The following is a 207,308-nucleotide window of genomic DNA, read 5'->3' as shown; positions in this document are numbered from 1 at the left end:
CGTCCGGCCGTCTCTCCGACCCGTCAGCACCACCTCAGCAGCGCCGGTGAAGGGGGTTCTAAGTATTACCAGCAAAAGCCGCAAGCAGAAAATTACATCCTGCGCGATTTTTTTGCCATTTGTGATTTACTTATTATTTTTCAACACGTTAATCGCCCGCTCCCTTGGCCCAGAAAACCGTTTCCAGATTGAAGCGGAGCCATAAGGATACGGGCAACACTGAAGACACTACACACTCACCCTATATTTAGTGAGTCCGCAGACCGTTCCTACAAGAGCAATCCGACTCGCCCTGTTCAACCGACTCAGATTTGCGCCAACTTGCGCGACTCATTCCGAGCCTCGGACGTCGAAATTGTCATGTGTCGATTGCCTGGCCTTGCGCACTGACCCCGAATACGGTCAGGTCATCAGAAAGATGCGTTCGCACGGTAACATGACCTTTTCACACCCCGACTCTTTCCCGCGCATAAGAACCGTTGGCTTGGATGGCCTGTTGATCTCATTCGCCGATACGATGGCGGAACCCCCAAACCGGGCGGCGCTGGCATTTCTCAGCGCAATCGATTCACTGGACTGGGAAGGCGTGATTGAAACCTCCGCCTCATTGGCATCAGCCTATATCCGGTTCGATCCCCTCCGGCTGACACATACTGAAATCAATGAACGTGTTGAACAGGTGCTGAGGCAACAAGATTGGTATCATGCGCCCTTGCCGGCTGGTCGCCGCCTGTGGCACGTGCCCACTGTATATGGAGGCGAACTTGCGCCACAGCTGGATGAAGCAGCAGCGGCAGCAGGGCTGTCTGCCCCTGAGGCAATACGGCGCCTGAGCGAAACGCGCGTTCGCGTTCTGACCATCGGCTTCGCACCAGGGCAACCCTATCTCGGGCCGCTGGGACCAGAGTTCAACATTCCGCGCCTCAAGGAGCTCACCCCAATGGTGCCAGAAGGGGCGCTTGTTCTGGCAATTTCTCAGTTCGTGCTGTTTTCCGGCCCGACTCCAACCGGGTGGCGGCATGTGGGCCAGACGGCCTTTCGCTGCTTCCGACCCGAAGCAGAACAAAGTTTTGCGCTGCGCCCCGGCGATGAGATGCAGTTCCTGCCGGTCTCGGCGGCGGAACTAGAGGATATCCGGGCAAAGGATGGTGACGGTTCGGGCGGAGCGACCTGTGAGGAGTTGCCGGGATGAGTCTGCGCGTGCTCAAAATCGGCCCCGCTTGTACCGTACAGGATCAGGGGCGCACTGGATATCTGGTTCAGGGCCTATCCCGTTCCGGAGCCGCGGACCAGCTTGCGCTGCACGAAGGCGCAGCCCTGTTAGGACATAGTCCAAGTTGCGCCGCGTTGGAAATGGCGGGGATGGGCGGCACGTTCGAGGCCGCACAGCCGATGAACATTGCGCTGACCGGTGCGCCGATGCAGGCCAGCATTGATGGCAGCCCGGCCGTTTGGAACGCCTCCCATACACTTGAGGCTGGTCAGCAATTGGTGATCGGGGCCGTGATGCAGGGCAATTACGGCTACCTGCATATCGGTGGTGGAATCGATGCTCCGGAATTTCTGGGGTCCCGCTCCGTGCACCTGACAGCGAAAGTCGGGCGCGTGGTGCAGGCAGGTGATGTGTTATCGGCCGGATCGCGCATAGCGGATGTCGGGATGAAATTGCGCTCAGACGACCGGTTTACCGGAGGCGTTCTGCGCGTGGTGGCCAGTTTTCAGACCTCTCTGTTCGATCAGGACACCCTTGACCGATTTTCCCAAACAACTTTTCGCCGAGGTGCGCGGGCCAACCGGATGGGAATGCAGTTGGACAGCGACGGCGAAGGCTTTGCCGCCAAGGGGCAACTGAATATTTTGTCTGAGGTCATCACCCCCGGAGACATTCAGATGACCGGCACCGGCAATCCCTTTATTCTTCTGCCTGAATGCCAGACCACGGGGGGCTACCCCCGCATTGCAACCGTTCTGCCCTGCGACCTGCCCCGCGTAGCGCAAACCCCGGCGGGTGGACAGATCCGGTTCGAATTCGTCTCTATGGACCAGGCCGTTGCCCTGCACGCGACTTACCTTGCCGATCTTGAGCGCCTGCCGGGGCGGGTGGAGCCTTTGGTCCGCGATCCGCATGACATTCTTGATCTGTTGTCCTACCAATTGATCGGTGGAATGATCTCTGCCACTGACTAAGGAGAATTGCCGATGCCCAGCGTCGATCTGAATGCCGATATAGGAGAGAGCTTTGGCCCCTGGAAAATGGGGGACGATGAAAGCCTGCTTAAGATCATCACCTCGGCGAATATAGCTTGCGGATTTCACGCAGGCGATCCGGATGTGATGGCAAGGACGATTGCGCTGGCAAATGAAAACGGCGTGGGCGTTGGCGCGCATCCTGGTTTTCCAGATCTACAGGGATTTGGGCGGCGCAACATGAAAGTACCCTATGACAGTCTGCGCAATCTGGTACGGTTTCAGCTGGGCGCAGCGAAGGGAATGGCCAGGGCAGTTGGCACCGAAGTGCGACACCTGAAACTGCACGGAGCGCTGGCAAACATGTGCTCGGTCGATATCGACATGGCGCGGGCTTGCTATCAGGGCGCTTTGGATGTGGACCCGGACATTGTCATCATGGTGCTGGCCGTAACCAAACAGGAAGAGGCTGCGCGGGAACTGGGCTGCAAATGGGTCGGCGAGATATTCGCGGACCGTGCTTACAATGACGACGGCACTCTGGTTGATCGCAGCCTTCCGGGCGCGGTTATCCATGATCCCGACCTTGCCGGGCCCCGCATCCTGAACATGGTTCGTGAAGGCGCAATCATAACCGAAAGCGGTCAAAGGCTGGAAACATCGATCGATACGATCTGCCTGCACGGCGACGGGCCGACGGCCGTGCAAATCGCCCAGTCCGTGCGTAAAAACCTGATCGACGGTGGTGTTGAGGTGACGAAATTCATTCGTTAACCACCTCGACGTAAGACAGACGCTCCATCTTCTTATTGTTGCCTGCGCAGATATCAGACCCTAGCATGCCTGCAAGTGCATGTTCTGAATACCGGAAATCCAGGCAACGTTTTAATCGGCCGTGGTCGGCGAGACGCAAGGAGGTAATTTAATGTCTTTTGATTTGATGTCTTATGAGCCCCGAGGAGACAAGAAGAACTCGGACTTCTTCAACGAATACCTGCCGAAGATTTACGAGCGGCGCAACAAATCGGGTGTCGCTGATCTGGTCGGTCCCATGCAGGCGATCGTCATTCAGGTCGAGACCGCAGCGCAATTCGATACCCTGATAGAACTATATGTGATGACGCCCTACCGTCATACGGCCACGTTTTTGGGGCAAACCCATAAATTCTCGGTTCTGCATACCCATTCCGACTATCCTGCGCTGCTCGTAATGGCACCGCTCAGCCCGAGCTTTGACGACTTTATCCCCCGCATTAACCGGATGTACCCACTGGCACGCAACACTCCGCAGACCCGCTATGTCGGAGAGATTTATGGTGCGGTCGACCTGAAAACCCTCAGCAAGACGCTTGAAGATCAGAATGTCCGGTTCGAATACAGCGGTGATACCGAGAACCCGTTCTACACATTAGATGGGTTCTGTTTTACCACACCGTCCGATTTCACCTGCAACCGGGTCGGCTATTCCACACTGGATTTCAACGACCCCGACAGTCTGGGCCTCGGTGACCGGGTGTTGCTGAGCGATGCTGAGCAGGCACAGCTGGATCAGGCCGCTGCATTTGGTACGGGCAGCAAGATTTCACCTTTGATGCTTGGGATCGACCATCTTGCAACGCGCATTCTGGCCGGTGAACGTGAGGATGCAATCCTCGAGTTTCTGACCATGGTGCCCTATTATTTCTGGGGGGCGTACAACATCTTCGACATGAACTCGTCCACCAATGTGAACCGCAACCCGAATGTGGACGATGACAAGAAGTCGCCCGCCAAGGTGTTTACCGCCAACAATACGCCCTCATTCGTCAATTCCTTCGCAAAGCTGCCGATGCCGACCGAGGATTTCGTTCGCAATTTCGGCCGTCGCCTGCATCATATGGCCGTCGAGATTCAGGATGGCGATCATAACGCCGGAGAGAAGAACGTCGACTTTGTGGTGAACACGCTCAAAGACAAAGGCGTGCCGTTCCTGGCCCACGTGGTGGGCGAGTGCAAAGACGATCCGAATCTGAAGCAAATCTTCTCGAAACACTCGAAAAACACACTGCTGATCACCGAGTATATCGAGCGTTGCCATAAGTATGACGGGTTCTTCACCAAGGACAATGTGGCCGCATTGACGGCCGCCGCCGGGCAGGATGAGCAATACCAGCACGGCCATGTCTTCGACTGACAAAAAAAGGCTGCGAGTTTCCTCGCAGCCCAGATCCATCCAGGAGAGTATGTCGGGTCTTATGACGGCCCGATCATGAAACAAGTAACGTTGCGGGCCTGAAGCCTGCGGCAGGCCAGATCAGCCTGTTCGCGGGTCATGCCCTGAAATGTTGCTTCAAACCCGCGCGAGCTTTGGTTCACCTTGCGCAGCGTGCCTTCCAGAGTGGTCATTTCCGACAGGGCGGTTTTCAGCAAAACCTTCTCGGCCTCATATCGGGTGGTATAGCGGCCGACATTGACGCCCCACAAATGCCCGCCTGATGTGGACAGACGGGTAACGATTTCCTGTTCGGGTTCGGGTTGTACGTTCGGATCAGTTGACGCCAGAACCAGATCTTCCGGGCGCGCGGCGGGTCGCGTCGTATCGTCGGTTGGCGCCTGGATATCAGCCGCCGCGATCGCCGCGGCGATACCGTTTTGAATGCGGGCGCCATTCTTGGCGGCCGTTGCGGCGACTGTCCCCGCCACCTGTACGGCGGCACCCGGTCCCGGACGCAGAACAGGCCGCAGACTTGTGGTCGGCGCTCCGACCAGGCTTGCTACCTTCACGCCCAATCCGGCATTCCCTGCATAAGCCGGACGGGCCGGTTTGCGGATCGGGGCCCGCGACGGTGCGCGGCGGAAACCCATGTCCAGCAATTCGGCCACTTTGGCGTTACGCGACGCGCCGGATTTACCGCCGAAGACAGTGGCGATGATGCGTTCGTCTTTGCGTTTTGCGGAAGCAACAAGATTAAAACCCGCGGCGCGGGTGTATCCGGTCTTGATCCCGTCGGCACCGCTGTAGGCGGCCAGCAGGCGACGGTTGGTGTTCGGAACCGTCTTGATCCCGGCATGAGTCGATTGACGCGAGAACAGATTATAATACTGCGGGTAGTCGTACAGCAGGTGACGCCCCAGAGTGGTCATGTCCCGCGCAGTCGAGAGGTGACCCGATTCTGTCAGACCATGCGCGTTTTTGAACGTTGTGCGACTCATGCCCATGGCCTTGGCGGTGCGAGTCATGCGGCGCGCGAATGCTGCCTCGGACCCGCTGAGGGCGATTCCGATTGCCGTCGCCGCGTCATTGGCCGACTTCACCGCTGCTGCTCGGATCAGATAGCGGAACGCGATCGTCTGCCCTGAGCGCAGGCCCAGTTTCGATGGCGGCTCGGACGCGGCTTTTTTGGTGATACGAACCTGCGTATCCAACTCGATCTCACCATTCCGCACCGCCTCGAACGCAATGTAGAGGGTCATCATTTTGGTCAGCGAGGCCGGGTGCAACCGTGTATCGGCATTGCGCGAATGCAGCACTTCTCCGGTGCGTGCATCAATTACCATCGCCGCGTACGGCGCAGCCGCCCCTTGCAACGGCGCAAAGGAAAGCAACCACAAGAATGCTATAAGAAATAAGCCCATTCGGGCCGGAACTGTCCGCCGAACCTGCACGATCTTTGCCTCTGTCTACCTCGTGCCGCCGGGTTTTCCCGGTCGGCCAATCATTTATTTTATTACCTGACAGGCTAGCATAGGGGCCGGACTAAATAAACCGAAAGCTCACTATTTCGCTGTTTCGTTATCCGCCCACAGACACACTACATGTTGCCACGGATGAGAATGACCCCACCAAATCCACGAAAATGACAAGATTGTGCCGAATACATAAACCGAATTTTCGGAACTGAGACCAATCGGCAACATCAGCTTAACGCCCTGATGAGCCCTGCCAGTTCACCCAGATCCCGCAACTCCCGGAATCGCGGATTGTCTGTTGGTGTTTCGGCCTGCTCTACTTCCCAGACCAGACCGTGCGGAACGTGCACACCCCAGCACCCGGCCTCAATCGGTGCCACCACATCAGACCGCATCGAGTTTCCGACCATCATCGCGCGCGCAGGCCCATCGCCGTATCGCGCAAAGATATCACGATAGGTCTGCGGTGTTTTCTCGGACACGATTTCCACTTCGTCGAACAGTTCCCCCAACCCCGACTGCGCCAGCTTTCTTTCCTGATCTATCAGATCGCCCTTGGTGATCAGCACAACCCGATGAGTCGCAGCTACACCCTCGATCGCCTCCCGGGCACAAGGCAGCAGCTCTATCGGATGGGCTAACATCTCTTGCCCCGCTTCGATCAGTTGTCGAATGACCGAGGCCGGAACGCGATCCTCTGTCACCTCGACCGCGGTTTCGATCATTGAAAGCGTAAAGCCTTTGATTCCATAACCGTAATGGCGAATGTTACGCTTTTCGGCCGCCAGCAAGCGTTCCAGCAAGTGGCCCCGGTCGGCGTGATCCGCCAGCAATTCGGTGAAATAGGTCTGTGTCAGTTGGAAAAAACGCTCGTTGTGCCACAAAGTATCGTCCGCATCGAACCCGATTGTGGTAAGATTTTGACCCATGTCGAATACGTCCTGCTGGCTCTTTTCTCTGGCTGGTTCGACGTTATATAACCGCAATGATAAACCGAAGCCTGAATCGGACAGTAGGACGCAATGCTTGAATACCCATGGATGATGTCTGACAAATCGGACGACGACCCTGATACGTCGGTCCTGGTACAGACGCGCCCTAAGACCAAGCGTCCACCGCTGTACAAGGTTCTGCTGCTGAACGACGACTACACCCCGATGGAGTTCGTCGTGCACGTGCTGGAGCGGTTTTTCAGCATGACCCATGCGCAGGCTTTCGAAATTATGCTGACGGTCCACAAGAAAGGCGTGGCAGTCGTGGGTGTGTTCAGCCACGAGATTGCCGAAACCAAGGTCGGGCAGGTCATGGATTTCGCCCGCAGGCACCAGCACCCCCTGCAATGCACCATGGAACGCGAAGAATAAGGCGCCCCGGGCCTGACCGCTGTATCGGATTAGCTTATGTCCCCTCGCCTTGATCTTGCCCTGCAAAGCGGCCTGGTGCTGTCGCAACCCTTGACCGTGATCGGATCGACGCCGGATCATGACCTGTCAGACCTGCCGCGCGAAACGCAGGTGGTGCAGCCTTTCAAGCCCTTTCACGACCATTTCGCGGAACGGGGTTTTGCTGTCGTGCCCGAAACCCAGGACATGTGTCAGGACGCCATCGTGATCCTGCCCCGCGCCAAGGCCTTGGCCCGCAGCCAGGTGTATCAGGCCTGCAGCCGTTCCAGCGGTGTAGTAGTGGTGGACGGGGCTAAAACCGACGGCGTGGACGGCCTGTTGAAGGACATTCGCAAGCGTGTCCCGGTCGAAGGGCCAATTTCCAAATCGCATGGAAAAATCTTCTGGTTTCAGTCGGACTCGCAGGTTTTTGCGGATTGGGCGGCACCGGAAAACCAGATGGCAGACGGATACCAAACGGCTCCGGGCGTGTTTTCCGCCGACGGTATCGACCCAGCCTCGGCCTTGTTGCATGAAACTCTGCCCGACAAGCTGGGTGCACGGGTCGCTGATCTGGGCGCCGGGTGGGGCTTTCTGTCTGCTGGCCTGCTGAATGCAGCGGATCTGAAAGCACTGCATCTGGTCGAAGCTGACCATGCCGCGCTGAATTGCGCCCGCACAAATGTTCCTGATCCCCGCGCCCGGTTTCATTGGGCCGACGCGGTCACATGGCGGGCACCGGACCCGATCGACACGGTTGTGATGAACCCACCGTTCCACACATCGCGCAGTGCTGAACCCGCACTGGGACAGGGCTTTATCAGGTCCGCTGCCAAAAACCTGACCCGCAACGGCACCTTGTGGCTGGTTGCCAATCGCCACCTGCCCTATGAAACAACGCTGACCCAAACATTTGCGCATGTCGAAGAGGTGGCCGGCGACAATCGGTTCAAGGTGTTTCACGCCTCTCGCCCTCAGCGATGATCCCGGTTAACCTGCGCCGCAATTCAGGAGGAAACGCATGTCCTTTTCCATAGCTGGCAAAACAGCAATCGTGACGGGCGGCGCTAGCGGCGTCGGGCTGGCTATCGGCCGCCACTTTGCCGATGCCGGCGCCAATGTGATGTTCGCCGACATGGACGAAAAGCGTCTGTCCGAGGAACTGGGCGAGCAGGCCGATGACAGCAACATCCGATTTTTCGCCGGAGACCTGCGCGAAAAGCTGACGATCGCCAACCTTTTGTCAGCCACCATCGACGCCTTCGAACAGGTGGACATCCTGATCAACGGCGCGCGTCAGGTGATCCCGTCCGATCCCCTGGATACCGAAGACGACTCGGTGCGAACCCTTCTGAATCAGAACCTGATGCCCGCGCTGCGCCTGAGCCAGCTGGTTGCTAAACGGATGATCAAGCAGACGAGCGATGACGATGAAGACCCGGCCGGATCAATTATTAATCTGTCTTCGATTGCCGCGCGGCGTACGCATCCCGATCTGATGGCCTATTCCGTATCGACGGCCGCTCTGGACCAGATGACCCGCTCTCTGGCCGTTGCCCTGGCTCCGAACCGCATCCGCGTGAACTCGATTGCGCTGGGGTCTGTGATGAGTGCGTCGCTGCAATCGACCCTGAAAGAAAACCGTGATTTCCGGGACGATATCGAGAAACACACGCCGTTGGCCCGTATCGCAGCACCGACCGAACTGACCGAGACCGCGCAGTTCCTGGCCTCGGATGCGGCCGGGTTCATCACCGGACAAATCCTGACCATTGACGGCGGCCGCACCCTGCTGGACCCCGTTGCAGCCCCGGCCCACTAAGCACAATGTTCGACACCGAAAAAGCCACCGCCTCCGCCTGGTTCCGTCAATTGCGCGACGAGATCGTCACTGCATTCGAGGCCTTGGAAGACAGCCACGAGACCGGACCATTCTCGGATGCCAGGCCCGGACGGTTCGAGGTCAAGGAGACCACGCGCCAATCCGATGATGGAGCGGACGCGGGCGGCGGTTTGATGTCGGTTATGCGCGGAGGCCGTGTATTCGAGAAGGTCGGCGTAAACGTCTCGACCGTGTTCGGCACACTGGGTGAACGCGCACAGACCGCCATGGCAGCGCGAAAGGGCATTCCAGGCATGACCGAAGACCCCAGATTCTGGGCCTCAGGTGTCTCACTGGTTGCGCATATGCAAAACCCGCATGTTCCGGCAGTTCATATGAACACGCGTATGTTCTGGACGCCCCATGCGTGGTGGTTTGGTGGTGGGTCAGACCTGAACCCATGTATCGAATACGATGACGACACGGCCCATTTCCACAACACACAGAAGGCCTACCTGGATCCGCACGGACCGGCCCATTACCCGCGCCTCAAAGACTGGGCTGACGAGTATTTCTATATCCCTCACCGAAAACGCGCCCGTGGTGTCGGCGGTATCTTCATGGACGATTACTGCACCGGCGATTGGGCAGCGGATTTTGCGCTGACGCAGGATATTGGCCGCGCCTTTCTGCCCGCGTTTCTTCCGCTGGTCGAAAAGCGCCGCGTTCAAGGCTTTGGAGATGAGGACAAGGACACCCAGCTTGTGCATCGTGGGCTCTATGCCGAATACAATCTGGTCTACGACCGCGGCACCAAATTCGGGCTGGAAACCGGACACGACCCGGATGCCGTCCTCATGAGCCTGCCGCCGCTGGCCAAGTGGGTCTGATAAGCAGTCAGAACCCAAAATCCATGAGGTTGTCATAGCAATAGCCCTGCGCCGAGGCCGCCGACAAATTCGCGCCCACGCGTTTGACCGTGACCGAATACCCCTTAGAGGTATCGGCCCCCTCGGGCGGGGTCAGCGAAAACTGTACCGTCCTTGTTTGCTTGTCGTAGGCTCTGGCAATGTAGATGCGCTGGGTTGCTTGTGTTCTGAGGGTACGAATGGCGAAGTCACCGATGCCACACCAATAAGCGACAGGCGCCGAAGTACCGTGTGTTGCGACTTCGTACACCCCGTTCTTCAGGGGTGTGACCGTGGTTCGATATGCCGGATTAATACCTATGCCAAACCCGACGGCCTGCGCCAAACCTGGCAACACTGCCAATGTCACCACGCCAGACACTCTCCAAAACCGCATAGCAAATATCCTTAAACACAAACTGTTTCAGCCACAGATCATAATGGACACAAGGTGTGAGTAAAGTTCGCGGCACCATGGTTGGGTCTCAACCAAAACTCCAGCGCATGGACACAGCATTCAAAATAGTATCATTTCAAAACTTTAGAGGTTAGAATCCGATAATCTGGTTTGGAACGGGGCGTGTATTGAGCAAGACATTCCCAGAGGGCTGGTTCGACATTCCGCCCGAAAAATACGCGGATTTCGGCGCTATGTTTTACTTGGCCGGGCTTACAAAAACGCACCAGAAACGCAGTCTCACTCAGGTTCTGTACGCATTTGAAACGCCGTTTCGGCTTGGGCAATACCACATCTTTCGCCAAAACGGCTTTCCCCGAGGGTTTGTAACCTTCGCAGGCCTGAGCCCCGAGGTCGAGCACAGATACGCGGTACTGGAATCCCCTCTTAAGGACGCGGATTTCACCAGCGGGCCCTCGTTCTGGATTATCGACCTTGTAGCTCCGTTCGGCCAGACCAATCAGATCGTGGATATTCTGAAAAAAGACATTCCGCACCCACGCGTTCGCACAAACCGGATGGACAGCGATATGACACGGAACCGGATCGTCGAATGGACACGGGATGACGCGGGCGAGGTTCATATGCGTCTTTATCGTAAAAAGGAATTCAAGCAGATCCTTCAACAGGAGGGGTCGTGACATGGTATCCATAACAGGAGAAACGACGGGGCTGGTGACCAACAACCCTCCAAACCAGGCAACAGGCGATCTGGATGTGGTAAGTATTGGCACGGTGACGTCCCAGAACTGGACGATATCATCTCCGCCCGCTTTCGGAACTGCCAGTATAGACCCCAACACCGGCGACTGGACCTATACGGTTGATCAGGTTTTCTTCGACAGCCTTGATGATGGCGAAATCGTCAGTGACACGTTCACCGTTCAGGTCACAGGGACGGTTGACCTCGGGTTCACCACATTCCCGTTTACCCTTACTCAGAACGTCACCATCACGATCGAAGGGGTGTGCTTCACGGCCGGCACACTGATCGAAACAGAAAGCGGCATTCGACCAATTGAAACCCTGGCTGTCGGCGATCACATCTGTACCGCCGATCATGGGTTGCAACCGATCCGCTGGATCGAAAGCAGCGCGCTGGACCCTGAGCGATTACGAGACAACCCGGCGATGCGCCCCGTCCGGATCAACGCGGGCAGCCTTGGCCCCAATACGCCCAGCCGCGACCTGCTCGTGTCACAGCAGCATCGTATTCTGGTCCGTGGCCCTAAGGTCGAATTGTTGTTCGGAGTGCCCGAAGCCCTGATCGCGGCCAAGCACCTGTGTACCTGGCCCGGCATCGCCGTTGAGACTTCGGAAATGCCCGTGGAATACCTCCATATCCTGCTGGACAACCACGAAATTCTGATGGCTGAGGGCGCATTGGCAGAAAGCCTGTATCTGGGCGAGGAAGCTCTGCACACGTTATCCTCGGAGGCCCTTCAGGAACTGGCCGCGATATTTCCGGAGACGGCCACGCCCGCAGGGACAGGCTTTGGACGCGCTGCACGCATGATCCTACGGGAATACGAAGCACTTGCACTGGCCTAAGGCGCGTTTAGGCGTCCTCCGACGTCCTGTGGCGCCAGAGCTACCGTCTTGATCACCGCAAAACAGGGCCTGCCCGTTTCCAGCCCCAGCGCCTGAACCGAGCGGCGGGTGACGCGGGCCAGAACGGAACCGGCGGAAGTTTTGACCGACACGATAGCACCAGGCCCTTCACCCGCCCGGATCGTATCTACGACGCCCTCCAGCACGTTCAGGGCTGACAATCCTTCGGGCCGCTTGTTCGACAGGATGACCTCCTGCGCGGGGATACGAATGCGCAGGGCTTCTCCGATCTGATGCGGTATGTGCGGCAGGAACAGGCGCGCACCGCCTGCCTCCAGCTCGGTCAGCCCGTCCGCGTGGTGTTCGCGGACCCGGACCTGAATCACCGCACCAATAGCCCGCACACCTGCCGGGGCCACTGACGGGTCTGCCATCACTTCTGACGCTGGACCATGTCGCACCACTTTGCCATCCTGCAAGGCGACAACCGATGTCGCCAGCCGCGCGACCTCGGCGGCGGAATGAGTGACGTAGAGAATAGGAACCGAAACCTCATCCCGCAGCCGCTCGAAATAGGGCAGGATCTCAGCCTTGCGCTCATCATCCAGCGCGGCCAAAGGCTCATCTGCCAGTATCAGGCGCGGGCTCGCCAAAAGTGCGCGACCAATGGCGACACGCTGTTTTTCACCGCCCGACAGACCAGCGGGTCGGCGGTCCAGCAGGTGACCAATCCCCAGCATCTCGATCACCTTGTCCGGGTTTTCGCGGCGCGCACCCCTGGGGGCGAACCAGCGTCCATAGGACAGGTTCTGGCGCACGGTCAGATGCGGGAACAGGCGGCCCTCCTGAAAGATATAGCCCAACCGCCGTCGATGTGGCGGCAACCAGAGATTCTGCTCGGTATCAAACAACTCCCAGCCGTTGACAGCCACGCGCCCTGCCTTGGGCCGCAACAACCCGGCGACCGCATTGACGACCGTGGTTTTACCCGATCCCGAGCGTCCGAAAAGAACTGTAACACCCGCAGGCGCATCAAAACTGAGGTCCAGCTGGATATCCGGCAGATCATGTTGCAGGCGGACGGAGAGGCTCATGACCCGGACACCCGTGCAGCAGCGCGGCGACCGACATATTCCGACAAAAGCAGCGCCCCCATGGCGATGACGATCGAAATCACGACCAGCCGGGTCGCCGCACCTTCACCCCCCGGCACCTGCAAAAACGCATAGACAGCTGAGGGCAAAGTCTGGGTCTGACCCGGAATGTTTGAGACAAATGTAATGGTTGCGCCGAATTCGCCCATCGCCTTGGCAAAAGCAAGAATGGCCCCTGCGATCACGCCCGGCAAAATCATCGGCAGGGTAACAGTTGCAAAAACAAAGGCGCGAGACGCACCCAGCGTTGCACCGGCCTGTTCCAATTTTGGATCGACAGCCTCGATCGACAGGCGGATGGCGCGCACCATCAAGGGGAAGGCCATGATCCCCGCCGCCAGTGCCGCTCCGGTCCAGCGAAAGGCCACAACGATGCCAAATTCAGCCAGCAATCGACCCATCGGCCCCTGGATGCCAAAGGTCAGCAACAGCAGGTAACCCGTCACCACAGGCGGCATGATCAGTGGCAAATGCACCAACCCGTTCAGCAACTGGCGGCCAGGAAACCGCCAGCGGGCCAGCGCGTAGGCCACGAAAATTCCGAATGGCAATGTCACCAGCGTCGCCCAAAAGGACACGCGCAGTGACAGTCTCAGCGCCTCAAGTTCTGCAGGACCCAGCCACCCCATGCGTTAACGGCCCGGCAGGGCAAAGCCCTGTTCTGTAAAGATGCTTTGAGCCGCGCCTGACTGAAGGTGATCCAGAAATGCCTGCGCTTGAGGTGAACCTGACACGGTCACTGCAGCGGGGTAAATGATTGGCGGATGCAGGTCGGGCGCGAACGAAGCGACGACCTGAACCTTGTTTTCGGCCAGCGCATCAGACCGGTAGACGATCCCCAGCGGAGCTGCCCCCGCCGCGACCAGCGCAAGGGCCGCGCGGACATTGTCGGTCTGCGCGATCTGGCCCTGGACAGTCTCCCACAGACCAAGGCTCTGCAGAGCGGCTTTGCCGTAAATACCGGCTGGAACCGCATCCACCAGCGCCATTGCCAGATGCCCGCCACCCAGCGCAGCGGACAAGTCTACATCCGCGCGCATCTGGCCTATCTCGACCTGTTCCACCCCTCCAATCAGAACCAACCCATTCCCCAACAGATCAACCCGAGTCGCCGGATCAATCAAACCCTGATCCTGCAAAACGTCCATCCAGTCGATATTGGCGGAAATGAACAGGTCCGCTGGCGCGCCCAGCTGGATCTGTCGGGCCAGCACCGAAGAGGCGGCATAAGACACCGTGACCTCATGCCCTGTCTGCTGTTCGAACACAGGCGCGATCTCATCCAGAGCGGTCTTCAGGCTGGCAGCTGCAAAAACCAAAATATCTTCGGCCCCGGCCCGGATCGGAGCCAGCGTCGAAGCGCTCAACACCAGGGCCGCGATTATCAATCGGCGGGCAACGGACAGGATCATGTGTACTCCCGTCTGGAAGATTACAGTCCCTCCGGGGATATCTGAGGCGACAGGTGACACGCAAGCGCCTTTCCCAAACCCGATCTGCGCAAAGTTCAGAAAACGAATGAAACAATAAGGTTGTCCGGTCAATTCCGTCAGTTCAGCAGCCGCTGGTGTCGCAAACGATATTGATCCCCGGTGACTCCGGGGTGATGCTGCACCCGACCCAGATGACAGGATACCGACGATGCTACAAAACACCCCCGGTCTGATCGACGAAATCCGCGCCCGTTTTGCCCATGTCGATTCCTGCCCGTTTCAGGGCTCCCGTATCTTTTTCGAGAACGCAGGCGGGGCGCTGACACTGAATTCGGTCGTAGAAACCTCAGCCAAATTTGCCGCCATCCCGGACAATCAGGGGCGCGATAACGTGGCCAGCCACACTTTGGTCGATATCATCAACAAGTCCAAGGCCGACCTGTCCGTATTCATGAACGCCTCAACAGGCCAGTTCTTCGTGGGTGAAAGCGGGACAGAACTTTTGTTCCGCATGATCCGCACCGCTTGCGTGAACGCCCCAAAAGGCAGCAAGGTCATCGGCAGCTCGATCGAACATCCGGCCAGCCGCAGCGCGGCCCGCCGCTGGGCCGGGATCGCCGGATTGGACTATGTCAATGTCCCGCATAGCGATGATCTGGGTCTGGTCACAGCCGACGATTACCGTGCTGCAATGACACCGGATGTGAGCGTTGCCACGATCCTACACGCCTCGCCCGTGACCGGTATGGGTATGGATGTCGCGGCCATTGCACAGGCCATCCGCGAGGAGTCCCCTGAGTGCTTCATCATCGTCGACGGCATTCAACATGCCGCCCACGGGCAGGTAGATATCGACAGCTATGGCGTCGATGGCTATGCGATTTCACCCTACAAGGTGTTTTCACGCCACGGTTATGGGATTGCCTGGATATCCGACCGGCTGACCGCCCTGCCCCATGATCAACTCATCGACGCTCCCGCAAGCGGATGGGAGTTTGGAACCCGCGACACCGGGTCCTACGCGACAATGTCGGATGTGGTGAGTTATTTCGACTGGCTCGGCACGCAGGTGTCGGACGAATCCGACCTCCGCGCGCGGATCGAGGCCGCGGGCCTCGCGATCCACGCCTATGAAACGCATCTGACAAACGCGATGATCAGCGGCACAGGCAATCTGCCCGGCCTGCGGGATATGGACCACGTGCGCATTCTGGCCGGGGCTGACAACCCCGCGCGTGAGGGGCTGGTGTCCATTGTCGTGCGGGACGTCCCGTCGGCTGAGATTGTCACCCGGCTCAATGAACAGGGCATTCGCACCCACACCCGCAAAGCGGATCATTACAGCGGCAATGTACTGACACCGTTGGGTTTGAGCGACTGCATCAGAATATCCCTGTGCCACTACAACACTGAGCAGGAGGTGGCCCAATTGCTGGCAGCATTGAACGAGATGGCGGCCTGATCCGAATTCAGGCAAAGAAATTGTGCCAGACCCTCTTGCGCCCGCGCGCAGGCTTGGCTACATGCACCGTCACGGGTGATTAGCTCAGTTGGTAGAGCGCTTCGTTTACACCGAAGATGTCGGGAGTTCGAGTCTCTCATCACCCACCATCCCTCTCAATCGCGCATTTACCACTGACCCAGCGAAAATTGGTTTGGGTATTTGCAACCGATTGCAAATATCGTGCTTTGGTGCATAGTATTTCCCCATGAAATCGCTTGTCAGCCTCCCCCCAAACCGCGAACGCCAGCCATGAGTGTCACCCTGAAAGACGTCGCCGCGCTGGCCGGTGTGTCCCGCTCCGCCGTTTCGCGGACCTTTACCGAAGGCGCGTCCGTATCCGCCAAAACCCGCAGCAAGGTTGAAAAGGCTGCGCAGGAATTGGGCTATAGCCCCAATGCGCTGGCGTCCTCGCTGACCACAGGGCGAACGAAGCTGATCGGGCTGATTTCCAACAACTTTCACAACCCGATTTTTCTTGAGGTCTTCGATCAGTTCACCCGCGCGCTGCAGGAACGGGGCCTGCGCCCGCTGATCGTCAATCTGACCGACGAAACCGAGCCCGCCAATTCGGTTCGGATGCTCCGCCAATATTCCGTGGATGCCGCTATCGTCGCGTCGTCAACACTGCCACCCAGCTTTGCCAAGGCTTTTCAGGACGCAGGCGTACCGGTTGTGCACACTTTCGGGCGATCGGCCACGTCGCCGGAAGTTCACGTCGTGGGAATCGACAACGTCGAATGCGGTCGCATGGCCGCCCGTGAATTGCTGGCCCGAGGATACAAGCGCGTCGGGTATCTAGGTGGCCCCAAAGATGCAACCTCGGCCATGGACCGGTATCGCGGCTTTATGGAAGAGGTTGAAAAACATACTGACCTTGAAGTGTCACATTCCTTTGCAGACAATTATTCCTTCGAAGCCGGGCGCGCCGAGATGCTGCGCCTGCTTAAGGGAACCCCGGCGCAAGGATACTTCTGCGGTGACGACATCCTGTCCATCGGCGCATTGTCGGCGCTGTCCGATCACGGGCTAAAACCGGGCGAGGATATCGGCATTATCGGACTGAACGACATGGAAATGTCGCGCTGGGAAAGTGTGGACCTGACGACCATTCATCAGCCAATCAAGCAGATCATCACCTCGTCAGTCGATCTGGTTGAGGAAATGCTGAAAGATCCCGACCGCTATCCGGAGGCGCGCATATTTCCCTGCCGGGTGATTGAGCGGGGCACTTTGCGGCCCCGCTGCTGATCAACGGAACATAGGCGGGCGCGCGTCCGTCCACGCGCCATCTGCTTTTCCGGATGCGACCGCCGCATGAACCGCCGCAATCGACCGAACGCCATCGGAAGGGGTCGGCAGCCCGTCACGGGCCTCTCCGAGAATGGCGTCGGCCAGATCGCAATAGATATTGGCCACGGCCAGCGGGAAGCCCTCGGGATGGGCAATGGCAACGCGGGACAGGCGCTGGGTTTCTTCGTGCAGACCGGCTTCGCCTTTCTCAATGATCTGAGTGCGCCCGCCCACGGGCGTATAGATCAGCTGGTTGGGCTGCTCGGACGCCCAGCGCAGACCGCCGGTTTCACCGAAGACCTGAATGTCGAACCCGTGCTGACGCCCGATCGCCACGGACGAAGTCCACAGACGACCAACAGTGCCACCCTCCATCCGGAAGTTGATCATGGCGTCGTCCTCCAGTATGCGGCTGGAGATGGTCGAGGCCAGGTCGGCCGACAATGTCTTCACCTCATCATCACAGATGAAACTGGCCATATGCAGCGCGTGGATGCCGCAGTCGGCAAACTGACCGGACACACCTGCCATCGCCGGGTCATAGCGCCAGCGCACACGCGGGTTGTCCGCGTCAGTTGCATCGCCGTGGTGGCCGTGACTGAAGTTGGTCACAACCAGACGGACTTTGCCAATGTCGCCCGCTCGCACCATTGCACGCGCCTGCCGAACCATCGGATAGGCGGAATAACAGTAGTTCACGGCGCAGATCTTGCCCGAGGCTTCGGCCACGCGGACGATCTCTTCGCCCTCCTCCACTGTCATAGTCATCGGTTTTTCGCACAGCACATTGAACCCGGCTTCAAGGAAGGCCTTAGCGATTTCAAAATGGGTGGAATTGGGCGTCGCAATTGTCACCAAATCGATACGGTCTGTGCGATCCTTTTCACCCGCCAGCAGTTCCTGCCAGTCGCCATAGGCCCGGTCGGCGGCTACACCTAGCCTCTGAGCGTATTCACGACCCACATCCGGGCGGTGATCCAGCGCCCCCGCCGCGAATTCGAACATCCCGTCAGCCAATGCACCCAATCGATGAGCGGGCCCAATCTGGCTGCCTTCACCACCACCAATCATGCCCCATTTCAGCTTTGCCATGGTTCTTGTCTCACTTCAGTAAACTGGTTGTTTTCAGCGCTCAGAAATCGCTGATCTCTTGCCATTGTCGCTGTTCCGACGACGCCAGAGCAGCAGCTATTACGCGGTTGACATCGTGCCCGTCCCGGAATGTGGGCCAGATGGCTTTTCCGGTATGGATGGCCTTTAGAAAATCCCTGGCCTCGATGATGATCTGGTCCTGATACCCGGTACCGTGGCCCGGCCCCTGACAGAACGGCTCGTAATCCGGATGCGCGGGTCCGGTCAGGATTTTAGTGAAGCCTCTTGTCGCTTCAGGTCCGTCGTGACGGTAGAACCACAAAGCGTTCTGGTCTTCCTGATCGAATCGAATGGCCCCTTTTGTACCCGAGATTTCGTAGGCGTAGCCCATCTTGCGACCGGTCGCGATACGGCTGACATAGATATTGCCCATCGCGCCATTCTCGAACCGGCACATAATCTGCGCGTGGTCATCATTGGTCACAGCACCGCCGGGGCGCGTATGATGAACGGTTTCCACTTCGGCCATGACTTCGGCGATGGGACCAATCAGTGCCAAAGCACCATTGACCATATGGGGCGCGAGATCGCCCATTGTCCCGTTCGCCATTCCCGTGGTGCGCCAAGTGGCCGGGGCCTGAGGGTCGGCGTAAAAATCTTCGGTATGTTCGCCACGGAACCAGGTGATATCTCCGATTTCCCCTTCCGCGATGAGCTGGCGAGCATACTGGGTGGCAGGAGTTCGAACGTAATTGAACCCGACCATATTGGTCACACCGGCCGCTTCAGCCGCAGCCACCATCGCCCGGCCGTCTTCCATGGACGCGCCCAGCGGCTTTTCACACAGCACAGGTTTGCCCAGAGCAAAGGCCGCTTCGGCGATCTGGCGATGGGTCTCCTGCGGTGAAGCGATAACGATGGCCTCGACCATTGGATCATTCACCAGCGCCCGCCAATCCTCGCAAGCGCGCTGAAATCCATAGGCTACCCGATACCTCTCGGCACTTTCCGGGGTTGAGGCGCAGATCATCTCAAGACGGGGTCGCAAGGCGGTGTCGAACACTGCACCCACTGCAGACATGGCCACGGAATGGGCCTTACCCATATAGCCGCCACCAACGATTCCAATTCCGATTTCAGGCATCTGTCACGGCTCCGAACATTGTATTTGCAACCGGTTGCAAAATCAGTATCGTGTGAATCGATTCAACGCAAGGACCAACGCGCCTTGCCAGCCCCTTTTTGCCGGAGGACAAAACTTGAGCGCTTTGATGGACGGTATCAAAGGAAACCGGTTCGCGGTTTTCGGACGCGCCGGGATGGACCTGTATGCCGACCCGATCGGCGTCAAAAGCGAAGATGCCGACACGTTCCACGCCGATCTGGGCGGCTCTTCGGCGAATATCTGCGCAGGTCTGGTCAAACTGGGCAGTCAGGCCTCGCTGATCACCTCGGTCTCGGATGACGCGGTGGGCCGGTTCTGCATGAACCGGCTGGCCCATTACGGGGTGGACACGTCCTACGTCAGCGTTGTCGGTGGCGAATACCGCACGTCGCTGGCCCTGTACGAAAGCCGGACCGAGAACTTCCAGAACGTTATCTATCGCAACGGCGCTGTCGATTTTCAGGTGACCGCATACGACATGGATAAGATCGATTACGGCAAGTTCTCTGCCGTGATTTCAGCCGGTACGGTGTTCGCGTCAGAACCTTCGCGCGGCGCTACGTTCCGGGCCTTTGACAACGCCCGCACGGCAGGGTTGCCGGTGATTTTCGACATCGACTATCGCCCCTACAGCTGGCCCTCGCCTGAGGTCGCCTCAGAGGTTCTGTCCCGTGCCGGAGAGGCCAGCGATCTGATTGTTGGCAATGACGAAGAGTTCGGTTTCATGGCAGGTGGAAAGGACAAGGGCTATGCCAAAGCCCGGGAGTTAGCAGCGAAGTCGGGGCGGATCGTCATCTACAAGATGGGAGAGAAAGGCGCAGTGACGCTCATAGGCGGGCAGGAAATCACCACAGGGATCTATCCCGTTGATGCCATCAAACCCGTTGGCGCAGGCGATAGTTTCATGGCCGGTCTGCTGGCTTCAATCGCCGCAGGGTATTCACTGGAAGAGGCTGTTTTGCGCGGCTCGGCCTGCGCCTCGATCGTCGTGTCACAACCCGGTTGCGCGCCCGCCATGCCAACAACGCCTGAACTGGACGCGTTTTTGGCATCTCACCCCGGACCGACGACATAGGAGAAACCAATGCACATCGCACCCTATGACAACCAGAACAAACCTATCGTCGGCGCAGACGATTCCACGGTGCCTTTGAACTATTTCAACATCGTAAAACTGCGCCGTGGGGAGGCTTTCGAATATCAGGTGCCTGGTTATGAGACATGCATCGTGCCCGCCACCGGCAGTGTCGATGTCGATGTCAAAGGCTTGCAGTTTCCCAAGCTGGGCAAACGGGGTGAAGACGTTTGGGATGGCGAGCCCGAGGGCGTTTACGTCCCTGTCGGGGCCAAAGCGCAACTGGTTTGCGTATCGGACAAGACCGAAGTGTTCATTGCAGGCGCAAAATACGACAAGGTGCTGGACCCGTTCGATGTGCGCCAGCATGACCTCGTCCAATATGGCAGCGATGACACCAAGACCCATCGCAAGATCAAACATATCCTCGGCCAGAAACAGCACGACAAAGTCGGCCGTCTGTTGGTCAGCGAGTTGTTCACCGTAGGCCAAGGGGGCTGGTCCGGCTTTCCCAGCCACAAACACGACACCAACCGTCTGCCGGATGAATCCCGGCACGATGAGACCTATAACTTCCGCTTCAAACCCAACTGGGGCTCGGGCCTGCAGATGCTGCAGCGCGAGGACAATGAACCGGGCGATGCCTATCACATCGTCGATGGGTCAACGATCTGTATCGACAATGGCTATCACCCCTGCTGCGTCCTGCCGGGATATGAGATGTACTATTTCACCATCCTCGGCGGCCTGACGCAGCGCTCGCTGGTCCAGTATTTCCAACCCACCCATGCCTATCAGATCGAAACGATCCCGGGCATCAAAGACATGATTGCAAAGTTCAAATGACCCTTGTCACGCTGAAAGACGTCCTGACCCCCGCCTATGAACAGGGATACGCCGTCGGCGGGCTGGTAACGCTGGGCTGGGAGGATATGCGCGCTTACGTAGCCGCTGCCGAAGCCGAAAATGCCCCTGTCATCCTGCAGGCTGGCCCAAGCTGTCGCGAACACACGCCGCTGCCTGTTTTGGGAAAGATGTTCCGGTATCTGGCCGAAAACGCCTCGGTGCCTGTGGTGGCCCATCTGGACCATGGCTACACGTTTGAAGAGTGCAAAACCGCGCTCGACAGCGGGTTCACCTCGCTCATGTACGACGGGTCGCGCAAACCTCTGCAGCAGAATATCGACGAGACTGCTGCCATCGCCGAAATGGCACATGCGGCCGGGATTTCCTGCGAGGGCGAGATCGGGTTCGTGGGCTATTCCGGGGGCGAAGGTTCGAATGGAACCGACCCGGATGAGGCGGCCCGGTTCGCGCGGGACAGCGCCGTGGACGCAATGGCGATCTCGGTCGGAAACGTCCATTTGCAGCAAAACAAGGAGGGCGGTCTGGACGAGAATCGCATTTGTCAGATCGACGCGGTGACCGATGTACCCTTGGTGATCCACGGCGGCTCGGGTGTTCCGGTCGAGCAACGCGCGCGGCTGGCACACGAGACCTCAATCTGCAAGTTCAACATCGGAACGGAGCTGCGCATGGCGTTTGGCAATGCCTTGCGCGAAGCAGTCAACAGTGACCCGGACCGGTTTGATCGTGTGACGATCCTGAAAGAGACCCACGATCCGGTCGAGGCCGCAGCCCGCACCGTGATCCGTGCATTCGGAGCGCCGCCGCAGAGACAGGGCGGCCGCACGTAATATATTGCCCTAAAGGGGTTTTTCATACTTTCGGCATAATTTCTGACTAACCGCAAGTTATGAAACAAAACGCCGAATACGCATCCAACAAACTACTGCGTGGAATCTCAACCGGGCATGTCGAGACCGTCCGGGACGCATGGCGTGCATTATTGTCCGATCAGGATGCAGCCATTCCGGAGATACTCGGCAAACTCGCCTCTTCGGCCTGGCAGGATAATCCCCCCGGACCGTTGCCCAAGTATTTCGGTATCTTGCTTGCGCTTCTCAGCGAACTGAACGCCGATACATACAGGCAGGAAATCACCAGGCTTCGAAACAGCAAACTGCACCCGGTTCATCGCAGAACGCTCAACCTGCTGGCAAAACGTCTTGAGGATACTCCGGCGACCATTATTGACGGTGCTATCCCGGTTTTCATCGCCGATGACGTCGCCGACCCGGCTCGGATCGTTCGGAACCTTGAGCGATGGAGCAAAACCAAAGGCCTGTCACTGGAGGATGTGACCCGCATCGACGTGATCTCCGCGCGCCCTGAACTTGATTATCTGGGCAAGTACAACCTGTTTTTTTCGGGCATCATCCTGACCGCGCCGACAGCGCCACTCAAGGGTGTTAGACTGTGGTGGCAGAACCTGAACGGCGAGTTCACCTTTTACCATGAAGTCGGGCACCACGTGCACAAGCACCGCGAAGGCGGCGTGGTGGCAGAGCAGGAAGCGGAAGCCAACGACTACGCCCGCGCGGTGATGCGTAGTTCGCGCCCAATTCTAACCGGTGTCGGCCGCGGTCTGGCCTGGCTGTTCAAACCGCTTGTCAATCGATTGATTGCAAAAGCCCGGCGGGACGGAATCAGGATCACCTGAGCCTCAGATCGACCCGCCCTCGACCATGAAATTGCCCGCACTGCACATCGCGGCATCGTCGGAGGCCAGAAACAGCACCATCCGCGCGACATAGACCGGATCAATCGGATCAGGCAGACACTGGCGATCGACCTGTTTGGCCAAGGCTTCAGGCGTGACCCACAGCTCCTTCTGCCGCTCCGTCATGATCCAGCCGGGGACAACCGTGTTCACGCGGATGCGGTGGTCGCCCAATTCGCGCGCCATGGTTCGCGTCAGGCCGTGAACGGCGGATTTGGCGGTGGCATAGGCGGGAAAGCCCGCACCGGCCTCCCACCAGGAATTCGAGCCGAGGTTGACGATTGACCCGCCGCCATTTTCGATCATGCCCGGCGCGACGGACTGGATGGCAAAAAACATGTGGCGGATATTTGTGGCCATGCGTTCATCCCAATATTCCGGGGTTACCTTGCGCCAGTCGTGGCGATCATCATGAGCCGCATTGTTGACCAGAACATGTGCGTGGCCCAGCTCGTCTTTCAACTCCTCCAACGCCGTCCGCAAGGCGTCAATGTCGCGCAAATCACACTGGGCAAAGGCGTGTTCTCCATCCAGATCGGCCAGCAACGCATTTCCTGCATCCGCATTGATATCCAGAAATCCCACCTTCGCGCCTTGGTCGGCAAACGCGCGTACCGTCTGCGCACCGATTCCACCTGCGCCGCCAGTGACGAATACGGTCTTGCCGTTCAGGCTGGCGTAATTGGCGAATTCCTGGCTCAACTGTCACGCTCCATGATCCACTCGACCTCCGGGGCCGGGACGAACCGCCATTTCCGCAAAGGCCCGGCCATGACGTTCAGGTAATACATCTCAAACCCATACGGCGCACCGCAAGGGTGATGACCACGCGGCACGGTCACAACATCGCCATCTGACACCGCCATGGTCTCGTCCAGCTGCCCGTCATCCGTATAGACCCGCTGTACGCCGAACCCGTTGGCCGGATTCAGGCGGTGATAATAGGTCTCTTCCAGATAAGTGATCCGGGGATAGTCATCCTCGTCATGGCGATGGCTGGGGTACGAGGACCAGTGCCCGTTCGGCGTGAACACCTCGGTCACCAACAGGCTGTCGGCGTAATCCTCGTTCTCCATCGCGATGTTATTGATATAGCGTGTGTTCACGCCCTTGCCGCGTTCGGTCAGTGTGATGCCATCCGGTCCGATCCGCCGGGCCGCATGGCCACCTTTGCCCGGGGCTGAACACACCGCCAGGACGCAATCCGTTTCTGCCACTGCTTCCCAGTCGGTTCCGTTCGGCAGGTACAGACAATGTGGTGGCGTCTTTTCGAACACGTTCATCCGGTCGCCCAATACGCCCCAATCCTGACCAGCACTGGAAATCCGAGCCTTGCCCTCGACCATGACCAGAATGACCTCGCGATCCCCGGTTGCCTCGGCGGTCTTGTCCCCCGCACGCAGGTGATACAGGCCGAACCCGACATACCGCCAGCCAGCACTGGCCGGAGTGATGTCGTGCACCTTGCCTCGGGTTCCGAAAGGTTTCTTGAGCAGGTCTGCCATTCAGTAGTCTCCTTCAGGGGCGGGCACAGCGGCCCGCCCGGGTTAGTGCCTCAGGCGGCTTGCCGCGCGTTCAGAGCCGTCAGGGCTTCGGACAGTTGCGCCTCGGTCCACCTCTCGGACACAGCCTGTCGCAGGATGTCCGCCTGACTGGCCGGTGCGTTGCCCCCAATCGGGGGGTCCGTATCCAGATTGGTCGGGAACGGATATCCTTCGGCCGTGGCGGCAATCGCTGCGTCAAGCTCTGGGCCGGTCAGATCGCCGCGTTGCTTCAATGCGACAAGCGACGGGAACACGGCCTGAGACATTGCACGCCGATCCACCGCTTCCATCGCGCGGCCGAAAGCCGATGACACCTGCAACAGGTTTGCCATTCTGTGAACATCCGTGCGGCTGTTTTCCCCGGCCGCATGGAACAGTGCCGGATTGAAGAACACAGCGTCGCCTTTTTCCAGCGGCAACTGGATGAAAGACGCCTCAAAATGGTCCCGGTGCGCCTCATCGTGGAAGGCAAGATATCCAGCCGGATAAAGCTGAGAAAACGGCAGCAGTTTGGTTGGCCCGCTCTCCACAGGCATATCGCAATGGGCAACCGCGCCCTGCAAAGTCAGCGATGCCGTCACACGATGGGCATGAGCGGGATATCGGGCAGCGCTTTCAGCGGATTGAAAGCCCAGGTGGTAGTCCCGATGCGCCTGCTGCGCCTTGCCGCCTGGGCGCACCTGATTGATCTGCGCGGTCACCTGATAATTCGGTCCAAGCCATGCCTCACAGGCTGCTGCAATTGCCGTATTGCCGAAATAGAGCGCAAAGCCTTCGGGATCGCGCAAGCACTGCTTCTGCAGCGCATTCCAGATTCTGTCATTCGCGCCGGATGCCGCGAAATGATCGCCTTCACCCGCCCCGCCTTGACGTTCTTCATCGATGATCTGGTGAAAGACGCCTGTGGCCCGATCTATAACGGAAGTGTCCGGGTATGCGCCTTTCAGCGCAATCACCCCGGCCGTTGCATTCAATACATGGCCCCATTCCGCCATTAAACTCCGGCGCTGGTCGGCATCTTCCAGCGCTGACCGAAGGGCGTGCATGTCGTAGATCGGTACGTTCTTTTCTACCGACGCGGCATGGGGCACCGCGTCGACCGAAAGGTTCTGAGAGGTCAACACCTTGAATTCATCCAGATCACAGGATTCCCGGTCAAAATACCCGACATATCCAAGTTCCTGATTTACCATGATGTTCTCCTTTCTCATGGCTTCGGTGTTGCCCCTTGGGGCGGTTTTCTACCTGACGATCTCCAATCCCGCCTGTCCGCAGACATCGACGATATGTTGGTAACCCTTTTTGGAATACTCATACGGCGGCGCCTTGGCAGGGTCCTGCTCGGCCTCGACCACGATCCAGCCGTCGTAGTCCATCGCCTTGAGCGCGTTCGCGACGGCCTGAAAATCAATGCAACCGTCGCTGGGCACAGTGAAGGCACCGGCGATCACTGCGTCCAGGAAACTACGGCTATTCTCGCGCGTGTCCTGCACAACGGCCGGACGAATATCCTTGAAATGCACATGGTGAATGCGGTCACCCCAGCGATTCAGTGTCGCCATGACATCGCCGCCGCCGAACAACAGGTGACCGGTGTCAAAGCACAGCTTTACCTCGCGGCCCGAGCCTTCCATCACCCAATTTACCTCATCTTCGGTTTCGATGATCGTGCCCATGTGATGGTGGTAAGCCATCGTCATGCCCTGATCCGCCATCCATTTGGCCAGTTCGGTGAGTTTCGCGGCGTAAGCCAGCACCTCGTCCTTCGTCAGTTTCGGGCGGTCATTGACGGGCGTTCCGACCTGGCCCTGCACGGTGTTGGAACATTCCGCATAGACGATGCAGGGGCTGTTCAGCGCCACAAACTGTTCGACCTGTTCGCGTACGGCTTCGCGCTCGGTCGTGAAGTCGTTCACCAGCGAAGCGCCCGAGCACCAGCCTCCGCACAGCGCGATGTCATTGCCATCCAGATAGGCGCGCAGCCCTTCGGTGTCGCTGGGCATACGCTGGCCGCGTTCGACGCCGGTATAGCCAATCTCGCGCGCCTCTTTCAGCGCTTGCTCCATTGTAAAGGCTGCTGTCAGGTCCGGCAGGTCATCATTCTGCCACGCGATCGGAGAGATCCCGATATTCACGCTCATTTCGTGTTTCTTTCCTTGATGGCGACTTCGTAGGCCGCGCGTTTTTCGTTTACTTCAGGGCGGGTGCTGACCTCGGGCACCGCCACTTCCCACCACGTGCCGCCGTATTCGGTCGAGGGGTACGGATCAGTGTCGATGACCACCACATACGGTCCCTTGATCTCTCCGCGCTTGGCCAGCGCATCCTCAAGCTCGGCAATCGAGCTGACCTTGACCGACGTCGCACCCATCGCCGCCGCATGGGCGGCAAAGTCGATGGCCGAGGGGGTCTCGTGCACCGCGTGATCCAGCAGGTTGTTGAACTCGGCCCCGCCGGTGCCCATCTGCAGCCGGTTGATGCAGCCAAAGCCACGGTTGTCGGTGATCACCACGGTGAAGGAAATCCCCATCATCGCCGCCGAGGCCATCTCCGAGTTTGCCATCATATAGGTGCCATCGCCGGTAAAGCAGATCACGTCACGATCCGGCTGGGCCATCTTGATGCCCATGGCACCCGCGATCTCATACCCCATGCAGCTAAAGCCGTATTCCATGTGGTACGCTCCGGGGCGCGGCGCCTTCCACAGCTTGTGCAACTCACCGGGCATGGTACCCGCCGCGCACATCACGACCGTATCGCCATTCGAGGCACGCTGGACTGCTCCCACCACCTGCATATCAGTTGGCAGCGCATTCCCGTCGCGCGGCGCATCTGTCAGGGCGTCGACCTTGCCATACCACTCGGCCTTCAGCGTGTCCGAAACCGGTTCGGCGCGGTATCCCTGCAACGCGGTACCCAATTCCTCCAACCCGACACGCGCGTCGGACAGCACTGGCATCGCACCGTGTTTCTCGGCATCATAAGCGGCGGTGTTCAGGCAGATCATCTCGCGTTCGGGATTCGAAAACAGCCCCCATGAACCGGTGGTAAAGTCCTGCAATCGGGTGCCGATACCCAGTACCAGATCGGCCTCGGCACTGACTGAGTTCGCGGGTTCGCCGCCAGTCACGCCGATGGGGCCCAGGTTCAGCGGGTGATCCCAGGCCAATGCCGATTTGCCGGCCTGCGTTTCTGCAATCGGGATATTGTGCGTTTCCACAAAGCTCTGCAATGCGTCGGTCGCGCCCGAGTAATGCACCCCGCCCCCGGCGACGATAACCGGTCTCTTTGCGGCTTTGATGGCCGCCACAGCGCGGGCCAATTCGCCCTCGTCCGGGCGGATGCGGCGCTGGAACCAGACGCGCGGTTCAAAGAAACTCTCGGGGTAATCGTAGGCCTCGGCCTGAACGTCCTGACAGAAGGCCAGTGTCGCTGGCCCGCAATCGGCCGGGTCTGTCATGGTGCGGAAGGCGCGCGGCAAGGCGGTCAGCAGATGCTCGGGGCGCGAGATGCGATCGAAATACCGGCTGACGGGCTTGAAACAGTCATTGGCGCTGACCGTGCCGTCGCCGAAATTCTCGATCTGCTGCAATACCGGGTCTGGCCCGCGAGTGGCAAACACATCACCGGGAATTATCAGAACGGGCAAACGGTTCACATTTGCCAAGGCGGCCGCCGTCACCATGTTGGTCGCGCCCGGCCCGATAGAGGACGTCACCGCCATTGCACGGGTCCGGCACATCTGCTTGGCATAGGCAATCGCACTATGCGCCATGGTCTGTTCGTTATGCCCACGATAGGTCGGCAGGCTGTCTTTCACGCCATGCAGGGCCTCGCCCAAACCGGCCACGTTACCGTGGCCGAAAATGGCCCAGACACCGGCGATGAACGGCTCTCCGGCCTCGTTCATCTGTGCCCCCAGATAGCGCACCAGAGCCTGCGCGGCAGTCAGTCGGATTGTCTTGCTCATCATGATCCCTTTCAACACAAGGCCACTATGGGCAATCTGTCGAGTTTCACATTTTTGAAGGTTTCAGGCCGTTTATTTTGTGGCACGCCTGCGGCGCCTGGTCTTTGGATGCCCCGCCCTGTCAGACAGGGCACCCAAATTTCTTTGCTTTAAACTGTCCCACACAGAGATCCTTCAAGCTCGGCCATTTCCTGACCGCCGGCCATAAGGTCCTGCAGTTCTTCGGGGGTGATTTCGCCGCGTTTCGCTGTGCCCAGGGTCTTGCCCCGGTTCAGCACGGTAAAGCGATCCCCAACCGCCAGCGCATGGCGCACGTTGTGACTAATGAAAACAACACCGACACCCTGGCTGCGCACCCTGTCAATTGTCGCCAGAACATTCGAGGTCTGACGCACACCAAGCGCCGAAGTCGGTTCGTCCAGGATCAGGATTTTCGCGCCGAAATAGACGGCACGTGCAATGGCAACGGTTTGGCGCTCGCCACCGGACAAAGTACCCACAGCCTGGTCCGGCCCACGCAAATTGATGCCCATCTTGCGCATCTCTTCCATGCAAACGTCGTTGGCGGTGTCTACATCGAACCGCTTGAGCAGGCCTTTTCCCTTGGTTGGCTCCCGACCCATGAAGAAATTGCGCGTAACGCTCATCAGCGGGATCATCGCAAGGTCCTGAAACACGGTCGCAATGCCCGCCTCCATCGCATCCCGCGGCGTGTCGAAATGCAGCGGTTTGCCTTCGAAGAAGATCTCGCCCTTGGTGGGTTTATGCACCCCGGACATGGTTTTGATGAAGGTCGACTTGCCCGCACCGTTGTCGCCCAGAAGGCAGTGACACTCGCCCGGTTTCACATCGAAACTGACACCGGCCAGAGCGATGATATTGCCGAAGTGCTTTTCGATGTCTTTCATTTGGACGATCGGGGCCACGTCTGCCACGGAATCGCCATGATGGAATTTGGTATCTTCGGTCATATCAGCGCTCCCCCGTTACGCGTTTACGGATCGCGTTGTTGAACAGAACGGCGATCAGTAGCATAGCGCCCAGGAAGACCTGGAACCAATCCTGATCGAAATCGGTGTAGGTCAGGCCGATGACAACCATGCCAAAGATGATCGAGCCGAAGAATGCCCCGATGGCCGAACCGTAGCCGCCGGTCAGCAAACAGCCGCCGATTACTGCAGCGATGATCGCCTCGAATTCCTTTTGGAAACCCCGGCGTGCGTCGGTTGAACCCGCATCCATCACCGTGATGATCGCCACCATCGCGGCACAACAGGCGGTCAGCATGAAAAGCGAGACTTTGACGCGGTTCACCGGAACACCCGAATTCGACGCGGCAACCTTGTCACCACCCGAGGCGAAGATCCAGTTTCCCGCCGGTGTGCGCAGCAATACATAGGTCGCGGCCAGCGCCAGCACGATGAACCACAGAATCTCAACCGGAATCCCCGGCACCTTGGGAGCGCCGCTTTTGAACGTATCAATCATGCCGTTTGCCGCCAGCCATGCAAACAGACTGCCGAATGCCTCGCCCGAAAAGAATGGTGCCAGCCAGTCATTTTCGACCGCGTCGCGTACGCCACGCAGCTGCGTCGAGCCTCCGGTCGCCATTTTCAGGCCGACCAGTGACAGGCCTCGCAGGATGAACAGAAACGCCAGCGTCACGATAAAAGATGGCAGACCCGAGCGGATCACGATGTTGCCGTTTACCGCGCCGACCATGGCTGCAAACACAAATGTCATCGGGATCGCGAAGATAAGTGGTAATTGCCAGGTCACCACGCAGACACCGAAGAATAGACCGGAGAATGCGACCATCGAGCCAATCGACAGGTCGAATTCTCCACCGATCATCAGCAACGCGGCCCCGATGGCGAGAATGCCCAGCTGTGCCGCAGGCGTCATGAAATTCATGACCCCGGCAAGGGTGAACATCGAGTCATCCGCGGTGATCGCGAAGAAGATGAAGACCAGAATGACACCAGCCATGGCGCCAAGTTCGGGGCGTTTCATTAACTTGGTCAGAAAGGGCTCTTTCTTGACCCTTTCGTCCGCTGCAACTTGCGCTGACTGACTCATGTTTCCCTCCCAATTCGGTTGAAACGGCGCAGCCCGCGCCGCTTCAGGTTTTCACAGTCCGGTGTGCTTACCGGATGCCCTGCGACGACAGCTCGATTACCTGAGCAGCCTTGTCTGAGGTCACTAGATTCGGACCCGAAGGTACGTTGCCGCCTGGCATCAGACCGTATTTGGCATGCAGTCCCATGAAGTTCACCGCCAGATAGCCCTGCAGGTACTGTTGCTGGTCGATGGCAAAAGCTGCGTCACCATCGGCGATCGACTGCAGGAAGTTCGCAGACAGGTCGAACGAAGCGACGTTCACATCACGGCCCGACCCTGTGACGGCCTCAACCGTAGGCTCACCAGCCGAGCTGGCGCCCAGTGCCATTACGGTGTCGATGGCTTCGTTGGCGGCCAAAGCAGCGGCCACTTTCGACTCGATTTCCGATGGGTCGTTCGAAGTCGGAAGTACTTCGACGTTGCCACCAAAACCCTCGGCAAAACCGGCACAGCGAAGGTCCAGCGCGACGTTGCCCACTTCATGGTTCACACAGATGGCGGTCGTGCCACCCATCGAGGCTAACGCTTCACCTGCTGCCTTACCGGCATCGAATTCGTCCTGACCGACATGCAGCAGCGCGCCCAGTTCCTTGGACACATCCGAACCCGAGTTAATCGAGATCACCGGGATACCGGCCTCAACAGCGCGTTCGATTGACGGCCCAAGCGCATCCGCATCGGGGATTGAAACGATCAGCCCGTCGGGTTCCTGGTTCACGGCAGCGTCGATCAGCTGCGACATAGCCACCATGTCAAAGGTCTCGGGCGCGCGGTATTCCACATTTACGCCGACATCCTTGCCTGCCTGCTCAACACCGTTTTTGACGACATTCCAGAACGCATCATTCGCCTGACCGTGCGATACGACCACGATTTCCTGCGCAAACGCAGGCGTGGCCAGCGCCAGAGCACTGGCAGCCAGTGCGCCTTTTACGAACTTATTCATTGGTTTCCTCCCATTTGAACAATTTGTCTTATTGCCGGGCTTCAGCCCAATAATTCGGACGGACCGAATCTCTCTCACCCCAAAACGAGACGGGGCTTGTCTCAGTTTCAGGATATCCACTCATTTTGCAACCGGTTTCAAAACTTCACTCATCGCAACCGGCCTTCCAGACTGCGCCGACCGGGTCGCGGCCTCGGCCATCGCAAGGGCGGCAACGCCATCATCCAACGTCACCGGCATCGCAGATCCGGACAGCGCCGCCGTAACAAACGCGTCCCATTCCGCGCGGTAGGCCGGCATATAACGTTCGAGGAAAAAGTATGTCGGCTTTGCCCCGACAACACCGTCAACCGTCGATTTGACGACCGAGTTCTCAAGGATGTTGTGTGCCTGCAGCAGCCCGCCCGAACCCAATAGCTCGATCCGCTGGTCATAGCCATAAACCGAGCGTCTGGAGTTCTTGATGACCGCGATCTTTCCGTCAGCGTAAGACATTGTAACAACGGCAGTATCTACGTCGCCAGCCCGACCAATCTCGGGATCGATTATCGACGTGCCCACGGCGGAAATATGCTGGGGCAACTGGCCCATCAGAAAGTTGGCCATGTCAAAATCATGGATCATCATGTCCCGGAACAGACCACCTGAAACCTGGACGTAACTGACCGGCGGCGGGGCCGGGTCGAAGGACGTGATCGACAGCATTTCGGCTGCTCCAATCTCATCGCGGTCGGCGGCCGATTTCAGAGCGGAAAAGCTGGGGTCAAACCTGCGGTTGAAGCCGACCATGACAGGTTGGCCCGTTGCGTCGGCAATCGACTTGCAAGCGATAGCCCGTTCAAGGTCGAGGTCGACAGGCTTTTCACAAAGGACGGCCTTACCGGCCCGCGTTGCCGCTTCAATCAGGTCAGAATGCGTGTCCGTCGGAGTGGCGATCAGAACCGCATCGATCGAAGGATCGGCAATAATTTCTTCAGAACTGCGCACAGTCGCATCATGTTCGGCCGCAAGGCTTTCGGCGGCTTCGGAATTCGCGTCGGACAACGCACAAAGTTGGCTTTGTGGATGCGAGATTATGGCCTGCGCATGTACGCGGCCTATCCGTCCAGCACCAAGCAATCCGATTCTGAGCATGCGGTTCTCCCGATTCCTTTATTTGAGCGACACAATGTTTCGCTTTGCAACCGGTTGCAAGATATTTCTCAGGAAACCTGAAATGAACTTAAGTCACGGCATACGAAACCGGCCAGATCAGCCGGGATCGACGCCGCAATCCCTATGAGGTTTTCTCAGTTGAAACAGAAATGGCGATCCCGGAAGGACTCGAACCCTCAACCTGCTGATTAGAAGTCAGCTGCTCTATCCAGTTGAGCTACGGGACCGCTGTGCCCTTCTTGCGGTTTTTACGGGCGGGGTTCAAGAGCCAAGCGCATGAAGGCGCTGTTCGGATCGTCCTCATAGCCATAGATCGGGCCACAATAGGAATATCCCAGCGCCTCATAGAGTTTGCGCGCGGCGTCATATTCGCGCAGATGATCTGCTCCGGTCTCCAGAACCAGTGCTGTAATCCCCTCGGAATTAGCCAAATCAGCGAAGTGATTCATCAAAGTGCGCGCCAGTCCGCGCCCGCGGACGTCGGATACCACATGCACGGATTTCACTTCGGCCGTTCCATCCGGGAGCGCTTTGAGCGCGCCACACCCCACTGGCTTACCAGCTTCATACATCGCCCAGAAGCGAATGCCTGGCTCTGCCAGAGCCTCCGCGCCCATGGTGTGATTGCTTTCCGCAGGCCCCGCCGTTTCGCTATGGGCAAAATGCGCCTCGACCAGCGGGCGCATCGCGTCCGAAGTCGGGTCAGCCTCGCGGATTTCGATCATGCAATGCGGCTCGGTCAGTGGGTCCAAGGCGCACGGCGGTCGGTGGCGAAATTCTCACCATAACCACGAGCACGCAGGTTAGGCTTGCGCTTGTGCGGTTCGCTGACCTGCGCGTCGATCCCGTGGTCCTTGGCGTAATCCAGCGCCTCTTCCTTGGTGTCGAATTTCAGGCGCACCTGTGTCTGCGTATCCGACGAAGAGGTCCAGCCCATCAGCGGATCAACCTCGCGCGCAGACGCGGGAGCGTATTCCAGAACCCATTTGTGGGTCTTGGCCATCCCCGAAGTCATCGCATTTCTTGCAGGCTTGTAAATCCGTGCGCGCATGTCGCCTCTCCGTGCTCACTTGGCTGGGCTTGTTTATGCGCTAGAGCGCGAGCGGGGACAAGATCGCAATTGTCGCGGCACCCGCTGCCCTCTGATGCCAGAAACTGTCATCAGTGTTCCCTATACCTCGCTCACGCCCCGAGTAGAGGACAAAAAGATGATTCACTTTGAAAGAAGTCTGGAAATCGATGCCAGCCCCGAGGCTGTCTGGGCCGTTTTGGGTCGGTTCATGAATATCGATGAATTCGCACCGCAGGTAAAATCCGTGGATGCTTTGACCGATGGCCAGAACGGCGTTGGGTCGAAACGGCGTTGCCATTTTGAAAATGGAACTTCCTTGATTGAAGAAGTGACCGATTGGCAAACCAACCGAGGCTATCGTGTCCGGCTGTCGGAAATGCAGGCAATGCCTTTGACCGAAGCATATGCGGCCATCACCATCGAGACACTTGCGAACAGCCAGTCGCGGGTCATCTGGAGCATGGATTATCGGATGAAGTATGGCCCGTTGGGATGGCTGATGGGGCAAACGCTGCTGAAGGCTGCGATGGGCCGGGTATTGGATGACAACTTGAAAGCACTCGCCAAAAAGGTTCAGCCCGGTCAAAATTCTTACCGTCAGTACGCCTATTATTGAAACTGCGGATTCTAGACCGGATCGGGCCTTGCAGTTGGACAAAATAAGAACAAATGTAGGGACCTGACCCGGAGCCTGCCCATGCCATACGCCCATTCCGACAAGACCCAGCTGAGCGCCGATGACGTTCGCGCACGCCTGAAGCTCGAAGGCGGCAAGCAATTCGTCATGCACACAGAGTTTGCCCCTGCGGGCGACCAGCCGACCGCGATCAAAGAGCTGACCGGCGGCGTGTTTGATGGCGAACGTGACCAGGTACTGCTGGGCGCGACGGGTACGGGCAAGACCTTCACCATGGCCAAGGTGATCGAGGAAACCCAGCGCCCCGCAATCATTCTGGCGCCCAACAAGACGCTGGCGGCGCAGCTTTACGGCGAATTCAAAGGGTTCTTTCCCGAGAATTCAGTCGAGTATTTCGTTTCCTACTACGACTACTATCAGCCCGAGGCCTATGTCGCGCGGTCGGACACCTATATTGAGAAAGAATCCCAGATCAACGAACAGATCGATCGGATGCGCCACTCGGCCACCCGGGCTTTGCTGGAGCGGGACGATGTGATCATCGTGGCCTCGGTGTCCTGCATATACGGTATAGGTTCGGTCGAAACCTACGGGGCGATGACGCAGGATCTGAAGGTCGGCAAGGATTACGACCAGCGGCAGGTGATGGCCGATCTGGTCGCACAGCAGTACCGCCGCAACGATCAGGCGTTTCAGCGCGGATCCTTCCGGGTGCGCGGTGATTCACTGGAAATCTGGCCCGCCCACCTTGAGGATCGTGCCTGGAAACTGTCCTTCTTCGGTGAGGAACTGGAACAGATCACCGAATTCGATCCCTTAACCGGCGAACGCGCAGCCACGATGAAACAGGTGCGGGTGTATGCGAACTCCCACTACGTGACGCCGAAACCTACGATGCAGCAGGCGATCATCGGCATCAAAAAGGAATTGCGCATCCGGCTCGACCAGTTGGTCGGTGAGGGCAAACTGCTGGAAGCCCAGCGTCTGGAACAGCGCACCAACTTCGATCTGGAAATGCTCGAGGCCACCGGCGTCTGCAACGGTATCGAAAACTACTCGCGCTATCTGACGGGCCGCGCACCGGGAGAACCACCCCCGACCCTGTTCGAATTCATCCCCGACAACGCCATCGTTTTTGCCGATGAATCCCACGTTTCAGTCCCACAGATCGGCGGCATGTACCGGGGCGACTACCGGCGCAAGTTCACGCTGGCCGAACACGGGTTCCGACTGCCGTCCTGCATGGACAACCGCCCCCTCAAGTTCGAGGAATGGGACGCCATGCGCCCGCAATCCGTTTTCGTCTCGGCCACCCCGGCAAAGTGGGAGATCGAACAGACCGGCGGCGTCTTCACCGAACAGGTGATCCGGCCCACCGGCCTCTTGGACCCCGAGGTCGAAATCCGCCCCGTGTCGATGCAGGTGGACGACCTGCTGGACGAGGTGCGCAAAGTGGCCGCCGACGGCTATCGCACGCTGGTTACCACGCTGACCAAACGCATGGCCGAAGACCTGACCGAATACCTGCACGAACAGGGCATCAAGGTCCGCTACATGCACTCGGACATCGACACGTTGGAGCGCATCGAAATCCTGCGTGACCTGCGTCTGGGGGCTTTCGACGTGCTGATCGGCATCAACCTGCTGCGCGAAGGCCTCGACATCCCCGAATGCGGGCTGGTCGCCATTCTGGACGCGGATAAAGAGGGCTTTCTGCGCTCTGAGACCTCGCTGATCCAGACCATCGGCCGCGCCGCGCGGAATGCCGACGGGCGGGTGATCATGTATGCCGACAAGATCACCGGTTCCATGGAACGCGCGCTGGAGGAAACCAACCGCCGCCGCGCGAAACAGCTCGCCTACAACGAGGAACACGGCATCACGCCGGAGACGGTGAAGAAGAATGTCGAGGACGTTCTGGCCGGTCTCTACGAAGGCGACGTCGACATGAACCGCGTCACCGCCACCATCGACAAACCGATGCACGGCGCCAACCTCGAGGCCCATCTGGACGGGTTGCGCGACCAGATGCGCAAAGCCGCCGAGAACCTGGAATTCGAAGAGGCCGCCAATATCCGGGATGAGATCAAACGTCTGGAAGCGGTCGACCTGGCCGTCGCCGACGACCCCATGGCGCGCCAGTGGGCAGTCGAGAAAGCCTCGGAAGACGCCGTGAAATCGCGCGGTCGGTCAACGGCTGGTCGGCCGGGGCAGCGGGGCGGGAATGTGAAGCGGAGGAAGCGGTAGTTTGAACAAACAACAAGTTTCCAGCAAACACCATTATGTTGCCAAAGCGATACTTCATAATTTCTGTGTATCTGGTGAGTCACTGTTTTATTTGTCCAAACAATCTGGCTCTAAGGTTCCTGAGCGCCGGAACATCGACAGCGTTTTTCGGCGAATGCACTTTAACTCTTTCGAACGCAATGATGGCTCAAAAGATGATACTATTGAGAAGTTCTTCGCTTATGAATTAGACAACTATATTCCGGAGTGGGTGGGTGCTTTTCAGCGTGCACTCGAAACTGGCATTCTGGCTTTTCCTAGTAGAGAGCTTCGGTACAGGTTTATTCAGTTTTTTTACAATCATAAGAAAAGATCCCCGGATTTCATTGACCCGATTGTCCAAGAGGTGGCTGAGGAAACCTTCACGGCCGATCTTGAAAGCGAGTTTGAGGCGGCGTACCGACCCTTGACTTACGAAGAGAAGTTGCTTCTTAACGATGAAAACTTTAGAGCGCGAGCTTTGTGAAATAGCCGAGTAGAAAACTTTGGGCGGCAATCTACAAAAATCCTTTCTAGGCTTGAAAAGATGAAGATTGTTATTGGCACACCGAAGCGCTCGAACAAGCAGTTCATTGTCTCCAGCAATCCTGTCGCAAGATTTGAAGATTATCCCAAGCAAGAGTTGGGTGAGTTAGGTGTCGAGGAGTGGACAACTTTTACTCCGAAAATTGCAGTAGGCTTTGTCGCCGACTATTCGGCTCCCGACTGTGTATCGTTTGACGACAATGCCGTTCGAAAAATCAATCGTGCCTTAGCCAAAAATAGTAGAGCGGTCGCATCTACCTCAAAACCATTGATTCAATCGCTTACAGCTTCAGCGTGGTGAGCGAGCAAATGTAGGATGGGTTTCCAACCTATCGTCTTTTGGGTCACTCCAACATATGACTGGGAAACCCATCCTACACACCTCCCCACACTTCAAACTTGCACCCCAACCCTCCCTCCTCCACGTTTGAAATCACAAATTGTGATTCCAAACGGTTGCCATGACGAACCCGAACACCCTGCCCAGCACGCATGAGGTCCAAAGCGCCATACACCGGGTGCGCGGCACCCGCGTGGTGCTGGCCGAGGATCTGGCGCAGTTCTACGGAAAATCCGTCAGCGCCTTTAATCAGGCCGTCTCGCGCAACAAGGACCTGTTCGAGGGCTACCGATTTCAGCTGACCGATGCCGAGGTCGCCGATTTGCAATCACAGAATGTGATCTCAAAACCCAAGGGCCGCGGCGGGCGGCGGGTCAATCCTTGGGTCTATACGGATTACGGCGTGGCCATCGCCTCGGCCCTGTTCAAGGACCCGCGCGCCATCAGGATCACCCGCATGATCACCGAAGCCTTTGTCGACGGCGCAAACGCGCTGGCCGAGACCCCGCGCAGCGTGCCCGAAATTCTGGCGCCCGAGGATGCCCCCGCCCCGCTGCTGCCCAATGGCGATCAACTGCGCGATCTGGCCGAAAACATTCTCGATTCCGGACAGCAGAGCCTTGTCGATTACATCGCCAACCCCACCACCAAGCGCCAGCAGGCGGTGGCGGCGATCATGAAGACTCTCGCCGAAACCGCCGGGGAAGAGGTGCGCACCCAACACGAACGCCTGCGCCTCAGCATCGCTGAGCGTCTGGCGGCCGGTGATTACACCGACGATGACGACCGCAAACGGCTGCTGGAATTGCTGCACGCGATGAAGGGTTAAACCCCCAACTCCGCCCGCAACTTTTTGGTCAGCTTGGCAACAACCAGATCATAAGACGTCACGATATGTTCACGCAGTGAGGTATCGCTCATTCCGTGTTCCTCATAGACCTGCAGCCATTTCATCCCCCGTGACGCCAGATAAGGCGCTGGGCGGATGCCGGGTTCGTCGCCAAGGACCTCAAAAGCCAGATCGGTGGCCTTGAAGGTAAATGCATCACGCCCATCGTTCCAACCGCAGACCGCAAACACCTTGCCGCCCACTTTCCACACATCTGCATTGCCCCATTGCACCACGTGAGAGGTGGCCTTGAGGCTTGCGCAGAACGTGTTGAACTCATCGCGGGTCATTCACCCCAGATTTGATGATCGACCGGATTTATGCAAGCGCGGAAAGGGTCTTAACCTTTGTCCCAGTGGACAACCACGTCGTACCCGGCGGGCGATGGCGGACCTTCGAGGAACTCGGCAAAATGCCCCCAAAGCTCGGCCACTTTGGGGGCGTTGGCGTTTGATGTTTCCTCGCTTTTCACAACCGCAACGACGAAACCAGTGCCGTCCTTGTTCATGACATTGGTAAAGCTGTGCATGCCGTCCATGCCCATGATCTGGTCTTTCATTTCATTCATTTTCGCCTCGGCGGCATCCCGCATGCCGGGTTTCATTTTAAACTGGGTAATACGTGCAAACATGTCTTTCTTCCCTTTCCGGGTGAAATCCCCCAATGACAGCCAAAACGGCCCGTCGCGGGGATAGTAGCACAGTTAACTTTTTACGCAGAGACGGGCCTTGGGGGCAGTCCGCCGGTCAGGGCCGCACAAATTTGGCGTTGCCAACTGCCCGGCGACCTGGGCTTTCGGCCTGCTGCGGCGATGTATTTTGCGTCGTTGGCAGCGAATAGGTTCCGCACGCAACGCCGTCGCCATCGGGATCGTTGCGCAAATGATACCCGGGCCCGCCGGCCAAAAACGGCCCGGGCACCAGAGATTCTACCGGCTTGCATCCAGCCAGAGCAATCAGATGGATCAGGGCCTCTTCGGGTTCAAATTCGGATGTGCGCATGTAGACCCCCACAGCAATCACCAGCGTCGTCACCGGCAACATGAGGACCATAATCAGAATGCGCACCGGCGACAGCGCGCGTCTGCGCAAGGCTTCCGCCCGTTTCACGCGCCCAGAAGTGCCCGTGTCGGTTATTTGTGCGTTAGGCCGGGGTTTAAAGATCGCCATGCGAACCGGATAAACCAGATTTGTGGCGAAACCGAGACTGAACCGGCACTAACTGTCCCCTCAGGAACGCCACATCGATGCCTCGCACTGAAAATAAGATCAGGCTATTTTGAGGTGCATCAGACCGCTGGGACACGATACAGATCATGACAAATGCAGACCCCTTCCGCCCTGCGGATAGCATAGCGCGCAAATTGGCCTGCGACCTGATCGAAGATGCGACCTACGGCGCCCTCGCCACGTTGCGCCCTGACAACGGGTTGCCCTCGGTATCCCGCGTTGCTTTGGCAACGGATGAGACAGGACACCTGATAACACTGATATCCACGCTGGCCGATCACACGCGGGCTCTGCACTCTCAACCGGCTTGCGCGCTTTTGATCGGAGAGCCTAGCGACACAGGTGATCCGCTGACACATCCGCGTTTGACGTTGCATGCCGCCGCCAAGTTCATCACTCGCGACACCGCAGAACATGCCAAACTGCGCGTTCGGTACCTGACTTTGCGCCCTAAAGCGAAGCTATACGTTGATTTCGCAGATTTCGGCTTTGTCCGCTTTGAAATTTCAGACGCGGTGTTGAATAGTGGTTTTGGCAAGGCATGGCGCCTTGCCGCAGCGGACCTCGGGCCGGATCAGCGCACCACGTGAACCGCACAGGCAGCGTGGCGGACCACGTGGTTCGCCGTTGAGCCAAGCAAAAGATCCTGCATTCCTGGACGGTGAGAGGCCATGATGATCAAATCCGGCTTATGCTCTTCGGCCCAATCCAGAATGGTTCGCCCGGAATGCCCTTCGATCACCACTCCTTTTGCGTTTGGTAGCTTTGCAGCCAAATCATCCAGCTCTCTCTGAACTGCCTTGCGGGCTTCGGACAGGTATTCGGGCGGCATGTATGAGATCGCATAGTTCGGAATATGTTCGACCACATGCAGCAGCGTCACCATAGCATCCGGTGTCGCCAATATCTCAGCCAGTTTCAATGGGCCGGAAATGTCCCGTTCGGCATCAAAAGAAATGGGAACAAGAATGTTGTGATACATGACGCACACCTCCATTTTCTTAGGGTCAGCTTGCGACGCGCCAAGTGTTACCGCCTTGATCCAGGTCAGGAGCCGCCAAATGTCTCTGCCACGTCATACATCACCGGCTCGAAGCTTTTGCACAGCTCGTTGATCTTGCGGTTGCGGTCGCGCATTTCCGGGGTTCGCAACATGGCCAGAAAATCTTCGCGACGTTGCCATTGCGAATAGTTGGCAATCCGTGTCTGCGCGTCGTTTACATGCAGCCCCGCCGAAATAAAGCCTGGCTGCTTTGAAATGAACTCTGCATAGGCATCGGTTAGCGCCTCGAGCAGATCGTGGCAGGTGCCTGGGGTCATTTCGAATGTAGTGATGACGGTCTGGACGCTCGCGTTCTTGGAAATCTTCGGCATCTGGATTCTCCCTTATCTTTCGTAAGCCTAACACAGGATTTGGAAACGTCTTGTGTTTCCTTTTCCGCCCGGGCTTATTTGACGGTTTACCAAAAATGAACAAAATACTAACCAACCGTTAACCATGCTGGCAGATGCTGCGCGCATGTACCGGGTTTTTCTGCTTCTCACTCTTTTGCTTGCCGCTGCGCCGGCCCAATCCGGCGCTTGGCTGCGCGAAAAGGACGCTGCATTCACGGCGGCCTCTGTGACCGCGTTCAAAGACTCCGATGGCAGCTATGATTACAAATCGTCGCTTTATGCAGAGTGGGGCTTGAGGTCGAATCTGACAGTCGGTTTTGATTTTGAGGAAAACCGGGATTTTTACGGTCACGCCCTTTTGTTCGCCCGGGTTCCGATTGCCGATTTTGATCGTCGGGGGCGTTTCGCGGCCGAACTGGGTGCCGGAGCCCATCACAGGCACGCAAGGGCCTGGGCGTTGTACAAAGTGACTCTGTCTTATGGCAAAGGATTTCAGACAGGATGGGGCAACGGCTGGCTGGTCATTGACGCCGCGCTGGAAAACCGAACCCATGACGCAGTGTTTCGCAAACTGGATGTAACGGCGGGTCTGTCAGCGCAGCGTCTCGTTAATCCGCTGATACAGATCGAAACGGCCCATACCTCGAACAAATCGCTGTTCTGGAGGGTACGGCCATCAGTCATGATCAAAACCCGGAAAAGCCAAACCGCATGGGTTCTGGGCCTGGAACGCACTGGTGCCCGCAGTGATACAGGGCTAATAATTGCAATCTGGAACGAGTTTTGAAGTATAGAACAAGGCCGCCTCGCTAAAGGCGGCCTTCAAGGTGGTCAGCGCTCCATTCGGATAATGGTGGATACTGTTCCACGCACCGCTTCGGGCCAGCGCAATCGGATCTGGTTGCCAACTGTTCCTTGCTCCAGCTCGACGTAAGGGGTCGCATATGTGGTGACCCCAAAGCTATTCTTCAACGGCGCAAGGGCTGTGACGGCATCGCAGCTACGCGCCTTACCGCCAAATGGCAGTTGCCCCTGTGACGCAATCGTCCACGCCTGGGCCGCAGTGTTCTGCAAGTGTCGGAGTCGCAAAGGGTTCGCAACCTTTTTCGACACTCCGTGAAAGGTATTATTCTCGAAAGTCACGTTCAGATGCGCATTCGCGTTCAAATCGGCAAATGTTGTATCCACACTTTCCGCCCGGCTTATATTGCCGCTGGTCGACCGAAACTTGTTGCCTGTAACGATCACACCGTTCAGGAAATGGCCTCCGCCATGCGGACGAATGACAATATAACTGAACCAAGGTGCGACTTCGCTGGAATAGAAAATATTGTCCGTGATGCTCATCGCACTGAACGAGTATCCCGCGGTATAACTTGGTTTTTCGTCCCGCTCATTGGTCCATTCAATAAAGCAGTTGTCGACGTAGTTTTCAGCGATGGTCGAGCTGTTATATGTGCCGATCATGATCAAGCCGGCCGTGCGTACACCTTGCGGAACACTATCTCCCTGAAAAAAGTGGTTGCCAAGGATCATGTCGTTTGTGCCGCCCAGAACAGCGAAATGCCGGAAACGCACAGCACGGTTATGCCGCAACTTGACGTCGTTTGCCGTCGCGTTCAGCGCGATCGAGACACGGTCAGAGACGTCGTATGACTCTTCTGCCGACAGAAACTGACAGTTGTCGATCAGCATGCCCTGACAGCCGGTCCCGATCGAGGTGATCCCACGATCCTTTGGGCGGCTGATAAAGCAGTTCGTAACCGCAAAGGTGCTGCCCGATGGGGCCAGGCGGATCGCACTGCAACGTCCATTGCACTGAAATTCAATCTCTTCCATTCCGAATTTACGCAGCGTGCTGAAACCGCTGAAATCCAACAGATACTTATATGAGACAAACGTAAAAGTCTGCGTCCCGGACGCATCGAAAATTGGCGCGTTCAGTGTGATCTCACCGGCACCTTCATTTTTGGAGCGGACATAAATCTCGCGCCCAACACCACTGCCCAACAGTCGCGCGCCGACAGGAATGTTTGCTACATTAGCGACATTGGTCAGGCGGGTGGGGCTTGAAGGATTGTAGGTCGCGACTGAGGTAAATAACTTAGTATCCCACGCCGAACTGCTTTGAACATCAAATTGTCCGTTGCGGATCACGCGCCGCGTCGAAAACCCGTTCTGCTTGTTCGGGACTGCAGCTGCCATGTCAATTGGCTCGCTAACAGAAATCTTGCGACCACCCAAATCAAGCGATTCATGATCCGAGTTGTTCAGCAGCGCCTGAAAAGCTTTCTTGAAGGCCAGCGCCTCGTTACCAAAGGCTGAAATATAGGCTGGCAAATCAAAGTTCTTTGTCAGCAACAGCATTTTGTCATCGGGCATGGTAACAGTGCCCTCAAACTCCATTTCGGACGACATCGTGGTGTTCTGCGCGAGCAGGTATGTCCCCTCAGGGACGAAAACCCTGCGCCCGCTCGCGGCTTGATCCGCAGCTTCAAAGGCAGCCGAGTCGTCAGCCACACCGTCGCCCACAGCCCCGAAATCTCGCACATCGACCAGGCTGATCAGATCGCGCAGGAACACACCAGAGACGTCGGTAATTTTGATATCGTCAACCCTAACAACAGCGCCGTTCGCACCATCAAGATCCAGACCGAAATGACCATAGAGAGCATCGACACCCCAAGGCATATCCACTCCATCTCGCTGACCGGTGCCAACAATGGCGGTAATCTCATGTACTGTGCCATAGCCGGAAAGCTGAGTTGCCGGACCCTGCTCAACCACACCCGTAACCTGCACGTCACCCGCACCGCCGGCCCAACCGGCGATCCGCACTTCGGGCAACGGACCGCTGATCGCCTTGACCTTCGCTTTGATCTGCAAATAGCACCCCGGCAACAAAGGTGTCTGGCCCATGTAACGCAGTCGCTGGGTTGCGCTGACTTTCAGGATTTCAAGACAGCCGCCGAAATCCGCATCCGCCGGAACAAACGCCCCGATGCCCGAACCATCGTATGTTGGTGAGCCCGGCGTCCCGTCGCCACTGGACCACACGTTCAGACCATTTGCAAAAGCAGGCGGCATGAAAACGATACCGTCGGTGATTGCCTTGTTCATAGAAATCCCTTTCCCATTCGCGCCGCAGTAATTCAACGCGCGCATAAACCCAGTGTCCGGGGCCGCCCCGAACGCAAAAGTCTGAGTATCGAAAAGGGATTAACTGCCGCTCATATCACCGTACGGTGGTGTTGCGTCAGGCAGCAGGGTCTGAATTTCCCAACAGCTGTACGCCGTTGATCTTCCAACCGTTTTCCTGAAGCACCATCTGATAGTCCAGAATGTGTACCCGCCCGCGGCCATCCACGACCATAACTTTCTGCCACAGTGAACCTGCGACTTCGCGCAGTTCCAGAAACCGTACATCCGCAGGGCGCCAGACCATAGGATAACCGCTACGGACCATAGCACCGAAATTCTCGGGGCTTCGGAACAAACGCTGGATATTAGGGCTGGCGAAAGTGAAGGCGGTGGCAAAATCATCCGCCTTGAATGCCTGAATCTGCGCCGCGATATTCGCCTCGATCTCGGCGCTTTGGGCAAATACGCCCGTAGCCAATCCAGCACTAAGCGATACGGCCAGTATTAAACGACGCATGGGACCACCTCCTGTCGAAAGGGTAGCCCCACGCTGTATCAGGTCAATTCATACCAGGTCTCCGGCCAATGCCTTGTCGATCAGAGCAATCGTTTCAGGCACGCCGTAAAGCGCAATAAAGCCACCAAAGCGTGGGCCTTGCGAAGCACCCAACAGAACCTCGTACAGCGCAGTGAACCAACCGCGCATCGGGTCGAACCGTTCGCGTCCGATGGAATAGACCACCGATTGCAGCGCTTCGTCCTCGATCGGTCCATCATAGGCCTCAAGCGAAGCCTTCAGGGCTTCCAATGCATCTCGTTCCTGATCGGTCGGTGCACGATGCTGGCGCGTCGGTTTGACGAAGTCATTGAAGTAGCGCACGGCAAAACCCGCCGCCTGATCCAGGTCGGGATGCGTTTCCGCAGTCGCCTCAGGGGCATAGCGGCGGATAAAGCCCCACAGCGCTTCTTTGTCCTCAGCCCCAGACACCGATGCAAGGTTCAACAGCATCGCAAAGGGCACGATCAACGTCGATTCAGGTACGTTTCCACCGTGGATATGCCAAACTGGGTTGTTCAGCTGCGCCTTCAGCTCCTGACCCGGATAGGCCCGTAGCTGCTGATGATACTCATCATAAGCTTTCGGGATCACGTCGAAATGCATCCGCTTCGCCGTCTTGGGCTTCTGATACATGAAGTAGGCCAGACTTTCAGTCGACGCATAGGTCAGCCACTCGTCAATCGACACACCATTGCCGGATGATTTGGAAATCTTCTGGCCGTTTTCATCCAGAAACAACTCATACGAGAAGTGTTCCGGTGCACGACCACCCAGCGCACGGCAGATCGCGTCATAGATTTTCTCGTTGGTGGCGTGTTCCTTGCCGTACATTTCGAAATCGACGCCCAGCGCCGCCCAGCGCGCGCCGAAGTCCGGCTTCCACTGCAGCTTCACGTTGCCGCCGGTGACAGGCAGAGTCCATTCCTTGCCGTCTTCGTCGTCGAAGGTGATGGTATATGTCTCGGCACAGACCTTCTTCATCGGAACATACAGAACCCGACCGGTGTCCGGGTGGATCGGCAGGAAGATCGAATAGGTCGCCGCGCGTTCTTCTCGCAGGCTTTTCAACATGATGGCCATCACGTCATCATACTTTTCAACCGCCCGCTTCAGGATCTCGTCGAACTGGCCGGACCGATAGAAATCCCGCGCCGAATAAAACTCGTACTCGAACCCGAAAGTATCGAGGAAGCGGCGCAGCATCGCGTTGTTGTGCTCACCAAAGCTGGGATATTCGCCGAATGGATCAGGGACCGAAGTCAGCGGCCGCTGCAGGTGTTCTTCCAGCGCCTCTGGGTTCGGCACGTTGCTGGGCACTTTGCGCATGCCGTCCAGATCATCCGAGAAACAGATCAGCTTGGTCGGGACATCCGACAGCGCCTCAAACGCGCGCTTGACCATGGTGGTTCGCGCTACCTCGCCAAACGTACCAATATGCGGCAGGCCCGAGGGGCCATAGCCGGTTTCGAACAGCACATAGCCCTTTTCCGGAGCCCCTTGTCTGTAACGATTGAGCAACCGGCGCGCCTCTTCGAAAGGCCAAGCCTTGGACGTCATAGCGGTTTCACGCAGTTCAGACATTTGATTTAAAGCTCCATCGGGAAAAACAGCGCCGATCGCCCCATGCAACCGACCGACCCCTCCTATTGTGCCGGTGCAGCATGAGTCAATAAAGCGCGCGGTTTTTCCTGACGGGAAACCGGTTCAGCCGGTCAATTGGTCCAACTTGGCCGCCCAAATGAAATCATTCTCACTGAGCCCGCCGATTTCATGCGTGGTCAGTTTGACGTCCACATACCCCCATCCGAACGAAACATCAGGGTGATGCCCCTGCTGATCGGCCAGCCAGGCGCAGAGGTTTGCAAGATAGGTCGCCTTGGCGAAACCTTTGAACTTGTAATGACGGCTCAACGCCTTTGCCTCGGCGTCCAGCTTCCATTCGTCCGCAAGTTCGGCCAGGTGGGTGTTTGCCTCGTCACGGGTCAAAGCCGGGATGCCACCGGAGCAGGGCACACAGGTTCGGTCCGAAAGGCTACAGGTTTCTCCTGATATGGTCATAGTCCGATCACTCCGCAGCGGTTGATTTTTCAGGGAACTTGTTCGGCAACAGTCCAAGGGACTGAGCACTGCGCACATCTGCCAGCAGGTCGCGGTCGGCAGCGGCAAAAAGCTCCTCAGGGTCATTTAACATGAAATACCCCATCTGGTGCATGTCAATCCGATACGGCGTACGCAGAATTGTCAGGATATCGAACGGATCCCGGTCCGGGATGTCGCTTTCCACGGCATAGACCAACTCGGTCGGCGAAGACGCAAGACCGGACCCAAGCGCTTTGATTTCACCATCCTGACGGCGCAGTCCGAATTCGATCGAGAACCAGTACAGCCGGATCAGCCAGGAATAGTCTTTGTCACCAGCATGAACCCCAGCCTTGCCGATGGCATGGCTGAAAGCTGCGAACCGGGGATCACTCAGCAAAGGCGTATGGCCGAAAATCTCGTGAAAAATGTCCGGTTCTTCGATGTAGTCGAAATCCTCGCGAGATCGTATGAAAGACGCGGCGGGAAAAACGCGGTCCGCCAGCATGCCAAAGAATGTCTTGAACCCGATCAGCGCGGGAACGGGCTGAATTCGCCACCCCGTCATGTCCAAAAGCCGTTCAGAGATATCCGCGCAGGAGGGAACAGAGGTTTTCGGCAAGTCCAAACGCGCCAGCCCGTCAATATAGTCACGTGCCATGTAGCGTTGCACGTTGTCCTGCTGCGCGGCATATAGATCAGCCCAAACGGCGTCCTCTTCTGCCGTGTATTTAATATGGCCGCGTTCATCGGCAACCTTGGCGACGTATTTGGTCGACTTTGGCATCACTACTCCTCCTTAAGAAAAGTGTAGCCCCACGCCCCGAGAATTTTGGTTTGGAATACCGGTTTTTTCACAGTACTTTGGCAAATATATATCGCTGGATCATATTTTATGAAACAAACCCTTCAACCCGCTGACATCGCCATTTTGCAAGAGCTTCAGACAGACGGCCGTCTGTCCATGCAGGACCTTGCAGATCGAACCGGTCTTTCCGCCTCGCAATGCTGGCGTCGTGTTCGTGATCTTGAGACCGTAGAAGTGATATCTGGTTACACCGCACAGGTGCGTGCCAAAGCTGTCGGTCTGGATGCCATAGCGTATGTCCACGTAGCTCTGCGTGATCATCAGGAAGACAGCATCAATTCTTTTCTGCGGCTGATCGAGGCCGAGCCACAGATCGTCGAATGCGCCTCGATTACCGGGGACCACGATTTCATTCTGAAGGTCTATGCCAAAACTCCGGAAGATCTTGAACATTTCATCATGCAGAGGCTGCTGAAATCCGGCCTCGTTCGTGATACGCGCAGCAATTTCGTGCTGCGTCAGACGAAAACGAGGGGACCATTGCCCATTCTCTAGCGACACGTGGATCAAAACCCGTTGAACCTATCCCTCAGCCCTCCTATCGTGCGCGCTCAGAACAGCCCAATCAGGACGACACCATGACCGAACAAGTTCCACACCCGATGTCCCCACAGGATTGCCTTGTCGCGATCATGGTTGCGGTCTCTGCGTCAGATGAGACCATCCGCACGGCCGAGCTGGTCAAAATCGAAGGCGCAGTTAACATGCTGCCGGTTTTTGCCGAATATGACATCGACCGCACGCGCCGTGTCTCGCAGACCGTGTTTGATCTGTTCGAGCAAGAGGACGGGCTGGACGCGCTGTTTGGCCTGATCCGCGACAACCTGCCCGAGCGGCTGAACGAAACCGCCTATGCGCTGGCCTGTGACGTAGCCGCAGCGGACGGGTCGCTGGCGGAAACCGAACTGCGCCTGTTGGAAGAAATCCGGTACGAGTTGAACATCGACCGCCTGCACGCTGCCGCCATCGAACGCGGTGCGCGGGCGCGCCATACGACCTGACCTCAGCTGCCGGTCATCGTTCCCCAGCGTTCAATCAATGCGCGCTGCAATTTGCGCGACCTGCTGTTCCAACTGCGCGCGCCTTGCGGGCGCTCGCGATGCGCGCGCGGAATAGTGGCGCGGTGGTCGACATCAGCGGTGAAGATTGCAAAAACCAGTTCCGAGCCATCCGGTGCCGTTATGAACCCACCCAGACCCGACACAAAATTCAGCGTTCCGGTTTTGGCGTCGACTTTGATCGGGTGGTTTTTGACCGGTCGCCCCTGACTGTCCAAAAGACTGAACTTTTTCAGCAGAGGTCGCAGCAACCCTTCTTTCCTTGCTGCCACCAGCGCGGTTACCAGATCACCCGGTACCATACGCGATGCATCGCCAAGTCCTGAGTGGTCCACCATCGCAATCCCGGTCACACCATAGGTCTCGGTCGCCCAGCGTTTCATTTCGGCGGCTGAATCAGCCAGGGTTTGCAGCTTAGCGCCGCGCGCTCTCGAGGCTGCCATCCCAACCATTTCCGCCGTCACGTTGGTCGAGTATTTCAGCATACCGCGCAGAATGCTTTCCAGTGGATCGCTTTGATGCACGACCAAAACGGTGCCTTGCGGCGGTTCGCGCGTAATCTGGATACGGCTCAGCACAATCCCATTCGACCGGGCCAATGTTCGAAATACATCGCCCGCATATAACGCTGGTTTGCGCACCGGCAACCAACGGGCACCGCCGTTACCCAGCGCACCCTTGGCCACTGTCCAGCGATCCTGTCGCGCACTGGGCCCATAGGTGTAGATTGGAAGGTTGCGGCTCTCCACCCGCATCGCGGCCATATCAACTGATGGCGTGTAGCGGGAACTGCGCGCATCCATGGACACGTCATAACCGGTGCCCTTGCGCGCCCACTCGAAATGCACCCGATTGAAGTTCAGTGATATGCCGCTGATGGCCGGGCTATAGCCCAGATGATCGGGCTGTCCGGGGTCGATGCTGAACACATATGGCAAGGCCCCGTCGTAGACCTTGAAAGCCCCACGGACCTCGGTGATACCGGCCTCGCGCAAATTGGCGGCCATAGTAGCCAGCGCATCCGTATCCAACAGCGGGTCTCCACCCCCCACGAGGATCAGATCGCCTTTTAAGATTCCATTCTCGATCGGTCCATCTGCCATCAATGCGGTTTCGAACCGAAAATCCGCGCCCAGAACGTCCAGTGCATACAACGCAGTCAGCGCCTTCGCGACACTGGCAGGAGGCAATCCCTGTTCACCTCCGAACGCCTCCAGCGTGGTGCCGGTTTCGGCATCAGCCACTGCAAAGGCAACCTCACCCCGCAAGCCAGCGGCCTGAATAAGCCGTTCTGCCCCGCTTGGTTGCACACCCCGAAGCTGCGGACGCAGCGATTCCAAAGGAGCATCCGCCAGAACCGTGCCTGAAACAAATGAGGCACCCAGGCCAGCAAGAAATGAGCGACGCGAACAACGATCAATCATGGGTCAATTAAAATCCCAGAGATCAAAGATAAACAACCGTTGAAACGGAGTATGCGCCCATTGGGGCTATTCAGGCAACACCCCGTCGGTCCAATCACCCCGTGTCCGGATCTCGGTCGAGCTGACATCGACCATCGGAACGTTAACAAAACACCACGCCGGAGCCTGCGCCCGCCCCAGCAAGTGCCGGGCCTGACCGTCGATCCGATACTTCGCGTAAACCCGCGCAGCGGGTGACATGCGCGCCGAAATCCGATCTCCCGGCCGCGCGACAACCCCCACCGGCACACTGTCCATAATCTGCCGCCAGTCTTTCCAGCGATGGAACTGCGCCAGATTATCCGCGCCCATCAACCAAACGAACTTCACCTGCGGGTACAGGCGCTGCAACACCGCCAGAGTATCCGCCGTCATCCGCGTTCCAGTCAGCGCTTCGATATCCGTCACCTCAACGCGCGGATGCTGAATCACGGCCTTCGCGGCCTTTAACCGTCGCTCCAGCGGCGCGGGGCCTCGTTTTTTCAGCGGATTGCCCGGCGACACAAGCCACCACACGCGATCTAATCCGAACGCCTTCATTGCCTCGCGTGTTACATGCACATGCCCCTGATGCGGCGGATCAAAGGACCCGCCGAACAGACCAACGACCTGCCCGGGCCGCGCAAATGGTATGGTGCTTCGCAACATCTCTTGCTGATGTTCAGAACTGAGGGGTGTTGTCAATCAACAGGTTGCACCGCATCGCCCAGCCGAACGCACCCTGGTTGCACCACCTCGGCGCACCAGCCACCATGCCCACGCACAGCGGAATAGCCACCTTTGCCCAGCGCCTCCTCCATCCGACTGCACGGCGCGCAGATCACGGTAAAGCGCAAAATCGCCTCGCCCACCTGCAACTCCCGCCCCTTGAGCGCCGCCAGATTGATCCCTGAAACCACCAGATTCCGCCGCAACACCTCGGGCGCGATCGGTTCGCGCCCGAGAAAGCTGCCAATCGCCGCCAGATGCTCCTGCTGAATTAGCGTCACCGCCCGCTTGCCCGCGCGACTGCGGTCACTCGTCAGCCCATCGGCAGAGATCATGGCCTCATTCGCGGCTACAATCTCCGCTCGCCGCTCGGGTCGCAGACCGATCCAGTCGACACGGCCCGTCTTGGCCCATCTGGATATCAGCTCGCTCAGCGCCTGTTGCTCCAAAGCCCATCCTCTAAAAAGTTCATGCTAGCCATACTTACGCTCGGTGCTAAAATGTTCGCTCCGGTGGCAGTTTGGGCACAACGCAACCATGTTTGAGGGCTCGTCAGCGCCACCTTCAGAGAGCCAGACTTTGTGATGCACTTCCAAGAACCACTCACCAGAACCCGTACGAAAGGTCTGCTGCCCACAGGATTCACATCGCCCGTTTGCGCGTGTTTTCACGGCTTTGACGTAGTCAGAATTTCTAACAAACTGGCTCGTCCGAACGACCCTGCGTTCCGTTGAATTATCGATTTCCGTATCATCGACTGAGAGGCCACTCAGATACTCTGTACCATCCGCTTTTTTTACCAGATGAGGATCATCCAGTTCTTTGGGATCGAAACCGCGCACCCCAAGTAGCCGACCTCTCTGTTTCTGAAATTTCACTAGATCAAAACCCAGCTTCCGCAAGTCAGGTTCGAACCGTGTAGTAACCCACCCAAGTTTCGGTCTGCGAGGCTTGGGCACAGTCTCAAGCGCGAACTGCACAACAATTTTAAGATCCCACAATGTCCGATCAACCGGACATAAAACGTAGGTACTTTGCGAAGGATTTCGTTCGCCAGGAATGTCAGTCTCGGACAAGTGCTTTGTCTGCTCAATTGCGGCCTGCACCACTTTGCGATCAATCCCTATGGCTTCAAATGTCATCTGCTGATTGCCCCTCAATGTCTTCCAAGATATTACCCCAACGAATATGGATTCCTTTGGAGCAGATCAATGGCCGCCTATCAATATGTCTACCACATGCAGGGTGTCTCAAAGACCTATCCCGGTGGCAAGAAGTGCTTTGAAAACATCCACCTGAGCTTTTTGCCCGGCGTGAAAATCGGTGTCGTCGGCGTCAACGGCGCGGGTAAATCGACGCTGATGAAGATCATGGCCGGCCTCGACACCGATTTCACCGGTGAGGCATGGGCCGCCGAGGGCGCCAAGGTCGGCTATCTGCCGCAGGAACCTCAGCTGGATGAAAGCCTCAGCGTTCGTGAAAACGTCATGCTGGGTGTCGCCGCTAAAAAAGCCAAGGTCGACCGGTTCAACGAGATCGCCATGGAGATCGCCGAGAACTACTCGGACGAGTTGATGGAGGAAATGACCACACTGCAGGACGCGATCGACGCGGAAAACCTGTGGGATCTCGACAGCCAGATCGATGTCTCGATGGAGGCGCTGCGCTGCCCGCCGGACGACGCTAACATCGCCAACCTTTCGGGTGGTGAGAAGCGCCGCGTTGCGCTCTGCAAACTGCTGCTCGAAGCGCCCGATATGCTACTGCTCGACGAACCGACCAACCACCTGGACGCTGAGACCATCGCCTGGCTGCAGCAGCACCTGATCGACTACAAAGGCACCATCCTGATCGTCACCCACGACCGCTATTTCCTGGATGACATAACCGGCTGGATTCTGGAACTCGACCGTGGCCGTGGTATTCCGTACGAAGGCAACTATTCCGCATGGCTGGAACAAAAGGCCAAACGCCTCGAACAAGAAGCGCGCGAGGACAAATCCAAGCAGAAAACCTTGCAGCGCGAGCTGGAATGGATGCGGCAAGGCCAAAAGGCTCGTCAGGCCAAGTCCAAGGCCCGGATCAACGCCTATAACGAGCTGGCCGAACAGTCCGAACGCGAAAAGCTGACCCGCGCTCAGATCGTCATCCCCAGCGGCCAGCGCCTCGGCGGCAAAGTGATCGAGGTCGAGGGTCTCGCCAAGCATATGGGCGACAAGCAACTGATCGAAGGGCTGGATTTCGCCCTGCCCCCCGGCGGCATCGTCGGCGTCATCGGCCCCAACGGCGCTGGTAAATCGACTCTGTTCAAGATGCTCACCGGTCAGGAACAGCCCGACAGCGGCACCATCACACTAGGTGACACGGTCGAACTGTCCTATGTCGACCAGTCCCGCGACGACCTCAAGGACAACGACACCGTGTGGGAGGCGATCACCGGCGGTGCCGAGATCATCCAGCTGGGCGACGCGCAGGTCAATTCCCGCGCCTATTGCTCGTCCTTCAACTTCAAGGGCGGCGATCAGCAGAAAAAGGTCTCGCTGCTATCGGGGGGTGAGCGCAATCGAGTCCACATGGCCCGCTTGCTGAAAGAGGGCGGCAACGTACTGCTGCTGGACGAACCGACCAACGACCTCGACGTCGAAACTTTGCGCGCTCTGGAAGACGCGCTGGTCGATTTCGCCGGCTGCGCAGTGGTCATATCACACGATCGTTTCTTCCTTGACCGTATATGTACCCATATCCTTGCGTTTGAAGGAGAGGCGCATGTTGAATGGTTCGAAGGCAATTTCGAGGACTACGAAGAAGACAAGAAACGTCGTCTTGGTCCGGATGCGCTTGAACCCAAACGGTTAAAGCACAAGAAATTCTCCAGATGAGCTCCAAGTGGCAAAAGCGCAGGCAAAAATGGCGTCGAAGCGTTGAGGTACGCGTCGCGAATATCCAATATGCCTTTAGCAACAACAAGATGCCGGACCATTGCATCATCGTCGCCAGCAACGGCCGATCAGGGAGTACTCTGACCTTTAATACCCTTCAGGAGTCCTTTCGTAGAAGAAGTGTCAGACGGGCGGAACAGGCTGCGTTTGTCGCCCGGCTCAAAGACGCTGACCTAAGTCCGCCCTCACTGTACAAAACGCATGACTTTCCGGATGTCCTTGCATCCAAGCCCGAAGGAGTCCGGGTAATCTTCTGTTTTGGTCCGACCAAAGACTCAGCCTTTTCTGTCTACTCCGCCAGGGAGCGTTACGGGCAAGATTGGCTGGACACGCATTTTAGCAACCTGAATGCGACGGGCGAGTTCGACGATTTATTCAACCGTGATGTCCTTCAACAAGCGCGCCAAATCAAGGAATGGGCGACATTCGTGGAGGTGCCCGTGCTGTGCGTTCGTTACGATGCAATCTGGGACCATCAGCATGAAATTGCTGAATTCACAGGATTTGCCTTCGTCCCCCCCGAGCGCATTGAACGTGCTCCCAAGAGTATTCCGGCAGAACTATTGAAAGCAGCCAACACTGTGTACGACCCTATAGATAAGGTCATTGCGGAATTACCAAAGTGTTTTGTCGCCTCCAAGGAATTTGCGCCAATCGTGGACAAACTACCGCTTCGGTGATCTCTTTCAGCGACAGCGAAACTCTATAATCTCCCTTGTCACGCTACTTCCCAAGTGCCATATCCAAAGGGCTTACGTTTTTCTATTTCGACCTACTGTCTCCGTTTCCGGCGTTCAGTCTATCGATCCAGACGACGACGCCAGGCTGCCGCAACTCCGTGGGCAGCACCAAAACAGGAGAAAACGAAATGCCCGCAGGCACCGTTAAATGGTTCAACACCACCAAAGGTTTCGGCTTCATCGCACCCGAAGAGGGTGGCAAAGACGTGTTCGTGCACATCTCGGCCGTGGAACGCTCCGGCCTGACCGGCCTGGCCGACAACCAGAAAGTCACGTACGAGCTGCGCTCGGGTCGTGACGGTCGCGAAAGCGCCGACAACATCCAGCTTGCATAAGCTTTTGAAAGGGTGGAGAAATCTCCACCCTTTCTTTTTTGGGGCAACACCCAATTCCCCAACTTCAAAACGACAGGTGTGTCCCGGCGATTACATCACAAATGGGTTACTTCTCGCCGGTGATTGACCAAATCGGTTATCATTCCGACACTATTGTCACGAGTTTCCTGTTGTATTGAAGAGAACCGCCATGTTCACACGCCGCACTTTTCTGACAGCTACTGCAGCAGCAAGTATTGCGCCAAGCGTGGCGGTAGCAAAGAAGAAAGCTGCCGAATACGATCCCACGCCGCAATTTGTCCGAATCAAGAAACAGTTTCTGCCGGGGCAGCTTCTTGTGGTGCCGCGATCCTTCTACCTCTACTACGTGACCGAGCCACGTAAAGCGATCCGATATGGTTGCGGCGTTGGAAAGGCCGGGCTCGAATTCACCGGAACGGCTACGATCGACGTCAAGAAAGAATGGCCAACCTGGCGCCCCACGGACGAGATGATCGAACGGGAACCTATCACCTATGCACGCTTTAAGGACAACGAATATGTCCAACCCGGTGGTGATGATAACCCGCTGGGGGCACGTGCCCTCTACCTGTTTCAGAATGGCGTGGATACATATTTTCGCATTCATGGCACAACCCAGCCGCAAACCATTGGACGCGCAGCGTCAAACGGCTGTATCCGGATGCTGAACTCTCATGTCATCGACCTGTACGAGCGCGTACCCATAGGAACCGTCGTCACCGTCGTCTGATCAACGCCCGGCTGAGGCAACAAGGTCCAGGACGTAAGGACCCAGATTCTCGACAATCAGGGCCACGCCTACGGCATTTGGGTGAATGCCGTCGGGCTGCATGTAACGGCGTGCCGCATCCGGGTCGCCATCGACCTCCAGCCCTGCAAAAAAACTGGGGGCGTAGCCTGTTTGGTAGAGCCCGGCCAAATCCGGGTACATCGCATCAAACGCTTCTTTGTACTCGGCGCCGTAATTCCCCGGTGCCTGCATACCGATCAACAGTACATCGACGTCCGCGGCGCCTGCCGCTTTGACGATCATCTCAAGATTTGCGCGCGAAACCGACGGATCGATACCGCGAAGCAGGTCGTTTCCGCCAAGCGCAACGATCATCCCGTCCACATCGGGCGTCAGGGTCCAGTCCACGCGTGCCGCACCGCCTGCCGTGGTATCTCCGGAAACGCCCGCATTGATCAGGCGCACATCCGCGCCCTGCGCTTTTAGCCACCGGTCCAACTGAGGCACGAATCCGTCCTGTGCCGGCAACCCATAGCCCTGGGTCAGCGAATCTCCAATTGCGGCAATCACCACCTGTTCGGCTGTGGCCGCAAAGCCGCAAAAGACAAAAAGCACCGACATCAAAGCCTTGCGCAACATCTGAACCGCTCCATATCCCAATTGACCGCCTCCGATTGGAAATGCCTATGACAACGCCTGTTCTTTCGCTTCAAAATGCCGCTTTGTCGCTGGATGGCAATGCCGGTCGGGTGAATATCCTGCATGACATCAACCTGACCGTGGCGAAAGGCGAAACGCTGGGGTTGGTTGGGCCATCCGGTTCCGGCAAATCCTCACTGCTGATGCTGATGGGTGGATTGGAGCAGGCCACAGCGGGCAAAGTCACGGCGATTGGGCACGATCTGACTGATATGGACGAAGACGCTCTGGCCCGGTTCAGGCGCAATACGATGGGAGTGGTGTTTCAGAACTTCCATTTAATCCCGACCATGACCGCACTGGAAAACGTGGCCACACCTCTGGAGTTAGCCGGGCACAAGGATGCCTTCAAAAGAGCCGAAGCAGAGTTGGACTCAGTCGGCTTGTCACACCGGCGCGATCATTATCCGGCGCAATTGTCGGGGGGTGAGCAACAGCGCGTCGCTCTGGCTCGCGCATCGGCGCCTCGCCCTCAGATTCTGCTGGCAGACGAACCGACAGGCAACCTTGACGAAAAAAATGGTGTCGCCATCGTCGATCTGTTGTTCGGCCTGCGCGACAAGCACGGCGCGACGCTGGTTCTGGTCACGCATAGCCACAGTCTGGCCCGGAAATGTGACCGTGTGGTCCGGCTTCGGGATGGGCGCATCTCAGACGACCAGCAGCAAGAGGCCGCGGAATGAGCCTGAGACTGGCCGGGCGATTGGCGCGGCGGGAATTGCGCGGCGGTCTTCGCGGTTTTCGTGTGTTCCTTGCCTGTCTCGCGCTGGGAGTAGCGGCCATCGCCGCCGTGGGGTCGGTGCGATATGCGATTCAAACAGGGTTGACCCAGGAAGGTGCATCGCTTCTGGGCGGAGATGCACAGCTGGAATTCACCTACCGCTTCGCCAATGACGAAGAACGAGCCTGGATGACACGGACTGCGGCGCGTGTGTCCGAAGTGGTCGATTTCCGTTCGATGGCAGTAACCTTTAACGGGGCGGAACCACAGCGTGCTCTGACCCAGGTGAAATCTGTGGATGAAGCCTATCCGTTGCTGGGCGAGGCAGATTTAGAGCCCGAACAACCGCTTTCCGTTGCTCTCGAGGGCGGCGAGGGCCTGCCGGGGGCCGTTATGGACCCGTCGCTGATGGATCGGCTGGACCTGACGGTCGGAAATCGCTTTTCACTCGGCACACAGGATTTCGTTCTCACGGCAGCTCTCGTCCACGAACCTGACGGGGCTGCGGACGGATTCGGGCTGGGACCGCGCACGCTGGTCCGGACCGAGGATTTGCAGGCTTCTGGCCTTTTGGCACCGGGGACGTTGTTTTCGACCAAATACCGGCTGGAGCTGCCGCCGGGTACCGATCTGGAAAAGCTGTCCACCGAAGCCAGCCAAACCTTTGACGGCACCGGCATGCGCTGGACCGACGCCCGCAATGGTGCGCCGGGGATCGCCGAATTCGTCGCGCGACTCAGCGCCTTTTTGGTGCTGGTCGGGCTGTCCGGGCTGGCAGTCGGCGGCATCGGCGTGTCGGCTGCTGTCCGCGCCTATCTGGCCCAAAAGACCGAAACCATTGCCACTCTGCGTACGCTGGGAGCGGACCGGGCGACCATATTTCAATCCTATCTGATCCAGATTGGCATCCTGTCCGGGATCGGAATCGCATTGGGCATCGCGCTGGGGGGACTATTACCCCTGTTGCTGGCCCCTCTGATCGAGACGCACCTGCCCGTGCCAGCCGTCTTCTCGATTTACCCGCGCCCCTTGGCCGAAGCTGCGCTATACGGGCTCCTCACGGCGTTTTTGTTCACGCTCTGGCCCCTCGCCCGGACCGAGGAGGTACGCGCGGCAACCCTGTTCCGCGACGCACTCTCGTCGGCCCGGGTGATCCCCCGGCGCCGCTACCTTGTGGCGACCGGCTTGGGCCTGACGCTGCTGATTGCCTCGGCAGCTTGGTTCAGCGGCTCGACCCGCCTGACCCTTTGGACCACCGGAGGACTGGCCGGCGCGCTGTTGCTGCTGTCACTGTCCGCTTTTGCGATTCGCCGGTTAGCACGTGCCAGCGCTCCTTCAGCGCGCGGACGTCCCTCTCTACGCTGGGCGTTGTCCGCCATTTCCGACCCGCGCGAAGGCGCGGTGTCGGTCGTTTTGTCGCTTGGACTGGGGCTTTCGGTTCTGGCAGCGGTCGGCCAGATCGACGGAACTCTGCGCAACGCAATATCAGGCAACCTGCCGGACGTGGCGCCTTCGTATTTCTTTGTCGATATCCAGAAAGATCAGATGCCGGGCTTCACAGATCGGCTGGAAACGGACCCCGCCGTCAGCCGGATCGAAAGCGCGCCGATGCTGCGCGGGATCATCACTCAGATCAATGGCCGCCCCGCTCGTGATGTGGCTGGCGACCATTGGGTACTGGATGGTGATCGGGGTGTGACCTATTCCGCCAGGCCACCCAAGAACACCCGCGTCACCGCTGGCAAATGGTGGTCCGAAGACTACACCGGCACACCGCAAGTCAGTTTCGCTGCGGAAGAGGCCGAAGAAATGGGCCTGAAACTCGGCGACGAACTGACCGTCAACATTCTTGGCCGCGACATCACCGCCGAGATCACATCCCTGCGCGAGGTCGATTTCTCGACGGCAGGAATGGGCTTTGTTATGTCGATGAACCCGTCCGCGCTGGCCGGAGCGCCGCACAGTTTTATCGCCACGGTCTATGCCGAGGAACAGGCCGAAGCCGCAATCCTGCGCGAACTGGCGGGGCAATTTCCCAACGTAACCGCTATCCGGGTTCGGGATGCGATCGACCGCGTGTCGGGCCTGCTGGCAGGGCTGGCGGCGGCGACGTCTTACGGGGCGGGTGTATCCTTACTGACCGGCTTTCTGGTCCTGATCGGCGCCGCAGCGGCCGGGGAACCCGCCCGCCGATACGAAGCTGCGGTCCTCAAGACGCTGGGGGCGGAAAGACGACGAATTTTGCTCAGCTTTGCCCTGCGGGCGATTCTGCTGGGCGCAGCGGCTGGGGGCGTGGCCCTGTTAACGGGAATTCTGGGCGGCTGGGCCGTGGCCACCTATATTTTCGACACGAGCTTTACCGTGATCTGGCCGTCGGCCCTTGGCATCGTTCTGGCCGGAATCGTCGTGACACTAGGCGCAGGCCTGATCTTTGCCCTGCGCCCGCTGGCCGTTCGCCCGGCCCGCATCCTGCGCGCCAGCGACTAGGCTGAACGTGCGCAGGCGACCGGTTGCAGAATCCGCAGCAACTGATCGTTGTCACACACCAGCGCATCCAAAGTGATCTCGTCAAGCGAGGCATAAAAGACCTCGGCCGCATCCTGCAGAGCCAACCGCAACCGGCAGGCATCGGTCAGGGGGCAGGTATTGTCGGCATCCGCAAAGCACTCGGCAATCGGCAAATTGCCCTCGACATGGCGAAACACTGACCCAATACGAATCTGATCCGCGGGGCGCGCCAGGGACATGCCGCCGTTGCGACCTCTTTGGGTGCTGAGGTAATTCAGCTGGCTCAGCTGATTGATGACCTGCGCCAGATGGTTTTCCGATATGTTGCACACATCAGCGATCTCAGACTTCGTTACCAGCCGATCCTGATGCGCCGCGCAGTACATCAGAAGACGCACCGCGATATTTGTCCGTTTGGTAATCCGCATATTGGCCTCCCAAATTTCAAGATGGGACCTTATTGCATGTTCAGCAAAAAAGCGGTTTGACATACATCAATCGCTTAATAGGACATGACGGCGCATGGCAGACCCTTATTTCTTTGGCTATGGCAGCCTTGTGAACCTCTCGACCCACGACTTTCCCGACCCGCGCCCGGCCCGGCTGAAGGGATGGCGGCGCGCGTGGCGGCATACCGATCTGCGCCCCGTCGCCTTTCTGACGGCAGTGCCGGACCCCGAGTCAGAGATCGAAGGCATGATAGCCCATGTCCCGAAAAACGATTGGGCGGCGCTGGATGAACGTGAATGGGCCTATGACCGCGTTTCTGCTACGCGGTCGGTGACCCATCCTCTGACGCATGAGGTCGAGATCGCAGTTTATGCCGTACCACAGGAACGTCACAACGCACCGAGCAAACGTCACCCGCTGTTGCTCAGCTATATCGATGTGGTCGTGCAAGGATACCTGCGGGCCTTCGGAGAAGATGGTGCGGATCGTTTTTTCGACACCACTGATGGGTGGTCTTCGCCGATTTTGAACGATCGGGCCGAACCGCGCTACCCGCGTCACCAGCAATTGAAACCCGCCGAAACCGAATTTGTTGACGCCCGCCTGAGCCGTATCTCTGCCCGTATCGTGCAGACGGCATAGAAAAAAGGCGGAACTACCAGACCCCGCCTTTCCAAATTCTGGTCGCCTTAATCAGCCCCGGGCACGGATCATTTGCAGCAACGGCAACAGGGTTGCCATCTCGGGTCCGCGCTCCATACCGGTCAGCGCCTTGCGCAGAGGCATGAACAGGCCTTTGCCTTTGCGACCTGTCGCCTCTTTCACTGCACTGGTCCACATGCCCCAGGTATTCCCATCGAACGGGCCCTCGGGCAGCAGCGCCATGGCTTCCGCAATGAACTCGCGATCCTCATCAGCGATCAGAGGCTCAGCCCCGTCGCGGCACAGCTCCCACCAGCCTTTGAGGTCACCCAGAGTGGTGATGTTCTCACGCGCCATCGCCCAAAACGGTTCAGCCAGATCCGCAGGTACACCGGCTTCGGTCACCGCGTCTGACACATCTGACAGCGGCAGCGACTGAAGGTGTTTCGCAGTCAGCGGGAACAGGTCCTGCACGTCAAACTTGGTCGGCGCGGCACCAAAGCGGTTGACGTCGAATCCTTCGATCAGCTCGGCCATATCCGAACGCAGCTCAACCGGGTCGGACGAACCCAAACGCGCCATCAGGCTCAGCAGCGCCATCGGCTGCACGCCCTGTTCACGCAGATCGCGCAGAGCCAGCGTGCCCAGGCGTTTAGACAGCGCTTCCCCCTGCGGGCCGGTTAGCAGCGAGTGGTGTGCGAAACGCGGGCAGGTGCCGCCCAGCGCTTCGATGATCTGGATCTGAGTTGCGGTGTTGGTCACGTGGTCCGAGCCACGCACAACATCGGTCACACCCATCTCGGTGTCATCGACCACCGAAGCAATCGTATAGAGAACCTGACCATCGCCCCGGATCAGTACCGGATCGGATACCGAAGCCGCATCAATCGAAATGTCGCCCAGAATGCCGTCGGTCCACTCGATCCGCTCGTGATCCAGCTTGAAGCGCCAGACGCCATTGCCACGCTCGACCCGCAGCGCCTCTTTCTCGGCCTCCGACAGGTTCAGCGCGGCGCGGTCATAGACCGGCGGCTTGCCCATGTTCAGCTGTTTCTTGCGCTTCAGGTCCAGCTCGGTCGGCGTCTCGAACGCCTCATAAAAACGACCCATATCACGAAGCTTATCAGCGGCCTCGGCGTAGCGGTCCAAGCGGTCCGACTGACGCTCGACCCGGTCCCAGTGCAGGCCCAGCCACTCCATATCCTGCTTGATCGCATCGACATATTCTTCTTTCGACCGTTCCGGGTCGGTGTCGTCGATGCGCAGGATGAACGTGCCACCGGCCTTGCGGGCGATCAGATAGTTCATCAGGGCAGTGCGCAGGTTGCCCACATGGATGAAACCGGTGGGCGACGGGGCGAAACGGGTGGTTGTCATTGGTGTCTCCTGTTGGCGCGGCTCTTGTCACAAAGGCGCGTTTTTGTCCAGCAGGGGTTTCAGGTCGGCTCTACTGGCCAGTAGCGGTTAAGACCTTCCAGTCCGGCATGGATCAGTTCCGAAAGAACGTCCAGATCAACATCGGCCAGCTTGTTCACATAGAGACAGGACTTGCCCAGTTTGTGCTTTCCCAGACGGGACAGGATATCCCCGAAATCCGCGTAACCGGGCATTATGTAGATCGAAAGCGCGGCTTTGCGTGGGGAAAATCCGGTTGCCAGAAAGTCCCCCTCCCGCCCGGATTTATAGCGATAGTGATAGCGGCCATAGCCGACAATCGACGGCCCCCACATCACGGGAGAAAAACCCGTCGTTTTGCGAAATACGGCGTCCAGCGCGCGCGAGTCGTCTGCTTTTCCGGGCGGCTGGACAGCCTCCAGAAAGTCTTCGACGCTTTGGTCTGTGGGCACGGTCTTGTTTCCGGATCGCGACATAAACAAAATTTAACACGTAATGTTCAACCAAACAGCCCATTTCATGCGGATAAGGGCTGGCCGGAGACCTGCGCCGACCTAACTCACCCTATGGTGTCCTGACAGGGAGAACGAAAATGACCATCAATCTGACACGCCGCGCTGCGTTGGGCGCAGCGGCGGTTTTGCCCTTTGCAACAGCCGCAGCGCCGGTACTGGCGGCCGGGCCTGATCCCAAAGCCAACTCGGCAATCGCCAGGTCCTTTACGCTGGGCGATTTCACTGTCACCACTTTGCTGGACGGCAGCTTTCCCCGAGATGGGGCGCAAGAGATTTTCGGCGGAGGTGCCTCGGATGAAGAGTTCGCCAAAGTCTCGGCGGACAATTTCATCTCACCGGACGTGGCCCAATTCTTTTTTACGCCGACTCTGGTCAATACCGGGTCCGAGCTGGTTCTGTTCGACACAGGGCTAGGACAAGGCGGCATTCAGACCGCTCTGGCGGATGCGGGGGTTGCTCCGGATCAGATCACTGTCGTCGTCATCACCCACATGCACCCCGACCATATCGGTGGCATGACCACCAATGACGCCCCGACCTTCCGAACGCCCGCTATGTCACGGCATCCCCTGAATACGATTTCTGGGCAGCCCAGGAAGCAGGCAATCGTGTCGGCGATCTGGTTGCGGCCAAGGTGACGCCTCTGGCCGAAAAAATGACCTTCGTGGAAGACGGCGGCGAGGTTACATCCGGCATCACCGCCGTAGCGGCTTATGGGCACACGCCCGGCCATACGGTTATTCATCTGGAAAGCAATGGTCAGCGTCTGGTTTTGACGGCGGATCTGGCCAATCACTACGTCTGGTCTTTTGCCCGCCCCGAATGGGAGGTCAAATTCGACATGGACAAGGCCGCGGCCACCACATCACGGCGCGACGTGCTGGGAATGCTGGCTGCCGACAGGGTGCCGATGATCGGCTATCACATGCCCTTCCCCGCCGCCGGTTTCGTGGAATCCCGTGGCGACGGGTTCCGCTTTGTCCCCGTCAGCTATCAGATGATGAGCTAGGCCCTAATACCCAGGATCCGGCCGCACCTTTGAGCCATCCGAGAAGCGGGACAGGCGAAAGGCGGCCGGATCGACGCTGGGCGTCGTGCCCGAGACCAAATCCGCCATTAATCGACCCGCCCCCGGGCCAATTCCAAAGCCGTGTCCCGAAAACCCGGTCGCAAGGAACATGCCGGGCATGTCGTCCACCTCTGAAATGACCGGAACGGCATCAGGTGTCACATCAATCATGCCCGCCCAGCTTTGCACGATCTCTGCCTGATCCAGAGCGGGAAATCCTTTGCGCGCACTGGCCCATGCTCGTCGCAGGGTTCTGGATGATGGTTCCGGGTCCAGAACGCGGCATTTTTCGAAGGGCGTCACATCTGTGGGCAACCAGGCGCGCTCCTGCCCCGCTTCGATGCTCCATCGATTCGAGAGCCGAAATCGTAATGATCGCCACTCCTGCGCGAAGGCGGGCAGGAACTGCCGCGCCAGACGGAAGCTGTCGGGCACAATATCCACGGTGTTTTCGTGGCCGGATGCAATCGTGAACCCGCCGTCCGCGCGCTTTCGAACGGCAAAATCATCGGACCAAACCGCCACTCCGGGCCCGTCCACCGATGAAGTCCGCAAGACCGTGTTCATAACTTTGAGCTGCGGCAGTTCAATCCCGGCGTTCCCGGTAAAAAGGCGCGACCATGCACCCCCGGCCAATACAACCTGATCGCATGCCACACGACCGCGTTCGGTGAACACGCCGGTGATACGGTTTCCCTCGACATCAACGCTACGCACGGCGCAGTTGGTCATCAGAACCGTGCCTCTGTCGCGCGCCGCCTCGGCGATGGCAGGGGTTGCCCATTGCGGTTCAGCCCGACCGTCCTGCGGCATGTACAAGGCGCAGTCAAACGCAAGGTGATTGTTTGGCAGCAAGGCCTCCAATTCAGGGCCTGACACGATTTTCGCGCCCGTCTGCAGCCCATCCACGTGGCGCAGCCAGCGTTCCAGATTTCCGCCGCTCCTTGCCCCTGAGGCCCCAAACAATATGCCAGCACGGGTATATCCGGTGTTACGACCAATACGCTGGTCCAGACCCTGCCAGATGTTCAGGGATTCGAGCATCAGAGGGATTTCCCGCGGATCACGCATCCCAAGGCGCACCCACCCCCAGTTTCGCGAGCTTTGTTCCCCTGCTATCCGCCCCTTTTCACACAACAGCACCGATGCGCCGCGATCGGACAGTTCCAATGCGGTCGACGTGCCAATAATGCCGCCGCCGATGACAACAACGTCCACGGATTTGGGAAGGTGAAGATCAGGTTCTACGGGGGTAGGGTTAGGGCCGGGCATCAACCGCTCTTACTTCATTGCTCGGACCGCAATGAATGCTCGAGACCAGCGCTCAGGCAACATGTCTTGCGCAGCGGGGTTCACGAATTTTGGAAGCTGTGGCTATAACGCCAAAAAACGCGACGGATATGTCGCGCCACCTGGATCAGGAAATTCGGGATTTCAGGCCGCGCCGCGCAAGTCGGCCCATTTCTGGAGGAGTGATGCCGCGAACCCAATTTCTTGCGGAGCCGCTTGTTCGTCTATTTCCTCTTGCCCGGGCAGTTCGGGAAAGACCTGTTCACTTCGCGCTGCGGCTTCGGCACCGTTTTGTTGCTCGGGTTCCTCGTCGGCCTCTTCGCGGAGAAGATCGGCAATCGCCGAATCCAGTTTGTCTTCATCCAGGACCTGACCTTCAGATTCCATGGATTTCCACTTTAAAGGCGGATGAAGTGGCTTGTCGTATCCCTCGTACATAATAACACCAAATCGTTAACTCAGACGTCCAAAACAAAATGCGCTGCACCTGGCCCCGGCACACGGGCATCAAAAAAGGTAATACAATTATGGCGCACCGCCCCACATGAGGCAACAATAAAGCCAAAATGTGGCGAAAAAATGTCATGATTTCAGGCAGTCAGTTCCAACCTGGCGATAATTCCACCCGGCAATAGCCCAAATAAGGCAACACTATCGCCATACCTGCGAAATCGTCTCCAAATAAGAAACCGCCTTAAAGGCGACGAATCCGAAACTGGTTACCCTTTGCCCCGCCAACGGTTCACAATCGGGTATCTGCGGTCCAGCCAGAATGCCCGGCCCGTCAGACGCGTTCCAGGGGCGGACTGAAACCGCTTGTACTCGCTGATGTAGATCAGATGTTCGACGTGGCGCACGGTCGCCTCATCAAAACCCGCCTCGACACAATCTGCGACCGAGCCTTCCCGATCGACCAGTATCTCCAGAATGGCATCCAGCTCCGGGTAATCCGGCAGGCTGTCACTGTCTTTCTGGTCCGCGCGCAACTCGGCACTGGGCGGCTTGTCGATAACGGAAGGGCGGATCACCTCACCCTTGGGACCCTTCATCCAGTCGCAGTGATTGGCATTACGCCAGCGGCAGGTTTCGAACACGCGCGTCTTGTACAAGTCCTTGATCGGATTATAGCCGCCATTCATGTCACCATAGATCGTTGCGTAACCTACCGCGACCTCGGATTTGTTGCCCGTGGTCAGCAGCATCTCACCAAATTTGTTCGAGATCGCCATCAACAGCACCCCACGCAGGCGAGACTGTATGTTCTCTTCCGTCAAGTCCGCATCCCGCCCGGCGAACAAGGGCGCCAGCGTATCCGTTACCGCAGCACGGCTGTCCGAGATCGGCACGTAGTCATAGTGAACGCCCAGCGCCTTGGCGACAGCCTCCGCATCATCCAGCGATCCCTGACTGGTGTATTCGGATGGCAGCATCACACAGCGGACATTCTCGGCACCGATGGCATCCACCGCAATCGCAGCCACCAGCGCGGAATCGACACCACCCGACAGTCCCAGCAGCACCTTTTTGAACCCGGTCTTGCCCATGTAATCGCGCAGGGATTGCACCATAGCGCGATAGTCCTGCTCCCATTCATCCGGTTGCGGCACGATTTCAGCGGGCAGGATACGCCAACCGTCATCTCCGCGCTCAAGATCGGCATGGACAATCGCCTCATCAAAGACAGGCATACGGAACGCCAGTTCACCACCCGGATTTAGGCCGAATGTGCCACCGTCAAAGACCTGATCGTCCTGCCCCCCCACCATATTGAGGTAGATCAGCGGCAGCCCGGTCTCGACCACGCGGGCCACCATGTGATTCAGGCGCACGTCGTATTTGTTGCGGAAATAGGGCGAGCCGTTGGGGATCAGCAGGAACTCGGCCCCGGTTTCCTCAAGGGTTTCGGCCACATCGGTGTGCCAGCTGTCCTCGCAGATCGGGCTGCCGATGCGTAAACCGCCTACCGAATATGGGCCACTCAACGGTCCGGCTTCATAAAGGCGTACTTCGTCGAACACGGTCTCGTTCGGTAAGTGATGCTTGAGCACTTTGTTGCCGATCCGGCCGCCCTTGAGGATTAGATAAGCATTGAAAAGCCTGTCACCCTCGACCCACGGGCCACCGATGGCCATTGCCGGACCATCGGCACATTGAACGGCCAGAGATTCGATCGCGTCAATCGCCGCCCGGTGGAACGCAGGTTTCATCACCAGATCCTGAGTATTGTAGCCGGTGATGAACATCTCGGGAAAGGCCACCAGATCGGCCCCAGCCTCACGGGCCTGTTCCCACGCGGCAACAGCCTTTGCAGCGTTGCCTTCGATATCCCCTACAACAGGGTTGAGTTGCGCCAGAGTGATACGGAAACGGTCGGCCATGCTGCCCTCTTGCCCACGTCGGTCTAAAAGCCATTTAGCAGATCGCCGCGCGAGTAAAAGGCGAATGCGGCAAAACACGTTGCTCTGCCCCCGGCGGTACCTTAGTTTTGCGCGAAAGAAACGAAACCGGGCAAGCAGGACCGACCATGAACGCTCTTCGCATTTCTATTGCCGCATCAGCGATGGCCTTGATCGCAGCGGGCGCTGCGGCGCAAAACGCTGAGGTTATCGAAAAGGATGATGAGTTAGGAGGCGTCTATGAAGGCACCTTTGAAAACGGTCTGCGCCACGGTAGCGGCACCTACCGCCTGCCCAACGGGTTCGAGTACGTAGGGGAATGGGCCGAGGGCGAGATTCAGGGGCAGGGCGTCGCACGTTACCCCGATGGCGCGGTTTACGAAGGGGCGTTCGCAAAAGGCCAGCCTGAAGGGCAAGGCAAGATCATCTATGCCGACGGCGGCACGTATGAAGGCGAATGGGCCGATGGGACTGTTAATGGCACAGGCGTTGCCCAATATGCCAACGGTATACGTTACGAGGGCGGTTTCCGAAACGCTCGCCACCACGGCAAAGGCGTGATGACCGATACAAGCGGCTATATATATGACGGAGACTGGGTTGACGGCGTCAGACAGGGCAACGGCAAGATCATCTCGGCGCGGGGCAGTGTTTATGAGGGGGGTATCAAAGATGGCCTGCGCCACGGTCAGGGCAGTCTGACCGAGCCTGACGGAATGACCTATGTCGGCGACTGGGTCGAAGACCGTATTACCGGCAATGGGCGGCTGTCTTACGTCAATGGCGACGTGTATGAAGGTTCCCTGGCCGACGGGCGCCGTCAGGGCAAGGGTAAGGTTATCTATGCAAACGGCGATGTATACGAAGGCGATTTTGTCGACGATTTTCGCCATGGTCAGGGCACCTACAAAGGAACCGACGGGTTTCTGTACACCGGCGAATGGACCAGTGGCCAAATCGAAGGTCTGGGCGAACTCACCTATCCCGACGGTTCGATTTATGTCGGCGATTTCAAAGCTGATCTGGCTGAGGGTAAAGGCCGGATTAACTATACAGACGGCTCAACCTATGACGGCGACTGGATTGCCGGTGTTATCGAAGGCCAGGGTGTTTCCACCTACCCCAATGGCACAGTGTACAGGGGGCAGTTCAGGAACGCGAAAAACCACGGAAAAGGTATTCTGACATTCGCCAATGGCTATAGCTATGACGGCGACTGGGTCGATGGGCTGCGGCAGGGCAAGGGCATGGCAACCTACGCCGACGGAACTGTCTATTCCGGAGATTTCCTTGCGGGCAAACGCCACGGACAAGGCGAAATCGTCATGGCCAACGGGTTCAGCTATTCCGGCCAATGGACAGACGGCAAGATTACCGGTGACGGGGTTGCAACATACCCAAGCGGCGACGTTTACGAAGGCAGCTTTGTTGACGCAAAGCGTCAGGGCAACGGCACCATGCGATATGCCAACGGTCAGGAGGAAACCGGCGTGTGGGAAAACGATGCGATTGCAACCCCGGGCCATTCCACTCCGGAACAGTCCCCCGAGGCCCCGCTCTCTGACACAGACAGTTCGGACGGCTGAGCTCGCTCCGCTACCACGGCACAGGGTTTCCCGCCCAATCAAAAAACCCCCCGGTACTTTCCGGGGTCAGCCCCTGGATTACGGTCAACAGGTTCGCAGCAGCTTCGCCGGGCTCCACGGCAGGATGGCGGCCAAGGTATTTCCAGGTAAACGCGGTTTTGACGGTACCGGGATGCAGGGCAACACAGATCGCCCTTTCATGCGTGCGCGCCAACTCGATTGCCGCCGTGTGGACGATTTGATTTACAGCCGCTTTTGCGGCGCGATAGCTGACCCAACCGCCCGACCGATTGTCTCCGATCGACCCGACCCGTGCCGACAGCACCGCGATTACCGCGCGGCGATCCCTCGGCAGCAGGCGCGCGGCATGGCTCAAAACCAGTGCGGGACCCACAGCGTTAAGGGCGAACTGGTCCATCATGGCCTGCGCCGAGATGGACCGTATTGTTTTTTCCGGCACCGCACCGTTGACCTCCAATGCACCGGAGGCAATCAGGATCAGGTCAAACGGGCCAGAAACCTCACCGAGCGCGCGCTGAACGCCGTCAGGATCGGTCAGATCAAATCCATCTGCCGATCGGGAAAAAGTGGTCACGGCAACGCCTTGCCCGGCCAGCCGCTGATAAACAGCCTGCCCGATTCCACCCGACGCGCCGATGATCAGTGCAGTTTCCATACCTGACGACCTAGCTGTTTGCGCCTCCAGATCAATAACCTGCTGAAAAGGACAACTTCTGACAAGGCCACGTTGCGAATTGGTCTTTTCATTCCAGACGGGCTCTGTATAAATTCCACCCCATGATCAACCGCGCAGATATCCGTTTTGCCGACACCGCCCTTCGCGGTGCGCCTCTGCGTGGCCTACTGATCCTAATCCGCCTCTGAGCGTGCCATCCGGCGCGCCCGCTCAGAGGAGGACGCCCGCGCGCCAAAGGCTTTAGGACAGACAAGAAAGAGAATCCCATGACTAACGTGACCGACCAAGACCGCGTCTTGATCTTTGACACCACTTTGCGTGACGGCGAACAAAGCCCCGGCGCGACCATGACCCATGAAGAAAAGCTGGAGATTGCCGAGCTGCTGGACGAAATGGGCGTCGACATCATCGAAGCCGGATTCCCCATCGCATCAGAGGGCGACTTCAAGGCAGTGGCCGAGATCGCGCAGCGGTCGAAGAACAGCCGCATCTGCGGGCTTGCGCGCGCCAATATCACCGATATTGACCGCTGCTGGGAAGCGATCCGGCATACCGACAACAACCGGATTCACACGTTCATCGGAACGTCCCCGCTGCACCGCGCCATTCCGAACCTGACCAAAGACGAGATGGCGGACAAGATCCACGCAACGGTCAGCCACGCGCGCAATCTGTGTGAAAATGTGCAGTGGTCGCCAATGGATGCGACGCGGACGGAATGGGATTACCTGTGCCGCGTGATCGAGATTGCCATCAAGGCGGGCGCGACCACGATCAACATCCCCGATACGGTGGGCTATACCGCGCCGATGGAGTCGGCAGACCTGATCAAGCGCCTGATCGAAACCGTTCCGGGCGCGGATGAGGTGGTGTTCGCCACCCATTGTCACAACGATCTGGGTATGGCGACGGCAAACTCGCTGGCCGCGGTGGTCGGCGGTGCACGTCAAATCGAATGCACCATCAATGGTCTGGGTGAGCGCGCAGGGAATACCGCGCTGGAAGAAGTTGTGATGGCTATACGCACCCGCAATGACATCATGCCCTTTCACACCGGCATCGATACGACCAAAATCATGCACCTGTCGCGCCGGGTTGCGACTGTCTCGGGTTTCAACGTCCAGTTCAACAAGGCCATCGTCGGCAAGAACGCCTTTGCCCATGAAAGCGGCATCCACCAGGACGGCATGCTGAAAAACCGCGACAATTTCGAGATCATGCGGCCTGAGGATGTCGGACTTTCCGGCACGTCGCTGCCTTTGGGCAAACACTCGGGACGAGCCGCGTTACGCGACAAGCTCAACACGTTGGGCTATGAGGTCGGGGACAACCAGCTCAAGGACATCTTTGTGCGGTTCAAGGATCTCGCCGACCGCAAGAAAGAGGTTTTTGACGACGACCTCGTCGCACTGATGACACTCGATGACGACGAAGCCAACGACCATCTGCAACTGGTGTCGATGAAAGTCACCTGTGGAACCGGCGGTCAGGCGGAATCAACGGTCGAGATAGAGGTCGACGGCAAGGACGTCATCGCCACCGAACATGGCGACGGCCCTGTTGACGCGACTTTTAAGGCGATCCGCGAAATCTATCCGAACAAGGCGCACCTGCAACTCTATCAGGTGCATGCGGTGACTGAAGGCACGGATGCACAGGCCACGGTTTCCGTACGATTGGAAGAGGACGGCATGATCGCCACCGGTCAATCAGCCAACACCGACACAGTCGTTGCTTCGGCCAAGGCCTATATCCACGCGCTGAACCGCCTGATCGTGCGGCGGGAAAAAACCGGACCCGGGGCAGACGCGCGCGAAATCAGCTACAAAGATCTGACCTAATAAATTAGGGGCCTGCACATGCGGGCCCCTTTTCTGACGAGATGGTCAGGATAACCCGGCCTTTTCAACCCCATCCACGAAATGTTGCAGATCCTCGTTCCGCGCGTAATGCAACGTCGCAACAAGGTCCTCGATCCTGATATCGGCCTGGGCAGCGTAGATGGCGTCCACGTGTTTTCGGGCCCGGGCATCATTCCCAAGCCAGGCGTGGCAGGCCGCGACAAAGGCATCCTGTACAACGTCTAAAACCGGCAGATGGGCGAAATCGTCAATCGCCTGTTCATAGTGCTTTCCACCGAACCGCGCTTTGCCGAGGTGGCTCCAGAACCGAGCCGGATGATGCGGGTTCAGACGCATTGCTTTCTGAATCCACTCCGCACCTTCGTCGGGACGGCCCGACCAGGTCAGCAACTCTCCCATCTGAACAACCACAAGATCGTAGTTCGGGTTCAGGGACAACGCTCTTTCCTGATGGTACCGCGCACGCCCGAGGTTGTTTCGCAATATCTCGACCGCTGCCATCAAACGATGAACATCCGCATCATTGTCGTCGATTGAGGCCGCTTTCAGGATCGCCTCTTCGCAGGAAGCCAGCATAGCGTCACGATCATCACACCACCCGTATCCCCAGGCCTGCCCGCGGATGCAGCCGCTCCAGGCGTGGGCATGGGCGTAGTCGGGATCCAACTCGATGGCCCGGTCGATCAGTTTCGTCGCTTCGGCATTGTCTTCGCGCGTGCTGCGGTGGTGCAGAACCTTGGCGGCCAGAACACATTCGTAGGCAGCAAAACTGGATGGCTTTCTGCGCGTCAGCCCTTCCTGCTGCGACGCTTCGATCCGCCCGGGCAGAGTGGCAACCACCGCCGAAATCACTTGGTCCTGAATGGTGAAAAAGTCGTCCAGATCCCGGTCGTATTTCTCGGCCCAAATGTGGCCGTCACTCTGACTGTCGATCAACTGAACGGTTACGCGCACCCGGTTCCCGGCTTTCCGCACGCTGCCTTCGACAATGTATTGCGCGCCCAGCTTTCTGCCGATTTCGCGGACATTCACGGCTTGCCCTTTGTAGACAAAGCAGGAGTTGCGCGAAATCACGAACAGCTCGTGCCTGCGGCTGAGCTCAGTCAGCAGGTCCTCTGTCAGCCCGTCGGCAAAAAACTCCTGCTCGGTGTCGCCGCTCATGTTTTCAAACGGCAATACGGCAATCGACGGTTTGACGACCTTAGTTGTCTCCTGCCCGGTCGCGTCCTGCTCGGGTTCGCCCGGCGGTCGGTCCAGCTCGACCCGGTAGGTATGTATGGGTTGCGACAGGTTCTTTAGCGTAAGCTCCCCCAAATCGTGAAACTGTAATTCCAGCCGGCTGGAAACCTGTTCATGGACAGCGCCGGAAATCAAAACATCGCCAGCCTGAGCCGATTGTTCCAGCCGGGCGGCAATGTTGACTCCGCTGCCAAAAATATCACCGTCTTCGAAGATAATTTCGTCAAGATTGATGCCGATGCGGAACTGAATACGTTGGTTTCGCGGTACATCTGTGTTTCGGCGCAGCATGCGGTTCTGTATTTCCGCCGCGCAGGTCACAGCATCACACGCGCTGGGGAATTCAACCAACATCCCGTCACCCGTGGTTTTGATAATCGTACCGTGGTTTTTTTCAATCGAAGGGTCGATCAATTCGATCCGATGCGTGCGCAGCCGCGCCAGTGTCCCTTGCTCATCGGTTTCCATCAAGCGGCTGTAGCCCACCATATCGGCAGCCAAAACCGTTGCGAGTCGGCGATTCATGGCGCCCCTCCTTGCAACAATTCTAAGGCCGCGCGTCATATTCCAACAAGGGATTTTGTAAACACATCCAGCGCGTGTAGACGGTCGCAGGCAATGCGCGCGATACCTGTGCTCAGGTCCGTTCCAGCCGGGCGAAAATGGCATCCAATTTCGGAGTTTCGTCGGTAAATCCAAATGGAGCATTCACGATGAACATCCCCGACCCGACCATACGGTGACCTTCGCGCACGGCCGGAAACCGAACCTCATGGCAAACAGACTTGGTAAGATTTTGTTTCTTCAGGGCATCGACCATTGGCTTGTGCCGCCCATCCGTAAGGATCGGATACCACAGGGCAATCACACCTACATTCCACTTCCGGTGTAACTTTCCGATCACGCCAGGCATCCGGTCATATTCCGACTTCACCTCATAACTCGGGTCAATCAGCACCATCCCGCGCCTGGGCGTAGGAGGCAGCAAGGAGTGGGCCAATTCGTACCCGTCTTTTCTATAAATTTTAGCTCCATAGGGTGACAGCACATTGGCCAGCGCCGCATGTTCCTGTGGATGCAGCTCGGCGAAATGCAGGCTGTCCTGGTGCCGCAACAGGCTGGCCGCGATCATCGGCGAACCAGCATAGGTTTCCGCGCCATACCGGGCCCGTACCTTTTCCAGCGCCACCGAAAGCGGATGTTCTGAATTGAACCACCCTTCTCGCTTCGCGCGTCCGATGCCAGCCGCCGCCTCACCCGTACGTACCGCTTCGGCCGCGTCCAGATGGTATAAGCCTCGCCCTGAATGCGTCTCGAGGTAGGTCAGCGGTTTATCTTTGCGCGTCAGATATTCCAACACCCATGCCAACAAAGCGTGCTTTTGCACATCAGCCAGATTCCCAGCGTGGTAAATGTGTTGATATGAGAGCATTTTGCCTTCTAAAGTCCCTGTCATAAAGGCGGAAAGGTGCTGATTGTCGCGGAATCAGCCCTTTTACCGGGCGAGATGGCACCCTATAAGACATCCGTCCCGGAACCGTCGAGTCGCGGGCAGTAGAAATTCTGACGAACGGGATCATTGAAAACATGGGCATCTTTGGCAATCTGGGCGGCCTGTTCACAGCGGACATGGCTATCGACCTTGGGACAGCGAACACGCTGGTTTATGTCAAAGGGCGCGGCGTGATCCTGTCGGAACCTTCGGTTGTCGCCTATCACGTCAAGGACGGCGTGAAAAAAGTGCTGGCTGTGGGTGAGGACGCCAAGCTGATGCTGGGCCGGACCCCTGGTTCCATTGAGGCAATCCGTCCGATGCGTGAAGGTGTGATTGCAGACTTCGACACTGCCGAGGAAATGATCAAGCACTTCATCCGCAAAGTGCATAAACGGTCGACTTTCTCAAAACCCAAGATCATCGTCTGCGTTCCGCATGGTGCAACCCCGGTTGAGAAGCGCGCGATCCGTCAGTCGGTTCTGTCCGCAGGTGCCCGCCGCGCGGGTCTGATCGCCGAGCCGATCGCTGCTGCAATTGGGGCTGGCATGCCGATCACCGATCCGACCGGCAACATGGTTGTCGATATCGGCGGCGGCACCACCGAGGTGGCGGTTCTGTCGCTGGGCGACATTGTATATGCCCGTTCGGTCCGCGTGGGTGGCGACCGGATGGACGAGGCCATAATCTCTTACCTGCGCCGTCAGCAGAACCTGCTTGTGGGTGAATCCACCGCCGAGCGTATCAAGACCACCATCGGCACCGCCCGCATGCCCGATGACGGGCGTGGCCAGTCGATGCATATCCGTGGCCGCGACCTGCTGAACGGTGTGCCGAAGGAAATCGAAATCAGCCAAGCTCAGGTGGCCGAGGCGCTTTCGGAACCCGTCCAACAGATTTGCGAAGCGGTGATGACCGCGCTGGAAACAACGCCACCCGACCTGGCTGCGGATATCGTGGACCGGGGCGTGATGCTGACCGGCGGCGGTGCGTTGCTGGGCGATCTTGACCTCGCTCTACGCGAACAGACCGGTCTGGCCGTATCAATTGCCGATGAAAGCCTGAATTGTGTGGCTTTGGGCACTGGCAAAGCGTTGGAATACGAAAAACAACTGCGCCACGCGATTGACTACGAAAGCTAAGGCGCGCACCCTTTAAGGGTCAGCACTCGGGCACGAGCAGCACGGGAAGGAGTCCTGTGGCAAAGGACCGATCACAGCGCGACGAATACACTACCCCCTTACGCCGCCTGCTGTTGGGGATCGTTGTTCTGTGCCTGCTGGCGATCTTTCTGGTCTGGCGCATCGACAGCCCGCGCGTCGAACGGTTCCGCGCGCAAGTAGTAGACCGGGTTGTTCCTTCGATGGAATGGGCCATGGTGCCGGTCACAGCCGTCGTCAATTTGGTGCGCGATTTTCAAAGCTATCAGCGCCTGAGCGAACAGAACCAGGAATTGCGCAGCGAACTGCGCCTGATGCGGGCTTGGAAGGAAGCCGCGCTGCAGCTGGAGCAGGAAAACGCCCGGCTGCTGGATCTGAACAATGTGCGCCTTGACCCGCGCCTGACCTATATTACCGGTGTCGTCATGGCCGACAGCGGTTCACCCTTCCGCCAGTCGGTTCTGTTGAATGTGGGTGAGCGTGACGGAATTACAGATGGATGGGCCACCATGGACGGGATCGGCGTTGTCGGGCGCATCTCGGGTGTGGGGCCGGATACAGCGCGCGTGATCCTGATGACAGATGCGTCCAGCGCGATCCCGGCAACCATTCAGCCTTCGGGTCAAACCGCTCTGATTGCGGGGGATAATACCCCTGCCCCGGTGGTGGAGTTTCTGGAAAACCGCGAGCTGGTGCGCCCCGGCGACCGAGTTGTCACTTCGGGCGATGGTGGTGTGTTCCCCGCCGGCCTGCTGATCGGTCAGATCACAGCTGATCCCGGTGGCCGCTTGCGGGTGCGCCTGTCGGCGGATTTTGAACGGCTCGAATTCCTCAGGGTGCTGCGCTATCAGTCGGCGCCCGCCATACAGGACCCGGGTGGCATTGTCGGACCCAAACAGCCCGCCGCCGCATTGACCCCGACGGAGGTCGGCGATGGATAGCCAGGTATCACAGCTATGGACCAAGCGCGGTCTGTACCTGTTTCTGGCGGCTCTGATCATGTTTCTTCATTTGCTGCCATTGGATTCGCAGCCAGATCGTTGGCCCTTTCCGGATATTCTGATCGTTGTGACATTCGCCTGGATTCTGCGGCGCCCGGAATATGTGCCGACCCTTTTAATTGCCTTTGTCATGCTAATGTCCGACCTGTTGTTGCAACGACCGCCCGGCCTGATGGCGGCTCTAGTCGTTCTGGGCGCGGCCTATCTGCGGTCGGCGAGTCTGGGTATGCGGGATTCAGGCTTTATAAGCGAATGGACATCCGTCGCCGTCGTGATCACGGCAGTTTTTGTTCTGAACCGCGTCATTCTTGCTATTCTTTCCGTACAGCAGGCAGCACTGGGACCCGTGGTGATACAAGTGGTTCTGACAATAGCGGTTTATCCCCTGATCGTTTGGCTCAGCCGGAACGGATTCGGAGTGCGGCGCGTATCGCCCACTGAAACCAGTACATTGGGAGCGCGATAATGAAACAGCGCACACCAAAAACTCAGGGCCTTGCCTACAAACGCCTGCCGCGCAGAGCACTTATTCTGGGCGGGCTGCAGGCCGCCTTTGTCGGAGGGTTGGCCGCGAGGATGCGGTTCATGCAGGTGGATCAGGCCGATGAATACAGGCTGTTAGCTGAAGAAAACCGGATCAACATCCGCCTTATACCACCGACCCGCGGTCGGGTTTATGACCGCAACGGTGAAATAATCGGGCAGAACTCACCTTCTTACCGGATCGTCATGGTGCGCGAGGATGCCGGAGATATCGACAAGGTCATCGCCAAACTGTCCGAACTGATCCCGCTGACCGAGGATGAGATCGAGCGCGCCAAATCCGAAATGAGGCGTTCTGCGCCATTTTTACCGGTCACCCTGGCCGATCAGGTCACGTGGGAGGATATCTCGAAAGTCGCTGTCAACGCTCCGGCCCTTCCCGGCATTATCCCCGAGGTAGGTCAAACCCGGCAATATCCCCGTTACGAGGATTTTGCCCACGTGGTCGGCTATGTCGGTCCAGTCAGCGACTACGACCTCAGCCAGATCGAAGACCCCGAGCCTGTCCTGCGCATCCCCCGGTTCCAGATCGGCAAGGTCGGGCTGGAGGCCAAACAGGAAATCTCATTGCGCGGCAAGGCCGGGGCCAAACGGGTCGAGGTCAATGCCACCGGCCGGGTGATGCGCGAACTGGACCGACAGGAAGGTGAGGCCGGGGCCGATCTGCAATTGTCGGTCGATGCGGATCTCCAGCAGTACGCGCAGGCCCGGCTGGCCGGGGAGAGTGCTGCGGCTGTCGTGATCGACTGCGAATCCGGGGATATTCGCGCTATCAGTTCCGCCCCCAGTTTCGACCCTAACCTGTTTGTCCGTGGGATCTCGGTCGCGGATTACCGAACGCTGACGCAAGACAATTACCGCCCTCTGGCAAACAAGACTGTACAGGGTACCTATCCGCCCGGCTCGACCTTCAAGATGATCACCGCCATGGCCGCGCTGGAGGCCGGAGTGATCGGGCCCGGCAACACCGTTTACTGCCCCGGCCACCTGAAAGTCGGCAGCCGCCGATTCCACTGCTGGAAACGCGGCGGGCATGGGACCGTAGACCTTGGCTTGTCGCTGAAACGCAGTTGCGATGTATATTACTACGACGTGGCATTGCGCACAGGTATCGACAATATCTCAGACATGGCGCGCATTTTCGGACTGGGCGTTAAGCATGATATCCCCATGTCCGCAGTTGCAGCGGGGCTGGCACCCAACCAGGAATGGAAAGAACGGGTTCACGGGCAGAGCTGGCTGGTGGGCGACACGGCGAATGCTTCGATTGGACAGGGGTTCATGCTGGCCTCACCCTTGCAACTTGCAGTTATGTCCGCCCGGATTGCGACGGGCCGCGCAGTGAAACCGCGCTTGGTGCGGGCGGTGAACGGCATCGAACAGCCCTCGGGCGCAGGGGAGCCACTGGCGGTCAATCCGAACAACTTGGAAATGGTGCGCAAAGCGATGTTCTCGGTCTCGAACGACCGGGGCGGCACAGCGTATCGCAGCCGCATCATCGCCGAAGATTTCCGCATGGCTGGAAAAACCGGAACCAGCCAGGTGCGCAACATCACCAAGGCCGAACGCGCGGCCGGTGTGATCCGCAACGAAGACCTGCCCTGGGAACGCCGCGACCACGCGCTGTTCGTCAGCTTTGCCCCTTACGACAACCCAAAGTATGCCGTGGCCGTTGTGGTGGAACACGGAGGCGGTGGATCAAAGGCAGCCGCCCCCGTCGCGCGGGATATCATGTTGCAGGCGCTCTACAACGGAACGCCGCCGCTTGAGGCCTACCCGGTTGCCGACCGTGATCGCATTAAAGAGCAGCAAAAACGGCTTGAGGGCGACCGCCGCCCCAAAGCGCGTCCGACCGAGAAGGACCGCGCATGAGCTATCTTGAATACGCTGTCAAATCCACGCCCTCGGGATTCCGCAAGTTTCTGTATATGAACTGGCCCCTGACTTTGCTGCTTATCAGCGTCGCAAGCGCCGGCTTCCTGATGCTGTATTCCGTGGCGGGCGGATCGTGGACCCCATGGGCCGAACCGCAGTTGGAGCGGTTCGGACTGGGTCTGATAGTCATGTTCATCATCGCGCTGGTGCCGATCTGGTTCTGGCGCAACATGTCGGTCGTGGCCTATCTCGGCTCGATCGTGCTTTTGATCTTTGTGGAACTTTTCGGCACCGTCGGCATGGGCGCCCAGCGCTGGATAGATCTTGGCTTCATGCGTCTTCAGCCATCCGAAGTCATGAAGGTCGCGCTGGTTATGGTTCTGGCCGCCTATTACGACTGGCTGCCGTCTCATAAAACCTCGCGCCCGCTTTGGGTTTTGATCCCGGTTGTCCTGATCCTGATCCCCACATTCTTTGTTTTGAAACAACCCGATCTTGGCACCTCGATCCTGCTGTTGGCGGCGGGCGGAGGGCTGATGTTCCTGGCCGGGGTTCACTGGGCCTATTTCGCCGCTGTTATCGCGGCAGTGGTAGGCTTGATTGCGGCTGTTTTTAAAAGCCGCGGAACTGACTGGCAGTTGCTCAAGGACTACCAGTTTAAGCGGATTGATACGTTTCTGGACCCCTCAACCGAGCCGTTGGGGGCCGGGTATCACATCACTCAGTCCAAGATCGCGCTGGGGTCCGGAGGCTGGAACGGGCGCGGGTTCATGCAGGGCACCCAATCACGTCTGAACTTCCTGCCGGAAAAACACACCGACTTCATTTTTACCACGCTGGCTGAAGAATTCGGGTTTGTCGGGGGCATCACTCTGCTGACTCTGTACGGCCTGATCCTGATTTTCTGTCTGGTTACGGCGCTGTCGACCAAGGACAGGTTCTCGTCGCTGGTCACGCTGGGCATCGCGCTGAACTTCTTCCTGTTTTTTGCCGTCAACATGTCGATGGTCATGGGCTTGGCGCCGGTTGTGGGTGTACCACTGCCTATGGTCAGCTATGGCGGCTCGGCCATGCTGGTCCTGATGGCTGCCTTCGGCATCGTCCAGAGCGCCCATATCCACCGCCCCCGCTGATCTGAAAGGCCCCTCATGACCGTGACCGTCCTGTTTTCCGCGCGTCCCGCATTGTGGCCCGTGTACGAACCTTTGCTGACCAAGGGACTAACTAAGGCCGGACTGGAGTTCCGCCTGGGCACCGAATTCGACCCGGATCAGGTCGATTACGTTGTCTATGCCCCGAATGGCGGTCTGCTGGATTTCACCCCCTACACGCGGTTGAAGGCTGTTCTCAGCCTCTGGGCCGGGGTCGAAAGCATCGCAGACAATGAGACACTGACCGTTCCGCTGGCGCGGATGGTGGATCACGGGTTGACGCAGGGCATGACGGAATGGGTGGTGGGCCACGTGCTGCGCTATCACCTGGGGATGGACCGGCACATCACCGTTCAGGACGGGATCTGGACCCCTGATGCCCCGCCACTCGCGCCTGAACGTCAGGTCTGCGTGCTTGGATTGGGCGCGTTGGGCGAGGCCTGCGCCCGTGCGCTGGCTTCATTGGGTTTTGACGTGACCGGCTGGAGTCGCACGGCCAAAGACATCCCCGGAATAACTTGTCTGCATGGTGAGGACGGACAGCGTGCGGCGCTTTCACGGTCCGAGATCGTAGTTCTGCTGCTGCCGGACACACCTGCGACCGAGCATATCCTGAATGCCGAAACTCTGGACCTGCTGCCCAAAGGCGCGTGCATTATCAACCCTGGTCGCGGGCCGCTGATCGATGACGATGCGCTGCTGGCGGCACTAAACAAGGGCCAGATCGGTCACGCTACGCTGGACGTATTCCGGGTGGAACCACTGCCTGCGGACCACCCCTATTGGGCGCATCCCAACGTGACGGTGACCCCGCATATCGCATCGGAAACCCGGCCCACCACCGCAGCGCAAGTAATCTGCGAAAACGTCCGCAGAGGTGAGGCGGACGAGCCCTTCCTGCACCTCGTCGATCGGTCGCTGGGTTACTGAACCCTTAGGCCGCGATCAGCCCGCGCCCTTTTAGCAGAGCCTCGACCCCCGGCAAGCGGCCACGAAACGCCAGATACAGCTCCTCGGCCTCGCGCGAGCCGCCGGTGGACAGGATATTCTTTTCCAGCGCCTTGGCGCGTTCGAGATCAAAGGGCCCACCCGCTTCTTCGAACGCGGCAAAGGCATCGGCATCCATGACTTCCGACCACATGTAGCTGTAATAGCCCGAGCTATAGCCGTCACCCGCAAACACATGCGCGAAATGCGGCGTGGCGTGGCGCATGCCGATGGCCTGCGGCATCCCGATTTCCGCTAAAACCTCGGCCTGCTTCGCCATTGGATCGGCCGGAGCCGCGCCCTCGTGAAACGCCAGATCGACCAGCGCCGAGGCGACGTACTCCACCGTCTGAAACCCCTGATCGAAATTGGCGGCTTTCAGCACCTTCTCCAGCATCTCCTGCGGCATCGGTTCGCCGGTTTCCGTATGGGTGGCAAATTCGGCCAGAACCTCGGGTACTTCCAGCCAATGCTCATAAAGCTGGCTCGGCAGTTCCACGAAATCGCGTGCGACGCTGGTGCCTGAGATGCTTTCATAGGTCACGTCAGACAGCATCTGGTGCAGAGCGTGACCAAATTCGTGAAACAGGGTCCGCGCGTCGTCATAAGACAGCAGCGCCGGGTCGCCTTTGGCAAAGTTGCAGACATTGATTACGACCGGAGCCTGCGCCTTTGGGAACTTCGCCTGCGACCGCATAGCGCTGCACCATGCGCCCGACCGCTTGGAACCACGTGCAAAGTAATCCCCGATGAACACCGCAATGTGCTGCCCGTTGCGCGTCACCTCCCACGCCCGACAGTCGGGGTGATAGAGCGGCACGTCCAACGGTGCAAACTCCAGCCCGAACAGCCTATTGGCGCAGGCAAAAGCGGCCTCGATCATTCGATCCAGTTGCAGGTAGGGCTTCAGTGAGACCTCATCCAGATCATGCTCGGCCTTGTGGCGTTTCTCGGCGTAGTAGCGCCAGTCCCATGCCTCGAGCGGGCCGTTGATACCGTCCTCCTGCATCATCCGGGTCAGGATTTCGGCATCCGCGTCAGCGCGCGCCTTGGCGGGGTCCCAGACTTGCATCAGCAGGTCGCGCACCCGTTCGGGCGTCCCGGCCATCTCGGTTTCCAGCTTGTAGTCAGCAAAGCTGTTATAACCCAGCAGCTTCGCCCGTTCTTCACGCAGGGTCAGGATATCAGTGGCGATCTGGCGATTGTCGGTTTCCCCGCCATTGGCGCCACGTGCAGTCCACGCCTGATAAGCCTTTTCCCGCAGATCGCGGCGGGGAGAAAACTGCAGGAACGGTACGATCAGCGAACGTGACAGCGTTACAACCGGACCATCCGCCCCTTTTTCCTGCCCTGCCGCCCGTGCAGATGCCACGACGAAATCCGGAAGACCCTCCAGATCGTCCTCGGACAAATCCATGTACCAGTCCCGTTCATCGGCCAGCAGATTCTGCGTGAATGACGTGCCCAATGAGGCCAGACGCGCCTTAATGTCCCGCATCCGGGCATCCTCGTCGCCCTGCAGATCCGCGCCGGCGCGGACAAATCCGCGATGGGTCAGCATTAACACGCGGGCCTGTTCGTCGGTCAGATCCAGCTCGTCTTTTCGCGCCCACAGATCGGCCACCCGCTGGAACAAAGCCTTGTTCGACGAAATACCCGAGAAATGCGCCGACAATTTGGGAGAGAACGCCCGTTGCAGTTCTTCGCGCTCCGGGTTGCTATCCGCGCCCGCAACCGTGAAAAAGACCGACAACACCTTATCCAGTTGCTCTCCTGCCGCTTCGAGCGCCTCGACGGTGTTGGCAAATGTAGGCGCCTCCGGGTTGGTCGCTATTGCATCGATCTGGGCGTTGTGAGCCTGCATGGCCTGCTCCAGCGCAGGTGAGAAATCATCATCCGAGATCTCGGCGAAAGGCGCAATTTCGAAAGGCGTGGTCCAGTCGGACAGGATCGGGTTGGTCATGCAGATCTCCTTTGCCCGCCAAGCTATTTAGGCGGGGTGCAATGGTCCAGAGGCCACGCCATCGATATTTCACTTTCCGCGCCAATTCCCCTTGCGCCAACTTCATGCCGCGCGCACGGTCTCGGTGAGAAGGAGACAGGACATGAGCAAAACGAACCGATCTGCCGGGATCATGACGACGGCTATCCACGCGGGCGATCCACCAGATGCCTCCACCAACGCGTCGGCGCCACCGATCCATGTGAGTTCGACCTACGTCACCGATGATCTGGCGGGGTTTTCCGCCCATGACCTGACGCCAGACAGCCCTTATGTCTACTCCCGTTGGGCCAATCCGACCGTCGCCGGACTGGAAGCCAAAATCGCGGCGTTGCAGGGAACCGAAGCGTGTCTTGCCACGGCTTCCGGCATGGCAGCGGCTTCGGCCATCTTCTTCACTTTTCTGTCCGCCGGGGATCACCTGATCGTATCGGATGTATCCTATGCCGGTGTCGCGGAATTGGCACGCGAAACCCTGCCCCGGATGGGTATTGAGGTATCGCCGGTGAACATGTCCGATCTTGCGGTGGTGACTGCGGCGATCCGGCCGAACACCCGGCTGATCCACACGGAGACTCCGGTAAACCCGATCAACCGGCTGACGGATCTGGTTGAGATTTCCAAACTGGCACGGCAGGCTGGCGCATTGCTGAGCTGCGATGCGACTTTTGCCTCGCCCCTAGGTTTGGATACCGTCGCTCTGGGCGTCGATCTTACGATGCATTCGATCACGAAATACATCGGTGGTCATGGCGACGCCATTGGAGGCGCCGTTGCAGGGTCGGCGTATCTGATCTCGAAAATGCGTGCTGAAGCCGGCATTCATCATGGCGGGATATTGTCGCCCTTCAACGCATGGCTGATAGCGCGCGGGGCCTCGACACTACCGCTGCGGATGAAGGCGCATGAGGCGGGTGCAACGGCGGTTGCGGAATGGTTGGAGGCCGATCCGCGGGTGTCCCGTGTCATTTACCCCGGACTGGCCTCGCATCCGCAGGTGGAATTGGCAAAGCGGCAGATGTCGAACATGTCGGGGATGATTTCATTTCAGGTCGGCAGCGCGGCGGACGGCGAGCGCATCGCGCAGCAGATGATCGAACGGCTGAATGTCATTCACTATGCGGTCTCACTGGGGCATCACCGCAGCCTGGTTTTCTGGATGGGGACCGAGGGATTGATGGAAACGTCATTCAAACTGCAAGGCGCACAGCTTGAGGATTATCGCAATTTCGCGGGCGACGGAATTTTCAGGCTGTCAGTCGGGCTTGAGGATGCCGAAGACCTGATTGCCGATCTGGACGCAGCACTGGGATAGGTTCTCCCGCCACCGCAGCGCACATCAAAGATACCCCTTGGCGGGGTTGGGCCGGGCCGCGCGCCGACGCGCGCGGCGGCTGCGCTTATTTTTGGGATTTTTCAGACCCAGAGCATATCGGGCAGTCAGCGCGCCGTGACAGCGTGATCTTGCGGCTTTCACCATAGAGTGCGTCGTAGATGAGCATTTCGCCGCGCAAGGCCTGTCCGGCCCCGGTGATCACCTTGATGGCCTCAACCGCCATCATCGAACCCACAACCCCGGGGAGCGGGCCTATTACGCCCGCTTCGGCGCAGGACGGGGCGAGGCCCGGCGCCGGCGCCTCGGGGAAAATACACTGATAGCAGGGTGCGCCATTGGCCGGGTCAAAGACGCTTAGCTGACCTTCCCATTGCGACAGCGCGCCAGAAATCAGCGGTTTGCCCAGAGCCACCGCCGCGAGGTTAGTCAAATAACGGGTTTCGAAGTTGTCAGTGCCGTCGAGGATCAGATCGAAATCGGCGAACAGGTCCGCGGCGATCTCTTCGGTCAGACGGCGGTGGTATGGCAGAACGACCACATTGGGGTTCTGCGCCTGCATGGCCTGTTGCGCCGAAAAAACCTTGGGCATCCCGATATCGGCATCGCGGTGGATTACCTGCCGTTGAAGGTTCGCGTTTTCAACCTCATCGTCATCGATCACGCCGATGGTACCAACCCCGGCGGCGGCCAGATATTGCAGGGCGGGCGCGCCCAGTCCACCGGCACCAATGACCAGTACGCGAGCCTTTTTCATCTTTTTCTGACCCGGGCCGCCCAGCTCGCGCAGAACGATATGGCGGGCGTAACGCTCGAGCTCGGTTTCAGAGAATTGATCGGACGGCATCGCGGGCTCCTTGGCTGAGGCTGGCGCGGCGCGACTTCGCAGCGCTTTCAGCACCCTTCCATAAATCAGAACCAGAATGGCCGTGCCAGCCAATATCAGCCACAACGCCGCAGAGCCGCCGGTCGCCTCACGCAACGGGTGTCCGTCGGGTAAGATAAACTGTGCGGTGATCACGCCCAGCAACAAAACCCCGACCGAGGTCATGCGCGCGGTGCTGGACACTCCGGCTATATAACCGATGCCCCAGAGCGCCGCCGCGAGGACCAGTACCAGCAGCATCAGCCGCGTCCGGTCGAGCCGAAACCACCCGCGCCACGGTCTGTGCTGCTTAAAGTATCCACAGCCTCAAAGGCGGCCTGAACCACCGGAGCGACAACCAATTGAGCGATGCGCTCGCCATGAGTGATCTCGAACGCTTCCTGGCCGGCGTTCAGGACGATCACTCCCAAGGGCCCCCGATAATCGCTGTCGATCGTTCCCGGCGTATTGGGCAGTGTGATGCCATGTTTCAACGCAAGGCCCGAGCGGGGGCGTACCTGCACCTCGAACCCGTGCGGGATTTCGATCCGCAAACCGGTAGGAACCAAGGCGCGCTGGCCTGGTTCGAGCGTGATTGAAACACGATCCGGCAAATTCGCCCGCACGTCCGCACCGGCGGCCCCGGTTGTCTCGTACGAGGGCAGCGTGATCGAAGGATCAGACCCTTCCTCACGGATCACACGAATTGCAACCATCACTGTACCTCTTGATTAGTTTTTCAGCGCGCCGGCGATCTTATTCGCCAGACGCTGGGCCACGGCATCCTTGCCCATGCGCGGCCATTCCTCGGCGCCGTCATCCGAGATCAGGATCACCGCATTCTCAGAACCGCCCATGATGCCTGTCGCCGGGCTGACGTCATTTGCCACTATCCAGTCGCAGCCTTTACGCGCCCGTTTGGCAGTGGCGTGGTCGACGACATTGTCGGTCTCAGCAGCAAAGCCTACGACCAGAGCGGGCCGTCCCGCCTTCATCTGCGCAATCCTCTTGAGGATGTCCGGGTTCTCAGCAAATTCCAGTGCAGGCAATCCATCGCGGCTTTTCTTCAGCTTCTTGTCAGACGCACTGGCCACCCGCCAATCCGCAACCGCCGCCGCAAATACGCCAGCGTCGACGGGTAGCGCGGCATCTACTGCGTCGGACATCTGCTCTGCGGTTTCCACACGCACGACCTGAACGCCCTCGGGCGGTGGTACATCCGCCGGACCAGTCACAAAGATCACCTCGGCCCCAAGCGCGGACAATGCGCGCGCTACCGCCGTGCCCTGCGCGCCGGAAGACCGGTTGGCGATGTAACGCACCGGATCAATTGGTTCATGTGTCGGACCGGAGGTGACCAGAACACGTTTGCCTTTCAGCGGCCCGTCACCCAGTTCCGCCTCAATCGCAGCGACGATTTCCAGCGGTTCGGACATCCGGCCAGGGCCGTATTCACCACAGGCCATGTCGCCCTCATTCGGGCCGACGAAACGAACGCCATCCGCCTGCAACTGCTTAAGATTGCGCTGGGTCGCCGGGTGATCCCACATGCGCACATTCATTGCAGGAGCACACAGAACTGGTGTGTCTGTCGCCATCAGCAGGGTCGAGGCCAGATCATTCGCCAAGCCCCCGGTCATCTTGCCCATAAGGTCAGCGGTTGCCGGGGCAACGACGATCAGATCCGCCGAGCGGGACAGCTGAATATGCCCCATCTCGGCCTCATCGGTCAGATCGAACAGATCGCGATAGGCTTTTTCCCCGGCCAGAGCAGCCACCGACAGCGGCGTCACAAATTCCTCGGCCGCGCGAGTCAGAACGGGCGTCACGGCAGCGCCGCGCTCCTTGAGACGCCGGATCAGGTCCAGCGACTTATAGGCTGCGATCCCGCCGCCGATGATCAGCAGAATGCGTTTCGATGACAGCATGTTTTGCCCTTCCCGTCCCGGTAGGCCCCGACATTAGGCAAGGCTGCCCAACAGTTCCAGCGGTTAATTCTGTGTCTCAAAGGCTTTACAGGGGTCTTCGCGTTCCACTGTGGGGCTGTCGATCACGGCGTTGAACTCCCCGGCCACGATACCGTCCTCGGACTGCCCCAGCACATAGACCTTAAGTCCCGGGCGCAGCCGCGACAGAAAAGACGGGATGCCTCTGTCCTTGCGTGCATGGCCATTGCCCGTGATGACTGCGACCGGCCCTCCGGTGTCATCCATGGCTCGCAGGATGGATCGGGTCAGCACGGCATCCCGCAATCTCTGGATCGCGACCAACTGAGGCAGGGCGCTCTCGGGTATTGCGTTGCAATGAGCGGCCAGTTGATCTGCCTCGCGCGCGGCCTGTTCCTCGGCGGGCAATGGTACGGTCAGGCCGTATCGTGCAGCGTCGGCTCCCAGCGCTGTCGCGGCACCACGTTCCATCGCGGCGCGCGCTGCTGCACGTGGAACCATTGCGCCATAAACCGGCGCGTCCGACGCCTGAAAAACCGGGTAATACATGCTGAGCGGCGGCCATCCGGACTCGAGCCAACGCAGGATTCTGGACAATTCCTCGGGGTCGGACACGGCTTTGTCCGCAAGACGCTGAGCGCCCTCCTCTGTCACCATCTCCCAGACAACGGCTGAGGGCATGATCGATTTCAACGCCTCAGCCTGAACGATATGGTGCTGTGGGTTGTCATGGATTTCCCCGAGTATAACGATGTCTGCGGACTTCATCGCAGATATTACATCATCACGGATCAGGTCGTCGGCCCGACCGGGACCGGTCATAACCGCAAGTGCACAAAGCAGAATCGCAAGCTGTTTCATGCGATGAAGTGTTGCACCTCGCGCGATTGAGCTTCAAGGTTCTTGCGCATTTTAACGAAAGCCGCTGCCTCAAGCTGGCGCACACGTTCCTTGGACAATCCAAGCTCTTGCCCCAGACTTTCCAGTGTTCGGGCCGGTTCGCGCAGTTTTCGTTCCCGCACGATGAACCTCTCGCGGTCGTTCAGAGCCCGCATGGCCGTCAGCAACCATTCGCGCAACTGCTGGGTGTCATGGCTGTTCTCGACGGTCTCGGCCGCCTGTTCGCGTTCATCCTCCAGCGCATCGATCCACTCACGCCCGTCCTCATCCGCGGATTGTATAGCGTTCAACGAGAAATCAGACCCGGACAAACGCCCTTCCATCATTTCCACATCGCGCAAAGGCACACCGATTTCGGCGGCGATCATCTGGTGCAACTGATGCCGATCCAGATCCATTCCCTCGGTCGCGGCTTCACGCTCAAGCCGGGCCTGCACCCGCCGCATGTTGAAAAACAGAGATTTCTGAGAAGATGTCGACCCGGTCCGCACCATCGACCAATTCCGCATTACGTAGTCCTGAATGCTCGCCTTGATCCACCAGACGGCATATGTCGAAAAGCGTACGCCGCGGTCAGGGTCGAACTTATCCGCCGCCTTCATAAGACCCAACCCGGCCTCTTGAATCAGGTCATTCATCGGCGCGCCGTAACGTTTGAACTTGGCCGCCATCGAAATCGCCAGCCGCATATAGGCCGTAATCAGCCGATGCAGCGCCTTCTCATCGCGCTCGTCACGCCAGGCATATGCCAGCTGCAATTCGGTTTCCGCGTCCAGCAGCTCGGCCTTCATGGCCTGCCGGGACATCGAAAAATCCTTCGCATTATCCAGTGCCATGGAAATCTCCCCTTTTCACAGGCGCGGGCCGGGCTTGCTTTGCCGAACTAGGGTCGATACGCAGAACAAAACCGGGTGGATCACCTGAAAGGTAATTATAGTGTATCCGGATGTAACCTTTGTGTTGGGCGGCGCAGCCTCGGGAAAGTCGGCATTTTCCGAGCAACTTGTTGTTTCATCAGGTAAAAACAGAGTTTATTTCGCCACATCACAAGTGTTTGATGATGAGATGCGCCAGAAGGTTCAGCGCCATATCACCCAGCGTGGCGACGGTTGGACGACCGTCGAAGCACCTTTTGATCTGGGTCCCGCCCTGGGTGAACTGACTCCTGATCATATCTGCCTGATAGATTGCGCAACCATGTGGCTGACCAACCATCTGCTGGCCGAAAACGATCTGGATCAGGCGCAATTCGCGCTGTTGCAGGCGTTACAGTCTTGCCGGGCGCCGGTGGTCATCGTCTCGAATGAGGTCGGACACGGGATCGTTCCGGACAATGCCCTGTCCCGCCGATTCCGCGAAGCACAGGGGCAGCTGAACATCGCGCTGGCCGCACAGGCCGATCTGGCGGTGCAGGTCACCGCCGGGCTACCGCTGGTTCTAAAGGGGCAATTGCCGTGACCCGGCTGCACCTTGTCCGGCATGGGCCGACACATGCCAAAACAATGGTCGGCTGGTCCGACCTGCCCGCAGATCTGAGCGACAAGGCCGCCATCGCCCGCCTGCACGACCACCTGCCGCCAAACGCAGTCGTCATCTCGTCCGACCTGTCCCGGGCAGCAGACACAGCCTCTGCCATACAAGGTGCACGTCGGCGCCTGCCCCACCATCCCGACCTGCGCGAGATCAATTTCGGCACATGGGAAATGCGCGGTTTCAATGAGATTGAGGCCGAAGACCCCGAACTGGTCTTTGCCTATTGGGATAATCCCGGCGACGTGCGTCCCCCGGACGGAGAAAGTTGGAACGATGTGCGCGCGCGTGTCGATGCGGTGATCGACGGGTTGATAGCTGACCATACAGGTCGGGATCTGGTCATCGTGGCCCATTTCGGCGTGATTCTGACACAGGTGCAACGTGCACTTGCGGTCGATGCTCAGGAGGCGCTCAGCCATCGCATCGACAACCTCTCGGTCACGGACATCACTCATCACGGCAACCGCTGGTCCGTGGGACGGATCAATCACTGCCCGTGATGGTACCCCGCACAAATCACTGATTTACTGAACGGCGCTGGCGCGCAATCGTTCAAACATGACCTATGATTTGTTTATCGGAGACCGCCTGTTTTCCAGCTGGTCCATGCGCGGCTGGCTGATGCTGGAAAAGTTCGGCCTGCCCTATCGAACCCATATGATCGGCCTTTACTCCGGCACCATGGTCGAGGATATGAAGCCGCTGGCCCCGGCGCGCCTTGTGCCCGCACTGCGGCTGCCCGACGGCACCGTGGTCGGAGAAAGCCTGGCCATGGCGGAAACTCTTGCCGAATTGCACCCGGAGGCGGCCCTGTGGCCTGCGGACGCGGCCGCCCGCGCAACCGCACGGTGGCTCTGCGCCGAAATGGTGGCAGGATTCTCGGCCTTGCGAGATCAATGCCCGATGCAGTTAAAACACTGTTGGCTGGGGTTTGAACCTTCATCAGAGACACACGCGGACTTGCGGCGGATCGAGGCTCTGTGGGCTCATGCCCGCGACATGTCCGGCGCGGCCTACGGACCGCTGTTTGGGAACTATTCGCTTGCTGACGTGTTCTATGTGCCGGTTGCCGCGCGCATCATCGGGTATGGCCTGCCCGTGTCCGACGCAAATCGTGATTACTGTATTCAGCTGCTGTCAGATACGACGGTGCGGCAATGGCGCGCGATGGGGCTGACCATTCAGTACGACCCGTTTCCATACCCGTTGAATTTACCGTCAGTACCCTGGCCTGTGGGAGGCGTGTCTGCAGCCAGACCCGTGCCGGGCGGCTCCTCAGTCAACGAAACCTGCCCCTATTCCGGCAAACCCGTCACCCATTTACTGGAACTGAATGGGCAGCGCTGGGGATTCTGCAACAAGTTCTGCCGCGACAAAACCGTCGCAGACCCGGACGCCTGGCCGAAATTCACCGCAATGATGGGCAGCGTTAACGATTCTTAAACCGCGACCGTGGCAGCAACGACCTGTTAACCAAAAAGGTCGTTCATGGTCGCCCGCGCCCACACTGTAGCTTTTCACGGGGTAGATGCCCGCCCGGTCGAGGTGCAATGCGCCGTCTCGCCGGGCCTGCCCGCCTTTTCCATCGTCGGACTGCCGGACAAAGCTGTTTCAGAGGCGCGCGACCGTGTCCGCAGCGCGCTGAGTTCCATGGCCATCGCGCTGCCATCAAAACGGATCACAATCAACCTGTCGCCTGCTGACCTGCCCAAAGAGGGCAGTCATTTCGACCTGCCAATCGCCGTCGCGCTGCTCTCGGCATTGGAAATCATCCCGCCGGATGCTGCCGAAGGGGCTGTATCGCTGGGCGAATTGTCGCTGGACGGCTCCCTGGTGCATGTGGTCGGTGCTCTACCCGCCGCCATGACCGCAGCGGCCGAGGACCGCTCGCTGCTCTGCCCACGCGCCTCCAGCGCCGAAGCCGCATGGGTTGATGCGACTCAGGTGATCGGAGCCGGGTCTCTGGGCGACGTGGTGCGCCACTTCTCGGGGCAATCGCCCTTGCCCGCTGCCCAGCCGGGTGAGGTGAACCTTGCGCCCAGTATGCGCGATCTACGCGATGTCAAAGGGCAGGAACGTGCCAAGCGCGCTCTGGAGATCGCGGCCGCAGGTCGCCATCACCTGATCATGATCGGAACGCCCGGCTCGGGCAAATCCATGCTTGCGGCACGGCTACCCGGAATATTGCCGCCGCTCACGCCGACCGAAGCGTTGGAAACGTCGATGATTCAATCGCTGTGTGGACTGCTGGACGAAGGCGGCATCAGCCGAAGCCGTCCGTTTCGCGAACCTCATCACACTGCCTCTATGGCCGCCATCGTCGGCGGGGGGAAAGGCGCTAAACCCGGAGAGATATCGCTGGCCCATAACGGAGTTCTGTTCATGGACGAATTCCCGGAATTCCCGCGCACCGTGCTGGAAACCCTGCGCCAGCCCATTGAAACGGGTGAAGTGATGGTCGCCCGCGCCAACGCCCATGTGAAGTATCCATGCCGGTTCATGCTGGTGGCGGCGGCCAACCCGTGCAAATGCGGGTACCTGACCGACCCCGCCCGCGCCTGTTCCCGTGCGCCTGTGTGTGGTGAGGATTATCTGGGCCGCATTTCCGGCCCGTTGATGGATCGGTTCGATTTACGGATCGAGGTGCCTCCGGTCGGGTTCACCGATCTGGACCTGCCGCCATCTGGTGACAGTTCTGCCGTCGTCGCCGCACGCGTCGAACAGGCCCGTGCCATTCAGGCCGATCGGTTCCGCGAAACACCCTCAACCCGTCAAAACGCTGACGTCGAGGGCAATTTGCTGGAGGAAATCGCCGCGCCGGACACTGAGGGCAAAGACCTGCTGATGAAGGCCGCTGAGCGCTTTGGCCTATCGGCCCGCGCCTTTCATCGCATTCTTCGGGTGGCGCGCACGATTGCCGATCTGGACGGCGAACCAGATGTCCGGCGCCCTCACGTGGCCGAAGCGCTGAGCTTTCGCATCAGCGCCAAGGCCGCGTCTTAGAACTTGGCCTCAATCGCCTGCCAGATCTTCTCGGCAATATTCACACCGTCGAACCGCTCCAGTTCCTGAATACCGGTCGGCGAGGTTACGTTGATTTCGGTCAGGTAGTCCCCGATCACATCGATCCCGACGAAAATCTGACCCTTTTCTTTCAGCAGAGGCCCAATCGCCGCGCATATCTCCAGATCGCGATCTGAGAGGCCGATTTTCTCGGGGCGTCCGCCTACATGCATGTTCGAGCGTGTCTCACCCTTGGCCGGAACCCGGTTGATTGCACCGACGGGTTCGCCATCCACAAGGATCACGCGCTTGTCACCGTTGCTGACATCAGGCAGGAATTTCTGAACGATCAGCGGCTCTCGCGAAAACCCGGTAAACAGTTCGTGCAATGAGGTCAGATTTCGATCGTTTGCGTCCAGTCGAAACACGCCCGCGCCGCCATTGCCATAGAGTGGTTTCAGAATGACGTCGCCATGTTTTTCCTTGAAGGCCTTGATGGTCTGCAAGTCCCGCGCAATCGTCGTGGGCGGGGTCAGGCCGGGAAAGTCCAGAACCAGCAGTTTTTCAGGATAATTCCGCACCCAGAATGGATCGTTGACCACTAAAACCTGACCCCTGAGGCGATCCAGTAGATGGGTCGACGTGATATAATGCATGTCGAACGGCGGGTCCTGACGCAGCCAGACCACGTCGAATTCGGTCAGGTCTACGTCACGCTCAGCACCCAGTTCGGCGGGATTTCCTGCCACGCGCTGGACTTTCATGTCATGGCCGCGCGCAGTGATCCGCCCCTCTTGGTACGCCAACTGGTCCGGGCTGTAGAAAAACAGGGTATGCCCGCGCGCCTGTGCCTCTTCCGCCAAACGGAATGAGCTGTCGGCATTGATATCCACGGCCCCGATCGGGTCCATCTGAAAGGCGATTTTCATGGCGTATCCCTCAGTTTCACGCCAGATACATGGCCCAGCAGAGCCAGGGGTTCAATGGGGATCAGACCTGACCGAAAGCGTTTTCGATGATTTGGACAGCGCCGGACGCATCCACCAGCGCGGAGTCAAATCGCACATTGGTCAGTTGCCCGCCCGGCTCCGTTTCAAGAAATTGCGCTGCAGAGGCACAGATCCGGTCCATCTGACGACGGGTGATCCGGGCCGCGGCAGTATCAAAACTTCTGCTTTTCTTGACCTCTATGAAAACAACCCCATCCCCATTTCGGGCAATCAGGTCTATCTCTCCACCCGCGCCGCGCCAGCGATGGTGCGCGATGGTAAGTCCGCGCCGCTCATACTCGGCCGCGACTTGTTGTTCCGCTGCCTGTCCGGCGCGATAAGAAACCGAACTTCGAACGGATCGCGCGACCATGTCATCCCTTTCCCAGTTTCAGAGCCTTCTGGTAAATCGGGCGGCGCGGTAACTTGTACATTTCTGAAACCAGATTCGCCGCGTCCTTGACCGAATGGGTTTCCAGTGCCCGTTTCAATGCCTCTTCTATGTCAGAATCGTTAACAGTTTCCGAATGCCCCCGGTCCACAAGCAGAACAATTTCACCTTTGACGGTCTGCCCTTTCAAATCAGCGGCCAGTGCCCCCAAGGGTCCGCGCCGAACCTCTTCGAATTTCTTGGTTAGTTCGCGACACATCGCGGCTTGGCGGTCCTCGCCCAATACCTCAGCCAAATCAGACAGGCAGGCCGCGACGCGTTTCGGCGACTCGTAGAAGACCAGCGTGCCCGGCACATCGCGCAGCGCCTCGATTCGGGACCGCCGCGCGCCGGACGCGTTGGGTAAAAAACCAGCAAAAAAGAAGGCGTCCGTCGGCAACCCCGACAGCGTCAGCGCCATCAGCGCCGCGGACGGGCCCGGAGCGCAGGTCACCATATGTCCGGCCTCCGCCGCCTGCCGTCCCAGATCATAGCCCGGATCGGCGATCAGAGGCATTCCGGCCTCGGACGCGTAGGCCACTGTTTTGCCCTCTTGCAGCGCATCCAGAATTTTCCCGCGCGCGCCTGCACCGCTATGGTCGTGGTAGGCCAGGATGCGCCGTCCATCGAGTGGAACACCGTGAATCTCCATCAGGCGCCGCAGGCTGCGCGTGTCTTCGGCAGCGACGACGTCGGCCGAGGCCAGCACGTCCAGCGCCCTGAGCGTGATATCGCGTGCCGTGCCGATCGGAGTGGCAACAAAATACAGGCCGGCGCCCAATCTGACTTTTTGGAAATTCAAAGCTGGACCCTCACAGCGTGACGTTTATTATTGCGGCCTAACAGATTGGCGGTGCCCCAAGCCGCTGGGACAGGGAGTTTTCATTTAGATGTTTACCGTTTGCAAGCCCGTTCGCAAACTGGCGAAATCCGTCGCCGCACTGGCCACCGCTGCGTTTCTGGCCGCTTGTGAGCCAGGTGGCCTCGGCGGAGGGCCGTCGATCAACACCTCCAAACCCGTACCTGTCGCCCTGCTGGTGCCAGCGGGATCGGCAAATTCGGGAGACGCCGCACTGGCGCGGAGCCTGGAAAACGCGGCCCGTCTGGCCATGTCCGATCTGCAGAATGTTCAGATTGATCTTCGCGTTTACGATACGCAAGGCAATTCAAACACAGCAGCGGCGGTTGCGCAGCAGGCGGTGGCAGACGGTGCAAAGATCATTCTGGGGCCGGTCTATGCGCAGGCGGCAAACTCTGCCGGACTTGCGGTACTGAGCGACAACGTCAACGTATTGTCATTCTCAAACAATACCAGCATTGCCGGTGGCAATGTTTTCGTGCTTGGCCCTACATTTGACAATACTGCCAACCGACTGGTCAACTTTGCCGGATCACAGGGCAAGACCGGGATGGTCATTGTCCACAGCAACGATGCTGCGGGGCAACTTGGGCAGTCGGCCATCGCGACCGCGCTGAGCAGCAGCCGAGTGAGCAACGCCGGTACAGTTGGGTATGATAGGTCTCAGCAAGGCGTTATCAATTCGGTTCCGACGATCAAAGCCACTGTCGATGCGTCCGGCGCGAATTCTCTGTTCCTGACTGCGACAACAGCGGGGGCATTGCCACTATATTCTCAGTTGCTGCCCGAGGCGGGCATTTCCCCCGCGACAACGCAGTTCATCGGCCTGACGCGTTGGGATATCCCGGCGCAAACTCTTGAGCTGCCCGGCGTACAGGGTGGTTGGTTCGCTCTGCCGGATCCATCCAAGGCGCAGGCGTACCGCCAGCGATACAACAACACCTACGGCGAAGCGCCTCATCCTATCAGTGGCCTGGCCTATGACGGAATTGCCGCAATCGCCGCATTGGTCAGTCAGGGCAAGTCCGATGCGCTGACGGCTTCGGCCCTGACGCAGAACGCCGGGTTCCAGGGTGTTGGCGGCATCTTCCGCCTGCGCTCGAACGGTACGAATGAACGCGGTCTGGCCGTGGCCACGATCCAGAATAAACAGGTAGTAGTGATTGACCCTGCCCCACAAAGCTTCTCCGGTGCCGGTTTCTGATCGACCGGCCCTGACGCTGGCCCCCAAAGGCGAGCTGATATGCCCGGCCGATGATATATTCGACAACGCCGCCGTCATGGCGCAGCTGTCGGAGGCCTTCGACAAGACCTCGGACAATGCCACACGGCGCAACGAAACCGTGCGGGTTCTGCGTGATGCCCAGAAAGCCGGGCGTCAGGTCATTGCGGATGCCTTTTCCAAACGGCCCTTTGACGCACGTCCGCTGACCCATTCCTACACCTACCTGACGGACGGGTTGGTCTGTACCGCCCTGCAGGTGTCCAGCGAAGTCCTGCACCCTCTGGCCACGCCAACACAGGGGGAAAAGATCGCGGTGTTGGCGGTCGGAGGCTATGGGCGTGGAGAAATGGCGCCGTCCTCTGACGTCGACCTGCTGTTCCTGACCCCCTACAAGATCACCGCCTGGGCCGAGAGCGTGATCGAATCTATGCTCTATATCCTGTGGGATCTGCGGCTGAAGGTTGGTCATTCGTCCCGCACCATCAAGGATTGTCTGCGTTTGGGTGCGGATGATTTCACCATCCGCACCGCAATGCTGGAACAACGTTATCTGGCCGGTGACACCGACCTGGCAGCCGAACTGGAATCCCGCCTGAAGGCCGATCTGTTCAAAGGCAGCGAGCGGCAATTCATCGAAGCCAAGCTGCAGGAGCGCGATGCGCGCCACCTTAAGCAGGGCCAACGTTATATGGTTGAGCCCAACGTCAAAGAGGGCAAGGGCGGGCTGCGCGATCTGCAATCGCTCTATTGGATCGCCAAATATATTTATGGCGTTCAGGACGTGGCCGAACTGGTGCCGCTGGGCTTGTTCACTCCAGACGAATTCAACACCTTTGTACAAGCCGAAGATTTTCTCTGGGCAGTCCGATCTCATCTGCATCTGGTGACAGGACGCGCGACCGAACAGCTGACCTTTGACCTACAAGTCGAAGTGGCCGAACGGATGGGGTACGAGGACCGGGCCGGGCGCCGTGCAGTCGAAGTCTTCATGCAACGCTATTTCCGCGAAGCTACCCGCGTTGGCGAAGTGACCCGCATCTTTCTGACCAAACTGGAAGCGTCTCATATGAAGGGCGCTCCGCTGCTAGAGCGCATCTTCCGCCGCCGCCCGCGGGTCAAGGCAGGTTACAAGGTCGTACACGGCCGGCTGGATGTGGCCGATCCCGACAAGTTTCTCGCTGACAAAGTGAACCTGCTGCGTCTGTTCGAAGAGGGGCTGCGCACTGGCATGCTGATCCACCCGGACGCGATGCGGCTGGTCAGTGCCAACCTGAACCTGATCGACGACGACATGCGCGAAAACAAGGAAGCGCGGCGCATCTTTCTTGATCTGATGCTGAAACACGGTAATCCCGAACGCGCCCTGCGTCGGATGAACGAACTGGGCGTCCTGTCGGCCTTTCTGCCAGAATTCGAGCACATCGTGGCGATGATGCAGTTCAATATGTACCACAGCTACACGGTGGACGAGCACACCATCCAGTGCATCGTCAACCTGGCCCAGATCGAACGCGGTGAGCTGGTGGAGTCCTTGCCGCTGGCGTCGTCGATCCTGAAAGGCGGTGTGAATCGCAAGGTTCTGTATGTCGCGCTGTTGCTCCATGACATTGCCAAGGGGAGGCCCGAGGATCACTCGATCCTGGGCGCGCAGATCGCCCGCAAGGTTTCGCCCCGTCTGGGGCTGAACAAGTCGGATACCGAAACTGTGGAATGGCTGGTGCGCTACCACCTGCTGATGTCGGATATGGCGCAGAAACGCGATATCTCTGACCCGCGCACGGTGCGCGATTTTGCCAAGGCAGTGAAAACGGTCAAACGTCTGGACCTGCTGACGGTTCTGACGGTCTGCGACATTCGCGGTGTGGGGCCGGACACGTGGAACAACTGGAAGGCCACCTTGCTTCGTGCCCTGCACGCCGAAACCAAACGTGCGCTTGAGACCGGGATGGAGGACCTCAACCGGGCCAACCGTGGTGTCGAGGCCAAAAAAGCACTGCGTGCGGAACTGGCGGAGTGGTCCAAGGCCGATCTGAAAACCGAAACGGGCCGCCATTATGATCCCTACTGGCAAGGCCTGAACATCGCGACACACGTCGAGTTTGCCGAGATGTTGCAGGAACTGGACCGAAACGGCGATGCCGGAGCGATGGAGATTCGCCTGCACCCGGACGAAGACCGCGACGCGACCCGCGCCTGCTTTGCCATGGCCGACCACCCGGGCATCTTTGCCCGTATCGCCGGGGCGCTGGCGCTGGTCGGGGCCAACGTGGTCGATGCGCGCAGTTACACCACCAAGGACGGTTATGTGACCGATGCCTTCTGGATACAGGACGCCGAAGGCCACCCATTCGAAGCCAGCCGCCTGCCCCGCCTGACGCAGATGATCCACAAGACGCTGAAGGGTGAGGTCGTGGCGCGGGACGCCCTGAAATCGCGCGACAAGATCAAGAAACGCGAACGCGCTTTCAACGTGCCAACCCATATCATCTTCGACAATGAAGGGTCCGAGATCTACACGATCATCGAGGTCGACACACGCGACCGGCCAGGGTTGCTCTATGATCTTACCCGCACATTGGCCGCGGCGAATGTCTACATCGCCAACGCGGTGATTGCGACCTACGGGGAACAGGTGGTCGACACCTTCTATGTCAAGGACATGTTCGGACTGAAATACCATTCGGAAAGCAAGCAGCGCACGCTTGAGACCAAGCTGCGCAAGGCTATCACCGAAGGCGCAAAGCGCGCAGCGTCATGAAGCAGATCCGGCTGTTTTCAGGCCTGTTCACGGTCGGTTTCTGGACTCTGACCAGCCGGATACTAGGCTTTCTGCGGGAAATCCTGCTGACCGCCTATATCGGGCCAGGGCCGGTGATGGATGCCTTTGTTGCCGCCTTCCGCCTGCCCAACATGTTCCGGCGCTTCTTCGCCGAGGGCGCGTTCAATGCCGCCTTTGTGCCGATGTTTTCCAAACGGGTGGAGGGCGAGGAAAACGCGGAAGGCTTCGCGCAGGACGCATTCAATCTGTTGGCGGTGGCCGTACTGGCTCTGGTCGGTCTGGCGATGGTGTTCATGCCGGCGCTGGTCTGGATCACTGCTGAGGGGTTCTATGGCGACGAACGGTTCGATCTGGCGGTTGATTACGGCTACGTCGTGTTCCCCTACATTCTGTTCATGTCATTGGCAGCGCTGTTTTCCGGCGTTCTGAACGCCACCGGACGCTTTGCCGCCGCAGCCGCCGCGCCCGTTCTGCTGAACATCTTCGCCTGCACAGCCCTGATCGCCGGGGCCGCAGCAGGGGGCGAGGTAATCCGATGGCTGATCACTGTCATCCCGCTGGCCGGCGTGGCACAGCTGGCGCTGGTCTGGGTCGCAACCGAGCGAGCAGGATATCGCATCCGCCCCGGCCTGCCGAAACTCAGCCCCGAAATGCGCCGTATGGTCCGCATCGCTGTCCCTGCTGCGCTGGCGATGGGCGTGACGCAGGTAAATCTTGTGGTTGGCCAATTGGTGGCTTCAAAAACCGAAAAAGCAGTCAGTTGGCTGTTCGCCGCAGACCGGCTGTACCAACTGCCTTTGGGCGTGGTCGGAATTGCCGTCGGCATCGTTCTGCTGCCCGATCTGTCACGTCGGCTGCGCGCAGGCGACAAAGACGGCGCCCGCAACGCGTTTTCCCGCGCCGGTGAATTCACGCTGTTACTGACCATCCCTTCGACCGTGGCGTTTGTGGTTCTGCCCAACCCGCTGGTCTCAGTGCTATTTGAACGTGGTCAGTTCGGTGCCGAGGATACGGCGTCTACCGCGCTGGCCGTGGCTATCTATGGTATCGGCCTGCCAGCCTTCATGCTGCAAAAACTGCTGCAACCGCTGTTTTTTGCGCGTGAAGACACGCAGTCTCCGTTCCATTATGCGGTGGTGGCCATGATCGTAAATGCCGGGCTGGCTTTCGGCCTCTATCCGCTGGTGGGATGGATTGCGCCCGCCATTGCGGCCTCGGCCGCGGGCTGGGCTATGGTCGGACTGTTGATCATCGGCGCACGGCGTATGGGTGAAGAGGCACGGTTTGACGACCGGTTCAAACGCAGGGCGTGGCGTATCGTGGTGGCCTCGCTGGGGATGGGAATCGTCCTGTATGCCGCCATTCACCTGTTTGGCTGGGCGTTCCAAATGTCCGGATGGCGCTATCTGGCCCTGATCCTTCTGATCAAGGTTGCGGCCGCTACTTATTTCTTCCTGGGGCACCTGCTCGGGGCGTTTGAAGTATCCGAATTCAGGAAGGCCCTGCGCCGGTCGTAATCAGTCGCGGCGAATACGTCCGACAATCCGTGCCCAACCGCCTGGTGCCAGAAAAAAGGACAGCCCAAACCCGGTGGCAAACCCGCCCAGATCGGCCACCCAGTCGGACGTCCCTCCAAAGAGCAGGCCAAACACAAGCTGGATACCCATAAGGATCGCGATCAGGCTGAAGGCCCGCGACTGGTTTTCGCCGACCAGAGACAGTTTGTGCCACAGCAGCCACGTGAACGCTCCGATCAGGCCATAGACCGGAGGGAATCCTCCGACCAGCGGATAGTTTGGGTCCAGCAGCAGCGCGTAGGCCAGTGCTCCGCCGACGCCAGACAGCACAAAGATCACCAGCATCTGCAATCCGCCAAAAACCTCGGCGACCATCTTGCCCATAGCCAACACAAAGACACAGACAAAAATAGCTTGCGTGAATGAGCCCGATACAAACGGATAGGTCACGAACCGAATGACATGCTCGAACGGCCAACGCCCGTTCTGCATCATCCAGTCGAAGATATCTGGCGAGAATGCATAGCTCTGCAAAGCATCCAACCGCCACCCCACAGCCGATGGGCCGCCAACAATCCCGCGCGTGCCGAGGGTAAAGATCAGCTCGATCCCCATGATGAACAACACCAACGCCACCACGACGGGCGGCAGAGGGTTCACGGCGGGTGTATAATTCTCACTGCTCATTGGGCTTGCCTTTCGCGGCTGTTGACGTCCCGTGGCCTCATGGGTAAGCGACGGGGGCTGATTTTTCCAGACGGGAGTTCCCTTCGATGACCGAGACCCAGTTCACACCACGCGTGTTTTCCGGCATCCAGCCTTCGGGAAACCTGCACCTTGGCAACTATCTGGGTGCGCTGAAGCGTTTTGTGGATATGCAGGGACCAGACATGGAGACGGTCTATTGCATGGTCGATCTTCACGCGATCACCGTCTGGCAGGACCCCAAAGAACTGGCGCACTCAACCCGCGAATTGTGCGCAGGTTTCATCGCCGCTGGAATCGACCCCGAACGGTCGATCCTGTTCAACCAAAGTCAGGTTCCCGAACACGCTCAGTTGGCGTGGGTATTCAACTGCGTCGCCCGAATGGGCTGGATGCAAAGGATGACCCAGTGGAAAGACAAGGCGGGAAAGAACCAGCAGAACGCCTCGCTGGGGCTGTTTGCCTACCCGTCGCTGATGGCGGCCGACATCCTGACCTATCACGCGACCCATGTGCCTGTGGGCGATGACCAGAAACAGCATCTGGAACTGACCCGCGACATTGCGATCAAATTCAACAAAGATTTCGGTGTCGATTTCTTCCCGATCACCGAACCGGTGATCGAAGGCGCGGCGACCCGCGTCATGAGCCTGCGCGATGGGTCGAAGAAGATGTCCAAGTCCGACCCGTCGGACATGAGCCGCATCAACATGACCGACGATGCCGACACCATCGCCAGGAAGATCCGCAAGGCCAAGACGGACCCGGATGCCCTGCCCTCGGAAACCGGTGGTCTCGAAGACCGCCCCGAGGCGCGCAATCTGGTGAACATTTACGCCGCGCTGAATGACCAGACGGTCGAACAGGTTCTGGCCGACGTGGGTGGCAAGCAGTTCGGAGAATTCAAGCCGATGCTGGCCGAACTGGCCGTTGCGAAACTGTCTCCGATCTCGTCCGAGATGGCGCGTCTGATGGGCGAAGAGGCCGAGATTGACCGGATTCTGGCCCGTGGTGCGGAAAAGGCACGGGCGATTGCGGCGCCGATCCTGCAGCAAACCTACGAAATCGTGGGTATGGTCGGCGCGGGCAAAGCCTGATCCTACTCTCAGGAAACACCGCTCTCGCTTGAGCGGCGTTTCTCACTTGAATGGATCTATGCGGCCCGGGGCTGTAGCAGTTCCTGAACAATCGATGCCGCCACTTTGTGCGGGCTGACCGACTCAGCCCGCGCGCGGGTCAGAATACGGTCCATTGTGTTCTCCATCGACCGCAGCCTGAGGCCCACCCAGGCCTCGCGGTCCTCGACCTGCAAAATTTCGGTGGCGACGTTCACGATACCACCCCCATTGGCAACAAAATCAGGGGCGTAGAGGATGCCGCGCGCGTGCAACCGATCTGCATCCGCATCGGTCGCGAGTTGATTGTTCGCCCCGCCCGCGACTGCAGCCACCTTCAATTGCGGAATGCTGACCTCGTTGAGAATGCCGCCGATCGCGCAGGGCGCAAATATGTCGGCCTCCACCGCGTAGATTTCGTTCGTCTCGACAGCTTTTGCGGAAAACCTTTCCACGGCCCGGGCTATTTGTTCGGGATTGATATCTGTGACGATCAGCTTGGCCCCGTCGTCATGCAACAGGCGACACAAATGCCATCCGACATTGCCAAGCCCCTGTACCGCTACGGTCCAGCCTTTTAACGCGGCACAGCCGAAGCGATGCGCGGCGACCACGCGGATCGCGTTGTAAATGCCTCGCGCCGTGATCGGAGAAGGGTCGCCACTTGCATAATCCCCATCGGACAACCCGGCCACATATGCGGTCTCGGTACCAATCTGTGCCATGTCGGCCGGGGTCATCCCCATATCTTCAGCCGTCCAGTATTGGCCCTCCAGCTGTTGAACCACCCGCCCAAAGGCTTGCAACAACGCCGGAGTTTTGTCAGTGGCCGGATCGCCGACGATCACAGCCTTGCCGCCACCCAGCGGCAGATCTGCGGCTGCGTTCTTGAATGTCATCCCACGCGAAAGGCGAAGCGCGTCATTCAGCGCCTCAGCGGGATGGTCGTAGGGGCGCATACGAACCCCGCCTGCCGCTGGTCCCAATTGCGTTGAATGAATCGCGACATAGCCCAAGAGACCAAGCTTCGCGTCTTTGAATTCAATCACGCGCTCATGTTCCGGCACGTCAACTGGGGTGATTTCCATAGGTTCCTCCAATAGCCGCAAGAATTTTGCCACGTCTGCGAGAACGTTTTTCGCCAATGAGCGCCTTTGTAGTGAAGAAATTTGGAGCTTTACGCTAATATGCAGCAAAACACTGGAGAAATTCACCATGGACCATATCGACCGGAAAATCGTTCGCGCCTTGCAAAAAGATGGCCGAATGACAGTTATCGACCTAGCGGAACTTGTAGGGTTGTCACCGACGCCCTGTGCACGCAGGTTGGACCGGCTGCAGCGTAAAGGCGTTATCACGGGCTACGCCGCTCAGGTTGATCCAGAATTACTTGGCTTTGGTGTAACCATTTTTGTGTCGGTCGAATTGGAAAAGCAGGATCGAAATGCCATCGATGCCTTTGAAAAAGCTATTCGGCGCTGCGATGAAGTCATGGAATGCTATCTTATGACCGGCTCACGCGACATTTTGCTGCGCGTGGTGGCGCAGGATCTCAGGGCTTTTGATGCCTTTCTTGAAAACCGGCTGATGAAAATTCCCGGCATTCGGAATCTGCGATCGAATTTTGCTTTACGCACCATGGTCAAGCGCGATGTAATTCCATTGTTCATGGGATAACCCTCTGGACGCCGATGCGACTGCCACCTAGGTTTCGTCCGAATGCAAGGAGGGCGACATGGCTGTCGGCAAAAATATCCGCACCTATTTCGATGGTCAGTGGCATGACGGGGACGCCCCGATCATGCGGGCGGCCGATCATGGTGCCTGGCTGGGATCATCCGTTTTTGACGGTGCGCGGTATTTCAATGGGCTGGCACCTGATCTCGAGGCCCACTGCGCCCGCACCAACCGCTCGGCCAAGGCGCTGATGCTGACCCCGACGGTAACAACCGAGCATATGGTCGAAATCGTTCGCGAAGGGCTGAGCGCCTATGCATCAGATGCAGCCGTCTATATCCGCCCGATGTACTGGGGCATCGACGGCGACGCGACTGCCATTGTACCGCAGGAAAACAGTACCGGCTTTGCCATTTGCCTGGAAGAGATTCCGATGGCCCCCGAAACCGCCTCCGTCACGCTGGGCTTGACCCGATTCCGCCGTCCGGTTCTGGAATCTGCCGTTGTAAACGCCAAGGCCGGTTGCCTTTATCCTAACAATGCCCGGATGTTGCAGGAGGCCCGCTCCAGAGGGTTCTCGAACGCTTTGGTGGCCGATGCTCTGGGCCATGTGGCCGAAACCGCAACCGCCAATATCTTCATGGTCCGTGACGGAGAGGTCTTTACGCCGACCCCGAACGGCACCTTCCTGGCCGGAATCACCCGGGCGCGCCATATCGAAAACCTGCGCGCCGACGGTGTGACTGTGCATGAGGCTATACTCAGTTTTGACGATTTCCACAAAGCGGACGAGGTTTTCATGACCGGCAACATGAATAAAATCACCCCGGTCACCGCGCTGGAGGACACACAGTACCAGGTCGGGCCAGTGGCGCGCCGTGCGCGCGAATTGTATTGGGACTGGGCAGCCAGCAACGGCTAGTCACCCTCTGGTTGCCAGCACGCAATTGGTCGGGCATGATCTCCCGAAATGAATGAGGACACTCCATGCGCAAGTTCTTAGTCGTCCTGGATGACAGTCGCGAATGCCTGAACGCGATGCGCTTTGCCGCCATGCGCGCAGCACATACCGGTGGCGGTGTGACGATCCTGTCAGTCATCCCACCGGATGAATTCAACCACTGGATCGGTGTGGCCGAAGTGATGCGGGAAGAGGCACGCGAGCGTATCCATGCCCATTTCGAAGTGTTTGCCAAGTGGATGCGTGACAAGCAGGGTATTGAACCCGAGCTTGCAATTCGCGAAGGCGACCCTGTCCCGCAGATCATCGAACATGTTCAGTCAGATACCGAGATCGGGGTGCTGGTGTTGGGTGCCGGTGTCGAAAAGAAAGGGCCGGGGCCGCTGGTGACGCAGCTGACAAAGAACTCGGGCAGTCTGCCGATTCCGATCACAATCGTGCCCGGCGATCTGAGCAAGGAAAAGCTGGAAGAAATCACCTAAGGCACCGCCATGCAACGCAGCCTCCAGTTCTGGTTCGAATTCGCGTCGACATATTCCTATCTCAGCGCGATGCGAATCGAAGGACTGGCTGCGCAGAACGGGATCACCATCGAATGGCACCCCTTTTTGCTTGGCCCGATTTTTGCGGAGCAAGGCTGGGACAATTCCCCGTTCAATATATACCCAGCTAAGGGGCGCTATATGTGGCGTGATATGGAGCGGTTGTCGGCCCAGCGCGACCTGCCCTTCACCAGGCCCGATCCTTTTCCTCAGAATGGCCTGAAGGCTGCACGGCTGACGTTGACGATTGAAGCCCAGGCGCAAAGGGCAGCCTTTGTGCGCGCCGTTTATGCCGCCGAGTTCGTTGATGGCCTGAATATCTCGGACGACAGAGTGCTGATCAATTGCCTGTCACAAGCCAGCTTACCGGCCGCAACGCTTACCCGGTGCCAGGATCCCGCGATCAAGGCGGCCCTGATCGAACAGACGAAGATTGCACAGGCCAAGGGGGTTTTCGGGGCACCCAGCTTTCTGGTGGGCGATGAATTGTTCTGGGGGGACGACAGGCTTGATGAGGCTGTAAAGCTGGCGGCCGAAATTTAGAATGGTTCCAAATCTTGACTTCCCCGGCGCGGACCCGCATATCAAGGGCAACTGAAACGGAGCCGCGCTATGTTCATCCAGACCGAATCCACGCCTAACCCCGCGACGCTGAAATTCCTGCCCGGCCAGACCGTTCTGGAGGCGGGCACTGCCGATTTCCCGACACCGGAAGCAGGGGAGAAATCGCCTCTGGCCCAGCGCATTTTTGCAGTGACCGGCGTGACCGGCGTTTTCTTTGGCAATGACTTCGTGACCGTCACCAAATCTGACGACGTGCAGTGGGATCATATCAAACCCGCAATTCTGGGCGCCGTGATGGAGCATTACCAGTCCGGCCAGCCTGTCATGGGTGCGGATGCCGCAACTGCCTCGGGGCACGCGGAACATACCGGCGAGGATGCGGAAATCGTCAACCAGATCAAGGACCTGCTGGACAGCCGTGTGCGCCCTGCAGTGGCGCAGGATGGCGGCGACATCACTTTCCACGGCTTCGACCGCGGCGTCGTTTATCTGCACATGCAGGGGGCTTGCGCGGGCTGCCCATCCTCAACCCTGACGCTGAAAATGGGGATCGAGAACCTGCTGCGCCACTACATTCCCGAAGTAACCGAGGTTCGCCCCGTTGCCGTCTGATCCGATCATTCTGGCATTTGACACATCGGCCGCGCATTGCGCGGCCGCTTTGTTACGTGGCGATCAGATCATCGCATCGCGAGTCGAACCCATGTCCCGTGGTCAGGCTGAGCGATTGATGCCCATGCTCGAAGAAGTGCTTGCAGGCAAGGGGCACTCCTGGAAAGACCTGTCGGCAATCGGCGTCGGGATTGGGCCGGGGAATTTCACCGGCATCCGCATCTCGGTCTCTGCCGCGCGCGGTCTGGCTCTGGGGCTTGGAGTTCCGGCCGTTGGCATATCCGGTTTTGAAGCATTGGCGGAAACGATGCAGCAGGGCCTCCCGGCAATCCGCGCACCGCGCGGGCAGGTCTATATCTCTCTGCCCAACCAAGGGCGGGTGCTGATCGAACAAGAGGAGGCAGAATCACTGAGCCCCCTGATCCTGAACGATGACCCGGATGCACAGGTGCGCGCCATCGCACGACTGGCAGGGAAAAGATGGCAAACGACAAGCACGCCACCCGCGCCGCTTTATGTTCGGCCTGCCGATGCGGCCCCGTCCAAAGACACGCCCCCGGTATTGCTGGACGGATGACACCTCAGGACCTTGCCGATACGCACGCGGCCGCATTCACTCAGTCCCGCCCATGGTCGGTGGGAGAATTCGCTGATCTTCTGAGCAATAGATTCACACATGTTGTTGGGCACGCTCAGTCTTTTGCCCTGTTTAAGGTCGTCGCGGATGAAGCTGAACTGCTGACAATCGCAACCCATCCCAGTGTTCAGAGACAGGGTTTGGCGAGACAATGCATGTGGAGTTGGCATGCTAAGGCCAAAAGTCTGGGCGCTACCCGCGCTTTTCTGGACGTTGCGGAAAGCAACCATCCGGCCATCGCCCTTTACGAACGCTGCGGATATACACCCTGCGGCGTGCGCAAGAACTACTATGCAATTGAAAAATATCGGAAAACAGACGCAATCATCATGGAATTGAGCTTGATCTGAGGTCGGACGCCAAATTTTTTCAACCATTTGGTCAAAAATCTGTTGACCACGGCTGTTGCAAACAGCCTTAATTCCCGCCATCACAACAGTTATGCTCGCTCACAGTGGGTAAACGGGGCTATCTTGGCCCCGACCGACAATAACAAACGGGAGTATGAAATGACCCTGATGAAATCCTTGATGGGCGCTGCCGCCGCTGTCGCACTGACGGCAGGTGCGGCCATGGCCGAGCCGGCCCTGATCTTCGATCTGGGCGGCAAGTTCGACAAGTCGTTCAACGAAGCCGCGCATAATGGCGCACAACGTTGGGCCGACGAGACCGGCGGCACCTACCGTGAGATCGAGCTTCAGTCCGAAGCACAGCGCGAGCAGGCCCTGCGCCGCTTTGCAGAAGCGGGCGCCAACCCGATCATCACCATGGGTTTTGCAATGGCCGATCCATTGTCCGCCGTTGCGGGCGATTATCCGGACACCAAGTTCGTCGCAGTTGACGTGAACTGGCTGGACGCACCCAACATCCGTCAGGTCAGCTTTGCCGAGCACGAAGGGTCTTATCTGGTCGGCATGATGGCCGCGATGGCGTCCGAGTCGGGCACCGTCGGCTTCATCGGTGGCATGGACATCCCGCTGATCCGCCACTTTGGCTGCGGCTACGCGCAGGGCGCCAAGGCGGTGAACCCGGACATCAACGTGGTCGCCAACATGACCGGCACCACTCCGGCTGCCTGGAACGACCCGGTGAAGGGTTCGGAACTGACCAAGGCGCAGATCAGCCAGGGCGCTGACGTGATTTATGCGGCCGCTGGCGGTACCGGTGTTGGCGTTCTGCAGACCGCAGCCGACGAAGGCATCCTGTCGATCGGCGTCGACAGCAACCAGAACCACCTGCATCCGGGCAAGGTTCTGACCTCGATGCTGAAACGCGTGGACGTCGCGGTTTACGACGCGATGAGTGGCGGTGAAGACCTTGAGACAGGTGTATTTGCCATGGGTCTGGCCGAAGAAGGCGTGGGTGTTGCCATGGATGACAACAACGCCGCTCTGATCTCGGACGACATGAAATCTGCAGTCGACAAGGCGCGTCAGGACATCATCGACGGCAACGTCTCTGTCGTCAGTTATTACGAGAGCGACAGCTGCCCGGCGCTGCAGTTCTGATATCGCGTGGGACGGGGGGAATGCCTCCCGCCCTGCCTCCATTCTGCCGCTATTTGCATCAGCGGCCCTTCGGCAATTGAGGACAAGACATGACCGTCCCCGCCATTGAGCTCAAAGGGATTTCCAAAGCCTTTGGGCCGGTTCAGGCCAACAAAGACATTTCCATCAGCGTCGCCCCCGGCACGATCCACGGGATCATCGGTGAAAACGGTGCGGGCAAATCCACGCTGATGAGCATTCTCTACGGCTTTTACAAAGCCGATAAAGGTGAAATCTGGATCAACGGTTCCAAGACCGACATCCCCGACAGTCAGGCGGCGATCGCCGCCGGGATCGGAATGGTGTTCCAGCATTTCAAACTGGTCGAGAATTTCACTGTTCTGGAAAATATCGTTCTGGGCGCCGAGGATGGCGGACTGCTGGCTCCGTCTCTGGCCAAGGCACGAAAGGAACTGAAAGAACTCGAGGAAGAATATGAGCTGTTCGTCGATCCGGACAAACGCATCGATGAAATCGGTGTTGGAGCGCAGCAGCGCGTTGAAATCCTCAAGGCGTTGTATCGCCGGGCCGAGATTCTGATTCTGGACGAACCCACCGGTGTGCTGACGCCCTCTGAGGCCGACCAGCTGTTCCGCATCCTCGACCGTCTGAGGGCCGAGGGGAAAACGATCATCGTGATCACCCACAAACTGCGCGAGATCATGGAGAACACCGACACCGTGTCAGTCATGCGGCGCGGCCAGATGACGGCAACGGTCAAAACCGCCGAAACCAGCCCCGAGGAACTGGCCGAACTGATGGTGGGCCGCAAAGTTCTGCTGCAGGTCGACAAGGTTCCGGCCCAGCCCGGCAAGCCCATATTGGAAATCGAAAAACTGCAGGTCTTTGACACCGCGGGCGTTGAGCGCGTCAAAGGCATCGACCTAAGTGTCCGCGCCGGCGAAATTGTCGGCATCGCCGGTGTTGCAGGCAATGGCCAGTCAGAATTGCTCGAAGTTCTGGGCGGGATGCGCCCCGGATTGGGGTCGATCAAACTGAACGGTACACCTTTGGCACTTAACGGCGCAGGGTCGGACGGGCAGGCAAGACGCGCGCAACACATCGCGCATGTGCCCGAAGACCGGCAGCGTGAAGGCCTGATCATGGATTTCCACGCCTGGGAAAACGTAGCCTTCGGCTATCACCGTGATCCGGCCTACAAGCGCGGCATTTTCATGGACAACGCCGCCCTGCGCGCCGACACCGAAGCCAAGATGGAGAAATTCGACGTGCGCCCGCCGGATGGCTGGCTAGCGGCCAAGAGTTTCTCGGGCGGTAACCAGCAGAAAATCGTTGTGGCCCGCGAGATCGAGCGCAACCCAGACCTGCTGCTGGTTGGACAGCCGACCCGTGGTGTGGATATCGGCGCGATCGAGTTCATTCACAAGCAGATCGTCGCGCTACGCGACCAGGGCAAGGCGATCCTGCTGGTCTCGGTCGAGCTGGAAGAGATTTTCTCGCTTTCGGACCGGATCGCGGTGATGTTTGACGGACATATCATGGGCGAGCGTCTGCCCCATGAGACAGATGAAAAAGAACTGGGCCTGCTGATGGCCGGTGTTGCGGGAGAGGCGGCGTAACATGGAAAAAATGCCCAAATGGGCCGATGTCGTCCTGATCCCGCTGATCAGTCTGATACTGGCCGCAATTCTTTCGGCGCTTGTCATCCTCGCCATTGGTGAAAATCCGGTCGAGGCGGTGAATCTGATGGTCACCGGCGCGTTGGGATCAACCTATGGCTGGGGGTATACGCTCTACTACGCGACCAATTTCATGTTCACCGGGCTGGCGGTTGCCGTGGCATTCCATGCCCGGCTGTTCAACATCGGTGGTGAAGGTCAGGCGATGCTGGGCGGTCTTGGTGTCGCAATGGTCTGCCTCTACGTGCCTTGGCCGCACTGGAGCATCGCCTTGTTGGGCGCCTGCGCGGCCTCAATGCTGTTCGGCGCGGCATGGGCCGCTATCCCGGCTTATCTGCAGGCCAAGCGCGGCAGCCATATCGTGATCACCACGATCATGTTCAACTTTATCGCGGCCGCTTTCCTGAACTACATGCTCGTCAACGTGATGCGCCCTCAGGGGTCGCAAGATCCGGCAACGGCCCGCTTTCCCGAGGCGGTGCATCTGCCAACGTTCCAGTCGATGTTTTCGACCGCAGAAAACGTTGTGTTCCGTGGGGCGCCCGCCAATATCTCGTTCTTTGTGGCGCTGCTTGCCTGCGTTGTCGTCTGGGCGCTTATTTGGCGCACCCGGCTGGGCTATGAAATTCGCGCCTATGGACATTCCGAGACCGGCGCGGTCTATGCCGGGATTTCTCCGGTCCGCATCACTATCATTGCCATGCTCATTTCGGGCGCCTTGGCCGGTCTGATGGCCATCAACAACGTGATGGGTGAGGCGGAACGGCTGGTTCTCAACTCGACCGAGGGTGCCGGGTTCATCGGGATCGCCGTGGCGCTGATGGGCCGCTCACATCCATTCGGCGTGTTCCTGGCGGCGATCCTGTTCGGCTTCCTCTATCAGGGCGGTGCGGAACTGGCACTCTGGACATCGATCCCACGCGAGTTGATCGTCGTCATTCAGGCACTGGTGATCCTGTTCACCGGGGCGCTGGACAATATGGTTCGGATGCCGCTTGAGAAACTGTTCCTGGGTCTGCGGAAGGGGGCAGAGTGATGGAGTTTTTCGTTACACTCATCCAGGTCCTCGACTCGACCATCCGCCTGGCGACACCGCTGCTGCTGGCCTGTCTGGCGGGGCTCTACTCTGAACGAGCGGGCATTTTCGACATCGGGCTCGAGGGCAAGATGCTGATGGCCGCCTTCTTTTCGGCGGCGGTTGCCGCAGTCACCGGATCCGTGTGGCTGGGCTTGCTGGCCGGGATCGCGTCGTCACTCATCCTGTCGGGGCTGCACGGGCTGGCCTCGATCACCTTCCGGGGCAACCAATTAATCTCGGGCGTGGCAATCAACTTTCTTGCGGCCGGTATGACGGTTCTGATCGCCCAAAGCTGGTTCAAGCAGGGAGGCCGAACCCCTTCGCTGTTTGGCGGCGGGCGGTTCGAATCCGCAGAGTTCCCATATGCGATCGGCCCCGATGATGCCGAGTTGACCGGGCGTTCCGTTTCAGACCTGATGTCCGACGCGAATGCTCTGCACCTTATCTATTCTGAGCTGCTGTCCGGGCATTCGATCCTTGTTTACATCGCATTCCTGATGGTTCCGGCAACCTGGTGGGTTCTGTTCCGTACCCGTTTCGGTCTGCGCCTACGAGCCGTGGGGGAAAACCCTGCGGCGGTGGATACTGCCGGCGTTTCAGTTGTCGGTCTGCGCTATGCTGCTGTTGCCATCTGTGGCGTACTCTGCGGCATTGCTGGCGCTTATCTGGCGACTGCGTTGCAAGCCGGGTTCGTCAAGGACATGACCGCCGGGCGCGGGTTCATCGCGCTGGCTGCGCTGATCTTCGCGAAATGGCGGCCGTGGCACGCGATGTGGGCCTGCCTGCTGTTCGGTCTGCTTCAGGCGATTGCCCTGCGGTTCCAGAACATCGATCTGGGCGGCGTGGTCATCCCGGTGCAGGTCATGGACGCCCTGCCCTATATCCTGACCGTCGTCATTCTGGCCGGGTTCGTGGGCAAAGCCATCCCGCCGCGAGCCGGTGGCGAGCCTTATGTGAAGGAACGTTGATAAGTCCAGTTTCGGGCTGATTTCAGTCCTGTTCGCTGCAGAGCGGCATGCAGAGTTGATTTTGCATGCCGCAACCGTTCTAAGGGGGTATGCATGTGTTTCCAATGATAGCCAACCTCGGAGCGACCCTCGCCAGGGTGACGGAAGCATATGAACGCCTCGGGAGCGAGGCGCGAATTTTCACTCAGCCAAATCAGACTGCAGAAAGCGCGGTGAACGACCCGCTGGGCAGGCCGATATTCGCCGTGTGGCCGCAGGGCACAGCCCGTACGCACCGCATTAAAGCCTCACTACAGTGTTTTGGGACAGGTCGGGTCACGTTGCGTGATACGTCTGGACTCATCCGGTAATTCAACATGCAGATTTACCTTCCTATCGCCGAAGTCTCCGTCAATGCCTTTCTGCTGTTGGGATTGGGCGGGATGGTCGGTATCCTTTCAGGCATGTTCGGCGTTGGCGGCGGGTTCCTGATGACGCCACTGTTGTTCTTCATCGGCATCCCACCAGCCGTCGCCGTGGCAACCGAAGCCAATCAGATCGTTGCATCCTCGTTTTCAGGCGTGCTGGCCCATTTCCGACGAAGGACCGTGGACCTCAGAATGGGCACGGTCCTGTTGACCGGAGGGTTAATTGGCGCTGCGCTTGGGGTGGTGGTGTTCAACTACCTCAAAAGCCTCGGTCAAGTCGATCTTCTGGTTACGCTGTGTTACGTCGTCTTCCTTGGCGTTGTAGGCAGCCTGATGTTCATTGAAAGCCTGAACGCGCTGCGCAAATCCAAAAAGGGCGGCGGCGCACCCGCAGCGAGACGTCAGCGCGGTTGGGTCCACGCAATGCCGTTCAAGATGCGCTTTCGCACGTCAGGCCTGTATATCTCGGTCATTCCGCCAATGCTGGTGGGTCTGTGCGTCGGTGTTCTGTCCGCAATCATGGGCGTCGGCGGCGGGTTCATCATGGTCCCTGCGATGATCTACCTCCTTGGCATGCCCACCAAGGTCGTTGTCGGCACGTCGCTGTTCCAGATCATCTTCGTAACCGCCTTTACCACCATGCTGCACGCGACCACGAACTATACGGTCGATATTGTGCTGGCCGTTCTGTTATTGGTTGGCGGCGTCGTCGGCGCTCAAATCGGAACGGTGATCGGCTCGCGGATGCCTGCTGAACAATTGCGGGTACTGTTGGCGGCCCTGGTTCTTGTAGTTTGTGGCAAGCTGGCGTTGGACCTGTTGATCGAACCGTCCGAGCTCTTTTCGCTTGGTAGCGAAGGGGGGCACTGATCATGCTGAAACGCCTGACCGCCCTGTTAATCTTGTGCTGCACCCCCGCCCTTGCTGTAGATGAGCAGGTTGTTCTCGGCCTCAGTCAGGACCGGGTCGCCATTACCGCCACTTTCGATGGTTCGGAAATCCTGATCTTTGGCGCTGTCAAACGAGAAACCCCTATCCCTTCCGGCCCGCCACTTGAAGTGATCGTAGCCGTTGCCGGGCCCTCCAGCCCCGTGATGGTCCGGCGCAAGGAGCGGAGGCTGGGTATCTGGGTAAACACGGACAGTGTTCTGGTGGACCTTGCCCCCAGTTTTTACGCCGTTGCAACCAGCGCACCGCTGGATGATATTCTCTCGGATACCGAAGACCTGCGCTACAGGATATCTATCGAGCGCGCCATCCGCTCGGTCGGTGCGGCCATGCACATCCGGGGCGCGCAGGACTTCGCAGATGCCGTAATACGAATCCGCGAGGATGAGGGCCTGTACTCGATCCGCGAAAACACCGTCGCGGTAGACGAACAAACCCTGTTCCGCACCTCGATCGAAATGCCGGCCGATCTGACCGAAGGCGATTATCGGGCGCGCATCTTCTTAACCCGCGGCAAAGAAGTCATCTCGCAATTCGAAACAACCATCGACGTGCGCAAAGTGGGCCTTGAGCGGTTCCTGTTCAACATGTCCCGTCAGCAGCCGGTCTGGTATGGGTTGATGTCGCTGGTGATTGCCATTGCCGCAGGTTGGGGTGCGTCGACAGCATTCCGGCTGCTGCGTGAAAACTGAGCCTTATCCCCGGCCGATATAGGGCATCGTGGTGGCCAAAACGGTCATGAACTGAACATTGGCCTCGGGCGGCAGCTTCGCCATATGCAGAACCGACCGTGCGGCATCTTCAACAGCCATGGTCGGGTCTGGCTCTTGCCCGGCTTCGATCGCAGCATCCACTAGCCCTTGCACCATCTGCGTGCGGGCATTGCCGATATCGATCTGACCACAGGCGATCCCAAAACCCCGCCCGTCCAGTGACAGGCTTCGGGTCAAGCCAGTGATGGCATGTTTCGTCGCCGAATAATGCACCGAGTTCGGGCGCGGCACATGTGCAGCGATCGAGCCGTTATTGATGATGCGCCCGCCCTGCGGCGACTGGTGCCGCATGATCCGAAAGGCTTCGCGGGCGCACAGGAACATGCCATTCAGGTTCACGTTGACGCTTCGGTACCAGTCGTCCAGCGCGATCTCGTCAATGGTGCCGCCCGGTGCGAAAATACCCGCATTGTTAAAGAGAACGTCCAACCGACCTGCCGCATCCTGAAAAATCCTGAACGCTGTCTGGACCGCCTCGGCATTGGTCACATCCGCGACCAGAGGCACAGCGTTTTCATGCGCGGACGCCATTTGGTTCAATACGTCCGCGCTGCGGGCCAGCAAGCCGACCGTCCAGCCCTCGGCGAGGAAGAGTTCGGCCGTGGCACGTCCAATGCCCGAGCTTGCACCGGTTACGATGATGGATGTCATGTCACTTCCGCCTCCAATGTCAGCGACGCTGCGGGGATGGCACGCAGGTCATCCACGCGCAGCGGGTGGGTGGGTTTGGCCAGGCGGTTGCGCACCACCCAGATCAGCCGCTCCTGCGCGCGGGTGATGGCCACATAGGCCAGCCGTTTCCACAACGGCTGGCCAGCCTCGGTCCGGCCCATTCTGGCAGCGGCGTAAATGTCCGGAGCAAAGGCCTGCACCGTGTCCCATTGCGAGCCCTGTGCCTTGTGAATGGTCACCGCCGCGCCGTGCAGGAAGGTCGCCCCCATTCGCGCGGCGTACGGAATAAAGGGTTCTTCCTCATCCGGTTTTTCGATCTTGACGATGGACGCGGCGCTGACCTGCGGGTCTTCGGCTCCCATCACATGCAGGCGCGAAAACCCCGGTTTACGACCTGGCCCAAGATAAATAACCTGAGCGCCCTTGATCAGGCCGCGCGCCTCAAGATCCAGCCGTTTCTTGCGGTGCTTCAGCGGCAGTTCAAGGCCGTCACAGATCAGCGGCTCACCTTCCAGAAGCTCGGTATCCGGCGCACCGTGAACGTTCCGGAACGCCTGAATCAGGCGAATGCGGGTGGCGTTGCGCCAAACCAGAACCGGGCTGCGGGCCATCAGATCGACCTCGACCCGTTGCCCCCAGATCACGCGATCATCCTGCCGGGCGGTCTGTTCGACGAGACGCTCAAAATCCTCGAACCCCATCTGAGGGTCCGCAAGCGCATGAGCAAGGTCCAGAATTGGGTTGTCCGCATCCTGCCGGTGAACCCGGTGCAGGATCTGTTTGCGTGGCTCTGGCAAGCTGTCAAACACCATACTGCCGGATTGATTGACCGGGGCCAGCTGCGCCGGGTCTCCGAACAGCAGCAGTGTCGGGAAAATCTCTTGCAGGTCCTCGAACTGCCGGTCGTCCAGCATCGAGGCTTCATCGACGAACCCTATGTCCAGCGGCTCTTCCCGTCGTTTCCAGCCAGTGATGAAGTCCGACCCGCGCAATCCTGCAGCCGCCAAGGCACCTGGAATGGACTTGTTGTTCTCATAGAAAGCCGCCGCTCGGTCCAGCGCTTCGTCGGTCAGGCCCTCGATCTCGGGGCGTTCGTCGTTGCCAGCGAGCCATTCGGCGATCCGCTCATATTCCGGGTCGTAAACCGGCGTGTAAAGGATACGGTGGATCGTAGTTGCCGGGACGCCGCGCAAGCGCAATACGCTGGCGGCCTTGTTGGTGGGCGCAAGAATGGCAAGGCTGCGCTTCTCTCGTGCCTTACGGCTTTCGAAATCGCCGGACACGATCTGAACACCGGTTTCGGCCAGTGCTTTGTAAAGCTCGGCCAGAAGCAGGGTTTTCCCTGACCCCGCCTTGCCGATCACCGCCATAACGCCGGATTTTCCGGCACCCGGCAGTTTCAGCAGAGCGTCGTCATCCAGGTCAACACCGGCGGATCCCAGCATCTCGGCGATGCTGTCATAGGCGGCGGCCTGATCGTCGGAAAAGGTCACTGGGGGCAAAGACATGGCGCGACCCTACAGGGCCGCGCCAGCTATCACCAGACGCGGAATTGCGTTTTCGTCGCCCTCAGGCCGACAGGGCAAACCTGTGCTGCCTGGCGGTACCAAACGCAGTCTTGAACCAGAGCCGGGACAATTCACGCGGAATGCCCGCACGTTCGGCCACGCGGTTGCAATCTTCAGCCGAATAGGGCCAGAGCCCGACCGAAATCTGATCGCGCCCCTTCCCTTCGGACCCCAGAACAGTTGGGGACGATCCAATCAGGCGGTATATGCGGATCATCCGCGCATCAAAAACACCCGCGATGTGGGTCAGGCCGAACCCTTCCATCATCTCACCCCCGCTCAGCATAATGGCACCGGCGGTATGCGGACTTGCGGTTCGGGACAGGCAGAACCGGGTCACCTCCCAGATCAGCGGACTGTTGATCGGGGTGCCTCCGTTCAGATGACCGAACACCTCGTTGATCATAACCGGTCCGGTGGTTGGCAGGACGCGCATGGAGCCGCCATGACTGCCGTCCTCTTCTTCCCAAATGACATAGAGCGGATTCAGGTCATCATACTGATCCCGCTCCTCGCCTTTCTCGTTGACTTGAACGTCCCACCCCAACCGGGTTTTGAACTGATCCGCGCGGTCCCGGAACATCCCCTCGGCCAGATCCGGAAACTTGTGCAACTCGTCAGCATACAGATAGCGCAACATGACTTTTTTCCCCTTGTCGTCCTGTGCAGGAACGAAGGGGGTACAAAGTCATGGTTAATTTCCCGTTCGAGAGGCGTGCGCGCCTTAAACCACTATTAATCCTCGGCTGAGTGCAGTGGCGATGGCATGGGTCGTATTCTGCGCCCCAAGTTTAGCTCGGGCGCTTTCGATATAGACCCGGAGTGTGTGCTCGGAAATCGACAGCGAATGAGCGACCTGTGCCCGGCTATAGCCGAGGGCCAGCAATGTCATCGCGTCCACTTCGCGGGGCGACAGGCCACGTGGAGAGTCTGGCCGTCGATTGCTTTCGAATTCCAGAGCCTTTCTGTTGAAGTAATGCGCGATCAGGATCAGTTCACGCCCGTGCATTTCGATGAAAGCCTTCCAGGCCTCGTCGTCACAGGAGTGGTTGACCGTGAACAGAGCGAATTGGCCGTTCGGCCCCCGAATCGGGATCGAGTAGCCCTGATTGCCGACACCGTGGCTTTGGGCATCCTGCAGAAATGCTTTGGAAACCTTTCCCGACCAGTCCAGCGTTTTCCAATCGACCGGGTGGAACCGTTGAAAACAGCCCAGAATGACGGGATCGATACGATGGTAATTTCGTTCGCGATATCTTTCGGCCCACGAGTCTGGATAGGTCGTAAAACCGTACTGATCGCCAGCACCATCGACCCAATGGTATATGAGGTGTTCTACGCGCAGCCTGTCTCGCAACCGGACCGCGACATCGCTTAGTTCATCAAGCGTGTTGGTGTTTTCCAAGTCCCCCAGAACCTGGCTCATATCCAGTTTTGTTCCCATTCGCGGGCGCCCGTACCTCAGTCTTCATGGACGCAATTTCGGCCGCGGCGATCAGCTTGGTGTCATCCAACTGCTCGGCAAGCGCGATCAAACCGTTCTCAACAGCGAAGGCGTTGAGGTCCGACAAAACGTCCAGTATCCACTCATTTTGCGCCATCAGGGTCTCTCCGAAACGGTTAACGAAGGGTTAACACAACCATAACATGTGCAAAGTTTTTCAGGCTATTCACTGGTTTCTACTCCCCAAAAAAAGCGATGCGTCAAGGCATAAGTAGCTGAAATCATTAAGCATCCCACGAGAAACAAAGCACCCGCGAACCGTATGGCCGATTCGCGGGTGCAAGTGTTAATAATTTTGAGCGGGTTAGTCGCGTGCGTCCAGAACTTCTTCCAGAGTGCGCATTCCCGTCCGCGGTGCCTGAACCAGTACAGACATGTTGCCCGGTTTATGCTCGTTGCGCAGCATCTTCATATGCGCCTCGGGCAGGTCGTTCCAGGTGAACACTTCGGACATACATGGATCCAAGCGGCGCTCCACCATCAGCTTGTTTGCCGCAGCGGCTTGTTTCAGATGCGCAAAGTGCGAGCCCTGCAGACGTTTCTGGTGCATCCACATGTACCGCACGTCAAACGTCAGGTTATATCCGGTGGTACCGGCGCAGATTACGACCATGCCGCCTTTTTTCACCACAAAGGTCGAAACCGGGAAGGTGCTTTCACCTGGATGTTCGAACACCAGGTCGACATTCACACCCTTGCCGGTGATGTCCCAGATGGCCTTGCCGAATTTGCGGGCCTCTTTAAACCACTCAGCATATTCCGGCGTGTTCACCGTCGGCAGCTGACCCCAGCAATTGAAATCCTTGCGGTTGAGAACGCCTTTGGCGCCCAGCCCCATGACAAAGTCACGCTTGCTTTCGTCCGAGATCACACCAATCGCGTTGGCGCCAGCCGTGTTGATCAACTGGATCGCATAAGAGCCCAGACCGCCCGATGCGCCCCAGACCAGAACGTTCTGACCCGGCTTCAGGTCGTGCGGCTCATGCCCGAACAGCATCCGATAAGCAGTCGCCAGTGTCAGGGTGTAGCAGGCGCTTTCTTCCCAGGTCAGGTGCTTGGGGCGCGGCATCAGTTGCTGAGCCTGAACATTAGTGAACTGCGCGAACGATCCGTCGGGTGTTTCATAACCCCAGATGCGCTGGCTGGGCGAATACATCGGGTCGCCGCCGTTGCATTCCTCATCATCGCCGTCGTCCTGGTTGCAGTGGATCACCACCTCATCGCCCACTTTCCAGCGGGTAACTTTGGAACCAACTGCCCAAACGATGCCTGACGCATCCGAGCCGGCAATGTGATAGGGGGCTTTGTGCCCGTCAAAGGGCGAAATCGGCTTACCCAGCGAGGCCCAGACGCCGTTGTAGTTGACGCCTGCCGCCATCACCAGAACCAGCACCTCGTGGCTGTCCAGCTCCGGCACATCAACCACTTCCAGCTGCATGGCCGTGTTCGGCTCGCCATGGCGCTCTTTGCGGATGGCCCACGCGTACATTTGTTTCGGGACATATCCCATTGGGGGGATTTCACCCATCTCATAGAGGTCTTTTTCCGGTGCCTCGTACGACGCGATGCCGCTGTCGGTGTCCAGAGCCATGTTGGCCTCCTTTATCTATACATTTGCCGCGACGCAGAATCGCTTGCATTAACCGATGGAATATTGGCCTTCGAGAAATATTGCAATAGATTTTCGGTTCGTTTTGTAATTTTATGACCCAGCGGACGCAGAAATTTCCTTTGCACCCGCAGCATCCCCGCCACCGGAACTCAGAGGAGCCGAGGCCGCATAGTAGTGTAGCAGATCAACCCGTTGGCCGGATTGCGATATTTTTCCATTGCTTCGCTTTAGTATCCGGCGCTCGACCAGTTGATCGATGGCAGCCTCGATTGAGGCCCGGTTCGCTGCGTCAGAAACTCCGTCGCGTTGCATAAGGCCGGCAATCAGGTCGATGGCTTCAGCTTCGGGCAATTCCCCCTGATCCTGCACCAGCCAACACGCCGCGGGCGCGGGCACCAGCGGAATGGCGTCACTGATACATGCCATCAGATCGCGGGCCAGATCGGTCATCAGATCACGCTTGTGGTCCGCCCGAAATGCCCGCAGAGAAATCGGCAGCCCGTACCGGACCGACGCCAACCCGAAACGTTTGTATCGCCCTATCACCCGCCGCCAGATTTGCTTGAGGATCCATCTGGTGATCACCCCGATTCTGGCGCGAAACCGGCGTTCGCTGCCAAGCGCGGCCCGCGTCAGGATCGTATCTTCTAAAACCCGGTCATAGTTCAGCGCCACTGGTACGAACACGACATCGCGGCCGTCCTCTGCAGTTCCGTCAATTATGTACTTGAGCAGCCCGAGTTTCGGACGGCCTAAAGCACCGGTCAGGCTTAACCCGCCTTCGGGAAACATGGCCTGAGTCACCCCGGCCTCGGTCGCATGGCGCACATAGCAGGCCAGAACCTGACGATACAGATCGCTGCCAGACTTACGGCGAATAAAATACGCTCCCATAGCCCGGATCAGGCGGCTGAGTGGCCAGACCCGGGCCCATTCGCCCACCGCGTATGACAAGGCGGATTGCTGCGCGGCCAAGTACGTGACCAGAACATAATCCATATTGCTGCGATGGTTCATGACAAACACGACCGTTGCGTCCGGATCGATGGCTTTCAACGCATCTTCATCCGTGTAACTGAGGCGCACGTCATAAAATGCATTGCTCAGCATACGGGCGAGGCGAATGGCGATACTAAAATAAGCAACGGCCGAGAAGGACGGAACGATCTCGCGCGCATAGCGCCGCGCCTGCTCAAAGGCGACGCCTTCCGGTATGCCCTTCTCTTGCGCATGAGTTTGCACCGCCTGCCCGACCTGAGGGTCGTAGATCAGCCGCTGAATCATATCGTGGCGCCGCGCCAGCTTGAACGGCTGGATGGGCCGCTGCAGCCGGTTGTTCAGGCGTTTCACGGCCCTCTCAAGGCGACGCCGAAAGAACCATCGCACCGACGGGAACAGAAAATGCGAGGCCAGAGTGATCATGGCAAACACCACGATCAGCAAAAACAGCCAAAGCGGAAGTTCCACGGTCTGAGTCATGCATGCACCCTGCCACCAAACATTAATCCCTACAATCTGAAGAACCTCATATGCCGCGACGCAGCGAATTGACATATCCCAAAAATTGCGCTTTAGAGCCAATGAACGTAATTTTGTTGCCCAACCATCTCGCGAGGCCCAGATATGACGCAGACGCAGAAAGATCGCCCTTGGCTCATCCGAACTTATGCCGGTCACTCCACCGCCAAGGCATCGAACGCGCTATATCGGGGCAATCTGGCCAAGGGTCAGACAGGGTTGTCGGTGGCGTTCGACCTGCCGACCCAGACGGGGTACGACAGCGACCACACATTGGCACGCGGCGAAGTTGGCAAGGTAGGTGTGCCAGTCAGCCATCTGGGGGATATGCGTGTTCTGTTCGACCAGATACCGCTGGAGCAGATGAACACCTCGATGACAATCAACGCGACGGCCCCATGGCTGTTGGCGCTATATGTCGCCGTGGCCGAGGAACAGGGCGCGGACGTCTCCAAACTGCAGGGCACCGTCCAAAACGATCTGATCAAGGAATACCTGAGCCGCGGCACCTATGTTTGTCCGCCAAAACCGTCGCTCAAGATGATCGCGGACGTGGCTGAGTATTGCTATACAAACGTGCCGAAATGGAACCCCATGAACGTGTGTTCCTATCACCTGCAAGAGGCCGGAGCGACACCCGAACAGGAACTGGCCTATGCGCTGGCCACAGCCATCGCCGTTCTCGATGAGTTGCGCCCGCGTGTACCGGCAGAGGACTTCCCCGCCCTGTGCGGGCGGATTTCATTCTTTGTAAACGCGGGCATCCGGTTTGTTACCGAAATGTGCAAAATGCGCGCATTCGTGGATCTTTGGGACGAAATTCTGCAACAGCGTTATGGTGTCGAAAACCCGAAATTCCGCCGATTCCGCTATGGCGTTCAGGTTAACTCTCTGGGTCTCACCGAACAGCAGCCCGAAAACAACGTCTACCGCATCCTGATCGAGATGCTGGCCGTGACCCTGTCGAAAAAGGCCCGCGCCCGAGCGGTTCAATTGCCCGCGTGGAACGAGGCGCTGGGTCTGCCCCGCCCCTGGGATCAGCAATGGTCGATGCGGATGCAGCAGATCCTGGCCTATGAGACCGATCTTCTGGAATATGGCGACCTGTTCGACGGTAACCCCGCCGTGGATGCCAAGGTTGAGGACCTGAAAAATGGCGCACGCGCTGAGTTGGCGAATCTCGATTCCATGGGCGGCGCAGTTGCCTCGATCGAGTACATGAAGTCCCGTCTGGTTGATTCCAATGCCGAACGTCTGAACCGGATCGAACGGAATGAGACCGTTGTGGTCGGCGTGAATAAGTGGACCGAGGGCGAATCCTCACCGCTGCAAACAGAAGACGGCGGAATCATGGTTGTTGATCCGGCGGTGGAGCAGGAGCAAATCAACCGACTGAACGAATGGCGGTCTGAGCGTGATGATGCCGCCGTCGCGTCCGCCCTGGCTGCACTGCGTGAAGCGGCCCAATCCGGGGCCAACATCATGGAGCCTTCGATTGCGGCAGCCAAGGCGGGTGTCACGACTGGCGAGTGGGCCGAGGAAATGCGCAAAGTCTACGGCACCTATCGCGGCCCGACCGGTGTGTCCGGCTCGGTTTCGAACAAGACCGAAGGTCTGGACGACCTGCGCGCCGCCGTGGATGCGGTCAGCGACAAACTGGGACGTCGCCTCAAGTTCCTCGTCGGCAAGCCGGGTCTGGACGGCCACTCCAACGGAGCCGAGCAAATCGCCTTCCGCGCGCGGGATTGCGGCATGGACATCAGCTATGATGGTATTCGCCTGACGCCCGAAGAAATCGTAACCGCAGCAGTTGAGGACAAGGCCCATGTCATCGGCCTGTCGATCTTGTCCGGCAGCCATATCCCGTTAGTCGAGGATGTCATGATCCGATTGCGCGAAGCCGGATTGCACAATGTTCCGGTGGTTGTCGGCGGGATTATACCTGATGAAGACGCGGCGAAACTCAAGGCCATGGGCGTTGCCAAAATTTATACGCCCAAGAATTTCGAGCTTAATGCGATCATGGGCGACATCGTAACTCTGGTAGATCCGCAAAACCTCGCGGCTGAATAAAACCGAGCTACATTTTGTCTTCTCTTTATCTATCCCTTTATCGTAAGGGATAGATAATTGCCTGCTTTGGAATTACTGTGGGCTATTACTTCCACTTGTAACGTTTTCGGAATGGAGAAACGAAATGGCGATCAGCCTTGAGAAAATGTCGCGTAAAGAACTGCTGGAACTGCGCGATCAAGTGGAAAAGGCACTAAAAAGCGCCGAAAAGCGGGAGCGCAAAGAAGCCTTGAAAGCAGCTGAAAAGGCAGCGGCGGAATTTGGGTTTTCACTCTCAGAACTGGCGAGTGACGGGGTTAAGTCACTTAAGGGCACGAAAGCAAACGCTAAATACAAAAACCCTGCCAACCCGGAGCAGACCTGGTCTGGACGCGGGCGTAAACCGCAATGGGTTCATGATGCCTTGAAATCCGGCGCAGATATCTCGGATTTGGAAATCTGACGGGAATTGGTTTCAAATGACAATTCATATAGGAGCCGAAAAAGGCGATATCGCTGAAACCGTTTTATTACCTGGTGATCCTTACCGGGCAAAATGGGCGGCGGAAACTTTTTTGGAGAACCCCAAGCTGGTCAATAACGTACGTGGCATGCTGGGTTTTACCGGAAACTGGAAGGGACACCCGGTCACAATCCAGGGCAGCGGAATGGGCATGCCGTCTCTGTCAATTTACGTTAATGAACTAATCCGGGATTTCGGCGCCAAAACTCTGATCCGTATCGGGTCCTGTGGCGGGATGCAGGACAGCGTCAATGTCCGTGATGTTATCCTGGCGATGACCTCCACCACGCTCAGCACGCCGTCACGCGGCATTATGAAAGAGCTGAACTTTGCTCCTTGCGCTGATTGGGACCTGCTTCAGGCCGCGGCAAACGCAGCTATTGCCAAGGGCACACCAACCCACGTCGGTGGAATTTATTCATCGGACGTCTTCTATGACGAGCGACCGGATCTGAATGAGCAAATGATGCGGCACGGCATTCTCGGCGTCGAGATGGAGGCCGCCGAACTGTACATTCTGGCCGCACGCCACAAATGCCGGGCTCTGGCCGTCCTGACCGTTTCAGATCACTTGCTGACCGGAGAAGCCTTGCCTTCATCGGAACGTGAAAGCAGCTTTGGCGACATGGTTGAAATCGCTCTTCAGGCAGCCTTTTCTGACGCCGCATAAATGCTGACAGGGCGTTTAAACGCCCTGTTTTTCTATTGCCCGTCCTTCAGGCAACTGGTCGGAGTGTCAGCGCCCTCTTGTTGCGCCCCGCAGTACGCGCAGATCCAGACACCTTCTTTGCGATGCTGCCGCCAACGGCAATCGCGAGTCAAAGATGAGGTGCGCGATCGCCAAAGGAAATAGGCGAACACTCCGATGACCAGTAATAGCAACAAAATGGGCATAATCTTGAATCGCCCAATCTGATGGCAATTTCAAGCGTCAGGTTCGCAGGTCAGGCCGCGTTCGCATATTCGAACAGCTCTGGCTCACGCTGCGCTTCTGGCGCCGATACAGGCTCTGGAGTGTAATAGGCCCATGCCTGTTCCAGCAGAGCCAATGCTTCGGCTGCGCTTGTTTTGTTTTCTGTGGTTTGAGTTTGCATTGGAGCGATTCCGTTTCGGTTCCGTCACTCCTCCCTGCAGGTAAGGTAGTACCAATCAGGGCCGGCTGCATTGCACAGTTTTGCAGTCTTGCCATGCGCCTGCCGCAAGGCGGCAAGCGTCGCTTTCAAATCACCGCTTATACCGCGCGTTCAACCATCATCTTTTTGATTTCGGCAATCGCCTTGGCGGGGTTCAGACCTTTCGGGCAAGTCTTGGCGCAGTTCATGATCGTGTGGCAGCGATACAGTTTGAACGGGTCTTCCAACTCATCCAGACGTTCACCAGTAGCCTCGTCCCGGCTATCGATAATCCAGCGGTAAGCGTGCAACAACGCGGCGGGACCAAGATAGCGGTCACCGTTCCACCAATAGCTGGGGCAAGAGGTAGAGCAGCTGGCGCACATCACGCATTCATAGAGACCATCCAGTTTCTTGCGGTCTTCGATGGACTGCTTCCACTCTTTCGCCGGACGGTTGGTCTTGGTTTCCAGCCACGGCATGATGCTGGCATGTTGCGCGTAGAAATGGGTCAGATCAGGGATCAGGTCCTTGACCACCGGCATGTGCGGCAGCGGATAGATCTTAACGTCGCCCTGGATCTCATCCATGCCATAAATACAGGCCAGCGTATTGATGCCGTCGATATTCATCGCGCAGGACCCACAAATCCCCTCGCGGCACGAGCGGCGGAAGGTCAGCGTCGGGTCAATCTCGTTCTTGATCTTGATCAGCGCGTCCAGAACCATCGGGCCGCAGCTGTCCATGTCGACAAAATATGTATCAACCCGTGGGTTTTGACCGTCGTCGGGGTTCCAGCGATAGATCTGGAACTTGCGGACATTGCCGGCGCCTTCGGGCTTGGGCCAGGTTTTACCCGTAGTGATCCGGGAATTCTTGGGGAGAGTCAGTTGAACCATGTGCCTGAATTTCCTTGGCCTATTTTCGCGCAATTTGCCTTAAAAACCACAAGAAGACAATGCGACATTCGTTCGTATACCGCAGTATTCATAAGTTTTCTCTGCGATACCTTCGTAACTGGCGAGTAGTTCGCTTGACAATTTTGTCATGGTATTTGGGAACGATCATTCGGGCGGTTTTGGCAGAACTGGCAAACTCGGAAAGTTCGGGTTTGATCTCTGTTCCTCGCCTCACGAACACCATCAGATTTTGCTTGAACCAATCCATTACCAACGGATCTGTCCATAAGTTAGGGCGGAACGCGTCATAGAACGCATAACCTTGTGCGTAGAACAGATTGGCCCAATAGTCCTGCCATTGTTCGTTCTTATGGCCTGTCCCTCCCTGCCCGGCAATGGCAGCTGAAAACAGGACAACGTCCGACAGGCACGTCAGGTCCACAACAAAGCTTTCAGCCCGATCTGGTTCAAGGTGTTCTGCGACTTCAGTGCTGACACAAAGATCGAATTTACGGTCCATTGAAAACGGGCGTTCCAGATCAGCACGCACCAAGGCATTTCTGGAAAACTTTATTGCCGTTTCCTCAAGCCAATCACCTTCGACGCCACAGATTTCCCGGTCACGGCTTTCAAATTCGGCCAGCAGGAACCCTACGCCACAACCGACGTCGATGACTGATTTCGCCTCAAAAAACTTTTCGCACAAGCCAAATATTCTCTGTGCGGAATGCACTCGGGCCTCTTCTTGGCGGATGTGGCCTTTGTGAAGACTTTTGTAAAGTTTTTCCGTGTCCATAACCGCCTGCCTTGAATTGTAGCTGTGGTTTCAAGCCTATATACTACTTCAGCACGCTTTATCGGCAACTCGAAACCAGCGCAAAACGGAGCAATACATGTCACTTGCAGTCGTGACGATGGTCTATGACGATTATGAGTTTTTACCGATCTGGGTGCGTTATTGGTCACAGTATATAGAAAACAAATGCATGTATGTGATCGTCCACGGGTCTAACCGCAGGCTGCGTCGCATAGCCCGTGGATGCAATGTGGTCGAGATGCGCAGACCCCCGCCGAGTCGGGACATGGAATCCAAGCGATGGATGATGCTGGGTCACTTCGTCAGCGCTCTGACTTTAATGCATGATGCAGTGCTTTATACAGATGTGGATGAGATCGTAACTCTTGATCCAAAGGCTGGTACGAACATTAAAGATTACATTCTGGCTTCCGAGAACGATGTGACAGCCCCTTTTGGGCTTGAGGTCATCCACAGGGAAGACCTGGCGCCAGAGGAACTAAATCTGGAAAATGGCATTCTTGAGCAACGTAATCTGGTTCGCATTAACGCAAGTTTCGGAAAGCCCAGCATGGTAAAAAGGCCAATCGCTTGGCGCCGAGGCGGTCACTTTGCTTATACGGAGGACGTCTTTGTCGATCCCAACTTAACCGCTTTTCACCTTCGTTTTTTTGACATGCCTCTTTTTCGGGCACGTGCCCTCCGGCGGCGCAAAACGACCAAAGCCCCAAAAGGAAAGAACGATACGCCAGCCCGCGCGTGGAGAGCATCTGACGAAGGCATTGATGATATGGTCGCAAGGCTACACGCCATGCCAATTGCTGGTTCTTTACCGGATGATCGGCTGCCTTATGTTAATGCAATAGAGCGAAGCAAAAGTTTGATTTCCGAGAACGGGCTGAGTTTCACCAAGCATAAAACATATGCATCTAAGGAACTTTTCCAATTGCCCGAAAGGTTCAGGCACCTGTTCTGATCACACCGGCAAAAAATCTTGGCGCATTCAATAAAAGGGTCCGAGTGGTTTAGGAATAACCACTCGGACCCTTTCTTATATTGCGGTAACCCCACCTTTTAAAGGCGAGAAAGACTTTAGAACGTCCGCGCCTTGGGGGCGATTTTCTTCAGGCTGATGCCGCCTTCATCCTCTGTGGTCAGTGGATCGACAATCACCGGGCGATAGCTGAGTTCAACCTTGTTGCCTTCAACTCGCGAAACAGTGTGAACACGCCAGTTCTCATCGTCGCGTTCGGTGAAGTCCTCATGCGCATGGGCGCCGCGCGACTCCTTGCGCGCTTCGGCACCGACGATGGTGGCCAGCGCGCTTGGCATCAGGTTGGTCAGTTCCAGAGATTCCATCAGGTCACTGTTCCAGACCAGCGAACGGTCGGAAACTTTCAGATCGTCCATCTTGGCGGCAATCGCCGTCATCTTCTCGACGCCTTCCGCCATTGTCTTGGCGGTCCGGAATACGGCCGCATCCTCTTGCATGGTCTTCTGCATCTCAAGCCGGAGATCGGCGGTCGGAATTTCGCCACTGGCGTTACGTACCGCATCGAACCGGTCAAATGCCTTATCGACAGACGCCTGGTTCAGAACCGGGTTCGGCGCATCGGCATCGACTACTTTACCCGCCCGGATTGCTGCCGCGCGACCAAACACCACGAGGTCAATCAACGAGTTCGAACCCAGACGGTTCGCCCCGTGCACCGAGGCACAGCCGGCCTCACCGACGGCCATCAGGCCGGGCACGACACCGGTTGGGTTATCGGCGGTGGGGTTCAGGACCTCACCCCAATAGTTCGTTGGGATACCGCCCATGTTGTAGTGTACGGTCGGCAGAACCGGGATCGGCTCCTTGGTCACGTCCACCCCGGCGAATACACGGGCAGACTCGGAAATCCCCGGCAGCCGTTCCGCCAGAGCTTCCGCTGGCAGGTGGTTGAGGTTCAGGTGGATGTGGTCACCATTATCACCGTGGCCACGACCTTCGCGGATTTCCATCGTCATCGAACGCGAAACGTAGTCGCGCGGCGCGAGATCTTTGTATTGAGGCGCGTAGCGCTCCATGAACCGCTCACCTTCGGCATTGGTCAGGTATCCACCCTCGCCGCGCGCGCCCTCGGTAATCAGGCAGCCCGAGCCATAGATGCCGGTCGGGTGGAACTGGACGAATTCCATATCCTGCAGTGCCAGTCCGGCACGGGCCACCATACCGCCACCGTCACCGGTGCACGTATGGGCCGAAGTCGCACTGAAATACGCACGGCCGTAGCCGCCGGTCGCCAGAACAACCATCTTGGCGTTAAACACATGCATGGTGCCGTCGTCCAGTTTCCAGCAGACTACGCCCTGACACTGCCCATCCTCGGACATGATCAGGTCGATGGCGAAGTACTCGACATAGAACTCGGCATTGTTCTTCAGCGACTGACCGTAGAGCGTGTGCAGGATCGCGTGACCGGTCCGGTCAGCGGCTGCACAGGTACGTTGCACTGCAGGGCCTTCACCAAATTCGGTGGTGTGGCCACCGAATGGGCGTTGGTAGATCTTACCTTCCTCGGTCCGGCTGAACGGAACACCGTAGTGTTCCAGTTCGTAGACGGCTTTGGGCGCTTCCCGCGCAAGGTATTCCATAGCGTCGGTGTCACCCAGCCAGTCCGAGCCCTTGACGGTGTCGTACATGTGCCACTGCCAATGGTCCGGACCCATATTCGACAGCGATGCGGCGATGCCGCCCTGCGCGGCAACAGTGTGCGAGCGTGTCGGGAAAACCTTAGTCACACAGGCGGTGCGCAGCCCCTGTTCGGCCATGCCCAGGGTGGCCCGCAGACCTGCCCCACCGGCGCCGACAACGACCACGTCATATTCGTGCGTTTCGTATTCGTATGCAGCCATTTCTTTCAGCTCCGGGATTTAGAGGGCAATGCGCGCAATGGCGAACAGGCCAGCAGCGGCGGCGCCATATGCCAGACAGGTGGTCAGGATGATCAGCACCTTTTCCATTGTGCCGTGGACATAGTCTTCGATCAGCACCTGGGCACCCTCGGCAAAGTGCTTCAGACCAACCACCAGCGTCAGCGCGGCTACGATGGCCGGGAACGGGCGCGAGTAATAATCCAGCACCACGTCATAAGGCTGGCCTAACACCGGACCGAATGTGAAAATGAAAAGTGGGACAAGGATCAGCAAAGCCACCGAGCTGACCTTCATCCGCCAGAAATGAGCCGTTCCGGCCTTTGCCGAGCCCAAACCGATTGCGCGCTTGCGGTCTGTCAGATAACGCATGTCAGGCCTCCTTTAAGCGACGATCAGCAGGGTGATCAGGGTCAGAACGACCGAGCCAATCACAACCGCCCATCCCAGCTTTTCCGCGATGGGAAGATCCAAGCCGACTGCATTGTCCCAGATCAGGTGCCGGACACCGGCCAGAGTGTGATACCACAGCCCCCAAAGCGAGAACGCCATGACCAGATCGCCCAGAACCGAGGTCAGCCACCAATTCGCGCGCTCGAACGCCTCGGGCGACGTCGCCGCGGCCAGGAACCACCACACGATCAACAGGGCAGCCACAATCATGGCGTTTCCAGTGATCCGCGTCAGTATGGACGTGACCGAAGTCAGTTGTGGGCGATAGATCGACAGGTGCGGCGATAACGGGCGATTGCCCCGATTAACATCGGCCATGGCGGCTCCTTTTCGGTTGGCTACCGAACGTTTTACTGGTTTTTGCGACTCTGTCACGTGCTGCAGATGCAAAAAAGCTGATAATTGGCTCAAATTGGCGGATATTGCGCATATGTGATCACACAAAATAATGTCGTGATCACAAATGAAATAACATCGCTTCGATGTTAGCGCCTGAGGCCGCGAATCTCTTTTGTGCCTAGTCCAACCCGGCGGTTTGCTGGGTAACCTCACGCAGTAATTTTTTGCGAATCCGCTCGGGATAGTCTGCAAATCCTGTTGCCGAAACCACAAAAGCCCCCTCACCGACTATGACATTCTCAAAGAAGTAGGCCGTGAGGTCCGGTTCGCTTTCCTCAATTGCGATGGCATTCACCGTCACGCCACGCGTGCGTAACACGCCGTGCAATTCGGAGGGTTCGACCCCCTCGTTGGACACGCCGTCGCCTGAAATGTCGATGAGATGACGCTTGCAATCCGAAACAGAGTCAAAACTGGACATGGTCATCTCAAGGGCTTCACCTATCGCCGTTGAAAAGTTGCGCCAGATCCTGGGGTCGTTGGCCACCTTGTCAGCGAACTGATCCAGTGTTTCAAAGCCATCAATCTGCGTCCAGGGGATTGTCACCTTCTGGCGCGAAGACCCCGTCCATTGCACAAGCATCAACCGCGCCTGTCCGCGCACCAGAGCCTCCGACACGACAGGGTCCCGCAGACCTGCGGCCAGACCATCCATCTGAATCCGGTATTCCGATGTATCGACCGATCCGGATACATCCACCGCCAACGCCAGCGCGAGGTCGCACGCCATGGCGGGCGGGGTCAGACAAAGGCAGACGGCAATAGAACGAAGCAGGGCCATGAACACAGCCTAGCACGATTGGCGTGGACTGCGTTCAAATGAATGTCACCAGCGGCTGTCAGGTCGGCATAAGCGCCCAATAGTCCAGATCCAGCAGAACGTTCTGTATGTAACGGCCGTCTGCGTTTTTCAGCTCGAACGGCTCACCGCCCTTGGTCGCCACCAGGCGCAGGCGAATGGCGCCTACACCCGGTACATCAGTTTCCGCCTTGTCCAGAACTTCGGACCAGGCCTTGATCGTGTCGCCTGCGAAACAGGGGTTCGCATGCGCGCCGCTGTTGAGACCGACGATCATCTGCGCATTTGCCAGACCGTTGAACGACAGGGTCCGCGCCATTGAGATGACGTGACCGCCATAGATCAGCCGGCCATCGGGGCGGAAGGTCAGGTCGAAATGCACCTTTGCCGTGTTCTGCCACAGGCGAGTGGCCAGCATATGCTCGGCCTCTTCTACGGTAACGCCGTCGACGTGATCGATGGTTTCACCGATCTCGTAATCGCCCCAGCGATGGGCTTCGCCGGATTGAACAAAATCATAGTTCGAGAAATCGAGACCCTCGGGCACCACCAGATCGCCTGGCTCCAGCACGTTTTTCAGGTCCGGCACCACCGCCTCGGGCGCGGGAGCGTCGATATTCGCTTTGCGCACCATCACCCAGCGCACGTATTCGATGACCACCTCATCGCGCTGGTTCAAGCCGCGCGTACGCACCCAGACCACGCCGGTTTTGCCGTTCGAGTTCTGCTTGACCCCGATCACTTCGGACTCGGACCGTAGCGTGTCACCGGAATAGACCGGTTTCAGCCAGCGCCCCTCGGCATAGCCCAGATTGGCAACCGCGTTCAGCGAGATATCGGGAACAGTTTTGCCAAACACCACGTGGAACGCCGCCAGATCGTCGATCGGGCTTTGCGGCAATCCACAATTCCGGGCGAACTCGCCCGAGGAATACAGCGCGTGTCGCGCCGGATAGAGTGCGTGATACAACGCACGCTCGCCGTCGGTTACGGTGCGCGGCACCGCGTGATGCAGCACCTGCCCGACGGAATAGTCCTCGAAAAAGCGGCCCGGATTGGTTTTTGCCATTATTGCTGTCCCAGTTTCATTTCGGGGGAGTAGTCGGCCTCGACCTCTTTGGTCACGGCCTGCGCACAGCGCATCATCCGGCTGTTTTCGTCATAGGCATAGGACGGGTCGCCATACAGCTCCCACCCCTTTGCCAGTGCATCCGACACCTTGTGGCAGAAAGCGGATGTGTCTTCTTCGGTCAACAGACGGTAGAGTTTTGCCATATCGTCAAATCCTTATGAACCGAACGGGGAAGGGCCGACCAAGCCGTGGATATAGCCGACGATACCCAACAGAACGATCGACGCGACAAAGAACATCACGTCCTTGCCGTAGGTTCCGGCCTCACCGGGCGTCCAGTCAGGCTCAGAACGGTTGATTGTGATCACTTCCACGACCGCCCAGGCCAGCAGACCGCCGAACAGGATGATGGATGCCAGATCGCCATTCACCAGCAAATGCGCAAAGGCCCACAGTTTGAACCCGCCCAGCATCGGATGGCGCACCTTGTTCAGCAGGCGGCCTTTGGTTCCGGCGGGACTCATCAGATAAAAAGCGAAAAGGACCAGAAGATTGTTGACGTGAACCAGAAAGGTTGGCGGTGCCCAGACAAAGATCGTGTCGGTCATGCGATAACCGAAGATCATCAGCAAAATCGCCACCACCAGCGCCAGCGCCACCGCGCCCTTACCAGCGCTGCCCATCGCAGCGCGTTGCTGCGGCATCACGCGCTTGAACAGATGCGCGGCCCACCAAAGCGCCACACCAAGAATGAGAAGAACAAAGCCCATGCTGGCTTACCCCGCTTGCAAAGCTGTAATAGCCTCTGCTTTTGCCAGAATTTCGCGGGCAGTTACAACGTGCAGGTTTTCGACGATTTTCCCGTCTACGACAGCAACGCCCTGCCCTTGCGCTTCAACCTCTTCGAAGGCTGCGATCTGACGGCGGGCCAGGTCGATTTCCGTGTCCGAAGGCGCATAGGCCGCGTTGGTGATATCGACCTGCGCCGGATGGATCAGAGTCTTGCCGTCAAAGCCCATGTCGCGGCCCTGTGCACATTCAGCGGCAAGCCCTTCACCGTCATTGAACGCGTTGTAGACACCGTCGACGATAATCAGTCCTTCGGCCTTGGCGGCCAGCAGGCATAGCCCCAACGACGTCATCAGCGGCAAGCGGTCGGGTCGGAAACGGGTTTGCAGCTCTTTGGCCAGATCATTGGTACCCATGACAAAACCCGCCATCATCGGGTGCGCCGCAATCCCGGCCGCGTTCAGCATCCCGCGCGGCGTCTCCATCATCGCCCAGATTGGAAGATCGCCGGTGATCGCAGCCAGCGCGTCCACATCGGCAGCCGAGTTCACCTTGGGCAGCAGAACCACATCCGCATCCATGTCGCGCACAGCCTCAGCATCGGCGCGGCCCCATTCAGTATCCAGCCCGTTGATGCGCACGATCTTGACCCGCGCGCCGTATCCCCCGGCAGCCAGAGCAGCCTTGAGCGTCTCGCGCGCGTTTTCTTTTTCATCAGCAGCGACCGCGTCTTCGAGGTCAAAGATGATTGCATCCACGGGCAAGGTGCGGGCCTTGTCCAGCGCACGATCCCTTGAACCGGGGATATACAGAACAGAGCGATAGGGGCGCTGGCGCGGGTCCATTGGCTTCTCCCAGAGAAATATTGTTGCGCGGAATGGGGCATTTTTTGCCGGAAAGTTCAAGCGCAAAATCGCCGCGCTGCAGCATTTGGGCACATTCCACGCAACGTGCGTTGCCTTAACGGGATATCGGTCTGCTGGTCGCACCCTGATTTCCAGATGGAATCGAAGGGGTACGGAGATGAATAATATGTTGTTTAAGATGACCATGGGTCTTGGAATCTGGGTGCTGGCCGCTCAACAAGTGCATGCCCGAAGCTGCGCCCCACGCGAGGATGTGGTGAAACGGCTGGCTGAAACTTATGGCGAAACGCGCCGGGGAATCGGTATTGCCCGGCAGGGCGCGGTCATGGAGGTCTATGCGTCGGATCAAACCGGAAGCTGGACGATCACGGTAACACTTCCGGACGGGATCACCTGCCTTGTCGCCTCGGGTCAATCCTATGAGGCGATGGCCGAAGCACTGCCGCCCAATGCCTGATCAGGTCAACGCGTCCCAGATCAGTTTGCTGCCCGTTAAGGTCAGCAGCACATAGGCGATGCCAAAGAACAGGCGTTCGGACAGCATGAAATGCGCCCGGACGCCCAGCCACGCACCCAAAATCGCGAAGGGGGTCAGCAACAGGTCGGCCCAGGCTGTGTGCCAGGTAAACAGACCCAGGTAGGCGTAGGGCACGAATTTGGCGATATTGATTACCCAGAAAACCAGCACGGTGCTGGCCTGAAACTCGGTCTTCGTCAGGCGTTGCGACAGCAGGTACACGGCCGCCGGCGGGCCACCCGCGTGACTAACACAGCTGGTGAACCCGGCAACCAATCCGGCAAACAGGCCAGCAGGGGACGACAGACGATTGGCAAAACCGCGCACCCAGCCCCTGGCTTGCGAAATGTGCCAGACCACAAAACCAACTGATATCGCCCCGATCAGCAGGCGCAACAAATCGTCATTGGTGGCGCGATACAGCCATGCGCCCAGCGCCACACCGGGTACCGCGCCGAGGATCAACAGGCGTGAATCCGGCCAGCTCCAGCGTTTCCAATACGGCCCTAGCGTGGCTACGTCGATTACCATCAGGATCGGCAGCATCAACGCCAACGCCTGCCCCGGCTCTAAAATCAGTGCCAGAATCGACGAGGACGCAAAGGCCACACCCGACCCGAACCCACCCTTCGAGATACCGGCAAAGATCACAGCAGGGATCGCCACTGCAAAAAACATCAGGTTCAACTCGAACATGCGGCGTCCCTTGAATAGGCTTGTCTCATTGGCCGTTTAGCGCAATCACCGATCGCTGCGCAACGGTATGCGCTTGCATGCCGCGCCGCAGGACCCTTGCGCGAAAGCCATTTAAGGACTAGCAAAACCGCGATTTCAAAACCGACCGGAGATTTTCCAAATGGCCAGACCCAAGATCGCGCTGATCGGCGCAGGTCAGATCGGCGGCACGCTCGCCCACCTCGCAGCAATGAAGGAACTTGGTGACGTCGTCCTGTTCGACATCGCCGAGGGCACCCCGGAAGGCAAGGCGCTTGATATCGCTGAATCCGGCCCGTCCGAAGGGTTCGACGCCGCTTTGAAAGGCACTCAGTCCTATGAGGACATCGCAGGCGCCGACGTCTGCATCGTGACCGCCGGTGTGCCGCGCAAACCGGGCATGAGCCGCGATGACCTGCTGGGCATCAACCTGAAGGTTATGAAGTCGGTCGGCGAAGGCATCGCAGCCAACGCCCCCGACGCGTTCGTCATCTGCATCACCAACCCGCTGGACGCGATGGTCTGGGCTCTGCGTGAGTTCTCGGGCCTGCCGCACAACAAGGTCTGCGGCATGGCTGGCGTTCTGGACTCGGGCCGGTTCGCGCACTTCCTGTCGGAAGAATTCAACGTGTCCATGCGTGACGTCACCGCGTTCGTTCTGGGCGGCCACGGCGATACCATGGTGCCATCTGTGCGCTATTCGACCGTTGCCGGCATCCCGCTGCCCGACCTGGTGGAAATGGGCTGGACCACGCAGGACAAACTGGACGCCATCGTCCAGCGCACCCGTGACGGCGGCGCCGAGATTGTTGGCCTGCTGAAAACCGGTTCGGCCTTCTATGCGCCTGCCACCTCGGCGATCGAAATGGCCGAAGCCTATCTGAAGGACCAGAAGCGCGTTCTGCCCTGCGCCGCCTATTGCAATGGCGAACTGGGTGTTGAAGGCATGTATGTCGGCGTTCCCACCGTCATCGGCGCGGGCGGTATCGAGCGCATCGTCAACATTCAGCTCAACGAAGAAGAACAGGCCGGTTTCGACAACTCGGTCAACGCCGTGAAGGGCCTGATCGAGGCCTGTAAAGGCATCGACAACTCGCTGGCGTAACACCACTGCCAACTTATTTCAGAACCGGCCCGATTTAGGGCCGGTTTTCTTTTTGACCACGGGCCATCCCGGCCATATCCCAAGTCGCGCATGTTGGCGCAAACGTCGCAAATACCCTTATTGAATGTGTTTTCTGAAAGGGGTTGCGGATTTTCGAATCAAATTCATACAGCTTTAATTTTTGTGATCACACCCTAAAAAACTGTGATCACAAATATGGAAAATCTTCGAGAAAAACCTCTTTCCGGTCAAAAAAGCCTTTATATTTGCCCCCTAGACACCCCTATAACGATGTAATCGTAGTCAGACGGGACAATTTCGATGAACATTCACGAATATCAGGCCAAAGCTCTTCTTCGCAGCTATGGCGCTCCGGTCTCCGAAGGTCGCGCGGTTCTGCGCGCCGAGGAAGCCAAAACCGCAGCCGGTGAGCTGGATGGCCCCCTTTGGGTTGTCAAAGCGCAGATCCATGCAGGTGGACGCGGCAAGGGCTCCTTCAAAGAGGCCGACGCCGGTGAAAAGGGCGGTGTCCGTCTGACCAAATCGGTTGAAGAAGCGGCCGAAGAAGCCAAAAAGATGCTGGGCCGCACATTGGTCACGCATCAGACCGGCCCGGTGGGCAAGCAGGTCAACCGAATCTACATCGAAGCCGGTTCGGGAATCGAGCGCGAACTCTACCTGGCCCTGCTGGTTGATCGTCAAACCAGCCGCATCTCGTTCGTCTGCTCGACCGAAGGCGGCATGGACATCGAAGAGGTGGCCGCTGCCACTCCGGAAAAAATCCTGTCCTTCTCAGTCGATCCGGCAACCGGCTATCAGGCCTATCATGGCCGTCGCATCGCCTTCTCACTGGGCCTGCAGGGCACACAGATCAAGCAATGCGTCAAGCTGATGGGTCAGCTGTACCAGGCCTTCGTTGAGAAGGACATGGAGATGCTGGAAATCAACCCGCTGATCGTGTCCGACAGCGGCGACCTCAAGGTGCTGGACGCCAAGGTCGGCTTTGACGGCAACGCGGTCTACCGCCACCCGGATATTGCCGAGCTGCGCGACACGACCGAGGAAGACCCCAAGGAACTGGAAGCCTCCAAATACGACCTGAACTACATCGCGCTGGATGGTGAGATCGGGTGCATGGTCAACGGCGCCGGTCTGGCGATGGCGACGATGGACATCATCAAGCTCTATGGCGCCGAGCCTGCCAACTTCCTCGACGTCGGCGGCGGTGCCACCAAAGAGAAAGTGACCGAAGCGTTCAAGATCATCACCTCGGACCCGCAGGTCAAAGGCATTCTGGTCAACATCTTCGGCGGCATCATGCGCTGTGACGTCATCGCCGAGGGCGTTGTCGCCGCGGTGAAAGAGGTCGGCCTGCAGGTTCCGCTGGTTGTGCGTCTGGAAGGCACGAATGTCGAGAAAGGCAAAGAGATCATCAACACCTCTGGCCTCGACGTGATCGCGGCGGACAACCTGAAAGACGGTGCCGAGAAGATCGTGAAGGCGGTTAAGGGTTGAAGAACAAGATGAACGGAAACAACGGCGCATCGTCCCAGCCAGAAGCTCTCGTATCCTATGCCGGATTCGGCGTCAGATTTGCTGCAATGCTAATCGATGCGGTGATTATCTCGCTGATTACAATCCCGCTTTCGCTGTCCATCTATGGCAATCACTACTTCGACAACCCGGATATCATAGTTGGTCCGGCCGACTTTTTGATAAACTGGGTCGCTCCCGCATTTGCTGTTGTAGTGTTTTGGGTAACGCTCTCTGCAACTCCGGGGAAAATAGTCCTGAAGTTGAAGGTTGTGGATGCAGAAACCGGCGAGAAACCCTCGTTGGGTCAGGCGATTGGACGATACCTTGCCTACTTCCTTTCGTTCATCCCTCTGTGCGCTGGCTACTTTTGGGTGCTTTTGGACCCTCGAAATCAGGGCTGGCACGACAAACTGGCAAAGACCGTTGTTGTTGTCGAGCGTAAGCCTGCAGAGCCCGTTCACTTCAGTCAAAAAGCGTAGATAGCCAAAGGCGCGAGAAATCTCGCCTTTCTTAAAACGACATGGCGGAACGACGACCGCCCGCAAAAGGAGAACGCCAAATGGCAGTCCTCATCGACGAAAATACCAAAGTGATCTGTCAGGGCTTTACCGGCTCGCAGGGCACATTCCACTCTGAACAGGCCATCGCCTATGGCACCAAGATGGTCGGCGGCGTGACCCCCGGCAAAGGTGGGATGACCCATCTGGACCTGCCGGTTTTCAACTCGGTCCACGAGGCCAAAGCCGTGACCGAAGCCAATGCCAGCGTGATCTATGTGCCGCCGCCGTTTGCGGCCGACTCGATCCTCGAAGCGATTGATGCCGAGATGGAGGTGATCGTCTGCATCACCGAAGGCATCCCGGTTCTGGACATGATGAAGGTGAAGCGCGCGCTGGAAGGCTCAAGCTCACGCCTGATCGGCCCGAACTGCCCCGGTGTGATTACGCCCGACGCCTGCAAGATCGGCATCATGCCCGGCCACATCCACAAGCGCGGTTCGGTCGGCGTTGTGTCGCGTTCGGGCACTCTGACCTATGAGGCCGTCAAGCAGACCACCGATGTGGGTCTGGGCCAGTCCACCTGCGTTGGCATCGGCGGCGACCCGATCAAAGGCACCGAGCATATCGACGTGCTGGAATGGTTCCTGGCCGATGACGAGACCGAGTCGATCATCATGATCGGTGAGATCGGTGGCTCGGCCGAGGAAGAAGCCGCGCAATTCCTGGCGGATGAGGCCAAGAAGGGCCGCAAGAAACCGACCGCCGGTTTCATTGCCGGCCGCACAGCCCCTCCGGGCCGCCGCATGGGCCACGCAGGCGCGATCGTCGCCGGCGGCAAGGGCGGTGCCGAAGACAAGATCGAAGCCATGCGCTCGGCCGGCATCGTCGTGGCCGAAAGCCCCGCGCAGCTAGGTGAGGCTGTGCTGGAAGCGATTGGGTAAAGGATATGATCATCCGCCAACTCTCACGTCTATTGCTTATGGGTGCGTTTGCCGCCGTTGTTGCTTCACCGGCTTATGCTGATGGCTCTAGGCTACAAAAGACCGCCTCGGTCTGTATGAGCGTATTGGAAGAGTTGGCGGATTATCAAAGCGCACTGGAGGCGATTGGGTGGGAGGCAATTGATCCCAACAACCTTTCAAAAGAAGCCCGGCATGATCTGTCGGTTTTCGACTCCCTGAGTGAACTCAGTCAAGACCTGGGGGATGATCTGCATCGTGGCATCATTGCTAAAAACAAAGCTGATATCGCGAGAGAAATCGAGAAATCCTTCGACTTCATCTTGTATTTCAAACCTGCGGACGCCGACGAACACTACGTCCTTCGGACCATGAAAGAGCCTAATGGCAGGGTTCTGTGCTGGGCAACCGGCTCTGGCAAGAACGTAAAAATTTGGATTGACGAACTTGCCGCGGAACGGGCTAACCGCCGCAGCCTTTCAGAGTTTTCGGAGTTTTCTGGCTGGGACGAAAGCGAAAGTTCGGAATACTTCATTGCGGTGTCTCCAATTCTCTTGCCGGAACCAAACCAGCGATCAAGAGGTATGACTTTAGGCTACTATAATACGGACAAAATTGATGCGCTTTCGGGACTCTCATTGAGTGCCGACTTTTTTGTTCACACATCAATGCGGCCAAAATAAAAGGAACCCGGCGGTGACTGAGGGCGATGAAATATTTCCTTTGCCAACAAAGAGGGTTCCCTGCCTGTCTAAAGGGCTTAGGCCCTTGAACTCAAATCGCGCGAAAAAGCAAAGCGCTATGGCGGGGAAGCAAAGATGACCTTCTCTGACGCCATCCGCACCTGTTTCTCCAAGTTCTTCACCTTCTCGGGACGTGCCTCACGGCCCGAATACTGGTTCTTTTTCCTGTTCATCGTGATCTGGAGCTTTATTGCCGGGATCATCGACGCGCAGTTCTTCACGCAGGTTTCGGTCAGCCAGAGCGATGAGGTGAAATCCGTCACCGCCACGTCCACGGCACCGGTGCAAAGCATCGTCGGCCTGATCGTGTTCTTCCCGCATCTAGCCGTCGCATGGCGGCGGATGCATGATACCGGGCGCAGCGGACTTTATGCGCTGCTGCCGATCCTGTTGATCCTTGGGGCCTTTGCGGTTCTGGTCTTTGGCATCGGTCTTGCGTCCAGTTTCCGGCACGGAGGCAATCTGGACATTCTGTTTACCCGCGCCACGCTGCTGATCGTCCTTCCGACACTTCTTGTTCTGTTTGTGTCTCCCCTTCTGGTGCTGTGGTGGCTGGCCCGCCCCAGCCAACCAGGCATCAATCAATACGGTCCCAACCCACATGAGGTAGTCCCATGACCGAACATACGCCCAACTCTGCCTTTCATGCCTCAAGCTTTATGCAGGGGCATAACGCTGAATATCTGGAGCAGTTATACGCCCAGTACACAAAGAACCCCGGGGCGGTAGATGCCGCCTGGGCCGAGTTCTTCCAGGCGATGGGCGACGCCACGCCGGATGTCCAGAAAGAGGCTGAAGGCCCGTCCTGGGCCCGCACCGACTGGCCTCCGATGCCGGCGGACGATCTGACCGGCGCGCTGACCGGTGAATGGGCCGAGATTGACGCCAAAGTGGCAGGCAAGAAGATCAAGGACAAAGCTGCGGCCAAAGGGGTTGAGGTCAGCGATGAGCAGATCAAACGCGCCGTGCTGGACAGCCTGCGGGCGCTGATGCTGATCCGGGCCTATCGCATCCGGGGCCATCTGGCCGCCAATCTGGACCCGTTGGGTATGCGCGCGGCCAGCACCCATCCCGAGCTGGACCCCAAGACCTATGGCTTCACCGATGCCGACATGGATCGGCCGATCTTCATCGACAACGTGCTGGGCCTGCAGATGGCTAGCATGCGCCAGATCGTGGACATCGTGAAGCGAACCTATTGCGGCACGTTCGCGCTGCAATACATGCATATCTCCGACCCCGAGCAGGCCGCGTGGCTGAAAGAGCGGATCGAAGGCTATGGTAAGGAAATCTCGTTCACCCGCGAAGGCCGCAAGGCGATTCTGAACAAGATGGTCGAGGCTGAAGGGTTCGAAAAATTCCTGCACGTCAAATACATGGGCACCAAGCGGTTTGGCTTGGACGGAGGCGAGGCTCTGATCCCGGCGATGGAGCAGATCATCAAACGCGGCGGGGCGCTGGGTGTCAGCGACATCGTCATCGGCATGCCGCACCGGGGCCGCCTGAACATTCTGGCCAACGTGATGCGCAAGCCATACCGGGCCATTTTCAACGAATTCCAAGGCGGCAGTTTCAAGCCCGAGGACGTGGATGGATCGGGTGATGTGAAATATCACCTCGGCGCATCCAGCGACCGTGACTTCAACGGCAACAGCGTGCACCTGTCGCTGACCGCAAACCCATCGCACCTTGAGGCCGTGAACCCGGTTGTGTTGGGCAAAGTGCGCGCCAAGCAGGATCAGTTGAAGGACACCGACCGCACCAAAGTGATGGGCATCTTGCTGCACGGTGATGCGGCTTTTGCCGGTCAGGGTGTGGTGGCCGAAGGGTTCGGCCTGTCGGGTCTGAAGGGTCACAAGACCGGTGGCACGATGCATATCGTTGTAAACAACCAGATCGGGTTCACCACAGCACCGCACTTCTCGCGATCCTCGCCCTACCCCACTGACATTGCTCTGATGGTCGAGGCGCCGATTTTCCACGTGAACGGCGACGACCCTGAGGCGGTCGTGCATGCAGCCAAGGTGGCAACAGAGTTCCGACAGAAGTTCCACAAGGACGTGGTCATCGACATCATCTGCTATCGCCGGTTCGGGCACAACGAGGGCGACGAGCCCATGTTCACCAACCCGATCATGTACAAGAAGATCAAGACCCATAAGACTACGCTCAGCCTCTATACCGAGCGTCTGGTCAAGGATGGCCTGATCCCCGAGGGCGAGATCGAGGACATGAAGGCCGCGTTCCAGGCCCATCTCAACGATGAGTTCGACGCCGGCAAAGACTTCAAACCCAACAAGGCTGACTGGCTGGACGGGCGCTGGTCCCACATGGACAAAAGCAAGGAAGAGTATGTACGCGGCGACACCGCGATCAAGCCCGAGACGATGGCCGAGGTCGGCAACGCCCTGACCCACGCCCCGGCTGATATCGCGGTGCACAAAACCGTTGCCCGGCTTCTGGATCACAAGAAACAGATGTTCGACTCTGGCAAGGGGTTCGACTGGGCGACGGGCGAGGCACTGGCCTTTGGCTCTCTGCTGACCGAAGGCTATCCGGTGCGCCTGTCCGGTCAGGACGCGACGCGCGGCACGTTCAGTCAGCGTCATTCGGGCTTCGTGCACCAAGAAACCGAAGAACGCTATTATCCGCTGAACAATATACGCGCGGGTCAAGCGCATTACGAAGTGATCGACTCGATGCTCAGCGAATATGCGGTGCTGGGCTTTGAATACGGGTTTTCACTGGCAGAGCCCAACGCACTGACGCTTTGGGAAGCACAGTTTGGTGACTTTGCCAATGGCGCGCAGATCATGTTCGACCAATTCATCAGCTCGGGCGAAAGCAAATGGTTGCGCATGTCAGGTCTGGTGACCCTGCTGCCGCACGGGTTTGAGGGACAGGGGCCGGAACACTCGTCCGCCCGTCTGGAACGGTTCCTGCAGATGTGCGGTCAGGACAACTGGATCGTGGCGAACTGCACCACGCCTGCGAACTATTTCCACATCCTGCGCCGCCAGCTGCACCGCACATTCCGTAAGCCGCTGATTCTGGTGACGCCGAAATCGTTGCTGCGTCACAAGCTGGCGGTTAGCAATGCCGAGGATTTCACTACCGGCTCCAGCTTCCACCGGGTGCTGTGGGACGACGCGCAGAAAGGCAACTCGGACACCAAACTGGTCAAGGACGACAAGATCAAACGCGTGGTGATGTGTTCCGGCAAAGTCTATTTCGACCTGCTGGAAGAACGCGACGCACGCGGCATCGACGATATCTATCTGATGCGGATCGAACAATTCTACCCCTTCCCGGCGCATTCGCTGATCAACGAGCTAGAGCGATTCAAGGGTGCCGAGATGATCTGGTGTCAGGAAGAGCCCAAGAACCAGGGTGCCTGGAGTTTTATCGAGCCGAATATCGAGTGGGTACTGACCCGCATCGGCGCCACGCATACCCGGCCGCGTTATGTCGGCCGCGCCACTTCGGCCTCGCCCGCAACGGGTCTGGCCAGCCAACACAAAGCCCAACAAGAAGCGCTGGTCGACGAAGCGCTGAGCATTGAAGGAAAATAATCGATGTCCATTGAAGTTCGTGTTCCCACGCTTGGCGAGTCGGTGACCGAAGCCACGGTTGCGACATGGTTCAAAAGGCCCGGCGACGCTGTCGCGGTAGACGAGATGCTGTGCGAGCTGGAGACCGACAAGGTCACCGTCGAAGTGCCCTCGCCTTCTGCTGGCGTGATGGGCGAGATTGTCGCCACCGAAGGTGAAACTGTTGGTGTAGATGCGCTGCTGGCGACCATCGCCGCAGGTGCTGCCGCTGCTGCTGCCCCTGCGGCGGCTGCTGCTCCGGCCCCGGCGGCAGCTCCGGCCGCAAACGGTGGCAGCGTTGACGTCATGGTGCCCACCCTAGGTGAGTCCGTAACCGAGGCGACCGTTTCGACATGGTTCAAGCAGGTGGGCGACAGTGTCGCGCAGGATGAGATGCTGTGTGAACTGGAAACCGACAAGGTTTCCGTCGAAGTTCCTGCTCCTGCGGCGGGTGTACTCGCGGAAATCGTAGCCCCGGAAGGTGCGACCGTAGATGCGTCGGCGAAGCTGGCTGTAATCTCGGGCGCGGCGGCCGGTGCTGTTGTGACCCCCTCGGTCCCTGCTGCGCCTGCGGGCGGTGGCGATTCAGCTGGCGGGAAAGACGTTGCCAATGCGCCGTCGGCAGAGAAAGCCATGGCCGAGGCTGGCCTTTCGGCGGATCAGGTTACCGGAACAGGCCGGGATGGTCGCATCATGAAAGAGGACGTGGCCCGCGCCGTTGCAACGGCTTCGGCCCCAGCGCCTGCGGCGACTGTGCCCGCCCCCGCGGCCCAAGTTCCGCGCGCGCCGGTTGCGGCCCAGGATGCCGGGCGGGAAGAGCGCGTGCGCATGACCCGTCTGCGCCAGACCATCGCCAAGCGTCTGAAAGATGCGCAGAACACCGCTGCGATCCTGACCACCTATAACGAGGTGGACATGACCGAAGTGATGGCCCTGCGCAATCAGTACAAGGATCAGTTCGAGAAGAAGCACGCTGTGCGTCTGGGCTTTATGTCCTTCTTCACCAAAGCCTGCTGTCATGCGCTGAAAGAGGTGCCCGAGGTCAATGCCGAGATCGACGGTACCGACATCGTCTACAAGAACTTTGTGCATATGGGCGTGGCCGCTGGTACCCCGCAGGGTCTGGTGGTTCCGGTCATCCGCGACGCCGATAGCATGTCCTTTGCCGCCATTGAGAAAGCCATCGCCGAAAAAGGCAAACGTGCCCGCGACGGCAAGCTGAGCATGGACGAGATGCAGGGCGGCACCTTCACCATCTCGAACGGTGGTGTGTACGGCTCGCTGATGTCCTCGCCGATCCTGAACCCGCCGCAATCGGGCATTCTGGGCATGCACAAGATTCAGGACCGCCCGATGGTCATCAACGGTGAGATCAAGATCCGCCCGATGATGTATCTGGCCCTGTCCTATGACCACCGGATCGTTGACGGTAAAGGCGCCGTAACCTTCCTTGTTCGCGTAAAAGAGGCGCTGGAAGACCCCCGCCGACTGCTGATGGATCTGTAATCATGGCGACACATGTACTCTGGCAGGCCGATGTGGCCGATTTCGATGTCTGGCTGAAAGTGTTCCGCGAGGACAAGCCTATGCGCAAGGCCGCGGGTATCCGCGACTTGCACGTCTGGCGTGACCCCGATCAGAAGGATCACGCAATCGCCATGTTCGAAGTTACCAATCTTGAAAAGGCGAGAGACTTTTTCGGGTCCGAGGAGCTGGCAATGCACCACGAGCGCGGCGGTATCGCGCATATCTCGATCAAGCTGTTGGAACCTGTTTGAAAACACGCCGTGATCCGTCAGAGCTGGATCATGCAGACGCCGGGCTGCCCGGGCGAATTAGGAGAGTATAATGGCAAACTATGATGTCATCGTAATCGGCGCCGGTCCCGGCGGCTATGTCTGCGCCATCCGTTGCGCGCAACTGGGATTGAAAACCGCCGTGGTCGAAGGGCGTGAAACGCTTGGTGGCACCTGCCTGAACGTGGGTTGCATCCCATCGAAGGCGTTGCTGCATGCCAGCCACCAACTGCATGAGGCCGAGCATAACTTTGCCAAAATGGGTCTGAAGGGCAAAAGCCCCTCGGTCGATTGGAAGCAGATGCAGGCCTACAAAGAAGAAACCATCGAGGGTAACACCAAGGGCATCGAGTTCCTGTTCAAGAAGAACAAGATCGACTGGCTCAAGGGCTGGGGTTCGATCCCTGCCGCAGGTCAGGTCAAAGTGGGCGATGAGGTGCACGAGGCCAAGAACATCATCATTGCATCCGGGTCCGAACCTGCGTCGCTGCCTGGTGTTGAGGTGGACGAAAAAGTTGTTGTGACCTCGACCGGGGCGCTGTCGCTGGGCAAGGTTCCAAAGAAGATGGTCGTCATCGGCGCGGGCGTAATCGGGCTGGAACTGGGTTCGGTCTACCAGCGACTTGGGGCCGAGGTGACGGTCATCGAATTCCTCGACGTGATCACGCCGGGCATGGACCCCGAGGTGCAGAAAACCTTCCAGCGTATTCTCAAGAAACAGGGCCTGAAATTCGTCATGGGCGCTGCGGTTCAAAAGACCGAAGCCACCAAGACCAAGGCCAAGGTCACCTACAAGCTGCGCAAGGACGACAGCGAGCATGTGATCGACGCCGACACTGTTCTGGTCGCCACCGGGCGCAAACCGTTCTCGGACGGTCTGGGGCTTGAGGCGCTGGGTGTTGAGATGACGCCGCATGGCCAGATCAAGGTGGGCGCGGACTGGCAAACAAACGTGCCGGGCATCTATGCCATCGGTGACGTCACTGAAGGCCCGATGCTGGCCCATAAGGCCGAGGACGAAGGCATGGCGGCGGCCGAACAGGTCGCGGGCAAGCACGGCCATGTGAACTATGGCGTCATTCCGGGGGTTATCTACACCTGGCCCGAGGTTGCCAATGTGGGTGAGACCGAAGAAACGCTAAATGCGCAGGGTCGCGCCTACAAGATCGGCAAGTTCATGTTCATGGGCAATGGCCGCGCCAAAGCCAACTTTGCCGCCGACGGTTTCGTCAAGATTCTGGCCGACAAGGAAACCGACCGTATCCTCGGCGGGCACATCATAGGTCCGGCCGCGGGCGATCTGATCCATGAGGTCTGCGTCGCAATGGAATTCGGAGCCTCAGCCGAGGATCTGGCCCTGACCTGCCACGCCCACCCGACCTACTCGGAAGCGGTTCGCGAGGCTGCCCTGGCCTGTGGTGACGGGCCAATCCACAGTTGATCAGGCAGATTTGAAACGGATGAAAGGCGGGCCTAAGTGCCCGCCTTTTTTGTGACGTTGTTCAGCCTCAATTTTGCTCTCCTTTAGGTAGAACCCGGGTGCACTGACTTATTTACGCGGTACACTCATTGAGGCAAAAAATGCGGTTCCTAACTCTTTGCGCAACGGCGCTTTTTTTCACTATGTTCTTTGGCGACGAGGCTCAGGCCAGGCGCGGCGGCGGTGTCTGGGGCACTGCCGAGCAGATGAGTCTGATTGCTCAGACCGAAATCGAGGACAACGCCGGGCAGAAACTGGCGCTGTGCCATCTGACCAAAAAAACTCATGTCATTTTTGCCGGTATCTGGCGCAGTTCCAAGGGCTATGTTCTGGCCCCGAACGGGTGTGACAGCGACAGCTATTACAATCTGACCGCCGAGAAACTGGAACTCGGCAAAGCGCTTGGAGACTTTCCCAGCGATCTGCCGGAGCAACCCGTTATGTCGACTGCCGACATGCTCTCGGGCTTTTGGGGGTTGGGTGCCATTGCGGTCCTGCTAATCCTCGCCGGGATCAAAACAGCGGGCCGTTCGGCCCGAAAGCGCCAGCGCCACGCGGAATTCGGCGGGGTACCTCCGGCGGCGCTTCAGGTGATGGATGCCATGTGCCACGCCGCAAAAGCGGACGGTAAGCTGGACGCCTCTGAGGTTGCCATAATGGCCGATATCGCCAAGCAGATAACCGGCGCAACATTCGAGGAGGCCCGCATTCGCCGGATGTTCGAAATGGCCGAGGCCAATCCGACCGACGCCCAGTTCATTGCATTCGGACGGGGCCTGACCACAGATCAGAAACGGATGGTCCTGCAAGCCACTCTGATGGTCGTCGGTGCGGATGGCCATCTGGATCAGAAAGAGTCGGTCTTTGTCCAGAAACTGGCCCGCGGGTTACTCATCCACCCCGACGAGGTAAAGGCGATGTTCCAGTCGTTGACGGCCAAATCGGCGTAATCAGGCGCTGATCCTACCACATCGTTTTTGCGGCGCGCGCGCCCCATTCTTCATCGTAGCGCGCGCCGCCTTCTTCGCCTTCGGTCATTTCGGCCAGAATATCCCCCATACTGGGCAGCGCGTCGCTTTCATCACCAACGGTCCAGGTGCGTGCGCGCAACATCGCACGGGCGCATTGGGTGTAGATCTCGGCGATTTCGATGACGGCGACGGTCGCTGGACGCTTACCGTTTTTCTCGAACCGGGCTCGCAAGTCTTCATCCACAGTCAGACGGGCGGTTCCGTTCAGGCGCACCACATTGTTCGAACCAGGTACGACGAACAGCAACGACACGCGCGGATCACGCACGATGTTGCGCAGGCTGTCCAGCCGATTGTTGCCACGCCAGTCCGGCATGGCCAGAGTGTTCGGATCCAGCTCCAGCACCACCGGTCCCTCATCGCCGCGCGGGCTGCCATCGACACCTTCCGGGCCGACCGTGCTGAGGATGCACAGACGTGACGCCATGATCCATTTGCGGTAGAGCGGCGTCAGGCGATACGCCACCTTTCGCAGGGAGGGCACGCCAGGGGTGCCATAGAGGCTTTCAAGCGTTTCGATGTCCTTAATGAACTCCATTTGGATCAAACCCCACTTCTTCCATCAGTGCATTGGACCGTGTTTCGATAACGTCCTCAAGCTGCCCAAGGAACGAGTCCCGCGCGACACCCGGTTCAATCGGATCGAGAAAATCGACAATCGCCAGACCGGGTTTGCGCATCACCCCCGTCCGGGGCCAGAAGACGCCCGCATTTGTGGCGGCGGGAACACAGGGGAAGCCCAGCCCCTCGTACAGAACCGCGGTTCCGACCTTGTAGGGCTTATGCACGCCCGGAGCGACACGCGTTCCCTGCGGGTAAATGACCAGCTGGCCGGGTTCCGCGAACTCTTTGGCGACGTCCTTGACCATTTTCGCCACAGCCGCGCCGCGCTTTCCACGATTTACCGGTATACACCCAAGGCGACGGGCATACATGCCGATGACAGGCGTCCACAGCAGCTCTCGTTTCATGATGAACTTTCCATGCGGCACGGCGTCAAAGATAATGATGATGTCCAGAAATGACTGGTGCTTTGCTCCGATCACAACTTCACCGACCGGCACCTTTCCGCGAACCTCGCAGCGAATGCCGACCAGCCAGCGTGCCAGCCAGATTGTCGTACGGGCGTAGGTCTTGCAGGCCTGCAATGCGCCGTGTTTGGAAAACAGGGCGTACGGGGCAAACACGAGACCCAGGAACAGCATCCAGGCATAAATCACGACCATGAAGATCAGAGAGCGGACCCATTGCAACGCAGTGATCATGAAAGCTCCTTCAATTTGCGGCTGGCGGCGGCCCATGTTGCCAGAAAGGCAACCCCCGCGCCCAGCACCGGGATCAGGGCAGGCAGAAGCCAGCCCAATCCCTGAAAGCCCAAGCCGGTCAGAAAACCGCCCTCATCCGAGGCTTCGGGCAGCAGCAACACACCGGTCAATCCAAACAGCACTCCGACAACTGCGCCAAAGAAGGCGCGAAAGGTGAAGCGCCGGACAAAGGCGCGGGCGATAAAGCTGTCGCGGGCGCCGATCAGGCGCAGTACCTCGATAATCTGTGCGTTTGCGGCAAGCGAGGCATTGGCGGCCAATGTGATCATCGCGGCCGTCGCGCTGCCGATCAGCAAAATCGCGACCCAGCCCAGACGTCTAAGGGACATCGCGGCATCCACCAGTGGCTCGCGCCAGCGCGTGTGATCGTCCAGCACGGCCCCCGGAACCTCGGCCCCGAGCCGCAGGCGCAGGCCCGCAGCGTCCAGCCCAGGTTCGCCTTCAACAATTTCGATCAGTTGCGGTACGGGCAACGTGTCCAGCGGCAGGTCGGCCCCGAACCACGGGGACAGCAGCGCGGCCTGCTCTTCCGCTGTGAGCGCACGCGCCGAAGCAACGCCTGGGGTCTGACCCAGCACGGTCAGCGCCGCATCGGTCTGGGCCGCAAGCTGTTCCGTTGGGGCGTTGATGCGCAGGGTTGCCGCCCCGGCCAGTTCGGTCGCCCAGCGATCCGCCAGCCGACCCGAGGCCAGCGACAGCGCCAACGCGAAGACGGCCAGAAAGGCCATCGCCCCGGACACGAATAGCGTCAGATGCGCAGTATAGCCGGTAGGCGGTACAACCCGGTCGGCACGCGCATCCCGTTGCAGCAGATTTCGGAGGGTGCTCTTGCTCATAGGTCGGCCCCTGCCAGCTGAATTTGACGCTGTGAGATACGCAAGACCCGAGCCTGAACCCGGCTTTTGGCCGCACGGATCAGACTGAGATCATGGGTCGCGATCAGTACCGTCTTGCCCATCCGGTTCAGTTCGACCAGCAGGCGAAGCAGGCGCTGCGACATCTCCCAGTCGACATTGCCGGTGGGTTCGTCCGCCAGCACCACATCCGGCGACAGGATCACGGCGCGGGCCAGTGCGGCGCGCTGACGTTCACCGCCCGACAATTCCGGTGGACGCGAGTCCAGCCGGGTACCCAGACCGACCCAGTTCAGCAGTTCCTTCAGATCCTCTTTCTGCGCTGATTCCGCTTGCCCAGAGACCATTAGTGGCAGGGCGACGTTTTCGGCCAGCGTCATGTGATCCAGGAACCGGCAATCCTGATGCACAACCCCGATCCGACGGCGCAGCAAGGCCATATCATCCCGGCCAAGACGCGCTACGTCCTGCTCAAATGCGCTCAGCCGTCCGGACGTGGGCAGCAACGCACCGTAACAAAGCTTGAGTAGCGTTGTCTTTCCGGCACCCGACGGGCCGGTCAGAAAGTGGAATGATCCCGGTTGCAACTGAAGGGACACGTCGCTCAGCAACTCACCATCACCATAGGTGTAGCTGACATTTTCCAGCTCGATCACAAGGGCCCCCAAATTTGTTGCCGCTCTTCTTGCCCGAGCGCGGTCGTTGTTTCAATGCCTGCACCGGGTCGAATTGGCGACATTTGAGCCGAGAAACCGAAAAGACCCTTTGCGGTCAGGTCTTAACGGAATATCATCCCTGAAAAAACTATTATCAGGTCGAGGTCCCGGCCGGGAGGCAGCATGCGTCTAACTTGTCCGAATTGCAGTGCCCAATACGAGGTTCCAGACGAGGTCATTCCCGAGGAAGGCCGCGACGTTCAGTGTTCGAATTGCGAGAAAACCTGGTTTCAGCCCAAGCATCCGGAAGACACAGCCCCACAGGCACCGGAACCTGTCGTTGAAGACACCAAATCCGAAGAAATCGAGTTTCAGCCTGAACCCGCCGCGAAACCACAGGCGGACCCTGAACCGGCAGCGCCGACCGAGCGATCTGCGGCAACTGGAAACGTCGATCCGGCCGTTGCCAATATCCTAAAGGAAGAAGCCGCACGAGAAACAGAACTGCGCGCGCAGGAAGGGGGCGGCCTGGAAACCCAGCCCGATCTGGCACTGGATACGCCCCCCGAACCCGAGAAAGCAGTCAAGGATATTACTACCACCGAAACCGCAGCTGATGCAGGTCAGAAAGAAGCGCTTCCGGACGTGACTGCAATCAATTCCAGCTTGCTGAGCGAAGACCCTGCCAATCAGGCCGAAGACGCGCAGTCTTCTCCGCGCAAGTCGGGAGGTGGGTTCCTGCGCGGGTTCGCTCTGATTGTGATTATCGGGATTGTCTTGCTGCTAATTTACGGCAACGCGCAACAAATCAGCGAAGCGGTGCCGCAAGCCGATCCAATCCTTGATTCATACGTGTCCATCGTGGATCAGGCGCGGGTGTGGCTCGAGGCGCAAACCTCTGGCGCAACGCAGAACTGATCTGATTTCGGAGTAAGCCTAGAACCGCTCAAGCAGGCGCTTGAGGTATTCCAATTCGATCTTGGGGCGATCTGTATCCCCGGTACGCCGACGGATTTCGTCCAACAATTCGCGTGCGCGCCGGTAAACATCTTCGCCTTGCAGCAGGTTTTCATCGGTCGAAATCGACCCGTTCGTTCCCGGGCTGCGCCCCAGCGGATCGCGGTTGTTGGCTTGCATATCGCCGTCCTGCGCGCCCTGGCCCGGCTGATTCTGTTGATTTTGGGCCAATGCCTCACCCAGTGACCGCATACCTTCGCGCAGGGCCTCCATCGCCTCGGACTGGCGGTCGATGGCTTCTGCCAGATCATCGCTCCGCAGGGCTTGTTCCGCCTCGTCCATCGCACGGCCCGCGCGGCCCAACGCATCCCGGGCAGCCTCGCCCTCGGGCGTACCCGCACCCGGTAGGCTCTGCTGTTGACGCCCCAACTCATCCCGAAGGGCTTGCTGACGATCCGCAAGCGAACCCTGACCCTGCTGGCCATCGCCTGCCTGATCGGACCCTTGCCCCTGTCCGCCCTGCCCCTCATGGCTCTGACCACGGCCTTGTCCGCCCGAGCGGCCTTCGTTGCCCTGGTTTTCACCGGCCTGTGCTCCGGGGTTGAACTGTTCCTGAAGATCTCGGAACGCCTGATCGCTGAGGCCCTGCTGTTCACGCAGGGTCTCGGCCAGACCCTCCATGGCTTGCTGACCCTCGGATTGCTGACCCTGACCCTGGCCTTGGGTGACGCGCATGTTCTCCATCATCCGCTGGAATTCTTCCAGCGCCTGCTGCGCTTCAGCCATTCGGCCCTGTTCCATCAGTTCCTGAATGCGATCCATCATCCGTTGCAGATCGTCCTGCGTCATCTGCAGGGATTCGCCGTTCTGACCCTGCTGGTTCTCGCCGCCCTCCCCGTTTTCCTGCGCGAGACGCTGCAGCTGCCGCAAATAGTCCTGAGTCGCCTCACGCAGCTCCTGCATCAACTCGGCGATTTCCTCGTCGCTTGCGCCGTTCTGCATCGCCTCGGTTAAACGTTCCTGGGCACGGCGCATACGTTCCAGCGCATCGGCCAGCGTGCCGTCCTCGATCATGACCGCCAAATCCCACAGGGCCTGTGCTATTTCTTCCTGCTGTTGGGGCTTCAGCTCATAATCATTGAACATCTCCAACCGGCGCAGGGTCACGCGCAGCCGCAGATAGGCAGTGTTCGAGCGGAAGAACCCTTCGGGAAGATGCGAAACCGCCCGCAATAGCTGCGATACCCGTGTCGCGTTATCGCGCGACCAAAGCAGGTCACGCCGCTGTTCGATCACCGCAGCAGCCAGCGGATCAAAGAAGCGCCGCGCGGGCAGCGCTGTCATATAAGGTTCGGATTGGGTTTCCTGATCGGCCGCGTCCCGGGCCATCAGCGTGATTTTGACCGGAAGATGCGCCCAGGGGTGCTGCGAGAAATCCTCGATCATATCCTCGGTGAAGTCGGACCGGTCACCGGTGATCGGCATCGGCAGTTCAACTTCAATCTCTTCGCGCGGTTCGGGGGTGGTGTTCAAACCGTAACGGCGATCCACCGAGGCCAGGTCGAGCTCAATCAGGGCTGTTCCGGAGACCACTCCGTAGTCATCACTTGCGGTGAATGGCAGCTTCATATGCCCACCTGCTTCTGACTCGGCGGTACCAGCGACCGCAATCCGGGGGCCTGAATCCGCAATGACGTCCAACGTCCAATCTCGGCCCGCTGGGCCATCGATCTTCAGTTCGCCCGAGCGTTCGACCACAAATTCCTGTTCTGGCTCGATTGCGGCTTCTGTGCCCAGAGGCGTTGATGTTTCGGTCAGGCTATGCGCCCCGACATCACCATAAAACCGCAGAGTTATGCGGCTGCCCTGCGGGATGGACAGCGTCGGGTCGGATTGATCCGCCAGATAGAGCGTCGGCAACCCGGTATAACGCGGTGGTTCGACCCAGCCTTCCCAGCTGGGCCCCTGCGCGGCAACGGCTGCTCCGGGCGCCATCTCGGCCACTGAGCCGATCCGCCAGAAGGACCCGAACAGGGCCGCAATCACCAGTGCCAGCAAAGCAGAATAGCGCAGGGCATAAGGATCGCGTTCGGCCAACCGAAGATCCGGCCGGACCGGTTCCGCCTGCGCCGCCCTTTGCGCCATGCGGCTCTGGTGCGCACGCCACAGGGCCACCGAGTCCGCGTCCAATGCGCCAATCGCCTGATCATCCATCAGGGCCTGAATGGGACGCCCCGGCAGGGACGCATCCAGCCGCATCAGCGCCTCGGCCCGTGTGGGCCCATGGAATCGCCTGATGCCCCAGACCAGAGAAACGGCCAACCCGATCAGCGCCACCGCACCCACGGCCCAGACGATCTCGACCATGACATGATCCTGCAAGCCCAGCATCAAAGCGGCCAGAATCGCCATGGATATCGAGAAGAACGGCCAAAACGCCCGCAAAACCTGCTCGGCCAGCATCCCTGCGTACGTAAGCCACAGGGACGACTTGGGGATCGGCAGGGTCTGTCTTGCGCTCAAGGCGGGCCTCCTGATCGGGCCTGCGCGCCTATCGCGTCAAAGCCACACAGGTATGGTATCGCGGTTTATGATTTCGTCAAAGCTTGGGCGTTCACGAATAACTGCAAATTGATCCCCATGAACCAGAACTTCCGGGATCAGTGGCCGCGTGTTGTACTCGCTTGCCATCACTGCGCCATAGGCCCCGGCGCTGCGGAAGGCGACCAGATCACCCGGTGCAAGTGGCGGCATGTTGCGCTGTTTGGCGAAAGTGTCGCCGGTTTCGCAGACCGGGCCGACGATATCATAGGGTTGCTGTTCCACGCCCGGAACGGGTTCTTGCACCGTAACGATATCGTGGTGCGCCTCGTACATCGCAGGGCGAATCAGGTCATTCATCGCACCATCGAGAATCAGGAAATCGCGACCTTCGCCGGATTTTACATAGATCACCTTGCTGACCATCAGCCCGGCATTGCCTGCGATCAGGCGGCCCGGCTCGATTTCGATCTCACAGCCTAAATGGCCCAGTGTTTTCTTGATCAGGGCGCCATATTCCACCGGCAGCGGCGGTGCGTCATTCGAGCGAGCATAGGGAATTCCCAATCCCCCACCCAGATCGAGACGGCGGATATCGTGACTCTCGGCGCGCAGCCGTTCGGTCAGTTCAGCGACTTTGGTATAGGCCAGTTCAAATGGCTCCAGCTCGGTCAGTTGCGAGCCGATATGGACGTCGATCCCAATCACCTCTAGCCCCGGCAGGCTGGCGGCACGGGCGTAAACCTCGGACGCACGGGCAATCGGAATGCCGAACTTGTTCTCAGACTTGCCGGTGGCAATCTTGGCGTGGGTCTTGGCGTCCACGTCCGGGTTCACCCGCACGGTGATTGGCGCAACCACGCCCAATTCCAACGCAACCGCATTGATCACCTCCATCTCGGGCTCGGATTCCACGTTAAACTGGCGGATGCCGCCGGTCAGCGCGGTGCGGATCTCATCCACCGTTTTGCCGACGCCCGAGAAAACGATCTTGTCGCCCGGTACACCAGCCGCCTTTGCGCGCAGGTATTCCCCACCCGAGACCACATCCATACCCGCGCCCGCCTGCGCCAGCGTCTTCAGGATCGCCTGGTTGCTGGCGGCTTTCATCGCATAGCAGACCAGATGATCGGTGCCCTCAAGCGCGTCGTCGAACAGCTTGTAATGCCGCAGCAGAGTCGCCGTCGAATAGACATAGAACGGGGTTCCGACTGCAGCAGCGATTTCGGAGATCGGGACATCCTCGGCGTAAAGCGCGCCGTCGCGGTAGAGAAAGTGATCCATGACTGCGCGCTTAGACCAAAAGCAGCACTCGGATCAATGGATTCCGCGCGGGTTGGAGCACTCAGTTAATTGGTTGTTGAAACACCAACCCGGCCATAGCCCGAGATCGAGATACCAGTGCCGCCCGAGTTGGCCTCCGGTTCAGGGTTGGATTTGTACGAAGGATCGCAGGCCGCAAGAACGGCGAGGGACAGGAGCAGGCCGATAATTTTCATTGTGTCGTCTTTTGTTAAGCTTCGGCGCAGGGCCGGTCATACCCTGTACATGGTCCCGTTCCAGATGAAATGCAATCGCGTGGCATTAAAGTCCCAGATAGACACCCAAACCGCCACGGCGCAGGCCAACACCGCCACCAACATAGGTGCCGCTGCTGCCAACGCCGACGTTGGCACTCATCGTCGGCTGGATGGGTTCGCCATCCGCGCCACAAGCGGCCAGGGCAAATCCGGCCGATATCAGAAGGACCACACGTAGTATCTGCATCACACCAACGCCTTCCATCGCTCAATCTGGGCGCGGACCTGATCGGGGGCCGTGCCACCATAGGACTGGCGTGAGTTTACCGAATTTTCGACGCCGAGGACAGAATAGACATCCTTGGTAATATCGGCGTGGACCGATTTCATGTCGTCCAGGGTCAGGTCGGGCAGGTCGCAATCTTTGCCCTCGGCCTTAGCCACCAGCGATCCGGTGACATGGTGCGCATCACGGAACGGCAGGCCCAGAACGCGCACCAGCCAGTCCGCCAGATCGGTCGCCGTCGAGAAACCCGATCCTGCGGCGACGGCAAGGCTGTCGCGGTTGGCGGTCATGTCCTTGACCATGCCTTCCATAGCCGCCAGCGCCAGCATCCAGTTGTCGGCCGCGTCAAAGACCTGTTCCTTATCTTCCTGCATGTCCTTGGAATAGGCCAGCGGCAGGCCCTTCATCACCATCATCAGCGCAGTATTCGCGCCATAGATGCGCCCCACCTTGGCGCGGATCAGCTCGGCCGCATCGGGGTTCTTCTTCTGCGGCATGATCGACGAGCCGGTCGAGAACCGGTCCGACAGAGTCACAAACCGGAACTGGGCCGAGGACCAGATCACCAGTTCTTCGGCAAAGCGCGACAGGTGGACGGCGCAGATTGATGCGGTGGACAGGAACTCCAGCGCGAAATCACGGTCACTGACCGCGTCCAGCGAGTTGGCGGCAGGGCGGTCAAAGCCCAGCGCCTCGGCCGTCATCTGGCGGTCGATGGGGAAGGACGTCCCAGCCAGCGCCGCAGCACCCAGAGGGGATTCGTTCATCCGCGCGCGGGCATCGCGAACACGGCTCAGGTCGCGGCCAAACATCTCGACATAAGCCATCATGTGGTGGCCCCATGTCACCGGCTGCGCAGTTTGCAGGTGAGTAAAGCCCGGCATGACCCAATCGGCCCCCGCCTCGGCCTGCGCCAAAAGCGCGCGGATCAGGGCCAGCAACCCAGTTTCTGCCGCATCCAGCTGATCACGGACCCAGAGTTTGAAATCGGTCGCCACCTGATCATTCCGCGAACGACCAGTATGCAAACGGCCTGCGGGCTCGCCAATCACCTCTTTCAGCCGCGCCTCGACATTCATGTGGATGTCTTCCAGCGCGGTCGAGAACTGAAATTCGCCGTTCTGGATTTCTGACAAAACGGTGAGCAGCCCTTCCCGAATGGCCCGCGCATCACTATCAGTTATGACACCCGTGGCCGCGAGCATGGCGGCATGGGCGCGCGAGCCTGCGATGTCCTGGGCTGCCATCCGCTGATCGAACCCGATCGAGGCATTGATTGCCTCCATGATCGCGTCTGGACCGGCGGCAAAGCGGCCGCCCCACATCTGGTTCGAGGATTGATCGGTCATGTAAGAAAACCCGGAGTTGATATGCGCCTAATTCGTCTGATCCCCCTTTATATGGCCCTAGCGCTGGGTGCAAACGCGGCTTTGGCCACGGATGCCGAAACTCTGGGCCCGCTGCGTGACGGTACACTGAAACGACTGATCCTGCATAAAGAGCCGAAACCCGTCGCTGCGGTCGAGTTTCAGCTGGAGGATGATGGCGGCGTGGCGACGCTGGAAGATTACAAGGGCAAATACGTTCTGCTGAACTTTTGGGCCACCTGGTGCGCACCGTGCCGCAAGGAAATGCCGCAGATCGCCGAGCTGCAGGAAGAGTTCGGCGGCGACAAGTTTGAGGTTCTGACCCTGGCCACCGGGCGCAATACACCTGCGGGGATCAAGAAGTTCTTCGACGAAAACGGCATTGATAACCTGCCGCGCCATCAGGACCCCAGTTCGGCGGTTGCTCGGGAATTGGGCGTCATTGCCCTGCCGATCACGGTTATTCTGGATCCGGACGGCAATGAAATCGCCCGCCTGATCGGCGATGCCGAGTGGAATTCGGACAGTGCCAAGGCAATTATCTCGACGTTGGTTGGCGCTGAAAGCTAGGGTTTGCGCCTTTCCCGTTTTTCTGTGCTAGACTGAAAGCGGCCTCAACGGGCCGGTTTTCGTGTGCAACCAGAACGAAGGGAGAGTGCAATGAAACCGGTAGTTTTGTTGATTGGTAAACTACCAAACGTGATCGGTGACGTGGCGCAGCGCCTGGATCACATGCCGATACAATGGCTGGGTGCGCATGATCAGGATGAGGTCCGGCGCCAACTGGAAGCTGAGCCCCGTATCGCGTGCGCGATCATGGGCGCGGGTCTGGACGACAAGATACGTGGCGAAATGGTGGGCATCATCGCCGCGCTCAGACCGGATATTTGCATCCATCTTAAAGACAGGGCATCCGGTCCCGACGGCCTGGTGCCATTTGTCGAACGGGTCGTTCAACACGAGATTCCGGAAACTCTGGAGACAGGCTGACGCCACGCCACCTTTGACAGTTTCTGTGCCGCTTTGCACTCTGCCGGGCGGGAGGATGGAATGCCGCTTGAAATTCTATTGGTTCTGGTGGTCGGGGGCATCGTCGGAATAACGGTATTGCTGCACCTGACGGGCAAGTCACGCATCCGCGCGCTGACTCCGGAAAGCGTACGGTCGGAATGGCTGCGCCATGCGCCTGACGATGACATCATCGATATCACGATTGCCCATGACAGGCGCTCGGCACTGATCCGCACCGAAACCGGCAACGGGCTGCTCTGGTCCTTCGGGGCCGATACCGTGGCGCGACACCTGCTGGATTTCGACTGGCTAGAGCACCCCGAAGGGTTCGAGGTTCAGTTCCATGACTTCAGCACGCCCAAAGTCATCATCCGTCTGGACGAATTCGAACGTCCGCACTGGCAACATCTGATGGACCCTGCATGACCGACCAAGTGAATTTTCCGGACGCCGTTCAATGGGCCGTTCCATTCTTCATTGCCGCCATTCTGGCCGAGTTTCTGTGGATCGCCATCAAGGGCAAGGGCGGACGTTATGAAACACGGGATGCGGTCACGTCGCTGATCATGGGGGCTGGTAACATCGCCTCGGGCTTTTTGCTGGGGTTCATTGCCTATGCGTTTTTCATGTGGCTGTGGCAGATCACGCCACTGAACCTGGGCACCTCGATCCCGGTGATCATCCTGTGCTTTGTATTGGATGACCTGCGCTATTACTGGGTGCACCGGTTTGGGCACCGTATCCGATGGGTCTGGGCCAGCCATGTGAACCATCACAGTTCGCAGCATTACAACCTGACCACTGCGCTGCGCCAGACCTGGACCTATACGTTCACCTTCATGATGGTCGTCCGTGCCCCGCTGATCCTGTTGGGGTTCCATCCCGCGATGGTGCTGTTCTGCGGTGGTCTGAATCTGATCTACCAGTTCTGGATCCACACCGAGGCCATTGGCAAAATGCCCCGCTGGTTCGAAGCGGTCATGAACACCCCGAGCCACCACCGCGCCCATCATGGCCGCAATGCGCGCTATCTGGACTGCAACTATGCCGGTGTCTTCATCATCTGGGACAAGATGTTCGGCACCTTTGTTCCCGAACAGGAAGACGACCGCGTGGATTTCGGACTGGTCCACAATATCGGCACGTTCAACCCGCTGCGCGTTGCGTTTCATGAATGGGTCAGCATCTGGCGTGACGCGACTCAGCCGGGGCTGACTTTACGCGAAAGGCTGGCCTACTGCTTTGCCCCACCGGGATACAGCCATGACGGTAGCCGGGACAATTCCGAACAGATCAAAACCAAGCACCTGGCTCGCCACCCCGAAGATCGCGGGACACCCGGATTTGAGCAATTTGTGGCAGAAATGCCCGACACCAAAGTAAAACAGGCCTGATTTCGCCGATCCTGCGCCGCTTTCCTTGAAAGCGAAATCTCACATTCCATATTCAGAAAATGTGCGTTTTGTGAGTAGCCGGAGACCCATATGTCCCGTTTGACAACCCTATCCACCATTCTGGGCCTGACGGGCCTGATACTGGCTATGCTGACCGCGCTCGCCGGTGGCGCGACCGGTGTCATTGCACTGGGCTTCGCCATGTTGGTTCTCGGTTTCACGGGCGCCGTGATTGGCGCGGCGATCCATTTGGGCCGCGTGTGGGATACCGTGCGCTGAGACGAACCAAAGTTAATTGATCTCTTTAACCGCAGATTCATAAGTTTGCCCTGAAATCACCTCCTGACCGGAGCGTTCAGGGGAAATGGCAGAGTCATGCAGGACAAGAAACTGGCAGATATGCCTGAAGGGGCGGAAAGCCCGCTGAACGCGGCGGTCACTTCCCGCGATACATCAACGGTTCAGATGGCGACCGAGGCGGTGAAGCACAAGCAGTGCAAGCTGGCGTTTCAACCGGTCATGCAGGCCCATCCTCCGCAGGGTGTGGCATTTTATGAGGGGTTCATTCGGGTGCTCGACGAAACCGGTCGGGTTATCCCCGCGCGGGACTTCATGCCGCAACTGGAAAACACGCCAATCGGTCGAGAGCTGGATTGCGTTGCACTTGAGATGGGGTTGCGAACACTGGCCAGAAACCCGGGCATTCGTCTGTCCATCAATATGTCAGCACGCTCGATCGGATTCGCCCGATGGTCGCGTGTGCTTGAGCGGTTTCTGAAAAAAGATGACAGTATTGGTGAAAGGCTGATCCTGGAAATCTCGGAAAGCTCCGCCATGACGGTTCCTGAACTGGTGATTGATTTCATGGACCGGCTGCAGCCCCGCGGCATCGCCTTTGCTCTGGATGACTTTGGTGCCAGCAATTTCAGTTTCCGTCATTTTCGCGAGTTTTTGTTCGACGCCGCCAAGATCGACGGGCAGTTCATCCGTGGCGTCAGCGACAACCCGGACAACCAGGCCCTGGTTCGCGCCCTGGTTGCGGTGGCGCGGGAATTCGAAATTCTGGTAACAGCCGAATCGGTCGAGACAAAGCAGGATGCCGAATTTCTGGTCGCCAGTGGTGTGGACTGTTTGCAGGGCTTTTTATTCGGCGCACCCACCGTTTCAGCCCCGTGGAAGGACGCAACAATCAGACAAACCGGCAGCTAAGCGCGGAAATTCCGGCCTCATGACGCCTGAGACAAGCTGACCGTTGCTGCAAGTGCAGCGTTACGCTATGCCATGTACAGTTGGAGCGGGGGATCAAGGGGCGCTCGTTCGCAGAGGCCATGCTTCTGCGGTCTGCGCCATGATGGTTCCCACAGGACCTTGATGGTAAAGGATTGTCTATATGACCAACGTAGTAATCGCATCCGCAGCACGTACCGGCGTCGGCAGCTTTGGCGGCTCGTTTGCAAACACACCCGCACATGATCTGGGCGCTGCCGTCCTCGAAGCAGTTGTCGAACGCGCAGGAGTCGATAAAGGCGAGGTCAGCGAAACCATCATGGGTCAGGTTCTGACGGCCGCTCAGGGTCAGAACCCGGCGCGTCAGGCGCATATCAATGCTGGCCTGCCGCAGGAAAGCGCGGCCTGGGGCATTAACCAGGTCTGTGGCTCGGGTCTGCGGGCCGTTGCATTGGGCGCACAGCACATTCAGCTGGGCGATGCCGAGATCGTTGCAGCCGGCGGACAGGAAAACATGACTCTTTCGCCCCACGCCGCCGCCTTGCGCGCCGGTCACAAAATGGGCGACATGAAATACATCGACACAATGATCCGCGATGGTCTGTGGGATGCGTTCAACGGCTATCACATGGGTCAGACCGCCGAGAACGTCGCCGAAAAATGGCAGATCAGCCGCGATCAGCAGGATGAATTCGCCGTTGCGTCGCAGAACAAGGCTGAAGCCGCGCAAAAGGCAGGCAAGTTCGCCGATGAAATCACGCCCTTCACCATCAAGACCCGCAAGGGCGACATCGTGATGGACAGCGACGAATACATCCGCCACGGCGCAACCATGGAAGCCATGGCCAAGCTGCGCCCGGCCTTCACCAAGGACGGTTCGGTTACCGCCGCGAACGCCTCGGGCCTGAATGACGGCGCGGCCGCCACATTGCTGATGTCGGCCGAAAACGCCGAGAAGCGCGGGATTGAACCTCTGGCCCGCATCGCGTCCTATGCAACTGCCGGTCTGGACCCGTCGATCATGGGCGTTGGTCCGATCTACGCCTCGCGCAAGGCGCTGGAGAAAGCAGGCTGGTCGGTTGACGATCTGGATCTGGTCGAGGCCAACGAAGCCTTTGCCGCGCAGGCTTGTGCCGTGAACAAGGACATGGGTTGGGACCCGTCGATCGTGAACGTGAACGGCGGTGCTATCGCAATCGGTCACCCGATCGGCGCATCCGGCTGCCGCGTTTTGAACACACTGCTGTTCGAAATGAAGCGTCGCGACGCGAAGAAGGGTCTGGCGACCCTCTGCATCGGTGGCGGCATGGGCGTCGCCCTGTGTGTGGAGCGCGACTAAGTGCTTTGACAGCTAAATAAACAGGGGCGCCCCTCGGGCGCCCTTTTGTTACAATTGGGTCTTATCCCTTAGATGCGACAATATCGCCGGACAGAAAGACACAATCGATCGCGAAACGATATTGCGCAGCAATCTCTCTCAGAGTAACAGAATTACCAAGACGACTAAATTTGGAGGATTCCTAAATGGCACGTACAGCACTCGTCACCGGCGGCTCTCGCGGCATCGGCGCAGCAATTTCCAAGGCGCTTAAGGCCGAAGGTTACAATGTTGCGGCCACTTATGCAGGCAATGATGAAGCCGCTGCAAAGTTCACCGAGGAAACCGGCATTGCCACCTATAAGTGGAACGTGGCCGATTACGACGAATCCAAAGCGGGTATTGAAAAGGTCGAGGCCGAGGTTGGTCCGATCGACATCGTGGTGGCCAACGCGGGCATCACCCGCGACGCGCCCTTCCATAAGATGACCCCGGAGCAGTGGCATCAGGTGATCGACACGAACCTGACCGGTGTGTTCAACACCGTCCACCCCGTGTGGTCCGGCATGCGCGAACGCAAGTTCGGCCGCGTGATCGTCATCAGCTCGATCAACGGTCAGAAGGGCCAGTTCGCGCAGGTGAACTATGCCGCGACCAAGGCGGGCGATCTGGGTATCGTGAAATCTCTGGCGCAGGAAGGCGCGCGCGCCGGTATCACCGCGAATGCGATCTGCCCCGGCTACATCGCGACCGAGATGGTCATGGCCGTACCGGAAAAAGTGCGGGAATCCATCATCGGCCAAATCCCGGCCGGTCGTCTGGGTGAGCCCGAGGAAATCGCGCGCTGCGTGGCATTCCTGGCGTCTGACGATTCCCAGTTCATCAATGGCTCGACCATTTCGGCCAACGGGGCGCAGTTCTTCGTCTGATTCCGGCAGAGAGCAAGAAAACGGGCCGGTCCTTACGGGCCGGCCCTTTTTTATCCCGTAAGAACGCGCGCGCTGCGTTCAGCGGGAACCGAACAGCCATTTCAGGGCATTGTTGACAGCGCGAGACCGCTCCAGATGCGCACGCCGAAAGGCGCGGACCATTGCCGGGTTTGTCGAGACCTCAATCATGGCGGATATCCCCTCAATTCAGTTTTATTTGACTTGAACCAAATATGCGCCTTAGGTTTGTGGCTGACAAACGAGCTTTCTTCGGGTTTCGGTTAAGAATTTCTTGACGCTATGAGCAACGTGCTTCCCCCTCTTACCGCTTTGCGCGCCTTCGATGCTGCTGCACGGCACATGTCCTTTGCCAAGGCGGCGGATGAACTGCACGTCACTCCGGCGGCGCTGTCCTTTCAGATCAAATCGTTGGAGGAACACCTGGGCCGCCCCCTGTTCCGCCGTCTGAACCGGGCCGTGGAGCTGACCGAGACCGGGCGTGCCCTTGCCCCAGGCGCGGCCGAGGGGTTTGCTGCCTTGCAGGCCGCGTGGCAGGCGGCGCGACGGCAGGACAACGACACCAGCCTGACAGTGACGGCCGGACCCGCGCTGACCGCCAAATGGCTGGCCCCGCGCCTTTATGAGTTTGCTCGGGCGCATCCAGAGATTGACCTCAAGTTTTCGGCCACGCTGCGGATCATGGATCTGGAACGCGACGACGTCGATGTTGCCATCCGGTTCGGCTATGGCGGCGATGAAGGGCTGTACTCTCTGCCCGTTCGCAAGGAATGGCTGACCCCGGTGATGACACCTGAGCTGGCCGAGCAGTACCCGACGCCCGAAAGCCTGAGAGATGCGCCGCTGATCTTTGATGACTCGATTGCGTTCCTTCAGCCGCCCAGTGACTGGCCCACCTGGTTTCGGGCCGTGGGTATCGAATTCGCGCCTTCACATGGCGCGCATTTCTCAAACGCCGATCACGCGATTGACGCCGCCGTCGCTGGCGTCGGCGTGGTGCTGGGCCGTCGCGCGATGATCATCAAAGACCTGACCGAAGGCCGACTGGTTGCGCCGTTCAAAGTGGCGATCGAAACCCACGGGCGGTTCCGGTTCCTTTGCCTTCCCGGCGCTGAAAACCGCCCTCAGATCGCGGCATTTCGCGACTGGTTCATGACAGAGATTGAAAAAACCGCGCATATATCGGACGAATTCGAAATCATCCCGGTAGAAGAAGTCCCGCCTCTATGACTAAAACTCGCGCAACGGTCATCGGGTTTGTGGCAGTCCTGCTGTGGTCTTTGCTGGCCCTCTTCACCGTTGGGTCGACGCCCACGCCACCCTTGCTGCTGAACGCCATCTGCTTTTCGATTGGAGGCACTCTGGGGCTGGTCTGGACGTGGGCCAATGGAAGGCTGGGCCAATTGCGCGCAGTGCGCTGGACCACCTACCTGTTCGGCACCGTCGGGCTGTTCGGCTATCACGCATTATACTTCTCGGCCCTGCGAATGGCTCCGGCGGCTGAGGCCGGGTTGATCGCCTATCTCTGGCCCTTGCTGATCGTGCTGTTTTCCGGGCTTTTACCGGGTGAGCACCTGCGTATAGGGCACCTGATCGGTGCGTGCCTTGGCTTTACCGGGGCAGCAGTGATCATCGCCGGGGGTGGCAGCGCCGGGTTTCAGGCCGACCACATGCCGGGATACGCCCTGGCGTTTCTCTGTGCGCTGACATGGTCGGGATATTCGGTTTTTTCCCGCCGTCTGGGGGATACGCCGACCAGTTCAGTCGCTGTGTTCTGCATCGCGACAGCCATCGCATCCGCGATACTGCATCTGGCGGTTGAAGACACTGTCTGGCCCGACAGCGCCCTTGGCTGGGCTTCAATCGCTGCGCTGGGGTTAGGGCCGGTGGGGCTGGCGTTTTATGTCTGGGATATCGGGGTCAAGCAGGGTGACATTCAGATACTGGGCACAGCATCCTATGCGGCACCCTTACTGTCTACGTTGGCTCTGGTTGTGGCCGGGATCGCCGCCCCGTCCTGGGGGCTGGCGATCGCGGCGGTGTTGATCACCGGCGGCGCGGTCATCGCCGCGCGGGCCAGTTTAAAGCGCTAGTTGGACAGGCGCTCGATCTCTTCTTTCAGCTTGAGTTTTTGTTTTTTGAGTTGAGCTATATGGAGATCATCGATGCCTGGCGAGCGTTGGGCTTGTTCAACTTCTAGACCGAGAGATTCGTGCTTTTTCTTCAGTTCGGTCAGGTGTGCGCTCACGCTCATGGCGATACTCCTTTGTTGGTGTCTGAGTTTCACGTAGGAAGTTGACCACATCGTTTCCAGCCTGTCACGCCGCATACGCACAGATTCTGTCATAAATCCGACAATTTCGGCTGGTTAATGCCTATTGGTTGAAAAACCCGGGCAGCGCTGCACCCTCGCGTAGTACAGAAGACACCTGTGGCGTATAGCTTTCGCCGTCTTTTTCATGGCGGTCCCCGACATGCAAAACCAGTGGAGAATGCAGCTGAAACGCCGCCCGACCCCCTTTTCTGGCGCGTAAAACAACCAACTCGGCGCTTCGGCCGGACCGGGCGACAAGCGGCAAAATCTCGACGGACCCCAACCGCCCTTCACAAGCCACCAGCATGTCGGACAGGCGGTCGGCATTTTGGATCATATGAAGGTACCCGCGAGGTGCGAGACGTTTGGCCGCAGTGTCGAACCAGGCGCTCAAAGGCGTGTGCTCTCCCAATGCGATGCTGCGCCCTGCGTCGGTGGCAGAGCTGTGGGCTCCGGCCCGGTAATAGGGGGGATTGGCGATCACATGGTCGAATTGCCGCTGTTTGAGGTTTGCGGGCAAGGCAGTGAGATCAGCTTCGACCACTTCCAGTGACGCCTGGTTTTCGGCGGCATTCCGGCGTGCCAGATCCGCATAGGGCGCTTGCAGCTCAACCCCAACCGCGTGCAGACCGGGCACACGGGCCATCAGGCACAAGATCGCGGCACCCGCCCCGCAACCCAGTTCCAGCACGGTGTGACCACGTGTCGCCGGGACCGCAGCAGCCAGCAGCACCGGGTCCACTCCGGCGCGATATCCATGGCGGGGTTGCCACAGACGTACGCGACCACCCAAAAAGTCATTGCAGGTCAGGTCTTTATCGATAAACGGGTTCATCGGCCCAGCGGGATATCGTTGTCGCGCATAACCCGTTCAGCGCGGGTCAGGTCATCCGCCCGCACCATCAGGCGGCGGGGGAAAATTCCGATGCCGCCTTCGAGGATGCTCATATTTACGTCCATCTGAAAGCAGTCTATATCCTCGCCCTCAAGAAGAGCGGTTGCAAAAGCCAGAATCGTCGGATCGGTACTGCGCAATAGTTCTTTCATGGGGATGGATGTAAGGGCAAGGTACGTCGGAAGTCGAGCCTTGTATCAGGAGTGTGATGGATATCGACACGATCTCGAAACCGCATGAACGGCTGGCAGAAATTCTTGCTGGTGAAATGGACGCGGTCAATGAGTTGATCCGCACCCGAATGACGTCCCGGCACGCGCCGCGTATCCCCGAAGTCACGGCGCATCTGGTCGAGGCGGGCGGCAAACGCCTGCGTCCGATGCTGACGCTGGCAGCGGCGCGTCTGTTTGGCTATTCGGGTGATCATCATGTGCGGCTGGCCGCGACGGTTGAGTTCATTCACACCGCAACCCTGCTTCATGACGATGTGGTCGACGAAAGCGCCCAGCGGCGCGGGCGGCCCACGGCAAACCTGCTATGGGACAACAAATCCAGCGTTCTGGTAGGTGACTACCTGTTTTCCCGCAGTTTCCAGCTGATGGTTGAAACCGGATCGCTGCGCGTTCTGGATATTCTGGCTAATGCCTCGGCCACCATCGCCGAGGGCGAAGTGCTGCAGATGACAGCCGCCACCGATCTGAGCACCAATGAGGCGATTTACCTGCAGGTCGTGCGCGGCAAGACCGCCGCCCTGTTCTCGGCCGCAACCGAAGTGGGCGGTGTGATTGCCGGGGCGTCCGAGGATCAGGTAAAGGCACTGTTTGAGTACGGCGATGCGTTGGGCATCGCGTTCCAGATCGCAGATGATCTTCTGGATTATCAGGGTGATAGCAAGGCGACAGGCAAGAATGTCGGTGACGACTTCCGGGAACGCAAGCTGACACTGCCCGTGATCAAAGCCGTCGCACAGGCGACACCCGAAGAACATGCATTCTGGGAGCGCACGATCGGTCGGGGCCGTCAGGAAGACGACGATCTGGACCACGCACTGGGCCTGATGGCGAAATACGGTACGATGGAGGCAACAAGGTCGGATGCGTTTGGCTGGGCGACCAAGGCCAAGACTGCACTGGACGCCCTGCCCGATCACGAGATCCGTACCCTGCTGCGCGATCTGGCCGATTACGTGGTCTCGCGCCTCAATTAAGCTGTGTCGCGCGGCACCACCATTGGGGATGGGCCGCACCTATTTCGTATGCGGCGAAATGGGCGTCATTCATCGTCGGATAGAGCGCAAAACAGGTCGAGCCTGAGCCCGACATGCGGGCAAGCAGGGCTTTTTTTGTGTCCGCCAATTCATTCAGAACACGGGCCACATCGGGCGCTAACTCTTTGGTGGGCAGTTCGAGATCATTACGTTGTTCCTGTAGCCACGCTGCGCAATCCTTAGAAGTCCTGAACGCCGGAATTTGCTTGGGCATTGGGGGGTTATCGCGGCTTTCCAATGCCGAAAAGACCGCCCCGGTGGGCACTTCGACACCGGGATTAACCAGCAAAGCGGGCAATTGCGGCAGGATGACCGGATCCAGTCGTTCTCCAATTCCGCGCATTCGAGTGGCATTGGCAACGACACACACCGGAACATCCGCGCCCAAAGAGAGAGCCGCGCCCTGTGAGACATCCGCGCCCTGATCCGCGATCATGCGCAATGTGGCCGCTGCGTCGGAAGATCCACCGCCAATCCCAGCCCCGTGCGGCAACACTTTGTCCAGGTCGACATGCCCGAACCAACCAGCCGCCTCAGCCGCTTTCCACACAAGATTTCGGCTGTCCGTGGGCACACCTGCGGCGTGTTCGCCGGTGACCGTCATCGACAATTCAGTGCCGGGCGTAAATTCCAACCGGTCGCCGACATCCGCAAAGACCACCAGAGAATCCAGCAGGTGATACCCGTCCGCCCGTTGGCCGGTCACATGCAGGGTCAGATTGATCTTGGCGGGCGCGAAAGCCTCAACCTTCATTGGCAACCTTCAGAGGATCGGCACCTTCTTCGACCAGAACAGCGTCCAACCCGATCTCGATTTTAAGACGTATGCGCTCGGGGTCGGCCTCGCCGTCTGTATCCGTGGGGTTGATGAAGGACAGGGCGCGTTTCCACTGGAATTCGGCCTCGCGCGAACGGCCGACGGCCCAGTAGACGTCACCCAGATGGTCATTGACCACCGGATCGACCGGCATCAGTTCGACAGCGCGCTCCATATGCTCAACGGCTTCGTCATAGCGGCCCAGACGGAACAAGACCCATCCCAGGCTATCGACGATGTAGCCGCTGTCCGGCCGCGCCGCGACGGCGCGTTCGATCATGTTCAACGCTTCGTCCAGCTTCTCGCGCCGTTCAACCAGCGAATAACCCAGATAGTTCAGCACCTGCGGCTGATCGGGGTTCAATTCCAGCGCGCGGCGGAAATCAGCCTCGGCCAGCTCCCAGTTCTTCAGGCGTTCGTGCGAGATACCGCGCGCATAGTACAGAAACCAATTCCCGCCTGACGAGACTTCATTCAACTCGATGGCTTTGTCATACGACAGCACCGCAGCCGAGTACTTCTCTTGCTGGCGCTGCAAATCTGCAAGCGCGACATGGACGCTGGGCAGATTTGGATTCTGACTGGCCAGCGTTTGCAGAACCTCTGCTGCAGCGTCTTTCTTGCCAGAGCGGCTCAGCACCTCGGCACGGCCAAGTTCGGCAGCGTGATAATCGCTGCTGTCGACAGGCACTTTTCGGTACGCTTCGACAGCCAGGTCGTATTGTTCCAGAGCATCCAGCAATTCAGCAGTCAGCAATATCGAGTCCACGTGATCCGTGCGTAAGAATGTTGCCAAACGGGTATATAGCAGAACATAATTCTGCGCCGCTTCGCTGCTCAGTGCCGCGCCTACAGAAAAGAAAACCTCGGACATGCCGTCCTGAGCAGATTGCACATGGGTGAATGGCAGGGTTTCGCCGGCAGCCAGGCGCGCCACGTAACCTTCGATGGACGGGTCGCTGCCCGCTGCAAAAACTTCGTCCAAAAACTGCAGCGCGTCCTCATTGCGATCCAGTTGAGACAGGACCTCGGCCCGGGCCAGGGCCGCCCGGCGCGAAAACCGAGCAACGGCGCCGCTATGAGCTGAGAATTCCTCCTCGGCCCCTTCGAAATCGCCTACCGACGCTAAGGCCAACGCCTTGTGATACATCGCGAATTCCCGCAACCCGTCCTGCGTAGAAACCTCGTCGAAAGCTTCCATTGCGCGGGTCATGGCGCCCTGGCCCATATGTGCCCAGCCCTGCAGCAACCCGTCGACCAGCGGTCCGACACCCTGCGTTTCAGGATCGCGGGCCAAAAACTCTTCCAGTTCGCCGTCGGCGACCAGATTGGCGACGATAACCATTTTCGCGGCCTGGCTTGGCAGTCCAAGATCCTCAATGACCTGTGCTACCGGGAGCGCACGTTTCACTTCGCCAAGAGAAAGCCGGGCGACGACAACGCTTTCCAAAAGGGCGTTGTTTTCAGGATCGGCGCGCAGCGCCTGCGCATAGTATTTTTCAGCGGCCGTATAATCGTTCTCGTAAATCGCCTGACGTCCGGCCAGATAGGATCCGGACCCAGAATCCGCATAAACCGGAAGCGAAAAAGACGTGGTGAACAGCACAGCCAACGCTGCGCGACGAACCAGAGAAGCCACCAAAATCCTGCCTTGCTATTATTGTCTGCGCAACAAGCTAGGGCTTTGGCCGGAAAGAGGCAATGGCAGAGCTTTCACGACCCTGCCAGTGCCCATGATTTCGCTTACATGTTGGGATAGTTCGGACCGTCCCCACCCTGCGGCGTGGTCCAGGTGATGTTCTGGCTGGGATCCTTGATATCACATGTCTTGCAGTGGACGCAGTTCTGGAAGTTGATCACGAATCGCGGTTCCCCGTCGTCTTCGACCATTTCGTACACGCCCGCCGGGCAGTAGCGCTGCGCCGGTTCGTCGAACTTGGGCAGGTTGACCTTGACCGGGATTTCCGGATCAGCCAGCTTCAGGTGGCAGGGCTGGCTTTCCTCGTGGTTGGTCATTGCAAACGAGACGTTGGTCAGACGGTCGAAGGACAGCGTGCCATCGGGTTTCGGGTAATCGATAGGCTGGTGCTTGCTAGCCTCTTCGGTCGACAGCGCATCGTTCTTACCGTGGCCCATAGTGCCGAACAGCGAGAAGCCGAGTGTATTGGTCCACATGTCCAGACCGCCCAGTGCCAACGACGGAAGCAGGCCCCATTTCGACCACATCGGCTTGACATTGCGCACCTTCTTCAGGTCGTCGCCAATGGCACCATCGCGGACATCGGTTTCGTAGGCAGTCAGTTCATCACCCGAACGGTCGGCTTTGATGGCGTCATAGGCGGCCTCAGCCGCAGCTTTGCCCGACAGCATTGCGTTGTGGTTGCCCTTGATGCGCGGCACGTTGACCATGCCTGCCGAACAGCCCAGCAGCGCCACGCCGGGGGCCACCAGTTTCGGCATCGACTGCCAGCCACCTTCGGTGATCGCACGGGCACCGTAAGCCACGCGCTTGCCGCCTTTCAGCAGCTCGGCCACCATCGGGTGATGCTTGAAGCGCTGGAATTCCATGTATGGGTACAGATGTGGATTCTTATAGTTCAGGTGAACCACAAAACCGACATAAACCTGATTGTTCTCAAGATGATAGATGAACGATCCGCCACCTGCATTGCTGCCCAGCGGCCAGCCCATGGTATGCGTCACCGTGCCTTCCTTGTGCTTGGCCGGATCGATCTCCCAGATTTCTTTCATGCCGACGCCGTATTTCTGCGGCTCTTTCCCGGCGGACAGGTCGTATTTGGCGATGACTTCCTTAGACAGCGAGCCGCGCACGCCTTCTGACAGGAAGACGTATTTCCCGTGCAGTTCCATGCCGGGCTCGGTCTGCGGGCCGTAAGAGCCGTCCGGTTCCAGACCGAACACACCGGCCACGACACCTTTGACTTCGCCATTTTCGCCGTAAACCAGTTCGGAACACGCCATGCCGGGGAAGATTTCAACACCCAGCTCTTCGGCCTGTTCGGCCATCCAGCGGCACACGTTGCCCATCGACACGATGTAATTGCCGTGGTTGTTCATCAACGGCGGCATCGGGAAGTTGGGGATGCGAATCTTGCCCGCTTCGCCCAGCATGTAGAAATTATCCTCGTGCACCGGAACGTTCAGCGGTGCGCCTTTTTCCTTCCAGTCGGGGATCAGCGCATCCAGGCCGCAGGGGTCCAGCACCGCGCCTGACAGGATATGCGCGCCAACTTCCGAGCCTTTTTCCAGAACAACGACATTCAGGTCGGCATCCAGTTGTTTCAGACGGATGGCCGCCGACAGGCCCGCGGGGCCTGCACCCACGATAACCACGTCATATTCCATTGCTTCGCGTTCAATCTCGGCCATCGTGGGCTCCTTAGCTAACTTTCCGAATTGGCGCTATCACTGCATGGTCTGCGCAATTTTGTTTCACGGCTGATTACCCGTTTGCCAAGACCTTGGTCAATCAAAACACGGCGTAACTACGCTGCAATGCGGCAGTTCATGTCTTTGGCGCGTCACCCATGAGGTATCTGGGACCGCTACCATAGGATTTTGCCCGGTCATCGGGGTTGTAGAGGGCACATTTCGGCAAGCTCAGGCAACCGCAGCCTATGCATCCGTCCAGATTGTCGCGCAACCGCATCAGGGTATCGATTCGCTGGTCCAGATGAGCCCGCAGATTGATGCTGATTTTTTTCCAATCCTGCGGCGTGGGAGTGCGGTTTCCGGGCAGATCCGCCAACACCTCTCGGATCTCAGGCAGGGTCAGGCCGAATTGCTGGGCGATCATGACAAAGCTCAGCCGTCGGATGTCGGCGCGTTGATACCTTCGCTGTCCTCCCGGATTGCGCCACGGTGAGATCAGACCTTGTGCCTCGTAGTATCGAATGGCCGAGACCGCCAACCCTGTCCGCTTGGACAAAGCCCCAATCGACAACCGCTCGCGAACTGCCATCTCTTTCCTTTCAAAAAATACCTTGACCTAAAGTTAGGTTTAGAAATTAAATTGAGTCGGGACAAGCCTCAAAAGTAAAGGAGATCCCATGATGGCAACGCTTGAACACACTAATTTCACTGTTCGCGATCCCAGGGCTTCGGCGGCCTGGATGCAGGAGGTTTTCGGGTGGAAAACCCGCTGGGAAGGCCCCGCCATCGCAGGTGGCTACACCGTGCACGTGGGCAGCGAGCATACTTATCTGGCGCTTTACGCCCCCAGCGATCCGAAGCCGTCGGGCGAAAGCAGCTATGACATCGTTGGCGGGCTGAACCATGTGGGTGTTCTGGTCGAAGATATCACGGCCACCGAGACCAAGGTACGTAAGGCGGGATTCGAGCCGCACAATCATGCGGATTACGAACCTGGAAAACGGTTCTATTTCGACGACGACAATGGCATCGAATTCGAAGTGATTAGTTACGACTAGGCCGTAATCCGCGCGTCGTGCGGCCAAGGCCTCTTGCATTTCACGCCTCATTTGGGTCAGGTATTTGCCAACCCATCAAATCGCCCCGACGCTGTCACATGCGGCGGGGCGCATCAATTTTTGCGTGGACGACAAGAACATGGAAAAGATTCCTATGACGCCTTCGGGCAATGCCGCGCTCGAGGCGGAACTGAAAAACCTGAAATCCGTCGAGCGCCCCGCGATCATCGAGGCCATCGCTACGGCCCGCGAACTGGGCGACCTGAAGGAAAACGCCGAATACCATTCGGCCCGCGAAAAGCAGGGCTTTATCGAAGGTCGCATCAAGGAACTGGAAGGTATCCTGTCGCTGGCGGATATAATTGATCCCGCCAAACTGTCGGGCGCAATCAAGTTCGGTGCCAAAGTCACGCTGGTGGACGAAGACACCGATGAGGAAAAGACGTGGCAGATTGTCGGTGAGTACGAGGCCAATATCGAAAACGGGCTGCTCAACATCAAATCGCCCATCGCACGCGCCTTGATCGGTAAGGACGAGGGCGACAGTGTCGAGGTGCGCACCCCGGGAGGTGTGCGATCCTATGAAGTCCTGAGTATCAAATACGCCTGACCGGAGCGTGAAACATGTCCGAGCCCACGTCTGAGCAGGAAACCGAGCGACCGACCTCGCTTGGCATCTACGACAAGCCATCGCGGCCATCGGTGACCGAGATTGAGATCGTCGCGATTGCGCTCAGCCTGATCTGGCTGGTCGTATCGGTGGTGTTTCTTGTGCTGCCCAACAAGGTGGAAGGTGGCGGGTTCGTCGTGACTCTGCTGGCAGTCTTCATGCCGGTGGCGATGATCTGGGTCGCCGCCACGGCCATGCGCGCCAGCCGGGTCATGCGCGAGGAAAGCGAACGTCTGCAGACCGCGATTGATGCGATTAGGCAGGCCTATGTCGTCCAGCAACAGCGCGCATCCAGCTCCTATGAGCCGACCGTCAGCAAAAAGCTGGACGAAATCGCCGAGGCCACGAAGAAAACCGAAAGCGCGCTGGCAACGTTTTCCACCAAACGCACCGAACCGGCCCGCGGCGCAGCTGTGAACGGGACGGGCGACCAGACCTCGCTGGAGCTGGGTACGCAGGCCGAAGACATTGCCCCGCCGCTGAGCACGGACATCTTTATCCGCGCGCTGAACTTTCCTGAAACTCAGGAAGATACCGAAGGGTTCAACGCCCTGCGGCTTGCCCTGAAAGACCGCAAGACCGCGCAGCTGGTGCAGGCTTCGCAGGACGTTCTGACCCTGCTGAGCCAGGAAGGCATCTACATGGATGATCTGCGCCCCGACATGGCCCGACCCGAGATCTGGCGGCAATTCGCGCAGGGCGCCCGTGGCCGCGCGGTCGCAGCTTTGGGCGGAATCCGGGACCGGTCCTCACTTGCGCTAACAGCGGCAAGGATGAAGCAGGACCCGATCTTTCGCGATGCCGCGCATCATTTTCTGCGCCGGTTCGACCACATGATCGTCGCCTTCGAACCCGAGGCCAGCGATGCGGACCTGACCGCACTTGGCGAAACCCGCACCGCACGCGCCTTCATGCTGCTTGGGCGGGTGGCCGGGACCTTCGACTAAAGTCCGAAGCTACCGTAAGGAAGGAACCGAACCAGGTCGCCCGGTTTGATATGACGCGCGCCGTCTTCGATCTCGACCAGCCCTTCGGCCCAACTGAGACCACTGATCCGGCCCGACCCTTCCGAGGCAAAGACTTCGACCCGGCCATCGCGAACGCGGGCGCGCAGATACTCGCGCCGCCCCGGTTTCTTGCGTTTCTCAAAGGCGGAGGGCAGGTCGAACCCCTGCGGGTCCTGCCAGCCTTCGCCCGCCATCAGACCCAGCGCCGGGCGCGCAAAGATCAGCGTACAGACCATAGCCGCTACCGGATTGCCCGGCAGGCCGAAAACAGGCGTGCCGTCCCACATGCCCAGCGCCAGAGGTCGTCCGGGTTTCAGCGCAATCCGCCACTCCTGCATTGCCCCGGCCTGTCGCAACAGGGCTGAAACATGATCTTCGTCCCCAGCTGAGGCTCCACCGCTGGTCAGGATCACATCTGCCTGCTCTGCGGCGGCATTCAACCGGTCGCGCAGCGCGTCACGGTCATCCGCGACACGCCCCATATCCACTGGCTGAAATCCCATTCGGTGGATCAGCGACAGCAGCATCGGGCGGTTGGCGTCAAATATCTGGCCCGGCCTGGCGGCCTCTCCGGGCTCGACCAACTCGTCCCCCGTCGACAAAACAGCCACCCGCAGCGTCTTGCGGACAGACACCTCGGCGATCCCTGTCGCCGATAACAAGGCCAGATCGGCCGGTGTCAGCCTGCGCCCGCCGGGCAGAACCAGATTGCCCCCGGCCACGTCCTCGCCCGCACGGCGGGTGTTGGCGCCCTGTTTCAATGGGCCGTGAAAGGCGATGTGACCGCCCTGAACCGTCACGTCCTCTTCCAGAATGACCGTATCCACCCCCGAAGGCAGCGCGGCCCCAGTCAAAACCCGCAGTGCATTTCCTTCTGTTACCGTGCCATCAAACGGGAATCCCGCTGCCGCGCGACCCTCCTGCAGAGGCATCACTTGCGGTCCATCGGGTGCAGGTCCGGCAAAACCATAGCCATCCACGGCTGTATTCGGCTGCGGCGGGTTCGACCGTTTCGCCGTTACATCCTCGGCCAGTATACGATCAGCCGCCTCGTGCAGCGATACGGTTTCCACCGCCGTCACCACTGTCAATCGCTGCCGCAGCAAGGCCAGAGCGTCATCCACCGGCGTCCAGTTCACCCCGGCAGGCAAGGCAAAGCAGTCGTTACGCAGGGGCGGAGGGGCGATGTCCGGCTTGCTCATAGTCCGACCTCTTGAAATATGAAATCAGCGATAGCCACCGTATCGCCCAGTTCAAAGACCGGGCGGTCAAGTTCCAGCGGTGTATCGCTGGCCACCGCGCGGATCGTGTCGTTTTCCGGAGCCATCAGCGGGTTGCCCGCCTCGGTTCGAAAGGCTTCGATCTTGGGGTGGGCTTCGCGTTTGAACCCTTCGATCAGCACCAGATCGACCGGAGAAAGACGGGCCAGCAAGTCGGCCAGCGAGGGCTCGGGCGCGCCGCGCAACTCCTGCATGATCGCAATCCGCTGCCCCGAGACCAGCAGCACCTCGGACGCCCCAGCGCTGCGATGGCGATAACTGTCGGTGCCCGGTTGATCAACGTCCACGCTGTGATGGGCATGTTTGACTGTCGACACCGCGAACCCGCGCGTGGTGATTTCAGCCACAAGCCGCTCCATCAGGCCGGTTTTGCCCGCGTTTTTCCAACCGGTGACCCCGTAGACTCTCATGCCTGCTCCAGCAGTTTTTGTGCCCGCTCCAGATCGTCGGGCGTGTTGACGTTGAAGAACGGATCAAAGGGCTCGGCCGGAAACAGCGCCTCGCGCCCGTCATGCTGGTCAGTCCAAAGTACGACCTTGCGCAGACCGTCGTTCAAAGCGTCCCGGAGGTCATCACGCAGTGCTATGGGCCAGAGGCCAAAGGTCGGGTGTCGGTTGATCCGTTTTCCGCCGCCGGATTTCAGCGCCTCATCCCCGGTGCGCGGCGTGGTGGCCAGCACCAGCGGATGCGCCTGCCCTTCGGCGGCCTGCACCAGCCGCGCCACCAGATCGCGCGGGAAAAACGGCGTGTCGGCGGCGGCGGTGACGATGCTGTCTGCCCCCTGCTCTGCCGCCCAGTCGAGCCCGGCCAGAACGCCCGCCAGAGGGCCCGCGAAACCTTCGATCGTGTCGGGCAGGACCGGCAGGTTCAGATCAGCAAACCGTTCAGGGTCGCCGTTGGCGTTCAGGGCCAGACCGTCCACCTGTGGTGTCAAACGGTCGATCACATGGCCCAGCAGGCTCTGACCACCGATTGTCAGCAGGCCTTTGTCGCCGCCACCCATACGGGTAGCAAGGCCGCCTGCGAGGATGATACCCCGCGGACGGGTCATCGAATGCCCTCCGAGATTTCATAGGGTCGCGCCGTCAGGAAATTGAGAACCAAGAAAGCCAGGAAGAACAGAGCGACAGAAGTACCAAGAAAGAAAAATGTGTAGGCAAGGAACACAGAAAACAGCCCGGCATAGGCGCGCCTGCACCTGTTCAGTTCCGCCGTGGTTTCCGGCGAGCCGTTGACGCAGCCTGCAAACAACAGATTGCGCGACGCAACCCGGCTGCGTAGCGGAATGTTGAGCCTTTTCATGAGCGGCCACCAAAGCCGGGCAGCTATCCAAAGGGCTGCAACGCCAAAAACCGCGAACGGCGCCAGAATTATCAGTGCGATTGGCAAAGTTTCCGACATGATCATCCCGCACTCTTCCGTCTGTGTTTCTTATCCTCAACCGCAATCGTCGCCGGATCCACATCACGCACCAACCGATCTTCACCTGACAGGCACACAAACCGCTGCCCACGCATGCGACCGATCAGGGTCAGGCCGACCTCGCGCGCGATCTCGACGCCCCAGGCGGTAAAGCCGGAACGAGATGCCAAAACCGGGATCCCCATCATCGCCGTTTTGATCACCATTTCCGAGGTCAGGCGGCCGGTGGTGTAGAGGATCTTGTCGTCCGCCGTCTCACCTTCGGACAACATCCAGCCAGCGATCTTGTCGACCGCGTTATGGCGGCCCACATCCTCCATATAGACCAGCGGGCGGTTCTCGTGGCACAGGACCGTGCCGTGGATCGCCCCGGCTTCAAGATACAGCGAGGGCGTTCGGTTGATCTTGGCAGCCAGCTCATACAGCCATGAGGTGCGAACCTGCACCTGAGGCAGGCGCACGTCCTCCAGCCCCTCCATCATGTCACCGAACACGGTGCCGACGGCGCAGCCGCTGGTACGGGTCTTTTTCTTCAGCTTGTCTTCATAAGACGTCTCGCGCGCGGTGCGCACCACGACGGTTTCCAGATCGTCGTCGTAGTCGACGCGCGTTATCTCATCATCCGCCAGCAGCATGCCCTGATTGCGCAGGAATCCCAGCGCCAGATATTCCGGGTAGTCACCAATGGTCATCGCGGTCACGATTTCCTGCGAATTGAGGAAAATCGTCAGCGGACGCTCCTCGACCACCGAAATCTGGTTGGCTTCGCCATTCTGGTCCACGCCTTCGACCGCTCGGGTCAGACGAGCCGCGCCGGGGTCGGGGGCGATGATGTAATCCGAGACATCCAGTTCCGTGGCCAATTGCAACCCTTTCCCAAGACCGCTACTGCTTTTCGCTGACACCATAGGATTTAGCCATGGCAGACACCACATCCAAGTCATACTTCTGGAAGGGTTTTCGCGACGGATCCCCGTTTATCTTCGTGGCCATCCCCTTTGGCACCCTGTTCGGCGTTTTTGCGACCGAGGCCGGGTTGAATATCGTCCAGACAATGGCGTTCACCTCAACCGTCTTCGCAGGTGCCGCTCAGTTCGCCGCTCTGCAACTGCTGCAGGACCAGACACCCACGGCCATCATTCTGATTTCTGCGCTGGCCGTGAATTTGCGGATGGCAATGTACTCCGCCTCGCTGACCCCGTTCCTAGGGGCGGCACCGATGTGGCAAAGAGCCATTGCGGCCTATCTGACGGTTGACCAGTCCTATGCCTGTTCGATCGTGCGGTTCGAAAAAGAGCCAATGATGACCGTACCCCAGCGCATGGCCTATTTCTTTGGCTCGGTTACCCCGATCACACCGTTATGGATTCTGGCCACCTATCTGGGAGCCGTGCTGGGAACGCGCATTCCGGAAAGCTGGGCACTGGATTTCGCACTTCCTATCACCTTTCTGGCCATGATCGGCCCGATGATGCGAACCTTTCCCCATGTGGTGGCAGCGCTTGTCGCCATTGTCGTGTCACTGCTGACGGTGGCGATTCCCTACAATCTGGGCCTGTTGATCGCCGGATGCGCCGGCATGATAGCGGGTGCGCAGGCTGAACTGATCGTCGCGCACAGAAAGGTAAAGGCATGAGCCAGGTCGATACCGTCACCATCTGGACCATCATTATCGGTTTGGCACTGGGCAGCTACGCCCTGCGCTTTGTCTTCATCGGTCTGGTAGGAGACCGCCCGATGCCGCCCTGGCTGCTGCGCCATCTGCGGTATACGGCTGTTGCAATTATACCGGCACTCATTGCGCCGCTGGTGGTTTGGCCCACGGCGACCGAGGGCCAGCCCGATGTGCCGCGCATGGCAGCTGCGGCGGTCGCGGTGACTATGGGGTTAGTCACAAAAAACGTGATTGCTGCCATCTTCACCGGTGCCGCAACCCTTTACGGTCTGCTCTACCTATTGGGCTAAAGCCGCATCCTGCTGGTTCAGACGGGCATTATTCACCGCCAGGCCCTTTTGCAGGTCCGCGTCGTCGTTTTCGCGGTACTCTGTCGTAACGACCCGCGGTATCTGGCCGAATTGCTCAGACAGTTTGATCGGAGAGAAGGTGGTTTTTATGGATTCAAACCCCGGCACCTGCTGCAACAGCTGGGCCGTCGAATTGGCACAGTACGCGCTCGATACCGGCCCCATCTGCTTGGCCAGTTGCAGCGCGACCTCGGCCTGTTGCGGTGTGACTACTATCGTCTGAATGCGTGCATAATGGGTCTCGCGCGCGTGGGAACTGCGATAGGCACGCTCGACCGCCGGGGTAATGCCATACAGCACGTCGTCCCTGATCGGCACGACATCCGCCCGGAACGAGCCCGCCGGGTCGAAGATTACCCGTTCGCTGCCGCCGATCATCAGCGAAGTATGCGCACCCGAACCGGTCCGGGTATTGATCATTGTATAGAGAGTCAGGGTCGATGGCCCGGGGTCACGGTATGACCTGGCCACGATTTCGGCCTGATCCGCCTGCGGTCGCTGCGATCCGGTGCAACCAGCGACGGTTGCTGCCAGCAGGCAAGCAATCAATATCCTGATCACGGCCGACCCCGCTTTGGATTAAGAGGCGAAAACCGCCAGGAACAGGCACAGGAAGACGATGGCAACCACGCACCATGTCGTCGCCTTAATGAAGCTGTTGAAGGTTTTCGTTTGAACAGTGATGTCCATTTCGCCGTGCTTGTGTTCAGCCATGTCTCAAAGATTCCTAATTCGCGTGTTTAAGATGTTGGATAATCGAAAATACGAGGCCTGTCACCACGTCATTCGCGCACAGGGGGCAGAGGTTGAAATACCGAACACCCCGGATATCCAAACCCCCAGCGCCAGGGCAGGCCGGAACAGGGGCCACCGCCAAGGCGGACTGCGGCGTACATCGCCTGGGCGGTAATGGAATGGGCCGCGCGAATCTGATCCGGCGCCATGTCATAGCGGTCTGCGTATTCTTCGGCGTGATCCTCACCGTGCTGCTTGACGCAGGTTAACAATCTATCGTCGGCCGACAGGCGCGCATCAAAACTGCCTTCGGCCTGCACCGCACCGCCCGCATTGTGATAAGCGCGGTCATGGGTCACGCAACAACCCTCCCACGGGGGGTGCGCTTCGTAGAGTGCGCGGAACTTGGGGAAGGTGTCCGCCACAAAGCGCCAACTGGCAGACAGACCGCCCGAACAACCGTCTGTTTCGAACGGCGTGAGCTCGGCGTCGCCCCGTTGCGCCATAAGGGCACGATGGGCAGGCATCTCGATACTGCGCATGAAATCCTGTGCCGCCGCCGGGGCTGCCGTCAACATCAGAGCACAAATCAGATTACGGGCTTTCATCGCGCATCGCCTGTGTGTCCACGGACATGCCGAAGGTAGTCGCCAGCCACAGCAGCAGTCGCTCAGCCGGGCCCATTTCCGCCCGAACACGCAGCACCTCATTGGCCATTGCCGGGCGGTCGGTGATCAGACCGTCCACACCCATCGAGGCCATGGCCGACATTTGCAACGGGTCGTTAACCGTCCAGACATAGATGTCCTTGCCCGCTGCCTGCATCGAACGGACAAGCCCCGGCGTCGCCATCGCGGCGTTCACGGCAACGAAATCACCTTCGAGCCCCGACAAGTCCCCGACAGCCGTCGCCGCCAGAACCCCGGCGCGCCAATCGGGGCGGATAGTTTTCATCTTTTGCACCGCCGGGTATTTCAGTGACATGGTGGCAATGTCGTCCTGCATCCCGAACTCTTCGACTATGGCGGCGACACGGTTTTCCAGATCGACGTCATGGCCGTAGTATTTCAGTTCGATGATGACCTTGGCTTTGCCCTTTGCCGCCTCAAGCACATCGCGCAAGGTGGGCGTACGCTCATCTGCGTATTCAGGGCCAAACCAGCTGCCGATATCAATCTCGGCCACGTCTTTCATGGTGGCGTCCCAGACCTTGAGGTTCACGCCGGCCAGCTTCATGAAGTCGCTGTCATGGGCGACGATAACCACATCATCAGCCGTTTCCTGCACGTCGATCTCGACCCAGTCCGCGCCATCCTCGATCGCCTTGAGCACCGAGGCCATGGTGTTTTCCGGCCTTAATGCCGCCGCGCCGCGGTGACCGATAACTTCGGCCTGATCAGGGGCCTGCACCCGTTCCAGCAGATGCTGCCCGAACCACAAGCCAATCAGCACGCCAACCACCGCGGCGCCTACAGTGGCGTACAGGGGCATGCGCAGGCTGCCCGGTTCGGGATGGGACGGTTCCGAGGTCTTGATCTCAAAGAACCCGTCCAAAAGAACCGCCAATGCCCCCAAAGCCGTGGCAGCCAATACCAGCCCCGCCAGAGACCAGATCCCCGCAACCGCCAGACTGTAGATCAGTGCCAGCCGCAGGTTTGCCGCCCCTTGCAAGGGTACCAGCGCAAACAAAAGACCTACCACCCAGGCGATCACAGCTGCAATGACAAGGCGCATGATCAGCCATATCGCCAACTCGATCTTGAGGCGTCCGCGTTTGCCCTCCATCCGGCTGGCGCTGATGTTGAAGGCATGCCCAGGGTGAACGCTTTCGAACAGGACCAGATGCAGCGACAAAGCCCAGGCCGACAGCCTGCGGATCAAGACCCAGGCCATGACCAGAACTACGGCCCCAATCAGCACAACCGCCACCCAGAAAGAGGGCGGGTGGAAGGTCAGATAATAGTTGATGTCATATTCGGTCAACGTCCACCACGCGATCAGGGCAGACACGACCGCGAAGGGCAGGACCAGCAACAGAACCCGCAAGACAAACCGAACTGCGAACCCGAACAGCGCTGGCAGCCGCGACAGAATCAGACCGATGGCGGAGCTACCTGCCCGCCACGGATCGTTCTCGCCCATCCGTAGTGATCCTGCCATGACCGAGAACACAAACACTTCGGCCAGCAAAAACAGGCTGAGCACGACAATGGCCGCGATGAATCCCGCAGGTGACAGGATGAACGCGGCGATGGCCTGATCCGTCAGGGCCGTTTGGTTGGACAACGACACTGCAAGGTTCACGGTGATCGCCACGCCCGGCGCGATCAGCGCCACCAGCAACAAGCGCACGGCGATATATATCGGCACAAAGACGCGACGGCGCGCCCATGCGCCCCTGTAGGCTTTTGAAACGGCTGAGAAAGTGGTCACGCTGTGCCCCCTGAATGATGCACTCATTCAAGGCTGCGCAGACGTGAATTGCAAGTCAGAGGGTCAGCTTTCTTCCAGATCGGCCGCCAATCTGAACCCGATGCGGTTGGCGGGTTTATCCTCGACCGATTTGGGCAGGGCGCGCAGCATTACATTCAGTTGGCTGACATGCTGCACCAGCTGGGTCCGGGCCCCGGTCGCGTCCGAGCCGTAAAAGGTGATGATATCGGGATCGAAATATCCCATCCCTTCGATCCGCATGACGCCCGCATCGCCACCGGTGAAACCCATAGCGACCTCATGATCGCCGTCCAGGGTTTGTTCGAAATTCTGGATATAGAGGATCAGGCGTTCATAGGCCCATTGCGCAGGGCTTTTGGTTGCCACCGGCTTTTGCAGTTGCCCGGGCAAGTCCTTGGCACCGGATTTTGCGTTGGGGCTGGAATGCACTTCGTAGCAGCGGGGTAAAGCTGCCGCTTCTGCCGCCTCGGCCGAGGTTTCGATCTGGTCCTGCATGGCTTTACCCTTTGCGCTGAAATTCCCACGCCCCGTCCGCGCGGCGCGTCCGGGTAACAGCTCCAATGTGGTAAAGATGGTTCAGATGTGCAACCGCCTCAACCAGCGCAAGCCCGTACTCACCTTCGCCAATCTGACGTTTGAACAGGGGAACAAAACAATCAGCGGCGGTTTTGGGCGTATCGAGATAGTCCTGCAGGCGGTCTAGCGCGCCGTGATGGTTCTCGATCAGTTGCTTCATCCGGATAGGAAGCCCGGTGAAGGGCAGTTTGTGGCCACCTAGGGCCAGTTGATCAGGCCGCGCCAGTTTTTTCAGACGCTCACAAGCCTCCAGCCATTCAGCGACCGGGTCGGCCAGAGGTTCGGTGACATAGACGCCCAGATTGGGGCTGATCGAACTGAGGACCTGATCGCCGGTGATCACCAAATTGTCGTCGCGGCTCCAGAATGTTGCGTGTTCGGGGGCGTGGCCGTTGCCCATGTGTACGTCCCAGTCGCGCCCGCCCATGCGGATCACGCTGCCCTGTTTGATCCGGGTAAAGCCCAGAGGCATGGGATACACCGTATCGCAATAGTTGAACGGGCGCTCAGCCATCCGCTTGGCCAGAACCTCAGGTGCCATGCCTGCGCTGCGATAGTAATCCAGCGTCTCCTGCGGCCAGCTTTCCTGCACGTCCAGTTGTAGCATCCGCGAAAACAGCCAGGCCGTGCGCGAGGCCACCAATTCCACGCCATGTTCCGTCTGAAACCAGCCCGCATTGCCCACGTGGTCGGGATGGTGATGGGTCACCACCACCCGGTTGACCGGTTGGCCGCCCAAGGGTCCTGACATCAGCGTGTTCCAGATTCGGCGGGTCTTGTTGGACGACATGCCCGTGTCGATCACGGTCCATCCGTCGCCGTCGTCCAGCGCATAGATATTGACGTGATCCAGCGCCATGGGCAGCGGCAGGCGCAGCCACAGCACCCCCTCGGCCACCTCGATCGCCTCACCCGGTGCTGGTGGCTCGGACCAGGGGTAGCGGATCGCCAAAGGGGAATCGCCGTCCATTATGCCACCAGTTCTTCAGCGCTGAGGGCGTAGATGTCGTCTGCGCCGTTTTGTGCCTGAGCCAGCAGGCCGGCATATTCGGGCAGCCGCGCGTTGATGTAGAACCGCGCCAGTTTGAAGCGCGCGCCATCAGGATCGGCCAAAGCCGCCTTCAGGTGGTAGTGCGCACCCAGCACACGGGCGAAAGCGTGCAGATAGGGCACGGCACCTGCAAATCGGGTGTTCATGTCGGTCTGTGCGACAACCCATTCGGTTACTTCGCGCAGGCTTTCAGTGGCCTCCCATACGGGACCCGCCAGATCGGGCATGGTCGCACGGGCCTGTTCGGCATGATCCTCAATCTCGTCCAGCAGGCGCGCAGCCGCCTCGCCGCCATCCATCATCTTGCGCGCCACAAGATCCATGGCCTGAATACCGTTTGTGCCTTCGTAGATCGCCGTCACGCGGACATCCCGGTAATACTGCGCCGCGCCGGTTTCCTCGATAAAGCCCATGCCGCCGTGGACCTGCACGCCGGTCTCAGAGACACGCATGCCGGTCTCGGTGCCGAAAACCTTACCAATCGGAGTCAGCAAGGCCGCACGCGCAACCCATTCCGCATCTCCGGTCGCATTAGCCATGTCGATGGCGGCCGCATTCGCAAGCATGATGGCGCGCGCGGCAAAGGTATCGGCGCGCATGCTCATCAACATCCGGCGTACATCCGCGTGGTCGATGATGGTGCCGGACGGGGTTTTGCCCTGTTTGCGCTCCAACGCATAGGCCAGCGCATGCTGATAGGCCCCTTCGGCAGCACCCACACCCTGACCGCCAACGCCCAGACGGGCGTTATTCATCATGGTGAACATCGCCGCCATGCCGCCATGCTCGTTGCCGACCAGCCAGCCTTTGGCACCGTCATACTGCATCACGCAGGTCGGCGAGCCGTGCAGGCCCATTTTATGTTCCAGCGACACCACCTTCAGATCGTTGGCCACACCGGGATTGCCGTTATCATCCGGCAGATATTTTGGCACCAGGAACAGCGAGATCCCCTTGGTTCCGGGCACGCCATCGGGCAGACGCGCCAGCACCAGATGGCAGACGTTTTCGGTGAAGTCGTTGTCGCCCCATGAGATAAATATCTTCTGGCCCGAAACGGAATAGGTGCCATCCCCGTTCGGCTCGGCTTTCGAAGTCAGCGCGCCGACATCCGATCCGGCCTGTGCCTCGGTCAGGTTCATGGTGCCAGCCCATTCACCCGAGATCAGCTTGGGCAGGTAGAGTTCCTTCATTTCGTCGCTGGCGTGATGGTCCAGCGCCTCAATCTGGCCCTGCGACATCAGTGGGGCCAGTTGCAGCGACAGACAAGCGGCCGACATCATCTCATTCACGGCGGTAGTCAATGTCATTGGCAGGCCCATGCCACCATACTCCGGGTTGCCGCTCATCCCGATCCAGCCGCCTTCGGCAATCGCCTTCCAACCGTCGCTGTAACCTGGTGAGGTGCGCAATATGCCGTTTTCCAGGCGCGCAGGCTCCAGATCGCCGGGGCGTTGCAGCGGCGCCATCACCGCTTCGCACATTTTACCGGCTTCGGTCAGGATCGCGCTGACAACATCTTCGCTGGCTTCCGAGAAAGTCTCGGTTGCAGCGATCTGATCGAATCCGACCACGTGACGGAACAGCAGTTCATAATCGGAAATGGGCGCGCGGTATGGCATGTCTTCCCTCTGGTTTGTCTGTTCGGTTTTTCGCGGGTGGGGTTGGAAATTTCAATGCCCACCTTTATGCATCCTTGATTAATCGATTACCTAACCAGCCACATGGTACAAGCAATCAAAACGCGGCGTCACCACTTATGATCCTTAACGGTACTTTGGATTTATCCGCCGATCCGGGTGGAATCGCGCAGGCAGCGGACCTGCTGCGACAGGGTTTGCTGGTCGCCTTCGCCACCGAAACGGTCTATGGGCTGGGCGGCGACGCGCGCAATGGCGAGGCCGTGGCCGGGATTTATGAAGCCAAGGGGCGACCCAGTTTCAACCCCCTGATCGCCCATGTTGCATCCGTCGAAGCCGCGCAGAGGTACGTGAAATGGTCCGACCGGGCTGAACAGCTGGCCGCCGCCTTCTGGCCGGGACCTCTGACACTGGTTCTACCCTTGAGCGAAGGGCATGGCATTTCACCGTTGGTTACGGCCGGGCTGGACACACTGGCCGTCCGGGTGCCCGCGCACGGCACCGCCCGCACCCTGCTGGCAGAGTTCGACGGACCGGTGGCAGCGCCGTCGGCCAACCCCTCGGGTCAGATCAGCCCGACGACCGCCGATCACGTGCGGGCGGGGCTGGGCGGACGCATCGCCGCCATTCTGAATGATGGTCCCTGTGGTGTCGGGTTGGAATCGACCATCGTCGGACTGGCCGGAGAGCCTGCTCTGCTGAGGCCGGGCGGCGTAGCATTAGAGCAGATCGAAAGCGTTCTCAAAACGCGCCTGCACATCCATCAATCGGGCGATCTGCTGACGGCGCCGGGGCAGTTGCAATCGCATTACGCGCCGGATGCCCCCGTCCGGCTGAATGCAAACAGCAAGCAAGGCGATGAGGTTTTGCTGGGTTTTGGCCCCGTAGAGTGTGATCTAAACCTGTCAGCGGATGGCAACTTGACCGAGGCTGCAGCAAACTTGTTTTCCGCTCTGCACACGCTGAATAAAACTGGCCGCCCGATCGCCGTGTCACAAATTCCGGATCATGGGCTAGGCGCTGCGATCAACGACCGCCTGCGCCGCGCCGCCGCGCCGCGGGACAGCTGATCAGGCCCGACCGGCGCTGGCCGACAGGGTCAGCGGATCGACGCCCAGGGTTGCCAGCGCGGCCTCCCATTTCTCATCATCGGGCACATCGAAAACCAGTTTCGAAGACGCCTCGGTCGTCAGCCAGCCATTCATGGCGATCTCATCCTCAAGCTGGTCGGGCCCCCAGCCGGAATAGCCCAGCGCCAGCATCGAATTCAGCGGCCCCCGCCCTGAGGCCAGATCCTCGAGCACATCCAGCGTCGCGGTCATGCTGAAATCATCTGAAATTTGCATCGAATGCAGGTTGGCATCGTAATCCGAGCTGTGCAGGACAAATCCGCGCGACATCTCGACCGGACCACCGAAATGAACCAGACGCTCACCAACCACAGGTATGCGGCAGGCGATATTCAACTGCCCCAGCAGGGTTTTGATCCGCAGATCCGACGGCTTGTTGATGATCAGCCCCATTGCCCCGTCATCGCCGTGGCTGCACATGTACACCACCGAATGATCGAAGCGCGGATCACCCATGCCAGGCATCGCAATCAACAGTTTTCCGGTAAGGTCCATAGGATGACATCTCTTGCTTAGTGCCTCTCAACAATGACCTTGGCGGGCGGGTATTGGCAAGAGATCAGGTCATATTTCGCAAGATTTCAGTCGGGTGACCGGAACGTGACTTGGATTCCCGACCCGTAGCACGCATTTATGGGGTATGGAACGCTATCTCAAATCCACGGCAATTGCCCTGACCGCCAGTCTCGTCCTGACCGCCCCTGCACATGCACAGACGGTCGGTGAGGTCGTTCAACTGGATATTCTCGACGGCGGGCGCACCGCCGATGGAACCTATCTGGGCGCGGTGCGGCTGACGCTTAAGGAAGGGTGGAAGACTTATTGGCGCGCGCCCGGCGATGCCGGCATCCCGCCGCAGTTCGACTGGAGCGGCTCACAGAACGTAGGCAATGTGTCGATCACCTGGCCCGCCCCCCAAGTTTTCCTTCAGAACGGCCTGCAATCCATCGGCTATGCGAATCAACTGGTTCTGCCAGTAGAAATCACCCCGGAAAACCCGGCCAGACCCGTCAGGTTGCGCGGCGACATGGATCTGGGCGTGTGCAAGGACGTCTGCATCCCCGAGCGGCTGGATTTCGACCATACGCTGGACGCCGATGCCGCCCGAAACCCGGCCATTGCCGCGGCGCTGGCCCAGCGTCCCTATTCCGCAAAAGAGGCTCACGTGTCCCATGCAAGCTGCCATCTGACTCCCACGTCGGACGGCATACAAATCGAAGCCCGCGTGACCATGCCCTCGGCCGGAGGGCGCGAGGTCGCGGTGATCGAACCGGGCAACCCGGCGCTTTGGGCGTCGCAATCCGAAACAGAACGGCAGGGTGACACGCTGATCGCCACATCCGAGGTTATCAACTCCTCTGGCGGTCCTTTCGCGTTGGATCGGTCGGAAATCCGGATCACGGTTCTGGGCGCCAACCACTCAGTCGATATTCAGGGCTGCAGCGCGGGCTAACCCGATGACACAGCGCCCAAAGATCGGAGCACTGGCAGTTGTTGTGCACCAGGGCAATGTCCTACTGGTGCAACGCAGCAAACAGCCCGATGCCGGTTTGTGGGGCTTTCCCGGCGGCCATGTGGAATGGGGCGAAACTGTTCTGCACGCAGCCCAGAGGGAACTGCGCGAGGAAACGTCGATCATTGCCGAGCCACGGCATTTTCTCGACAACCTGGAACTGTTGCGGCGCGACGCGCAAGGCACCGTGCTATCGCATTACCTGCTTGTGGGCGTGTCCTGTGCGTATCTTTCCGGAGAACCGGTGGCGGGCGATGATGCACGGGACGCGCGCTGGTTTCCCGTCGATCAGATACGTCAGGATAAACTACCCATGAGCGAACGTGTCATAGACCTGCTGAACACCGCGTTACGGCAGGCCTAAGCCGCCCGCCCCCTGAGCCTGATGTAAAGCAGGCCCGACAGCACAATACTGAGAACCAGAATAAGGACCGCACCGGAGGCAAAAACCCCCAGACCCATCTGAAGGGCTGCTATCCCGTCCTCTCCGGGATATAGGCCCGACAGTCCATCAATCGGTGAACCGAAGATCGCAGGCCACACCATTGTCAGGCCGAACCAAAGCAAAAGCGTCAGCCCCGTAAAGGCGAGCGCGGCCTGCACAACACGATCCGGCGCCCGCGTTGCCCGGCGCATTGCGGTCATTGGGCGCGACAGGTCGTTCAGGATGGCCAGCAAGGCGGGCACCAGCAGCAGAACCAACAACATGCCGAACCCAAGCCCATAGACCAGCGTGATCACCGTGGGCTTGAGGAACTGCGCCTGTTGCGACCCTTCATAGAGCAACGGGGTCAGCCCCAAAACCGTTGTCAGCGTCGTCAGCATCACCGGGCGCAACCGATCTGCCGTTCCCTCGACTATCGAGGGGACAAGACCTCGCTCCTGATGATATCCGTCGATGGTCGTCACCAACACAATCGAGTCGTTTATAATGATCCCGGTCATCCCCAGAAGACCAACCACAGTGAACATGCTGAGCGGCACCTCCCAGAGGTAATGTCCCCAGATCGCGCCGACCAATCCAAAAGGAATGATCGCCATAACGACCAGTGGCCGTGTCCAACTGGCGAAGACCCAGGCCAGAACCAGGTAGATGCCGGTCAGGCACAGGATCAGGCCGGTGCGTGCCTCGGAGAGGAACTCATCTTCCTGCTCGCTCAAGCCGGCCATCTGCCATTCGACCTGCCGTTCGCTGGCGATGTTGGGCAAGATCTCCTCGCTCAACGCACGGGTGATTTCCGCCGCACGGGTTGGATCATCTTCGGAAATATCACCGTTCACCGAAATCACCCGAAGACCGTTTTCGCGTCGAACCGCCGAGAAGCCCGACTTGCGCTCGACCGAGACAATGTCGGCCAGTGGTACATATACACCTTCCGGAGTGCGCATCAGGGTTCGTTCCAGAAAATCTGCGGTCAGTTCACCTTCGGGCAGTTCCACACGTATTTCGGCGCTACGCGGACCATCAGGGAAGGTCGCGGCCTCAATCCCATTAAGCCTGTCGCGCAACACGCGGCCCAATGTTTCGATCCTGAAGCCCAGCGCCTGACCCTGCGCGGTCAGGTCCAGAATGTACTCTTCCTTGTCATAGGCCAGGTTATCTTCAAGCGCCGAGACCTCGGGGTATTTTGACAGTTCAGTCTGCAAGTCCTCGGACGCGGCCTTGAGGGTATTCACGTCTGCGCCATAAAACTGGACGTCAATCGCATCGCCGCCGGGACCGGAGCGCCAGCCGCGGAAGCTCAGCAACTCGACCTTCGGATGGCGTGGTACGAAATCCTGCAATTCGCCAACGAATTCAAAGCTGGAATAAGGGCGCAAGTCAGCATCAATCAGTTCGATCGAAATCCCACCCAGCAGATCTGCGTCCTTACCGTCAGCGGCGGACAGACCGAACCCTGCCGAGCCACCAACCTCTGCCAGAACATAATCAATGGGGTTACGTCCATGGCGATCTTCATAAATCTGACCCAGCTCTTCTGTTGCGCGCTGCAATTCACGCATCATGGCCAGCGTATCGGCGCGGCTGGCCCCTTCGACCATGATAAAATTACCGGTGACCGATCCGCGCTCGGGCGCATTGAAGAACCGCCAGTTCACGTCTCCTCTGATAAATAACGCGATCTGGCTGGCGAGGATCACCACCATCACCGCCACAACCACGTACCGCGCCCAGATAGCCCAGGCGATCAACGGCCGGAAAAGGTGATCCCGTAGCCAGCGGAACCCGCGGTTCACGACCCGATTAGGCAGATCGTACCAATGCTCCTTGGCCGAATGCGCGATAGCGTGGGCCATGTGGTTGGGCAGGATCAGGAAGCACTCGATTAACGAGGCGATCAGCACGGCGATCACGGTAAATGGGATGTCGCGGATTAATTCTCCAAACCGGCCGCCGATAGCAGTCAGGCCGAAGAAGGCAATTACGGTTGTCAGCGTGGCCGCAAAGACCGGCATCGCCATGCGCCGCGCGGCCCGTTCGGCGGCCACGACCGGCGCCTCGCCCAGCCGCCGCGCGCGGAAATCGGCATGTTCGCCGACGACAATGGCGTCGTCCACCACAATGCCCAGCGTGATGATCAGGCCGAACAACGACACCATGTTGATCGACAGTCCACCGATATACATGAGGGCAATCGCTGCGGACATGGCCACCGGAATACCTGCCGCAACCCAGAAGGCGATGCGCGCATTCAGGAACAGAAACAGCAAACACACCACTAGGCCCAGACCTACGAGACCATTGTCGACCAGAATATCCAGACGGTCGGTGATCGCCTGGGCGCGGGTCCTGATAAGCTCGACCGTTACACCTTCGGGCAGGCTGGCCTGCATATTGCGGACAACGTCTTCGACAGTGCGCTGAATTTCGATGGCGTCCCCAAGATTTGAGCGGTCGACCCGGATCGACATGGCCGGGTTTTCATCGACAAAGTAACTTCGATTGCGGTTCACCCCTTCAACACGGATCTGTGCCACATCGCCTACATAAAGCTTGGACCCATCCGCATAATTGCGCAGTGCGATGCCTTCGATCTCTTTGGGCGTGCGCTTTTCCGTACCGGTGCGAATGCGCGCATTGGCGCCGGACACGTCGCCAGCCGGGTTCGCCGTCACTTCGGCGGCGACCGCCTGGGCGATTTCGGACATTGTAATGTCATTTGCGATCAGTTGCGCAGTTGGCACCTCAACCACCACGCGGGGCGCAGCAAGGCCCCGGATCGTTGTGCGCGTGACCCCTACGGTGAACAGGCGGTTGATCAGTTCGTCCGTGAATTTGGCCAGTTGATCTGGGTCGACGGGGCCCGTGACAACCACATCCGTGACCCGATCCCGCCATGCCCCGCGCCGAATCGAAGGTACTTCAGAGTCCTCAGGCAGGTTGGTGACACCATCGACGGCCGTCCTGACCTCTTCGACCGCGCGGGACATATCCCAGTTGGGTTCAAATTCCAGCCGAATCCTGGCCGTCCCCTCGCGCGAGGTCGTCTCGGTTCTGGCCACACCTTCAACCGCCAGCAAGGCGGGTTCCAGCACCTGAACGATGCCGTTATCCACATCCTCGGGACCCGCGCCTTCCCATTCGACAGTGACGTTCACACGTTCCAGCACCACATCCGGAAAGAACTGCGCCCGCATGTTCGGAATGGCCGCCGCACCCAGCACAAGCATAATCAGCAGCAGCAGGTTGGCCACCGTCCTGTGTCGGGTGAAATAGCTGAGGATACCGCCCGCGGCGCTGGGGATGTCGCGCATCATGGCGCCTACCCCCCTGCCCGGCTCTCAATGCTCCGCACCAGAGAGGCGGGGACTTTAGCCTCGCTCAGCTGCCCCAGAACACGGGCTTTGACATCCTGTGGCATGCGATCGCTGGCCTCAACCTGTGCCACAAGCTGCGCGCGTTGTTCGTCCGAGAGTTCAACCATGCCCGGCTCGGCCCCGGCATTGGCCTCAACCCGCAGCGGCCGTACACGCACACCTGATCCCAACAGAGGCGTACGGCTAATCACGACCTCGCGTCCAACCAGCCCCTCTCCTCGCAGCAGAACCTCATCTCCCTGCCGGCGGATGAGTTGCACGGGCAGTGCCTCAAGACGGTCATCTACCCCCAACACCAGCACCGTGCCGACTGCGTCCAGCACCGAGGACGGCAAGCGCACCACATTGTCCAGCGGCTGCTCCTGCACGGAAACCGTGACGAAATCGCCAGGCTTGAAACCCGGTGCATCATCCAGCCGGGCATAGATCAGGCGCCCGGTTTGCCCTTCGCCCGCCGATCCGCTGTCGCGGCTGATGCGCCCTTCGGCAACCAGATCTGTGCCTGTCACCTCAAGCGACACCGTCACCGGAGCGTTGATCAGGTCGCCTTCGGCATCCAGCAGGCGCACATATTGTGCAGTGGAAACCCGAAACGCAACTTCCAGCGCATTTGGATCAACCAGTTCTGCCAGTTTTTCATTGGCCGAAACCAGACGCCCTTCGACCAGTGTCACATCCGTCAGCGTGCCGCCAAAGCGCGCCCGGATGGTCATGTCGTCCAGATCCCGTTCGGCGGCTTCCAGCGCGATGCGGGCGCGGGACAGCAAGGTCGTCGCCTGATCGACACGGGACTCAGCCTGCGCCAGCGCGATCCTGCGGGCCAGAACCGCTTGCTGGGCAGCGGCCTTGGTCAGTTCCGCATCTTCCACGGCCGCAGGTGTGCCGACCCCTCGGCTTTGCAGGTCCTGCTGGCGCTGTAACGCGCGCCCGCGCAATTCAGCCTGCGCCTCGGCCGAGTTCAATTCGTCCTGCGCCAGCAGCAGCGACCGTTCGGCATCCCGTTCTTCGAATTGCGCATCCAGAAGGTCCGATTTGGCACGATCCAGCGCGGACTGGGCGTCTGCCGGATCCAGCTCTACCAGCACCTCGCCCGCCGTGACCGTGCCGCCATCTTCGAAATCCTCGGCCAGCGCGATCACACGCCCACCCAGCGCCGCACGCAACTCCAGCCTGCGGCGGCTCTGCACCTCACCAAATGCTTCAAGATAAGGTGTGACAGTTTCCAGCTCCGCCGGTCGAACGCTGACGGCGAAGACGCGCTCGCGCGACTCAGGCGGTTCCGAATCCCGGTTCAGTACGTCCTGCACTGCACCTGTAATAAGTTGGAACGCGACAAACAGCAAAGCCAGCGTCAGGGACGCCAGAAAAACACCGACAAGGCTTTGCCGCAGAAATCGCATTTAGAACTCACCCCGGTTGCGTCAGGCTGCCATGTAAAAATGTAGCCGGACGGAAAAATATGCCAAGCCACAAAGCGGTTATGAACTGTTGAACGTATGAACAGTCTACTTCCGTCGCAGATGTTCGTCCAATCTGGGCATAATTTCCACAAAATTGCAGGGGCGGTGGCGGTAATCGAACTGTTTCTCAAGTATGCCGTCCCAGGCGTCCTTGCAGGCACCAGGACTGCCGGGCAGAGCAAACAGATATGTACCACCCGCCACGCCGCCGGTCGCGCGGGATTGCACGGCAGAGGTACCAATTTTTTCCATCGACAGGATGGCAAAGACCGTCCCGAAAGCTTCGATTTCCTTTTCGTAAACGTCGCGATGGGCTTCGACCGTCACGTCGCGGCCCGTCAGGCCGGTGCCGCCGGTCGAAATGACCACATCAATTTCTGGATCCCCGACCCATAGCCGGAGTTGAGCGGCGATCTGGGAGCGTTCATCCCGGACGATCTTGCGGTCGGCTACGGAATGACCCGCACGTTCGATCCGGTCGACCAGGGTTTGGCCCGAGCGGTCGTCTTCGGTTGTCCTTGTGTCGGATACGGTCAGAACAGCGATCCGGACGGGAATGAATTCCAGTGTTTCGTCAATGCGCGACATGTGGCGTCAGGCCCTTTCCATGATGGCGAGGCGGATGGCGAGGGCAGAGAAAATCCCACCTGTCACCCAACCCAGGATACGTGAGGCGCGCGGATTCGAGATCAGAACCTTCCCTGCGCCACCGGCAAAAATGCCCACCAACCCGTTCACCACGAACCCGCCTAATGAGATGATCACACCGAAAACCAGGAATTGCAGCAGGATCGAGCCCGTGGCGGGGTTCACGAATTGCGGGATGAAGGCCAGCACGAACAGGATAACCTTGGGGTTCGTCAGATTCACCACCAGCCCGTCCCGAAACGCAAAACGGGTGGGTTTGGACGGCGCGTCAGCGGATACCGCTCCGCTCCGGAATGCACCCCAGGCGAGATACAGCAGATAGGCCACGCCCATCCAGCGAATGACATCGAACAGCCACGGCATCGTCGCCACAGCGGCGCCCAGCCCAAGACCGGCCAATAATACATGAACCATCGACCCGACCGAAATTCCCGCGCTGGCGGCGATTGCAGGCCTCGCGCCCGAGCGCAGACCCTGACCGAAACAGAACATCATATCCGCCCCGGGCGTGAAATTCAGGACCAGCGCCGCCGGGATAAAGGCCAGCAGCGTAACCGCGTCTATCATATGGCCACCTCGAACCAGCTAGCCCTGGGCCCCAGATTGGCAATCTGCGTGCGGCCAATGGTGCCGCGATAGCCCCAGCTGTCGTGGATATGGCCGCAGAACACGAATTGCGGCTGGATACGCTCCACAGCGTCGCGCACGGCAACCGATCCTACAGACATACCTTGCGACGTTGTATCCCCGTGGCCCTTGGGAGGTGAATGCACAATCAGGATGTCCGCAGCATCACAGCGATCCAGCAATTCGGTGGCCTCGGAATCTGTCAGGTCGCAGGACCAGTCGCCAAAGGGCGTGACTGGCACGCCATATCCCAGACCAAACAGACGCAATCCATCAAGCGTCATGCCGCTTCCGTGCAGGACGTGAACGCCTTCGGGTGCTGCATCGACCAGTTCCCCGGCGCTCTCGGCATTGCCGGGGATCAGCACAAGGGGCGCGGCGATGCCGGACAGCATCTCCATCGCCTCTTCCAGCCCTTGCCGCATGTTGCAGTAGTCACCGGCGCCAATCACCAGATCGGCCCCGCCGCTGGCTGCGACCAGTTCGGCTGCGCGGTTGCGCGCCATATGCAGATCAGAGAACGCCAGAATTTTCATGCCTTGCCCTCCAGTCGCGCTTTCAGCTCCAGCAGATCCGCCCAGGCCTGCCGTTTCATCTGCGGTTGTCGCAGCAGATACGCGGGGTGGAACATCGGGATCACCGGCAAATCCAGGGCCTGATCCCACTGCCCCCGCAGCCGCGTAATACCACGTTTACCTAACACGGCCTGACAGCTGATATTGCCCATCACCACCAGCACCTCGGGCTTGGCCAGCGCCACGTGCCGTTCAAGAAAAGGCTTCATCATCCCGATTTCTTCGGGCTTGGGATCGCGGTTCTGCGGCGGTCTCCAGGGCAGCACGTTGGTGATATAGACGTTTTCGGCCCGGTTCAGATCAATCGCGGCCAGCATCCGATCCAGCAGTTGTCCGGCCCGTCCGACAAAGGGCTTGCCCGCGCGGTCTTCCTCGCGGCCCGGAGCTTCACCGATGATCATCACTCGCGCGCCCGGCGTGCCGTCTGCAAAGACCAGTTGTCGCGCGCCGCGTTTCAACTCGCACAGGTCGAACGCGTCCATCGCTGCCCGAAGCTGATCCAGTGATCCCGCACTTTGCGCCGCCGATCCGGCCGCCGCAACCGGGTCCACCCGCCTGGGTTTAGCGGGCGTTGTTTGCGCCGCGGCGGGCTTTTTGGCTTTGGGCGCAGTGTCCGGCAACGCATAGCGGTCCACTGGCGCATCACCTATCGCGTCAGTTGCGCCCAGTTCGATCTGCCATTCCAGCAGCGCCTGCGCAGTATGATAGTCCAATGCCGATTCCATACCCCTCAATCTAACCAGCTTTTGATCGAGGGAAAGCGAATAGGCCTTGATTGGGCGGTCAGTCGCACCGACCATTGCGGTATTCATGCTGGTAATACTGCGATTCCTTCTGATTGGTTTGTTGCTGACTGTGGTCTGCGGCCCGGCTTTTGCGCATTTTCACGACCGGGACAGCAGGAACAGCCAATGTCGCGGGGGGCAGTTCCAGTGCGGCGGCCGGTGCTGTTCAGCCGGTCAGAGATGCAGCTTTGACGGTCACTGCATCCGCGCCGGCGGCACCTATTGCGGCGGCGGCAGATCCTGCGGCCCGTTCGAGCGCTGCGTTGCCGGTGGCACCCGCTGCGCACCCAAGGGCACAAACAAATGCACATCACGGCTCGATTGCCCCGGTGGCAGCTTCTGCAACGCACGGGGCGAATGCGAACGAACCACGCCCGATTTTGATCCTGACTCGGCTGTCCAGGGTCTGCCCAAACTGTGCGAGGATGGCCGCACCTGCGCATCAGGAACCTCGTGCCTGCCGGGCGGCGGTTGCTCTCGCCCTGGCTGGTTTTTGTGCGAAGAGACGGACTCACAATGCCGCCCCGGTTTCAAGTGCTCGGAACATCAGGGCTGTGTGCCCATCAAGGCCATCGACTGCGGTTACGGCAAATGGTGCAAGCCCGGCGAGCAATGCCTGCCCGAAGGCGGATGCGAGAAACTGCCCGAAGGAACTGATCCTTAGGTTGCTTCGGGCCGCGTGGCTTTCTATAAGCAGCCCGATTGTCGGACAGGAGCCCGCCCATGCGTTTCGCCCATCGTCACCTTCTTGGCATCGAGCATCTGTCGCAATCCGATATCACCGCCATTCTGGATCTGGCCGAAAAATATGTCGATCTGAACCGTCAGGCCGCAAAACACTCGGACGTGCTGTCTGGGCTGACCCAGATCAACATGTTCTTCGAGAACTCGACCCGCACACAGGCCAGTTTCGAGCTGGCAGGCAAGCGGCTGGGCGCGGACGTGATGAATATGGCAATGCAGGCGAGCTCGATCAAAAAGGGCGAGACACTGATCGATACCGCGATGACACTGAACGCGATGCACCCCGATTTGTTGGTGGTCCGCCACCCACATTCCGGAGCCGTTGATCTGCTGGCGCAAAAGGTGAACTGCGCCGTACTGAACGCGGGCGACGGGCGACACGAGCACCCGACACAGGCGCTGCTGGACGCGCTGACCATCCGCCGGGCCAAGGGGCGTCTGCACCGCTTGAACATCGCAATCTGCGGCGACGTCGCGCATTCCCGGGTGGCCCGGTCCAACCTGATCCTGCTGGGCAAGATGGAAAACCGCATCCGTCTGATCGGACCGCCGACGCTTGTGCCCGGCCAGTTTGCCGACTTCGGTGCCGAGATTTACGATGACATGAACGAGGGTCTCAAGGACGTCGACGTCGTCATGATGCTGCGCCTTCAGAAAGAGCGGATGGATGGCGGCTTTATCCCCTCAGAGCGCGAATACTACCACCGTTACGGTCTGGACGCCGCCAAGCTGGCACAGGCCAAGCCTGACGCCATCGTCATGCATCCCGGCCCGATGAACCGCGGGGTCGAGATCGACGGAACCCTGGCCGACGACATCAACCGCTCGGTGATTCAAGAGCAGGTGGAAATGGGCGTCGCCGTCCGCATGGCCGCGATGGAGCTGTTGGCCCGCAATCAGCGAGACGCCGCATGAGCGATCTGACCGTCGCCCCCCACGAACGCGGCGTGATCCGCTTGTTCGCGCTGGACATGCGCCCGGAAGAGGCGAAATTCCTGCGCGAACCCGGCGCGGCCGCTCAGGCGCTGGGGGTTGAAAGGCTGGATTCCGAACAGGTCGACATCTTCCCGGTCTCAGACCTCGAGGATCTTGGACTCTACGGGTATCTCAACGAAGGCTGCGGCGTGTCCCGGGATCAACTGGACCGAGACGCGCTGGACGCCATAGAAGGCTGGGTCATGTCTGTGCGCAGCGCTGCCTTTGAAGGGCGCGCTGTCACACTGAAACCCGACCCCAGGGTGCGGCTGATCGATCTTTTTACCGAAGAGGCAACCAACTGGGCCGGCGGTGCCATCGATACCGAAAGCGCCAAGCCGTTTTCAGCGCCTCAAACGATGCCCGATGAGGAAAGCCCACGCCGCATCGGATCGGCCATTCTGGCGCTGGCAATCCTGTTGGTCATCGGAGGTGTCCTGTGGCTGATCCTGTGATCTTCACCCCGGACAAAGGTGCCTATATCCGAACCAACGCCTGGCTGGCTGCCGTGGCGATGGCGGGCGCCATGATCGTGCTGTGGCTGATCGGCAATCCCTATGTCTGGACCGGCGCGCCCGCTGGGCTGGCCGCCATCGTCATTCGCGCCTGGTATCTGGCTTCGGAAGAACTGGTCGCGACGTGGCAGATGACCAATACCACTCTCACCGGCCCCGGCACACGCAGTGTGCCGCTGAATCAGATTGAGGCGGTCAAAACGATGGGCAGTTTTGTCCAGATCGTCACCAAGGGTGGCGATAAACACCTGATCAAATACCAGGCGGACCCGGCCGCCACCAAAGCTGCAATCGAAAGGGCCATGGCATGAGCAACCTGATCTTCACCAACGCGCGCCTGATCGACCCGGAAACCGGCACGGACAGCACCGGCTGGTTGCATGTGACCGAGGACCGGATCGCTGCGCGGGGTGAAAGTGAGGCTCCGGACACAGGCGCGCAGGTCATTGACTGCGGCGGCCACTGCCTCGCCCCTGGAATCGTCGATATCGGTGTTAAGGTCTGCGAGCCGGGTGAGCGGCATAAGGAAAGCTACAAATCCGCAGGCCTGGCGGCTGCGGCAGGTGGTGTGACCACCATCATCACCCGTCCCGATACCAGCCCGGCCATCGACACACCCGAAAGTCTGGAGTTTGTCACCCGCCGAGCACAGGCCGATGCGCCGGTCAACGTTCTGCCGATGGCCGCGCTGACCAAGGGGCGTGAAGGGCGCGAGATGACCGAGATCGGGTTCCTGCAGGACGCCGGTGCCGTTGCTTTCACCGATTGCGATCATGTCGTTGCCAACACCAAGGTGTTTTCCCGTGCCCTGACCTATGCGCGGTCCTGCAATGCTTTGGTTATCGCACATCCGCAGGAACCGGGCCTCAGCAACGGCGCAGCTGCGACCAGCGGCAAATTCGCCGCCCTGCGCGGCCTGCCTGCCGTGTCTCCCATGGCTGAGCGTATGGGGCTGGACCGAGACATCGCGCTGCTGGAAATGACCGGCGCCCAGTACCACGCCGACCAGATCACCACCGCCCGCGCCCTGCCCGCGCTGGAACGGGCAAAGCGGAACGGGCTGGATATCACCGCGGGCACCTCAATCCATCATCTGACGCTGAACGAGCTGGACGTGGCCGACTATCGCACCTTCTTCAAGGTCAAGCCGCCGCTGCGGTCCGAGGACGATCGGCAGGCGGTGATCGAAGCGGTTCGGACCGGTCTGATCGACACGATCAGTTCCATGCACACCCCGCAGGACGAGGAAAGCAAGCGCCTGCCGTTTGAAGAGGCTGCCTCAGGCGCGGTGGCGCTGGAAACACTGCTGCCTGCCGCCCTGCGCCTGTACCATTCGGGCCAGTTGGACCTGCCGACCCTGTTCCGGGCCATGGCACTGAACCCGGCCAAGCGGCTGGGGCTGGATAGCGGCCGCCTGTCCGAGGGTGCACCGGCAGATCTGGTGTTATTCGACCCGGATGTGCCTTTTCTGCTGGACCGGTTCTCATTAAGATCGAAGTCGCAGAACACACCGTTTGACGGCCAGCGGATGCAGGGTAAGGTCACCGCAACCTATGTGGCTGGACAAGAAGTTTACCGGAGACCCTGATGCCCCCATTTGACAGTACGACGACCCAGCTGATCCTCTGGGCCGCGCTAGGGTATCTGATGGGCTCGATCCCCTTTGGCATGATCGTCGCCAAGGTCATGGGGCTGGGCAATCTGCGCAATATCGGGTCGGGCAATATCGGTGCGACCAATGTGCTGCGAACTGGTAGCAAAGCAGCCGCCGCGCTGACCCTGCTCTTCGACGCGGCCAAGGGGGCAGTCGCCGTTCTTCTGGCACGTGCTCTGGCCGGAGAGGACGCGGCACAGATCGCCGCGCTGGCGGCCTTTCTGGGCCATTGCTTCCCTATTTGGTTGGGGTTCAAGGGCGGCAAGGGTGTTGCCACGTTCCTGGGTTTGTGGCTGGCGCTGGACTGGCGCGTTGGCGTTGCCTGCTGCCTGACTTGGCTGGTGGCGGCGGCGATCTGGCGGATCTCATCCCTTGGCGCTTTGGTGGCGGCGGCGCTGTCGACCATCTGGGTCATGGTGCTGACCAACGGGTCAAGCTTTATTCTGGGTATCATTCTGACCCTGATGGTCTACTGGCGGCACAGCGCGAATGTCGCCCGCATCCGCGCCGGAACCGAGCCCAAAATCGGACAGTCTTGACCGTATCAACCCCTTTTCTGTCCGCGTTCTTCGCCATCCCCCTCGGTTCATCGACCGGGCAAAGCAACGGCAGGCGGTATGTCGTCAGCCGCTCGGAGCTGGCCGGGGGTAAATCCCATAAACTTGTCGCCCATGAACTGGGCGGTGGCGATTACATCAGCCTGAACCTTTACCTGACAAAAAATAGCGGGGCCTTGTTGCGACCCTGTGAAATGCCAGCGCGAAAAGTGACCGAATTCGTGCTTGGATTCCGGCCCGTTCCAAAGCTGTAGCTCTGCATTTCCGAACAGCACCTCTTCACCGTCGCACATTCACAATTGATTGTTTTGAACGTGAATGGCGGGTTGCCCACTTCGGTTGCGTGACGGCCAATTACCGGTCGTACGGACAAAAATCACATGGGTCGGCTGGGCGAAATTACGGCGTCGTTTGGTGACCCCTTTCACGAAAGGTGAAAACAATGAACAAGTTCAAATCCATCATTGGCGGCGTCGCGCTGTCCGTTGCAATCGCAAGCTCGGCTCTGGCTGCGGGCGTTGAGCTGAATACCACGACCACTGGTCTGGCGCTGCAGGGTTATGACCCGGTTGCCTACTTTACCGAAGGTGCGCCGACCAAAGGCGACTGGCAGATCACCTCGATCCACAACGACGCCATGTACCGTTTTGCCAATGAGGAAAACAAAGCCGCTTTTGAAGAAAACCCGGAAGCTTACCTGCCTGCATATGGCGGCTACTGCGCGTTTGGCGCCGCGATGGGCTTCAAGTTTGACGGCGATCCGACCTATTGGAAGATCGTTGACAACAAGCTGTACCTGAACCTTTCCGAAGGCATTCAGAAGCGTTGGGAAGGCGATATTCCGGGCTTCATCGAACAAGCCAGCACGAATTGGGAAACCATTGCCGACAAGGATCCGGCAGAACTGCAGCAATAATTCGCTGACAAAAACTCCCAAATCGGCGGCGGTTCACACCGTCGCCGATTGCCGTTTGAAACACCCATTTCGCCATCCTAGGTATCTTCCAAACAAACCGTCCGGATTTTCACGGACCAGTGCCGCCAGGTTACACGCAGCGGCACTTCTATGCGGGTCGGAAAAGGTAAACCAACTGTGATCCGGTCGTGAGGCCGGGCCGTAGTGATCAGTACAGAAAACGGGCAGCACAGCTCTTTTACAGCCTATTTCGAATGGAAGGAAATGACATGACAGGCAAAATTGTTCTGGCCTCTGCAATCGCAACCTTTGCCGCAGGCGCGGCGATGGCGCAATCATCGGGCAACTGGACCGGGTTTTATGGCGGTGCGCAGTTCGGCTACGCCGATATTGACACCAACATATCGGGCGTAGACGGCGATGGCGCCATTGGCGGTCTCGTCCTTGGATATGACTATGACCTGGGAGACTGGGTCGTTGGCGGCGGCTTTGATTATGACTGGACCGGAATCGAGCTTACCCCCGGTGTCGAGGTCGAGGATGTCTGGCGCATCAAGGGCCGTGCCGGTTACAAAGTATCGCCACAAGGGCTGCTCTACGGTGTCGGCGGTTACGCCAAGGCGGGAACCGATAACCTGGGCAGCGACGATGGCTGGTTCATTGGGGCAGGTTATGAACAGATCGTAGTGCCCAATGTCAGCGTCGGCGGTGAAATCCTGTATCACGAGTTCAACAACTTCGATTCCACCGGCATCGACGTCGACGCGACCACGGTTCAGGTGCGCGCGACCTATCGCTTCTGATCAGGTTCTGATGCAATCGAACGGACCCGGCCCATTCGCGCCGGGTCCGGACGCTTTTACAACTCCAGAACGGTGCTGCCCGTCGTCTGGCGCGCTTCGAGAACACGATGGGCTTCGGCCACCTGTTCCAACGGAAAGCGCTGATCGATGTGGATTTTCACCTCACCGCCTTCGACCTTCCCGAATAGACGCCGCGCCATCGCCTGACAGACCACATGATCCGCAATATGTGTAAACAGGGTCGGCCGGGTGATCTTGAGCGAACCTTTCTTGGCCAGAATCCCGATATCTATCAGCGGCACAGGCCCCGAAGCATTGCCGAAGGAAATCATCATCCCCAACGGCTTCAGACAATCCAGCGAGCCTTCGAACGTATCGGCGCCGACGGAATCCATCACCGCGTCCACGCCCTCACCTTTGGTGATCTCGGCCACGCGTTCGGCAAAGTTTTCGGTCTTGTAATTGATGCAGTGCGCAGCACCATTGAAATGCGCCAGACTGCATTTCTCATCCGTCCCCGCAGTGCCGATCAGTTTGATCCCTTCGGATTTAGCCCACTGGCACGCGATCAGGCCGACGCCCCCGGCAGCGGCGTGGAACAACACTGTGTCACCTCGTTTCAGGGGCGTGGTGCGGTGAAACAGATACTCGACCGTCATCCCCTTGAGCATCATCGCCGCCGCCGCATCAAAGGAAATCCCGTCGGGCAGAGGGCAAACCTGCGCCGCAGGCATAACCCGGGCTTCGGAATAAGCACCAGAAGGGGCCGCGGCATAGGCAGCACGCTGACCGGGTTCCAGATGGGTTACGCCTTCGCCGACGGCCTCGATTAAACCTGCGGCCTCCATACCCAATGCATGCGGCAGTTCCATCGGATAAAGACCGGTGCGCTGGTAGACATCTATGAAATTCAGCCCGCAGGCGTGATGGCGAATGCGGACTTCTCCGGGCCCGGGATCACCCAATGGCCGGTCTTCGACCCTCAGAACTTCGGGGCCGCCGTGTTCGTGAATGACGACGGTTCGTGCCGTTTGATGCATGCTGACCTCCCTGTTGCCTGATACCAAGCTAACATGCCTGAAAATAAGGGCAATCGGCACGATTCAACACGACGCAACCAAAACGCGAAAAAGTGTGTTATAGTCGGGCGTGGCGTTGCCGGCTAGTCCGGCCAAGGGCAACCGATGCCGGATTCACTCTGCTGCGCTGACTCGCAAAGGGAGGGGATGATGATGGCCAAGACTATTGGAAATCCGATCAGTTGGACCGCCCGGAATATCGGCGCGACCAGCGATCACATAGCTGAAAGCGTGAACCGCATTGGCAGCGCGGATACCCAGCACCTGCCAATGGTGCAGACACTGACGATGAGCGACCTGCGCGCCTGTTTGAAGGCCGGGTATCAGGACTTTCTGGAAACGCGGGCAGACGCAATATTCGTGATTCTGATCTATCCCATTGCCGGACTGCTGATGTTCGGGTTTGGGCTAAACAGGAACATGGTGCCCTTGCTGGCGCCCCTGGTCATGGGATTTGCCCTGATTGGACCAGTCGCGGCGGTGGGATTGTATGAAATCAGCCGCAAGCGCGAACAGGACGGTGAGGTCCACTGGCTGGACGCGCTCGGTGTATTCCGATCACCCTCATTCGGCGCCATTCTGGCCTTGGGCTTCTATCTGGTCATGCTGCTGCTGATCTGGCTGATGGTCGCGCAGAGCATCTATGTGCACACGCTTGGCCCCGACCTGCCCACGTCGTTGGGTGCGTTTGTGACCGAGGTCTTCACCACGGGCGCAGGCTGGACCATGATCCTTTTCGGCAATGCGGTAGGGTTCCTGTTTGCCCTGGTCGCGCTGGCGATCAGCGTCGTCAGCTTTCCCCTGTTGCTGGACCGTAAAGTCGGTCTGCCAGTGGCCGTCGTCACGTCGGTCCGGGTGCTGCGGCACAATCCCGGCGTTATTCTGGCCTGGGGTTTCATCGTGGCAGCGCTGTTGGTCATCGGGGCGATCCCGATGTTGCTGGGGCTGATCGTTGTGATGCCTGTTCTTGGCCACGCGACGTGGCACCTGTATCGCCGCGCAGTGGCCTGATCGAAAGACGCGCGCGGGGCTGGCCCGCGCAACCGTTCTAACCTGAGACCTTCAGGACGATCTTGCCAATATGGCCCGAGCTTTCCATCCGCGCATGCGCCGCTGACGCATCTTCCAGATCGAACTCACTGTCCATGACAGGGGCAACCTTCCCGGCCTCCAGCAACGGCCAGACCGCCTCACGCAGATCCTGCGCAATTTTCGCTTTGGCCAGATCGCTTTGCGGACGCAGAGCGCTGCCGGTCAGGGTCAGACGCTTGACCATCATCAGCGCAAAGTTCAGCTCGACCTTCGGACCCTGCAGGAACGCAATCTGAACCAGACGCCCATCCTCAGCCAGCGTCTTGACGTTGCGCGGGATATAATCTCCGCCAACCATATCGAGGATCAGGTTGGCCCCGCCTTCGGCGCGCATGACCGCCACAAAGTCTTCATCCCGGTAATTGATCGCATTCTCGGCCCCCAGCTCGACGCAGGCCTCGCACTTTTCTGCGGACCCTGCGGTCGCAAAGACGCGCGCGCCGAACGCGTTGGCCAGTTGGATCGCCGTGGTGCCGATGCCACTGGAGCCACCATGGACCAGAAACCGCTCACCCGCCTTCAGACCGCCGCGCATGAAAACGTTGGACCAGACGGTAAAGAAGGTTTCGGGCAGGCACGCAGCCTCTTTCATCCCCATTCCAGCCGGGACCGGCAGACAATGTGCGGCAGGGGTGGCCACATACTCGGCATATCCGCCGCCCGGCAATAGAGCGCAAACACGATCACCCACTGACAGGCCTTCAACACCTGCGCCCACAGCCACAACTTCACCCGAAGCTTCCAGCCCCGGCAGGTCACTGGCGCCCGGAGGCGGATCATAGGCCCCCGCGCGTTGCAACGCATCGGGACGGTTCACACCCGCATAAGCGACTTTGAGGATCACCTGACCGGCCTGCGGTTGGGGAACAGGGCGTTCGGTCAGTTGCAGGACATCCGGGCCGCCGGGTTCGGTAATTTCAACGGCGCGCATCATCTGGGTCATGGGCAAATCTCCTTTGCCCAATGCCTAGCAGGCAAAATCCCAAAGGCCCAGCGACAAGACGGTTACTTGCGCGGGTTCAGCATTCCCGGCAAATCGTCCCGCATTTTCACAGGCGGTTTCACCTGACCGGCCAGCCAGTTCGGAACCGCCAGAAACGGCTTCAACAACGGGTTCTCGTTAACCTGCGCCTTGAGCTTTTCGAACTGCATGACGTTATCGATGCGGCGATCCAGAAACTCCCATGTCTTCTGATGGTCGGGCGAATCATCGCCCAGCCAGAACAACAAGGTCGAGGAATACACCCCAGACAAGGTCGCCCGCTTGGTGTACCAGTTGGCATCGTCCGAGGTATCGCCCAGCGTATCCCAGATCAGATCGCAGGTCTGCCACAGGGCTTTGGCGCCGTCGGCCGCATGGATGGGCAGGGAAAACAGTGTCATGCCGCGGCGCACCAGTTCCTTGTCCGGCACCGCCTCAAGCCGAAACCGCACAGCTGTTGCAATGCGGTCGCGAAATCTCAACTCTCTCAGGTCCATGGATTTCAGGCGCTCCACCATGGCCGCATCCCCACGCGCATGAAACGCCAATGCCAGATCGACGGCACCGCGCGGACAAATCGCGCGCGCCAAAGCGTCGTCCATATCGCAATCCGTGATGGCCATGCGAAAACTGGTTTCCGACCAGCCGTCAAAGGGCACGTGGGTCAGCATCGCATCCAAAAGCTGCTGTTTGGCGTCTTCGTAGGTGGTCGTCATGGCGGTTCTCCGGTTTTCGGGACCAGTACTAGACAAGATATTACGGCTTTGCTATACGGCCAACTCCTGCAATTTCCTTGCAACTCTATCTAGAAAGGTGGTGACAACCACATGCAGGTTAGTGTTCGCGACAATAACGTCGATCAGGCGCTTCGTGCCCTGAAGAAAAAGCTGCAGCGCGAAGGCGTGTTCCGTGAAATGAAGCTGAAGCAACATTTCGAGAAACCGTCCGAGAAAAAAGCGCGCGAGAAAGCTGAAGCGATCCGCCGTGCCCGTAAACTGGCACGTAAGAAAG

The 207,308-nt window shown here is 58.9% G+C and carries 220 protein-coding genes, 2 tRNA genes and 1 pseudogene (1 of these 223 cut by a window edge); 111 read left to right on the top strand and 112 right to left on the bottom strand.

Annotated features, from left to right (window positions below):
• From GOX66_RS25595 to GOX66_RS11010, 5 genes are all read left to right on the top strand, one after another.
• A partial coding sequence (locus tag GOX66_RS25595) for a hypothetical protein (protein ID WP_214652610.1) occupies positions 1-192 on the top strand: 192 nt, incomplete at its 5' end.
• Positions 193-436: 244 nt separating this feature from the next.
• Positions 437-1,192 (top strand): 5-oxoprolinase subunit B family protein, encoded by a 756-nt coding sequence (locus GOX66_RS11025; protein ID WP_170762535.1) that lies wholly within the window; start codon positions 437-439, stop codon positions 1,190-1,192.
• On the top strand, positions 1,189-2,187 hold the full coding sequence (locus GOX66_RS11020) for a 5-oxoprolinase subunit C family protein (RefSeq protein ID WP_170762533.1): 999 nt from the start codon (positions 1,189-1,191) through the stop codon (positions 2,185-2,187). Before GOX66_RS11025 ends, GOX66_RS11020 begins: the two co-directional genes overlap by 4 nt.
• Positions 2,188-2,199: 12 nt before the next feature.
• A complete protein-coding gene (locus tag GOX66_RS11015; protein ID WP_170762531.1) occupies positions 2,200-2,961 on the top strand; it encodes a LamB/YcsF family protein in 762 nt (253 codons plus the stop codon).
• 151 nt (positions 2,962-3,112) lie between these two features.
• The gene (locus GOX66_RS11010) at positions 3,113-4,360 is read left to right on the top strand and encodes a hypothetical protein (RefSeq protein ID WP_170762529.1); all 1,248 of its coding nucleotides are present in this window, start codon (positions 3,113-3,115) and stop codon (positions 4,358-4,360) included.
• A 59-nt stretch (positions 4,361-4,419) separates the two neighbouring features.
• On the opposite strand, the gene GOX66_RS11005 is transcribed toward GOX66_RS11010, so the two are convergent.
• Together GOX66_RS11005 and GOX66_RS11000 are read right to left on the bottom strand one after the other, a co-directional pair.
• Positions 4,420-5,802 (bottom strand): D-alanyl-D-alanine carboxypeptidase family protein, encoded by a 1,383-nt coding sequence (locus tag GOX66_RS11005; protein WP_170762527.1) that lies wholly within the window; start codon positions 5,800-5,802, stop codon positions 4,420-4,422.
• A gap of 281 nt (positions 5,803-6,083) precedes the next feature.
• Positions 6,084-6,785, bottom strand: coding sequence for an HAD family hydrolase (locus tag GOX66_RS11000; RefSeq protein WP_170762525.1), 702 nt, complete (start codon positions 6,783-6,785; stop codon positions 6,084-6,086).
• Between the two features lie 93 nt (positions 6,786-6,878).
• Here GOX66_RS11000 and clpS point away from each other — a divergent pair, with 93 nt between their 5' ends.
• Genes clpS through hemF form a run of 4 tightly spaced genes read left to right on the top strand, consistent with a single transcriptional unit; the run spans position 6,879 to position 9,950 of the window.
• Entirely contained in the window at positions 6,879-7,220 is a 342-nt protein-coding gene (gene clpS / locus GOX66_RS10995; protein ID WP_170762523.1) for an ATP-dependent Clp protease adapter ClpS, read from the top strand.
• 36 nt (positions 7,221-7,256) lie between these two features.
• Positions 7,257-8,222, top strand: coding sequence for a class I SAM-dependent methyltransferase (locus GOX66_RS10990; protein ID WP_170762521.1), 966 nt, complete (start codon positions 7,257-7,259; stop codon positions 8,220-8,222).
• A 37-nt stretch (positions 8,223-8,259) separates the two neighbouring features.
• The gene (locus GOX66_RS10985) at positions 8,260-9,060 is read left to right on the top strand and encodes an SDR family NAD(P)-dependent oxidoreductase (RefSeq protein ID WP_170762519.1); all 801 of its coding nucleotides are present in this window, start codon (positions 8,260-8,262) and stop codon (positions 9,058-9,060) included.
• A gap of 5 nt (positions 9,061-9,065) precedes the next feature.
• Positions 9,066-9,950 carry an oxygen-dependent coproporphyrinogen oxidase gene (gene hemF / locus GOX66_RS10980; RefSeq protein WP_170762517.1) on the top strand — a complete coding sequence of 295 codons (885 nt, stop codon included), beginning with the start codon at positions 9,066-9,068 and terminating at the stop codon, positions 9,948-9,950.
• Positions 9,951-9,957: 7 nt separating this feature from the next.
• Here hemF and GOX66_RS10975 read toward each other — a convergent pair whose 3' ends face one another.
• On the bottom strand, positions 9,958-10,365 hold the full coding sequence (locus tag GOX66_RS10975; RefSeq protein ID WP_170762515.1) for a hypothetical protein: 408 nt from the start codon (positions 10,363-10,365) through the stop codon (positions 9,958-9,960).
• A gap of 188 nt (positions 10,366-10,553) precedes the next feature.
• On the opposite strand from GOX66_RS10975, the gene GOX66_RS10970 reads away from it, so the two are divergent.
• Both GOX66_RS10970 and GOX66_RS10965 read left to right on the top strand, forming a co-directional pair.
• The gene (locus GOX66_RS10970) at positions 10,554-11,066 is read left to right on the top strand and encodes a toxin-activating lysine-acyltransferase (RefSeq protein WP_170762512.1); all 513 of its coding nucleotides are present in this window, start codon (positions 10,554-10,556) and stop codon (positions 11,064-11,066) included.
• Position 11,067: 1 nt separating this feature from the next.
• Positions 11,068-11,976, top strand: coding sequence for a Hint domain-containing protein (locus GOX66_RS10965; RefSeq protein ID WP_170762510.1), 909 nt, complete (start codon positions 11,068-11,070; stop codon positions 11,974-11,976).
• Here the strand turns inward: GOX66_RS10965 and modC are convergent.
• The 3 genes from modC to modA are packed head-to-tail and all read right to left on the bottom strand — an operon-like array spanning position 11,973 to position 14,542.
• Positions 11,973-13,070 carry a molybdenum ABC transporter ATP-binding protein gene (modC, locus tag GOX66_RS10960; RefSeq protein ID WP_170762508.1) on the bottom strand — a complete coding sequence of 366 codons (1,098 nt, stop codon included), beginning with the start codon at positions 13,068-13,070 and terminating at the stop codon, positions 11,973-11,975. The two genes, GOX66_RS10965 and modC, sit on opposite strands and share 4 nt — an antisense overlap.
• Positions 13,067-13,759 (bottom strand): molybdate ABC transporter permease subunit, encoded by a 693-nt coding sequence (gene modB, locus GOX66_RS10955; RefSeq protein WP_170762506.1) that lies wholly within the window; start codon positions 13,757-13,759, stop codon positions 13,067-13,069. Before modB ends, modC begins: the two co-directional genes overlap by 4 nt.
• 3 nt (positions 13,760-13,762) lie before the next feature.
• Positions 13,763-14,542 carry a molybdate ABC transporter substrate-binding protein gene (gene modA / locus GOX66_RS10950; protein ID WP_170762504.1) on the bottom strand — a complete coding sequence of 260 codons (780 nt, stop codon included), beginning with the start codon at positions 14,540-14,542 and terminating at the stop codon, positions 13,763-13,765.
• Between the two features lie 229 nt (positions 14,543-14,771).
• Here modA and GOX66_RS10945 point away from each other — a divergent pair, with 229 nt between their 5' ends.
• The 3 genes from GOX66_RS10945 to GOX66_RS10935 all read left to right on the top strand — a co-directional run bounded on the left by GOX66_RS10945 (position 14,772) and on the right by GOX66_RS10935 (position 17,315).
• Positions 14,772-16,025 (top strand): aminotransferase class V-fold PLP-dependent enzyme, encoded by a 1,254-nt coding sequence (locus GOX66_RS10945; RefSeq protein WP_170762502.1) that lies wholly within the window; start codon positions 14,772-14,774, stop codon positions 16,023-16,025.
• A 73-nt stretch (positions 16,026-16,098) separates the two neighbouring features.
• Positions 16,099-16,174, top strand: a tRNA-Val gene (locus GOX66_RS10940).
• 142 nt (positions 16,175-16,316) lie between these two features.
• Positions 16,317-17,315, top strand: a complete 999-nt coding sequence (locus GOX66_RS10935; RefSeq protein WP_170762500.1) for a LacI family DNA-binding transcriptional regulator — start codon at positions 16,317-16,319, stop codon at positions 17,313-17,315.
• Here GOX66_RS10935 and GOX66_RS10930 read toward each other — a convergent pair whose 3' ends face one another.
• A complete protein-coding gene (locus tag GOX66_RS10930; RefSeq protein ID WP_170762498.1) occupies positions 17,316-18,449 on the bottom strand; it encodes a Gfo/Idh/MocA family protein in 1,134 nt (377 codons plus the stop codon).
• A gap of 40 nt (positions 18,450-18,489) precedes the next feature.
• Complete coding sequence (locus tag GOX66_RS10925) at positions 18,490-19,593, bottom strand: Gfo/Idh/MocA family protein (RefSeq protein WP_170762496.1); 1,104 nt, start codon at positions 19,591-19,593, stop codon at positions 18,490-18,492.
• A gap of 127 nt (positions 19,594-19,720) precedes the next feature.
• On the opposite strand from GOX66_RS10925, the gene iolC reads away from it, so the two are divergent.
• From iolC to GOX66_RS10905, 4 genes are read left to right on the top strand one after another with little or no spacing between them, the layout of a single operon-like run.
• Positions 19,721-20,689 carry a 5-dehydro-2-deoxygluconokinase gene (iolC, locus tag GOX66_RS10920; protein WP_170762555.1) on the top strand — a complete coding sequence of 323 codons (969 nt, stop codon included), beginning with the start codon at positions 19,721-19,723 and terminating at the stop codon, positions 20,687-20,689.
• Positions 20,690-20,698: 9 nt separating this feature from the next.
• The gene (locus GOX66_RS10915; RefSeq protein WP_170762494.1) at positions 20,699-21,535 is read left to right on the top strand and encodes a 5-deoxy-glucuronate isomerase; all 837 of its coding nucleotides are present in this window, start codon (positions 20,699-20,701) and stop codon (positions 21,533-21,535) included.
• The gene (locus GOX66_RS10910) at positions 21,532-22,386 is read left to right on the top strand and encodes a class II fructose-bisphosphate aldolase (RefSeq protein WP_170762492.1); all 855 of its coding nucleotides are present in this window, start codon (positions 21,532-21,534) and stop codon (positions 22,384-22,386) included. Before GOX66_RS10915 ends, GOX66_RS10910 begins: the two co-directional genes overlap by 4 nt.
• 59 nt (positions 22,387-22,445) lie before the next feature.
• A complete protein-coding gene (locus GOX66_RS10905; protein ID WP_170762490.1) occupies positions 22,446-23,252 on the top strand; it encodes a hypothetical protein in 807 nt (268 codons plus the stop codon).
• A gap of 3 nt (positions 23,253-23,255) precedes the next feature.
• On the opposite strand, the gene GOX66_RS10900 is transcribed toward GOX66_RS10905, so the two are convergent.
• The 12 genes from GOX66_RS10900 to GOX66_RS10845 form a co-directional block, all read right to left on the bottom strand.
• Positions 23,256-24,014, bottom strand: coding sequence for an SDR family NAD(P)-dependent oxidoreductase (locus tag GOX66_RS10900; protein ID WP_170762488.1), 759 nt, complete (start codon positions 24,012-24,014; stop codon positions 23,256-23,258).
• On the bottom strand, positions 24,011-24,817 hold the full coding sequence (gene iolB, locus GOX66_RS10895) for a 5-deoxy-glucuronate isomerase (RefSeq protein WP_170762485.1): 807 nt from the start codon (positions 24,815-24,817) through the stop codon (positions 24,011-24,013). Before iolB ends, GOX66_RS10900 begins: the two co-directional genes overlap by 4 nt.
• 50 nt (positions 24,818-24,867) lie before the next feature.
• Positions 24,868-26,049, bottom strand: coding sequence for a phytanoyl-CoA dioxygenase family protein (locus GOX66_RS10890; RefSeq protein ID WP_170762483.1), 1,182 nt, complete (start codon positions 26,047-26,049; stop codon positions 24,868-24,870).
• Between the two features lie 48 nt (positions 26,050-26,097).
• A complete protein-coding gene (gene iolE / locus GOX66_RS10885; RefSeq protein ID WP_170762481.1) occupies positions 26,098-26,997 on the bottom strand; it encodes a myo-inosose-2 dehydratase in 900 nt (299 codons plus the stop codon).
• Positions 26,994-28,826 carry a 3D-(3,5/4)-trihydroxycyclohexane-1,2-dione acylhydrolase (decyclizing) gene (gene iolD / locus GOX66_RS10880; protein WP_170762479.1) on the bottom strand — a complete coding sequence of 611 codons (1,833 nt, stop codon included), beginning with the start codon at positions 28,824-28,826 and terminating at the stop codon, positions 26,994-26,996. The genes iolE and iolD overlap by 4 nt, the downstream gene beginning before the upstream one ends.
• Positions 28,827-28,975: 149 nt before the next feature.
• Positions 28,976-29,797, bottom strand: a complete 822-nt coding sequence (locus tag GOX66_RS10875) for an ATP-binding cassette domain-containing protein (RefSeq protein ID WP_170762477.1) — start codon at positions 29,795-29,797, stop codon at positions 28,976-28,978.
• Between the two features lies 1 nt (position 29,798).
• Complete coding sequence (locus tag GOX66_RS10870; RefSeq protein WP_170762475.1) at positions 29,799-30,905, bottom strand: ABC transporter permease; 1,107 nt, start codon at positions 30,903-30,905, stop codon at positions 29,799-29,801.
• 67 nt (positions 30,906-30,972) lie between these two features.
• A complete protein-coding gene (locus tag GOX66_RS10865) occupies positions 30,973-31,893 on the bottom strand; it encodes a sugar ABC transporter substrate-binding protein (protein ID WP_170762473.1) in 921 nt (306 codons plus the stop codon).
• Positions 31,894-32,013: 120 nt separating this feature from the next.
• Positions 32,014-33,027 carry an inositol 2-dehydrogenase gene (iolG, locus tag GOX66_RS10860; RefSeq protein WP_170762471.1) on the bottom strand — a complete coding sequence of 338 codons (1,014 nt, stop codon included), beginning with the start codon at positions 33,025-33,027 and terminating at the stop codon, positions 32,014-32,016.
• Positions 33,028-33,198: 171 nt separating this feature from the next.
• Positions 33,199-33,275: transfer RNA gene (locus tag GOX66_RS10855), tRNA-Arg, on the bottom strand.
• A 21-nt stretch (positions 33,276-33,296) separates the two neighbouring features.
• A complete protein-coding gene (locus GOX66_RS10850; RefSeq protein WP_170762469.1) occupies positions 33,297-33,773 on the bottom strand; it encodes a GNAT family N-acetyltransferase in 477 nt (158 codons plus the stop codon).
• A 14-nt stretch (positions 33,774-33,787) separates the two neighbouring features.
• Positions 33,788-34,099 (bottom strand): ETC complex I subunit, encoded by a 312-nt coding sequence (locus GOX66_RS10845; protein WP_170762467.1) that lies wholly within the window; start codon positions 34,097-34,099, stop codon positions 33,788-33,790.
• Positions 34,100-34,256: 157 nt separating this feature from the next.
• Between GOX66_RS10845 and GOX66_RS10840 the strand changes: the two genes are divergently transcribed.
• The 5 genes from GOX66_RS10840 to GOX66_RS10820 all read left to right on the top strand — a co-directional run bounded on the left by GOX66_RS10840 (position 34,257) and on the right by GOX66_RS10820 (position 38,737).
• Positions 34,257-34,736 (top strand): SRPBCC family protein, encoded by a 480-nt coding sequence (locus GOX66_RS10840; protein WP_214652608.1) that lies wholly within the window; start codon positions 34,257-34,259, stop codon positions 34,734-34,736.
• An 81-nt stretch (positions 34,737-34,817) separates the two neighbouring features.
• Positions 34,818-37,004 carry an excinuclease ABC subunit UvrB gene (gene uvrB / locus GOX66_RS10835; RefSeq protein ID WP_170762463.1) on the top strand — a complete coding sequence of 729 codons (2,187 nt, stop codon included), beginning with the start codon at positions 34,818-34,820 and terminating at the stop codon, positions 37,002-37,004.
• 1 nt (position 37,005) lies between these two features.
• A complete protein-coding gene (locus GOX66_RS10830; RefSeq protein WP_170762460.1) occupies positions 37,006-37,509 on the top strand; it encodes a DUF4238 domain-containing protein in 504 nt (167 codons plus the stop codon).
• Positions 37,510-37,569: 60 nt separating this feature from the next.
• Complete coding sequence (locus GOX66_RS10825; protein WP_170762458.1) at positions 37,570-37,869, top strand: hypothetical protein; 300 nt, start codon at positions 37,570-37,572, stop codon at positions 37,867-37,869.
• 160 nt (positions 37,870-38,029) lie between these two features.
• Entirely contained in the window at positions 38,030-38,737 is a 708-nt protein-coding gene (locus GOX66_RS10820) for an ORF6N domain-containing protein (protein WP_170762456.1), read from the top strand.
• Here the strand turns inward: GOX66_RS10820 and GOX66_RS10815 are convergent.
• The 3 genes from GOX66_RS10815 to GOX66_RS10805 all read right to left on the bottom strand — a co-directional run bounded on the left by GOX66_RS10815 (position 38,734) and on the right by GOX66_RS10805 (position 39,888).
• Positions 38,734-39,087: an MmcQ/YjbR family DNA-binding protein gene (locus GOX66_RS10815; protein ID WP_170762454.1), complete on the bottom strand. Its 354-nt coding sequence runs from the start codon at positions 39,085-39,087 to the stop codon at positions 38,734-38,736. The two genes, GOX66_RS10820 and GOX66_RS10815, sit on opposite strands and share 4 nt — an antisense overlap.
• 50 nt (positions 39,088-39,137) lie before the next feature.
• Positions 39,138-39,428 (bottom strand): antibiotic biosynthesis monooxygenase family protein, encoded by a 291-nt coding sequence (locus GOX66_RS10810; RefSeq protein ID WP_170762452.1) that lies wholly within the window; start codon positions 39,426-39,428, stop codon positions 39,138-39,140.
• Between the two features lie 115 nt (positions 39,429-39,543).
• Positions 39,544-39,888 (bottom strand): excalibur calcium-binding domain-containing protein, encoded by a 345-nt coding sequence (locus tag GOX66_RS10805; protein WP_170762450.1) that lies wholly within the window; start codon positions 39,886-39,888, stop codon positions 39,544-39,546.
• Positions 39,889-40,112: 224 nt separating this feature from the next.
• On the opposite strand from GOX66_RS10805, the gene GOX66_RS10800 reads away from it, so the two are divergent.
• On the top strand, positions 40,113-40,616 hold the full coding sequence (locus GOX66_RS10800) for a HugZ family pyridoxamine 5'-phosphate oxidase (RefSeq protein ID WP_170762447.1): 504 nt from the start codon (positions 40,113-40,115) through the stop codon (positions 40,614-40,616).
• Here the strand turns inward: GOX66_RS10800 and GOX66_RS10795 are convergent.
• Positions 40,601-41,008 carry a universal stress protein gene (locus tag GOX66_RS10795; RefSeq protein WP_170762445.1) on the bottom strand — a complete coding sequence of 136 codons (408 nt, stop codon included), beginning with the start codon at positions 41,006-41,008 and terminating at the stop codon, positions 40,601-40,603. The two genes, GOX66_RS10800 and GOX66_RS10795, sit on opposite strands and share 16 nt — an antisense overlap.
• 65 nt (positions 41,009-41,073) lie before the next feature.
• Complete coding sequence (locus tag GOX66_RS10790) at positions 41,074-41,400, bottom strand: antibiotic biosynthesis monooxygenase family protein (RefSeq protein ID WP_170762443.1); 327 nt, start codon at positions 41,398-41,400, stop codon at positions 41,074-41,076.
• Between the two features lie 145 nt (positions 41,401-41,545).
• Between GOX66_RS10790 and GOX66_RS10785 the strand changes: the two genes are divergently transcribed.
• Complete coding sequence (locus tag GOX66_RS10785) at positions 41,546-42,208, top strand: hypothetical protein (protein WP_170762442.1); 663 nt, start codon at positions 41,546-41,548, stop codon at positions 42,206-42,208.
• A gap of 44 nt (positions 42,209-42,252) precedes the next feature.
• Here the strand turns inward: GOX66_RS10785 and GOX66_RS10780 are convergent, their stop codons facing one another.
• The 5 genes from GOX66_RS10780 to GOX66_RS10760 form a co-directional block, all read right to left on the bottom strand.
• On the bottom strand, positions 42,253-44,541 hold the full coding sequence (locus tag GOX66_RS10780; protein WP_170762439.1) for a glycosyl hydrolase family 28-related protein: 2,289 nt from the start codon (positions 44,539-44,541) through the stop codon (positions 42,253-42,255).
• Between the two features lie 136 nt (positions 44,542-44,677).
• Complete coding sequence (locus GOX66_RS10775) at positions 44,678-45,079, bottom strand: DUF4864 domain-containing protein (RefSeq protein WP_170762437.1); 402 nt, start codon at positions 45,077-45,079, stop codon at positions 44,678-44,680.
• A gap of 48 nt (positions 45,080-45,127) precedes the next feature.
• On the bottom strand, positions 45,128-46,702 hold the full coding sequence (locus GOX66_RS10770) for a lysine--tRNA ligase (protein WP_170762435.1): 1,575 nt from the start codon (positions 46,700-46,702) through the stop codon (positions 45,128-45,130).
• A gap of 123 nt (positions 46,703-46,825) precedes the next feature.
• Entirely contained in the window at positions 46,826-47,179 is a 354-nt protein-coding gene (locus GOX66_RS10765) for a 4a-hydroxytetrahydrobiopterin dehydratase (RefSeq protein WP_170762433.1), read from the bottom strand.
• A 7-nt stretch (positions 47,180-47,186) separates the two neighbouring features.
• On the bottom strand, positions 47,187-47,987 hold the full coding sequence (locus tag GOX66_RS10760; protein ID WP_170762431.1) for a phenylalanine 4-monooxygenase: 801 nt from the start codon (positions 47,985-47,987) through the stop codon (positions 47,187-47,189).
• 108 nt (positions 47,988-48,095) lie between these two features.
• Between GOX66_RS10760 and GOX66_RS10755 the strand changes: the two genes are divergently transcribed.
• Together GOX66_RS10755 and GOX66_RS10750 are read left to right on the top strand one after the other, a co-directional pair.
• Positions 48,096-48,563: an Lrp/AsnC family transcriptional regulator gene (locus GOX66_RS10755; RefSeq protein ID WP_170762429.1), complete on the top strand. Its 468-nt coding sequence runs from the start codon at positions 48,096-48,098 to the stop codon at positions 48,561-48,563.
• A gap of 83 nt (positions 48,564-48,646) precedes the next feature.
• Complete coding sequence (locus GOX66_RS10750; RefSeq protein WP_170386033.1) at positions 48,647-49,069, top strand: tellurite resistance TerB family protein; 423 nt, start codon at positions 48,647-48,649, stop codon at positions 49,067-49,069.
• A gap of 2 nt (positions 49,070-49,071) precedes the next feature.
• Here GOX66_RS10750 and dacB read toward each other — a convergent pair whose 3' ends face one another.
• The 4 genes from dacB to GOX66_RS10730 form a co-directional block, all read right to left on the bottom strand.
• Entirely contained in the window at positions 49,072-50,550 is a 1,479-nt protein-coding gene (dacB, locus tag GOX66_RS10745) for a D-alanyl-D-alanine carboxypeptidase/D-alanyl-D-alanine endopeptidase (RefSeq protein ID WP_170762427.1), read from the bottom strand.
• A 66-nt stretch (positions 50,551-50,616) separates the two neighbouring features.
• A complete protein-coding gene (locus GOX66_RS10740; protein WP_170762425.1) occupies positions 50,617-51,237 on the bottom strand; it encodes a nicotinate-nucleotide adenylyltransferase in 621 nt (206 codons plus the stop codon).
• Positions 51,238-51,269: 32 nt separating this feature from the next.
• A complete protein-coding gene (locus GOX66_RS10735; protein WP_170762423.1) occupies positions 51,270-51,746 on the bottom strand; it encodes an MOSC domain-containing protein in 477 nt (158 codons plus the stop codon).
• A 24-nt stretch (positions 51,747-51,770) separates the two neighbouring features.
• A complete protein-coding gene (locus GOX66_RS10730; protein ID WP_170762421.1) occupies positions 51,771-52,439 on the bottom strand; it encodes an HNH endonuclease in 669 nt (222 codons plus the stop codon).
• Positions 52,440-52,508: 69 nt separating this feature from the next.
• On the opposite strand from GOX66_RS10730, the gene ettA reads away from it, so the two are divergent.
• The 4 genes from ettA (at position 52,509) to GOX66_RS10710 (ending at position 56,062) form a co-directional block, all read left to right on the top strand.
• Entirely contained in the window at positions 52,509-54,176 is a 1,668-nt protein-coding gene (gene ettA / locus GOX66_RS10725) for an energy-dependent translational throttle protein EttA (RefSeq protein WP_170762419.1), read from the top strand.
• Positions 54,173-54,916: a hypothetical protein gene (locus tag GOX66_RS10720; protein ID WP_170762417.1), complete on the top strand. Its 744-nt coding sequence runs from the start codon at positions 54,173-54,175 to the stop codon at positions 54,914-54,916. The genes ettA and GOX66_RS10720 overlap by 4 nt, the downstream gene beginning before the upstream one ends.
• A gap of 188 nt (positions 54,917-55,104) precedes the next feature.
• A complete protein-coding gene (locus GOX66_RS10715) occupies positions 55,105-55,311 on the top strand; it encodes a cold-shock protein (protein ID WP_170762415.1) in 207 nt (68 codons plus the stop codon).
• A gap of 190 nt (positions 55,312-55,501) precedes the next feature.
• Positions 55,502-56,062, top strand: coding sequence for a L,D-transpeptidase (locus GOX66_RS10710; RefSeq protein WP_170762413.1), 561 nt, complete (start codon positions 55,502-55,504; stop codon positions 56,060-56,062).
• Here the strand turns inward: GOX66_RS10710 and GOX66_RS10705 are convergent, their stop codons facing one another.
• Entirely contained in the window at positions 56,063-56,701 is a 639-nt protein-coding gene (locus GOX66_RS10705; protein WP_170762411.1) for an arylesterase, read from the bottom strand.
• Positions 56,702-56,748: 47 nt separating this feature from the next.
• On the opposite strand from GOX66_RS10705, the gene GOX66_RS10700 reads away from it, so the two are divergent.
• Both GOX66_RS10700 and GOX66_RS10695 read left to right on the top strand, forming a co-directional pair.
• Complete coding sequence (locus tag GOX66_RS10700; protein WP_170762409.1) at positions 56,749-57,444, top strand: ABC transporter ATP-binding protein; 696 nt, start codon at positions 56,749-56,751, stop codon at positions 57,442-57,444.
• Positions 57,441-59,969 (top strand): ABC transporter permease, encoded by a 2,529-nt coding sequence (locus tag GOX66_RS10695; protein WP_170762407.1) that lies wholly within the window; start codon positions 57,441-57,443, stop codon positions 59,967-59,969. The genes GOX66_RS10700 and GOX66_RS10695 overlap by 4 nt, the downstream gene beginning before the upstream one ends.
• Here the strand turns inward: GOX66_RS10695 and GOX66_RS10690 are convergent.
• A complete protein-coding gene (locus GOX66_RS10690) occupies positions 59,966-60,418 on the bottom strand; it encodes an RrF2 family transcriptional regulator (RefSeq protein WP_170762405.1) in 453 nt (150 codons plus the stop codon). The two genes, GOX66_RS10695 and GOX66_RS10690, sit on opposite strands and share 4 nt — an antisense overlap.
• A gap of 94 nt (positions 60,419-60,512) precedes the next feature.
• Between GOX66_RS10690 and GOX66_RS10685 the strand changes: the two genes are divergently transcribed.
• A complete protein-coding gene (locus tag GOX66_RS10685; RefSeq protein WP_170762403.1) occupies positions 60,513-61,082 on the top strand; it encodes a gamma-glutamylcyclotransferase family protein in 570 nt (189 codons plus the stop codon).
• A 51-nt stretch (positions 61,083-61,133) separates the two neighbouring features.
• Here GOX66_RS10685 and gltX read toward each other — a convergent pair whose 3' ends face one another.
• Together gltX and GOX66_RS10675 are read right to left on the bottom strand one after the other, a co-directional pair.
• The gene (gene gltX / locus GOX66_RS10680; RefSeq protein ID WP_170762401.1) at positions 61,134-62,459 is read right to left on the bottom strand and encodes a glutamate--tRNA ligase; all 1,326 of its coding nucleotides are present in this window, start codon (positions 62,457-62,459) and stop codon (positions 61,134-61,136) included.
• 59 nt (positions 62,460-62,518) lie between these two features.
• Positions 62,519-62,953, bottom strand: coding sequence for a DUF1801 domain-containing protein (locus GOX66_RS10675; protein WP_170762399.1), 435 nt, complete (start codon positions 62,951-62,953; stop codon positions 62,519-62,521).
• Between the two features lie 116 nt (positions 62,954-63,069).
• Between GOX66_RS10675 and GOX66_RS10670 the strand changes: the two are divergent.
• Positions 63,070-64,001, top strand: a pseudogene (locus GOX66_RS10670) (MBL fold metallo-hydrolase).
• Positions 64,002-64,004: 3 nt separating this feature from the next.
• Here GOX66_RS10670 and GOX66_RS10665 read toward each other — a convergent pair.
• The 3 genes from GOX66_RS10665 to GOX66_RS10655 all read right to left on the bottom strand — a co-directional run bounded on the left by GOX66_RS10665 (position 64,005) and on the right by GOX66_RS10655 (position 67,729).
• Positions 64,005-65,333, bottom strand: coding sequence for an NAD(P)/FAD-dependent oxidoreductase (locus tag GOX66_RS10665; RefSeq protein WP_170762397.1), 1,329 nt, complete (start codon positions 65,331-65,333; stop codon positions 64,005-64,007).
• 162 nt (positions 65,334-65,495) lie between these two features.
• A complete protein-coding gene (locus GOX66_RS10660; protein WP_170762395.1) occupies positions 65,496-65,738 on the bottom strand; it encodes a hypothetical protein in 243 nt (80 codons plus the stop codon).
• Between the two features lie 332 nt (positions 65,739-66,070).
• Positions 66,071-67,729: an NAD+ synthase gene (locus tag GOX66_RS10655; protein WP_170762393.1), complete on the bottom strand. Its 1,659-nt coding sequence runs from the start codon at positions 67,727-67,729 to the stop codon at positions 66,071-66,073.
• Between the two features lie 146 nt (positions 67,730-67,875).
• Between GOX66_RS10655 and GOX66_RS10650 the strand changes: the two genes are divergently transcribed.
• Positions 67,876-69,333: an MORN repeat-containing protein gene (locus GOX66_RS10650; protein WP_170762391.1), complete on the top strand. Its 1,458-nt coding sequence runs from the start codon at positions 67,876-67,878 to the stop codon at positions 69,331-69,333.
• Between the two features lie 10 nt (positions 69,334-69,343).
• Here the strand turns inward: GOX66_RS10650 and GOX66_RS10645 are convergent, their stop codons facing one another.
• Positions 69,344-70,009, bottom strand: a complete 666-nt coding sequence (locus GOX66_RS10645) for an SDR family NAD(P)-dependent oxidoreductase (protein WP_170762389.1) — start codon at positions 70,007-70,009, stop codon at positions 69,344-69,346.
• A 287-nt stretch (positions 70,010-70,296) separates the two neighbouring features.
• Between GOX66_RS10645 and GOX66_RS10640 the strand changes: the two genes are divergently transcribed.
• The gene (locus GOX66_RS10640) at positions 70,297-71,871 is read left to right on the top strand and encodes a 2-isopropylmalate synthase (protein WP_170762387.1); all 1,575 of its coding nucleotides are present in this window, start codon (positions 70,297-70,299) and stop codon (positions 71,869-71,871) included.
• 45 nt (positions 71,872-71,916) lie between these two features.
• Here GOX66_RS10640 and GOX66_RS10635 read toward each other — a convergent pair whose 3' ends face one another.
• Both GOX66_RS10635 and GOX66_RS10630 read right to left on the bottom strand, forming a co-directional pair.
• Complete coding sequence (locus GOX66_RS10635; RefSeq protein ID WP_170762385.1) at positions 71,917-73,656, bottom strand: adenylate/guanylate cyclase domain-containing protein; 1,740 nt, start codon at positions 73,654-73,656, stop codon at positions 71,917-71,919.
• A 112-nt stretch (positions 73,657-73,768) separates the two neighbouring features.
• On the bottom strand, positions 73,769-74,563 hold the full coding sequence (locus GOX66_RS10630; RefSeq protein WP_170762383.1) for a 23S rRNA (adenine(2030)-N(6))-methyltransferase RlmJ: 795 nt from the start codon (positions 74,561-74,563) through the stop codon (positions 73,769-73,771).
• A gap of 155 nt (positions 74,564-74,718) precedes the next feature.
• On the opposite strand from GOX66_RS10630, the gene GOX66_RS10625 reads away from it, so the two are divergent.
• Genes GOX66_RS10625 through GOX66_RS10600 form a run of 6 tightly spaced genes read left to right on the top strand, consistent with a single transcriptional unit; the run spans position 74,719 to position 81,283 of the window.
• A complete protein-coding gene (locus tag GOX66_RS10625) occupies positions 74,719-75,765 on the top strand; it encodes a rod shape-determining protein (RefSeq protein WP_039523195.1) in 1,047 nt (348 codons plus the stop codon).
• Positions 75,766-75,821: 56 nt separating this feature from the next.
• The gene (gene mreC / locus GOX66_RS10620) at positions 75,822-76,724 is read left to right on the top strand and encodes a rod shape-determining protein MreC (RefSeq protein WP_170762381.1); all 903 of its coding nucleotides are present in this window, start codon (positions 75,822-75,824) and stop codon (positions 76,722-76,724) included.
• Positions 76,717-77,250: a rod shape-determining protein MreD gene (locus tag GOX66_RS10615; protein WP_170762379.1), complete on the top strand. Its 534-nt coding sequence runs from the start codon at positions 76,717-76,719 to the stop codon at positions 77,248-77,250. The genes mreC and GOX66_RS10615 overlap by 8 nt, the downstream gene beginning before the upstream one ends.
• Positions 77,250-79,199 (top strand): penicillin-binding protein 2, encoded by a 1,950-nt coding sequence (gene mrdA, locus GOX66_RS10610; RefSeq protein WP_170762377.1) that lies wholly within the window; start codon positions 77,250-77,252, stop codon positions 79,197-79,199. The genes GOX66_RS10615 and mrdA overlap by 1 nt, the downstream gene beginning before the upstream one ends.
• Positions 79,196-80,335, top strand: coding sequence for a rod shape-determining protein RodA (gene rodA / locus GOX66_RS10605; RefSeq protein ID WP_170762374.1), 1,140 nt, complete (start codon positions 79,196-79,198; stop codon positions 80,333-80,335). The genes mrdA and rodA overlap by 4 nt, the downstream gene beginning before the upstream one ends.
• Positions 80,336-80,350: 15 nt before the next feature.
• Positions 80,351-81,283 (top strand): 2-hydroxyacid dehydrogenase, encoded by a 933-nt coding sequence (locus GOX66_RS10600; protein ID WP_170762372.1) that lies wholly within the window; start codon positions 80,351-80,353, stop codon positions 81,281-81,283.
• Between the two features lie 4 nt (positions 81,284-81,287).
• Here the strand turns inward: GOX66_RS10600 and GOX66_RS10595 are convergent, their stop codons facing one another.
• Positions 81,288-83,303 (bottom strand): M3 family metallopeptidase, encoded by a 2,016-nt coding sequence (locus tag GOX66_RS10595; RefSeq protein WP_170762370.1) that lies wholly within the window; start codon positions 83,301-83,303, stop codon positions 81,288-81,290.
• 142 nt (positions 83,304-83,445) lie between these two features.
• On the opposite strand from GOX66_RS10595, the gene GOX66_RS10590 reads away from it, so the two are divergent.
• Positions 83,446-84,657: a trans-sulfuration enzyme family protein gene (locus GOX66_RS10590; RefSeq protein ID WP_170762368.1), complete on the top strand. Its 1,212-nt coding sequence runs from the start codon at positions 83,446-83,448 to the stop codon at positions 84,655-84,657.
• Positions 84,658-84,742: 85 nt separating this feature from the next.
• Here GOX66_RS10590 and GOX66_RS10585 read toward each other — a convergent pair whose 3' ends face one another.
• The 5 genes from GOX66_RS10585 to GOX66_RS10565 form a co-directional block, all read right to left on the bottom strand.
• A complete protein-coding gene (locus tag GOX66_RS10585) occupies positions 84,743-85,801 on the bottom strand; it encodes a HesA/MoeB/ThiF family protein (protein WP_170762366.1) in 1,059 nt (352 codons plus the stop codon).
• Entirely contained in the window at positions 85,801-86,256 is a 456-nt protein-coding gene (gene dut / locus GOX66_RS10580) for a dUTP diphosphatase (RefSeq protein ID WP_170762364.1), read from the bottom strand. The genes GOX66_RS10585 and dut overlap by 1 nt, the downstream gene beginning before the upstream one ends.
• A gap of 15 nt (positions 86,257-86,271) precedes the next feature.
• On the bottom strand, positions 86,272-87,468 hold the full coding sequence (coaBC, locus tag GOX66_RS10575) for a bifunctional phosphopantothenoylcysteine decarboxylase/phosphopantothenate--cysteine ligase CoaBC (RefSeq protein WP_170762362.1): 1,197 nt from the start codon (positions 87,466-87,468) through the stop codon (positions 86,272-86,274).
• A 63-nt stretch (positions 87,469-87,531) separates the two neighbouring features.
• Entirely contained in the window at positions 87,532-88,347 is an 816-nt protein-coding gene (locus tag GOX66_RS10570; RefSeq protein WP_170762360.1) for a ChaN family lipoprotein, read from the bottom strand.
• Positions 88,344-89,222 carry an RNA polymerase factor sigma-32 gene (locus tag GOX66_RS10565; RefSeq protein ID WP_170762358.1) on the bottom strand — a complete coding sequence of 293 codons (879 nt, stop codon included), beginning with the start codon at positions 89,220-89,222 and terminating at the stop codon, positions 88,344-88,346. The genes GOX66_RS10570 and GOX66_RS10565 overlap by 4 nt, the downstream gene beginning before the upstream one ends.
• 100 nt (positions 89,223-89,322) lie before the next feature.
• Here GOX66_RS10565 and cobU point away from each other — a divergent pair, with 100 nt between their 5' ends.
• The 4 genes from cobU to GOX66_RS10545 are packed head-to-tail and all read left to right on the top strand — an operon-like array spanning position 89,323 to position 92,922.
• The gene (cobU, locus tag GOX66_RS10560) at positions 89,323-89,844 is read left to right on the top strand and encodes a bifunctional adenosylcobinamide kinase/adenosylcobinamide-phosphate guanylyltransferase (RefSeq protein ID WP_170762356.1); all 522 of its coding nucleotides are present in this window, start codon (positions 89,323-89,325) and stop codon (positions 89,842-89,844) included.
• Complete coding sequence (locus GOX66_RS10555) at positions 89,841-90,419, top strand: histidine phosphatase family protein (protein ID WP_170762354.1); 579 nt, start codon at positions 89,841-89,843, stop codon at positions 90,417-90,419. Before cobU ends, GOX66_RS10555 begins: the two co-directional genes overlap by 4 nt.
• 58 nt (positions 90,420-90,477) lie before the next feature.
• The gene (locus GOX66_RS10550) at positions 90,478-91,362 is read left to right on the top strand and encodes a glutathione S-transferase (RefSeq protein ID WP_170762352.1); all 885 of its coding nucleotides are present in this window, start codon (positions 90,478-90,480) and stop codon (positions 91,360-91,362) included.
• A 45-nt stretch (positions 91,363-91,407) separates the two neighbouring features.
• Positions 91,408-92,922 carry a YifB family Mg chelatase-like AAA ATPase gene (locus GOX66_RS10545; protein ID WP_170762349.1) on the top strand — a complete coding sequence of 505 codons (1,515 nt, stop codon included), beginning with the start codon at positions 91,408-91,410 and terminating at the stop codon, positions 92,920-92,922.
• On the opposite strand, the gene gshB is transcribed toward GOX66_RS10545, so the two are convergent.
• From gshB to rsmI, 3 genes are all read right to left on the bottom strand, one after another.
• Complete coding sequence (gshB, locus tag GOX66_RS10540) at positions 92,919-93,851, bottom strand: glutathione synthase (RefSeq protein WP_170762347.1); 933 nt, start codon at positions 93,849-93,851, stop codon at positions 92,919-92,921. The genes GOX66_RS10545 and gshB overlap by 4 nt on opposite strands.
• Positions 93,852-93,912: 61 nt before the next feature.
• A complete protein-coding gene (locus GOX66_RS10535; RefSeq protein WP_170762345.1) occupies positions 93,913-94,284 on the bottom strand; it encodes a YraN family protein in 372 nt (123 codons plus the stop codon).
• Position 94,285: 1 nt separating this feature from the next.
• Positions 94,286-95,143 carry a 16S rRNA (cytidine(1402)-2'-O)-methyltransferase gene (gene rsmI, locus GOX66_RS10530; protein ID WP_170762343.1) on the bottom strand — a complete coding sequence of 286 codons (858 nt, stop codon included), beginning with the start codon at positions 95,141-95,143 and terminating at the stop codon, positions 94,286-94,288.
• Between the two features lie 88 nt (positions 95,144-95,231).
• Here rsmI and GOX66_RS10525 point away from each other — a divergent pair, with 88 nt between their 5' ends.
• Genes GOX66_RS10525 through murJ form a run of 3 tightly spaced genes read left to right on the top strand, consistent with a single transcriptional unit; the run spans position 95,232 to position 100,721 of the window.
• The gene (locus tag GOX66_RS10525) at positions 95,232-96,404 is read left to right on the top strand and encodes a penicillin-binding protein activator (RefSeq protein ID WP_170762342.1); all 1,173 of its coding nucleotides are present in this window, start codon (positions 95,232-95,234) and stop codon (positions 96,402-96,404) included.
• On the top strand, positions 96,364-99,183 hold the full coding sequence (locus GOX66_RS10520; protein ID WP_170762340.1) for a [protein-PII] uridylyltransferase: 2,820 nt from the start codon (positions 96,364-96,366) through the stop codon (positions 99,181-99,183). Before GOX66_RS10525 ends, GOX66_RS10520 begins: the two co-directional genes overlap by 41 nt.
• Positions 99,180-100,721, top strand: coding sequence for a murein biosynthesis integral membrane protein MurJ (murJ, locus tag GOX66_RS10515; protein WP_170762338.1), 1,542 nt, complete (start codon positions 99,180-99,182; stop codon positions 100,719-100,721). The genes GOX66_RS10520 and murJ overlap by 4 nt, the downstream gene beginning before the upstream one ends.
• Here murJ and GOX66_RS10510 read toward each other — a convergent pair whose 3' ends face one another.
• On the bottom strand, positions 100,722-101,408 hold the full coding sequence (locus GOX66_RS10510) for a rhomboid family intramembrane serine protease (protein ID WP_170762336.1): 687 nt from the start codon (positions 101,406-101,408) through the stop codon (positions 100,722-100,724).
• Between the two features lie 86 nt (positions 101,409-101,494).
• Here GOX66_RS10510 and trpS point away from each other — a divergent pair, with 86 nt between their 5' ends.
• Positions 101,495-102,523 (top strand): tryptophan--tRNA ligase, encoded by a 1,029-nt coding sequence (trpS, locus tag GOX66_RS10505; RefSeq protein WP_170762334.1) that lies wholly within the window; start codon positions 101,495-101,497, stop codon positions 102,521-102,523.
• 56 nt (positions 102,524-102,579) lie between these two features.
• On the opposite strand, the gene GOX66_RS10500 is transcribed toward trpS, so the two are convergent.
• On the bottom strand, positions 102,580-103,629 hold the full coding sequence (locus GOX66_RS10500) for a Glu/Leu/Phe/Val family dehydrogenase (protein ID WP_170762332.1): 1,050 nt from the start codon (positions 103,627-103,629) through the stop codon (positions 102,580-102,582).
• A 127-nt stretch (positions 103,630-103,756) separates the two neighbouring features.
• Between GOX66_RS10500 and GOX66_RS10495 the strand changes: the two genes are divergently transcribed.
• The 13 genes from GOX66_RS10495 (at position 103,757) to GOX66_RS10435 (ending at position 114,814) form a co-directional block, all read left to right on the top strand.
• Positions 103,757-104,218 carry an Lrp/AsnC family transcriptional regulator gene (locus tag GOX66_RS10495; protein WP_170762330.1) on the top strand — a complete coding sequence of 154 codons (462 nt, stop codon included), beginning with the start codon at positions 103,757-103,759 and terminating at the stop codon, positions 104,216-104,218.
• Positions 104,219-104,276: 58 nt separating this feature from the next.
• Positions 104,277-105,140, top strand: coding sequence for a branched-chain amino acid aminotransferase (locus GOX66_RS10490; protein ID WP_170762328.1), 864 nt, complete (start codon positions 104,277-104,279; stop codon positions 105,138-105,140).
• 65 nt (positions 105,141-105,205) lie between these two features.
• Positions 105,206-105,661 (top strand): universal stress protein, encoded by a 456-nt coding sequence (locus GOX66_RS10485; RefSeq protein ID WP_170762326.1) that lies wholly within the window; start codon positions 105,206-105,208, stop codon positions 105,659-105,661.
• Positions 105,662-105,670: 9 nt separating this feature from the next.
• Complete coding sequence (locus GOX66_RS10480; protein WP_170762324.1) at positions 105,671-106,264, top strand: 2-hydroxychromene-2-carboxylate isomerase; 594 nt, start codon at positions 105,671-105,673, stop codon at positions 106,262-106,264.
• A gap of 69 nt (positions 106,265-106,333) precedes the next feature.
• A complete protein-coding gene (locus tag GOX66_RS10475; RefSeq protein ID WP_170762322.1) occupies positions 106,334-106,897 on the top strand; it encodes a NifU family protein in 564 nt (187 codons plus the stop codon).
• Positions 106,887-107,474 carry a tRNA (adenosine(37)-N6)-threonylcarbamoyltransferase complex dimerization subunit type 1 TsaB gene (gene tsaB / locus GOX66_RS10470; protein WP_170762320.1) on the top strand — a complete coding sequence of 196 codons (588 nt, stop codon included), beginning with the start codon at positions 106,887-106,889 and terminating at the stop codon, positions 107,472-107,474. Before GOX66_RS10475 ends, tsaB begins: the two co-directional genes overlap by 11 nt.
• On the top strand, positions 107,471-107,884 hold the full coding sequence (locus tag GOX66_RS10465; protein ID WP_170762318.1) for a GNAT family N-acetyltransferase: 414 nt from the start codon (positions 107,471-107,473) through the stop codon (positions 107,882-107,884). The genes tsaB and GOX66_RS10465 overlap by 4 nt, the downstream gene beginning before the upstream one ends.
• A gap of 159 nt (positions 107,885-108,043) precedes the next feature.
• Entirely contained in the window at positions 108,044-109,042 is a 999-nt protein-coding gene (locus GOX66_RS10460) for a BMP family lipoprotein (RefSeq protein ID WP_170762316.1), read from the top strand.
• Positions 109,043-109,131: 89 nt separating this feature from the next.
• A complete protein-coding gene (locus GOX66_RS10455; RefSeq protein WP_170762314.1) occupies positions 109,132-110,661 on the top strand; it encodes an ABC transporter ATP-binding protein in 1,530 nt (509 codons plus the stop codon).
• 1 nt (position 110,662) lies between these two features.
• Positions 110,663-111,757 carry an ABC transporter permease gene (locus GOX66_RS10450; protein WP_170762312.1) on the top strand — a complete coding sequence of 365 codons (1,095 nt, stop codon included), beginning with the start codon at positions 110,663-110,665 and terminating at the stop codon, positions 111,755-111,757.
• Positions 111,757-112,767, top strand: a complete 1,011-nt coding sequence (locus tag GOX66_RS10445; RefSeq protein ID WP_170762310.1) for an ABC transporter permease — start codon at positions 111,757-111,759, stop codon at positions 112,765-112,767. The genes GOX66_RS10450 and GOX66_RS10445 overlap by 1 nt, the downstream gene beginning before the upstream one ends.
• 356 nt (positions 112,768-113,123) lie before the next feature.
• Positions 113,124-114,044, top strand: coding sequence for a sulfite exporter TauE/SafE family protein (locus tag GOX66_RS10440; protein ID WP_170762308.1), 921 nt, complete (start codon positions 113,124-113,126; stop codon positions 114,042-114,044).
• 2 nt (positions 114,045-114,046) lie between these two features.
• Positions 114,047-114,814, top strand: coding sequence for a TIGR02186 family protein (locus GOX66_RS10435; protein WP_170762306.1), 768 nt, complete (start codon positions 114,047-114,049; stop codon positions 114,812-114,814).
• A 3-nt stretch (positions 114,815-114,817) separates the two neighbouring features.
• Here the strand turns inward: GOX66_RS10435 and GOX66_RS10430 are convergent, their stop codons facing one another.
• The 6 genes from GOX66_RS10430 to GOX66_RS10405 all read right to left on the bottom strand — a co-directional run bounded on the left by GOX66_RS10430 (position 114,818) and on the right by GOX66_RS10405 (position 121,730).
• Positions 114,818-115,546: an SDR family oxidoreductase gene (locus GOX66_RS10430; protein WP_170762304.1), complete on the bottom strand. Its 729-nt coding sequence runs from the start codon at positions 115,544-115,546 to the stop codon at positions 114,818-114,820.
• Positions 115,543-117,075 carry an ATP-dependent DNA helicase gene (locus GOX66_RS10425; protein WP_170762302.1) on the bottom strand — a complete coding sequence of 511 codons (1,533 nt, stop codon included), beginning with the start codon at positions 117,073-117,075 and terminating at the stop codon, positions 115,543-115,545. The genes GOX66_RS10430 and GOX66_RS10425 overlap by 4 nt, the downstream gene beginning before the upstream one ends.
• Before the next feature lie 61 nt (positions 117,076-117,136).
• Positions 117,137-117,775, bottom strand: coding sequence for an acyl-homoserine-lactone synthase (locus GOX66_RS10420; protein ID WP_170762300.1), 639 nt, complete (start codon positions 117,773-117,775; stop codon positions 117,137-117,139).
• An 84-nt stretch (positions 117,776-117,859) separates the two neighbouring features.
• On the bottom strand, positions 117,860-118,579 hold the full coding sequence (locus GOX66_RS10415) for a helix-turn-helix transcriptional regulator (RefSeq protein WP_170762298.1): 720 nt from the start codon (positions 118,577-118,579) through the stop codon (positions 117,860-117,862).
• A 364-nt stretch (positions 118,580-118,943) separates the two neighbouring features.
• Positions 118,944-120,230, bottom strand: coding sequence for a crotonyl-CoA carboxylase/reductase (ccrA, locus tag GOX66_RS10410; protein WP_170762296.1), 1,287 nt, complete (start codon positions 120,228-120,230; stop codon positions 118,944-118,946).
• 111 nt (positions 120,231-120,341) lie between these two features.
• Positions 120,342-121,730: a 1-acyl-sn-glycerol-3-phosphate acyltransferase gene (locus GOX66_RS10405; RefSeq protein ID WP_170762294.1), complete on the bottom strand. Its 1,389-nt coding sequence runs from the start codon at positions 121,728-121,730 to the stop codon at positions 120,342-120,344.
• A gap of 144 nt (positions 121,731-121,874) precedes the next feature.
• On the opposite strand from GOX66_RS10405, the gene GOX66_RS10400 reads away from it, so the two are divergent.
• The 3 genes from GOX66_RS10400 to deoD all read left to right on the top strand — a co-directional run bounded on the left by GOX66_RS10400 (position 121,875) and on the right by deoD (position 125,014).
• Positions 121,875-123,842: a protein meaA gene (locus GOX66_RS10400; protein WP_170762292.1), complete on the top strand. Its 1,968-nt coding sequence runs from the start codon at positions 121,875-121,877 to the stop codon at positions 123,840-123,842.
• 124 nt (positions 123,843-123,966) lie between these two features.
• The gene (locus GOX66_RS10395) at positions 123,967-124,284 is read left to right on the top strand and encodes an H-NS histone family protein (RefSeq protein WP_170762290.1); all 318 of its coding nucleotides are present in this window, start codon (positions 123,967-123,969) and stop codon (positions 124,282-124,284) included.
• 16 nt (positions 124,285-124,300) lie between these two features.
• Complete coding sequence (gene deoD, locus GOX66_RS10390) at positions 124,301-125,014, top strand: purine-nucleoside phosphorylase (protein WP_170762288.1); 714 nt, start codon at positions 124,301-124,303, stop codon at positions 125,012-125,014.
• 274 nt (positions 125,015-125,288) lie between these two features.
• Here deoD and GOX66_RS10385 read toward each other — a convergent pair whose 3' ends face one another.
• The 3 genes from GOX66_RS10385 to GOX66_RS10375 all read right to left on the bottom strand — a co-directional run bounded on the left by GOX66_RS10385 (position 125,289) and on the right by GOX66_RS10375 (position 127,151).
• Entirely contained in the window at positions 125,289-125,438 is a 150-nt protein-coding gene (locus tag GOX66_RS10385; RefSeq protein WP_170762286.1) for a hypothetical protein, read from the bottom strand.
• Between the two features lie 137 nt (positions 125,439-125,575).
• A complete protein-coding gene (locus GOX66_RS10380; protein ID WP_170762284.1) occupies positions 125,576-126,355 on the bottom strand; it encodes a succinate dehydrogenase iron-sulfur subunit in 780 nt (259 codons plus the stop codon).
• An 88-nt stretch (positions 126,356-126,443) separates the two neighbouring features.
• The gene (locus GOX66_RS10375; RefSeq protein WP_170762281.1) at positions 126,444-127,151 is read right to left on the bottom strand and encodes a class I SAM-dependent methyltransferase; all 708 of its coding nucleotides are present in this window, start codon (positions 127,149-127,151) and stop codon (positions 126,444-126,446) included.
• A gap of 97 nt (positions 127,152-127,248) precedes the next feature.
• On the opposite strand from GOX66_RS10375, the gene GOX66_RS10370 reads away from it, so the two are divergent.
• On the top strand, positions 127,249-128,127 hold the full coding sequence (locus GOX66_RS10370) for a hypothetical protein (RefSeq protein ID WP_170762279.1): 879 nt from the start codon (positions 127,249-127,251) through the stop codon (positions 128,125-128,127).
• Positions 128,128-128,243: 116 nt separating this feature from the next.
• On the opposite strand, the gene sdhA is transcribed toward GOX66_RS10370, so the two are convergent.
• From sdhA to GOX66_RS10330, 8 genes are all read right to left on the bottom strand, one after another.
• Entirely contained in the window at positions 128,244-130,049 is a 1,806-nt protein-coding gene (sdhA, locus tag GOX66_RS10365; protein WP_170762277.1) for a succinate dehydrogenase flavoprotein subunit, read from the bottom strand.
• A gap of 18 nt (positions 130,050-130,067) precedes the next feature.
• Positions 130,068-130,439: a succinate dehydrogenase, hydrophobic membrane anchor protein gene (sdhD, locus tag GOX66_RS10360; protein ID WP_170762275.1), complete on the bottom strand. Its 372-nt coding sequence runs from the start codon at positions 130,437-130,439 to the stop codon at positions 130,068-130,070.
• Between the two features lie 12 nt (positions 130,440-130,451).
• Positions 130,452-130,838, bottom strand: coding sequence for a succinate dehydrogenase, cytochrome b556 subunit (gene sdhC, locus GOX66_RS10355; protein ID WP_170762273.1), 387 nt, complete (start codon positions 130,836-130,838; stop codon positions 130,452-130,454).
• A 199-nt stretch (positions 130,839-131,037) separates the two neighbouring features.
• Positions 131,038-131,700, bottom strand: a complete 663-nt coding sequence (locus GOX66_RS10350) for a DUF1194 domain-containing protein (protein ID WP_170762271.1) — start codon at positions 131,698-131,700, stop codon at positions 131,038-131,040.
• Between the two features lie 58 nt (positions 131,701-131,758).
• Positions 131,759-132,787, bottom strand: a complete 1,029-nt coding sequence (locus tag GOX66_RS10345; protein WP_170762269.1) for a MaoC family dehydratase — start codon at positions 132,785-132,787, stop codon at positions 131,759-131,761.
• Positions 132,787-132,993 (bottom strand): DUF1737 domain-containing protein, encoded by a 207-nt coding sequence (locus tag GOX66_RS10340; protein ID WP_170327177.1) that lies wholly within the window; start codon positions 132,991-132,993, stop codon positions 132,787-132,789. The genes GOX66_RS10345 and GOX66_RS10340 overlap by 1 nt, the downstream gene beginning before the upstream one ends.
• Before the next feature lie 12 nt (positions 132,994-133,005).
• Positions 133,006-133,560 carry an NnrU family protein gene (locus tag GOX66_RS10335; protein WP_170762267.1) on the bottom strand — a complete coding sequence of 185 codons (555 nt, stop codon included), beginning with the start codon at positions 133,558-133,560 and terminating at the stop codon, positions 133,006-133,008.
• 6 nt (positions 133,561-133,566) lie between these two features.
• A complete protein-coding gene (locus GOX66_RS10330) occupies positions 133,567-134,424 on the bottom strand; it encodes an HpcH/HpaI aldolase/citrate lyase family protein (protein WP_170762265.1) in 858 nt (285 codons plus the stop codon).
• Between the two features lie 178 nt (positions 134,425-134,602).
• On the opposite strand from GOX66_RS10330, the gene GOX66_RS10325 reads away from it, so the two are divergent.
• On the top strand, positions 134,603-134,902 hold the full coding sequence (locus GOX66_RS10325) for a hypothetical protein (RefSeq protein WP_170762263.1): 300 nt from the start codon (positions 134,603-134,605) through the stop codon (positions 134,900-134,902).
• On the opposite strand, the gene GOX66_RS10320 is transcribed toward GOX66_RS10325, so the two are convergent.
• Positions 134,903-135,658: a sulfite exporter TauE/SafE family protein gene (locus GOX66_RS10320; protein ID WP_170762261.1), complete on the bottom strand. Its 756-nt coding sequence runs from the start codon at positions 135,656-135,658 to the stop codon at positions 134,903-134,905.
• 160 nt (positions 135,659-135,818) lie between these two features.
• Here GOX66_RS10320 and mdh point away from each other — a divergent pair, with 160 nt between their 5' ends.
• The 11 genes from mdh to GOX66_RS10265 all read left to right on the top strand — a co-directional run bounded on the left by mdh (position 135,819) and on the right by GOX66_RS10265 (position 148,335).
• The gene (gene mdh, locus GOX66_RS10315) at positions 135,819-136,781 is read left to right on the top strand and encodes a malate dehydrogenase (protein WP_170762259.1); all 963 of its coding nucleotides are present in this window, start codon (positions 135,819-135,821) and stop codon (positions 136,779-136,781) included.
• Positions 136,782-137,102: 321 nt separating this feature from the next.
• Complete coding sequence (gene sucC, locus GOX66_RS10310) at positions 137,103-138,296, top strand: ADP-forming succinate--CoA ligase subunit beta (RefSeq protein WP_170762257.1); 1,194 nt, start codon at positions 137,103-137,105, stop codon at positions 138,294-138,296.
• An 8-nt stretch (positions 138,297-138,304) separates the two neighbouring features.
• Positions 138,305-138,796: an RDD family protein gene (locus GOX66_RS10305; RefSeq protein ID WP_170762255.1), complete on the top strand. Its 492-nt coding sequence runs from the start codon at positions 138,305-138,307 to the stop codon at positions 138,794-138,796.
• An 80-nt stretch (positions 138,797-138,876) separates the two neighbouring features.
• A complete protein-coding gene (sucD, locus tag GOX66_RS10300; RefSeq protein ID WP_170361385.1) occupies positions 138,877-139,758 on the top strand; it encodes a succinate--CoA ligase subunit alpha in 882 nt (293 codons plus the stop codon).
• A 5-nt stretch (positions 139,759-139,763) separates the two neighbouring features.
• Complete coding sequence (locus GOX66_RS10295; RefSeq protein ID WP_170762254.1) at positions 139,764-140,459, top strand: hypothetical protein; 696 nt, start codon at positions 139,764-139,766, stop codon at positions 140,457-140,459.
• 135 nt (positions 140,460-140,594) lie between these two features.
• Positions 140,595-141,137 (top strand): DUF805 domain-containing protein, encoded by a 543-nt coding sequence (locus GOX66_RS10290; protein WP_170762251.1) that lies wholly within the window; start codon positions 140,595-140,597, stop codon positions 141,135-141,137.
• A complete protein-coding gene (locus tag GOX66_RS10285) occupies positions 141,134-144,091 on the top strand; it encodes a 2-oxoglutarate dehydrogenase E1 component (RefSeq protein ID WP_170762249.1) in 2,958 nt (985 codons plus the stop codon). Before GOX66_RS10290 ends, GOX66_RS10285 begins: the two co-directional genes overlap by 4 nt.
• Before the next feature lie 3 nt (positions 144,092-144,094).
• Positions 144,095-145,615 (top strand): 2-oxoglutarate dehydrogenase complex dihydrolipoyllysine-residue succinyltransferase, encoded by a 1,521-nt coding sequence (odhB, locus tag GOX66_RS10280; RefSeq protein ID WP_170762247.1) that lies wholly within the window; start codon positions 144,095-144,097, stop codon positions 145,613-145,615.
• A 2-nt stretch (positions 145,616-145,617) separates the two neighbouring features.
• Positions 145,618-145,887, top strand: coding sequence for a hypothetical protein (locus GOX66_RS10275; protein ID WP_170762244.1), 270 nt, complete (start codon positions 145,618-145,620; stop codon positions 145,885-145,887).
• A gap of 70 nt (positions 145,888-145,957) precedes the next feature.
• Positions 145,958-147,346, top strand: a complete 1,389-nt coding sequence (gene lpdA / locus GOX66_RS10270) for a dihydrolipoyl dehydrogenase (protein ID WP_170762242.1) — start codon at positions 145,958-145,960, stop codon at positions 147,344-147,346.
• A gap of 140 nt (positions 147,347-147,486) precedes the next feature.
• Positions 147,487-148,335 (top strand): tellurite resistance TerB family protein, encoded by an 849-nt coding sequence (locus GOX66_RS10265; RefSeq protein ID WP_170762240.1) that lies wholly within the window; start codon positions 147,487-147,489, stop codon positions 148,333-148,335.
• 13 nt (positions 148,336-148,348) lie between these two features.
• Here the strand turns inward: GOX66_RS10265 and GOX66_RS10260 are convergent, their stop codons facing one another.
• From GOX66_RS10260 to GOX66_RS10245, 4 genes are read right to left on the bottom strand one after another with little or no spacing between them, the layout of a single operon-like run.
• A complete protein-coding gene (locus GOX66_RS10260) occupies positions 148,349-148,954 on the bottom strand; it encodes a pyridoxamine 5'-phosphate oxidase family protein (RefSeq protein WP_170762238.1) in 606 nt (201 codons plus the stop codon).
• Positions 148,941-149,681, bottom strand: a complete 741-nt coding sequence (locus tag GOX66_RS10255) for a lysophospholipid acyltransferase family protein (RefSeq protein ID WP_170762236.1) — start codon at positions 149,679-149,681, stop codon at positions 148,941-148,943. The genes GOX66_RS10260 and GOX66_RS10255 overlap by 14 nt, the downstream gene beginning before the upstream one ends.
• Positions 149,678-150,577 carry a cell division protein FtsX gene (locus tag GOX66_RS10250; RefSeq protein WP_170762234.1) on the bottom strand — a complete coding sequence of 300 codons (900 nt, stop codon included), beginning with the start codon at positions 150,575-150,577 and terminating at the stop codon, positions 149,678-149,680. The genes GOX66_RS10255 and GOX66_RS10250 overlap by 4 nt, the downstream gene beginning before the upstream one ends.
• The gene (locus tag GOX66_RS10245) at positions 150,574-151,251 is read right to left on the bottom strand and encodes an ATP-binding cassette domain-containing protein (RefSeq protein ID WP_170762232.1); all 678 of its coding nucleotides are present in this window, start codon (positions 151,249-151,251) and stop codon (positions 150,574-150,576) included. Before GOX66_RS10245 ends, GOX66_RS10250 begins: the two co-directional genes overlap by 4 nt.
• 183 nt (positions 151,252-151,434) lie before the next feature.
• On the opposite strand from GOX66_RS10245, the gene GOX66_RS10240 reads away from it, so the two are divergent.
• Positions 151,435-152,169 carry a zinc-ribbon domain-containing protein gene (locus GOX66_RS10240; protein WP_170762230.1) on the top strand — a complete coding sequence of 245 codons (735 nt, stop codon included), beginning with the start codon at positions 151,435-151,437 and terminating at the stop codon, positions 152,167-152,169.
• An 18-nt stretch (positions 152,170-152,187) separates the two neighbouring features.
• Here GOX66_RS10240 and GOX66_RS10235 read toward each other — a convergent pair whose 3' ends face one another.
• The 5 genes from GOX66_RS10235 to argH all read right to left on the bottom strand — a co-directional run bounded on the left by GOX66_RS10235 (position 152,188) and on the right by argH (position 157,904).
• Positions 152,188-154,731: a TIGR02302 family protein gene (locus tag GOX66_RS10235; protein ID WP_237212560.1), complete on the bottom strand. Its 2,544-nt coding sequence runs from the start codon at positions 154,729-154,731 to the stop codon at positions 152,188-152,190.
• Positions 154,732-154,767: 36 nt separating this feature from the next.
• The gene (lysA, locus tag GOX66_RS10230) at positions 154,768-156,033 is read right to left on the bottom strand and encodes a diaminopimelate decarboxylase (protein WP_170762228.1); all 1,266 of its coding nucleotides are present in this window, start codon (positions 156,031-156,033) and stop codon (positions 154,768-154,770) included.
• Positions 156,034-156,098: 65 nt separating this feature from the next.
• Complete coding sequence (locus GOX66_RS10225) at positions 156,099-156,248, bottom strand: hypothetical protein (protein ID WP_170762226.1); 150 nt, start codon at positions 156,246-156,248, stop codon at positions 156,099-156,101.
• Positions 156,249-156,333: 85 nt separating this feature from the next.
• A complete protein-coding gene (locus GOX66_RS10220; protein WP_170762225.1) occupies positions 156,334-156,516 on the bottom strand; it encodes an argininosuccinate lyase in 183 nt (60 codons plus the stop codon).
• Positions 156,516-157,904, bottom strand: coding sequence for an argininosuccinate lyase (argH, locus tag GOX66_RS10215; protein WP_170762223.1), 1,389 nt, complete (start codon positions 157,902-157,904; stop codon positions 156,516-156,518). Before argH ends, GOX66_RS10220 begins: the two co-directional genes overlap by 1 nt.
• A gap of 21 nt (positions 157,905-157,925) precedes the next feature.
• On the opposite strand from argH, the gene GOX66_RS10210 reads away from it, so the two are divergent.
• The 10 genes from GOX66_RS10210 to yddG all read left to right on the top strand — a co-directional run bounded on the left by GOX66_RS10210 (position 157,926) and on the right by yddG (position 165,912).
• Positions 157,926-158,492 carry a TlpA disulfide reductase family protein gene (locus GOX66_RS10210; protein ID WP_170762220.1) on the top strand — a complete coding sequence of 189 codons (567 nt, stop codon included), beginning with the start codon at positions 157,926-157,928 and terminating at the stop codon, positions 158,490-158,492.
• 90 nt (positions 158,493-158,582) lie between these two features.
• Entirely contained in the window at positions 158,583-158,912 is a 330-nt protein-coding gene (locus tag GOX66_RS10205) for a hypothetical protein (protein WP_170762217.1), read from the top strand.
• 60 nt (positions 158,913-158,972) lie between these two features.
• A complete protein-coding gene (locus GOX66_RS10200; RefSeq protein ID WP_170762214.1) occupies positions 158,973-159,359 on the top strand; it encodes a hypothetical protein in 387 nt (128 codons plus the stop codon).
• Entirely contained in the window at positions 159,356-160,327 is a 972-nt protein-coding gene (locus GOX66_RS10195; protein ID WP_170762212.1) for a sterol desaturase family protein, read from the top strand. The genes GOX66_RS10200 and GOX66_RS10195 overlap by 4 nt, the downstream gene beginning before the upstream one ends.
• A gap of 90 nt (positions 160,328-160,417) precedes the next feature.
• Positions 160,418-160,606 carry a hypothetical protein gene (locus tag GOX66_RS10190; RefSeq protein WP_170762211.1) on the top strand — a complete coding sequence of 63 codons (189 nt, stop codon included), beginning with the start codon at positions 160,418-160,420 and terminating at the stop codon, positions 160,604-160,606.
• Positions 160,607-160,702: 96 nt separating this feature from the next.
• Positions 160,703-161,536, top strand: a complete 834-nt coding sequence (locus tag GOX66_RS10185) for an EAL domain-containing protein (RefSeq protein ID WP_170762208.1) — start codon at positions 160,703-160,705, stop codon at positions 161,534-161,536.
• A 181-nt stretch (positions 161,537-161,717) separates the two neighbouring features.
• Positions 161,718-162,893, top strand: a complete 1,176-nt coding sequence (locus tag GOX66_RS10180) for an acetyl-CoA C-acetyltransferase (protein WP_170762206.1) — start codon at positions 161,718-161,720, stop codon at positions 162,891-162,893.
• Between the two features lie 185 nt (positions 162,894-163,078).
• Positions 163,079-163,801, top strand: a complete 723-nt coding sequence (gene phbB, locus GOX66_RS10175) for an acetoacetyl-CoA reductase (protein WP_039523022.1) — start codon at positions 163,079-163,081, stop codon at positions 163,799-163,801.
• A gap of 300 nt (positions 163,802-164,101) precedes the next feature.
• Positions 164,102-165,049: a transcriptional regulator GcvA gene (locus tag GOX66_RS10170; protein ID WP_170762204.1), complete on the top strand. Its 948-nt coding sequence runs from the start codon at positions 164,102-164,104 to the stop codon at positions 165,047-165,049.
• Positions 165,046-165,912: an aromatic amino acid exporter YddG gene (gene yddG / locus GOX66_RS10165; protein ID WP_170762202.1), complete on the top strand. Its 867-nt coding sequence runs from the start codon at positions 165,046-165,048 to the stop codon at positions 165,910-165,912. The genes GOX66_RS10170 and yddG overlap by 4 nt, the downstream gene beginning before the upstream one ends.
• Here the strand turns inward: yddG and GOX66_RS10160 are convergent.
• From GOX66_RS10160 to GOX66_RS10150, 3 genes are all read right to left on the bottom strand, one after another.
• Positions 165,909-166,073, bottom strand: a complete 165-nt coding sequence (locus GOX66_RS10160; RefSeq protein WP_170674712.1) for a YdcH family protein — start codon at positions 166,071-166,073, stop codon at positions 165,909-165,911. The two genes, yddG and GOX66_RS10160, sit on opposite strands and share 4 nt — an antisense overlap.
• Positions 166,074-166,194: 121 nt before the next feature.
• Complete coding sequence (locus GOX66_RS10155) at positions 166,195-166,968, bottom strand: tRNA1(Val) (adenine(37)-N6)-methyltransferase (RefSeq protein WP_170762200.1); 774 nt, start codon at positions 166,966-166,968, stop codon at positions 166,195-166,197.
• Positions 166,965-167,180 (bottom strand): putative signal transducing protein, encoded by a 216-nt coding sequence (locus GOX66_RS10150; RefSeq protein ID WP_170762198.1) that lies wholly within the window; start codon positions 167,178-167,180, stop codon positions 166,965-166,967. The genes GOX66_RS10155 and GOX66_RS10150 overlap by 4 nt, the downstream gene beginning before the upstream one ends.
• A gap of 56 nt (positions 167,181-167,236) precedes the next feature.
• Here GOX66_RS10150 and GOX66_RS10145 point away from each other — a divergent pair, with 56 nt between their 5' ends.
• Positions 167,237-168,235 (top strand): polyprenyl synthetase family protein, encoded by a 999-nt coding sequence (locus tag GOX66_RS10145; protein WP_170762196.1) that lies wholly within the window; start codon positions 167,237-167,239, stop codon positions 168,233-168,235.
• On the opposite strand, the gene GOX66_RS10140 is transcribed toward GOX66_RS10145, so the two are convergent.
• From GOX66_RS10140 to soxR, 4 genes are all read right to left on the bottom strand, one after another.
• Positions 168,228-169,049 carry a 4-(cytidine 5'-diphospho)-2-C-methyl-D-erythritol kinase gene (locus GOX66_RS10140; protein ID WP_170762194.1) on the bottom strand — a complete coding sequence of 274 codons (822 nt, stop codon included), beginning with the start codon at positions 169,047-169,049 and terminating at the stop codon, positions 168,228-168,230. The genes GOX66_RS10145 and GOX66_RS10140 overlap by 8 nt on opposite strands.
• Positions 169,039-170,751 carry a tetratricopeptide repeat protein gene (locus tag GOX66_RS10135; RefSeq protein WP_170762191.1) on the bottom strand — a complete coding sequence of 571 codons (1,713 nt, stop codon included), beginning with the start codon at positions 170,749-170,751 and terminating at the stop codon, positions 169,039-169,041. The genes GOX66_RS10140 and GOX66_RS10135 overlap by 11 nt, the downstream gene beginning before the upstream one ends.
• 104 nt (positions 170,752-170,855) lie before the next feature.
• Positions 170,856-172,502 (bottom strand): electron transfer flavoprotein-ubiquinone oxidoreductase, encoded by a 1,647-nt coding sequence (locus GOX66_RS10130; protein WP_170762189.1) that lies wholly within the window; start codon positions 172,500-172,502, stop codon positions 170,856-170,858.
• Between the two features lie 136 nt (positions 172,503-172,638).
• On the bottom strand, positions 172,639-173,094 hold the full coding sequence (gene soxR, locus GOX66_RS10125) for a redox-sensitive transcriptional activator SoxR (protein WP_170762187.1): 456 nt from the start codon (positions 173,092-173,094) through the stop codon (positions 172,639-172,641).
• Between the two features lie 88 nt (positions 173,095-173,182).
• Between soxR and GOX66_RS10120 the strand changes: the two genes are divergently transcribed.
• The 3 genes from GOX66_RS10120 (at position 173,183) to GOX66_RS10110 (ending at position 175,180) form a co-directional block, all read left to right on the top strand.
• Positions 173,183-173,563: a VOC family protein gene (locus GOX66_RS10120; RefSeq protein WP_170762185.1), complete on the top strand. Its 381-nt coding sequence runs from the start codon at positions 173,183-173,185 to the stop codon at positions 173,561-173,563.
• A 139-nt stretch (positions 173,564-173,702) separates the two neighbouring features.
• A complete protein-coding gene (greA, locus tag GOX66_RS10115) occupies positions 173,703-174,173 on the top strand; it encodes a transcription elongation factor GreA (RefSeq protein ID WP_170762183.1) in 471 nt (156 codons plus the stop codon).
• Positions 174,174-174,187: 14 nt separating this feature from the next.
• Positions 174,188-175,180: a hypothetical protein gene (locus GOX66_RS10110; protein ID WP_170762181.1), complete on the top strand. Its 993-nt coding sequence runs from the start codon at positions 174,188-174,190 to the stop codon at positions 175,178-175,180.
• Here the strand turns inward: GOX66_RS10110 and GOX66_RS10105 are convergent.
• From GOX66_RS10105 to GOX66_RS10085, 5 genes are all read right to left on the bottom strand, one after another.
• On the bottom strand, positions 175,177-176,442 hold the full coding sequence (locus GOX66_RS10105; RefSeq protein ID WP_170762179.1) for a molybdopterin-binding protein: 1,266 nt from the start codon (positions 176,440-176,442) through the stop codon (positions 175,177-175,179). The genes GOX66_RS10110 and GOX66_RS10105 overlap by 4 nt on opposite strands.
• On the bottom strand, positions 176,439-176,930 hold the full coding sequence (gene mobB / locus GOX66_RS10100; protein ID WP_170762177.1) for a molybdopterin-guanine dinucleotide biosynthesis protein B: 492 nt from the start codon (positions 176,928-176,930) through the stop codon (positions 176,439-176,441). Before mobB ends, GOX66_RS10105 begins: the two co-directional genes overlap by 4 nt.
• Positions 176,927-177,571 (bottom strand): molybdenum cofactor guanylyltransferase MobA, encoded by a 645-nt coding sequence (gene mobA, locus GOX66_RS10095; protein WP_170762175.1) that lies wholly within the window; start codon positions 177,569-177,571, stop codon positions 176,927-176,929. Before mobA ends, mobB begins: the two co-directional genes overlap by 4 nt.
• Positions 177,568-177,822, bottom strand: a complete 255-nt coding sequence (locus GOX66_RS10090) for a hypothetical protein (protein WP_170762173.1) — start codon at positions 177,820-177,822, stop codon at positions 177,568-177,570. The genes mobA and GOX66_RS10090 overlap by 4 nt, the downstream gene beginning before the upstream one ends.
• Before the next feature lie 101 nt (positions 177,823-177,923).
• On the bottom strand, positions 177,924-178,811 hold the full coding sequence (locus tag GOX66_RS10085) for a formate dehydrogenase accessory sulfurtransferase FdhD (RefSeq protein WP_170762551.1): 888 nt from the start codon (positions 178,809-178,811) through the stop codon (positions 177,924-177,926).
• Positions 178,812-178,861: 50 nt separating this feature from the next.
• On the opposite strand from GOX66_RS10085, the gene GOX66_RS10080 reads away from it, so the two are divergent.
• Together GOX66_RS10080 and GOX66_RS10075 are read left to right on the top strand one after the other, a co-directional pair.
• Positions 178,862-179,578, top strand: a complete 717-nt coding sequence (locus tag GOX66_RS10080; RefSeq protein ID WP_170762171.1) for an AzlC family ABC transporter permease — start codon at positions 178,862-178,864, stop codon at positions 179,576-179,578.
• Positions 179,575-179,907 (top strand): AzlD domain-containing protein, encoded by a 333-nt coding sequence (locus GOX66_RS10075; protein WP_170762170.1) that lies wholly within the window; start codon positions 179,575-179,577, stop codon positions 179,905-179,907. The genes GOX66_RS10080 and GOX66_RS10075 overlap by 4 nt, the downstream gene beginning before the upstream one ends.
• Here the strand turns inward: GOX66_RS10075 and GOX66_RS10070 are convergent.
• From GOX66_RS10070 to GOX66_RS10040, 7 genes are all read right to left on the bottom strand, one after another.
• Positions 179,896-180,528 (bottom strand): hypothetical protein, encoded by a 633-nt coding sequence (locus tag GOX66_RS10070; protein ID WP_170762168.1) that lies wholly within the window; start codon positions 180,526-180,528, stop codon positions 179,896-179,898. The genes GOX66_RS10075 and GOX66_RS10070 overlap by 12 nt on opposite strands.
• Positions 180,529-180,546: 18 nt before the next feature.
• Positions 180,547-180,681, bottom strand: coding sequence for an aa3-type cytochrome c oxidase subunit IV (locus GOX66_RS10065; RefSeq protein WP_170762167.1), 135 nt, complete (start codon positions 180,679-180,681; stop codon positions 180,547-180,549).
• Positions 180,682-180,749: 68 nt separating this feature from the next.
• Positions 180,750-181,310, bottom strand: a complete 561-nt coding sequence (locus GOX66_RS10060) for a hypothetical protein (RefSeq protein ID WP_170762166.1) — start codon at positions 181,308-181,310, stop codon at positions 180,750-180,752.
• The gene (locus GOX66_RS10055) at positions 181,297-183,135 is read right to left on the bottom strand and encodes a glycerophosphodiester phosphodiesterase family protein (protein WP_170762165.1); all 1,839 of its coding nucleotides are present in this window, start codon (positions 183,133-183,135) and stop codon (positions 181,297-181,299) included. The genes GOX66_RS10060 and GOX66_RS10055 overlap by 14 nt, the downstream gene beginning before the upstream one ends.
• 63 nt (positions 183,136-183,198) lie before the next feature.
• Positions 183,199-183,651: a DUF6173 family protein gene (locus GOX66_RS10050; RefSeq protein WP_170762164.1), complete on the bottom strand. Its 453-nt coding sequence runs from the start codon at positions 183,649-183,651 to the stop codon at positions 183,199-183,201.
• Positions 183,652-183,655: 4 nt separating this feature from the next.
• Complete coding sequence (locus GOX66_RS10045) at positions 183,656-184,702, bottom strand: MBL fold metallo-hydrolase (RefSeq protein WP_170762163.1); 1,047 nt, start codon at positions 184,700-184,702, stop codon at positions 183,656-183,658.
• On the bottom strand, positions 184,702-186,405 hold the full coding sequence (locus tag GOX66_RS10040) for an acyl-CoA dehydrogenase family protein (protein WP_170762162.1): 1,704 nt from the start codon (positions 186,403-186,405) through the stop codon (positions 184,702-184,704). Before GOX66_RS10040 ends, GOX66_RS10045 begins: the two co-directional genes overlap by 1 nt.
• A 137-nt stretch (positions 186,406-186,542) precedes the next feature.
• Between GOX66_RS10040 and GOX66_RS10035 the strand changes: the two genes are divergently transcribed.
• Complete coding sequence (locus GOX66_RS10035) at positions 186,543-187,493, top strand: L-threonylcarbamoyladenylate synthase (protein ID WP_170762161.1); 951 nt, start codon at positions 186,543-186,545, stop codon at positions 187,491-187,493.
• Here GOX66_RS10035 and GOX66_RS10030 read toward each other — a convergent pair whose 3' ends face one another.
• Positions 187,494-188,048, bottom strand: a complete 555-nt coding sequence (locus GOX66_RS10030) for a YqgE/AlgH family protein (RefSeq protein WP_170762159.1) — start codon at positions 188,046-188,048, stop codon at positions 187,494-187,496.
• Between the two features lie 145 nt (positions 188,049-188,193).
• On the opposite strand from GOX66_RS10030, the gene GOX66_RS10025 reads away from it, so the two are divergent.
• Both GOX66_RS10025 and GOX66_RS10020 read left to right on the top strand, forming a co-directional pair.
• A complete protein-coding gene (locus GOX66_RS10025; RefSeq protein WP_170762158.1) occupies positions 188,194-189,006 on the top strand; it encodes a protein-disulfide reductase DsbD domain-containing protein in 813 nt (270 codons plus the stop codon).
• Positions 189,007-189,010: 4 nt separating this feature from the next.
• Positions 189,011-189,430: an NUDIX hydrolase gene (locus tag GOX66_RS10020; RefSeq protein WP_170762157.1), complete on the top strand. Its 420-nt coding sequence runs from the start codon at positions 189,011-189,013 to the stop codon at positions 189,428-189,430.
• Here GOX66_RS10020 and GOX66_RS10015 read toward each other — a convergent pair.
• The 6 genes from GOX66_RS10015 to GOX66_RS09990 all read right to left on the bottom strand — a co-directional run bounded on the left by GOX66_RS10015 (position 189,427) and on the right by GOX66_RS09990 (position 196,920).
• Positions 189,427-192,825, bottom strand: coding sequence for an efflux RND transporter permease subunit (locus GOX66_RS10015; RefSeq protein ID WP_170762156.1), 3,399 nt, complete (start codon positions 192,823-192,825; stop codon positions 189,427-189,429). The two genes, GOX66_RS10020 and GOX66_RS10015, sit on opposite strands and share 4 nt — an antisense overlap.
• Before the next feature lie 5 nt (positions 192,826-192,830).
• Entirely contained in the window at positions 192,831-194,285 is a 1,455-nt protein-coding gene (locus GOX66_RS10010) for an efflux RND transporter periplasmic adaptor subunit (RefSeq protein ID WP_170762155.1), read from the bottom strand.
• Between the two features lie 105 nt (positions 194,286-194,390).
• Entirely contained in the window at positions 194,391-194,933 is a 543-nt protein-coding gene (gene moaB, locus GOX66_RS10005; RefSeq protein ID WP_170762154.1) for a molybdenum cofactor biosynthesis protein B, read from the bottom strand.
• A gap of 6 nt (positions 194,934-194,939) precedes the next feature.
• On the bottom strand, positions 194,940-195,560 hold the full coding sequence (locus tag GOX66_RS10000) for a LysE family translocator (RefSeq protein ID WP_170762153.1): 621 nt from the start codon (positions 195,558-195,560) through the stop codon (positions 194,940-194,942).
• The gene (locus tag GOX66_RS09995) at positions 195,557-196,156 is read right to left on the bottom strand and encodes a metallophosphoesterase family protein (RefSeq protein WP_170762152.1); all 600 of its coding nucleotides are present in this window, start codon (positions 196,154-196,156) and stop codon (positions 195,557-195,559) included. Before GOX66_RS09995 ends, GOX66_RS10000 begins: the two co-directional genes overlap by 4 nt.
• A complete protein-coding gene (locus GOX66_RS09990) occupies positions 196,153-196,920 on the bottom strand; it encodes a uracil-DNA glycosylase (protein WP_170762549.1) in 768 nt (255 codons plus the stop codon). The genes GOX66_RS09995 and GOX66_RS09990 overlap by 4 nt, the downstream gene beginning before the upstream one ends.
• Positions 196,921-197,005: 85 nt before the next feature.
• Between GOX66_RS09990 and GOX66_RS09985 the strand changes: the two genes are divergently transcribed.
• Genes GOX66_RS09985 through plsY form a run of 6 tightly spaced genes read left to right on the top strand, consistent with a single transcriptional unit; the run spans position 197,006 to position 201,407 of the window.
• Positions 197,006-197,644 (top strand): scavenger receptor class F, member 2, encoded by a 639-nt coding sequence (locus tag GOX66_RS09985; RefSeq protein WP_170762151.1) that lies wholly within the window; start codon positions 197,006-197,008, stop codon positions 197,642-197,644.
• Positions 197,645-197,703: 59 nt separating this feature from the next.
• On the top strand, positions 197,704-198,639 hold the full coding sequence (locus GOX66_RS09980) for an aspartate carbamoyltransferase catalytic subunit (RefSeq protein WP_170762149.1): 936 nt from the start codon (positions 197,704-197,706) through the stop codon (positions 198,637-198,639).
• A complete protein-coding gene (locus tag GOX66_RS09975) occupies positions 198,636-199,154 on the top strand; it encodes a hypothetical protein (protein WP_170762147.1) in 519 nt (172 codons plus the stop codon). Before GOX66_RS09980 ends, GOX66_RS09975 begins: the two co-directional genes overlap by 4 nt.
• The gene (locus GOX66_RS09970) at positions 199,139-199,525 is read left to right on the top strand and encodes a hypothetical protein (RefSeq protein ID WP_336509465.1); all 387 of its coding nucleotides are present in this window, start codon (positions 199,139-199,141) and stop codon (positions 199,523-199,525) included. The genes GOX66_RS09975 and GOX66_RS09970 overlap by 16 nt, the downstream gene beginning before the upstream one ends.
• Positions 199,522-200,802, top strand: coding sequence for a dihydroorotase (gene pyrC / locus GOX66_RS09965; protein ID WP_170762145.1), 1,281 nt, complete (start codon positions 199,522-199,524; stop codon positions 200,800-200,802). The genes GOX66_RS09970 and pyrC overlap by 4 nt, the downstream gene beginning before the upstream one ends.
• The gene (gene plsY, locus GOX66_RS09960; protein WP_170762143.1) at positions 200,802-201,407 is read left to right on the top strand and encodes a glycerol-3-phosphate 1-O-acyltransferase PlsY; all 606 of its coding nucleotides are present in this window, start codon (positions 200,802-200,804) and stop codon (positions 201,405-201,407) included. Before pyrC ends, plsY begins: the two co-directional genes overlap by 1 nt.
• A gap of 47 nt (positions 201,408-201,454) precedes the next feature.
• Here the strand turns inward: plsY and GOX66_RS26145 are convergent, their stop codons facing one another.
• Positions 201,455-201,718 carry a hypothetical protein gene (locus GOX66_RS26145; protein ID WP_170762141.1) on the bottom strand — a complete coding sequence of 88 codons (264 nt, stop codon included), beginning with the start codon at positions 201,716-201,718 and terminating at the stop codon, positions 201,455-201,457.
• Between the two features lie 149 nt (positions 201,719-201,867).
• Here GOX66_RS26145 and GOX66_RS09950 point away from each other — a divergent pair, with 149 nt between their 5' ends.
• Together GOX66_RS09950 and GOX66_RS09945 are read left to right on the top strand one after the other, a co-directional pair.
• Positions 201,868-202,341 (top strand): YHS domain-containing (seleno)protein, encoded by a 474-nt coding sequence (locus tag GOX66_RS09950; protein WP_170762139.1) that lies wholly within the window; start codon positions 201,868-201,870, stop codon positions 202,339-202,341.
• A gap of 269 nt (positions 202,342-202,610) precedes the next feature.
• The gene (locus GOX66_RS09945) at positions 202,611-203,144 is read left to right on the top strand and encodes an outer membrane protein (RefSeq protein WP_170762137.1); all 534 of its coding nucleotides are present in this window, start codon (positions 202,611-202,613) and stop codon (positions 203,142-203,144) included.
• A gap of 56 nt (positions 203,145-203,200) precedes the next feature.
• Here GOX66_RS09945 and GOX66_RS09940 read toward each other — a convergent pair whose 3' ends face one another.
• Complete coding sequence (locus GOX66_RS09940) at positions 203,201-204,184, bottom strand: quinone oxidoreductase family protein (protein WP_170762135.1); 984 nt, start codon at positions 204,182-204,184, stop codon at positions 203,201-203,203.
• Positions 204,185-204,376: 192 nt separating this feature from the next.
• On the opposite strand from GOX66_RS09940, the gene GOX66_RS09935 reads away from it, so the two are divergent.
• The gene (locus GOX66_RS09935) at positions 204,377-205,234 is read left to right on the top strand and encodes a DUF2189 domain-containing protein (RefSeq protein WP_170762133.1); all 858 of its coding nucleotides are present in this window, start codon (positions 204,377-204,379) and stop codon (positions 205,232-205,234) included.
• A 37-nt stretch (positions 205,235-205,271) separates the two neighbouring features.
• On the opposite strand, the gene GOX66_RS09930 is transcribed toward GOX66_RS09935, so the two are convergent.
• Both GOX66_RS09930 and GOX66_RS09925 read right to left on the bottom strand, forming a co-directional pair.
• Entirely contained in the window at positions 205,272-206,258 is a 987-nt protein-coding gene (locus GOX66_RS09930; RefSeq protein WP_170762131.1) for an NAD(P)H-quinone oxidoreductase, read from the bottom strand.
• 62 nt (positions 206,259-206,320) lie between these two features.
• Positions 206,321-207,013, bottom strand: a complete 693-nt coding sequence (locus GOX66_RS09925) for a COQ9 family protein (RefSeq protein WP_170762129.1) — start codon at positions 207,011-207,013, stop codon at positions 206,321-206,323.
• A gap of 111 nt (positions 207,014-207,124) precedes the next feature.
• On the opposite strand from GOX66_RS09925, the gene rpsU reads away from it, so the two are divergent.
• Positions 207,125-207,308, top strand: partial view of a 30S ribosomal protein S21 gene (rpsU, locus tag GOX66_RS09920; protein ID WP_005614280.1) — the 5' portion only. It continues 23 nt past the right edge of the window; the window shows 184 of its 207 coding nt (coding positions 1-184); its start codon is at positions 207,125-207,127; the stop codon falls past the right edge of the window.

Source organism: Ruegeria lacuscaerulensis, from assembly GCF_013031245.1.
Taxonomy (GTDB): Bacteria; Pseudomonadota; Alphaproteobacteria; order Rhodobacterales; family Rhodobacteraceae; genus Ruegeria; species Ruegeria lacuscaerulensis_C.
This window is presented reverse-complemented; position numbering and strand designations above follow the sequence as displayed.

What these genes read in the sequence shown, in the direction of transcription:
- GOX66_RS10210 (WP_170762220.1), top strand. Translation starts at nt 157,926, where the DNA reads ATGCGCCTAATTCGTCTGATCCCCCTTTATATGGCCCTAGCGCTGGGT.
- GOX66_RS10180 (WP_170762206.1), top strand. Translation starts at nt 161,718, where the DNA reads ATGACCAACGTAGTAATCGCATCCGCAGCACGTACCGGCGTCGGCAGC.
- GOX66_RS10780 (WP_170762439.1), bottom strand. Translation starts at nt 44,541, where the DNA reads ATGAACAAGGCAATCACCGACGGTATCGTTTTCATGCCGCCTGCTTTT.
- GOX66_RS09935 (WP_170762133.1), top strand. Translation starts at nt 204,377, where the DNA reads ATGGCCAAGACTATTGGAAATCCGATCAGTTGGACCGCCCGGAATATC.
- uvrB (WP_170762463.1), top strand. Translation starts at nt 34,818, where the DNA reads ATGCCATACGCCCATTCCGACAAGACCCAGCTGAGCGCCGATGACGTT.
- GOX66_RS10930 (WP_170762498.1), bottom strand. Translation starts at nt 18,449, where the DNA reads ATGGCAAAGCTGAAATGGGGCATGATTGGTGGTGGTGAAGGCAGCCAG.
- GOX66_RS10650 (WP_170762391.1), top strand. Translation starts at nt 67,876, where the DNA reads ATGAACGCTCTTCGCATTTCTATTGCCGCATCAGCGATGGCCTTGATC.
- GOX66_RS10730 (WP_170762421.1), bottom strand. Translation starts at nt 52,439, where the DNA reads ATGACATTTGAAGCCATAGGGATTGATCGCAAAGTGGTGCAGGCCGCA.
- GOX66_RS10825 (WP_170762458.1), top strand. Translation starts at nt 37,570, where the DNA reads ATGAAGATTGTTATTGGCACACCGAAGCGCTCGAACAAGCAGTTCATT.
- GOX66_RS10190 (WP_170762211.1), top strand. Translation starts at nt 160,418, where the DNA reads ATGTCCCGTTTGACAACCCTATCCACCATTCTGGGCCTGACGGGCCTG.
- GOX66_RS10195 (WP_170762212.1), top strand. Translation starts at nt 159,356, where the DNA reads ATGACCGACCAAGTGAATTTTCCGGACGCCGTTCAATGGGCCGTTCCA.
- GOX66_RS09995 (WP_170762152.1), bottom strand. Translation starts at nt 196,156, where the DNA reads ATGAAAATTCTGGCGTTCTCTGATCTGCATATGGCGCGCAACCGCGCA.
- GOX66_RS10035 (WP_170762161.1), top strand. Translation starts at nt 186,543, where the DNA reads ATGATCCTTAACGGTACTTTGGATTTATCCGCCGATCCGGGTGGAATC.
- GOX66_RS09950 (WP_170762139.1), top strand. Translation starts at nt 201,868, where the DNA reads ATGAACAAGTTCAAATCCATCATTGGCGGCGTCGCGCTGTCCGTTGCA.
- GOX66_RS10015 (WP_170762156.1), bottom strand. Translation starts at nt 192,825, where the DNA reads ATGATGCGCGACATCCCCAGCGCCGCGGGCGGTATCCTCAGCTATTTC.
- GOX66_RS10380 (WP_170762284.1), bottom strand. Translation starts at nt 126,355, where the DNA reads ATGGTTCAACTGACTCTCCCCAAGAATTCCCGGATCACTACGGGTAAA.
- GOX66_RS10345 (WP_170762269.1), bottom strand. Translation starts at nt 132,787, where the DNA reads ATGGCAAAAACCAATCCGGGCCGCTTTTTCGAGGACTATTCCGTCGGG.
- pyrC (WP_170762145.1), top strand. Translation starts at nt 199,522, where the DNA reads ATGAGCAACCTGATCTTCACCAACGCGCGCCTGATCGACCCGGAAACC.
- GOX66_RS10110 (WP_170762181.1), top strand. Translation starts at nt 174,188, where the DNA reads ATGTCCGAGCCCACGTCTGAGCAGGAAACCGAGCGACCGACCTCGCTT.
- GOX66_RS10845 (WP_170762467.1), bottom strand. Translation starts at nt 34,099, where the DNA reads ATGCGCGCACGGATTTACAAGCCTGCAAGAAATGCGATGACTTCGGGG.
- GOX66_RS10925 (WP_170762496.1), bottom strand. Translation starts at nt 19,593, where the DNA reads ATGCCTGAAATCGGAATTGGAATCGTTGGTGGCGGCTATATGGGTAAG.
- GOX66_RS11005 (WP_170762527.1), bottom strand. Translation starts at nt 5,802, where the DNA reads ATGGGCTTATTTCTTATAGCATTCTTGTGGTTGCTTTCCTTTGCGCCG.
- GOX66_RS26145 (WP_170762141.1), bottom strand. Translation starts at nt 201,718, where the DNA reads ATGTGCGACGGTGAAGAGGTGCTGTTCGGAAATGCAGAGCTACAGCTT.
- GOX66_RS10675 (WP_170762399.1), bottom strand. Translation starts at nt 62,953, where the DNA reads ATGTCGCGATCCGGAAACAAGACCGTGCCCACAGACCAAAGCGTCGAA.
- GOX66_RS10685 (WP_170762403.1), top strand. Translation starts at nt 60,513, where the DNA reads ATGGCAGACCCTTATTTCTTTGGCTATGGCAGCCTTGTGAACCTCTCG.
- GOX66_RS10945 (WP_170762502.1), top strand. Translation starts at nt 14,772, where the DNA reads ATGCTACAAAACACCCCCGGTCTGATCGACGAAATCCGCGCCCGTTTT.
- sdhC (WP_170762273.1), bottom strand. Translation starts at nt 130,838, where the DNA reads ATGGCCGATGTTAATCGGGGCAATCGCCCGTTATCGCCGCACCTGTCG.
- soxR (WP_170762187.1), bottom strand. Translation starts at nt 173,094, where the DNA reads ATGGCAGTTCGCGAGCGGTTGTCGATTGGGGCTTTGTCCAAGCGGACA.
- GOX66_RS11000 (WP_170762525.1), bottom strand. Translation starts at nt 6,785, where the DNA reads ATGGGTCAAAATCTTACCACAATCGGGTTCGATGCGGACGATACTTTG.
- GOX66_RS10655 (WP_170762393.1), bottom strand. Translation starts at nt 67,729, where the DNA reads ATGGCCGACCGTTTCCGTATCACTCTGGCGCAACTCAACCCTGTTGTA.
- GOX66_RS10275 (WP_170762244.1), top strand. Translation starts at nt 145,618, where the DNA reads ATGGCGACACATGTACTCTGGCAGGCCGATGTGGCCGATTTCGATGTC.
- GOX66_RS10145 (WP_170762196.1), top strand. Translation starts at nt 167,237, where the DNA reads ATGGATATCGACACGATCTCGAAACCGCATGAACGGCTGGCAGAAATT.
- GOX66_RS10450 (WP_170762312.1), top strand. Translation starts at nt 110,663, where the DNA reads ATGGAAAAAATGCCCAAATGGGCCGATGTCGTCCTGATCCCGCTGATC.
- GOX66_RS10815 (WP_170762454.1), bottom strand. Translation starts at nt 39,087, where the DNA reads ATGACCCGCGATGAGTTCAACACGTTCTGCGCAAGCCTCAAGGCCACC.
- plsY (WP_170762143.1), top strand. Translation starts at nt 200,802, where the DNA reads ATGCCCCCATTTGACAGTACGACGACCCAGCTGATCCTCTGGGCCGCG.
- GOX66_RS10050 (WP_170762164.1), bottom strand. Translation starts at nt 183,651, where the DNA reads ATGCAGGACCAGATCGAAACCTCGGCCGAGGCGGCAGAAGCGGCAGCT.
- GOX66_RS10590 (WP_170762368.1), top strand. Translation starts at nt 83,446, where the DNA reads ATGAGCAAAACGAACCGATCTGCCGGGATCATGACGACGGCTATCCAC.
- yddG (WP_170762202.1), top strand. Translation starts at nt 165,046, where the DNA reads ATGACTAAAACTCGCGCAACGGTCATCGGGTTTGTGGCAGTCCTGCTG.
- GOX66_RS10030 (WP_170762159.1), bottom strand. Translation starts at nt 188,048, where the DNA reads ATGGACCTTACCGGAAAACTGTTGATTGCGATGCCTGGCATGGGTGAT.
- iolD (WP_170762479.1), bottom strand. Translation starts at nt 28,826, where the DNA reads ATGAGCAAGACAATCCGACTGACTGCCGCGCAGGCTCTGGTGCGCTAT.
- GOX66_RS10500 (WP_170762332.1), bottom strand. Translation starts at nt 103,629, where the DNA reads ATGGAAATCACCCCAGTTGACGTGCCGGAACATGAGCGCGTGATTGAA.
- GOX66_RS10790 (WP_170762443.1), bottom strand. Translation starts at nt 41,400, where the DNA reads ATGCCGAAGATTTCCAAGAACGCGAGCGTCCAGACCGTCATCACTACA.
- GOX66_RS10295 (WP_170762254.1), top strand. Translation starts at nt 139,764, where the DNA reads ATGATCATCCGCCAACTCTCACGTCTATTGCTTATGGGTGCGTTTGCC.
- gshB (WP_170762347.1), bottom strand. Translation starts at nt 93,851, where the DNA reads ATGAAAATCGCCTTTCAGATGGACCCGATCGGGGCCGTGGATATCAAT.
- GOX66_RS10265 (WP_170762240.1), top strand. Translation starts at nt 147,487, where the DNA reads ATGCGGTTCCTAACTCTTTGCGCAACGGCGCTTTTTTTCACTATGTTC.
- GOX66_RS10985 (WP_170762519.1), top strand. Translation starts at nt 8,260, where the DNA reads ATGTCCTTTTCCATAGCTGGCAAAACAGCAATCGTGACGGGCGGCGCT.
- GOX66_RS10400 (WP_170762292.1), top strand. Translation starts at nt 121,875, where the DNA reads ATGACGCAGACGCAGAAAGATCGCCCTTGGCTCATCCGAACTTATGCC.
- GOX66_RS10130 (WP_170762189.1), bottom strand. Translation starts at nt 172,502, where the DNA reads ATGGCCGAGATTGAACGCGAAGCAATGGAATATGACGTGGTTATCGTG.
- GOX66_RS09975 (WP_170762147.1), top strand. Translation starts at nt 198,636, where the DNA reads ATGAGCGATCTGACCGTCGCCCCCCACGAACGCGGCGTGATCCGCTTG.
- GOX66_RS10065 (WP_170762167.1), bottom strand. Translation starts at nt 180,681, where the DNA reads ATGGCTGAACACAAGCACGGCGAAATGGACATCACTGTTCAAACGAAA.
- GOX66_RS11015 (WP_170762531.1), top strand. Translation starts at nt 2,200, where the DNA reads ATGCCCAGCGTCGATCTGAATGCCGATATAGGAGAGAGCTTTGGCCCC.
- deoD (WP_170762288.1), top strand. Translation starts at nt 124,301, where the DNA reads ATGACAATTCATATAGGAGCCGAAAAAGGCGATATCGCTGAAACCGTT.
- GOX66_RS10010 (WP_170762155.1), bottom strand. Translation starts at nt 194,285, where the DNA reads ATGCGATTTCTGCGGCAAAGCCTTGTCGGTGTTTTTCTGGCGTCCCTG.
- GOX66_RS10440 (WP_170762308.1), top strand. Translation starts at nt 113,124, where the DNA reads ATGCAGATTTACCTTCCTATCGCCGAAGTCTCCGTCAATGCCTTTCTG.
- modC (WP_170762508.1), bottom strand. Translation starts at nt 13,070, where the DNA reads ATGAGCCTCTCCGTCCGCCTGCAACATGATCTGCCGGATATCCAGCTG.
- GOX66_RS10810 (WP_170762452.1), bottom strand. Translation starts at nt 39,428, where the DNA reads ATGTTTGCACGTATTACCCAGTTTAAAATGAAACCCGGCATGCGGGAT.
- GOX66_RS10420 (WP_170762300.1), bottom strand. Translation starts at nt 117,775, where the DNA reads ATGTTGCGCTATCTGTATGCTGACGAGTTGCACAAGTTTCCGGATCTG.
- GOX66_RS10785 (WP_170762442.1), top strand. Translation starts at nt 41,546, where the DNA reads ATGTACCGGGTTTTTCTGCTTCTCACTCTTTTGCTTGCCGCTGCGCCG.
- GOX66_RS10760 (WP_170762431.1), bottom strand. Translation starts at nt 47,987, where the DNA reads ATGCCAAAGTCGACCAAATACGTCGCCAAGGTTGCCGATGAACGCGGC.
- GOX66_RS10120 (WP_170762185.1), top strand. Translation starts at nt 173,183, where the DNA reads ATGATGGCAACGCTTGAACACACTAATTTCACTGTTCGCGATCCCAGG.
- GOX66_RS10260 (WP_170762238.1), bottom strand. Translation starts at nt 148,954, where the DNA reads ATGGAGTTCATTAAGGACATCGAAACGCTTGAAAGCCTCTATGGCACC.
- phbB (WP_039523022.1), top strand. Translation starts at nt 163,079, where the DNA reads ATGGCACGTACAGCACTCGTCACCGGCGGCTCTCGCGGCATCGGCGCA.
- GOX66_RS10290 (WP_170762251.1), top strand. Translation starts at nt 140,595, where the DNA reads ATGACCTTCTCTGACGCCATCCGCACCTGTTTCTCCAAGTTCTTCACC.
- GOX66_RS10320 (WP_170762261.1), bottom strand. Translation starts at nt 135,658, where the DNA reads ATGTTCGAGTTGAACCTGATGTTTTTTGCAGTGGCGATCCCTGCTGTG.
- GOX66_RS10220 (WP_170762225.1), bottom strand. Translation starts at nt 156,516, where the DNA reads ATGCAGATACTACGTGTGGTCCTTCTGATATCGGCCGGATTTGCCCTG.
- sdhA (WP_170762277.1), bottom strand. Translation starts at nt 130,049, where the DNA reads ATGGCTGCATACGAATACGAAACGCACGAATATGACGTGGTCGTTGTC.
- GOX66_RS10285 (WP_170762249.1), top strand. Translation starts at nt 141,134, where the DNA reads ATGACCGAACATACGCCCAACTCTGCCTTTCATGCCTCAAGCTTTATG.
- GOX66_RS10335 (WP_170762267.1), bottom strand. Translation starts at nt 133,560, where the DNA reads ATGGGCTTTGTTCTTCTCATTCTTGGTGTGGCGCTTTGGTGGGCCGCG.
- GOX66_RS10105 (WP_170762179.1), bottom strand. Translation starts at nt 176,442, where the DNA reads ATGAGCAAGCCGGACATCGCCCCTCCGCCCCTGCGTAACGACTGCTTT.
- GOX66_RS10435 (WP_170762306.1), top strand. Translation starts at nt 114,047, where the DNA reads ATGCTGAAACGCCTGACCGCCCTGTTAATCTTGTGCTGCACCCCCGCC.
- mdh (WP_170762259.1), top strand. Translation starts at nt 135,819, where the DNA reads ATGGCCAGACCCAAGATCGCGCTGATCGGCGCAGGTCAGATCGGCGGC.
- GOX66_RS10415 (WP_170762298.1), bottom strand. Translation starts at nt 118,579, where the DNA reads ATGGGAACAAAACTGGATATGAGCCAGGTTCTGGGGGACTTGGAAAAC.
- gltX (WP_170762401.1), bottom strand. Translation starts at nt 62,459, where the DNA reads ATGACAACCACCCGTTTCGCCCCGTCGCCCACCGGTTTCATCCATGTG.
- trpS (WP_170762334.1), top strand. Translation starts at nt 101,495, where the DNA reads ATGACCGAGACCCAGTTCACACCACGCGTGTTTTCCGGCATCCAGCCT.
- mobB (WP_170762177.1), bottom strand. Translation starts at nt 176,930, where the DNA reads ATGAGAGTCTACGGGGTCACCGGTTGGAAAAACGCGGGCAAAACCGGC.
- GOX66_RS10665 (WP_170762397.1), bottom strand. Translation starts at nt 65,333, where the DNA reads ATGCCCGGCCCTAACCCTACCCCCGTAGAACCTGATCTTCACCTTCCC.
- ccrA (WP_170762296.1), bottom strand. Translation starts at nt 120,230, where the DNA reads ATGGCTCTGGACACCGACAGCGGCATCGCGTCGTACGAGGCACCGGAA.
- GOX66_RS10480 (WP_170762324.1), top strand. Translation starts at nt 105,671, where the DNA reads ATGCAACGCAGCCTCCAGTTCTGGTTCGAATTCGCGTCGACATATTCC.
- GOX66_RS10990 (WP_170762521.1), top strand. Translation starts at nt 7,257, where the DNA reads ATGTCCCCTCGCCTTGATCTTGCCCTGCAAAGCGGCCTGGTGCTGTCG.
- GOX66_RS10155 (WP_170762200.1), bottom strand. Translation starts at nt 166,968, where the DNA reads ATGAACCCGTTTATCGATAAAGACCTGACCTGCAATGACTTTTTGGGT.
- GOX66_RS10640 (WP_170762387.1), top strand. Translation starts at nt 70,297, where the DNA reads ATGACTAACGTGACCGACCAAGACCGCGTCTTGATCTTTGACACCACT.
- lysA (WP_170762228.1), bottom strand. Translation starts at nt 156,033, where the DNA reads ATGGATCACTTTCTCTACCGCGACGGCGCGCTTTACGCCGAGGATGTC.
- GOX66_RS10570 (WP_170762360.1), bottom strand. Translation starts at nt 88,347, where the DNA reads ATGAAACAGCTTGCGATTCTGCTTTGTGCACTTGCGGTTATGACCGGT.
- GOX66_RS10600 (WP_170762372.1), top strand. Translation starts at nt 80,351, where the DNA reads ATGACCGTGACCGTCCTGTTTTCCGCGCGTCCCGCATTGTGGCCCGTG.
- ettA (WP_170762419.1), top strand. Translation starts at nt 52,509, where the DNA reads ATGGCCGCCTATCAATATGTCTACCACATGCAGGGTGTCTCAAAGACC.
- GOX66_RS10460 (WP_170762316.1), top strand. Translation starts at nt 108,044, where the DNA reads ATGACCCTGATGAAATCCTTGATGGGCGCTGCCGCCGCTGTCGCACTG.
- GOX66_RS09940 (WP_170762135.1), bottom strand. Translation starts at nt 204,184, where the DNA reads ATGCATCAAACGGCACGAACCGTCGTCATTCACGAACACGGCGGCCCC.
- moaB (WP_170762154.1), bottom strand. Translation starts at nt 194,933, where the DNA reads ATGTCGCGCATTGACGAAACACTGGAATTCATTCCCGTCCGGATCGCT.
- iolB (WP_170762485.1), bottom strand. Translation starts at nt 24,817, where the DNA reads ATGGCAGACCTGCTCAAGAAACCTTTCGGAACCCGAGGCAAGGTGCAC.
- GOX66_RS09990 (WP_170762549.1), bottom strand. Translation starts at nt 196,920, where the DNA reads ATGGAATCGGCATTGGACTATCATACTGCGCAGGCGCTGCTGGAATGG.
- sdhD (WP_170762275.1), bottom strand. Translation starts at nt 130,439, where the DNA reads ATGCGTTATCTGACAGACCGCAAGCGCGCAATCGGTTTGGGCTCGGCA.
- GOX66_RS11020 (WP_170762533.1), top strand. Translation starts at nt 1,189, where the DNA reads ATGAGTCTGCGCGTGCTCAAAATCGGCCCCGCTTGTACCGTACAGGAT.
- GOX66_RS10405 (WP_170762294.1), bottom strand. Translation starts at nt 121,730, where the DNA reads ATGACTCAGACCGTGGAACTTCCGCTTTGGCTGTTTTTGCTGATCGTG.
- GOX66_RS09925 (WP_170762129.1), bottom strand. Translation starts at nt 207,013, where the DNA reads ATGACGACCACCTACGAAGACGCCAAACAGCAGCTTTTGGATGCGATG.
- GOX66_RS10565 (WP_170762358.1), bottom strand. Translation starts at nt 89,222, where the DNA reads ATGGCACTGGATAATGCGAAGGATTTTTCGATGTCCCGGCAGGCCATG.
- GOX66_RS10615 (WP_170762379.1), top strand. Translation starts at nt 76,717, where the DNA reads ATGGATAGCCAGGTATCACAGCTATGGACCAAGCGCGGTCTGTACCTG.
- modB (WP_170762506.1), bottom strand. Translation starts at nt 13,759, where the DNA reads ATGGGGTGGCTGGGTCCTGCAGAACTTGAGGCGCTGAGACTGTCACTG.
- GOX66_RS10700 (WP_170762409.1), top strand. Translation starts at nt 56,749, where the DNA reads ATGACAACGCCTGTTCTTTCGCTTCAAAATGCCGCTTTGTCGCTGGAT.
- GOX66_RS10455 (WP_170762314.1), top strand. Translation starts at nt 109,132, where the DNA reads ATGACCGTCCCCGCCATTGAGCTCAAAGGGATTTCCAAAGCCTTTGGG.
- GOX66_RS10695 (WP_170762407.1), top strand. Translation starts at nt 57,441, where the DNA reads ATGAGCCTGAGACTGGCCGGGCGATTGGCGCGGCGGGAATTGCGCGGC.
- GOX66_RS10690 (WP_170762405.1), bottom strand. Translation starts at nt 60,418, where the DNA reads ATGCGGATTACCAAACGGACAAATATCGCGGTGCGTCTTCTGATGTAC.
- GOX66_RS10795 (WP_170762445.1), bottom strand. Translation starts at nt 41,008, where the DNA reads ATGTATCACAACATTCTTGTTCCCATTTCTTTTGATGCCGAACGGGAC.
- GOX66_RS10625 (WP_039523195.1), top strand. Translation starts at nt 74,719, where the DNA reads ATGGGCATCTTTGGCAATCTGGGCGGCCTGTTCACAGCGGACATGGCT.
- GOX66_RS10890 (WP_170762483.1), bottom strand. Translation starts at nt 26,049, where the DNA reads ATGGTAAATCAGGAACTTGGATATGTCGGGTATTTTGACCGGGAATCC.
- GOX66_RS10660 (WP_170762395.1), bottom strand. Translation starts at nt 65,738, where the DNA reads ATGGAATCTGAAGGTCAGGTCCTGGATGAAGACAAACTGGATTCGGCG.
- GOX66_RS10370 (WP_170762279.1), top strand. Translation starts at nt 127,249, where the DNA reads ATGTCACTTGCAGTCGTGACGATGGTCTATGACGATTATGAGTTTTTA.
- GOX66_RS10160 (WP_170674712.1), bottom strand. Translation starts at nt 166,073, where the DNA reads ATGAGCGTGAGCGCACACCTGACCGAACTGAAGAAAAAGCACGAATCT.
- GOX66_RS10750 (WP_170386033.1), top strand. Translation starts at nt 48,647, where the DNA reads ATGACCGAACAAGTTCCACACCCGATGTCCCCACAGGATTGCCTTGTC.
- GOX66_RS10800 (WP_170762447.1), top strand. Translation starts at nt 40,113, where the DNA reads ATGACAAATGCAGACCCCTTCCGCCCTGCGGATAGCATAGCGCGCAAA.
- iolE (WP_170762481.1), bottom strand. Translation starts at nt 26,997, where the DNA reads ATGAGCGTGAATATCGGGATCTCTCCGATCGCGTGGCAGAATGATGAC.
- GOX66_RS09930 (WP_170762131.1), bottom strand. Translation starts at nt 206,258, where the DNA reads ATGACCCAGATGATGCGCGCCGTTGAAATTACCGAACCCGGCGGCCCG.
- GOX66_RS10385 (WP_170762286.1), bottom strand. Translation starts at nt 125,438, where the DNA reads ATGCAAACTCAAACCACAGAAAACAAAACAAGCGCAGCCGAAGCATTG.
- GOX66_RS10170 (WP_170762204.1), top strand. Translation starts at nt 164,102, where the DNA reads ATGAGCAACGTGCTTCCCCCTCTTACCGCTTTGCGCGCCTTCGATGCT.
- GOX66_RS10510 (WP_170762336.1), bottom strand. Translation starts at nt 101,408, where the DNA reads ATGAGCAGTGAGAATTATACACCCGCCGTGAACCCTCTGCCGCCCGTC.
- GOX66_RS10445 (WP_170762310.1), top strand. Translation starts at nt 111,757, where the DNA reads ATGGAGTTTTTCGTTACACTCATCCAGGTCCTCGACTCGACCATCCGC.
- GOX66_RS10755 (WP_170762429.1), top strand. Translation starts at nt 48,096, where the DNA reads ATGAAACAAACCCTTCAACCCGCTGACATCGCCATTTTGCAAGAGCTT.
- GOX66_RS10850 (WP_170762469.1), bottom strand. Translation starts at nt 33,773, where the DNA reads ATGATCGAAATCCGCGAGGCTGACCCGACTTCGGACGCGATGCGCCCG.
- coaBC (WP_170762362.1), bottom strand. Translation starts at nt 87,468, where the DNA reads ATGCTGTCATCGAAACGCATTCTGCTGATCATCGGCGGCGGGATCGCA.
- GOX66_RS10340 (WP_170327177.1), bottom strand. Translation starts at nt 132,993, where the DNA reads ATGGCAAAACTCTACCGTCTGTTGACCGAAGAAGACACATCCGCTTTC.
- lpdA (WP_170762242.1), top strand. Translation starts at nt 145,958, where the DNA reads ATGGCAAACTATGATGTCATCGTAATCGGCGCCGGTCCCGGCGGCTAT.
- GOX66_RS10915 (WP_170762494.1), top strand. Translation starts at nt 20,699, where the DNA reads ATGCACATCGCACCCTATGACAACCAGAACAAACCTATCGTCGGCGCA.
- modA (WP_170762504.1), bottom strand. Translation starts at nt 14,542, where the DNA reads ATGATCCTGTCCGTTGCCCGCCGATTGATAATCGCGGCCCTGGTGTTG.
- GOX66_RS10075 (WP_170762170.1), top strand. Translation starts at nt 179,575, where the DNA reads ATGAGCCAGGTCGATACCGTCACCATCTGGACCATCATTATCGGTTTG.
- GOX66_RS10875 (WP_170762477.1), bottom strand. Translation starts at nt 29,797, where the DNA reads ATGACCGAAGATACCAAATTCCATCATGGCGATTCCGTGGCAGACGTG.
- GOX66_RS09985 (WP_170762151.1), top strand. Translation starts at nt 197,006, where the DNA reads ATGCTGGTAATACTGCGATTCCTTCTGATTGGTTTGTTGCTGACTGTG.
- GOX66_RS10645 (WP_170762389.1), bottom strand. Translation starts at nt 70,009, where the DNA reads ATGGAAACTGCACTGATCATCGGCGCGTCGGGTGGAATCGGGCAGGCT.
- GOX66_RS10720 (WP_170762417.1), top strand. Translation starts at nt 54,173, where the DNA reads ATGAGCTCCAAGTGGCAAAAGCGCAGGCAAAAATGGCGTCGAAGCGTT.
- GOX66_RS10425 (WP_170762302.1), bottom strand. Translation starts at nt 117,075, where the DNA reads ATGTCTTTGCCCCCAGTGACCTTTTCCGACGATCAGGCCGCCGCCTAT.
- dacB (WP_170762427.1), bottom strand. Translation starts at nt 50,550, where the DNA reads ATGATTGATCGTTGTTCGCGTCGCTCATTTCTTGCTGGCCTGGGTGCC.
- odhB (WP_170762247.1), top strand. Translation starts at nt 144,095, where the DNA reads ATGTCCATTGAAGTTCGTGTTCCCACGCTTGGCGAGTCGGTGACCGAA.
- GOX66_RS10325 (WP_170762263.1), top strand. Translation starts at nt 134,603, where the DNA reads ATGAATAATATGTTGTTTAAGATGACCATGGGTCTTGGAATCTGGGTG.
- GOX66_RS10535 (WP_170762345.1), bottom strand. Translation starts at nt 94,284, where the DNA reads ATGGTCGCGCGATCCGTTCGAAGTTCGGTTTCTTATCGCGCCGGACAG.
- GOX66_RS10250 (WP_170762234.1), bottom strand. Translation starts at nt 150,577, where the DNA reads ATGAGCAAGAGCACCCTCCGAAATCTGCTGCAACGGGATGCGCGTGCC.
- GOX66_RS10305 (WP_170762255.1), top strand. Translation starts at nt 138,305, where the DNA reads ATGAACGGAAACAACGGCGCATCGTCCCAGCCAGAAGCTCTCGTATCC.
- GOX66_RS10715 (WP_170762415.1), top strand. Translation starts at nt 55,105, where the DNA reads ATGCCCGCAGGCACCGTTAAATGGTTCAACACCACCAAAGGTTTCGGC.
- GOX66_RS10060 (WP_170762166.1), bottom strand. Translation starts at nt 181,310, where the DNA reads ATGAAAGCCCGTAATCTGATTTGTGCTCTGATGTTGACGGCAGCCCCG.
- GOX66_RS10585 (WP_170762366.1), bottom strand. Translation starts at nt 85,801, where the DNA reads ATGCTGCTGGTACTGGTCCTCGCGGCGGCGCTCTGGGGCATCGGTTAT.
- GOX66_RS10025 (WP_170762158.1), top strand. Translation starts at nt 188,194, where the DNA reads ATGGAACGCTATCTCAAATCCACGGCAATTGCCCTGACCGCCAGTCTC.
- GOX66_RS10200 (WP_170762214.1), top strand. Translation starts at nt 158,973, where the DNA reads ATGCCGCTTGAAATTCTATTGGTTCTGGTGGTCGGGGGCATCGTCGGA.
- GOX66_RS09980 (WP_170762149.1), top strand. Translation starts at nt 197,704, where the DNA reads ATGCGTTTCGCCCATCGTCACCTTCTTGGCATCGAGCATCTGTCGCAA.
- GOX66_RS09945 (WP_170762137.1), top strand. Translation starts at nt 202,611, where the DNA reads ATGACAGGCAAAATTGTTCTGGCCTCTGCAATCGCAACCTTTGCCGCA.
- GOX66_RS10395 (WP_170762290.1), top strand. Translation starts at nt 123,967, where the DNA reads ATGGCGATCAGCCTTGAGAAAATGTCGCGTAAAGAACTGCTGGAACTG.
- mobA (WP_170762175.1), bottom strand. Translation starts at nt 177,571, where the DNA reads ATGACCCGTCCGCGGGGTATCATCCTCGCAGGCGGCCTTGCTACCCGT.
- GOX66_RS10375 (WP_170762281.1), bottom strand. Translation starts at nt 127,151, where the DNA reads ATGGACACGGAAAAACTTTACAAAAGTCTTCACAAAGGCCACATCCGC.
- GOX66_RS10485 (WP_170762326.1), top strand. Translation starts at nt 105,206, where the DNA reads ATGCGCAAGTTCTTAGTCGTCCTGGATGACAGTCGCGAATGCCTGAAC.
- GOX66_RS10040 (WP_170762162.1), bottom strand. Translation starts at nt 186,405, where the DNA reads ATGCCATACCGCGCGCCCATTTCCGATTATGAACTGCTGTTCCGTCAC.
- GOX66_RS10475 (WP_170762322.1), top strand. Translation starts at nt 106,334, where the DNA reads ATGTTCATCCAGACCGAATCCACGCCTAACCCCGCGACGCTGAAATTC.
- GOX66_RS10975 (WP_170762515.1), bottom strand. Translation starts at nt 10,365, where the DNA reads ATGCGGTTTTGGAGAGTGTCTGGCGTGGTGACATTGGCAGTGTTGCCA.
- dut (WP_170762364.1), bottom strand. Translation starts at nt 86,256, where the DNA reads ATGGTTGCAATTCGTGTGATCCGTGAGGAAGGGTCTGATCCTTCGATC.
- GOX66_RS10550 (WP_170762352.1), top strand. Translation starts at nt 90,478, where the DNA reads ATGACCTATGATTTGTTTATCGGAGACCGCCTGTTTTCCAGCTGGTCC.
- GOX66_RS11010 (WP_170762529.1), top strand. Translation starts at nt 3,113, where the DNA reads ATGTCTTTTGATTTGATGTCTTATGAGCCCCGAGGAGACAAGAAGAAC.
- GOX66_RS10705 (WP_170762411.1), bottom strand. Translation starts at nt 56,701, where the DNA reads ATGTTGCGCAAGGCTTTGATGTCGGTGCTTTTTGTCTTTTGCGGCTTT.
- GOX66_RS10330 (WP_170762265.1), bottom strand. Translation starts at nt 134,424, where the DNA reads ATGGACCCGCGCCAGCGCCCCTATCGCTCTGTTCTGTATATCCCCGGT.
- GOX66_RS10045 (WP_170762163.1), bottom strand. Translation starts at nt 184,702, where the DNA reads ATGGACGGCGATTCCCCTTTGGCGATCCGCTACCCCTGGTCCGAGCCA.
- argH (WP_170762223.1), bottom strand. Translation starts at nt 157,904, where the DNA reads ATGACCGATCAATCCTCGAACCAGATGTGGGGCGGCCGCTTTGCCGCC.
- GOX66_RS10240 (WP_170762230.1), top strand. Translation starts at nt 151,435, where the DNA reads ATGCGTCTAACTTGTCCGAATTGCAGTGCCCAATACGAGGTTCCAGAC.
- GOX66_RS10595 (WP_170762370.1), bottom strand. Translation starts at nt 83,303, where the DNA reads ATGACCAACCCGATCCTGTCCGACTGGACCACGCCTTTCGAAATTGCG.
- GOX66_RS10740 (WP_170762425.1), bottom strand. Translation starts at nt 51,237, where the DNA reads ATGTTGCGAAGCACCATACCATTTGCGCGGCCCGGGCAGGTCGTTGGT.
- GOX66_RS10910 (WP_170762492.1), top strand. Translation starts at nt 21,532, where the DNA reads ATGACCCTTGTCACGCTGAAAGACGTCCTGACCCCCGCCTATGAACAG.
- GOX66_RS10090 (WP_170762173.1), bottom strand. Translation starts at nt 177,822, where the DNA reads ATGAAAAGGCTCAACATTCCGCTACGCAGCCGGGTTGCGTCGCGCAAT.
- GOX66_RS10185 (WP_170762208.1), top strand. Translation starts at nt 160,703, where the DNA reads ATGCAGGACAAGAAACTGGCAGATATGCCTGAAGGGGCGGAAAGCCCG.
- GOX66_RS10495 (WP_170762330.1), top strand. Translation starts at nt 103,757, where the DNA reads ATGGACCATATCGACCGGAAAATCGTTCGCGCCTTGCAAAAAGATGGC.
- GOX66_RS10205 (WP_170762217.1), top strand. Translation starts at nt 158,583, where the DNA reads ATGAAACCGGTAGTTTTGTTGATTGGTAAACTACCAAACGTGATCGGT.
- GOX66_RS10905 (WP_170762490.1), top strand. Translation starts at nt 22,446, where the DNA reads ATGAAACAAAACGCCGAATACGCATCCAACAAACTACTGCGTGGAATC.
- iolG (WP_170762471.1), bottom strand. Translation starts at nt 33,027, where the DNA reads ATGCTCAGAATCGGATTGCTTGGTGCTGGACGGATAGGCCGCGTACAT.
- GOX66_RS10150 (WP_170762198.1), bottom strand. Translation starts at nt 167,180, where the DNA reads ATGAAAGAACTATTGCGCAGTACCGATCCGACGATTCTGGCTTTTGCA.
- GOX66_RS10080 (WP_170762171.1), top strand. Translation starts at nt 178,862, where the DNA reads ATGGCAGACACCACATCCAAGTCATACTTCTGGAAGGGTTTTCGCGAC.
- GOX66_RS10865 (WP_170762473.1), bottom strand. Translation starts at nt 31,893, where the DNA reads ATGAATAAGTTCGTAAAAGGCGCACTGGCTGCCAGTGCTCTGGCGCTG.
- murJ (WP_170762338.1), top strand. Translation starts at nt 99,180, where the DNA reads ATGAAGCAGATCCGGCTGTTTTCAGGCCTGTTCACGGTCGGTTTCTGG.
- GOX66_RS10870 (WP_170762475.1), bottom strand. Translation starts at nt 30,905, where the DNA reads ATGAGTCAGTCAGCGCAAGTTGCAGCGGACGAAAGGGTCAAGAAAGAG.
- GOX66_RS10935 (WP_170762500.1), top strand. Translation starts at nt 16,317, where the DNA reads ATGAGTGTCACCCTGAAAGACGTCGCCGCGCTGGCCGGTGTGTCCCGC.
- GOX66_RS10140 (WP_170762194.1), bottom strand. Translation starts at nt 169,049, where the DNA reads ATGAAGGTTGAGGCTTTCGCGCCCGCCAAGATCAATCTGACCCTGCAT.
- GOX66_RS11025 (WP_170762535.1), top strand. Translation starts at nt 437, where the DNA reads ATGACCTTTTCACACCCCGACTCTTTCCCGCGCATAAGAACCGTTGGC.
- GOX66_RS10770 (WP_170762435.1), bottom strand. Translation starts at nt 46,702, where the DNA reads ATGTCTGAACTGCGTGAAACCGCTATGACGTCCAAGGCTTGGCCTTTC.
- GOX66_RS10350 (WP_170762271.1), bottom strand. Translation starts at nt 131,700, where the DNA reads ATGGCCCTGCTTCGTTCTATTGCCGTCTGCCTTTGTCTGACCCCGCCC.
- clpS (WP_170762523.1), top strand. Translation starts at nt 6,879, where the DNA reads ATGCTTGAATACCCATGGATGATGTCTGACAAATCGGACGACGACCCT.
- GOX66_RS10000 (WP_170762153.1), bottom strand. Translation starts at nt 195,560, where the DNA reads ATGATAGACGCGGTTACGCTGCTGGCCTTTATCCCGGCGGCGCTGGTC.
- GOX66_RS10430 (WP_170762304.1), bottom strand. Translation starts at nt 115,546, where the DNA reads ATGACATCCATCATCGTAACCGGTGCAAGCTCGGGCATTGGACGTGCC.
- GOX66_RS10775 (WP_170762437.1), bottom strand. Translation starts at nt 45,079, where the DNA reads ATGCGTCGTTTAATACTGGCCGTATCGCTTAGTGCTGGATTGGCTACG.
- sucC (WP_170762257.1), top strand. Translation starts at nt 137,103, where the DNA reads ATGAACATTCACGAATATCAGGCCAAAGCTCTTCTTCGCAGCTATGGC.
- mrdA (WP_170762377.1), top strand. Translation starts at nt 77,250, where the DNA reads ATGAAACAGCGCACACCAAAAACTCAGGGCCTTGCCTACAAACGCCTG.
- iolC (WP_170762555.1), top strand. Translation starts at nt 19,721, where the DNA reads ATGGACGGTATCAAAGGAAACCGGTTCGCGGTTTTCGGACGCGCCGGG.
- GOX66_RS10255 (WP_170762236.1), bottom strand. Translation starts at nt 149,681, where the DNA reads ATGATCACTGCGTTGCAATGGGTCCGCTCTCTGATCTTCATGGTCGTG.
- GOX66_RS10710 (WP_170762413.1), top strand. Translation starts at nt 55,502, where the DNA reads ATGTTCACACGCCGCACTTTTCTGACAGCTACTGCAGCAGCAAGTATT.
- GOX66_RS10765 (WP_170762433.1), bottom strand. Translation starts at nt 47,179, where the DNA reads ATGACCATATCAGGAGAAACCTGTAGCCTTTCGGACCGAACCTGTGTG.
- GOX66_RS10525 (WP_170762342.1), top strand. Translation starts at nt 95,232, where the DNA reads ATGTTTACCGTTTGCAAGCCCGTTCGCAAACTGGCGAAATCCGTCGCC.
- sucD (WP_170361385.1), top strand. Translation starts at nt 138,877, where the DNA reads ATGGCAGTCCTCATCGACGAAAATACCAAAGTGATCTGTCAGGGCTTT.
- GOX66_RS10635 (WP_170762385.1), bottom strand. Translation starts at nt 73,656, where the DNA reads ATGAATCGCCGACTCGCAACGGTTTTGGCTGCCGATATGGTGGGCTAC.
- GOX66_RS10490 (WP_170762328.1), top strand. Translation starts at nt 104,277, where the DNA reads ATGGCTGTCGGCAAAAATATCCGCACCTATTTCGATGGTCAGTGGCAT.
- GOX66_RS10630 (WP_170762383.1), bottom strand. Translation starts at nt 74,563, where the DNA reads ATGCTCTCATATCAACACATTTACCACGCTGGGAATCTGGCTGATGTG.
- GOX66_RS10840 (WP_214652608.1), top strand. Translation starts at nt 34,257, where the DNA reads ATGATTCACTTTGAAAGAAGTCTGGAAATCGATGCCAGCCCCGAGGCT.
- GOX66_RS10465 (WP_170762318.1), top strand. Translation starts at nt 107,471, where the DNA reads ATGACACCTCAGGACCTTGCCGATACGCACGCGGCCGCATTCACTCAG.
- hemF (WP_170762517.1), top strand. Translation starts at nt 9,066, where the DNA reads ATGTTCGACACCGAAAAAGCCACCGCCTCCGCCTGGTTCCGTCAATTG.
- greA (WP_170762183.1), top strand. Translation starts at nt 173,703, where the DNA reads ATGGAAAAGATTCCTATGACGCCTTCGGGCAATGCCGCGCTCGAGGCG.
- rodA (WP_170762374.1), top strand. Translation starts at nt 79,196, where the DNA reads ATGAGCTATCTTGAATACGCTGTCAAATCCACGCCCTCGGGATTCCGC.
- GOX66_RS10545 (WP_170762349.1), top strand. Translation starts at nt 91,408, where the DNA reads ATGGTCGCCCGCGCCCACACTGTAGCTTTTCACGGGGTAGATGCCCGC.
- GOX66_RS10820 (WP_170762456.1), top strand. Translation starts at nt 38,030, where the DNA reads ATGACGAACCCGAACACCCTGCCCAGCACGCATGAGGTCCAAAGCGCC.
- GOX66_RS10965 (WP_170762510.1), top strand. Translation starts at nt 11,068, where the DNA reads ATGGTATCCATAACAGGAGAAACGACGGGGCTGGTGACCAACAACCCT.
- GOX66_RS10225 (WP_170762226.1), bottom strand. Translation starts at nt 156,248, where the DNA reads ATGAAAATTATCGGCCTGCTCCTGTCCCTCGCCGTTCTTGCGGCCTGC.
- GOX66_RS10020 (WP_170762157.1), top strand. Translation starts at nt 189,011, where the DNA reads ATGACACAGCGCCCAAAGATCGGAGCACTGGCAGTTGTTGTGCACCAG.